The organism is Pseudomonas sp. GW821-FHT10C09, assembly GCF_059415465.1.
The window spans coordinates 1-230,686 of the sequence record NZ_JBWKNG010000003.1 but is presented as its reverse complement, the minus strand read 5'-3'; the positions used below and the strand labels follow the sequence as shown (position 1 = coordinate 230,686).

The following is a 230,686-nucleotide window of genomic DNA, read 5'->3' as shown; positions in this document are numbered from 1 at the left end:
AACGAAAGAAGGCGGCCATGGGCCGCCTTCTTCATTTTATCGGTCGAGATTAAAAATCGTCTTCAACCTTGCCGTCTTTGACTTTGAATTCGCGGTTCTGCAAGTACGCATTGCGGATGAAGGTGTACTTGTCGCCGGTGATCAGCTTCTCGCTCGACAGCAAGCTGGCGCGCGTGTCGACGATGTTCAGGCCGAAGACCGAGTTACGCACCGGTACATCGTTGATGTACGGATACGGGCCGGTATAGCCGTCGACGTACTTGGAAGGCGCATCACGCAAGGTGCTTGGGCCCAACAGCGGCAGCATCACGTAGGGGCCGCTACCGACACCCCAGTAGCCGAGGGTTTGACCGAAGTCTTCGTCGTTACGATTCAGGCCCATCTTGGTGCCCACATCGAAGAAGCCCAGCAGGCCGAACGTGGTGTTGAAGATGATACGTGCAGTGTCGGTGCCCGCCGCGGCCGGTTTGGCCTGCAGAATGTTGTTCACCAGGTTGGTGACGTCACCGACGTTACGGAACATGTTGTGGATGCCGTCTTCCAGAAACTGCGGCGTGATGAACTCATAGCCCTGAGCCACAGGCTTGAGCGCATACGTATCGACCACATCGTTGAACTTGAAGATCGGACGGTTAACGCTTTCCCAAGGATCGTCTTCCGAAGCAGCCTGAGCCACAAACGGAACCAGCAACACGCTGGCACACACAAAAAGCTGAGCGAGATGATTGCTCCAGCGCATAGAAAAACTCCTTGGATTTTTACTGGCGCGGGCACTTGGCCCGGGCGTTAAGCTGGCAAGTATAAGACGGAAAAGCCGGTTTAGGCAGCCTCGCGCGTATTTGCCTGAAGATGAATCATCCTGATTGAGAGCGCTTCACATCAATGTCACTCAACTGTCACTGACGCCGCATAGCCTTGTCACTATTTCAGGGACGCTCCTATGCCGCACGCCGAAACCTTGCCCGTTGCAGCACCCAGCTTGACCGCCGTCCTGTTCGGCCTCAGTGGTTGCCTGGTGGATTTCGGCGCCCGGACGCGGCAACACGGGGCTTATTCTGCCGAGCACGCCGAGGCTACTCCTGGCGCGCTGGACAGCCTGAGCAGTTTGCAGCGCCAGCAAATTCCCTGCGCCTGGCTTGATGAATTACCCCCCGCCCTCAGCCATTCCCTGGCCGTCACCCTGCCCTCCTGGATCACTTCGTCGCAACATCCCGCAACAATCAACCCATGGCCTGCTCCGAATGCTTGCTGGCAAGCCCTGATGACGTTGAATGTCGAACGCCTGGATGGCTGCGTGCTGGTCAGTGGCGAACCACGGTTGCTGCAATCGGGGCTGAACGCCGGATTGTGGACGATTGGCCTGGCGTCCTGCGGATCGCTGTGCGGTCTCGCACCCGGCGAATGGCACGCATTGACCCAAAAGGAACGCGAGCACTTGCGCGGAAAGGCGACGATGCAGCTATTCGGGCTGGGCGTGCATTCGGTGATCGATCATCTCGGCGACCTCGACACCTGCCTGGCCGATATCAGCCTGCGCCGGCTCAAGGGCGAAAAGCCCTGACCGAGATCATGCAGGTTGCGCGCAAGTGGATTAATCTAAAGGTCAGCCATAGACCTTTGGCGCGAGGCTGCGGTCTATGCCAGTGCCTATCGATAAAAGGAAGAACGCCATGCCTGCCCGCGAACTGCAAGACCAGCTCAATACTCTGCGCGAGCAATTGGAACAGAATCCACCGCTGTCCGAAGCCGAGCGCGAAGACCTGCACGCGCTGATGCAACAGATCGAACTGGAACTTGAACTGGAAACCAAAACCAAGGATTCGAGCCTGGCTGACGGCGTCAACCTGGCCGTCGATCGCTTTGAACTCGAACACCCGGTCATTGCCGGCACCTTGCGCAACATCGCGCAAACCCTGGTCAACATCGGGATCTGAACCCGTCGGATACAAAAAAGCCCCGCTAGCGATAGCGGGGCTTTTCATATCCGGGGGGGTTGCAATGCAATCCCCTGTGGGAGCGAGCCTGCTCGCGAAGGCGGAGTATCAGTCACATAAATATTGAATGTGCTGGCGCTTTCGCGAGCAGGCTCGCTCCCACATTAGATCTTCACTGGCGGACCAGGCGGTGGTTCGGCAGTTGAACGGTTTCGGTACTGCGGTACGGGTTGATATCCAATCCACCACGGCGCACATAACGCGCATACACCGTCAACTTCTCCGGCTTCAGCAGGCGCTGCAAGTCGAGGAAAATCCGCTCCACGCACTGCTCATGAAAGTCCGAGTGCTGACGGAAGCTCACGATGTATTCCAGCAAACTCGCGTGATCCAGTGCCGCGCCACGGTATTGCACCGCCACGCTGCCCCAGTCCGGCTGACTGGTGACCGGGCAGTTGGATTTGAGCAAATGGCTGTGCACGCTCTCTTCCACAATGCGCGATTCATCGCAACGCAGCAGTTCCGGACGCGGATGTTCGTAGTTGCTGACGCTGATGTCCAGGTCGTCGATACACACACCCGGCAACGCAACCACGCCTTCGGCTTCAACGTCCTTGAGACTGCGAATGCGCACGCCAACCGGTTTGCCGGCAGCCGCCGACAGGTCTTTCGCCAGCGTCGCTTCGAGGCTCGCCGTATCGGCAAACGGTGTCTGGTTCAGCGAGTTCAGATACAGCTTGAACGACTTCGATTCGATGATGTTCGGCGAATCCGCCGGGATGCTGAACTCGCCAATCGCCACCACTGGCTTGCCGGACGGCAACAGCCACGACAGTTCAAAGCAGTTCCAGAAATCCACGCCTTGATACGGCAGGGTCTCAGCCGTCAGCCCCAGCTCGGCCCATTTCGCGGTACGCGGAATCGGGAACAGCAGGGACGGCGTGTAAGTGGCGATGTATTCGCTGGATTTGCCCAGCGGCGAGTGTTCGGCTGCGGGATGCATGGCGGAAACCTGACTGAAGAATCAGCGGATTCTACCAGCCTTTGCGCCCGCCATTGAGTGCTTACTGACTGACAGTCAACTTGCCGACCATGCCCGCCTGATAATGGCCGGGGATGTTGCAGGCAAATTCCAGGCTGGTGGCCTTGGTGAAGGTCCAGGTCAGCTCGGCGGTTTTACCCGGCTCGACGAGGACGCTGTTCGGGTCGTCGTGTTTCATCATTCCATGATCCATGCCCGCCATCGAACCGTGGTCCATTTCCTTCATGCCTGTAGGCGTCAGCATGCCACTCTGTTGCATCTGCAACATTTCCTGCTGGTGTTTGGCATGCATCGCCGCGTCCCCCAGGTTGAATTCATGCAGCAACTGGCCTTTATTCACCAGCACAAAACGAATGGTCTCACCGGCCTTGATATCGATCGCCTTGGGGGTGAACGACATGTCGCCCATCACCACTTCAATACTGCGAGTCGCCTTGGCCGCCGCAGCGGGCTGGCCGAAGTCATAGGTATGCGCCGGGGCAGCCCATACCGGCGAACTCAACGCCAACAGACACGCCACCCGCAGCAAAGATTTGCGCAAAAACATCGTCGTACTCCAACAAGATAAGGTTCAGCCTGTGGAAAACTCTAAACTGCGGCCACTGCCCGCAACCTGACAGCCAGATTACAACTTTGTCAGGTTGACCTGTCATAACGCTGCCCACGGTATAAAGCGTTCGTTCCATTTGCCCAGAGTCGCCCATGAAATTGCTGATCGTCGAAGACCAACCGAAAACCGGCCACTACCTGCGCCAGGGCCTGACCGAGGCCGGTTTCAACACCGAACTGGTGGCCGACGGCAGCACCGGGCAACAACTGGCGTTGAGCGGCGACTACGCATTGTTGATTCTCGATGTGATGCTGCCCGGTCGCGATGGCTGGCAGATTCTGCAAGCGGTGCGCAGTGCCGGCCTCGATACGCCCGTACTTTTTCTGACGGCGCGTGACGCGGTAGAAGACCGGGTCCATGGCCTCGAACTGGGTGCAGACGATTACCTGGTCAAACCGTTCGCTTTCTCGGAACTGTTGGCCCGGGTCCGCAGCCTGTTGCGTCGCGGCAGCGCCTCGCCACAGGAAACCAGCCTTCAACTGGCCGATTTGCGCCTGGACCTGATCCGACGTCGCGTTGAGCGCAGCGGCCAGCGCATCGACCTCACGGCCAAAGAGTTCGCCTTGCTGGAAATGCTCCTGCGCCGTCAGGGCGAAGTCCTGCCCAAATCGCTGATCGCCTCTCAGGTCTGGGACATGAATTTCGACAGCGACACCAATGTGATCGAAGTCGCGATCCGTCGTTTGCGCCTTAAGATCGACGATGAATTCCCCAACAAGCTGATCCATACCGTGCGCGGCATGGGTTACGTCCTTGAAGAGCGTATCGCCTGATGCGGCGTCTTTCGTTGAGCAGCCGCCTGGCATTGCTGTTTGCGGCCTGCACGGCGGTGGTTTCGCTGTTTGCCGGGGTGTTGTTCAGTCGCGCCAGCGAGGCACACTTCGTCGAGCTTGATCAGCAATTGCTGGACGGCAAGTTGATTGGATTGCGCCGGGCGCTTCACGACATTCAATCCAGCGAGAGCGAAACCAGACTCGCGGATGAATTGAGCCGCCAGGCCGATCTGTCGCTGCGTATTACCGGCAGCGATGGCCAGCGCTGGTATGACAGTTCGACGCAGCTGCCGGACAAGCTGCCGCAAACACCCGGCTTATCGACCCTCAACAACGGCGGCACCGACTACCGCGTGCTGAATGCGCCGTTGTTTGTCGACAAACCTGATTCCCCACAACTGACCTTGTTGCTGGACATCACCCATCACCAGCACTTTCTGCAACGCATGCAGCATCTGATCTGGCTGACCGTGGGGTTGTCAGCCCTGGCCACCGCCCTGCTCGGCGCCTGGGCGGCGCGCAGTGGTTTGCGTCCGTTGCGGCGCATGAGTGCGGTTGCCCGTGGCGTGTCGGCGCAATCACTGAATGCGCGCCTGCCGGAAGAGAACATGCCGCCAGAACTCGCGGAATTGGCCCACAGTTTCAACGCCATGCTCGGACGCCTTGACGACTCTTTTCAACGGCTCTCGGCGTTCTCCGCCGACATTGCCCACGAACTGCGCACGCCACTGTCGAACCTGCTGACCCACACGCAGGTCACCCTCACCCGCCCCCGACCCATCGAGGATTACCGCGAGGCGCTGCACAGCAACCTCGAAGAACTGCAATGGATGGCGCAACTGGTCAACGACATGTTGTACCTGGCAAAAGCGGATCACGGATTACTGACGCCCAAGCGCGAAGCGCTGGAACTGGCGGAGGAAGTGGATCTGTTGCTGGAGTATTTTGCGCTGCTGGCGGAAGACGCTCGGGTGACGCTCACGCGGGAAGGCAGCGCGCGCCTGGAGGGTGACCGCAGCATGTTGCGCCGGGCGCTCTCCAATTTGCTGGACAACGCGTTGCGGTTCACACCGGCCGAGGGTGAGGTTCGGGTGCGGATTGTCGAGCAGGCCAAAGGATTGAACCTGACGGTTGAGAACAGTGGCGACGGGATTGACGGGGCGTTGCTGCCTCGACTGTTTGACCGGTTTTATCGGGCCGATCCGGCGCGCCAGGAAGGTAGCAGCGAACATGCGGGGTTGGGGCTGGCGATTACGCAGTCGATCGTGCGTGCCCATGGCGGGCAGATCCGTTGCGAATCGGGGAATGGGTGGACGCGGTTTGTGATTGAGTTGCCTAAAAAGGATTGAGGACAGCAGGAATGGCCTCTTCGCGAGCAAGCTCGCTCCCACAAGGTTCGGCGTCATTCACAAATGTGTGATCCAAGCCGATCAAGGTGGGAGCGAGCCTGCTCGCGAAAGGATGTTACGGCTTACGAATACCGCAACGCATGAGCCGGCTCAATCTTCGCCGCACGCCAAGCCGGATAGACCGTCGCCAGGAAGCTCAAGATAAACCCCGCCGAGCAAATCAACAGGACATCCCCGCCCTGCAATTCCGAAGGCAGGTTGCTGACGAAATACACATCAGAACTGAAAATGTGCTGACCGCTCACCCGCTCGATCCAGCCCACCAGTTCACTGACGTTCAGCGCCGCAATCACGCCCAACACGCCACCAATCAAGGTCCCGACAATCCCGATCACGGTGCCCTGGACCATGAAGATCGCCATGATCTGCCCCGGCGTGGCGCCGATGGTGCGCAGGATCGCGATGTCCGCGCCCTTGTCGTTCACCACCATGATCAGGGTCGCGATAATGTTGAACGCTGCCACCGCGACGATCATCAGCAACAGCAGGCCGATCATGGTTTTTTCCATTTTCATCGCGCTGAACAGACTGCCCTGGGTGTGGGTCCAGTCGTCAGCCTTGTAGGCAGCCCCCAGACCGCTGGCAATGTCGCTCGACACTTGCGGCGCGGCGTACAGATCCTTCACCGCCAGGCGCACGCTCTGCACCTGATTCGGCTCCCAATGCTGCATCTGCGCGGCATCGGCCATGTGGATCAACGCCATCGAACCGTCCAGCTCAGCCCCGACCTTGAACACGCCAACCACGTTCAGGCGCTGCATGCGCGGAGTAATCCCGCCCGGGGCGGTGCTGACTTCCGGCACGATCAGGGTGATCTTGTCGCCGACGTTCAAACGGAAACGCCGCGCCGTGATCTCGCCAATCACTACGCCGAACTCACCCGGTTTCAAGGCATCCAGACGCCCCTGAACGATGTGCTTGGCAACGATTGACACCTTGCCTTCCAATGCCGGATCGACGCCGCTGACCTGGATCGGCTGCATCGAGCCCTTGTAAGAGAGCATGCCTTCCATCTCGGTGAACGGCACGGCCGCCGTGACTTCCGGATTTTTCATTGCGGCCGCTGCAACCGGCTGCCAATCGTCAATCGGATTCACGCCGACGATGGTCGCGTGCGGCACCATGCCGAGGATCCGCGAGCTCATTTCGCGCTGAAAGCCGTTCATCACCGACAACACCACGATCATCGCCAGCACACCGAGGGCGAGGCCGATCATCGAGGTCATCGATATGAAGGAAACAAAGCGATTGCGGCGCTTGGCGCGGGTATAGCGCGCGCCGATGAAGATCGATAACGGTCTGAACATTCGCTGGGCACCGTATAAAAATAAAAGACCCGACGTCCTTCAAGACGCCGGGTTTCGGTCAATCAGATGGGTGTCAGGCAACCTTCCTGCAAATGCAGGACGCGATCCATCTGGCGAGCCAGGTTCATGTCATGGGTCACCACCAGGAACGCGGTGCGCATCGAGGTGCTGAGTTCCAGCATCAAATCCTGAATACCCTGGGCGGTGTGGGAGTCGAGGTTGCCGGTCGGCTCGTCGAGCATCACCAGGCCTGGCTTGTTCACCAGGGCACGGGCGATGGCAACGCGCTGACGTTCGCCGCCGGACAATTCGGACGGTTTGTGCTCCAGGCGATGGCCCAGACCTACCCGCTCCAGCAATGCCGTGGCGCGCTGACGGGCTTCCGGAATCGCGGTCTTGCCGATCAGCAACGGCATGCAGACGTTTTCCAGCGCGGTGAATTCCGGCAGCAAGTGGTGGAACTGGTACACGAAGCCGAGGGAACGGTTACGCAGCAGGCCGCGGTTCTTCTCGCTCAGTGCCGACAGTTCTTCACCGTCGAGCCAGACGCTGCCCTTGGTCGGCGTATCCAGACCACCCAGCAGGTTGAGCAAGGTACTTTTGCCCGAACCCGAGGTGCCGACAATCGCCACACGCTCGCCCGGGTGCAACTCCAGTTGCAGACCGGCCAGCACTTCCACCGACTCCGGGCCTTCCTCGTAGGATTTGCCCAGGTTGCGGCAGCTCAAGATTGCTTTATCACTCATGCCCGACTCACTCATAACGTAGCGCCTCCGCAGGCTGGGTGCGCGCGGCACGCCAGGCTGGATACAGGGTGGCGAGGAAACTCAGGACCAACGCGGCGCCGCAGACCATCAAGACGTCCTGGCTCTGCACTTGCGACGGCAGGTAATCGATGAAGTACACGTCGGCGTTGAGGAATTTATGGCCGATCACACCTTCGAGGGCCGAGATCGCGGCACTGACGTTCAGCGCGGCGAAGATCCCGACCACGGCGCCGATCAGCGTACCGACCACGCCGATGACGGTGCCCTGCACCATGAAGATCGCCATGATCGTGCGCGGAGTGGCGCCCAGGGTGCGCAGAATCGCAATATCGCCCTTCTTGTCGTTCACCACCATCACCAGCGTGGAAATGATGTTGAACGCGGCAACGGCGACGATCAGCAACAACAGCAGGCCGATCATGGCTTTTTCCATGCGGATCGCCTGGTACAGGTTGCCGTGGGTGCGGGTCCAGTCACGGGCGTAATAACGATCTTCGCCCAGCTGTTGAGCGATGCTCCACGCGGTGCGCGGCGCCTGGAACAGGTCGTCGAACTTCAGGCGGATGCCCTGCACCTGATCCGGCTTCCAGCGGTGCAGCCTGGCCAGGTCCTGCAAGTTGGTGATGCCCAGATAACCGTCCAGCTCACCGGCACCGACATGGAAGATGCCGACCACGGTAAAGCGTTTCATGCGCGGGAACATGCCGGCCGGGGTCACGGTGACTTCCGGCGCGACAAACGTCAGCTTGTCGCCGAGGGCGGCACCGAGCTTGGCCGCGGCCTTGTCACCGATGACGATGCCGAATTCACCCGGCACGAGATCGTCGAGTTTGCCCTGCTGCATGAAGTTATCAATGATCGAGACGTTGCGCTCCAGCGCAGGATCGATGGCATTGAGCAGGACTTTGGAAACTTTGCCGTTGTTGGTCAGCAAACCCTGCATCTGGGTAAACGGCGCCACGGCCGTCACCTGCGGGTTCTGCTTGACCTTGGCGGCCAGGCTTTGCCAGTCGCTGATCGGCTCACCGGACTCGATGGTCGCGTGAGGCACCATGCCCAGCACGCGGGTGCGCATCTCATGATCGAAGCCGTTCATGACCGACAGCACCACAATCATCACCACCACGCCGAGGGCGAGACCGATCATTGAAGTCAGGGAAATGAACGACACAAAATGATTGCGACGCTTTGCACGGGTATAACGCGTGCCAATAAATACGAAGAGAGGTCTGAACATGTCGGGGCTTGTTCGGAGGGAAAAGGAACGTCCTTGTGGCGGGGGTCGAGAACCAGCTTTACACTCAGACCACCGCCGCTACCATGGGTTCGCCATGTCGACATTAGATGAAGAAGATCGCCGCGAATACTACCGTATCGAGGACACGATCGCACTGGAAATTCGGACCCTGTCCGCTCCCGAGGCCGCCGGCCTGGAAGTGTTGCAGGATGCTTCTCCACTGTTCAACTTGCTCAGCGAGCTGCACCTGAGCGAATTCGAGTCGCAACACCTGCTACGCCAGATCAGTGAACGTGACCGCAACCTCGCAGCGTTCCTGAAATCCCAGAACAAACGCATCGATTTACTCAGCCAGGTGATCGCAATCACCGTGCTCGGGCAGATTGGCGAGCCGCAGCCGGTGATCATTTCCGAAGGCGGTATCGACTTTCAGTACCCGACGCCGATCGCCGTGGGCGCGCACCTGTCGGTCAAGCTGGTGTTGATGCCGCAAGCCCTTGGCCTGTTGCTGCGAGCCCGCGTCACCCATTGCGACCGCAAGGCGGGTGCCTTTGACGTCGGCACCGAGTTCGAACGCCCAACCGACGCCCAGCGGCAGTTGCTGGCCCGCTACATTTTGCAGAAGCAGGCCCAGGAACGTCGACTGGCCCGCGAAAACGAATCAGGCATTTAATTTAAGGAAGAACCGTGACCCTCATCTACGGCCATCGCGGCGCCAAGGGCGAAGCACCGGAAAACACCCTGACCAGCTTTCAGGAATGCCTCAAACACGGCGTGCGCCGTTGCGAACTGGACCTGCACCTGTCCATGGACAACGAGTTGATGGTCATCCATGACCCGACACTCAAGCGCACCACTGACCGTCGCGGCAAAGTCGTCGAACATACGGCGGCCGAGCTGGTGACTTACGACGCACGCAAGGGTGGCCCGGGCTGGATCAAACCCTGCCCGATTCCGACGCTGGAAGAATTGTTCGAAAAGTGCGATTTCGATCACTGGCAGCTGGAAGTCAAAAGCGCTTCACGCACCCGCGCCGCGACAACGGTGCTGGCGATTCGTGAAATGGCCCAGCGTTTCGGCCTGCTCGACAAGGTCACGATCACCTCGAGTTCACGCGAAGTGCTCAAGGCTGCGCTGGACCTGGTGCCGGATGTGTCTCGCGGATTAGTCGCCGAATACGCCTGGCTCGACCCGCTGAAGGTCGCGCAAAGCTATGGCTGTGACATTCTGGCGTTGAACTGGACGCTGTGTACGCCGGAACGCCTGCAGAAGGCGCAGCGTCAAGGGCTGCATGTGTCGGTGTGGACAGTCAACGAGCCCGCGCTGATGCGCAGACTCGCCGACTTCGGCGTTGACAGCCTGATTACAGACTTTCCCGGTTTGGCCAGCGCCACGCTCGAGAATTGCTGAAATCGGTCTCCCCGGCCGGCTCAGGCCACCGGCCGGAGCCGCTCAAAAAAGCCGGTTGAGGCCATCGTATGCCGCTACCCGATAGGCTTCAGCCATGGTCGGGTAGTTGAACGTCGTGTTGACGAAATACTTCAGGGTGTTCAGTTCGCCCGGCTGGCTCATGATCGCCTGACCGATGTGCACGATCTCCGACGCCTGATAACCGAAGCAGTGAACGCCCAGCACTTCCAGGGTTTCGCGGTGGAACAGGATCTTCAGCATGCCCTGAGGCTCGCCCGCGATCTGTGCTCGCGCCATGCTCTTGAAGAACGCCTTGCCCACTTCGTAAGGCACCTTGGCCTGGGTCAGCTCCTGCTCGTTCTTGCCGATCGAGCTGATTTCCGGAATGGTGTAGATGCCGGTCGGCACGTCATTCACAAAGCGCCAGCTGTTGTTATCGACGATGCTGCCAGCGGCCGAACGGCCCTGGTCATGCGCGGCACTCGCCAGGCTCGGCCAGCCGATCACGTCACCGGCACCGTAAATGTTCGGTACGCAGGTGCGGTAGGCTTCGTCGACTTCGATCTGGCCACGGCTGTTGACCTTCACGCCGATGTTTTCCAGACCCAACTGGTCGGTGTTACCGGTACGGCCGTTGCACCAGAGCAAGGCATCGGCCTTGATTTTTTTGCCGGACTTGAGGTGCAGGATCACACCGTTGTCCACGCCTTCGACGCGGTCGTAGTCTTCGTTGTGGCGAACCGTGATGTTGTTGTTGCTGAAGTGGTAGCTCAACGCCTGGGAAATTTCCGAGTCGAGGAAGCTCAGCAATTGACCACGGTTGTCCACCAGCTCAACCAGCACACCCAGACCACTGAAGATCGACGCGTATTCGCAACCGATCACGCCAGCGCCGTAGACGATGAGTTTGCGCGGGGTGTGGCCGAGGCTGAGGATGGTGTCGCTATCGTAGATACGCGGGTGGTGGAAATCGATGTCCGCCGGGCGATAAGGACGCGAACCGGTGGCGATGATAATGTGCTTGGCCACCAGCTTCTCGACCACACCGTTGGCGCAGACCACTTCGATGGTTTGCTCGTCGGCGAAGCTGCCGGTGCCGAAGAACACGTCGACGCGGTTACGGGCGTAGTAGCCGGTACGCGAAGCGACTTGTTTGGAAATGACTTTCTCGGCGCTTTTCAGCACGTCCGGAAACGAGAACCAGCGCGGCTCACCAATGGCCCGGAACATCGGGTTGGTGTTGAACTGCATGATCTGCCGGACCGAGTGACGCAGTGCCTTGGACGGGATGGTACCCAGGTGGGTGCAGTTGCCGCCGACCTGGCGACGGCTATCGACCATCGCCACCTTGCGCCCTGCTTTGGCGGCGTTCATTGCCGCGCCTTCTCCCGCCGGGCCGGAACCCAGCACCACCACGTCGTAGTTGTAGACAGCCATGCGTACTCCTCAGAACAGGCCGCGGCGCCATCGGCACCCTGCGGCTAAATCACGCCGATCTGTGGCGTGAAGGAACAATTTGGGGCCAGTGCAGAACCCGGACACAGTCTATAGAAGCGTCAACGCCGCGCACATTAACCCTTGGTCGCGTCGTAGGCTAGTTTTGCCTGCACTACAACGCCAGTCTTCATTGCTTGAATCATTGCCATCACTCAGCTTTGCCGCCACTGAGGCGTTCAAAAGCCTGATTGGTTCGTGTGACGAAACCTGTATCGGCACGAATCACAAAGAATGCACCAATGTCATGTGCCTGGGCATAGTCCCAACCCCGTTCAGGGCCGAGAATCAGCAACAACGTCGATAGTCCATCGGCCATCAACGCTGAAGGATGAATCACCGTGACTGACGCCAGGGTATGTAGGATCGGTGCACCGGTGCGCGCATCGAAGGTGTGGGGATAACGCCTTCCGTCCTGCTGAAAATAGTTGCGGTAATCGCCGGAGGTGGAAACGCCATAGCCGTCCACCGCGATAATTTTTTGCGCCACCTGCTGATCATCCCGGGGTTCTTCGAGGGCAATTCGCCAGGGTAAACCATCGAGTTTCCTGCCGGCAGCCTTGAGCTCGCCCGTGGCTTCGGCGAGGTAATCGTGAATTCCCATGGCTTCGAGCCTGGCGGCAATGGTGTCGACGGCATAACCGGCGGCGATGCTGTTGAAGTCAACTTCGACGGCGGCATCCTTGCACAACTGATCGCGGTCGATGCGCAGGTGTTGGTAACCGACGCGTTGCCGCACTTCGGCCAGTGCCTGAGCGCTCGGGACTTTTTCCTCACGGGCCTGCGGGCCAAATCCCCAGAGATTGAGCAACGGTTCTACTGTCAGGTCGTAGGAACCTTCGCTTTGCTCTGACAGCTGTTCACCGACGCGAATCAATTTGAGGATCGACGCCGGCATTTTCTGACAGCGATTAGTGGGGAGATCGTTGAAGCGTTCGATATCGGAGTCGCTGCGGTAGGTCGACATTTGTTGATCGACGTCAGCGAGGATCTTTTCGACTTCGGCCTGGACGTCTTTTGGGGCAGGAAGACCTTCGCGGCGCACGTATTTGATCGAGTAAGTGCTGCCCATGGTCGGGCCGCCGAAGGTTTCCAGGCTGTCGCCGTTGCCACATCCGCACAAAACGCCGGCCAGAACCACAAGTGCGCCCCATCGTCCAGTTAACAAATCTTCATCTCCCCTCAAAACCGCGCCCGCCATTATGGGCCTCAGAGCGCAGGAGAGCGAGGTCTGCCAGCGCCCGCCAATCAAACGTAAAACCTGTGGGAGCGAGCCTGCACACGATAGCGGTGACAGGACTTACGACCGCCACACACAGGTGCAGCGTTTTCAAACAAGATCCAGCGTGAGTGCCTAGAAATGTCTTCCAATACGAGCAACGGCAAAGCAATTTTTCGCGTCGTCAGCGGAAACTTCCTGGAGATGTTCGATTTTATGGTCTACGGCTTCTACGCCACGGCCATCGCCAAAACCTTCTTCCCTGCCGACAGCGCTTTCGCTTCCCTGATGTTGTCACTGGCCACCTTCGGGGCCGGCTTCCTGATGCGTCCGCTGGGCGCGATTTTCCTCGGCGCCTATATCGACCGTCATGGTCGTCGCAAAGGCTTGATCATCACCCTGGCCATGATGGCCGCCGGCACGGTGCTGATTGCCTGCGTGCCAGGCTACGCCACGCTGGGCGTCGCGGCGCCGCTGATCGTGTTGTTCGGTCGACTGCTGCAAGGCTTCTCGGCCGGCGTGGAATTGGGTGGCGTGTCGGTGTACCTCGCCGAGATTTCGACGCCTGGTCGCAAGGGCTTTTTCGTCAGTTGGCAGTCCGCTAGCCAACAAGCCGCGGTGGTGTTCGCCGGCCTGCTGGGCGTCGGTTTGAACCACTGGCTCAGCCCGGAACAAATGGGTGACTGGGGCTGGCGCGTGCCGTTCCTGATCGGCTGCATGATCGTGCCGGTGATCTTCGTGATTCGACGTTCGCTGGAAGAAACACCGGAGTTCCAGGCGCGTAAACACCGCCCTACCCTGCGGGACATCATCCGTTCGATCAGTCAGAACTTTGGCATTGTTATCGCCGGCATGGCATTGGTGGTGATGACCACCGTGTCGTTCTACCTGATCACCGCTTACACCCCGACTTTCGGCAAAGCCGAACTGCATCTGTCGGACCTGGATGCGCTGCTGGTGACGGTGTGCATCGGCCTGTCGAACTTCTTCTGGCTGCCGGTGATGGGTACCGTGTCTGACAAGATCGGACGTAAACCCCTACTGTTGGCGGCGACGATTCTGGCAATCCTCACCGCTTATCCGGCCCTGTCGTGGCTGGTGGCGAACCCGAGCTTCAGCCATTTGCTGATTGTCGAATTGTGGCTGTCATTCCTGTATGGCTCGTACAACGGCGCCATGGTGGTGGCACTGACCGAGATCATGCCGGTAGAGGTTCGTACGACCGGGTTCTCGTTGGCCTACAGCCTGGCGACGGCGACGTTCGGCGGGTTTACCCCGGCGGCGTGTACGTATCTGATTCATGTGTTGGACAACAAGGCTGCGCCGGGGATCTGGCTCAGTGGTGCGGCGGTGTTGGGGTTGATCGCGACGCTGGTGTTGTTCCGGGGTAATCGTCATGAGTTGCGAACTGCGAAGGCGGCAGTGGCTGGCGGCGCCTGATAGAAAGCCATCGTCGGATCGCCGCCCGGAGCGAGCCTGCTCGCGATGAGGCCGGCACAACACACCAACACCTGACAAAGCGCACAAACAAAAACGCCCCGACCTAGGCCGGGGCGTTTCATGTGTTGCTAACGCTTAGCGCGGGAACGCTGGCGGGTTTACACCGGCCATGTCTTCCATCACGCGTACCACTTGGCAGCTGTAACCGAATTCGTTGTCGTACCAAACGTACAGAACAACGCGGTTGTCTTGGGTGATGGTCGCTTCAGCGTCCACAACGCCTGCGTGGCGCGAGCCAACGAAGTCGGTGGAAACCACTTCCTGCGAGTTGACGTAGTCGATTTGCTTATGCAGATCGGAGTGCAGCGCCATGTAGCGCAGGTACTCGTTCATCTCTTCGCGAGTGGCGGCTTTCTCAAGGTTCAGGTTGAGAATGGCCATCGACACGTTTGGCGTTGGAACGCGGATCGCGTTACCGGTCAGCTTGCCAGCCAGCTCAGGCAGTGCCTTGGCAGCAGCAGTGGCAGCACCGGTCTCGGTGATGACCATGTTCAGCGCGGCGCTACGGCCACGGCGATCGCCCTTGTGGAAGTTGTCGATCAGGTTTTGGTCGTTGGTGTACGAGTGAACCGTTTCAACGTGACCATTGACGATGCCGAACTTGTCGTTCACAGCTTTCAGCACCGGCACGATGGCGTTGGTGGTGCAGGAAGCGGCGGAAACGATCTTGTCGTCAGCGGTGATTTCACCGTGGTTGATGCCGTGAACGATGTTCTTCAGCTTGCCTTTACCCGGCGCGGTCAGAACAACGCGGTCGATACCCGGGCAAGCCAGGTGTTGACCCAGGCCCTCGGCGTCACGCCATACACCGGTGTTGTCCACCAGCAGCGCGTCTTTGATGCCGTACTGGGTGTAATCCACTTCAGTCGGGTTCTTCGCGTAGATAACCTGGATCAGGTTGCCGTTGGCGGTGATGGTGCTGTTGGCTTCATCGATGGTGATGGTGCCGTCGAACGGACCATGAACCGAATCACGGCGCAGCAGGCTTGCACGCTTGACCAGATCGTTCTCGGCGCCCTTGCGGACAACGATGGCGCGCAGACGCAAGCCGTCGCCACCACCGGTTTTCTCGATCAGGATACGCGCCAGCAGGCGACCGATACGACCGAAGCCGTACAGGACAACGTCGGTGCCTTTGCGCGCGGCAACGTTCTGCTGACCAACGACGTCAGCCAGTTCTTCACGGACGAACTGCTCGGCAGTGCGACCTTTGCCTTCGGCCTTGAACTTGACCGCAAGCTTGCCCAAGTCTACCGAAGCGGCGCCGAGCTTGAGCTCGCTCATCGCCTTGAGCAGCGGGAATGTTTCGTGGACGGACAATTCGCTGTCATCGGACTGACGATGACGGGCAAAGCGGTGAGCTTTGAGAATCGCAATGACTGAACGGTTGATCAGGCTGCGGCCATAGATCGAGCTCACCACGTTGTTATTGCGGTAGAGCTGACCGATAAGCGGAATCATCGCTTCTGCGAGTGCTTCACGGTCGATCCATTCACCAAGACACTGGTCGGGCTTCTGAGTCACGGGAACCTTCCACATGTAGGGGCAGAAAAAAGGGGCTACATTATGCCGCCGACTCCCTCCCGTAGCAATGCGCGCTTGTCGTGCGATCCGTAACATTTTCCTGTTCAAAAAAATCACGCTACGCCGAAGCCCAATAAAACCGGGGCTTCCAGCGCAGTCAATTTTTTGGAGACAACGCTACCTTGTCCGTAACCCTCCGTAACACTGGTTGGTTTTGCCACTACATAATCAGCAAATAACAGTAAAAAAGCGGCGAATTTTGTCTTTACCACTACATTTCGCCAAACCTGCGTAATAGACACAGTCTGCAACTGACAGACGGCACCCGGGGCCGCTACAATTACCGACTTTGTCGCAACGCTTGGAGCTCAACCTTCCGTGCCCGTTCTGCGTCTACCGCTTCTCCCTGCCGCGGCAGGTAAACAGCACTGGGGCAACTTGCCCGGTGCCGCCCTCAGCCTGGCCATCGCCGAGGCTGCCAGCGCTGCCAAGCGCTTTACCCTGCTGCTGACCGCCGACAGCCAAAGTGCCGAACGGCTGGAGCAGGAGCTGAGTTTCTTCGCCCCGGATTTGCCCGTGCTGCATTTCCCGGACTGGGAAACCCTGCCCTACGATCTGTTTTCGCCGCACCAGGACATTATTTCCCAGCGCATCTCGGCCCTTTACCGGTTGCCGGAGCTGAGCCATGGCGTGCTGGTGGTGCCGATCACCACGGCCCTGCATCGACTGGCGCCGACCAAATTCCTGCTCGGTAGCAGCCTGGTGCTGGACATTGGCCAGAAGCTCGACGTCGAACAAATGCGCACGCGGCTTGAAGCCAGCGGTTATCGCTATGTCGACACAGTGTACGAGCACGGCGAATTCACGGTGCGCGGCTCGCTGATCGACCTGTTTCCGATGGGCAGCAAACTGCCGTTCCGCATCGACCTGTTCGATGACGAAATCGAAACGCTGCGCACGTTCGATCCGGAAAACCAACGCTCCATCGACAAGGTCGACACCGTCCGCCTGCTGCCTGCGCGTGAATTTCCGCTGCAAAAAGATGCGGTCACGCGCTTCAAGGCACGCTTCCGTGAGCGCTTCGACGTCGACTTCCGCCGCTGCCCGATCTTTCAGGATTTGAGCAGCGGGATTACACCGGCCGGTATCGAGTACTACTTGCCGCTGTTCTTCGACGAAACCTCCACACTGTTCGATTACCTGCCGCAGGACACGCAAGTGTTTTCCCTGCCGGGTATCGAGCAAGCGGCGGAGAATTTCTGGAACGACGTGCGCAATCGTTATGAAGAGCGCCGCGTCGATCCGTCCCGTCCTTTATTACCGCCAGCCGAGCTGTTCTTGCCGGTAGAGGATTGCTTTGCCCGCCTAAAAAACTGGCCCCGCGTGGTGGCCAGTCAACAGGACGTAGAAACCGGTGTCGGCCGCGAGCGCTTCCCCGCGCGGGAACTGCCCAACCTGGCCATCGAAGCCAAGGCCACTCAGCCATTGGCGGCGCTGGCGGGTTTCCTTGATGAATTCCCTGGACGCGTGCTGTTCACCGCCGAGTCGGCGGGCCGTCGCGAAGTGCTGCTGGAATTGCTCGAACGCCTGAAGCTGCGACCGAAAACCGTCGACAGCTGGCCCGACTTCGTCGCGAGCAAAGAACGTTTGGCAATCACCATCGCCCCGCTCGACGAAGGCCTGGTGCTCGACAATCCGGCCCTGGCACTGGTGGCCGAGAGTCCGTTGTTCGGTCAGCGCGTGATGCAGCGCCGTCGCCGCGAAAAACGCGCCGACGCCAACAACGATGCAGTCATCAAGAACCTCACCGAGCTGCGCGAAGGCGCGCCGGTGGTGCACATCGATCACGGCGTCGGTCGCTACCTCGGGCTGGCCACGCTGGAGATCGACGATCAGGCCGCCGAATTCCTCACGTTGCAATATGCCGAAGGCGCCAAGCTGTACGTGCCGGTGGCCAACCTGCATCTGATCGCGCGTTACACCGGCAGCGATGATGCCTTGGCCCCGCTGCACCGTCTCGGCTCCGAAACCTGGCAAAAAGCCAAGCGCAAAGCCGCCGAACAGGTGCGCGACGTGGCCGCCGAATTGCTCGACATCTATGCCCGTCGCGCCGCCCGCGAAGGTTATGCCTTCGAAGATCCGAAAGCCGACTACGCAACCTTCAGCGCTGGTTTCCCGTTCGAAGAAACCCCCGACCAGCAAACCACCATCGAAGCGGTGCGTGCCGACATGCTCGCGCCGAAGCCGATGGATCGCCTGGTCTGCGGCGACGTGGGTTTCGGCAAGACCGAAGTGGCGATGCGCGCCGCCTTCATCGCGGTACACGGCGGTCGTCAGGTGGCGATTCTGGTGCCGACCACCCTGCTCGCCCAGCAACACTACAACAGCTTCCGCGACCGCTTTGCCGATTGGCCGGTGACCGTAGAGGTGATGAGCCGCTTCAAGTCGACCAAGGAAGTGAACGCTGCGGTCGCGGACCTCGCCGAAGGCAAGATCGACATCGTGATCGGCACGCACAAGCTGCTGCAAGATGACGTGAAGATCAAAAACCTCGGGCTGGTCATCATCGACGAAGAACACCGTTTCGGCGTGCGCCAGAAGGAACAGCTCAAGGCCCTGCGCAGTGAAGTCGACATCCTGACCCTGACCGCCACGCCAATTCCGCGAACGCTGAACATGGCCGTGTCGGGCATGCGCGACCTGTCGATCATCGCCACCCCGCCGGCCCGTCGCCTGTCGGTGCGGACCTTCGTCATGGAGCAGAACAAGAGCACGGTCAAAGAGGCCCTGCTCCGTGAACTGCTGCGTGGCGGCCAGGTTTACTACCTGCACAACGACGTGAAGACCATCGAGAAATGCGCCGCCGACCTCGCCGAACTGGTGCCGGAAGCACGGATCGGTATCGGCCACGGACAGATGCGCGAGCGTGAACTCGAACAAGTGATGAGCGACTTCTACCACAAACGCTTCAACGTGCTGATCGCCTCGACCATCATCGAGACCGGCATCGACGTGCCGAGCGCCAACACCATCATCATCGAGCGTTCCGACAAATTTGGCCTGGCACAGCTGCACCAGTTGCGCGGCCGTGTCGGGCGCAGTCACCACCAGGCTTATGCTTACTTGCTGACACCGCCGCGCCAGCAGATCACCCCGGATGCGGAAAAGCGTCTGGAGGCGATCGCCAACACCCAGGACCTTGGCGCAGGCTTCGTGCTGGCCACCAACGACCTGGAAATCCGTGGTGCCGGCGAGCTGTTGGGCGATGGTCAGAGCGGGCAGATCCAGGCGGTTGGTTTTACGCTGTACATGGAAATGCTCGAACGTGCAGTGAAGTCGATCCGCAAGGGCGAGCAACCAAACCTCGATCAGCCGCTGGGCGGTGGCCCGGAAGTCAATCTGCGCGTACCGGCATTGATTCCCGAAGACTATCTGCCGGACGTTCACGCCCGCTTGATTCTCTACAAACGCATCGCTTCGGCCACCGACGAAGAAGGCCTCAAGGACCTGCAAGTCGAGATGATCGATCGATTCGGCCTGTTGCCGGAGCCGACCAAGAACCTGATGCGCATAACGGCGTTGAAGTTGCAGGCCGAATTGCTGGGTATCAAGAAAGTCGACGGCGGCCCGCAAGGTGGCCGAATCGAGTTCGCGGCACAGACACCGGTCGACCCGCTGACGCTGATCAAACTGATTCAGGGCCAGCCCAAACGCTACAAATTCGAAGGGGCCACGATGTTTAAATTCATGGTGCCGATGGAGCGCCCGGAAGAACGCTTTAATACTGTAGAGGCGCTGCTTGAGCTCCTTATCCCGAAAACTGCTTGAAGGACGCCGCATGCGCCTGTTTCGCTCTCTGACCCTGCTGTTAACGCTGGTCGCACCCACGGCGTTTGCCGATGATCTGTATCAGATTGAAATGATTCTGGTCCGGCAAAACGCCGTACCCGCTATCGTCAGCCGCGCCGCGCCGGAAGACTGGGCCGCCGGCGCGCAGCCCATCAGCAAGGACAGCCTGCGTACGCCGAGCCTGAATGGCGAAGTGGAAAAACTCACGGCCAGCGCGGACTACACCGTGTTGCTGCACAAAGCCTGGCAACAAACGCTCGGCGAGCAAGACAGCAAAGTGGCGATCAGCGATGGCAAGGAACAATATGGTCAGTTCCCGATCGAGGGCACGTTAAGCCTGAAACTGGGGCGCTTCACCGACGTCGACGCCGATTTCTGGGTCAACCAGATTGACGGCAATGGCATGGTCACCGCCAGCGAACGCCTCAAGCAAGAAAGCCACACCAAGAACGGCCAGCTGAACTTCCTCGACAACGGCCACCTCGCCCTGTTGATCAAGATCACCTCGCTCACCGCCCCTGCGCCTCGGCCAGTCCCCGATGAAATACCGGACTGATTGAAGTCCCTATGACCTCGACCCTGAGCAAACCCCTGGGACCTTCCTGGGTCAGCCGATTCAAAGAACAGAGCCTGGAGCGTGGCCGCCGCTACGCACTGGAGAATCGTGTCAGGATCGTCGAGGTCGGTGACGCTACGATCACTGCGGCATGCGAAGGCTCTGGCGGCAATGTGTACCGTCAGACTATTCGCCTGCGCGAGTCAGCCAAAGCCACCTTGCTGATGGTCGATGCCACCTGCACTTGCCCGGTCCACAGCAACTGCAAACATTGCGCGGCAGTGTTGCTCAAAGTCCAGGAAACACTGGCCTACCCTGCAGCAGCCCAAGACGCCGAACTGCTGGAAAAACTCCAGGCCGTACTGGAAAACCGCGGGCCGAAAGCGCCTCCGCAAGTGCTTGTGGATAACGTGCAGCCGGTGCCTCGCCTGTGGCTGGCGAGTGTCGAGTTCAGTGCTTTCGAACCACGCAACGGCAAAATGCAGCGCTACATTCAACATCGCGCCGCACTGTCGTTCAGCTATCTGGATGAATACGTTGCCGGGCAGAAGAACACCGACATCCTGATCCGCCAGGAAACCCAGACGCTGCGGATAAAACGTCACCCGGATGTGGAGCAAACCTACAGGGAACAGCTGCGAATCCTCGGCTTCAAGATCGCCACCCGGCAAAGCAAGGCTTTGCCGGAAAGCGCCGGCGAGCTCTACGAGATGGTTAACGACAGCGCCTGGTTGACGTTCACCCTCAACGAATTACCGAAGCTGCGCACTCAGGGTTGGGAGCTGCAGATCGACGAAGATTTCGGTTTCGATTTGACTGCTGTGGACGACTGGTACGCCACCGTCGAGCAAGCGCCGGAACGCGACTGGTTTGATCTGGAGTTGGGGATCATCGTCAACGGCGAGCGGCTGAGTTTGCTGCCGATCCTGTTGAACCTGATGCGCTCGCACACTGAAATCCTCAACCCGGAACGCCTCGCCCGACGTCGCGACGACGAGCTGATTCTGGTGAACATCCCCAATCGGCCGAATTCCGAGTACGGCCCGCTGCAAGTCGCCCTGCCCTTCGGCCGCTTGAAGCCGGTGCTGGCGACGCTCGGCGAGTTCTATCTGCAAGAGCCCGGCGAAACCACCCTGCGTTTGAGCAAAGCGGACGCCACGCGCCTGAATCCGCTGGAAGACTTGCCGCTACTCTGGGAGGGCGGCGAACAAATTCGCACCTTTGCCCAGCGCTTGCGCGACATCAAGGACTACACGGCGACAGCACCTGAAGGTTTGAACGCGACGTTGCGTCCTTATCAGCTGGAAGGCCTGAGCTGGATGCAGTCGCTGCGGCAACTGGAAGTCGGCGGGATTCTTGCGGACGACATGGGCCTGGGCAAAACCCTACAAACCCTGGCGCATGTTCTGACTGAAAAAGCCGCTGGGCGCCTCGATCGGCCGTGCATGGTGGTGATGCCCACCAGCCTGATCCCGAACTGGCTCGATGAAGCAGCGCACTTCACGCCGCAACTCAAAGTGCTGGCGCTGTACGGCGCCAGCCGCAAAAAGCATTTCGAGCAGTTGGCTGACTACGACCTGATCCTGACCACGTATGCGCTGCTGCCCAAGGACGTCGAGCGCCTGGCCGCGCAGCCATTGCACGTGCTGGTACTGGATGAAGCTCAGTACATCAAGAACCCCAACAGCAAGGCGGCCCAGGCGGCCCGCGAACTGAACGCGCGCCAGCGTTTGTGCCTGAGCGGTACACCGCTGGAAAACCACCTCGGTGAGCTGTGGTCACTGTTCCACTTCTTGCTGCCTGGCTGGCTGGGCGACGTGAAAAGCTTCAACCGCGATTACCGGGTGCCGATTGAAAAGCGTGCCAGTGAAGTCAGGCTTCAGCACCTCAATGGCCGGATCAAACCGTTCCTCTTGCGTCGGACCAAGGAACAGGTCGCGACGGAATTGCCGCCGAAGACCGAGATCATTCACTGGGTCGAACTCAACGAAGCCCAGCGCGACGTGTATGAAACCATGCGCCTGGCGATGGACAAGAAAGTCCGCGACGAGATCACCCGCAAAGGCGTGGCGCGCAGCCAGATCATCATTCTTGAGGCGCTGCTGAAGCTGCGTCAGGTGTGCTGTGATTTGCGCCTGGTCAACGATGCCGTCCTGCCGACGCGTGGCAGCACATCGGGCAAGCTCGACAGCCTGATGGAGATGCTTGATGAATTGTTTGAAGAAGGTCGACGGATTCTGTTGTTCTCTCAGTTCACGTCAATGCTGGCGCTGATCGAAGTCGAACTGAAGAAACGTGGCGTCGAGTACGCGCTGCTGACCGGACAAACCCGCGACCGACGCGCGCCGGTGAAGGACTTTCAGAGCGGCAAGCGTCAGATTTTTCTGATCAGCCTGAAGGCCGGCGGTGTTGGCTTGAACTTGACCGAAGCGGATACGGTGATCCACTACGATCCATGGTGGAACCCGGCGACGGAGAATCAGGCGACTGACCGGGCGTATCGTATCGGTCAGGAGAAGCCGGTATTCGTCTACAAGATGATTGCCCGCGGCACGGTGGAAGAGAAAATTCAGCACCTGCAGAAAGAAAAATCCGACTTGGCGGCTGGCGTGCTCGATGGACGCAAGACCGGGGACTGGAAGTTGCAGAGTGATGATATCGAAGCGTTGTTTGCGCCGTTGCCGGATAAGCTCGAAAAGCGCTGAGGTGTGCGTTGCCAGCTACATTGCCTTCGCGAGCAGGCTCCCACATTTGGATCAGTGTTTACCCAACATACTGGGAACACCACAAATCTACTGTGGGAGCGAGCCCGCTCGCGAAAGAGTCAACTCGGTATTACGACTGCTCAGCCTTTCAACACCCGCGCCAACGTCGACTTCACCTTCCCCATCCCGTCATGCAACGCCTGCTCGATCTCGGCCATGGTAATCACCGCCGTCGACTTGCCCGCCGCCGGGTTCACCACCAGCGCCAGGCACGCGTAATCCAGTTCCAGCTCACGCGCCAGTGCCGCTTCCGGCATGCCGGTCATGCCGACAATGTCGCAGCCATCACGCTCAAGTCGCGCGATTTCAGCAACGGTTTCCAGCCGCGGGCCCTGGGTGCAGGCATACACCCCATGACTGCTGTAACCCACGCCTTCAGCCGCCAGCGCCGCGATCAATTGCTGACGCAGCTGCTCGCTGTAGGGATAGCTGAAGTCGATGTGGGTAACGTGCTCCAGGTCATCGGCGAAATAGGTGTGTTCACGGCCACTGGTATAGTCGATCAGTTGATGCGGTACGCAAAAATGCCCGGTACCCATCGCAGCATGAATGCCGCCCACCGCGTTAACCGCGAGGATCGCTTCGGCGCCCGCCTGCTTCAATGCCCAAAGGTTGGCCCGGTAGTTCACCTGATGCGGCGGCAAACGGTGCGGATGACCATGACGCGCGAGGAACAGCACTTCCTTGCCGGCGTATTCACCGATATGAACCTCGGCCGAAGGTGCACCGTAAGGCGTGTCCACTGCCAGTGACTGACGAATGCTCAGACCTTCGAGTTGAGTCAGGCCGGTGCCACCGATAATCGCGTAAACCGTCATAACGTAAAGTCCTTATTCAATCAGTTGAGCGTCTTTGAGCGCACCGACAGCCGCCAGCCAGCGCGGGTTCTGCCGGTATTCGGTATTGGCGTACGACTGGCCGCGCATCCGCGCTATTCGCTCGGACGGCTTGACCTTCAGGCGCTGGGCAGCGCTCAGCGCCAATTCCGCAGCGGCGCGGTCGTTGCACACCAGGCCCATGTCGCAGCCAGCGGTCAACGCAGCTTCGATACGGCTGGCGGCATCGCCCACCACATGTGCGCCGGCCATCGACAGGTCGTCGCTGAAGATCACGCCGTCGAATTGCAGCTCGCCGCGCAAGATGTCCTGCAGCCAACGACGGGAGAAGCCGGCAGGCTGGGAGTCGACTTGTGGGTATATCACATGAGCCGGCATCACAGCGGCCAGCTGCTTGCTCAGTTTGGCGAACGGCACCAGGTCGTTGGCGCGGATCTCGTCGAGGCTGCGCTCGTCATTCGGGATGGCGACGTGGGAATCCGCTTCGGCCCAGCCATGGCCGGGGAAATGCTTGCCGGTGGCGGCCATGCCGGCGCTGTTCATGCCACGGATGAATGCGCCGGCCAGCAGTGCTGCACGCTCCGGATCACCTTCAAATGAACGAGTGCCGACGACGGCGCTGCGCTGGTAATCCAGATCCAGCACCGGGGCAAAGCTCAGGTCGAGACCGACGGCCAGCACTTCGGTGGCCATGATCCAGCCACATTGCTCGGCCAGGTACTCGGCGTTCGGATTGTCGGCGATGGCACGCATGGCCGGCAGGCGCACGAAGCCTTGACGCAAACGCTGAACGCGACCGCCCTCCTGGTCCACCGCCAGCAGCAGATCGGGGCGAATGGCACGAATCGAAGCGCTCAACTCGCGCACCTGGCGCGGGGTTTCGATGTTACGAGCGAAAATGATCAGGCCGCCCACTTCGGGCTGGCGCAACAATTGGCGATCTTCAGCCGTCAGCCAGGTACCGGCGACGTCCACCATCAACGAGCCTTGCAGGCCAGCAGTCATAGAGATTCCTTGATAACGAGAAACCCGGCCCACACGTATTCGCCGCCTTGGGCAATGCCCGGCAGGTCGGCGATACAAATGGGGAGCGGGTTCAGAACGAGAGTCGGCATGGGCGGCTAGCTTAGCGGATGTCAGCTGCCGCGCCCACCCGTGTGCGGTTAAACCTTGGCGCCAGCCGGGGCTGACTTGCTGCGTGGACGCAGCTGCGCGGTGGCCATGGCCGTGTCGGTCACGCCGGTTTCCGCACGCATGCCCGCGGCCAGGAACGGCACCATCAGGCGCATCACTTGTTCAATGGAGGTGTTGACGCCGAAATCGGTCTCGGCAATCGCACGCAAGGCTTTGATCCCCGACATGCTGAACGCCGCAGCGCCGAGCATGAAGTGCACGCGCCAGAACAGTTCGATTGGTGGAATACGCGGCGCGGCTTCGTTGACCAGCATCATGTATCGACGAAACACCTTGCCGTACATGTCTTCCAGGTAACGACGCAAATGGCCTTGGCTCTGACTGAATGCCAGACCCAACAGACGCATAAAGATAGAGAGATCGTTGCCGCTGCGTGGTTGTACTACCAGGGCTTGCTCGACGAGGATTTCCAGCAGTTCTTCGAGCGTCGGCTTGTTTTCAGGCTTGGCCTGGCGCCGCTCGAGCTCTTTATCAAGGCTCAGGCAGAACGGACCTAGGAAGCGCGAGAAGACCGCCTGGATCAGCGCTTTCTTGGAGCCGAAATGATAGTTCACCGCCGCCAGATTGACACCGGCCTTGCTGGTGATCAGACGCAATGAGGTTTCAGCGAAACCTTTTTCCGCGAACAACTGCTCGGCAGCATCAAGAATGCGTTCAACGGTTTCCGACTGGGCCATGGCTACTCCGCCTGACAAACACTTGTTTGAAACATACGTTTCAGCCTGTGTATTGTCAAGCTTGGCCGTTCGTTTTGGGAATGGTCGGTCAGCTATTTAACCATACAACGGCGAAGCTTCAATCAGCGGGTCGATCGACCGTCCGGCGGTCGATAAAAAAAGGGGCATTGCCAAGACGCTTTCACTGTATATAATCCCAGTCACTGTATAAAAAGACAGAGCGACCACAATGCTAAAGCTGACGCCACGCCAAGCAGAGATTCTGGCCTTCATCAAACGCTGCCTCGAAGACAACGGCTACCCGCCGACCCGCGCGGAAATCGCTCAGGAACTGGGTTTCAAGTCACCCAACGCAGCGGAAGAACACCTTAAGGCGCTGGCCCGCAAAGGTGCCATCGAGATGACCCCGGGCGCTTCCCGCGGCATTCGTATTCCAGGCTTCGAAGCCAAGGCTGACGAGTCCACCCTGCCAATTATTGGTCGAGTGGCTGCCGGCGCTCCCATTCTGGCCCAGCAGCACATCGAAGAGTCCTGCAACATCAACCCTGCTTTCTTCCATCCGCGCGCCGACTATTTACTGCGTGTTCACGGCATGAGCATGAAGGACGTCGGTATTTTCGACGGCGACCTGCTGGCCGTACACACCACGCGTGAAGCCCGTAACGGCCAGATCGTGGTCGCGCGTATCGGCGACGAAGTGACGGTCAAGCGCTTCAAGCGTGATGGCAGCAAGGTCTGGTTGATTGCCGAAAACCCTGAATTTGCCCCTATCGAAGTGAACCTGAAAGATCAGGAACTGGTGATTGAAGGCTTGAGTGTCGGCGTGATTCGCCGCTAAAGGAGGCTTTATGCAGTTCCCACACACATCACAGCAAGCCCAACTGCCACTGTTCGAGGCATTCATGGCGCAACCCCTGGCGCCGATCCTGAAAGACGTGGTCGAGTCGCCTTGGAGCGCCGAGCCCGAAGTCTTCAGTGAGCTGTCGCTACGTGGTGCAGCGGGAAACTGCCTGAACCTTCTGGCACCGATTCTCAGGGAACTGAGCCAGGACCAGGACGCACGCTGGCTGACACTGATTGCCCCGCCAGCGAGCCTGACACAGGCTTGGCTGCGGGACGCCGGCCTCAATCGCGAACGTATCCTGCTGCTGCAACCTCGCGGCGCCCAAAGCGCCCAGCAGCTGACCTGCGAAGCCTTGCGTCTGGGCCGCAGCCACACAGTGGTCAGCTGGCTCAACCCATTGAGCACGGCCTCACGGCAACAGTTGATCAGCGCCGCCCGGACCGGGGACGCACAGAGCCTGAATATTCGATTGGGTTAACTGAGAAACTTAACTGACAAACAATGCGCGCCTTGATCTGCGCGAGGCTTCTCCAAGGATAGAGAAGCCGACCTGTAGCGTTGTCCGTAAAAACCGACGGGCGGGATCAATGAAGGACGCGAGTGCCCTGATCCTTTTCAAATTCGCCTTCAACCAGGCGTCCTGCCATCTGAACGCCGACGCTCAACATCGCTTTGGCGACTTCCACGTATTGGCCTTGCAGGAACGCCTTGGCATCCTCGGAGAAATCCAAAGTAACCAGAGAACCCTCGTCCTCGGCCCTGCGCAGCTCGATACGGCCGTCTGGTAACTCGACAATTTCTAGAAAGGACGTTGGCATAAAGGTCTGTTCTCCACGAAAGGCGGGGATTATATAGGCATCGGTCAGGCTTCGCTCAGCAAGTTGACCAGATGTCATGGCAATGAAATATCTTTTTGCACTCATCCCTGAGCGGACACCCTGTCGGAGCATCCGTCTTTGCGCTTAGTCCTTCAGCACTCGTTCAATCCTTCGCGAAACCGGATCGCCAGCCCTTTCAGGTTCTGACGCCAACTCTCCAGTTCTTCTCGGCTCAACTCTTCCGGCGCCTCTTCTGCATCCAGGTTAACGGCCAGGATCAGCGGCTGAGTTACGTCGCCTTTAGGCTTGTGCGGCGCGCGGGGTGGTTGAAACAACGCCGCATGGGCCGCCAGCAACTTGGCCAACCAGGTTTCAGGGTTTTGTGCGAGCTCGACCATCTCCGCCATTTCTGGAATCGCGATGGCTTCGAGGACTTCGCGAGTCAGCAACAGCTCAGCTCGAGGCGCATTGGCCTGCGGCAAGCGATAGAACCCGGCGATCTCATGGCACAGCCCCAGCAGGGCACCGTACAAGTGAAACAACGCCGATTCACGCCCAGCCTGGATCAGCGCCAGCGAGTTCATTGCCCGCCCCTCTTCGGCCTTGGCGAGCGCTTCCAGCGACAGGCCGGCGAAATAAATCTTCTGATTGGTACGGGTATAAAGTTCGTGGGCCATGACGGCAGCCTCCACAACGAAATAATTGCTTCACGCAGGTCAGACAGTGTCGTGGATCACCCGAGGCGACCGCAAGCACAAAACAAAAAGGCCGCATGAAAACCCGAGGGTTGTCATGCGGCCTTTTGTGTACAGCTCTTTTTAAGCCTTGGCTGCCGGACGCTTGTCTTCAACCGTCCACTTGCCGCCGTCGTAGTAAGCCTTCCAGCCAGTCGGCTTACCGTCGACTTCTGTCTGCACATACTGCTCTTTGGTCTTGCGGCTATAACGGATCACGGAAGGGAGACCGTCCGGGTCTTTCTTCGGCGCTTCGCAGAGGAAGTGGTACTTCGGATCGATCTCATCCTTGTGCGGCACAATTTCCATGACCAGCGGAGCACGAGTCTCGCGGTTTTTCGGGAATTGGCTGGCCGCCAGGAACAGGCCGGAAGCACCGTCGCGCAGGATGTAGGTGTCGTTGACCTTTTCGCATTTCAGCTCAGGCATCTTCACCGGGTCCATCTTCGGCGGCGCCGCGTCACCGCTCTTCAGCAGTTTGCGGGTGTTCTTGCAGGTCGCGTTGGTGCAACCAAAGAACTTGCCGAAACGGCCGGTCTTGAGCTGCATCTCGCTGCCGCACTTGTCACATTCCAGGCTCGGACCTTCATAGCCTTTGATGCGATAGGTGCCCTCTTCGATTTCGTAGCCCGAGCAATCCGGGTTGTTACCGCAGATGTGCAGCTTGCGCTTCTCATCGAGCAGGTAAGCGTCCATCGCCGTGCTGCAGATCGGGCAGCGATGCTTGCCACGCAACACCAGGGATTCCGACTCACCTTCGTCGTCCGCGGCGATTTCATCACCCGGCACCAGGTTGACGGTGGCCTTGCAGCGTTCTTTCGGCGGCAGGCTGTAGCCCGAGCAGCCGAGGAACACGCCGGTCGAGGCCGTACGAATCTGCATTGGACGGCCGCAGGTCAGGCACGGAATGTCGGTCATGACCGGCTGGTTGGCGCGCATGCCGTTTTCGGCGCTCTCGGCAACTTCGAGCTTCTTCTTGAAGTCACCGTAGAACTCGTCCAGCACGTTTTTCCAGTCGCGCTCGCCCTGGGCCACGTCATCGAGGTTCTCTTCCATGCCGGCGGTGAAGCCGTAGTCCATGAGGTTGGAGAAGCTCTCGGACAGACGCTCGGTGACGATGTCACCCATCTTTTCCGAATAGAAACGACGGTTGTGCAGCGCGACGTAGCCGCGGTCCTGGATAGTCGAAATGATCGCCGCATAGGTCGAGGGACGACCGATGCCGCGTTTTTCCATTTCTTTAACCAGGCTCGCTTCCGAATAACGCGCAGGCGGCTTGGTGAAGTGCTGGGTCGGATCAAGCTTGATCAGCTTCATCGCGTCGCCCTGAGCCATGTCTGGCAGCACATCGTCGTCGCCCGGCTTGGCGATTTGCGGCATGACACGGGTGTAACCGTCGAACTTCAGGATGCGGCCCTTGGCACGCAGCTCGAAATCGCCAGCACCCACGGTGACAGTGGTCGACAGGTATTGTGCCGGCAGCATCTGGCAAGCGAGGAACTGGCGCCAGATCAGCTCGTAGAGCCGCTCTGCATCACGCTCCATGCCCGACAGCTTGCTTGGCTCGGTATTGGCATCGGAGGGACGAATCGCTTCGTGAGCCTCTTGTGCGCCTTCCTTGCTGCTGTAGACGTTCGGGGTTTCCGGCAGGTACTTCTTGCCGAACTCGCCTTCAATATAAGTGCGCGCCATCGTCACGGCATCGGCCGAGAGGTTGGTGGAGTCGGTACGCATGTAAGTGATGTAGCCGGCTTCGTACAGACGCTGGGCCATCATCATGGTTTTCTTCACGCCGAAGCCCAGGCGGTTGCTCGCAGCCTGTTGCAACGTGGACGTGATGAACGGGGCCGACGGCTTGCTGCTGGTCGGTTTGTCTTCGCGCTTGGCGATGCTGTAGCTGGAAGCCTTGAGCTTTTCCAGCGCGGCCATGGCCTGGGCTTCGTTCAGCGGCTTGAAGGCCTCGCCTTTCTCGCGAGCGACGTCAAAGCGCACAGTCGCGCCCTTGGCGGTGCCGAGGTCAGCGTGGACTTCCCAGTATTCTTCCGGGTTGAACGCACGGATTTCGCGTTCGCGCTCAACCACCAGTTTTACGGCAACCGACTGCACGCGACCGGCGGACAGGCCACGGGCGATCTTGGCCCACAGCAGCGGCGAAACCATGTAACCCACCACGCGGTCGAGGAAACGACGCGCCTGCTGGGCATTTACACGGTCGATGTCCAGCTCGCCCGGCTTGGAGAAGGCTTCCTGAATCGCCTTCTTGGTGATTTCGTTGAACACCACGCGCTTGTAGCGGCTGTCGTCACCACCGATGGCTTCGCGCAGGTGCCAGGCAATGGCTTCCCCCTCGCGGTCCAAGTCGGTTGCGAGATAGATGGTGTCAGCATCTTTGGCGAGCCGGCGCAGCTCTTCGATGACTTTTTCCTTGCCCGGGAGGATCTCGTACTTGGCTTTCCAGCCATGATCGGGATCGACACCCATGCGCGAGACCAGCTGCTTGCGCGCTTTCTCTTTCGGCGTGAGCACCGGACCTTCACCCGCGGCAGCCTTGCCGCGCTTGGCGGCTGGCTCTTTGCTGGCGCTAGCCGAACCGCTGGTGGGCAGGTCTCGGATATGGCCGATACTCGACTTCACCACGTATTGGTTACCCAGATACTTGTTGATGGTCTTGGCCTTAGCCGGGGATTCCACAATGACCAGCGATTTGCCCATGGATCAGAAAATTCCTGAATTCTAGAAGTGAAAGGCGGTTGGCGCCTGACGCGGCACCGCTATATATAGTGGCTACAAGGTGAGGTCAAGCGCAGGGTTTTGCGCGCACTCAGCTTATGGCTTCGAAAAAAGGCTCGGTTCGGCTTGCACCAAAGCAAAGCGTGGCACCTGTTCGCCGTCAACTTCGACCGACTCCAGGAACATGCTCAAGGGACGCACCCAAAAGCCGTAATCGCCATACAGGGCTTGGTAGAAGACTACTTCTTCTTCGGTTTCCGAATGCCGCGCAACACTGAATACGCGGTACTGCGGACCTTTGTAATGTTGGTAGAGCCCAGGTTGTATCGGCATGGTTTGGCCCTCACTCAAATCTTTTCAAAATAAAAACAAAAATAAATTCAGAAAAACAAAAACCGGGGCACTTGGCCCCGGCTTCCGTCAACGGATCGCTTAAACGCGTTCGAAGACGGTGGAGATGCCTTGGCCGAGACCAATGCACATGGTAGCCACCCCGAAGGTGCCGCCATTTTGCTTCATCACGTTCAACAGCGTGCCGGAGATACGTGCACCGGAGCAACCGAACGGGTGACCCAGGGCGATTGCGCCGCCGTGCAGGTTAACCTTCTCGTTCATCTTGTCGAGAACTTTCAAATCTTTCAGCACTGGCAGGGCCTGTGCAGCGAAAGCTTCGTTGAGCTCGAAGAAGTCGATATCGTTAATGCCAAGGCCCGCGCGCTTCAGTGCTTTTTGTGTAGCCGGTACTGGACCATAGCCCATGATTGCCGGGTCCACACCTGCCACTGCCATCGAACGGATCACGGCCATAGGCTGGATGCCCAGGTCCTGAGCACGCTGCGCCGACATCACGATCATGCACGAAGCGCCGTCGGTGATTTGCGACGAAGTACCTGCTGTCACGGTGCCGCCCTTCGGGTTAAACGCTGGCTTCAGAGCCGCCAGGCTTTCCAGAGTGGTTTCCGGACGAATGGTTTCGTCGTAATCGAACAGTTTCAGGAAACCGTTCTCGTCGTAGCCCTGCATCGGGATGATTTCGTCTTTGAACTTGCCTTCCAGCGTCGCCTTGTGGGCGAGCTGGTGGGAGCGCACGCCGAAAGCGTCCTGTTGTTCGCGAGTGATGCCGTGCATCTTGCCCAGCATTTCAGCGGTCAGGCCCATCATGCCCGAGGCTTTCGCCGCGTACAGGGACATGTGCGGGTTCGGATCGACACCGTGCATCATGCTCACGTGACCCATATGCTCGACGCCGCCGACGACGAACACGTCACCGTTGCCGGTCATGATCGCTTGCGCGGCAGTGTGCAGTGCGCTCATCGACGAGCCACACAGACGGCTTACGGTCTGACCGGCAGCAGTGTGCGGGATCTGAGTCATCAGGGACGCCATGCGCGCGATGTTCCAGCCCTGTTCCAGGGTCTGGTTTACGCAGCCCCAGATCACGTCTTCGACTTCGTTCGGGTCAACCTTGACGTTGCGTTCCAGCAATTTGCTGATCAGGTGCGCCGACATGTCTTCGGCGCGGGTGTTGCGGTGCATGCCGCCCTTGGAGCGGCCCATCGGAGTACGACCGAAGTCGACAATCACGACGTCTCTTGGATTCAAGCTCATAAAATTTCACTCTCGCTCAAGTGTTGGGACGCTTAACCGAAGAACCGTTGGCCGGTTTTGGCCATTTCACGCAGTTTTGCGGTCGGGTGGTACAGCGCGCCCAAATCAGCGTACTGGTCAGCCAGGGCAACGAACTCGGCAACACCGATCGAATCGATGTAGCGCAGCGCACCGCCACGGAATGGAGGGAAACCAATACCGTAGACCAGACCCATGTCGGCTTCGGCAGCGGTTTCGACGATGCCGTCTTCCAGGCAACGCACGGTTTCCAGGCACAGCGGGATCATCATCCAGTTGATGATGTCTTCGTCAGTGACTTCGCGCTGCTCGTAAACGATCGGCTTGAGCACTTCCAGTACCGATGGATCGGCAACTTTCTTCTGCTTGCCGCGCTTGTCGGTCTCGTAGGCGTAGAAGCCCTTGCCGTTCTTCTGGCCCAGGCGCTTGGCTTCGTAGAGCACGTCGATCGCGGTACGGCGGTCGTCTTTCATACGGTCCGGAAAGCCTTCAGCCATCACGTCGCGACCGTGGTGACCGGTGTCGATGCCGACCACGTCCATCAGGTACGCCGGGCCCATTGGCCAGCCGAATTTTTCCATGACCTTGTCGATACGGACGAAGTCCACACCGGCGCTGACCAGTTTGGCGAAACCGCCGAAGTACGGGAACAGTACGCGGTTGACCAGGAAGCCCGGGCAGTCGTTGACGACGATCGGGTTCTTGCCCATTTTCTTGGCGTAGGCAACGGTGGTGGCAACAGCCAGCTCGCTGGACTTCTCGCCACGAATCACTTCAACCAGCGGCATCATGTGCACCGGGTTGAAGAAGTGCATGCCGACGAAGTTTTCCGGACGCTTGAGGGCCTTGGCCAGCAAGGTGATGGAAATGGTCGAGGTGTTGGACGCGAGGATGGTGTCCTCTTTGACCTTGTCTTCGACTTCGGCCAGTACGGCTTGCTTGACCTTAGGGTTTTCGACGACTGCTTCAACCACCAGGTCCACGTGACCGAAATCACCGTAGGACAGGGTCGGACGAATGCCGTTGAGCACTTCAGCCATTTTCGCTGCGGTCATGCGACCTTTATCAACGCGACCGACCAGCAGCTTGGCGGCTTCAGCCAGGCCTTGCTCGATGCCGTGCTCGTTGATGTCCTTCATCAGGATCGGCGTACCTTTGGAGGCCGACTGATAAGCGATACCGCCACCCATGATGCCGGCGCCCAGTACGGCAGCCTGCTTCACGTCTTTGGCGATTTCGTCGTAGGCCTTGGCCTTTTTCTTCAGCTCCTGATCATTCAGGAACAGACCGATCAAGCTCTGCGCGGCAGAGGTCTTGGCCAGCTTGACGAAACCGGCGGCTTCGACTTCCAGCGCTTTATCGCGACCGAAGTTCGCGGCTTTCTGGATGGTCTTGATCGCTTCAACCGGCGCCGGGTAGTTCGGGCCAGCCTGACCGGCGACGAAACCTTTGGCGGTTTCGAAAGCCATCATTTGTTCGATTGCGTTCAGCTTCAGCTTTTCCAGCTTCGGTTGACGCTTGGCCTTGTAGTCAAACTCGCCGGAAATGGCGCGTTTGATCAGCTCAAGGGCCGCTTCCTGCAGCTTCTCAGGCGCAACCACTGCGTCCACTGCGCCGACTTTCAGCGCGTCTTCAGGACGGTTTTCCTTACCAGCGGCGATCCACTCGATGGCGTTGTCGGCACCGATCAGGCGCGGCAGACGCACGGTACCGCCGAAGCCTGGGTAGATGCCCAGTTTGACTTCCGGCAGACCGATCTTGGCCTTGGTGGACATGACGCGGTAATCCGCCGCCAGGCACATCTCCAGACCACCACCCAGGGCGATGCCGTTGATCGCGGCGACAGTCGGGACGTTGAGGTCTTCGAAATCGCTGAAAATCTTGTTGGCTTCCAGATTGCCAGCAACGAGCTCGGCATCAGGCAGCTTGAAGTTCTCGACAAATTCGGTGATGTCGGCGCCGACGATGAATACGTCCTTGCCACTGCTGACGATCACGCCCTTGATCGAAGCATCTGCCTTGATGGTGTCCACAGCCTGACGCAGTTCGTTCAGGGTTAGACGGTTGAACTTGTTGACGGACTCACCCTTGAGGTCGAATTTCAATTCGACGATGCCACTTTCAAGAGCCTTAACCGTGATGGCTTTACCTTCGTAAATCATCAACTGATCTCCACGATATGGAAGCTGAACAGTACACGTCGGACGCAGGCGAATGGCTCGGCAGGACGTTAAACGTCAATGCTACGCCAATCCACCCGGCACACCCTCCAACGCGATAGTCGGGATTCTGTAGGAGCGATCTGAAATACAAACGCTCAATTCATACGCCCGTTTGATTTGGGTACGCCACCTTCACGGAATTTCCGACAATTGTCAATCGCCCAAAATACGGGTTGAAACGCGACTTTGCGGTCACTTCCGTACTGCGAAGATCTTCAACACGCAGATGCATGTGAACTCATTCATAGAATCAATAGTTAGAAAAGTCGCCCTAATTCGCTGCAGCCCGCGTTTAACAAGCTACGCTGGCATGGAGTTGAAGAAAAAAGATGAACGCGCGGGGCGAATGCCCGGCGCAAGATCAGCCCTACAGCGAATTACCGGCCTGCCTGGCCAACCCCAGCCCGATGATGATGTCGGGCTTTTTATTGCCTGTCTGTCCGCATTGCGCGCCCTTGCAGAGCGCAACGCTCTCATTTCACGCCAGCGCTTTGAGCACGGCGTCAATGTCCTGCAAAACGGTCGCCTCGCCCTTCTCGCCCCAATACAAGGTGATCATCTGCTTGTCAGCCTCGACCTTGTAGACATTGGCTGGCAATTTTTCGAAATGATTGAGCAAGGCTCGATCCTCACAAATCTCCTGCCACTGATTCACCCACACACCCGGTGATTTTTGCCAGTAGCTCCAGCACGCCGGCTGATTGCCACGGCGCGGCCGATGATACTGCGCACACGGGCTCGGCGGCTCCTGGCTCAGCCAGTGCGGCCACTCCTGAGGCGCCAGCTGCATGGCCAGGCCGATGCGTCGCGCCTCCATTCGCAGGGCCATGCGCCCGCTCTGACCACGCGACGGTCGCAACCACGCCAGTGGACTCAACACCACCAGCAGGATTGACACCACTATCCAGACCGTCATATCTGTACTCCCGATTCTTGATGGGCGCTTTGGGTCACTTTGGAACCATTGCGCTTGAAACCAGCCATACTTACCAATATTGCAATCCTCAGGAGGAGCACCTCATGCCCTACAACCATATTCTGGTCGCTGTAGATCTAACCGAAGAGTGCGACCCTGTCATCCACCGCGCTCGCGAGCTGTCTGTGAGCAACGGGGCGAAGTTGTCCCTGGTGCACATTGTCGAACCAATGGCCATGGCCTTTGGCGGCGACGTCCCGATGGACCTGTCACAACTGCAACAACAGCAGTTCGATCAGGCCAAGGAGCGCCTGGACCGGCTGATTGTGAAGTATCCGGAACTCTCCAAGGAATACAGCCACCTGACTTACGGCCAGCCGCGCCAGGAGATTCACCATCTGGCCAAGGAACAGACTTGCGACCTGATCGTGGTGGGCAGCCATGGTCGACACGGCCTGGCATTGCTGCTGGGCTCAACCGCCAATGACGTGCTGCACGGCGCGCCATGCGATGTGCTCGCGGTGCACCTGGTAAAACGCTAACCCCTTGTGGGAGCGAGCCTGCTCGCGAAGGCGCCCTGCCAGTCAACATTGATATCGACTGATACGACCTCATCGCGAGCAGGCTCACTCCTACAGGAGATCTACAGCGAGCAGTAGATCGCATTCCATACGAAAAGCCCGGCGCTCATCACTGAACGCCGGGCTTTTTTGTTACGGGATCAATCAGGCATCCAGTTCGGCCCAGCGCTCGACCATCACGTCCAGCTCGGCCTGCAACTGTTCCAACTGCGCAATCACCGCAGCCGTTTCGGCAGCAGGACGCTGGTAGAAACCGGCATCGGCCATTTGCGCTTCAACCGCCGCGATCTGCTGTTCCATGGCTTCGATCTGAGCCGGCAGCATTTCCAGCTCACGCTGATGCTTGTAGCTCAACTTCTTCTTCGCCAGCGGCGCTTCAGCAGTAGCAACGACAGGCGCAGCCTCAGCCGTAACCACCGCGGAGGTCAGGTCGGCTTTGCCGGATTTGCTCTCGGTTACGCCCAGCAGGCGCGGCGAGCCGCCCTGACGCAGCCAGTCCTGATAACCACCGACGTATTCGCGAACCTTGCCTTCACCTTCGAAGACCAGGGTGCTGGTGACCACGTTGTCGAGGAATGCCCGGTCGTGACTGACCATCAACACGGTGCCGTTGAAGGTCAGCAAGACCTCTTCCAGCAGTTCGAGGGTTTCAACGTCGAGGTCGTTGGTCGGTTCGTCGAGGACCAGCAGATTCGCCGGCTTGCTGAACAGTTTGGCCAGCAACAGACGGGCACGCTCACCACCGGACAGCGCCTTGACCGGCGTGCGGGCACGCTGCGGGCTGAACAGGAAGTCGCCGAGGTAGCTCAGCACGTGACGGCTCTGACCATCGATATCGATGAAGTCGCGACCTTCGGCCACGTTGTCGATCACGGTCTTTTCCAGGTCCAACTGATGGCGCAACTGGTCGAAGTAGGCCACGTCGATGCGCGTCCCTTCTTCCACTGTGCCGCTGGTTGGCTGCAGACCGCTGAGCATCAGCTTCAACAGCGTGGTCTTGCCGGTACCGTTGGCGCCGAGCAGACCGATACGGTCGCCGCGCGTCAGGACCATCGAGAAGTCCTTGATCAGGAACGGGCCGCCCGGGTGAGCAAAGCTCACGTTCTCGAGGACCATCACCTGCTTGCCGGACTTGTCAGCGGTATCCAGCTGAATGTTGGCCTTGCCAGTGCGCTCACGACGCTCGCTTCGCTCAACGCGCAAGGCTTTCAATGCGCGAACACGGCCTTCGTTACGGGTGCGACGGGCCTTGATGCCCTGGCGGATCCAGACTTCTTCCTGGGCCAGCTTCTTGTCGAACAGCGCGTTGGCGGTTTCTTCAGCGGCCAGGGACGCTTCTTTGTGCACGAGGAAACTGGCGTAGTCGCCGTTCCAGTCGATCAGGCCACCGCGGTCCAGCTCGAGGATGCGGGTCGCGAGGTTTTGCAGGAATGAACGGTCGTGCGTGATAAACAGCACGGCGCCCTGGAAATCCTTCAACGCTTCTTCAAGCCAGGCGATGGCACCGATGTCCAAGTGGTTGGTCGGTTCGTCGAGCAGCAACAGATCCGGTTCGGAAACCAGGGCCTGAGCCAGCAGGACGCGACGACGCCAGCCGCCGGACAATTCGGCGAGGGTCTTGTCGGCTGGCAACTGCAGACGGCTCAATGTGCTGTCGACCAGTTGCTGCAAACGCCAGCCATCGCGGGCTTCGAGGTCGTGCTGGACGTGCATCAGCTTGTCCAGGTCGGCGTCGGTGACGATGTTCTGGCTCAGGTGGTGATACTGCGCGAGCAGCTCGCCCACGCCGTCCAGGCCTTCGGCAACCACGTCGAACACGGTCCGCTCGTCGGCTACCGGCAATTCTTGCGGCAATTCGCCAATCTTGAGGCCAGGTGCACGCCAAACGGAGCCCTCATCGGGCTTCTGGTCGCCCTTGACGAGCTTCATCATGCTGGACTTGCCAGTGCCATTGCGGCCGATGATGCACACCCGCTCACCACGGGCGATCTGCCAGGACACCTTGTCCAACAACGGCATAGCGCCGAAAGCAAGGGACACATCGCTGAATTTGAGCAGGGTCATGAGCTTCTCCAAAAACCGGGCGCGCATTCTACCTGACTTGAGGCTTCAGAAGGCCGGCAATTTCACTCTCGAAGCACTCTGCATAACAAATGTTACGAACTTGGGCTGACAGGCCTGCAAAGCTTTCGCCCGTTGCTGGCAAAAGGCTAAGCTACAGATTATTCAGTGCGGGCAATCCCCGCACTTGTCATGATTTCTCTGCCCGGACGTCTCATGCGCAGTCGCCTTTTCAGTCTTTTATCTTGCCTGCTTCTTTCTGCCACTGCCGTTCAATCAGCCCAGGCGGTGGACCTGTCCACCCAGCGCCAATATTACGATGAAGCCAAGCGCGCCCTGGCCAAAGGCGATACCGGTCCTTACTTTCGCTACAGCCAGGCCCTCAGTGATTACCCGCTGGAGCCGTACCTGGCCTATGACGAGTTGACCGCTCGCCTGAAAACCGCCAGCAATGCCGAAATCGAGAAATTCCTCGCCGACCATGGTGACCTGCCGCAAGCCAACTGGATGAAATTGCGCTGGCTGCGCTGGCTGGCCGACCGCGGCGACTGGGCGACCTTCGTCAAGTATTACGACCCCAAGCTCAACTTCACCGAACTGGACTGCCTGAACGCGCAGTATCAGATTGGCCACAACCAGAAGGCCGAAGGCTATGCCAACGCCAACAAACTGTGGCTGACCGGAAAATCCCAACCGGCTGCCTGCGATGCGCTGTTCGGGCAATGGGCTGCCGAAGGTCAATTGACCGAACAAAAACGCTGGGAGCGCACCAAGCTTGCTGCCCAGGCGCGCAATTATCCGCTGGCCAACAGTCTGGTTAGCGGCCTGACCACCCTCGCTCCGCGCGGTCGGCTGCTGATTGATGTGGCGCAAAAACCCGAGCTGCTCAACCAGCCTTCGCGCTTCACCCCGGCTGACGAACCGATGTCCGACGTGGTCAGCCTCGGCCTGCGCCGCCTGGCCAAGCAGGACCCGGACAAGGCTATGGACCTGCTGGACGGTTATGCCAGCAGCATGCACTTCTCCCGCGATGAAAAAGTGGCAATCGCCCGCGAAATCGGCCTGACGCTGGCGCGACGCTATGATGCTCGCGCGCTCGATGTCATGACCAAGTACGACCCGGAACTGCGCGACAACACCGTGTCCGAATGGCGCCTGCGCCTGCTGCTTCGCCTGGCTCGCTGGGACGATGCCTATCAGTTGTCTCGCCGCTTGCCACAGGACCTGGCGACCACCAACCGCTGGCGCTACTGGCAGGCTCGCACCCTTGAGCTGGCGCAACCACAAAACCCGGAAGCGCAGACGCTGTACAAGAGCCTTGCCCGCGAACGTGATTTCTATGGTTTCCTTGCCGCCGACCGTTCGCAACTACCGTATTCGCTGCTCAACAAACCGCTGGTACTCAGCCAGGCCACCATCAACAAGGTGCGCAACACGCCGGGTATACGTCGAGCCCTGGAGTTCCACGCCCGAGGCCAGGTCGTCGATGGTCGTCGCGAGTGGTATTACGTCAGCCGTCACTTCAACCGTGACGAGATGGTCGCCCAAGCGAAACTGGCCTATGACCTGAAATGGTATTTCCCGGCGATCCGCACCATCAGCCAGGCGCAGTACTGGGACGATCTGGACATCCGCTTCCCGATGGCCCACCGCGAAACCCTGGTCCGTGAAGCCAAGGTCCGCGGCCTGCATCCAAGCTGGGTGTTCGCGATCACGCGCCAGGAAAGCGCCTTCATGGACGACGCCCGCTCCGGCGTCGGTGCCAGCGGCCTGATGCAATTGATGCCCGGCACCGCCAAGGAAACCGCACGCAAGTTCAGCATTCCGCTGGCCTCGCCGCAGCAAGTGCTCGACCCGGACAAAAACATCCAGCTCGGCGCCGCGTACCTGAGCCAGGTCCATTCCCAGTTCAACGGTAACCGCGTCCTCGCCTCCGCCGCCTACAACGCCGGCCCTGGCCGTGTGCGTCAGTGGCTGCGCGGTGCAGACCACCTTAGCTTCGACGTCTGGGTGGAAAGCATCCCGTTCGACGAAACCCGTCAGTATGTGCAGAACGTGCTGTCGTACTCGGTGATCTACGGCCAGAAGCTTAATTCGCCACAGCCGCTGGTGGATTGGCATGAGCGGTATTTTGACGATCAGTGATTCCGTTTTTACCCACTGACAAAAAAAATGCCCGCATCGGTTGATGCGGGCATTTTTTTGGGTGCTCGACTTAGTCGGTAACCGGGTCGATAACCGTGTTGTGCCCATCACTAAACTGCAACGCCGCCAACCGCGCATACAGCGCATTGCTCGCAATCAACGCCTGATGCGTCCCCACAGCCACCAGTTTCCCTTGGTCCATCACCGCGATCCGGTCGGCGTTTTTCACCGTGGCCAAACGGTGGGCGATCACCAGCGTGGTGCGGTTTTTCATCAGGCTGGGCAGGGCTTGCTGGATCAGGTGTTCGCTCTGGGCATCGAGGGCGCTGGTGGCTTCGTCGAGCAGCAGGATCGGCGCGTCCACCAGCAATGCGCGAGCGATGGCCAGGCGTTGGCGTTGGCCACCGGACAAACCGAGGCCGCCGTCGCCCAGATGCGTCTGGTAACCGTGAGGCATTTGCTCGATGAAGTCGTGGGCATAAGCGATCTTTGCCGCTTCCTGAACCTGAGCCAGGGTGGCGCCCGGATTACCGTAGCGTATGTTCTCTTCGATGCTGCCGAAGAACAGCGCAGGATTTTGCGAAACCAGCGCGAAGCAACGGCGCAGGTCGAGTGGATCGAGCTGGGTCAACGGCACGCCATCGAGCAGGATCTGCCCAGCGGCCGGATCGTAAAAGCGCAGCAGCAAGTCATATACCGTGGATTTTCCGGCCCCGGACGGCCCCACCAGAGCGAGGGTTTCGCCCGCGTTAATGGTCAGACTCAAGCCGTCAACGGCGTAACTTTCGGGCCGCGACGGATAGGAAAAACGCACGTCCTGTAGCACCAGATCGCCCTTAACCCGCTTTGGCAAGGTCACCAGGCCGGTGGTCGGCGGCTGGATAATGTTTTCCGAACGCAGCAATTCAGCAATCCGCTCGGCCGCACCCGCCGCGCGCTGCAACTCACCGATGACTTCACTCAAGGTGCCAAAGGCGCTGCCGACGATCAGGCTGTAGAAAACAAACGCCGCCAGTTCACCGGCCGAGATCCGCCCGGCAATCACGTCCATGCCACCGACCCAAAGCATCACGCCGACAGCACCCAGCACCAGCACGATCACCAGCGTGATCAACCAGGCGCGCTGGAAGATGCGCTTACGCGCGGTGTCGAATGCCTGCTCCACGGTCACGGCAAAGCGCTGCTCATCCTGGACTTGATGGTTGTAGGCCTGCACGGTTTTGATCTGGCCGAGGGTTTCGGAGACATAACTGCCGATATCGGCAATCCGGTCCTGGCTCAGGCGCGACAGATTGCGCACCCGCCGGCCGAAAATCAGGATCGGGGCAATCACCAGCGGCAATGCAATCACCACGATGCTGGTGAGTTTGGGGTTGGTGATAAACAGCAACACAATCCCGCCGATGACCATCAGCAGATTGCGCAGAAACAGCGACAACGATGATCCGATCACCGATTGCAGCAACGTGGTATCGGCGGTCAGCCGCGACTGGATTTCGGAACTGCGATTGTTTTCGTAGAACCCCGGATGCAGATAAACCAGGTGATTGAACACCTGCCGGCGGATGTCTGCGACCACACGCTCGCCGATCCACGACACCAGATAAAAACGCGCGAAGGTGCCGATCGCCAATCCCACCACCAACACCATGAACAAGCCGATGGATTGATTCAGCAGGTGCGGTGACTGGGTCATGAACCCCTGATCCACCAGCAGGCGAATGCCCTGCCCCATCGACAAGGTGATGCCGGCGGTGACAATCAACGCGAGCAAGGCGCCAAAGGCTTGCCAGCGATACGGCGCAAGAAAGCGAAGGGTCAGGCGGATCGCGCGGCGGTGACGGGCAGAGAGCATCGGGGTTATCCAGTACGCCATTGATATCGCCAGCCTACACGGCCAGCGGGTGAACTCTGTAAATCATAATGAGTCAGGTTAATTATGACCGGGACGACTAGCTGCTAGACGCTATTGGTCTAAAGTCCGGGTGGCAACGTACTTAAATATCTGGTGGAGTGGCGTTGCCGTTCGGGAAAGATCGCAGGGAGTTGTCATAGCCCGGTCACCTGAAGGTTCTAAAGTAAGCACACACCTGAAGAGGAGACAGGCCATGTCCTTGCAAAACAGCAGCGAAGACAAGATTCAAGTGATCCGCACACAGCCCGACCAGTCTCTGGGTTGCTCGATTATCGATGCCGATGGGCGTGAAGTACCGATCACTGAAGACATGATCCAGAAAGCGTGCAGCGAACTGGAAAAGCGATTGGTCAAGCCTGCCGAACAAGAGTGATATAGCCACCGTCTTCTTGACCCGGCCCTGGTTGGCCGGGTTTTTTATGGGTGCTTATCTGGAAATGGCGGTGCGGCTATCGCGAGCCTGCTCGCGATGGGGCCAACCCGGTGTTCAGATGAGCGAAGCCCCCAACGCCGCGACAATCCTGCGCAACTCAGCCGAATCCCCCTCAATCCGCACTTGCAATCCATCAATCTCCCGACGCGACGGGTAATGCTTGCGCAATGCATCAAACGCCGCACGCTGTTCGTTCACACTACCTACAAGACTGCGGCGAAAATCCGCATCGTCACGGCGCGGGTCGTACACGCCACGGCACAGCATGGCCAGCGCCCACGCCGGATCAGCCTGCGCATGCAGGGTCACTTGCGACAACCACGGCGCCGGCAGCAAATCACTCAGGCTGACCTGAGCCGGCTGTCCGAGAAACTCGCAATAAGCCTGATAGATCTGCGCCGTCCCGCGCTGTTTGCCATCAAGGCTGTAACCGGCAATGTGCGGCGTCGCCAGCACGCACAGTTCAGCCAGCGCCACGTCGACCTCAGGTTCGCCTTCCCAGACGTCGAGCACCGCTTGCAGGTCTTCGCGCTCAAGCAGCACCTGCCGCAGGGCGGCGTTGTCGACCACCGGGCCACGACTGGCGTTGATCAGCCAAGTGCCAGGCTTGAGCTGGCCCAAGCGTTTTTTATCGAACAGATGCCAGGTCGACTGCGCGCCGTGCTTCTTCAAAGGCGTGTGCAGGCTGATGACGTCGCACTGCTCGATGATCTGTTCGAGGCTGACAAAATCACCCCCTTCAGCCGCCTGCCGGGGTGGATCGCACACCAGCACGTTCCAGCCCAGACCTTGCAGGACCTTGACCAGACGACCGCCGACTTCGCCGGCACCGACCACGCCATAGGTGCGCCGAGTCAGGTCAGCGCCTTCGATTTCAGCCAGGGTCAGCAGACTGCCGAGCACGTAGTCGACCACGCCCCGGGCATTGCAGCCGGGTGCGCTGGACCAGGTGATGCCGGCTTGCTGAAAGTAATCCAGGTCCAGGTGATCGGTGCCGATGGTGCACGTGCCGACAAAGCGCACGCTGCTGCCTTCGAGCAAGGCACGATTGACGTTGGTCACCGAGCGGACCAGCAGCACATCGGCGTGTTCGACGGTGGCGCGGTCGATGGAACGTCCCGGCACCCGGCGGATTTCACCGAACCCAGAGAAGAAGGCATCGAGCAGCGGGATATTTTCGTCGGCAACAATCAGCATGGCAGGCTCCTTTGGCGGATCGGCAGTGTAGGCGGAGATGACCTTTGTGGGCCAGCAAGCATTAAAGTCACCACTCCTCCTGTGGCGAGGGAGCTTGCTCCCGCTGGATTGCGCAGCAATCCCAAAACCTTCCAACGCACAACAACCGTTAAAATCATGTCGCTTGGATTAGGACTGCTCCGCAGCCCAGCGGGAGCAAGCTCCCTCGCCACAAATGGGTTCGGTGTGGAACGGGTTTGTTGATTACAAATCCCTAACACAGGACTTTTCCTGACCACTGCGTCAGGGCGTAGAATGCATCGCTTTGCGCATCAACACCTTTGGACGTTTCGCCTTTGAATTCCGTGACCGACAGCCTTGCCGCTACCACCCTCACCCGCCCGGCCCGGGTTCGCCTGGAGCTGAAAAACCTGCTCACCCTGGCGCTGCCGATCATGATCGCGCAGCTGGCGACCACTGCCATGGGGTTCGTCGATGCGGTGATGGCGGGCCGGGTGGGGCCTCGGGACCTGGCGGCGGTCGCACTGGGCAACTCCATCTGGGTCCCGGTGTTCCTGCTGATGACCGGCACCTTGCTGGCCACCACGCCAAAAGTCGCCCAGCGCTTTGGCGCCGGCACCCACAGCGAAATCGGGCCGATTGTGCGTCAGGCACTGTGGCTGGCTCTGGTGGTGGGTTTGATGGCGACCGGCATGCTGTTCAGCGCCGAGCCGATCCTGCACATGATGAAGGTCGATCCCGAATTGATCGGCCCGTGCATGCAATACCTGCATGGCATCGCGAGCGGCTTGCCCGCCGTCGCCTTCTACCATGTGTTGCGCTGCTTCAGTGATGGCCTGGGCCGTACGCGTCCGGCGATGGTACTGGGCCTGTGCGGGCTGGCGTTGAACATTCCACTGAACTACATCTTCATCTATGGCCACTTCGGTGTGCCGGCCATGGGCGGTGTCGGCTGCGGCTGGGCCACGGCGATTGTAATGTGGGTAATGGCGCTGGGCATGGCCGGCTGGGAACGCTGGGCGCCGGCGTATCAGTCGAGCCAGTTGTTCAGCCGTTTCGACTGGCCGCAGTGGTCGGTGATCAAGCGCTTGCTGGGCATTGGCCTGCCGATCGGGATCGCGGTGTTCGCCGAGTCGAGCATCTTTGCCGTCATTGCGCTGCTGATCGGCAGCCTCGGCGCCACCGTGGTGGCCGGGCACCAGATCGCCCTGAACTTCAGCTCGCTGGTGTTCATGATTCCTTACTCCCTCGGCATGGCCGTGACGGTGCGGGTCGGCCAGGCCCTCGGTCGACAGGAACCACGCGAGGCGCGTTTCGCCGCCGGTGTCGGCATGGGCACAGCGCTGGCGTATGCCTGCCTGTCCGCGAGCATGATGCTGTTGCTGCGCGAGCACATTGCAGCGATCTACACCGCTGACCCGACGGTGATTCAAGTGGCCGCGATGTTGATCGTGTACTCGGCGCTGTTCCAGTTTTCCGATGCCATTCAGGTGACGGCAGCCGGCGCATTGCGCGGGTATCAGGACACGCGGGTAACGATGATCCTGACCCTGTTCGCTTACTGGGGGATTGGTTTGCCGGTGGGTTACGCACTGGGCCTGACCAATTGGCTAGGTGCGCCAAGTGGCCCGAGCGGGCTGTGGCAAGGTTTGATCGTGGGCTTGAGCTGCGCGGCGCTGATGCTGTCGATCCGCCTGGCGCGCAGTGCACGCAAGCGGATCCGCATCAGTCATTCGGCGGGTTAAGCGAGTTTCTTGCGGATCCAGTACAGGTAGGTGCCTGCCTCTTCGTGCTGCGCAACCAGTTCATGGTCCAGAAACACGCAGAACTTGGGAATGTCGCGACGGGTCGACGGATCGGTCGCGATCACCTTGAGCAGGCCGCCGGGCACCAGGTCGCGGATGTGCTGGTGCAGCATCATGACCGGTTCCGGGCAGTTGAGGCCGGTGGCGTCGAGGGTGCCGTCTACCGGCGTATCAAGCATTTCACTCATGATTAACTCCTGAAACTGGCCGGCATTGTCGGCTTTTAACATCATCTGTGGTGGACACCGTACCAGTGGGAGCGAGCAGGCTCGCTCCCACATTGACCTGCCTGTTTCAGCGGGACTTGGGTTTCTTCACGTCCAGCCGACGCAGATGGCACGTCACTTCTTCCCGGTCGTGATACAGCTGTTTACAGCCGATCTCAACCCGAATGCCGCGCTCCTTGAAGCCCTCGGCGATGCGTTCCAGCAAGCGTTTCACTTCGGCATAGCGCTGTTTCATCGGCAGTTTGAGGTTGACCACCGCTTCCCGGCAATGCCCCTCGCCAATCCACTCTTCCAGCATCGAGGCGTTGCGCGCCGGTTTCTCGACGATGTCGCACACCATCCAGTCCACCGGCTGCCGGGGCTTGTAGGTAAAACCGTCGGCCATCAAGTGTTGCACCAGACCGGTGTCCATCAGGCTTTCGGCCATCGGACCGTTGTCGATGGCGGTCACCAGCATCCCGCGATTGACCAGTTGCCAGGTCCAGCCGCCGGGGGCAGCGCCCAAATCAACGCCGGTCATGTCGCTGTGCAGACGCTCATCCCACTGGTCACGAGGAATGAAGTGATGCCACGCCTCTTCCAGTTTCAGCGTCGAACGGCTTGGCGCCTCACGCGGGAACTTCAGGCGCGGAATGCCCATCGGCCACATCGCCGAATTATTCGACTCGGCCAGGCCCATGAACACTTCACGGCCACTCTTGAACGTCAGCAGCAGGCGCGGCTTGTGCGCATCTTCCACCAGTTTGCCGGCGGCCATCAGCGCCTTGCGCAGGTGACCTTCAAACTTCTTGCAGAAGTTCGACAGTTCCTTGCCATCGTTGGTGTCGACCATTTCCAGCCACAGGCTGCCGCACAGCGGAAAGTCCGCCATGTGCGCGAGGATCACGCTGATGCGGTCGGTTTCCGGCAGATCAATAAAGATTCCGCGCGCCCATTGGCGCGGGAAGATCAGCTCGGCGAAACGCTGGCCACGCATCAAGCGCTCAGCGCCGTCTTCTTCGGTGCAGATGAACTCGGCGCAGGCGCTGGCGGTCTTGGCCTTGGCATAACCAGCCACGTTCAGGCGGGCGGCGTGCTCGGCAATCTCGGAACAGACTTCGCCTTCGAAGCCCGGCCGGCAATGCATAAAGAGGGTGTTCATTGAATCTCCTGGGCAATCGGCAATGAATCGATGCGCAAACTTGCCCTGTAGCAAAGCCTGTCACGAAAACCGGCGCATGATAGCCGAGTTCGGAACCTCGGACTTCACCATAGAGTCCAGTTATTAGCCTTAACGTCCAAACAGGGCTAGGTTAAGAGCTCTGTCCGTCCCGTCAGCCCGTAGCCGTGCGGGCTCAAAGGAGTCATTTCAATGCCGTCCCTCGATAGCCTGAAAACCCTTAAAACCCTGCAAGTCGACGACAAGACCTACCATTATTTCAGTCTGCCCGATGCTGCCAAGAGCCTCGGTGATCTCGACCAGCTGCCCATGTCGTTGAAAGTGCTGCTGGAAAACCTGCTGCGCTGGGAAGATGAAAAAACCGTCACCGGCGCCGACCTCAAGGCGATTGCCGCGTGGCTCAAGGAGCGTCGCTCCGACCGCGAAATCCAGTACCGCCCCGCCCGCGTGTTAATGCAGGACTTTACCGGCGTTCCCGCCGTGGTCGACCTGGCCGCCATGCGCGCCGCCATGGCCAAGGCCGGTGGTGACCCGCAGCGGATCAACCCGCTGTCGCCGGTGGACCTGGTGATCGACCACTCGGTGATGGTCGACAAGTTTGGCAGCGCCAGCGCTTTCGAGCAGAACGTCGACATCGAGATGCAACGCAATGGTGAGCGATATGCGTTCTTGCGTTGGGGCCAGAGCGCCTTCCACAACTTCAGCGTGGTGCCGCCGGGCACCGGGATCTGCCATCAGGTCAACCTCGAATACCTCGGCCGCACGGTCTGGACCAAGGACGAGGATGGCCGCACCTACGCGTTTCCCGACACGCTGGTCGGCACCGACTCCCACACCACCATGATCAACGGTCTCGGCGTGCTCGGCTGGGGTGTCGGCGGGATCGAAGCGGAAGCGGCGATGCTCGGCCAACCGGTGTCGATGCTGATTCCGGAAGTGATCGGTTTCAAACTCACCGGCAAGCTCAAGGAAGGCATCACTGCCACTGACCTGGTGCTCACCGTCACCCAGATGCTGCGCAAGAAAGGCGTGGTCGGCAAGTTCGTCGAGTTCTACGGCGACGGCCTCGCCGACCTGCCGCTGGCCGATCGCGCGACCATCGCCAACATGGCCCCTGAATACGGAGCTACTTGCGGCTTCTTCCCCGTGGATGACGTGACGCTGGAGTACTTGCGCCTGTCCGGTCGACCACCGGAAACGGTGAAACTGGTCGAGGCCTACTGCAAGGCACAAGGCCTGTGGCGCCTGCCAGGCAAGGAACCGATATTCACCGACAGCCTGGCGCTGGACATGACCAGCGTCGAAGCCAGCCTCGCCGGCCCGAAACGTCCGCAGGACCGTGTTTCCCTGCCCAATGTCGCGCAGGCGTTCACGGACTTCATCGACCTGCAATTCAAACCCACCAGCAAGGAAGTAGGACGCCTGGAAAGCGAGGGCGGCGGCGGTGTCGCGGTGGGCAACGCGGACCTGGCCGGTGAAGCCGATTACGAACACGGCGGTCAGACCTATCGACTGAAAAACGGCGCGGTGGTAATTGCCGCCATCACGTCCTGCACCAACACCTCCAACCCGAGCGTGATGATGGCGGCCGGCCTGGTGGCGAAAAAGGCTGTGGAGAAAGGCCTCAAGCGCAAACCGTGGGTCAAGAGTTCGCTGGCGCCCGGCTCCAAAGTGGTCACCGACTACTACAAGGCGGCGGGCCTGACCCAATATCTCGACGAACTGGGTTTTGCGCTGGTCGGCTACGGTTGCACCACGTGCATCGGCAACTCCGGGCCATTGGCGGAGCCGATTGAAAAAGCCATTCAGGCCGCCGACCTGACCGTTGCGTCGGTGTTGTCGGGCAACCGCAACTTTGAGGGACGCGTGCATCCACTGGTGAAAACCAATTGGCTGGCCTCCCCGCCACTGGTCGTCGCCTATGCGCTGGCCGGCACGGTGCGCATCGACATCAGCAGTGAGCCGTTGGGCGACGACAAGGATGGCAATCCGGTGTATTTGCGCGACATCTGGCCGAGCAGCAAGGAAATTGCCGATTCGGTGAATCAGGTCAACACGTCGATGTTCCACAAGGAATACGCCGAAGTGTTTGCCGGCGACGAGCAATGGCAAGCCATCAAGGTGCCGCAAGCGGCGACCTATGTGTGGCAGGACGATTCGACCTACATCCAGCATCCGCCGTTTTTCGACGACATCGGCGGCCCGCCGCCGGTGGTCAAGGACGTCGCCGGGGCCCGGGTGCTGGCACTGCTGGGCGACTCGGTGACCACCGACCACATCTCCCCCGCCGGCAACATCAAGGCCGACAGCCCGGCCGGTCAGTACTTGCGCGACAAGGGTGTGGAACCGCGGGACTTCAACTCCTACGGCTCGCGTCGCGGCAACCATGAAGTGATGATGCGCGGCACCTTTGCCAACATCCGTATCCGCAACGAAATGCTTGGCGGCGAGGAAGGCGGCAACACCTTCTACATTCCCACCATGGAGAGAATGCCGATCTACGACGCAGCCATGCGTTATCAAACGTCAGGCACGCCGCTGGTGGTCATCGCAGGCCAGGAATACGGCACGGGCTCAAGCCGCGACTGGGCGGCCAAGGGCACTAATCTGCTGGGCGTGAAAGCCGTCATCGCCGAAAGCTTCGAGCGGATTCACCGCTCCAACCTGGTCGGCATGGGCGTGCTGCCGTTGCAGTTCAAACTGGACCAGAACCGCAAGAGTCTGAACCTGACGGGCAGGGAAACCCTGGATATTCTCGGGTTGACCGGCGTGGAGCTGACGCCGCGGATGAACCTGACGCTGGTGATCACCCGTGAAGATGGCAGCAAGGAAAAGATCGACGTGCTGTGCCGGATCGATACGCTCAATGAGGTCGAGTACTTCAAGTCCGGGGGGATTTTGCATTATGTGTTGCGACAATTGATAACAGCGTAACCGCCCGCTGCCACAGACACCGCCTTCGGGCGGTGTTTTTATTTGTACCGCTAGCGTCCCATAATCCGCCGCCGCTTTTGCATGCCCAACACCACCCCCCTGTAGGAGGGCCGGGGTATGCCGCAGAATTTTGCCTAATAAGGATGCTCAATGATCGCCCTGCCATGGACCTACCTGGCCTTACTCTCCCTCGGCTTCGGCCTCGCCTTGACCTACGGCCAACTCAGCTGGATGGCCTTGATCACCATCGCCTTGCTGATCGCGGCCGGTGTTGCCGTTCGCCAACAAAAACTCCCGATTGCCCGCTACCTCGGCCACGGCCTGTTCATCATCCTGACCCTGGCGCTGGCGATGCACTTGCTCCCGGGCTTCTTCAACGGACGCGCGATCGCCCCTCAATACCTCACCGCTGATGCCGTGCCGTTTTCCATGTACCTGAATCAGGACAAACCGCTGATCGGCTTCTGGCTGTTATTGGTTTGCCCATGGATTGTCGGCCGGCGCTCCTGGCGCCTTGGCGTTTACGCCACCGCCCTCGCCCTGACGCTGAGTGCCGTACTGGCCTTGGGTGGCGCGTTGTTGCTGGGCATGATCAGTTGGGCGCCGAAGTGGCCGGATCAAGCCTGGCTGTGGCTGCTGAACAATCTGTTGTTGGTCACGGTGGTCGAGGAAGCACTGTTTCGTGGCTACTTCCAGGGTGGCCTGAGCCGTCGGTTCAAACACCTGCCTTACGGCGAAAACCTCGCGCTGCTGCTCGCGTCGTTGCTGTTCGGTCTGGTGCATGTGGGAGCTGGCTGGCAATGGGTGCTATTGGCGACCCTGGCCGGTGTCGGTTATGGCCTGGCCTATCGTTTTGGCGGTCTGGGTGCCGCCATTGCCACCCATTTCGGTCTGAACCTGCTGCACTTCACGCTGTTCACCTATCCGATGCTCGCGGGTTGAGGCAATGCTCGTTTTGCGACGCACCGCTGATTATTGAAAAATAATTTCAACTAATTCCTGGCACCGCCGACAACCTGTCAAAGCCTTGCGGATTGAAAAAGCCATGCGTAACAACCAGCCCATTACCCAACGCGAACGGACCTTCCCGGCACAGCAACGGTTGATTTCCACCACCGATGCCAAGGGCGTGATCACTTACTGCAACGACGCGTTCGTCGAGATCAGCGGGTACTCGCGTGAGGAGCTGGTCCGCGCACCGCACAATCTGGTCCGTCACCCCGACGTTCCGGCCGCCGTGTTCGCGCACATGTGGGGCACTCTGAAGCAAGGCTTGCCATGGATGGGCATCGTCAAGAATCGCTGCAAGAGCGGTGATCACTATTGGGTCAACGCCTACGTGACGCCGGTATTCGAGGGCAACCAGGTAATCGGTTACGAGTCGGTGCGGATCAAACCCACCACCGAACAGATCCAGCGTGCCGAAGCGCTTTACCAACGCATCAACCAAGGCAAGTCCGCCATTCCATCGACGGATAAATGGCTGCCGGTGCTTCAGGACTGGCTGCCGTTCATTCTGGTCAGCCAATTGAGCTTCATGATCGGTGCCACGCTGACGTCACAGTGGGGCTTTGCCTTGGCGGCCGGCCTGTCGGTGCCGTTGGGCCTGATGGGGTTGAGCTGGCAACAGCGTGGTCTCAAGCGCCTGCTGGTCCTGGCCGGGCAAACCACCTCCGACCCGCTGATCGCGCAGATGTACACCGACAGCCGCGGCGCCCAGGCGCGCCTGGAAATGTCGATCCTCAGTCAGGAAGCCCGCCTGAAAACCTGCCTGACCCGTCTGCAGGACACCGCCGAGCACCTGACCGAACAAGCGAAACAGTCCGATACCCTGGCGCACAACAGCTCCAGCGGCCTGGAACGTCAGCGCGTCGAAACCGAGCAAGTGGCGACCGCCGTCAACCAGATGGCCGCCACCACTCAGGAAGTCGCCAGCCACGTACAGCGCACCGCCGACGCCACCCAGGAGGCCAATCGCCTGACCGGTCGCGGCCGCGACATCGCAGGGGAAACCCGCGAAGCCATCCAGCGCCTGTCGGTGGTAGTGGGTGAAACCGGCCTGACCGTGACTCAACTGGCCAAGGACAGCGACGAAATCGGCGGCGTGGTCGATGTGATCAAAGGTATCGCCGACCAGACCAACCTGCTGGCCTTGAACGCCGCCATCGAAGCGGCCCGCGCCGGTGAAATGGGCCGTGGTTTTGCGGTGGTGGCCGACGAAGTTCGCCAACTGGCGCAACGCACCAGCGAATCCACCGGGCAGATCCACGCCCTGATCGCCAAGCTGCAGCAGACCGCCAGCACCGCCGTGCAAACCATGGAAGCCGGGCATCGTCAGGCCGAAGAAGGTGTGGCACGGGTACTGGAAGCGGATCAGGCGCTGGTGGGCATCAGCGAAGCGGTGGCCAACATCACCGACATGACCACCCAGATTGCGGCCGCGACTGAAGAGCAGAGTGCGGTGGCTGAGGAGATCAGCCGCAACATCAGCAATATCTCGCAACTGGCGGACCAGACCTCGGAACAGGCACAGAACTCGGCGCTGTTGAGTGAAGAGCTGACGAAAACCGCGAATACCCAATATTCGTTGGTGGAGCGGTTTAACCGCTGATTGTTTCTGGAAGACCAGAAAACCCGGACAGTGAAAGCTTCCGGGTTTTTTATTGTCGCTCAAGCGGCGCTGACTCTGCCTACAACTTCGCCAGAATCCACCGACTTGTACGCTTGGGGGGCAGGTTCTATTGTTTGCCGGTCAAAAATTATTCACATAAGCTGGCCGATATGAATACACACCCTTCGGAGGCTCCGATGGCCACCACCAAAAAAATCGACAACCCCAACAAAAAGGCTGTTCGTGATGAACTGACATTCCTGGATGTTCGGCAAGCCGCGCGTGATGGACAGAAAGTGTTCGATAAATTTGTAATCACAGGCAGGCTACCCATTACAAAGTAGGCCTGGATGCCAGCCGTCAAAATCTCTGCGCTTTTCGAACAAATAATCAACTGGCAAAACTTCGCAGCACACTTTTACAACTACAAAGTGTGCGACGAGCTGCCTGCAATTTTCGGACGGGACGAACGGCTCGATCTGAGCGACATGCACCACATCCACCTGGCAAGCACTCATACGACTCAAGCGCGATGGGCGAAAATCGAACGCCAGTATTACCGCACAGCACTGGTCAACGATCCTGACAATGATTTCTGGCTGATCTATGCCTATGACGCCTTTCGGGACGAGTACCTTTTGCTTACCGTCACCGGCCCGGATGCCCATAATCGAATTGAATGGGGTTCATTTCTGCGTACAGTGCATTACGAGATTGTTGAGCCTTGGGTGATGGGGAAAATTGTCTTTCCCGATTTGGACGATCTTTGACCTGTAAAGGCAGTCACTTCCCAAAAAACTCACTCACCTTTCGGGCCGCAGCCGCCAACTGCTGCTCATGGGTAAACCCCGAAGCCTTCAGCGGTTTCAAATCATGATCCCCCGCCACCAGCCACATCATCTCGATGCTCGGCGATAACACATACCGCTCGACAGCCTCGCGATTACCCAGCGCATCGCGCTCGCCCTGCACAATCAACGTCCGCGTCTTCAACCCCGCCAAATGTTCAACCCGAGGTTTTTCCGGTTTACCCACCGCGTAAAACGGATAACCCAGACACACCAACGCATCCGCCCCCAATTCATCCGCCAGCAAACTCGCCATTCTCCCGCCCATGGACTTGCCGCCGATGGCCAGTGGCCCAGTGACATGGCGTCGCACCATGGCATACACCTCACGCCAGCATTCCAGCAGTTTCGGCGCCGGATTCGGTGGTCGTTTACCGCCATCCACACGCCGTTGCGCCATGTACGGAAACTCGAAGCGCACCACGTTGACGCCTTGATAGGCGAGGCGTGCCGCCATGTCGTCCATCCAGCCGCTGTCCATCGGCGCACCGGCGCCATGGGCAAGGATCAGTGTCGGTGAACCCGGTTTCGAAGCAGCGTTCCAGAGCCATCCGTGTTCCCGCACGCACTGCGCCCATTGATCCCCGTCAATACCGGCCTTGTGCTGTTTGTCCATGCTTGCCTCGCTTTTAGTCTGCCTATAACTCCGGCCGAAGGGAGCGTCATTGCCTTGCGCAGACGACTTCACTTCAGCTGAACCGTGGATGGGGAACCATGAACACTTCTATCAGTACCGCCTACAACTACAAGGTGGTCCGCCAATTCGCCATTATGACGGTGGTGTGGGGCATCGTCGGCATGGGGCTCGGGGTTTTTCTCGCGGCCCAGTTGGTCTGGCCCGAACTCAACTTCAATTTGCCGTGGACCAGTTTCGGGCGGTTGCGCCCGCTGCACACCAACGCGGTGATCTTCGCGTTCGGCGGTTGCGCGCTGTTCGCCAGCTCGTTCTATTCGGTGCAACGCACCTGCCAGACGCAGCTGTTCGCGCCGAAAATCGCCGCGTTCTGCTTCTGGGGCTGGCAACTGGTAATCCTGTTGGCGGCGATCAGCCTGCCGCTGGGTTACACCAGTTCCAAGGAATACGCCGAGCTGGAATGGCCGATCGACATTTTGATCACCATCGTCTGGGTCGCCTACGCCATCGTGTTCTTCGGCACGCTGGCCAAGCGCAAGACCAAGCACATCTACGTCGGCAACTGGTTCTTCGGTGCGTTCATCATCACCGTGGCGATTTTGCACATCGTCAACAACCTTGAGTTGCCGGTGAGTTTCACCAAGTCCTACTCGGTGTATTCCGGTGCGACCGACGCCATGGTCCAGTGGTGGTACGGGCACAACGCCGTAGGCTTTTTCCTCACCGCCGGTTTCCTCGGGATGATGTACTACTTCGTGCCGAAACAGGCCGAACGCCCGGTGTATTCCTATCGCCTGTCGATCGTACACTTTTGGGCGCTGATCACCCTGTACATCTGGGCGGGTCCGCACCACTTGCACTACACCGCACTGCCGGACTGGGCACAGTCCCTGGGCATGGTGATGTCATTGATCCTGCTGGCGCCAAGCTGGGGCGGGATGATCAACGGCATGATGACGCTCTCGGGCGCCTGGCATAAGTTGCGCAGCGACCCGATCCTGCGCTTCCTCGTGGTGTCGCTGGCGTTCTACGGCATGTCGACCTTCGAAGGGCCGATGATGGCCATCAAAACGGTCAACGCGCTGTCTCACTACACCGACTGGACCATCGGCCACGTTCACGCCGGGGCACTCGGCTGGGTGGCGATGATTTCCATCGGCGCGCTGTACCACATGATCCCGAAAATCTTCGGCCGTGAGCAGATGCACAGCATCGGCCTGATCAACGCGCACTTCTGGCTCGCCACCATCGGCACCGTGCTGTACATCGCCTCGATGTGGGTCAACGGCATCGCCCAGGGCCTGATGTGGCGCGCAATCAACGAAGACGGCACGCTGACCTACTCCTTCGTCGAAACCCTGGTGGCCAGCCACCCAGGCTTCATCGTGCGACTGGTGGGCGGGGCGATCTTCCTCAGCGGCATGTTCCTGATGGCTTACAACACCTGGCGCACCGTACGGGCCTCGCAGCCTGCCGACGTCGCCGCTGCCGCGCAGATGGCTTGAGGAGTCCGCCATGAAACACGAAACAATCGAGAAAAACGTCGGCCTGTTGCTGTTGTTGATGGTGCTGGCCGTGAGCATCGGCGGCCTGACCCAGATCGTCCCGCTGTTCTTTCAGGACGTGACCAACAAACCGGTGGAAGGCATGAAGCCCTACACCGCCCTGCAACTGGAAGGTCGCGACATTTACATCCGCGAAGGTTGCGTCGGTTGCCACTCGCAGATGATCCGCCCCTTCCGGGCCGAGACCGAACGCTATGGCCACTATTCGGTCGCCGGTGAAAGCGTCTGGGATCACCCGTTCCTGTGGGGCTCTAAACGCACCGGGCCGGACCTGGCGCGGGTTGGCGGTCGCTACTCGGAAGACTGGCACCGCGCGCACTTGTACAACCCGCGCAACGTGGTGCCGGAATCGAAAATGCCGGCCTACCCATGGCTGGTGGCCAATCAGCTCGACAGCAGCCACACCGAAACCAAAATCCGCGCCATGCGCACTTTGGGCGTGCCGTACACCGACGATGACATCGCCGGGGCAACGGCCTCGCTCAAGGGCAAGACCGAAATGGACGCCTTGGTCGCTTACCTGCAAGTGCTCGGCACCGCTATCAAGAGCAAGAGGTGAGCCATGGTCATTGAAATGAGCAGTGGAATGATCCGCGGACTGGGCACGGTCGTGGTGTTTGTGGCCTTCGTCGGCCTGACGCTGTGGGTGTTCAACAGCAAGCGCAACCCGGAGTTCGCCGAAGCGCGCCTGCTGCCGTTCGCCGACGAACCGACACCCGATGACGCCACCCAAGAACCTGAAACAAGGAGTACCCGGCCATGACCACCTTTTGGAGTACGTGGATCTGCGTACTGACTATCGGCAGCCTGATCGGCCTGACCTGGTTGCTGATCGGCACCCGCAAGGGCGAAACCAAGGGCAGCGTCGACCAGACCATGGGCCACAGCTTCGACGGCATCGAGGAGTACGACAACCCGCTGCCGCAGTGGTGGTTCATGCTGTTCGCCGGCACGCTGGTGTTTGCCGTGGGATATCTGGTTCTTTACCCGGGCCTGGGCAATTGGAAAGGCATTCTGCCGGGCTATGAAAACGGCTGGACCGGCGTGCATGAATGGGAAAAGGAGATGGACAAGGCCGACGCGAAGTTCGGGCCGATCTTCGCCAAATTCGCCGCGATGCCGGTGGAAGAAGTGGCCAAGGACCCGCAAGCGCTGAAAATGGGCGGGCGCCTGTTTGCGTCCAACTGTTCGGTGTGCCACGGCTCGGATGCCAAGGGTGCATTTGGCTTCCCGAACCTGGCGGACAGCGATTGGCGCTGGGGCGGTTCGGCCGACACGATCAAAACCACGATCATGGGCGGGCGCATGGCCGCGATGCCGGCCTGGGGTGAAATCCTCGGTGAGTCCGGCGTGAAGAATGTCGCCGCATATGTGCGTCACGACTTGGCCGGTCTGCCGTTGTCTGCCGACAGCGGCGCCGACCTGCAAGCTGGACAGCAACTGTTCAGCACCACCTGCGTAGCCTGTCATGGGGCAAACGGCCAGGGCACTGAAGCCATGGGCGCGCCGAATCTGACGCACCCGGCCGGTTTTATTTACGGTACAAGCCTGGCGCAACTGCAACAGACCATTCGTCATGGCCGCCAGGGCCATATGCCGGCGCAGAACGAATTGCTCGGCAACGATAAGGTGCAATTGCTGGCCGCTTACGTGTACAGCCTGTCTCACGGTGCCGGCACCGAGCGTTTGCAGGCTCAAGGCAAGCAGGAATAATTCTCGACCGCTCTGCTGCCGCATTCTCCCGGATGCGGCAGTTCCCTGCCTCTTTGCGACCCATTGTCGCACCCTCCCCTTGCTCTTTCTTTCGGTTCACCAGATTCGGGTCTAAGCTTGCTCGGTGCGGACTGGCATGAGCCGGTTCCAGGTCGTTTTTAGCCGATGTGTTCGACGATTCTGTTCGATGACAAGCCGCAAAGGCTGGTAGATACCGGCTGTCGCGACAATTGCCGTCGGTCACCCGATCGTTGTGTTTGAACACACCCCGTTACAACTGACCGGACCCCCTCCTCATTTTCGTCCGCCGCGACATTTTGCCCTTGGGTGATTTTGTCCTTACGCGGCGCATGGAAAGGCCGCAGAATCAGCTTTTGAAAGCATTGACCCAGGTCATGGCGCGTTGCAATGACCCCCTGCTTTCTCCATACTTGCGGCCGATTTTTACTCCTAATAAAACACCCAAACCGTGGAACCTTAGAATGAGCACAGCAATCAGTCCGACTGCTTATAACTATAAGGTAGTCCGCCAGTTCGCCATCATGACGGTGGTCTGGGGGATCCTTGGCATGGGGCTCGGTGTCTTCATCGCCTCACAGCTTGTATGGCCGGAATTGAACTTCGGTCTGCCGTGGACGACTTTTGGACGCTTACGCCCGTTGCACACCAACCTGGTGATTTTCGCCTTCGGTGGTTGTGCACTGTTTGCCACTTCTTATTACGTCGTGCAGCGAACCTGCCAAACGCGACTGATTTCCGATAGCCTCGCGGCCTTCCACTTCTGGGGATGGCAAGCGGTGATCATCGGCGCGATCGTTACCTTGCCGCTGGGTTACACCACCACCAAGGAATACGCGGAACTGGAATGGCCCCTGGCTATTCTGCTGGCCATTGTCTGGGTCGTTTACGGTCTGGTGTTCTTCGGCACCATCGTCAAGCGCAAGACCAAGCACATCTATGTCGGTAACTGGTTCTACGGCGCGTTCATCGTCGTGACCGCGATGCTGCACATCGTCAACCACATGTCGCTGCCGGTCAGTCTGTTCAAGTCCTACTCGGCCTACTCGGGTGCGACTGACGCCATGATCCAGTGGTGGTACGGCCACAACGCCGTAGGTTTCTTCCTGACCACCGGCTTCCTGGGGATGATGTACTACTTCGTTCCGAAGCAGGCCGAGCGTCCGATCTACTCCTATCGCCTGTCGATCGTGCACTTCTGGGCGCTGATCACCCTGTACATCTGGGCCGGTCCGCACCACCTGCACTACACCGCACTGCCGGACTGGGCTCAGTCCCTGGGCATGGCGATGTCGATCATTCTGCTGGCTCCGAGCTGGGGCGGCATGATCAACGGCATGATGACCCTGTCGGGCGCCTGGCATAAGCTGCGCACCGACCCGATCCTGCGCTTCCTGGTCGTGTCGCTGGCGTTCTACGGCATGTCGACCTTCGAAGGCCCGATGATGGCCATCAAGACCGTCAACTCGCTGTCTCACTACACCGACTGGACCATCGGCCACGTACACGCCGGCGCCTTGGGCTGGGTAGCGATGATCTCGATCGGCGCGATCTACCACATGATCCCGAAACTGTTCGGTCGCGCCCAGATGCACAGCACGGGCCTGATCAACACGCACTTCTGGCTCGCGACCATCGGTACCGTTCTGTACATCGCTTCGATGTGGGTCAACGGCATCACCCAGGGTCTGATGTGGCGTGCAATCAACGATGACGGCACCCTCACCTACTCGTTCGTCGAAGCGCTGCAAGCCAGCCACCCTGGCTACATCGTTCGCGCCCTGGGCGGTGCGTTCTTTGCCAGCGGCATGCTGTTCATGGCCTACAACGTATGGCGTACCGTACGTGCCTCGAACCCGGCTGAAGCCGAAGCCGCCGCTCAGATTGCTGTAGTTGGAGCTCACTGATGAAGCATGAAGCAGTCGAGAAGAATATTGGCCTGCTGGCCTTCTTCATGGTTATCGCCGTCAGCATCGGCGGCCTGACCCAGATCGTTCCGCTGTTTTTCCAGGACGTCACCAACAAGCCGGTCGAAGGCATGAAGCCTCGTCCTGCGCTTGAAGTCGAAGGACGCGACGTCTTCATCGCCAACGGTTGTGTCGGCTGCCACTCGCAGATGATCCGCCCGTTCCGTGCTGAAACCGAACGCTACGGCCACTACTCCGTTGCCGGTGAAAGCGTTTGGGACCACCCGTTCCTGTGGGGTTCCAAGCGTACCGGTCCGGACCTGGCCCGCGTCGGCGGTCGTTACTCCGATGACTGGCAGCGTGCGCATTTGTACAACCCGCGCAACGTAGTGCCTGAGTCGAAAATGCCGGCCTACCCGTTCCTCGTGGAAAACAAGCTCGACGGCAAAGACACCGCCAAGAAACTGGAAGTCTTGCGCACGCTCGGCGTCCCTTACACCGACGAAGACATCGCCGGCGCCAAGGATGCTGTGAAGGGCAAAACCGAAATGGACGCGCTGGTGGCCTATCTGCAAGGCCTGGGCACCATCATCAAAAGCAAACGGTGATTTAGATGGATATCGGGATGATTCGTGGCCTGGGCACCGTTGTCGTGATGGTGGCCTTCATCGGTCTGGCGTTGTGGGTGTTCAGCCCCAAGCGCAAGTCGGAGTTTGAAGACGCGACCTTGCTGCCTTTCGCGGATGATCCCGAAGCCATCAAGCACGTCGAGCAAGCTTCTAGGAGTAACAAAGAATGACTACGTTCTGGAGTCTGTACGTCACAGTCCTCAGTCTCGGCACCATCTTCGCCTTGACCTGGCTGCTGCTGTCTACCCGCAAGGGTCAGCGCGCCGAGCAGACGGAAGAAACGGTTGGCCACTCCTTCGACGGGATCGAGGAGTACGACAACCCACTGCCAAAATGGTGGTTCATGCTGTTCGTGGGCACCATCATTTTTGCCCTGGGCTACCTGGTGTTGTACCCGGGCCTGGGCAACTGGAAAGGCCTGCTGCCGGGTTACAACTACCTCGATAACGAGAAGCAGACCGCGTTCGCCAACGGCCAGACCGGCTGGACCGGCGTTCACGAGTGGGAAAAGGAAATGGCCAAGTCGGACGCCCGGTTCGGCCCGATCTTCGCCAAGTTCGCGTCCATGCCTATCGAAGAAGTCGCCAAAGACCCGCAAGCCTTGAAGATGGGTGGCCGTCTGTTCGCCTCCAACTGCTCGGTCTGCCACGGTTCCGATGCCAAAGGCGCCTACGGCTTCCCTAACCTGACTGACGCCGACTGGCGCTGGGGCGGCGAGCCGGCCACCATCAAGACCACCATCATGGGCGGCCGTCACGCGGTCATGCCGGCGTGGGCTGACGTGATCGGCGAGCAAGGCGTTTCCGACGTCGCTGCCTTTGTCCTGACGAACCTCGATGGCCGCAAACTGCCGGAAGGCACCAAGGCTGATCCGGTTGCAGGCCAGAAGCTGTTCGCCGCCAACTGCGTGGCTTGCCACGGTCCGGAAGGCAAAGGTACGCCAGCAATGGGCGCGCCTAACCTGACCCATCCGGCCGCGTTCATCTACGGTTCGAGCTTCGCTCAACTGCAGCAGACCATCCGTTACGGTCGTCAGGGCCAGATGCCTGCTCAAGAGCAGTTGCAAGGCAACGACAAGGTTCACCTGCTGGCCGCTTACGTCTACAGCCTGTCTCACGGTGAGAAGGCTCCGGCGGCAGACGCTCAGTAAAGCAAACGCTTGAAGCAACAAAAAACGGCCCCGCCAATGAAGATTGGCGGGGCCGTTTTGTTTAAGCCGTATTAACTACACGACCGGTGGTAGCGCCCCGCTTCGCTACCGCGGTTGCTTGGCAGCCTGGCAAGTAGTAACGTTTCTACAAAGAACTTTCAGGAGGGGCAAATATGATGGCCATCACCACCATTTCCAGCCGCGAATTCAATCAGGACACAAGCAGTGCCAAAAAAGCCACGCGTCAGGGGCCGGTTATCATCACCGACCGTGGCAGACCCGCTCACGTACTGCTAAGCATTGAGGAGTACCAGAAACTGACTGGCCACAACGCAAACATTGTCGACTTGTTGGTGATGCCGGAAGCGGCAGACTTCGAGTTCGAAACCGAGCGTGCCGTCATCACTCATCGACCCGTGGACCTGTCCTGATGTATTTGCTCGACACCAATGTGATATCCGAACTGCGCAAACCCCAGGCTGACGCCAATGTCGTGGCCTGGGCGAAAAGCATCATTACCCCACGCCTGTTTATTTCAGCCATTACGCTGAAGGAACTGGAGACCGGGGTCCTGCGAATGGAGCGACGCGATCCCGTACAAGGGAAAGTATTGCGCACGTGGCTGAAGCGACACGTAATCCCTGCTTTCGATGCCCGAATCCTGCCAGTCGATGCTGCCGTTGCATTACGCTGTGCCAGTCTGCATGTGCCGGACCGCGCCAATGAAAGCGATGCCCTGATCGCTGCGACCGCTCTGGTTCATGGGTTGACGGTGGTCACCCGCAACACTGGCGATTTTCAATCCAGCGGCGTTGCACTGATCAACCCATGGGACGATTGAGTTCGCCCCACCCGCAAAACCGGCCATAATTCACAAGTCAATTGATTCAAGTCATTACACCGTCCGTTGATTTCCACCAACGTGACCAAAGGTCGCACCCTTGCGCTAGAGCTTCAGGCGTATCATTGCGCCACTGCAACAGCCCTTTTTGACCGCGGTCGGCATGTACTGACCGGGGCATTTTTCCACTGCCGTGGGATGCAATGATGAGCAACCAGATTCCGGTACACGACGTCACTCCACCCGACAAGAACGCGAACAACAGCGTCGACCTCTACGCCTCTCGAGAAAAGATCTACACCCGCGCCTTCACTGGCTTGTTCCGCAACCTGCGGATGATGGGCGGTGCCTTTTTGTTTCTGTTGTATTTCGGCACGGTGTGGCTGAACTGGGGCGGCCATCAAGCCGTCTGGTGGAACCTGCCGGAGCGTAAATTCTTTATTTTTGGCGCAACCTTCTGGCCTCAGGACTTCATCCTGCTGTCGGGGATTTTGATCATCAGTGCCTTCGGCCTGTTCTTCATTACGGTCTACGCCGGTCGCGTGTGGTGCGGCTACACCTGCCCGCAGAGCGTCTGGACATGGATTTTCATGTGGTGCGAAAAGGTCACCGAAGGCGACCGCAACCAGCGCATCAAGCTCGACAAGGCGCCGATGAGCGCCAACAAATTCCTGCGCAAGCTCAGCAAGCATTCGATGTGGCTGTTGATCGGTTTTGTCACCGGCCTGACCTTCGTCGGTTACTTCTCGCCGATCCGCGAACTGGTGTTCGACTTCTTCACCGGCGAAGCGGATGGCTGGTCGTATTTCTGGGTCGGTTTCTTCACCCTCGCCACCTACGGCAATGCCGGCTGGTTGCGCGAGCAGGTGTGCATTTACATGTGCCCGTATGCGCGTTTCCAGAGCGTGATGTTCGACAAGGACACGCTGATCGTCTCCTACGATCCACGCCGAGGCGAGTCCCGTGGCCCGCGCAAGAAAGGCATCGATTACAAGGCCCAAGGGCTGGGCGATTGCATTGATTGCACGATGTGCGTCCAGGTTTGCCCGACCGGCATCGACATCCGCGACGGCCTGCAAATCGAGTGCATCGGCTGCGCCGCCTGTATCGACGCCTGCGACGCCATCATGGACAAGATGGAGTACCCGCGCGGCCTGATCAGCTACACCACCGAGCACAACCTGTCCGGGCAAAAAACCCATAAACTGCGCCCGCGCCTGATCGGCTATGCCGTGGTGCTGCTGGCGATGATCTCGTTGTTGATCACCGCGTTCTTCATGCGCTCGCTGGTCGGTTTCGACGTCAGCAAAGACCGCGTGCTGTACCGCGAGAACGCCGAGGGCCGGATCGAAAACGTCTACAGCCTGAAGATCATGAACAAGGATCAGCGCGACCACACCTACGTGCTGGAAGCCACCGGTCTGCCGGACCTCAAGCTGCAAGGCAAGCGCGAAATCAAAGTCGCCGCCGGGGAAATTTTCAGCCAGCCGGTGGAGCTGTCCAGTGCACCGGAACAACTGCCATCGAGCACCAACGAGGTGAAATTCATCCTCAAGGATGCCGATGACGACAGCGTTCATGTTGAAGCCAAGAGCCGATTCATCGGCCCACAAATTCGTTGAGAGAAGTGATCATGCCCGCAGCAACTGCCGCAAGTCCTTGGTACAAGCATCTTTGGCCATGGATCATCATCGGGATTCTGGCCTGCTCGGTGACCCTGACCTTGTCCATGGTGACCATCGCGGTGAATAACCCGGACAACCTGGTGAACGACAACTACTACGAGGCCGGCAAAGGCATCAATCGCTCGCTCGACCGTGAACTGTTGGCCCAGACCCTGCTGTTACGCGCCAGCATGCATCTGGATGGCGTGACCGGCGAAGTCGACCTGCACTTGAGCGGCAACAGCCAACCGAAAACCCTCGAGCTGAACCTGATTTCGCCGACGCAACCGGAGAAGGATCGCAAGATCACCCTCGCCCACAGCGACACGGAACAGGGCCGCTACATCGGTCAACTGAGCGACAAGGTCGAAGGCCGCCGCTTTGTAGAACTGCTGGGCGTCGAGGGCGACAAGACCTGGCGCCTGTTCGAAGAAGAACAGGTCAGCCATGACAAGGACCTGCTGCTGGGCGATGAGCCGCTGCAAGGCGCGGAAGACCTGAAAAAGTAAAAGCCTGCGCTTCGCGCATCGCGATGAGGCCCTCCCGAACGATATAGACTCCACCTCATGACCACGCCAACCCCCTGCTACCACTGCGCCCTGCCCGTCCCGGCCGGCAGCCGCTTCACCGCGGCGGTCCTGGGTGAAACCCGCGAGTTCTGTTGCCCGGGTTGCCAGGCCGTGGCCGAGGCTATCGTGGCGGGTGGATTGGAAAGCTATTACCAGCATCGCAGCGAATCATCGGCCAACCCCGAAGCCTTGCCGGTCCAGTTGGTCGACGAACTGGCGTTGTACGACCGCGCCGACGTGCAAGCGCCGTTCGTGCGCCACGACGGCGACCTCGCCGAAACCACCTTGCTGATGGAAGGCATCAGTTGCGCCGCGTGCGGCTGGTTGATCGAGAAACACCTGCGCGGTTTACCGGCGGTGGCCGAAGCGCGCCTCAATCTGTCCAACCATCGCTTGCACGTACGCTGGGCCGACGCGCAATTGCCGTTGAGCCAGGTGCTCAGTGAGTTGCGCCATATCGGTTACGCCGCCCACCCCTATCAAGCCGACCGCGCCAGCGAACAACTGGCCAGTGAAAACCGTCTGGCCCTGCGCCAACTCGGCGTCGCCGGGCTGCTGTGGTTCCAGGCGATGATGGCGACCATGGCCACCTGGCCGGAATTCAACATCGACCTCAGCCCCGAACTGCACACCATTCTGCGTTGGGTCGCGCTGTTCCTGACCACGCCAATCGTGTTCTACAGCTGTGCGCCGTTCTTCAAAGGCGCCATGCGCGACTTGCGCACCCGCCACCTGACCATGGACGTATCAGTGTCACTGGCGATTGGCAGCGCCTACCTCGCCGGGATCTGGACCTCGATCAGCGGCGTCGGCGAGTTGTATTTCGATGCCGTCGGCATGTTTGCGCTGTTCCTGCTGGCCGGTCGTTATCTGGAACGCCGAGCCCGAGAGCGTACCGCCGCAGCCACCGCACAACTGGTCAACCTGCTGCCCGCTTCATGCCTGCGCCTGAGCGCAGATGGCCAGAGTGAGCGGATCCTGCTCAGCGAATTGCGCGTCGGCGATCAGGTGCTGGTCCACCCTGGCGCGATTCTGCCGGCGGACGGCAAGATCCTCGACGGCCAGTCGAGCATCGATGAGTCGCTGCTGACCGGCGAATACCTGCCGCAACCGCGAACGTCGGGCGATGCAGTCACCGCCGGCACGCTGAACGTTGAAGGCGCGTTGACCGTGCAAGTGTTGGCGCTGGGCCAGGACACGCGACTGTCCGCCATCGTCCGCCTGCTGGATCGCGCGCAAGCCGAAAAGCCGCGCCTGGCGGAAATCGCCGACCGCGCCGCGCAGTGGTTTTTGCTGCTGTCGCTGATTGCCGCCGCCGCCATTGGCCTGTTGTGGTGGGAACTCGATTCATCGCGGGCCTTCTGGATTGTGCTGGCGATGCTCGTCGCCACTTGCCCGTGCGCCTTGTCCCTCGCCACACCAACCGCGCTGACCGCCGCCACCGGCACGCTGCACAAACTCGGCCTGTTGCTGACGCGCGGCCATGTGCTGGAAGGCCTGAACCAGATCGACACGGTGATCTTCGACAAGACCGGGACCCTGACTGAAGGGCGCCTCGCTTTACGTTCAATCCGCCCGCTGGCCGCACTCGACAGTGATCAATGCCTGAGCCTCGCCGCTGCGCTGGAAAACCGCTCCGAACACCCAATCGCCCGCGCCTTTGGCCGCGCACCACTGGCCGCCGAAGAAGTCCACAGCACACCGGGCTTGGGGCTTGAAGGCCTGGTCGGCGGACAACGCTTGCGCATTGGCCAGCCGGGATTTGTCTGCGAACTCAGTGCTGCCGCTGTGCCTTCGATGCCCGATGAAGCGGGCCAGTGGCTGCTGCTCGGCGACAGTCAGGGACCACTGGCGTGGTTTGTTCTCGACGACCGTTTGCGCGCCGATGCCCCGGCGTTACTGAAAGCCTGCAAGGCGCGGGGCTGGCGAACCTTGCTGTTGTCCGGCGACAGCTCGCCGATGGTCGCCAGCGTCGCCGCCGAACTGGGCATCGACGAGGCGCGAGGCGGTTTGCGTCCGGACGACAAACTGCAGGTCCTGCAACAACTGCACAAGGAAGGCCGCAAGGTGTTGATGCTCGGTGACGGGGTCAACGACGTGCCGGTGCTGGCCGCGGCCGACATCAGCGTGGCGATGGGCTCGGCCACCGATCTGGCGAAAACCAGCGCCGATGCCGTGTTACTGTCCAACCGCCTCGACGCGCTGGTGCAAGCCTTCAGCCTGGCGCGGCGCACCCGTCGGGTAATCATCGAGAACCTGTTGTGGGCCGGGTTGTACAATGGCCTCATGCTGCCGTTCGCCGCCCTCGGCTGGATCACTCCGGTGTGGGCCGCCGTCGGCATGTCGATCAGTTCGTTGACCGTGGTGCTCAATGCCCTGCGCCTGACTCGCTTGCCGAGCACGCCGGCCACCCGCGCCACGCCAGAAACCCGCCCGCTGCCGGCCTGAGCCGCGCGGGCATGGAGTCCACCCATGCCAGCTCTTTACGTGATGATCCCGGCCGCGCTGCTGATCGTGGCCATCGCCGTCTACATCTTCTTCTGGGCGGTCGACAGCGGTCAGTACGATGACCTCGACGGCCCGGCCCATAGCATTCTGTTCGACGACCAGGACCCGGCCCACAAGGCTGCGGTCGACGAAGCCAGCGGCCATCCGGCCAAACCCGACGACAAGGCGCCGCCTCATGCTTGAATTGGCGCCACTGCTGGTGTCTGCGGTGATTCTCGGCTTGCTCGGCGGCGGCCATTGCCTGGGTATGTGCGGCGGCTTGATGGGCGCGTTGACCCTGGCAATTCCCAAGGAACAACGCAGCCGACGCTTTCGCTTGCTGCTGGCCTACAACCTGGGACGCATCCTCAGCTATGCCACCGCCGGCCTGCTGATCGGCCTGGCGGGCTGGGCCGTGGCCAACAGCCCGGCGGCGACGTTTATGCGGGTCATCGCCGGCTTGCTGCTGATCGCCATGGGGCTTTACCTCGCCGGTTGGTGGAGCGGGCTGACCCGTATCGAAAGCCTGGGTCGCGGCCTGTGGCGGCATATCCAGCCGATTGCCAACAAACTGCTGCCGGTATCGAGCCTGCCCCGCGCCTTGCTGCTGGGCGCACTCTGGGGCTGGCTGCCGTGCGGATTGGTTTACAGCACATTGCTGTGGTCGGCGAGTCAGGGCAATGCGCTGGACAGTGCATTGTTGATGCTCGCGTTCGGCCTGGGCACCTGGCCGGTGCTGCTCGCCACGGGCCTGGCGGCTGAGCGGGTGACGGCGCTGCTGCGCAAACGCAGCGTGCGCATGACTGGTGGGTTGCTGGTGATCCTGTTTGGCCTCTGGACCTTGCCGGGACCGCATCAGCATTGGCTCATGGGACATTAGATCGGCGGCGCGCCCTTCGCGAGCAGGCTCGCTCCCACAGTTGACCGCGTTCCAATGTGCGAGCCTGCTCGCGAAGAGGCCCTCACCACCGCCACAGATCCCGACCTTGATACAAATCAAGATGCCCCAACGCCTCCCCCCCTAGACTCGCCCACACTGCAAGCCTATCCGGGGGAACGCCCGCATGATGCTCGACGCCATTCGTTGGGACACCGATCTGATCCGCCGTTATGACCTGGCGGGACCGCGCTACACCTCTTACCCGACCGCCGTGCAATTCCACAATCAGGTCGGATCGTTCGACCTGTTCCATGCGTTGCGTGACAGCCGCAAAGCCCTGCGCCCGCTGTCGCTGTACGTGCATGTGCCGTTCTGCGCGAACATTTGCTACTACTGCGCCTGCAACAAAGTCATCACCAAGGATCGTGGTCGCGCCCTGCCCTACTTGCAGCGGCTTGAGCAGGAAATCCAGCTGATCGCCTGTCACCTCGACCCGGCACAGAAGGTCGAACAACTGCACTTCGGCGGCGGCACCCCGACGTTTCTCAGCCACGATGAACTGCGCCAGTTAATGGCGCAACTGCGCAAGAGCTTCAACTTGCTGGACGATGATTCCGGCGACTACGGCATCGAGATCGACCCTCGCGAAGCCGACTGGTCGACCATGGGCCTTTTGCGCGAGCTGGGGTTCAATCGTGTCAGCATTGGGCTGCAAGACCTCGACCCGGCCGTGCAACGGGCGGTCAATCGCCTGCAAAGCCTGGAAGAAACCCGCGCGGTGATCGATGCGGCCCGGACCCTGCAATTTCGCTCGATCAACATCGACCTGATCTACGGTTTGCCCCGGCAGACGCCCGAGAACTTCGCCCGCACGGTGGACGAAGTGATCAACCTGCAACCGGATCGGCTCTCGGTATTCAACTACGCGCACCTGCCCGAACGCTTCATGCCACAACGACGCATCAACAGCGACGAACTGCCAACGCCGGCGCAGAAGCTGGAAATGCTCCAGCGCACCATCGAGCAATTGACCACGGCCGGCTACCGCTACATCGGCATGGACCACTTCGCCCTGCCTGATGACGAACTGGCGATTGCCCAGGAAGAATCGACCCTGCAGCGTAACTTTCAGGGCTACACCACCCACGGCCATTGCGATTTGATCGGTTTGGGGGTGTCCGCCATCAGCCAGATCGGTGATCTGTACTGCCAGAACACCAGCGACCTGGCTCAATACCAGAACACCCTGGCTACCGGTCAACTGGCCACCAGCCGTGGCCTGGTGTGCAACGCCGATGATCGGTTGCGGCGAGCAGTAATCCAGCAGCTGATCTGCACGTTCAGCCTGGAATTCGTCGAGATCGAGCAGGCGTTCAACATCGACTTTCGCGGTTACTTCGGCCAATTGTGGCCGCAGCTACTGACCATGGCCGATGACGGCTTGATCAGCCTCGACAACGAACGAATCACTGTGTTGCCGGCCGGTCGCTTGCTGGTACGTTCGGTGTGCATGGTGTTCGATGCTTATCTACAGCAGCTCAATCACCAACGATTTTCCCGGGTGATCTAATTCGTCATCGCCCAGTTACACAGGACTGCCAAACATCACGCTGCATCGTGGCGTGACAATATCTGCACAAACTGGCCGGAATGCCATCCCGTGGGTTACCCTTACGTCTTATGTGTGATTTCCCACAAGGATTGAAGAAATGTCCGAGCCAGTCAAACTGCGTGCTCATAACCAGGCCCATTGCAAGGATTGCAGCCTCGCCCCCCTGTGTTTACCGCTGTCTCTGAACCTGGAGGACATGGACGCGCTGGACGACATCGTCAAGCGTGGCCGCCCGCTGAAAAAAGGTGAGTTCCTGTTTCGCCAGGGTGACACCTTCGATTGCGTCTACGCGGTGCGTTCCGGCGCTCTCAAGACGTTCAGCCTGAGCGACGGCGGTGAGGAACAACTCACCGGTTTCCACCTGCCAAGTGAACTGGTCGGTCTGTCGGGCATGGACACTGAAAAGCACCCCGTGTCCGCGCAAGCGCTGGAAACCACCTCGGTGTGCGAAATCCCTTTCGATCGCCTCGACGAATTGTCCGTGCAACTGCCGCAACTGCGTCGCCAGTTGATGCGCGTCATGAGTCGCGAGATTCGCGACGATCAACAAATGATGTTGCTGCTGTCGAAAAAAACCGCCGACGAGCGCATCGCCACGTTCCTGGTCAACCTGTCCGCACGTTTCCGCGCCCGCGGCTTCTCGGCCAACCAGTTCCGCCTGAGCATGTCGCGCAACGAAATCGGCAATTACCTGGGGTTGGCGGTAGAAACCGTGTCCCGGGTGTTCACCCGTTTTCAGCAGAGCGAATTGATCGCCGCTGAAGGCAAGGAAATTCATATCCTCGACCCGATCCAGCTCTGCGCGCTGGCCGGCGGCTCTCTCGAAGGCTGATTTGTAACCATTGCGGCTGAGCGAAACGGTTCAGCCGCCGTTATACTGCGACGTTTGCAGCCTGCCAGGACACCTCGACGATGGTCTTCGACTCCTTCGACATCAAATCCCTGATCCGCCCCGTGATCGACTTCCCCAAGCCGGGCGTGATCTTTCGTGACATCACGCCGTTGTTCCAGTCGCCCACGGCTCTACGCCTGGTGATGGACAGCTTTGCCCATCGCTACGTCGAAGCCGATTTCACCCACATCGGGGCGATGGATGCCCGTGGCTTCCTGATCGGTTCGGTGCTGGCGTATCAGTTGAACAAGCCGCTGGTGCTGTTTCGCAAGCAAGGCAAACTGCCGGCCGACGTGTTGGCCGAGGGTTACGCGACCGAGTACGGCGAAGCGTTTCTCGAAGTGCATGCCGACAGCCTGTGCGAGGGCGATTCGGTGGTGATGTTCGATGACCTGATCGCCACGGGCGGCACGCTGATTGCGGCGGCGAACCTGATTCGACGCATGGGCGCGCGGGTTCATGAAGCGGCGGCGATTATTGATCTGCCGGAGCTGGGCGGGTCGCAGCGGTTGGAAGACATGGGGATTCCTACTTTCTGCCTGACGCAGTTTGCGTTGACTGACAAGTAAGCGGTGCCTTCAAAATTCGCGAGCAGGCTCGCTCCCACCAGGGTTTTGTGAACACCACAAATCCAGTGTGGGAGCGAGCCTGCTCGCGAAGGCGTCAGTGGCAACACTTCAGGCATCAAAGCCCCATCTGCTTACTGATAATCTCGTTCATCACTTCCCGCGTCCCGCCCCCAATCGACAGAATCCGGTTATCCCGATACAGCCGCTCCACCAGGCTGTCGCGCATGTAACCCAAGCCCCCGAGAATCTGCACCGCATCATTGACGATCCGGTCCGCGGTGTCGGTGGCAAAGTTCTTGGCCATCGAAATTTCCTTGATCACACTCTGCCCCGCCGCCATCTTCGCCGCCTGGCGATAGGTGAACTCCCGAGACACTTCCAGCGCTGTCGCCATCTCGGCGAGGCGGTGCTTGAGCACCTGGAACTTGCCGATGGGTTTGCCGAAGGCTTCGCGCTGACGCGCCCATTTCAGGCTCTCCTCCAGCGCCAGCTGCGCGGTCATGTTGGCCATCAGTGCCAACGCCAGCCGCTCACTCTGAAAGTTACCCATGATGCAGGCGAAACCCATGTTTTCTGTGCCGATCAGATTGCCCACCGGCACTCGGCAATCGTCGAAGAACAATTCGGCTGTGTCCGACGCCCACCAGCCCATTTTCTTCAACTGACGGCCGACCGTGAAACCGGGCGTGCCCTTCTCAATCAACAACAGGCTGATGCCGCCAAACCCCGGCTCGCCGGTGCGCACCGCGACGGTGTAGAAGTCGGCACGAACGCCGCTGGTGATGAAGGTTTTGCTGCCGCTGACGCGATAGAAGTCGCCGTCACGCACAGCACGGGTTTGCAGGTTGGCGACGTCGGAACCGCCGCTGGGCTCGGTGACCGCCAGGGCGCTGATCTTCTCGCCTGCCAGCACTTGAGGCACCAGGCGATCACGCACTTCGGGCCGGGCCCACTTGAGGATCGGTGGCAAGCCGATGTCCAGCGAACCCAAACCGGCCACCAGACCACCCGATCCACAGCGCATCAGTTCTTCGCTGGCCGCGACCTTGGCGAACAGATCACCTTCATGGCTGCCGCCCAGCGCTTCGGGGTAGCCAATGCCCAGGATCCCGGCAGCACCGGCCTTGAGGTAGAGCTCCCGGGGAAAGCTTTCAGCTTCCTCCCACTGATCAATGTCCGGAAGAATCTCACGCTCGACGAAACGCCTGACGCTGTCACGGACCAATTGGTGGCTGGGATCGAAGTATTCCTGAAAGGCAGGCATCGGCGAACTCCACTGAAGGTTCAGCGACGTTAACCGAGCGCTTGCTTGGTTTTCAACAGGATTGTGTGAATCAGATGGATCGCGTTGCGCCCTTCGCGAGCAGGCTCGCTCCCACAGGGGTTTCGTGAACGCCACAAATCCAGTGTGGGAGCGAGCCTGCTCGCGAAGGCGTCAGTTCAAACACTACAAGGCTATCGGCTTACGCCCGGCAAACGAATGCGCCAACGTCCCGCCATCCACCAGCTCCAGCTCACCACCCAACGGCACACCGTGAGCAATGCGCGAAGCAATCAACCCCTTATTGCTGAGCAACTGCGCAATGTAGTGCGCCGTCGCCTCACCTTCGACCGTAGGGTTGGTCGCGAGGATGACTTCGGTAAAGCTCCCGGCCTCTTCGATACGCGCGATCAGTTGTGGGATACCAATCGCTTCAGGCCCGAGGCCATCAAGTGGCGACAAATGCCCCTTGAGCACGAAGTAGCGACCACGGAAGCCGGTCTGCTCCACCGCATAGACATCCATCGGCCCTTCCACCACGCACAGCAACGTGTCGTCGCGGCGGGTATCTGCGCACTGCGGGCACAGGTCGTCTTCGGTCAGCGTGCGGCACAAACGGCAATGGCCCACCCCTTCCATGGCCTGGCTCAACGCCGATGCCAGTCGCGAACCACCGCTGCGATCACGTTCAAGCAATTGCAGCGCCATGCGCTGGGCGGTTTTCTGACCCACACCCGGCAAAATTCGCAGGGCATCGATCAGTTGGCGAATCAAAGGGCTGAAGCTCATGGGGAAACGTCCGACAAAACAACGAGACGCGGTTTATACCCGCGCCTCTCTTTAGCGTCAAATACTCAGTCTTGCGCGACCCGCACCACCAGTTTGCCGAAGTTGCGCCCTTCCAGCAGACCAATGAACGCTTCGGGCGCCTGCTCGAGGCCATCGACCACGTCTTCGCGGAATTTCACCTTGCCGTCGCGCACCCACGGCGCCATGGCACTGACGAATTCCGGCTGACGATCGCCGTAGTCGTCGAACACGATGAAGCCCTGGATTCGCACACGCTTGGTCAATAGTGTCCGTTGCAATTGCGGCAGGCGATCCGGGCCTTTCGGCGCCTCGGAGGCGTTGTAACCGGCAATCAGGCCGCACAGCGGAATTCGCGCCTTGGGGTTGAGCAGCGGCACTACTGCGTCGAACACCTTGCCACCGACGTTCTCGTAATAAATGTCGATGCCGTTGGGGCACGCCTGTGCCAGTTCCTCGGCGAAGTTCGGGCTTTTGTGGTCAACGCAGGCATCGAAGCCTAATTCGTCGACGACATAACGGCATTTTTCCGCGCCACCGGCCACGCCGACCGCGCGCAAGCCCTTGATCTTCGCCACTTGGCCGACCACCGAACCCACGGCACCGGACGCCGCCGCGACCACCAGGGTTTCGCCGGACTTGGGCTGACCGATGTCCATCAGGCCCATGTAGGCCGTCATGCCCGGCATGCCCAGCACGCCCAAGGCCATCGACGAGCTCGGCAACCCGGATGGCACCGGGATGATGTTGCGACCGTCGCTGATGCTGTGGCTCTGCCAGCCGGTGGACCCGACGACCACATCGCCTTCCTGGAATTTTGGATTCAACGAGTGTTCGACCCGGCTGACAGCGCCGCCGGTCATGACCTCGCCGATTTCTACCGGCGCGGCGTAGGACGGCGCGTCACTCATGCGACCGCGCATGTACGGGTCCAGTGACAGGTATAGGGTCTTGAGCAGGACCTGGCCGTCAGCGAGGTCCGGCAACGCTTCCCTTTCCAGGCGAAAATTCTCCGGCGTCGGCGCGCCAACCGGGCGGGACGCCAGGACGATACGTTGGTTGAGGGTCAATGCTTGTGGCATGTGAGCGTCTCCTTTGATCGATGAATTCGGCGGTATAGGGAGCAGACCTTTATGCGGGTGTCGCGTTCGATGTTTCTGCCTGAGACCGATTCGACCTCTTCGCGAGCAGGCTCGCTCCCACAATGGAATGCGGTCACCTGTGGGAGCGAGCCTGCTCGCGAAGGCGGCCTCACATCCACCACAGACCCCAAAGGCAGAAACAAAAATGCCAGGCGCGATGCCTGGCATTTTTTTGTAGCTCATCCGACACGCTTTAGCGAATCAGAATGGCAGCTTCATGCCCGGCGGCAGTTGCATGCCCGCGGTCATGCCGGACATTTTGTCCTGGCTGTTGGCTTCGATCTTGCGCACGGCATCGTTGACAGCGGCGGCGACGACGGCTTCCAGCATCTCTTTGTCGTCTTCGCTCAGGCCTTCAACCAGGCTTGGGTCGATGGTCACGCTCTTGACGTCGTGACGACCGGTCATCACCACGGTGACCATATCACCGCCCGCTTTACCGATGACTTCGGCGTTGGCCAGCTCTTCCTGCATCTTGGCCATTTTTTCCTGCATCTGCTGTGCCTGCTTCATCAGGCCGGCCATGCCACCTTTCATCATGGGAATCACCTCAAAAGTACTTGGATTAAACAGCGTCCGGCCCGTTTGACCGAACGCCTTCAGTTATTAGCCCTGACTGACCAGAGCGTCGACAGGTTCAATAGTATCGTTACGGATCACCGCACCGAACTGCTGCATCATTTGCTGGATGAACGGATCGCCGTGGATCGACTCCTCGGCCTCGCGCTGACGGTTGGCACGGCGCCGGGACGCGGCCTGGGCCGGGGTTTCCTGCTCAGGCTTGATCAGCTCCATGCTCAGGGTCAGCGTGCGCCCGTGAAACTGGTTCAGCGCATCGTTGAGACGACGTTGCTGGGTCGCGTTGAACAAGGCGCTGTGGGCCGGGTCCAGGTGCATCAGCCAGTGATCGCCCTCGACGGAGATCAGCGTGCAGTTGGCGGCAATACTGCCCGTCATGCCGGAAATCGGCAGCTTCGGGAACATTTCCAGCCATTGCAGCGCCAGACCCGTGGCCGGCATCGCAGCGGGTTCAGGCTCCGGTTCCGGCGCGGGTTCGGCAGTATGTTCGCTGGCCAGTTCATCAAGGTAACTGTAGGCCGAATCCATGTCCGGCTCGATGTAATCCTCGTCCAGCGGCGGTTCGTCATCCTGGTCCACGCCCGGCGTGGCGGCATCGACGTCGGCCACGGATGGTTCCGGGATCGGCGCAGCGGCCCACTCCGGCGCGTCCGGCACCACGCTGTCCGGCGTTGGCAACGGCATTGGCGGCAACTCGGGCTGCTCGCTGGCAGTTTCCAGTACCGGCTCGACGGCAGGTTGCTGCACGACCTCGGGAACGACCGGGTCATTCCACGGCAGGTCGACGACGGCTTCGACCGCGATGGGCTCGACCACCGGTTCCGGCACGACAACCGGCGCAACCGGCTCAGGTTCCGGCGCGGGAACTGGAGCGGCAACAACGGGGACAGGTGCAACTGCCGCAGCGACTACCGGCGCAACAACCGGCGCGGCAGCCACTGAATTTGCGGAATCAACTGTGGCCTGGCTGATCCCCACTGGCTTTAGCGGTTGCCTCGGGGCGTCCGCCGTGTCCGCAGGCCGGAAGGCCAGCATCCGCAGCAGGACCATTTCAAAACCACCACGCGGGTCCGGTGCCAGCGGCAAATCACGCCGGCCGATCAGGCCCATCTGGTAATAAAACTGTACGTCTTCGGCCGGCAAGGCCTGGGCCAGCGCCAATACCCGGTCACGGTCGCCGTGCCCGTTGTCGACGCCTTCAGGCAAGGCCTGGGCGATGGCGACACGGTGCAGCACGTTGAGAATTTCCGAGAGCACGCCGTTCCAGTCCGGGCCTTGTTCGGCCAGATGACGGACGCCTTCGAGCAACGCCTTGGCGTCACCTTCGATCAATGCATGCAAAACGTCGTAGACCTGGCCGTGATCCAGCGTACCGAGCATTGCTCGCACGTCGGCGGCCATGACCTTGCCTTCACCGAAGGCGATGGCCTGGTCGGTGAGGCTCATGGCGTCGCGCATCGAACCATCCGCGGCACGGCCCAGCAGCCACAATGCATCGTCTTCGAACGGCACGTTCTCGACACCCAGCACGTGGGTCAAATGCTCGACCACACGTTCCGGCGTCATGTTCTTCAAGGAGAACTGCAGGCACCGCGACAGAATCGTTGCAGGAAGTTTCTGCGGATCGGTCGTCGCCAGGATGAACTTGACGTAGGGTGGCGGCTCTTCAAGGGTTTTCAGCAGCGCATTGAAGGAATGGCTGGAGAGCATGTGCACTTCGTCGATCAGGTAGACCTTGAAGCGCCCACGGCTCGGGGCGTACTGCACGTTGTCGAGCAGTTCACGGGTGTCTTCGACCTTGGTCCGGCTCGCGGCGTCGATCTCGATCAGGTCGACAAAGCGCCCTTCGTCGATTTCGCGGCACACCGAGCACTCGCCGCACGGCGTCGAAGTGATACCTGTTTCACAGTTCAGGCATTTGGCGATGATCCGCGCAATGGTGGTCTTGCCCACCCCGCGCGTACCAGTAAACAGGTAGGCGTGGTGCAGCCGCTGGCTGTCCAAGGCATTGATCAGAGCCTTGAGCACATGGGTCTGGCCGACCATTTCGCGGAACGAGCGCGGACGCCATTTACGTGCAAGAACCTGATAACTCATCGAAAACCGTCGCAACGAAGGAACAGAAGCGGCTAATGCTAGCGGAGCAAGGCCAAAATTGCATCCGGTGTGCTCGTCTAATCTGGCTAAGCTGCACTTTGGGGGCTTTTATCGGCTCGGGTTTCAGCTGTACCGGAGCGTTTATGCGTTGTGCCTTGGGGGCATTGCTGTGGATAAGTGTGAGCGTCGACGCTGCCGAAGCGCCGTTGCGCTTTGTCGTACCCGACAGCTGGGCGATGCCGATGGTGCAACTGGATCATGGCCGCCTGACCCAAGGCATTCTGTATGACGTGATGCTCAGCCTGGCCACTCAGGTGGGAGTGCCTGCGGAATTTCACGTACTGCCCCGGGCGCGCGTGCAAAACGCCATGGAACACGGCGAGGTCGATGTGCGTTGCTATGCCGCGCAGTCTTGGCTACCCAATCAGTCGGGCGACTACATCTGGAGCATTCCGCTGTGGTTTCAGCGTGACGTGCTGGTCAGTCAGCAAGACCCACCCGCCCAGATGTTACCGGCGAACCTGTCACGCCAACCCATCGGCACGGTGCTCGGCTATTACTACCCAACGCTGCAACCGCTGTTCGATGCCGATCGCCTGCGCCGCGAAGATGCGCGCAATCAGGAACAAGTGCTGGAAAAACTCAATGCCGGGCGCTACCGCTATGCCGTGAGCAATCAATGGACATTGGACTGGTTCAATCAGCGCCTGCTGCCCGACCGGCAGTTGAAAGCGGTAGCGGTGTTGCAGGAACAGCATGTCGGATGTTACGTGCGCAACGACCCCAAGGTGCCGGTGCAGCGCATTCTGCGCACGTTGTTGCGGATGAAAATGTCCGGGGAGATTGATGACATCATCCGGCTTTATATCGGTGCGGAGCCAGGCACCCTCTAAGCAATTCATCTAATCAACACGGAACCCTGTGGGAGCGAGCCTGCTCGCGAATGCGGTAGGTCAGTACCATCAATGTTGAATGTCAGACCGTTTTCGCGAGCAGGCTCGCTCCCACAGGGGATCAGTTGAGCGACAAAACCTCAGCCAACCTGATCCTGCATCTGCCATTGCGGCGGCACCACAAACCCCGCCACCCAGCCGGGCACGTCTTCTGGCGGCATCGGCCGGGCGATGAAGTAACCCTGGGCGACTTCGCAACCCAGTTTCAGCAATAACTCACCGTGCTCGACGCTTTCCAGCCCTTCGGCAATCACCTTCCGGCCAAATGCCCGGGCCAGACCAATAACAGCGGTGGTCAGCGCCAGGTCATCGCGATCCTCCAGCATGTCGCGCACGAACGTCTTATCAATCTTGATGGTTTGCGTGCGCAGGCGCTTGAGGTAGCTCAGTGACGAATAACCGGTGCCAAAGTCGCCCAGCGAAAACTGCACCCCCAGCGCCTGACAGGCCTGTAAACAGGCGCTGACGTGGTGGATATTCTCGATGGCCACCGACTCGATGATTTCCAGGTCAAGCATCTGCGCTGGAACCTCAGTGTGCCGAGCGAGTACCTGCTTGAGCCGGTCAACAAAATCTGCACGCTGAAAATGCCGCGCCGCGATGTTCAGGCTGATCGGCCAGCACTGCCCCGTCTGCTGCCAGCGGTGCAATTGCGCCAGGACCTGATCCATCACCCACTCGCCGATGTCGATGATCAGGTCCGTCTCTTCCACTGCGGGCAAAAAATCCCTGGCCCGGATCATGCCGTTTTGTGGATGCGCCCAGCGCAACAGCGCCTCGAACCCGACGACCTCACCCAGGCGCATGTTGACCTTGGGTTGGAAATGCAGACGCAACTCACCGGCGGCCAGCGCCTGACGCACGCGCTGGACGGTCTGGTGAGTCGCCTTGACCTCTTGATCCCGGGTGACGTCGAACAGGTGAAAACGGTTGCGTCCGCGCTGCTTGGCCACGTACATGGCTTGATCGGCGTGACGCAACAGGGTTTCAGCATCGTGATTGTCGAGGGGAAACAGCGTGACCCCGATGCTGGCGAACACGTGGACGTCCTTGCCATGCAGTACGTACGGCGCCGAAATCGCCCCCAGCGCCCGGTTCAGCGCCGCACGCAATTCCGGCAGATCACGCACGTGACGCAACACCAGCACGAACTCGTCGCCCGCCAGGCGCGCCACCACATCCTCGGCGCGCACAATGCCACGCAAACGCCTGGCCACCTCCACCAGCAACACATCGCCGCTGGCATGGCCGTAGCCGTCGTTGACCGCTTTAAACCCGTCGAGGTCGAGCATGCACACCGCCAGCGGGATGTCTTCCAGCCGGGAGAACTCCAGCGCCTGGTCCAGCAGGTCCGAGAGGTACGCGCGATTGGGCAGCCCGGTCAGCACGTCATGCCCGACCCGCCATTGCAAGGTGTGCAGCAATTCGCGTTTTTCACTGATGTCGAACCGGATCGACAGGTATCGATCAACCCGCCCGGTGTCATCATCGAGCACCGGCACCATGGTGCTGTCGACCCAGTACAGGCTGCCGTCCTTGGCGCGATTGCAGATTTCGCCCTTCCACACGCTGCCCAGCGCAATGGTGCGCCACATCGCAGAAAAGAATTCGGAGGAATGCAGGCCGGAATTGAGCAGACGGTGATTCTGCCCGATCAGCTCTTCACGGCTATAGCCGGACACGGCGCAAAATTGGTCATTGACGTAGGTGATCCGGCCGCTCAGGTCGGTCTCGGAAAAAATCGCGGCGGCATCCACAGCCCTGCGGTACTTCTCATCCATGAATCAGGCTCGCTGTCGCTAGCGGAAGAATGGCGTGTCATCCCGGACGCGCATTTGATGGCCCTGCAAGACTGCAGATCAATCTGACTTGAACACCTCGCGCCAGTCTGACGAGGGTGCGCAATGCTGGCAGCTTGACCAGGCCTTGTCCAAGCCTTCGTGTAGCAGTGAATATCGGTGCATAAGTGAAATGGTCGTTCTGAAAACCGCATACGACGAAAAACCACCCTGGAGATGATCCATGGCAGAGAGACAAAAATATTTTCAGATAGAAAACGCGAAAGAGGATTCGCGGTGCGTTATGGAGGCAACCCCACCAGCCACACCCCGGCACACAATGTTCCCGCTGTGGCTGCTGCCTTCCGGCTCTGACCAGGTTCACGGGTAATCGTTGCGGGGGGACCGATGGGGTCACCATAACGACGCTCACCTGACGGCGAGCCGCGCCATTGTACCTATCTGAGACGAAGTTACAACCGTTGGGGCGGATTAAAAAACATGAACGGCTTCAAGGACATGCAATCCCCTTGAATCCCCGCGCTATTGGCGGACGTCGTTTTGGCGATCATTAGAGATCCTGCAGCACCTCATCCGCCCTGCCGCCCTCTTGCTGGATCACCAAGTGAATGAAGTGCAGCTTGGCGATCACCGCCGGCGGCAGGACGAACGGGTAGAAATCCGGTTGGCCCATGCTGCGCGACAGCTCATTGAGCATGCCCGCCAACTCGATCCACGCATTGACGAACGACAGAAACGCCACACCGCCGGGGTGCTGCGGGTCGTAAAGCGTGCTCGACGGGAATGGCTGGTAATCGAAATCCATTTCCCGCGCGCTCATACCAAAGCCTAGAGCAGTGTCCACCGCGTCCATCATGTGCAGGTAATGCGCCCAGGTTTCCGCCCAGTCTTCCCACGGGTGCATGGTTGCGTAGGCGCTGACGCACTGTTGTTGCCAGTCGCGTGGCGCGCCGTGCTGGTAATGCCGCTCCAGCGCCTCTGCGTAGCTGGCGCGCTCATCACCGAACAATCCGCGAAACGGTTCCAGCCAATGGCTGTTGGCGATCAGCCGGTCCCAGTAATAGTGCCCGACCTCATGCCGAAAATGCCCGAGCAACGTGCGGTAGGGCTCGTGCATTTGCACCCGGACCTGCTCGCGGTGGGCGTCATCGGCTTCCTTGATATCGAGGGTGATCAGGCCGTTGGCGTGACCGGTGGTCGGTGATTTGCCTTCGAGGTCGACACCGATGAAGTCAAACGCCAGGCCGGTTTCTTCATCGACGGTTTTGGGTATCACCTGCAAACCGAGGCTGACCAACTGCGCGACCAGACGCCGCTTGGCCGTTTCGACCTTGCGCCAGCGTTCGTGGTTTTCGGGAATCGACAGGTCAGGGATGGTGTGATTCAGGCTACAGGCGATGCAGAGCGCATCGTGATCATTGGCCGGGAGCAGCCAGTTGCACGCAGCCGGGGAATCGAGATTGGCGCAGCGGCGGAACACACCGGCTTGCGGGTCGGCGTCGAGCCGCCAGGTGTCGATCTGCGCACCCGGTTGCAGCGAAGACAAGCGACTCTGTTCAGGCTGGTAGCCCAGCGCCGCCGAACAGGCCAGGCACTGGCTGTTGCGAAAGAACAGCGATTGCCCGCAGCGACACTGCCAGACCTTGCTGTTGCGCGAGCTGTCGCCCATGAAGGGCGCGGCGATGCGCGAGCTGAGCTGTTCGAAGAAGCGGTACATGGCGATCTCTCCCTGGGGCTTGCCAAGACTAGATCATTGCCACGCACAGATCGTTCCGGGTTTTGAATCACAAGTGTGGCGAGTGAGCTTGTCGGATCACCGCACCGTCCCGCTCGCCTGCGCAGCAGGCGCTAGCATCATGGGGACCGCTTCGTGCTCCAGCGGGACGATGCGGCGATCCGACAAGCTCCCTCGCCACAGGTTTTGTGTCAGATCGGGATGCCGTGCTGTTTCAGGAACTCGACGAACGCTTCTTCATCGAGCACCTTCAATCCCAGCTCGTTGGCCTTGGCCAACTTGGAACCCGCTCCCGGCCCTGCCACCACGCAATGGGTCTTGGCCGACACCGAGCCCGCTACCTTGGCCCCCAGGCTTTCAAGCTTGTCCTTGGCAACATCGCGGCTCATCAACTCCAGCGAACCGGTCAGCACCCAGGTCTGCCCGGCCAGCGGCAGCCCTTCGACGACCTTCTTCTCGCTCTGCCAGTGCATGCCGAAATCACGCAACTGCTGCTCGGCAGTCTCAGCGAGCTGGCGATTGTCCTCGACCGCAAAAAACTCGCGAACCGAATTGGCCTGCTTCTCCGGCAGCGCCTGGCGCATGTCCAGCCAGTCGGCGCTCATCACCCCTTCCAACGAACCAAACCGATCCGCGAGCTTCTGCGCCCCACCCGGTCCGACTGAAGGAATGTGCAGCTTGTCGAGAAATCCACCGAGCGTGGTGCTGGCCGCGAACTCCGCACCCAGCTCGCCCTGATCCTGAATCTGCAGGCCGTGCTTGAGCAGGTCCTGAATCACTTGCTGGTTATGCGCATCTTCAAAGAAGCTGTGGATCTCGTGAGCCACTTCCAGGCCGACGTCCGGCAAGTACGTGAGCACGTGTGGCAATGCCTGCTGAACTCGCTCCAGCGACCCCAGAGAACGCGCCAGCACCTTGGCCGTCTCTTCGCCGACATCAGGAATCCCGAGGGCGTAGATAAACCGTGCCAGGCTTGGCTTTTTGCTGTCCTCGATGGCGCTGAGCAACTTGTTGCTCGATACCTCGGCAAAGCCTTCCAGATCGACAATGTCGTCGAACTTCAGCGCATACAGATCGGCCGGCGAGCTCACCAGGCCTTCGTCGACCAGTTGCTCGACGCTCTTGTCCCCCAGGCCTTCGATGTCCATCGCACGGCGGGAAACGAAGTGAATGATCGCCTGCTTGAGCTGTGCACCGCAGGCCAGACGACCGACGCAGCGGTACACCGCGCCCTCGCTGACGGTCTCGCGGCCCTTGCTGCGCTTGACCAGTTGCGTGCGCTCGACCTGCGAACCGCACACCGGGCACTGCTCGGGAATGTGAACCGGCCGGGCATTGTCCGGACGTCGCTCGAGCACCACTTGCACCACTTGCGGAATCACATCACCCGCGCGGCGGATGATCACCGTGTCGCCAATCATCAGACCCAGACGCGCGACCTCATCCATGTTGTGCAACGTCGCGTTGGCCACGGTGACACCGGCCACCTTGACCGGTTTCAAGCGCGCCACCGGCGTGACGGCGCCGGTGCGACCGACCTGGAACTCGACGTCGAGCAACTCGGTGAGTTCTTCCATGGCCGGGAATTTGTGCGCGATCGCCCAGCGCGGTTCGCGAGCGCGGAAACCCAGCTCACGCTGAGAGGCGATGCTGTTGACCTTGAACACCACGCCGTCGATTTCATACGCCAGCCCGTTACGGCGCTCACCGATGTCGCGGTAGTAATCCAGGCACTCGTCGATACCGTGCGCCAGTTTCAGCTCATGGCTGATCGGCATGCCCCACACCTGGAGCTGCTTGAGATTACCAATGTGCGTGTCGGCAATATCGGCGGAAATCTGGCCGATGCCGTAGCAGCAGAATTCCAGCGGGCGGTTGGCGGTGATTTTCGAATCCAGCTGTCGCAGGCTCCCGGCCGCCGCGTTACGTGGGTTGGCAAAGGTTTTGCCGCCGACTTCCAGCTGGCTGGCGTTGAGCCGCTCGAAACCGGCCTTGGACATGAACACTTCGCCGCGCACTTCCAGGGTCGCCGGCCAGCCCGTGCCGTGCAGTTTGAGCGGGATGTTGCGCACGGTGCGCACGTTGACGCTGATGTCTTCGCCGGTGGTGCCGTCGCCACGCGTCGCGCCGCGTACCAGTACGCCGTCTTGATACAGCAAGCTGACCGCCAGGCCATCGAGTTTGGGTTCGCAGCTGTATTCCACCGCCGCACCGCCACCGAACAGATCACCGACCGGCAAGTCCAGGCCTTCCGTCACCCGGCGATCGAACTCGCGCATGTCGGTTTCTTCGAAGGCGTTGCCGAGGCTGAGCATCGGCACTTCATGACGTACCTGAGTGAACGCCGACAACGCCGCGCTACCGACGCGCTGGGTCGGCGAGTCGCTGGTGATCAGTTCCGGATTAGCCGCTTCAAGGGCCTTGAGCTCGTGGAACAAGCGATCGTATTCGGCATCCGGAATACTCGGCTCGTCCAGCACGTGATAGCGATAGTTGTGCTGATCCAGCTCAGCGCGCAGCTCTAGAATGCGGTTTTTGGCGGCGGTCATGGGTGTTCTCTCATAAAGCAAAAGAGCAGCCGAGGCTGCTCAATTCTTAAATACAGTAGCTTAAAGCTATGGACACTGTGGCGAGGGAGCTTGCTCCCGGTCGGCGGCGAAGCCGTCGTAAAATCAGCGCATGCGGTGTATCGGAATAAGGGCCGCTTCGCAGCCCAGCGGGAGCAAGCTCCCTCGCCACAAGAGCCCGCTTCAACTTTTGAATCAACGCTTCTGGGTCAACGCGCGGCGTTCGAACTCGACGATGCGCTGACGGTAATGCTCAATCGTCTGGGCGGTCAGCACGCTGCGCTGGTCGTCTTTCAGTTCGCCGTTCAGCTCCTGGGACAGTTTGCGCGCCGCAGCCACCATCACGTCGAAGGCTTGCTTGGGATGACGCGGGCCAGGCAGACCGAGGAAGAAGCTCACGGCCGGGGTGCTGAAGTGGTCGATGTCGTCCAGATCAAAAATGCCCGGCTTGACCGCATTGGCCATGGAGAACAGGACTTCGCCATTACCGGCCATGCTTTCGTGACGGTGGAAAATGTCCATCTCGCCGAAACGCAGACCGCTTTCCAGAATGTTCTGCAACAGCGCCGGGCCTTTGAAACCGGCGGCGTCGCGGCAGATCACGCTGATCACCAGCACTTCTTCCGCTTGTGGCTGATCTTTTTCAGTGACCACTGGCGAAGCTTTGGTGTCATCCGGGAAATCGTCGTCACGGCTGCTGAAGCTCGGGCCGCCATCCAGATCGAGGCTGAGGTTCATGTCGCCTTGCGACGGTTCGCCATGGCCACGCTTGCCGCGCTTGGAACCCGATTCACGCGGCTCACGGGCAGGCATGCTCACCGACGGCAGATCGTGCTCGTCCAGTTGCGGTTCTTTATGTGTGTCCAGCACACGGGGCGGGCCCAACAGCTCGGCGCTGGTGTCCTCATCTGGCAGATTGGACAAACTTCGGTCAAGACGGAATTTCAGTTTTCCCTTGCCGCCGCGCATACGGCGCCAGCCATCAAAAAGAATACCGGCAATGACAATAATGCCGATGACGATCAGCCACTCGCGCAGACCGATTTCCATGTAATCCCGTGCCTCTATAAAAAATGCTGAAAAATAAGGGGTTTACAACTCGTAAACCGCTTTAAAACGTGGCGCCAACTCTATGTTCTGACAGGCGTTTTGCCCACGTATACGAAAAATTGACATTAAACTAGCACGACCAAAGGCAACTTTACACCGTCTGTCACCATGGCTTTAGCGAATATGTCGATTGGCCAGCAAGTCAGGCCCGGTAAAAACATCCTACAGCCTCGTAATACCTGCCCTACAGACGCCGACTCAGGCATCCACCATCGCCATCGCCTCTTCGACATCCACCGCTACAAGACGCGAGCAGCCCGGCTCGTGCATCGTCACCCCCATCAGTTGATCGGCCATTTCCATGGCGATCTTGTTGTGGGTGATATAGATGAACTGCACCGTCTGCGACATTTCCTTGACCAGCCGTGCGTAGCGTCCAACGTTAGCGTCATCCAGTGGCGCGTCAACTTCATCGAGCATGCAGAACGGCGCCGGGTTCAACTTGAAGATCGCAAAAACCAGCGCCAATGCAGTCAGGGCTTTTTCGCCACCGGAGAGCAAATGGATGGTGCTGTTCTTCTTCCCTGGCGGCTGCGCCATGATCGTTACCCCTGTATCGAGTAGATCTTCGCCCGTCAGTTCCAAATACGCGCGTCCTCCACCGAAAACTTTTGGGAAAAGCGCCTGTAAACCGCCATTGATCTGATCAAAGGTATCTTTGAAGCGGTTGCGGGTTTCCTTGTCGATCTTGCGAATCACGTTCTCGAGTGTGTCCAGCGCTTCCACCAGATCATCGTTCTGCGCATCCAGATAACGTTTACGCTCGGATTGTTGCTGGTATTCGTCGATGGCCGCGAGGTTGATCGCACCGAGACGCTGGATGCGCGCGGCAATGCGTTCGAGTTCTTCTTCGGCGTCCTTCTCGCTGGCCTCGGCTGTCAGCGTGGCAAGCACGCCGTGCAGGTCGTAGCCGTCTTCCAGCAATTGATCTTCGAGGGTCTTGCGGCGCACGGTCAGGGCTTGCCATTCCATGCGCTGGGTTTCCATCTGGCCGCGAATCAACTGCGACTGCTGCTCGGCCTGGTTACGCCGTTTTTCCGCATCACGCAGTTCACGGTCAGCGTCTTCCAGGGCGATCTGCGCGGTCTTGAGTTCTTCGTCGACGGTCATGCGCTTGTCGAGCAGCTCTTCAAGCTTCAGCCGCAACTCTTCCAGCGGCGCCTCACCCTCCTCCAGATTGAGGCTGAGCTGTTCGCGTTTTTCGGTCAGGCGCTCGGACTGCATTTCCAGCCGTTCCAGCGCCTGACGTGTCGAGTCGTGTTGTGCCTTGAGCGAACCGAGACGCACCGCCAATTGATGCGCGTGATCCTTGTGCTGCCGGGCTTCCTGGCGCACTCGATCGAGGCGCTCGCGCAAGCTGTCGCGCTGGGCCAGCAGCAATTCACGCTGCTCGGTGTCGAGCGCCATGGCGTCGAGGGCTTCCTGCAATTGCAGGCGCGCTTCGCCGATGTTTTCGTGTTCCAGCGCGCGCTGTTCGCTCAGTTCCGTGAGTTCTTCATCGAGGCGCGTACGACGCAGCGTCAGCTGTTCGGCCTTGGCTTTGCCGGCGGACAGTTGAGCTTTCAATTCACCTTGCTGGCGCGCTTCGTCTTGCAGCAGACGGCGCAAATGTTCGCGACCGTTTTCCTGCTGACGCTGCTGCGCCCTGAGATTTTGCAGTTGGGTTTCCAGGGTTTCGACCGTGGCTTCGCGCTCTTCGCGCTCCTCGGTCAACCGCTGGATTTCCTGACCGCGCGCCAGTACACCGCTTTCGGCTTCGCTGGCCCGTCGCACACGTAAAAAGTGCCGACCGACCCAATAACCATCACGGCTGATCAGGCTCTGCCCCGCGGTCAATTGACTGCGCAACGCCAGCGCCTGTTCAAGGCTGTCGACCGGCTTGACCTGCCCCAGCCACGGCGACAGATCGATCTGCGCCTCGACCTTGTCGAGCAAACTACCCGGCACGCGCACGCCATCACTGGCCGGGCTGAGCAAGCGCAGATCACCTTGGGCGAAACCGGCCAGATCGAAGTCGCCGAAGTCGTCCACCAGCACCGCTTGCAGATCGGCGCCGAGCACGGTTTCCACCGCCAGCTCCCAACCTGCTTCCACCTTCAGGCCTTCGGCCAGACGCGGGCGATCCGTCAGATGCTGCTCACGCAACCATTCGGCGGTGCCGGTGCCCGGATCGAGCGCGGCCTGCTGCAAGGCTTCAAGTGAGGCGAGACGACCGTTGAGGCGCTGCAAATCGCCTTGCGCCTGCTGCTGATTGTGCAACGCGAGCTGCAATTCCTGACGCAGTTGCTCAAGGCGCTCGACCTGGGCTTCTTCGCTGGCCTGCAAATCTTCAAGCGTGGCTTCACTGGCGGCCAACTGCTCGCTGAGTTCCATAATCGCCGCGTCTTCCGGGTCCGCCGAGAGCAACGCGCGTTCTTCGCCGAGGCGCTTCTGACGGTCGGCCAGACGCTCCATGCTGGTTTCCAGCTGCTGGATGCGTGACTGCTGCACTTCGGATTGGCGACGCGGCTCGGCGGCGGTCAGGTTGAACGTGTCCCACTGCTCCTGCCAGCCGTGCATGGTGGTTTCGGATTCTTCCAGCGCAGCGGCGGCTTCTTCGGCGGCGGCGCTGGTGACTTCCTGTTCCGGCGTGAGCATGTCGAGCTCTTCGCCGAGGGTCAGCAATAGCGTGCGGTCGTGGCCCAGGTGCGATTCGGTTTCCAGGCGTGCGCGCTCGGCTTCTTTCAGGTCGTCCTGCAACTGACGCAGACGCTGCTGGCCGTGCTGGATGCTCTGCTCGACCCGGGCGATGTCGCCGCCGACCGAATAGAAGCGTCCTTGCACCAGATTGAAGCGCTCCGACAGGTCATGGTGCCCGTCCCGGAAGCGTTCGATGGCGGCGTCGGCGTTGCGTTGCTCGGCGACCAGTGCTTCGAAGGTGACTTCCTGGTTGCCGATCACCGCTTCGCGCTGACCGACCTGTTCGTTCAACGCCTGCCAGCGCAGGGCCGACAATTGAGCCTTGAGCTGGCGCTCTTCGCCTTTGTATTCCTGATACTTCTTCGCGGCTTCAGCCTGACGGTGCAAGCGCTCAAGTTGACGCTCAAGCTCTTCACGCAGGTCGGTCAGGCGCGCGAGGTTTTCGTGGGTGCGGCGGATACGGTTTTCAGTCTCGCGCCGGCGCTCCTTGTACTTGGAGATGCCTGCTGCTTCTTCAATAAAGTTGCGCAGGTCTTCGGGCTTGGATTCGATCAGCTTGGAGATCATCCCCTGCTCGATGATCGAGTAGCTGCGCGGGCCGAGGCCGGTGCCGAGGAAAATATCGGTGATGTCGCGACGCCGGCATTTGGTGCCGTTGAGGTAATAAGTGGTCTGGCTGTCGCGGGTCACTTTGCGGCGAATCGAGATTTCCGCATAGGCTGCGTATTCGCCAAGCAGCGTGCCGTCGGAGTTATCGAACACCAGCTCGATGCTGGCCTGACTCACCGGTTTACGGCTGGTAGAACCGTTGAAGATGACGTCGGTCATCGACTCGCCGCGCAAGTTCTTGGCCGAGCTTTCGCCCATCACCCAACGCACGGCGTCGATGATGTTCGACTTGCCGCAACCATTGGGCCCGACCACTGCCGCCATGTTGCTGGGGAAGTTCACCGTGGTCGGATCGACGAAGGACTTGAACCCCGCCAGCTTGATGCACTTGAGCCGCACGCTTAAGCGTCCGTCAGGGCAGAAACCACCAGATCGGCGCTGCGCTGGGCATACGCCGTCAGCACTTCGCGGATCTGCGGAAAGTCACGGGCCAGCACGGCAGCGAGCAGGCGCTCGAACAGTTCGAGGAATTCGCTCATCGACGCCTTGCGCTGGTCCAGGGCGAGGAAATACGCGCGGCTCATGGCCGGCTGCAGATTCTCGACGGTTTCCTGCAAGTACGGGTTGTTGGCGAACGGGTACGCGGCGCGCATCACATTGAAGCTGTCGTCGACGAAGGTACGAATGTCCTGACGCTCGTAGCTGGCGGCCAGGCGTTGCTGGATCTGCACGAACGGCGCCATGTCGGCCTGGACTTTCCAGCCGTTGGCCACGGCGTTACCGAGCAGGATGTACAGCTCGCTCATCAGCGTGCACAGGCTCTGGACCTTGTGCGCCGTGAGTTCGGTGACATGGGCGCCCCGTCGCGGCAGGATCGCGATCAAGTGGCGACGCTCAAGAATCAGCAAGGCTTCACGGACCGAGCCGCGGCTGACATTGAGTGCCAGCGTGACCTTCTGTTCCTGAATGCGCTCCCCGGGCTTCATTTCGCCGCGAATGATGCGTTCGGCGAGGTGGTGAGCGATTTGCTCGGCGAGGCTGTCCGGCGCCTTGAACGTCATGGTTGTCCTTCAAACTCTTCGATCTGCACAAGCGGCGCAGTGTAACCCACTTGATAGGTCATGGCGCAGGGCCCACTCGGCGGTTTTGGCACGATTCAAGCAAAAAAAGCAGGTGTGTTCGTGAGGGTCAATACTGAAGCAATGAGGTGTTTGCCGACAAAATGCAATTTCCTGACCTTTAAGTCAGAAAATCATTGACCGAAAAGTCAGACCTGCTAAATTCGGTTCAAGTCGGTTAACAACAATAATGAGTCTGCGAGGCCTTCCGTGATCCAGTTTTTACTTAACCAGGAACTCCGTAGCGAGCACGCCCTGGACCCAAACCTGACCGTGCTCAATTATCTGCGCGACCATGTGGGCAAACCCGGCACCAAAGAAGGCTGCGCCAGCGGTGACTGCGGCGCCTGCACCGTGGTGGTCGGCGAGCTGCAAACGGATGACGATGGCCGCGAACACATTCGCTATCGCAGCCTCAACTCGTGCCTGACGTTCGTGTCGTCGTTGCACGGCAAACAACTGATCAGCGTTGAAGACCTCAAGCACCAGGGCGAACTGCACAGCGTGCAGAAAGCCATGGTCGAGTGCCATGGTTCGCAATGCGGCTTCTGCACCCCCGGCTTCGTCATGTCGCTGTTCGCCCTGCAAAAGAACAGCGATGCACCGGATTCTCACAAGGCTCACGAAGCGCTGGCCGGCAATCTGTGCCGTTGCACCGGCTATCGGCCGATCCTGCAAGCCGCCGAACAGTCCTGCTGCGGCAAGCAACCGGACCAGTTCGATGCGCGTGAAGCCGACACTATCGCGCGCCTGAAAGCGATTGCCCCGACGTCCATCGGCGAACTCAACAGTGGCGACAAACGTTGCCTGGTGCCGCTGACCGTCGCCGACCTGGCCGACCTCTACGACGCTTATCCACAGGCGCGCCTGCTGGCCGGCGGTACGGACCTGGCGCTGGAAGTCACGCAATTCCACCGCACCTTGCCGGTGATGATTTACGTCGGCAACGTGGCCGAGATGAAGCGCATCGAGCGTTTCGACGACCGCCTGGAAATCGGCGCCGCCACCGCCCTCTCCGACTGCTACGAAGCGTTGAAAGCCGAGTACCCGGACTTCGGTGAATTGCTGCAACGTTTTGCCTCGCTGCAGATCCGCAACCAAGGCACCCTCGGCGGCAACATCGGCAACGCCTCGCCCATCGGTGACTCGCCGCCCCTGCTGATCGCCCTGGGCGCACAAATCGTCCTGTGCAAAGGCGAAACCCGCCGCACTATGGCCCTGGAAGATTACTTCATCGATTACCGGGTCACCGCGCGTCAGGAAAGTGAGTTCATCGAGAAGATCATCGTGCCGCGTGCCAGCGCCGAACAACTGTTCCGCGCCTACAAGGTGTCCAAACGTCTGGACGATGATATTTCCGCTGTGTGCGCCGCGTTCCAGATCCGTCTGGAAAACGGTGTGATCGCCGATGCCCGTGTCGCCTTTGGCGGTATGGCAGCCATCCCGAAACGTGCCAGCGCCTGCGAAAAAACATTGCTCGGGGCGCCGTTCAACAACGCCACCGTCGAACGCGCCTGCGCCGCACTGGCCGAAGATTTCACCCCGCTGTCGGACTTCCGCGCCAGCAAGGAATACCGCCTGCTCAGCGCGCAAAACCTGCTGCGCAAATACTTCATCGAACTGCAAACACCGCACATCGAGACTCGGGTGACCGCTTATGTCTAATCATCACGCTGTAGAGAAGACCCAAGCCGAACTGGCTGAACTGTTCGCCAAGGACCTGACCACCGGTGTCGGCCGCAGCGTCAAGCACGACAGCGCCGCCAAGCATGTGTCCGGTGAAGCGCAGTACATCGACGACCGCCTGGAATTTCCAAACCAGCTGCACGTTTACGCACGCCTGTCGGACCGCGCCCACGCGAAAATCATCAGCATCGACACCAAGCCCTGCTACGCCTTCGAAGGCGTGCGCATTGCCATCACCCATGAAGATGTGCCGGGCCTGAAAGACATCGGGCCACTGTTGCCGGGCGACCCGTTGCTGGCGATTGATGACGTGCAGTTCGTCGGTCAGCCGGTACTCGCCGTGGCGGCGAAAGACCTCGAAACCGCGCGCAAGGCCGCCATGGCCGCGATCATCGAATACGAAGATCTCGAGCCGGTGCTGGACGTGGTCGAAGCCCTGCGCAAACGCCACTTCGTGCTCGACAGCCACACTCACCAGCGCGGCGATTCGGCCAATGCCTTGGCGACTGCCGAGCATCGCATCCAGGGCACGCTGCACATCGGCGGCCAGGAACACTTCTACCTCGAAACCCAGATCTCTTCGGTGATGCCGACGGAAGACGGCGGCATGATCGTCTACTGCTCGACGCAGAACCCGACCGAAGTGCAGAAGCTTGTCGCCGAAGTGCTTGATGTGTCGATGAACAAAATCGTGGTCGATATGCGCCGCATGGGCGGCGGTTTCGGCGGCAAGGAAACGCAAGCCGCGAGCCCGGCCTGTTTGTGCGCCGTGATCGCGCACCTCACCGGCCAGCCGACCAAGATGCGCCTGCCGCGCGTCGAAGACATGCTGATGACCGGCAAGCGTCACCCGTTCTACGTCGAGTACGACGTCGGCTTCGACAGCACCGGCCGCCTGCACGGCATCGCCCTGGAACTGGCCGGCAACTGCGGTTGCTCGCCGGACCTGTCAGCCTCGATTGTCGACCGTGCGATGTTCCACGCCGACAACTCGTACTACCTGGGCGACGCGACCATCAACGGTCACCGCTGCAAGACCAACACCGCGTCGAACACCGCGTATCGTGGTTTCGGCGGCCCGCAAGGCATGGTCGCCATCGAAGAAGTGATGGACGCGATTGCCCGTCATCTGGCCCTCGATCCATTGGCCGTACGCAAGGCCAACTACTACGGCAAGACCGAGCGCAACGTCACGCATTACTACCAGACCGTCGAGCACAACATGCTCGAAGAAATGACCGCTGAACTGGAAGAAAGCAGCCAGTACGCCGAGCGTCGCGAAGCGATTCGTCGCTACAACGCCAACAGCCCGATCCTGAAAAAAGGCCTGGCGCTGACCCCGGTGAAATTCGGTATTTCCTTCACCGCAAGTTTCCTCAACCAGGCCGGCGCGCTGATCCACGTCTACACCGACGGCAGCATCCACTTGAACCATGGCGGCACCGAAATGGGCCAGGGCTTGAACACCAAAGTCGCGCAGGTCGTGGCCGAAGTGTTCCAGGTGGAAATGGACCGCGTGCAGATCACCGCGACCAACACCGACAAGGTGCCAAACACCTCGCCGACCGCTGCATCCAGCGGTGCTGACCTCAACGGTAAAGCGGCGCAGAACGCAGCGGAAATCATCAAGCAGCGTCTGGTCGAATTCGCCGCGCGGCACTACAAGGTCAGCGAAGAAGACGTCGAATTCCACAACGGTCACGTGCGGGTTCGCGATCACATCCTGACGTTCGAAGCGCTGATCCAGCAGGCGTATTTCGCGCAAGTGTCGCTGTCGAGCACGGGCTTCTACAAGACCCCGAAAATCTTCTACGACCGCAGCCAGGCGCGCGGCCGGCCGTTCTACTATTACGCCTTTGGCGCGGCGTGCTGCGAGGTGATCGTCGACACCCTGACCGGCGAGTACAAAATGCTGCGCACCGACATCCTCCACGACGTTGGCGCCTCGCTGAACCCGGCCATCGACATCGGCCAGGTCGAGGGTGGTTTCATCCAGGGCATGGGGTGGCTGACCATGGAAGAACTGGTGTGGAACAACAAGGGCAAACTGATGACCAACGGCCCGGCCAGCTACAAGATTCCGGCGGTGGCGGACATGCCGCTGGACCTGCGGGTGAAGCTGGTGGAAAACCGCAAGAATCCGGAAGACACGGTGTTCCATTCCAAGGCCGTGGGTGAGCCGCCGTTCATGCTGGGCATTGCGTCGTGGTGTGCGATCAAGGACGCCGTGGCGAGTCTTGGCGACTACAAGCATCAACCGAAAATCGATGCGCCGGCGACCCCGGAGCGGGTGTTGTGGGGGTGTGAGCAGATGCGCCAGTTGAAGGCGGTGAAAGCCGTGGAAGCTGAAACCGAACTGGCTTCGCTCTAGACCGAGGCGCGGCCTTCGCGAGCAGGCTCGCTCCCACAGGGAAATGCATTCCAAATGTGGGAGCGAGCCTGCTCGCGAAGAGGCCCGAACAGACAACAGAGATGTCGAGGTGAAACATGTACAACTGGATCGACGCCCTCGCCGACCTGCAATCCCAGGGTGAACCCTGCGTGTTGGTGACCATCATCGAAGAGCTCGGCTCGACGCCGCGCAATGCCGGCTCGAAGATGGTCATCAGCGCCACCCAGACCTTCGACACCGTCGGTGGCGGGCATCTGGAATACAAGGCCATGCAGATCGCCCGCGACATGCTCGCCAGCGGCAAACAGGACACGCACCTGGAGCGCTTCAGCCTCGGCGCCAGCCTCGGCCAGTGCTGCGGTGGTGCGACGGTGTTGCTGTTCGAACCGATGGGCCAGGTCCAGGCGCAGATAGCCGTGTTCGGCGCCGGTCATGTCGGCCGCGCATTGGTGCCGCTGCTCGCCAGCCTGCCCTGCCGGGTGCGCTGGATCGATTCGCGAGATGACGAATTTCCTGAACAGATCCCTCACGGCGTGCGCAAGATTGTCAGCGAAGAACCGGTGGACGAAATCGACGACCTGCCCGCCGGCAGTTACTGCATCGTCATGACCCACAATCACCAGCTCGACCTCGAACTCACCGCTGCGATCCTCAAGCGCAACGACTTCGCCTACTTCGGCCTGATCGGCTCGAAGACCAAACGGGTGAAGTTCGAACACCGCCTGCGCGACCGCGGATTCGACAACAGCGTCGTGCAACGCATGCGCTGCCCGATGGGCATCGGCGAAGTCAAAGGCAAGTTGCCTGTGGAAATCGCCATCTCCATCGCCGGCGAAATCATCGCCACCTATAACGCGAATTTCGGCCAGCAGACCGCCAGCGCCGGATCATCGATTGCCAAACTGCTGCCTGCTTCACGCCGCAGCCAAGCCTCCCATTGAGAACCCTCATGCCTTTGACTCGCAAAGCTTACCGCGCCGCCATTCTGCACAGCATTGCCGACCCAGCCGAAGTCGGTATTGAAGCCTCGTACGAGTATTTCGAAGACGGCTTGCTGGTGGTCGACAACGGCCAGATCAGCGCGCTCGGTCACGCCAGCGACTTGCTGCCGACCCTCCCGGCCGACATCGAGATCACCCATTATCAGGACGCACTGATTACCCCCGGCTTCATCGACACCCACATTCACTTGCCGCAAACCGGCATGGTCGGCGCCTACGGCGAGCAACTGCTGGATTGGCTCAACACCTACACCTTCCCGTGTGAAAGCCAGTTCGCTGACAAGGGGCACGCCGACGAAGTCGCGGACATTTTCATCAAGGAATTGCTGCGCAACGGCACCACCACTGCGCTGGTGTTCGGCAGCGTGCATCCGCAATCGGTGAACTCGTTCTTCGAGGCCGCCGAACAGCTCGACCTGCGGATGATCGCCGGCAAGGTGATGATGGACCGCAACGCGCCGGACTACCTGACCGACACCGCCGAATCCAGCTACGTCGAAAGCAAGGCGCTGATCGAGCGCTGGCACGGCAAGGGCCGCTTGCACTACGCGGTCACCCCGCGTTTCGCCCCGACCAGCACCCCGGAACAACTGACCCTCGCCGGCCAGTTGCTCAGCGAATTCCCTGATCTGTACATGCAGACGCACATCAGCGAAAACCTGAAGGAAGTCGAATGGGTCAAGGAGCTGTTCCCGGAGCGCAAAGGCTATCTGGACGTCTACGACCACTACCAACTGCTGGGTGAGCGCTCGGTGTTTGCCCACGGCGTGCACCTGTGCGACGACGAGTGCGCGCGGCTGGCGGAAACCGGCTCGGCCATCGCCTTCTGCCCGACGTCGAACTTCTTCCTCGGCAGCGGTTTGTTCAACCTGCCGATGGCCGAGAAGCACAAACTGAATGTCGGCGTGGGCACGGACGTTGGCGGTGGCACCAGTTTCTCGATCCTGCAAACGTTGAACGAAGCGTACAAAGTCATGCAGCTGCAAGGTGCGCGTCTGAGTCCGTTCAAATCGCTGTACCTGGCCACACTCGGCGGTGCTCGCGCGCTGCGTCTTGAGGACAAGATCGGCACGTTGAAACCGGGCACCGATGCCGACTTCCTGGTGCTGGATTACAACGCCACGCCATTGCTGAGCTATCGTTTGAAGCAGGCCAATAACATTGCCGAGACGTTGTTTGTGTTGATGACGCTAGGGGATGACCGGACTGTTCTGCAGACGTATGCGGCGGGGAATCAGGTGCATCAGCGTTAAGATTTTCCGGGCATAAAAAATCCCCCGCACTTTTCAGTCCGGGGGATTTTTATTGCCGTTGAGGCCGCCTTCGCGAGCAAGCCCGCTCCCACATTAGATCTCCAGTGAACACACTATTTGTGTACGACATAGATTCAATGTGGGAGCGGGCTTGCTCGCGAAGGGCGCGCCTCGGTGTTTCAGAGTTTCGCAGCAGAACGCCCAGGCTTCTTGGTCTGCAACAAATGCGAGAACACCGCATGCAAATCATCCGACGCACTTTCTTCGTCGAGGTTGAGTTTGCTGTCGATGTGGTCCATGTGATGCATCATCAAATTCACCGCCAGCTCACCGTTGCGCGCTTCGATGGCGTCGATCAACTGGGTGTGTTCGTCGTAGGAACAGTGCGAACGGTTGCCACTTTCATACTGGGCAATGATCAACGACGTCTGCGACACCAGGCTGCGCTGGAAGCTGATTAACGGCGCGTTCTTCGCCGCCTCTGCCAACTTCAGGTGAAACTCACCGGATAGACGGATGCCGGCACCGCGATCACCGCGCGAGAAGCTGTCACGTTCGTCGTTGACCATTTGTCGTAATTCGGCGAGATCTTCGGCGGTGGCGTGCTGCACGGCCAGTTCAGTGATCGCTCGTTCCACCAGACGGCGCGCGAGGAACACCTGGCGGGCCTCTTCGACGCTCGGGCTGGCGACGACTGCGCCACGGTTCGGACGCAGCAGCACGACGCCTTCATGGGCCAGTCGCGAGAGTGCGCGGCGGATGATGGTGCGGCTGACCCCGAAAATTTCCCCCAGCGCTTCTTCGCTCAACTTGGTGCCAGGCGCCAGGCGCTGTTCGAGGATGGCCTCGAAGATATGCGCGTAGACAATATCGTCCTGGGTGCCGCTGCGGCCGGCTTTGCCTGCTCGCGGTTGTTTTTTTAGGGGCTGCAACTGTTCGTTCATGGGCACTCGAGTCGGGAGAACTGCGGCGAATTGACGGTGACTGTAATACGGCACAGTGGGTCGCTGGCAAGTATCGCGTAAAAAACACCGCGATTGTACACAATGGAGGGTGGCAACACGACTGTACGGCTGTTTGTCGCTTCCGCTGTATCGCAACGATCCCTTACGTTTGAGTTTAGGCTTGAACGCAGAATCTGCCGCTCGAACACAAGCCCGCTCCCACAGGGTTCAGCGGCGCTTCGGACATCTTTATAAAAGGAACACCGCTGTCATGAACGACGCCACGCACACGCAGCTTCGCCCACTGGCTGACACTTCCCCTTCGGCCATCGTCGCCGGTTTCATCGCGATGATGACCGGTTACACCAGCTCCCTAGTCCTGATGTTCCAGGCCGGACAAGCGGCGGGCCTGACCAGTGGGCAGATTTCATCGTGGATCTGGGCGATCTCGATTGGCATGGCGGTGTGTTCGATCGGTCTGTCATTGCGATATCGCACGCCGATCACCATCGCCTGGTCGACCCCCGGCGCGGCGCTGCTGATCACCAGCCTCGGCGGTGTCAGTTATGGCGAAGCCATCGGCGCCTACATCACCTGCGCAGTGCTGGTGACGATTTGCGGGTTGACCGGCAGCTTTGAACGGCTGGTGAAAAAGATTCCAGCCTCCCTGGCCGCCGCGTTGCTGGCAGGGATTCTGTTCAAGATCGGCAGCGAGATTTTCGTCGCCGCGCAGCATCGCACCGGGCTGGTGCTGGGCATGTTCTTCACCTATCTGGTAATCAAGCGCTTGTCACCGCGTTATGCCGTGCTGGCTGCGCTGTTGATCGGCACGGCGCTGTCAGGATTCATGGGGTTGCTGGATTTCAGTGGCTTTCATCTGGAAGTGGCGACGCCGGTCTGGACCACGCCGCACTTCTCGCTGGCCGCGACCATCAGCATCGGCATTCCGCTGTTCGTGGTAGCCATGACCTCGCAGAACATGCCGGGCATCGCCGTGCTGCGCGCCGACGGTTACACCGTGCCGGCCTCACCGTTGATCACCACCACCGGCATCGCCTCGTTGCTGCTGGCCCCTTTCGGCTCCCACGGCATCAACCTGGCGGCCATCAGCGCAGCGATCTGTACCGGGCCGCATGCCCATGAAGATCGCAACAAGCGCTACACGGCAGCGGTCTGGTGCGGGATTTTCTACGGGATTGCCGGGGTGTTCGGCGCGACATTGGCGGCGTTGTTTGCCGCGTTGCCTAAAGAGCTGGTGCTGTCGATTGCGGCGCTGGCGCTGTTTGGCTCGATCATCAATGGCTTGAGCATTGCCATGAACGAGGTGAAGGAACGGGAAGCGGCGCTGATCACCTTTATGGTCACGGCGTCGGGATTGACGTTGCTTTCCATCGGTTCGGCGTTCTGGGGGATTGTCGCGGGGGTGTTGACGCTGGTGATTCTGAATTGGCGTAAAAGCTGAATTCTGCGCATAAAAAAACGGCGACCCTTGGGTCGCCGCTTTTTTCAAGACAAAAAGCTAAGACATCAAGCTACCGGATTGATCGGCTTTTCCGGGTACCAGACGTCGATCAGCGGGCTGACGGTTGCTTCGGTCAGTTCGCTGCGGCCTTTGAGCCAGGCTTCAACAGCAGCGCGCTGCTCTTCGGACACCGAGCCACGCTTCTGCAGGCAAACCAGACCGAAGTCGTCGCCGCCAACATAACCCAGACCGTTGGCTTCCATGGCTTCTTTCAGGAACGCGTCGAGGAAAGCATCAATGGCTTCATCAGCCAAATCTTCTTTGAAATCCAGGTTCAGTTCGAAACCCAGCTCTTGAAATTCATCGACGCACAGTTTTTTGCGCAGACGCTGGGAACGGTTAGTCGCCATTGGAACAATCCTCAAAAGTAATAACGGGCGGCACTTTAGCAGTTTAAGCCGCTAATTGCCCGACTCTCTGGGGCGCATCGCTGACCGTCGGTAAAAAAAATAGCAGATTTGAAGGCCATGGCACGGCACACGCTTTCAAGCCTTGGGGCATAATGCCGACACTTTCATGACCACTGAGGGATTTTATCGCCATGCCCTCGTCTTTTTTTCCCCCTCGGCTGTAGGGTTTTATTACACATGATCAAATCTTTGCGTCCATTGTTGCTGGCCAGTTTCATTCTTCCACTGGCCCTCTCCGTTTCCGCCGCTCCGATCAATACTGCGCTTACACCCAACGTCGAAAAGGCCCTCAAGGCCAGCAAGCTGCAGGACAGCGCCCTGTCGCTGGTGATGATCCCGCTCACCGGCCCGGGCACACCGACCATTTTCAACGCTGACGTTTCGGTCAACCCGGCCTCGACCATGAAGCTGGTCACCACCTATGCCGCGCTGGAAATGCTCGGCCCGAACCACCAATGGAAAACCGAGTTCTACACCGACGGCACCCTCAGCGGCGGCATCCTCAATGGCAACCTCTACCTCAAGGGCGGCGGCGATCCCAAGCTGAACATGGAGAAACTCTGGCTACTGATGCGTGACCTGCGCGCCAACGGCGTGACGCAAATCACCGGCGACCTGGTGCTGGACCGCAGTTTCTTCACGCAGCCGCAGTTGCCCGAGTTCAATGACGATGGCAATGACGAGAACAAGCCGTTCCTGGTCAAGCCCGACTCGCTGATGGTCAACCTCAAGGCCCTGCGCTTTGTGGCGCGCAACGACAATGGCCGGGTGTTGGTGTCGGTGGAACCGCCGATTGCCAGCATCCGCATCGAAAACCAGGTCAAGGCTGTCAACTCCAAGCAATGCACCGGCGGCGTGCGCTACAACCCGGTGACCCAGCCCGATGGCAGCGTGACCGTGACGGTCGGCGGCCAGTTGGGCGATGGCTGCAGCTCGCAGACGTACCTGTCGCTGCTTGACCACGCGACCTACACCGCCGGCGCCGTGCGGGCCATCTGGAAAGAGCTGGGCGGCAGCATCCAGGGCAAGGATGTGCTGGCCCCGACCCCGAGCAGCGCAAAATTGCTGGCCCGGGCCTATTCGCCGGACCTGGCGGAAATTATCCGCGACATCAACAAATACAGTAACAACACCATGGCTCAGCAGCTGTTCCTGAGCCTGGGCCAGAAATTCCGTACCGATGCCGATGGTGATGATGCCAAGGCTGCCCAGCGCGTAGTACGTCAGTGGCTGGCGAAGAAAGGCATTACCGCGCCGCACCTGGTGATGGAGAACGGTTCCGGCCTGTCCCGCGCCGAACGCGTCAGCGCCCGTGAAATGGCGGCGATGCTGCAAGCCGCGTGGCACAGCCCGTATGCCGCCGAGTTCATCAGTTCGATGCCGATTGCCGGCACCGACGGCACCATGCGCAAACGTCTGAAGACCACCGCGATGCGCGGCGAAGCCCACGTCAAGACCGGCACCCTGAACACCGTACGCGCGATCTCCGGCTTCAGCCGCGACGTCAATGGCAACACGTGGGCCGTGGTGGCGATCCTCAACGACAAGGCACCGTTTGGCGCGTCGTCGGTACTCGATCAAGTGCTGCTGGACCTGTATCGCCAACCGAAACTGCCAGATACCGCTTCGGTGCTCTGACCCGGTTTACAGTTCACCGTAGATCAACTGTGGGAGCGAGCCTGCTCGCGAATGCGCTGTATCAGTCAACTAATAAGCTGAATGACACACCGTTTTCGCGAGCAGGCTCGCTCCCACAGGGGGCCGTGTCAGGCCTCAGGCTTTCTGCGCCTCGACCCGATCACGTCCCGCCTGCTTCGCCGCATACACCCCCGAATCCGCCCGCAGCAACAGCGCATCCGCGCCTTCCCCGACGCGCCAACTGGCAATCCCGAAACTCGCGGTAACGAACCCCACGCTGTCGATCGGCGAACTGCGCAGCCCTTGCCACAATTGCATGGCCAGCACGTGCGCCTGCTCGCGGTCAGTGTCCGGGCAGAGCACCATGAATTCTTCACCGCCGAGGCGACAGAACACGTCCGTGCGCCGCAGCCGATGACCGATGCGCTCGCACACCGCCTGCAGCACTCGATCCCCCACGGCGTGGCCATGCTGGTCATTGATGCGTTTGAAGTGGTCGATGTCGAGCATGATCACCGACAACTCGCCCACGCCACGCTGGACCCTCGCCATTTCGGTGGTCAGGCGCTCCTGGAAATAGCGGCGGTTGTGGATCCCGGTCAGCGAGTCGGTGATCGACAGCGCGCGCAGTTCCTCTTCCACTCGTTTCAGGTCAGAGATGTCGGAAATGTAGCCATGCCAGAGCACGCCGCCACCGGGCAGTTCTTCGGGCGTTGCCTCACCGCGAACCCAGCGCAGACCGCGCATGGGCAGCTGCACGCGGTATTCCTCGCGCCACGGGCTGAGGGTGTCCGCCGAGGCGCGGATCGAGGCACGGACCCGGGTCGTGTCCTGTGGATGGATGCGCGTGAAGATCGCTTCGGCGTTGAGCAGCAGCACGTCCGGTTCCAGTTCGTAGATCTCGCGAATACCGTCGCTGGCATAGATCACACTGAAGCGGCCGTCGAATTCCATCTTGAATTGGTAGATGCCACCGGGCACATGGGCGCTGAGTTTCTTCAACAACAGGTCCCGTGCCGCCAGTGCCTCGTGCACGCGCTTGCGTTCGGTAATGTCGATGCAGATCGCCAAGTGACCGACCCACAACCCCTGCTCATCGAGCACCGGGGTGGCGAGCATGTTCACCGCCAAATGGCTGCCATCGCTGCGCACCAGCGTCCACTCCCGCGCCTCGCTACCGCCCTCCTCGCCCCCTTCGACCAGCATCGCCTGACAGGTCGGAATCGGTTTTCCATACCGCGCACTCAACTCCGCGGCCCGTGCCACCAGCTCCCGGGGGAGGTGCAGGTTTTCCAGGGTCATGTGCCCCACGACCTCAACGCTGGCGTAACCCAACATCTGCTCGGCGCCGGCGTTGAACGTGCTGATGACACCGCGCAGGTCGGTGGCGATGATCGCCACCTGAGTCGCCGCATTCAGTACGCCGCGCAACTGGCCGTGGGTGCCGCGCAGCTCTTGCTCACGGGCACGCAGTTCCTCGGTCCGCTGCTCCACCATTTTCAGTGCGCGTTGGCGCTGGCTGACCAGCACATACAGCAACGCGCTGAGCAGCAGACTGAGCAAACCGCCCAGCACCATCAGGGTCGTCACCGAGGAATGGTTGGCTTGTATAAAGGCTTCGCTCGGCGTGATGTCGACCTGGTAATCGTGATCGGCCAATCGCAACAGCCGGCTCGCGGACAAATCACTGGCCGCCGGCGGGTTCAAGGATTCGTAGAGCACTTCGTGCTGATCGTCGATCGACAAGTCGAGAATACGCACCGAAAGATAGTCGTAGTTGGCGTCCGGCAATCCATCGGCCAGTAACTGGCGCATGCTGATCACCGCCATGACATAACCGAAGGGTTTTACCTGCGCAGCGCTGGGTGGGTTACGCGACATCACCGGGGCCACCAACAGTACGCCACGCGCATAGGCCGGTTCGATGCTGACCAGATGCATCGGCTGTGACACCGCCATGGTGCCCAGTTTGTCCGCCCGCGCGAGGGTAGCGCGGCGCATCGGCTGGGCCAGCAAGTCGTAACCCAGCGGCGAGCCCAGTCGACTTTGCGTCTGGCTGTACAGCACCGCCACGTATTCATCACGCTCGGCGGCCAAGTGCAGCTGACCGTTGCCGTCGAGTTCACGAAGGGTGAAATTGCTGAAGCCCTCGTCCCGCACCTTTTGCTCGAATGCCGCACGCTCGGCACGGGTCACTCGGGCCGCGAAGGAATAGGCCTGGGTTCGGTGCAACAGGGGTTTGGTGTAACCGTCGAACTCCTCGCGGGAGACCGAATCGGAATTGGCGAAGAACCGGCGCAGACCGTCGAGGCGCTGCTCCTGGTCCTCGAAACGTTCTTCAATGCGGCTGTAACGCTCACTGGCCAGCAGTTGGAAGCGTTGCTTGAGTTGATGGTGAAACACATTGACGGTCGACCAGGCCAGTAACCCGGTGAGCACGCCGCCCATGAGCAATACCAGCAGCGCGACCAGCCAGGCCGACACATCTTCGCTGATAAAACCCAGGATCTTGGGGCGGACGGCCTGAAACGACATAAAGGCAACTCAAAATGCCAGGTGCCGGAAAAGCCCATTGGCCATGAGTGAGTTATAGCCATTAGCCACTAATTTGGCCAGCACTGAAATGGTCCAAGAGCCTTTAAAAATCAAGGCTCTGTGGATCCAATCAGCTCAAGTGTCAACGCGCAGTGATTTTCCAGGCACGGTGGATCTTGCCATTACGGGCGAAATCCGGATCGATGGTCTGGGCGGTGATTTCTTCAACGGCGTAACGCTCAGTGAGGTTTTCCTCAAGGGTGAACTTGCGGAAGTTGTTGGAGAAGTACAACACGCCACCGGGTGCCAGACGCGCCATGGCCAGGTCGATCAACTGCACCTGGTCGCGCTGGACGTCGAAGATCCCTTCCATGCGCTTGGAGTTGGAGAACGTCGGCGGGTCGATGAAGATCAGGTCGTATTCGTCACGGCTAGCCTCGAGCCAGGCCATCACGTCGCCCTGCTCCAGACGGTTTTTGTCAGAGAAACCGTTCAGCGACAGGTTACGACGCGCCCAGTCGAGGTAGGTTTTCGACAAGTCGACGCTGGTGGTGGTGCGTGCGCCGCCCTTGGCCGCGTGAACACTGGCCGTTGCGGTGTAGCAATACAGGTTGAGGAAGCGCTTGCCGGCCGCCTCTTTCTGAATGCGCATGCGCATCGGGCGGTGGTCGAGGAACAGCCCGGTGTCGAGGTAGTCGGTGAGGTTGACCAGCAACTGCACGCCACCTTCGTTGACCTCGACGAACTTGCCCTGCGCGGCCTGACGCTCGTACTGCTTGGTGCCGCTCTGACGTTCGCGACGCTTGACCACCACGCGGCTCTTGTCGATGTTCAAGGCCTGCGGAATCGCGGCCAGGGCATCGAACATGCGGGCAGAAGCTTTTTCCGGATCGATGGATTTCGGCGCAGCGTATTCCTGGACGTGGACCCAATCCTGATAGAGGTCGATGGCCATGGAATATTCCGGCATGTCGGCGTCATACACGCGATAGCAGTCGATGCCTTCACGCTTGACCCACTTGCCCAGCGCCTTGAGGTTTTTCTGCAGACGGTTGGCAAACATCTGCCCGCCTTCGCTCAAGCGCGGTTGCTCGATCACCGGTGCGGGTGCCGGGGTCGGTTTGATCGGGTTGCCGTTTTTGTTGTACTTGCGTTCTTCCGGCTCGCTCGGCGCCTGATCATAGGCCGCCTGCTCGCGCTCGACCTGACGCTGTTCCGGGGTGCGACGCTCGCCGGTGACGAACTGGTCGGGCGTGACCTTGATCAGCAGCAGCTTGCACGGCAGCGCGCCGTTCCAGAACGAATACTGTTTGTGGCTGCGAATGCCCATGCGCTTGCCGAGGTCCGGGGCGCCGGTGAACACCGCGGCTTCCCAGTTCAAGCAAGCCTGACGCAGGCGCTCGCCGAGGTTCTGATAGAGGTAGAGCAAGCTCGCCTCGTCGCCCAGACGCTCGCCGTACGGCGGGTTGCAGATCACCAGGCCTTTCTGGTTCTGGTCCGGACGCGGCTCGAACGTACCGACTTCGCCTTGGTAGATCTTGATCCACTCGCTCAGGCCGGCACGTTCGACGTTGTTGCGGCCCGGTTGAATCAGGCGCGGGTCGGCTTCGTAACCGCGAATCCACAACGGTGGCTTGGCCAGGCCGGCCGCACAGCGCTCGGTGGCTTCTTCGTGAAGTTTTTTCCACAGCGCCGGGACGTGACCGAGCCAGGCGGTGAAGCCCCACTGCTCGCGACGCAGGTTCGGCGCCATGTCGGCGGCGATCATCGCTGCTTCGACGAGGAACGTACCCACACCGCACATCGGGTCAGCCAGCGCGCCGCCTTCGGCCGCAATGCGAGGCCAGCCGGAACGGATCAGGATCGCGGCCGCGAGGTTTTCCTTCAGCGGCGCCGCGCCTTGCTGCAAGCGATAACCGCGCTGGTGCAGGCTGTGGCCGGACAGGTCGAGGGAAAGAATCGCTTCGCCACGGTCCAGGCGCAGGTGAATGCGCAGGTCCGGGTTGAGCTTGTCGATCGACGGACGGTCGCCTTGCGGGGTGCGCAGTTTGTCGACGATGGCGTCTTTGACTTTCAAGGCGCCAAAGTGGGTGTTATCGATACCCGAGCCATGACCGCTGAACTCCACGGCCAGGGTGCCGTCGTTGAGCATGTGGTCTTGCCACTCGATGTCGAGCACGCCGTGGTACAGGTCTTCGGCGTCCTTCATCGGGAAACGCTTGAGCACCAGCAACACCCGGTTCGCCAGACGCGACCACAGGCACAGGCGATAAGCGGTTTCCATGGTGGCCATGCCGCGCACGGCAGAGGTGTGCTCACGTGCTTCTTCAAGGCCAAGCCCGACGGCTTCCTCGATCAGCAGGCCTTCAAGGCCTTTGGGGCAAGTGAGGAAGATTTCGAATTGATCGGACATTGGAGTTTCAAAGCCTTTAGCTAAGTGAACCGGCAACGCATTGCCGGTCCGGTTTTCAATCAGGCGCTTTTCTAAAAGAGCGCCCGCGTGGCACGAAGGTGTGCCGTCCCACCTGTGCTGCTCAGGTTAGAAGAGCTTAGATGCACAGGCAGATAAAAAAGTTGATGCAACAAAATGTCATAAGTCGACCCTTCGTCGAATAATGCTTCTGCGCAACAGAAGTCATTCTCACTAAAGGATTAACCCCGTCATCCTGCGGGGGGCTGATCATACAGGGCTTTGGCCAATAAACACGGGCAAACATCGTGTTACTTATGGCCATAGCATCTTTATGGTTACGTCCTTATGACAAAACGATCATTCCCTCGATGTGACGCATTGGTTAGAACTCAACACAGGTTGACGCCGCAACGACGTCAACACCTTGGCTCGCGACGCCGGCAGCGGGCCCCAACGGCAGAAGTTTTTTTCTGCCAGACCTCGATTGAGGTCTACGCGATAAATACAGTCAACAAGTGAGGGCAACACCCTATGAGAAGACTTAAGCGTGATCCGTTGGAAAGAGCATTTTTGCGCGGATATCAATATGGCGTTGGTGGCAAATCCCGTGAGCTTTGCCCATTTACTCTACCGTCAGTACGCCAAGCCTGGATTAACGGCTGGCGCGAGGGACGCGGCGACAACTGGGACGGTATGACCGGCACTGCGGGAATCCACAGACTCAACGAACTTCACGCCGTCGGCTAATTTACAGGGCCTAACACTCCGACACGACAATCTGATGACTGAATGAATTAACCACGCACGTCCCATCCGGACGGCGGGCTCCGGCCCAGGGGCTCCTTCGAGGAGCCCTTTTTTATGCCTGCCCTTCGCCGAAACCCAATCCCTTGTAGGAGCCCGGCTTGCCGGCGATAGCGATCTCAAGGACGCCATCGCCGGCAAGCCGGGCTCCTACAGGGGTTTAGCGTAATGCGGCGATGGCGTCGACGGACTCACGAATCAGCGCCGGGCCTTTGTAGATAAAGCCGGAGTAGATCTGCACCAGGCTCGCACCCGCAGCGATTTTCTCCGCGGCGTGTTTGCCTTCGGTGATTCCGCCCACGGCGATGATTGGCAAGCGACCGGCCAACTCCGAGGCCAGCACCTTCACGGTGTTGGTGCTCTTGTCACGAACCGGTGCGCCGGACAGACCGCCCGCCTCGTCACCGTGTTCCATGCCTTCGACGCCGACGCGGCTCAGGGTGGTGTTGGTGGCGATCACCGCGTCCATCCCGGTTTCGATCAGCGCTTGGGCGACCTGCGCGGTTTCTTCGTCGGTCATGTCCGGCGCGATCTTGATCGCCAGCGGGACGTGTTTACCGTGACGCAACGCCAACTCGGCGCGGCGCGTGGCCAGGTCAGCGAGCAACTGCTTGAGCGAATCGCCGAACTGCAGGCTGCGCAGGCCCGGGGTGTTCGGCGAGCTGACGTTGACCGTCACGTAGCTGGCGTGGGCGTAGACCTTGTCCAGGCAGATCAGGTAATCGTCGACCGCACGCTCGACCGGGGTGTCGAAGTTCTTGCCGATGTTGATGCCCAGCACGCCCTTGTACTTGGCGGCGGCTACACGAGCCAGCAGGTGATCGACGCCAAGGTTGTTGAACCCCATGCGGTTGATGATCGCCTCGGCTTCCGGCAGGCGGAAAATCCGTGGTTTCGGGTTACCCGGTTGCGGACGCGGGGTAATGGTGCCGATTTCGACAAAACCAAAACCCAACTGGGCAAAACCGTCGATGGCCGCGCCGTTCTTGTCCAGACCGGCCGCCAGACCCACCGGGTTCGGGAAGTCCAGGCCCATGACCGACACCGGCATTTTCGCCGGGGCCTTGCACAGCAAGCCGTTGAGGCCCAAACGTCCGCCCGCGCCAATCAGGTCCAGGGACAGATCGTGGGAGGTTTCCGGGGAAAGTTTGAACAACAGCTGACGGGCCAGGGTGTACATGGGCGGGTTTGACTCTGGGCTACGAAAAGTGGCGGCAATTATAGCCGCGCATCGGCGCCGCAGGCGAGGCGCGCGACAAAATCAGCGAGCGATGGCATATGCCTTGCACCACCACCGGTATCAGCACTCATGCCAACGGCGGAATGGGTCGAAAGACAACGGCGTCGTCACTGGCCCTTGCCCTGGCAAGGCGCCCGGTACGGCGTTTTTTTATGCAAGGTGCTTAACGATGATTGAAGTTCCAGCGAACCCTCTGGCGTGGATCAATGGCAGCGATGCCCCGGAAAAGACCGACATCAACCTCGGCTTCATGGCCCTGAGCGATTGCGCCTCGGTGGTGGTCGCCGCCACACAGGGGTTCGCCCAGCCCTATGGCTTGACCCTGAACCTCAAGCGCCAGTCGTCCTGGGCCAACCTGCGGGACAAACTGGTCAGCGGCGAACTCGACGCCGCCCACAGCCTGTACGGCCTGATTTATGCCGTCCATCTGGGCATCGGCGGCGTGGCTTCTACCGACATGGCCGTGCTGATGGGCCTGAACCAGAATGGCCAGAGCATCAATCTCTCCCACGGTTTGCAGGCGCTCGGCGTGACCAGTCCTGAAGCACTCGACCGCCACGTGCACCAAACTCGCCCGAAACTCACCTTCGCCCAGACCTTTCCCACCGGCACCCACGCCATGTGGCTGTATTACTGGCTGGCGAGCCAGGGCATTCATCCGTTGCAGGATGTTGACAGCGTCGTGGTACCGCCCCCGCAAATGGTCGCGCACCTGCAAGCCGGGCGTATCGATGGCTTTTGCGTGGGTGAGCCGTGGTCCGCCAGCGCAGTGCAACAGAATCTCGGCTTTACCCTGGCGACGACCCAGACCATCTGGCCCGATCACCCGGAAAAAGTCCTCGGCTGCACCCGTGCGTTTGTCGAGCGGTACCCCAACACCGCGCGGGCCTTGGTAATGGCGATCCTGGAAGCCAGCCGGTTTATCGAGCAAAGCACGGAAAACCGCCGCAGCACCGCACAACTGTTGAGCGCGCCCGACTACCTCGACGCCCCCCTCGACTGCATCGAACCGCGCCTGCTGGGCGATTACGCCGACGGTTTGGGACATCGCTGGCAGGACCCGCATGCGTTGCGTTTCCATGCGGGTGGTGAGGTCAACGTGCCGTACCTGTCCGACGGCATGTGGTTCATGACCCAGTTCCGGCGCTGGGGTTTGTTGCGCGACGATCCGGATTACCTCGGCGTGGCCCGTCAGGTCCAGCAACTGGATCTGTACCGCGAGGCCGCCAGTGTCGTCGGTGTCGATATCCGGGGGCAGGACATGCGTAGCAGCCAGTTGATCGACGGCAAAATCTGGAACGGTTCCGACCCGTCCGGCTATGCCCGCAGCTTCAAGTTGCACGCCCTGAGCGACAGCTCTCACCGATTCGCCCAGCGCTGACAGGAGATTGCGAACATGTTGCGTATCCTGCTGATCAACGACACCGCGAAGAAAGTCGGTCGACTGAAAGCCGCCCTGACCGAAGCCGGGTTCGAGGTGATCGACGAATCGGGCCTGACCATCGACCTGCCCGAACGCGTCGAAACGGTGCGCCCGGACGTGATCCTGATCGATACCGAGTCACCGAGCCGCGATGTGCTGGAGCAAGTGGTGCTGGTGACCCGCGACCAGCCTCGCCCCATCGTGATGTTTACCGATGAACACGACCCCGGCGTGATGCGTCAGGCGATCAAGTCCGGGGTCAGTGCCTATATCGTCGAAGGCATTCACGCACAGCGCCTGCAGCCGATTCTCGACGTGGCCATGGCGCGGTTTGAAAGTGACCAGGCCCTGCGCGCCCAGCTGCATGCCCGCGACCAGCAACTGGCCGAGCGCAAGCGCATCGAGCTGGCCAAGGGGCTGTTGATGAAGATGAAAAGTTGCAACGAGGAAGAGGCCTACACCCTGATGCGCCGGCAGGCCATGAGCCGGCAGCAGAAATTGATCCAGGTGGCCGAGCAGATCATTGCCATGAGTGAGTTGCTTGGCTGAGGTTTTGTGGTGCCTTTGAAGGCTCCTTCGCGAGCAGGCTCGCTCCCACATTAGACCGCGATCCACTGTGGGAGCGAGCCTGCTCGCGAAGGGCCGCGACTCGGTCCCGAACTGTTGGCACAAATCTGGCTAAGTAATCACCACAGGTAACCAACGGCGGTTGCCCCACCTACGACAAAGACGTCGCTCACCTCATTTGCCCTTGGCGAATCCGGTAGCGGCGTTTTTTCGTTTTGGCCCCACAGCCCGGGGCCGGTGGTGCGGCCCACAGGCGCCCCACCTGCTAGCTCATGACTCCTTCTCGAGACTCTTCACAGCTGAGGTGCGCGATGAATTCAAGCTTCTGGAAATCCGGCCATACGCCAACACTGTTTGCGGCCTTCCTCTATTTCGACCTGAGTTTCATGGTCTGGTACCTGCTCGGGCCGTTGGCCGTGCAGATCGCCGCCGACCTGCACCTGACCACCCAACAACGCGGGCTGGTGGTGGCCACGCCGATCCTGGCCGGGGCCGTGCTGCGCTTTATCATGGGCATGCTGGCGGATCGTCTGTCGCCAAAAACCGCCGGGCTGATCGGCCAGGTGATCGTCATCTGCGCGCTGTTCGGCGCCTGGAAACTGGGGATTCACAGCTACGAGCAAGCGCTGGTGCTGGGCCTCTTCCTCGGCATGGCCGGTGCGTCCTTCGCCGTCGCCCTGCCGCTGGCCTCGCAGTGGTATCCGCCACAGCATCAAGGCAAAGCCATGGGCATTGCCGGTGCCGGTAACTCGGGCACCGTGCTTGCCGCACTGATTGCTCCAGTATTGGCCGCCGCGTTCGGCTGGAGCAACGTGTTCGGCTTCGCCCTCATTCCGCTGATCCTGACAATTATCGTTTTCGCCTGGCTGGCGAAAAATGCGCCGGAGCGGCCAAAAGCCAAGTCGATGGCCGACTACTTCAAGGCCCTCGGTGATCGTGACAGCTGGTGGTTCATGTTTTTCTACAGCGTGACCTTCGGCGGTTTCATCGGCCTGGCCAGCGCCCTGCCCGGCTACTTCAACGACCAGTACGGACTGAGTCCGGTGACGGCCGGTTACTACACGGCGGCCTGTGTGTTCGGTGGCAGCCTGATGCGCCCATTGGGCGGTGCGCTGGCAGACCGTTTCGGCGGGATACGCACGTTGCTGGCGATGTACACAGTCGCGGCGATCTGCATTGCGGCGGTGGGTTTCAATCTGCCGAGTTCCTACGCGGCGCTGGCGCTTTTCGTCTGCACCATGCTCGGTTTGGGCGCAGGCAACGGCGCGGTGTTCCAGTTGGTGCCGCAGCGGTTTCGTCGCGAGATCGGCGTGATGACTGGTTTGATCGGCATGGCCGGCGGTATCGGTGGTTTTGCACTGGCGGCCGGCATGGGCGCGATCAAGCAGAGCACCGGCAGCTATCAACTGGCCCTGTGGTTGTTCGCCAGCCTCGGCGTCCTCGCGTGGTTCGGTCTGCACGGGGTCAAACGTCGCTGGAGAACCACCTGGGGTTCGGCCGCTGTGACGGCGGCGCGGGTCTGAGGCCTCAATGAGCCTGCAACTGAGCTTTGCCGAAGCCAGCGCCATTGGCCCGCGGGAGGAAAACCAGGACGCCCTGCGCCTCGTGACGCCCGCCCCGGCGCTGGCGGCCAGCAAAGGCTACTTGTTCGCCATTGCCGACGGCGTCAGCCAATGCGCCGACGGCGGTCTCGCCGCCCGTTCGACCTTGCAGGCGCTGGCGCTGGACTATTACGCCACCCCGGAAACCTGGGGCGTCGCGCAAGCATTGGACCGCCTGCTGCTGGCGCAAAATCGCTGGTTGCAGGCCAATGGTGGCGGGCAACCGCTGCTGACCACGGTCAGTGCATTGGTCATGCGCGGCAGGCGTTTTACCCTGGCCCATGTCGGCGACTGCCGGGTGTATCGCTGGCATGCGGATCAGTTGCAGCGCGTCAGCGAGGATCATGTCTGGGACCAGCCGGGCATGCAGCATGTGCTGAAACGGGCACTGGGACTGGATCAGCATCTGGTGCTGGATTTTCTCGATGGCGAATTGCGCCTGAACGAGAGTTTCGTGCTGCTCAGCGACGGCATCTGGGCCGTGCTCGGTGACACTGCGATTGCCGCGATTCTGCGGGATCAGCCCGATCTGGACAGTGCGGCAAACACTCTGGTGCAGGCCGCCCATCTGGCCGGCAGCCAGGACAATGCCAGCGCCCTGCTGGTGCGGGTCGATGCCTTGGGTGAAACGAGCATCGGCGATGCGCTGATTCATTTACAGCAATGGCCATTGCCACCGGCGTTGAAACCCGGTCAATCCTTCGAAGGCTGGCACGTTGAAGGGATACTCGGCCAGAGCCAGCAATCGCTGCTCTATCGGGTTCGCGACGGGCAACAGCAACCCTGGCTGTTGAAAACCTTGCCCGCTGCGCTGCACGACGATCACTTGGCCGGGCAAGCATTGCTGTCGGAGGAATGGTTTCTCAAGCGCGTGGCCGGACGGCATTTCCCTGAAGTCCATGCCGCCAGTCAGCGTCAGCATTTGTACTACGTGATGCGTGAATATTTCGGAACGACGCTGGCAAACCTGCACGCCAGTGTCGGACCTTTGCCGTTGGCACAATGGCAAGACCTGGCCGAGCGCTTGCTTCGCGCGGTTGGCTTATTACATCGACGGCAGATTCTGCATCGCGACATCAAGCCGGAAAACCTGCTGCTGGGTGACGACGGCGAATTACGCCTGCTGGATTTCGGCCTAGCGTATTGTCCCGGCCTGTCCGAGGATCAAGCCTCCGCCCTGCCTGGAACGCCCAGTTACCTCGCACCGGAAGCCTTTCGCGGGGACATCCCGACGCCGCAACAGGATTTGTATGCGGTGGGCGTGACGTTGTATTTCCTGCTGACCGGGCATTACCCCTACGGAGAAATCGAAGCGTTCCAGCGACCACGGTTTGGTGTACCGGTCAGCGCCAGTCGCTATCGACCGGATTTGCCGGAATGGATAACGCAATGTCTGGAACGTGCCGTTGTGGCGGATCCGGGTCAGCGGTTTGAAACGGCGGAAGAATGGTTGCTGGTGCTGGAACAGGGCGAGCGGCGCAGCTTGAGCGTGCGACCCAGACCGTTGATGGAGCGGGAGCCGTTGAAGGTTTGGCGGACATTGGCAGTGGTGTCGTTGCTGCTGAATCTGGTGATGCTATTTCTGTTGCTCCACTCATCTTGACTCGCCACAGGTTTCATATGCTCCAGGACCGGGCAACCCGCCTCTAATCGGTGCACAAACATTCGCTCCGCTCCTGTCACGCCTGCCTGAAACCCAACAAATCCGCAGTTCTGAATACTTGGCACAACCACTGCATTACCCTTTCCACCACACATAAAGCCCAGCCTTCAACGATGAAGGCTGCGCTTCCCGAGAGAACGGGACCAGGACAAAGGCGTCCTCGCTAGGCAACTAGCGGGACGCCTTTTTTTGTTTGCGCAAAATTTGTCGAGCCAGACCTGAAGCCCTGATGAGGCGGGTCACCGCTCCCCGGAGAACCTGATGAAAAAATTAAAACTGGTGATGATCGGCAACGGCATGGCCGGGGTTCGCACCCTGGAAGAACTGCTCAAGCTGAGCAACGAGCTGTACGACATCACGGTCTTCGGTGCCGAACCCCATACCAACTACAACCGCATCCTGTTGTCGCCCGTTCTGGCCGGTGAGCAAACGTTCGAAGAGATCGTGCTCAACGACCTCGACTGGTACCTGGACAACCACATCAAGCTGCTGCTCAACCGCAAAGTGGTGCAGATCGACCGGGTCAAACGCCGGGTCATTGCCGAAGACGGCACCGAGGCCGAATACGATCGCCTGCTGATCGCCACCGGCTCGACCCCGTTCATTCTGCCGATTCCGGGCAACACCTTGCAGGGCGTGATCGGCTACCGCGACATCGCCGACACCCAGGCCATGATCAACACCGCCAAGACCCATAAGCACGCCGTGGTCATCGGCGGTGGTTTGCTCGGCCTGGAAGCCGCGAACGGCTTGATGCTGCGCGGCATGCACGTGACCGTGGTGCATATCGGCGAATGGCTGCTGGAACGGCAACTCGACAAGACCAGCGGCCAGTTGCTGCAGACCGCCCTTGAAGCGCGCGGCCTGCACTTTCGCCTGTGCGAACAAACCCAGGCCCTGCACGATGCCGGCAATGGTCGCGTCGGCTCGGTGGAATTCAAGAATGGCGACATCATTCCCGCCGACTTGGTGGTGATGGCCGCCGGTATTCGCCCCAACACCGAACTCGCGGAAAAATCCGGTATTCCCTGCAATCGCGGGATTCTGGTCAACGACACGATGCAAACCTACGATCCACGGGTCTACGCCATCGGCGAATGCGCCAGCCATCGCGGCATCGCCTACGGCCTGGTCGCGCCGCTGTTCGAACAAGCCAAGGTCTGCGCCAATCATCTCGCCCAATTGGGCTTCGCCCGTTATCAAGGCTCGGTGACGTCGACCAAACTGAAAGTCACCGGGATTGACCTGTTCTCTGCCGGCGACTTCATGGGCGGCGAAGGCACGGAAACCATCACCCTCTCCGACCCGATCGGCGGGGTCTACAAAAAACTGGTGATCAAGGATGACGTGCTGGTCGGCGCCTGTCTGTACGGCGATACGGCAGATGGCGGTTGGTATTTCCGGCAGATTCGTGAGAATCACGCCATTGGCGAGATCCGCGATCACCTCATGTTTGGTGAAAACGCCTTGGGCGACGTAGGACATCAGGGCCAGGACAAAGCCATGAGCATGGCCGACACCGCTGAAGTCTGCGGCTGCAACGGCGTGTGCAAAGGCACCATCGTCAAGGCGATTCAGGAACACGGGCTGTTCAGTGTCGACGAGGTGAAAAAACACACCAAGGCTGCCAGCTCTTGCGGTTCGTGCGCCGGCCTCGTCGAGCAGATCCTGATCAACACCGTGGGCGGCGCGGCAGACGTGAAGCCCAAAAGCGAAAAAGCCATCTGCGGTTGCAGCGACCTCAACCACGGGCAAATCCGCCAGGCCATTCGCGAACAACACCTGCTCACCATCGCCGGCACCCAGAGCTACCTGAACTGGCGCACCCCGAACGGCTGCGCCACCTGCCGCCCGGCGCTCAACTACTACCTGATTTCCACCTGGCCGGGCGAAGCCAAGGATGACCCGCAATCGCGCCTGATCAACGAACGCGCCCACGCCAACATCCAGAAAGACGGTACCTACTCCGTGGTCCCGCGGATGTGGGGTGGCGTGACCAACCCTTCGGAATTGCGCCGGATTGCCGACGTCGCCGACAAGTACAACGTGCCGATGGTCAAGGTCACCGGCGGTCAGCGCATCGACTTGTTGGGGATCAAGAAGCAGGACCTGCCCGGTGTCTGGAAAGACCTCGACATGCCGTCCGGCCATGCCTACGGCAAATCCATCCGCACCGTGAAGACCTGCGTCGGCAGTGAGTTCTGCCGTTTCGGCACGCAGAACTCCACGCAGTTGGGCATCGAGCTGGAGCATGACCTGTTCAACATGTGGTCGCCGCACAAAGTCAAACTGGCCGTCTCCGGTTGCCCGCGCAACTGTTCGGAAGCAGGCATCAAGGACGTAGGCATTATCGGTGTCGATTCCGGCTGGGAGATGTACATCGGTGGCAACGGCGGGATCAAAACCGAAGTCGCCGAGTTCTTCGTCAAATTGAAAACCGCTGAAGAGGTGCGCGAATACAACGGCGCGTTCTTGCAGCTTTATCGCGAAGAAGCCTTCTACCTCGAACGCACCGTGCATTACCTGCAACGGGTCGGCATGGACCACATCAAGAAAGCCGTGCTGGAAGACCCGGAACGGCGCAAGGCGCTCAACGACCGGCTGCAATTCTCGCTGTCGTTCGAACAGGACCCGTGGAAAGAACGCCTGACCCAGCCATTGCTGAAGAAAGAATTCGACGTCATTCCCGTGAAGAACCTGGAGGTGCTGGCATGAACTGGCTGGATATCTGCGCACTGGAAGAGATCAACGCCCTGGGCTCGCGGATCATTGCCGGCCCCAAAGGTGACATCGCGATTTTTCGTACCAGCGACGATGAAGTGTTCGCCCTCGACGACCGTTGCCCGCACAAGGGCGGGCCGCTGTCTCAAGGCTTGATCTACGGCAAGCGCGTGGCGTGCCCGCTGCACAACTGGCAGATCGACCTGGAAAGCGGCGAAGCCCAAGCCCCGGACATCGGCTGCGCCCATCACCACCCGGCGCGGGTCGAAAATGGCCGAGTGATGCTGGCCCTGCGGGACGCAGGCTGATGGACCGCCAGATCACCGCGTCCACCTGCTGCTATTGCGGGGTCGGCTGCGGCGTGCTGATCGAACACGACGGCGAGCGCATCCTCGGCGTCAGCGGCGATCCGGCGCACCCGGCAAATTTCGGCAAATTGTGCAGCAAGGGATCAACCCTGCATCTGACCGGCGACTTGACGGCACGGGCGCTGTACCCGGAACTGCGCCTGGGCAAAGGCCTGGCGCGCAGCCGCACCGACTGGGACACCGCCCTTGATCACGCCGCCAGCGTCTTCGCCCAAACCATTGCCGACCATGGCCCGGACAGCGTCGCGTTCTACATTTCAGGGCAGTTGCTGACTGAGGACTACTACGCCTTCAACAAACTGGCGCGGGCGCTGGTGGGCACCAATAACATCGACAGTAATTCGCGGCTGTGCATGTCGTCGGCGGTGGTCGGTTACAAGCGCAGCCTGGGCGCCGATGCGCCACCGTGCAGCTATGAAGACCTGGAGTTGAGCGACTGCGTGATGATCGTCGGCAGCAACATGGCCTACGCCCATCCGGTACTGTTTCGCCGCCTCGAAGAGGCCAAATCCCGCCGACCACACATGAAAGTCATCGTCATCGACCCACGTCGTACCGACACCTGCGATTTGGCTGACCTGCACCTGGCGATTCTTCCGGGGACCGATGTCGCCTTGTTCCATGGGATTTTGCACCTGCTGCTGTGGGAAGACTGGATCGATCGCGACTACATCAAGGCCCACACCGAAGGCTTGCCCGAGCTGAAAAACCTGGTGCGCGATTACACCCCGCAGATGGTGTCGCAGCTGTGCGGAATCAGCATTGAGCAATTGCAGCAATGCGCCGAATGGGTCGGGAATTCACCGAGTTTCCTGTCGTTGTGGTGCATGGGGCTGAACCAGTCCACCGCCGGCAGCGCGAAGAACAGCGCACTGATCAATTTACACCTGGCCACCGGGCAAATCGGCCGTCCCGGTGCCGGACCTTTCTCCTTGACCGGTCAGCCGAATGCCATGGGCGGCCGGGAAACCGGCAGTCTGTCGAACCTGTTACCCGGCCATCGCGATGCCGCCAATGCCGAGCACCGCGCTGACGTGGCGGCTTATTGGGGTGTCGATCAACTGCCAGAAAACCCCGGGCTGACCGCCATCGAGTTGTTTGAGCAGGTGGGCAGCGGAAAGATCAAAGCCTTGTGGATCGCGTGCACCAACCCCGCTCAATCGCTTCCCGATCAGACTGCCGTGCGCGCGGCGCTGGAAGCGTGTCCGTTCGTGGTATTGCAGGAGGCCTTTCGCACCACTGAAACCGCGAGGTTTGCCGACCTGTTGTTGCCCGCCGCCAGTTGGGGCGAGAAGGACGGTACGGTCACCAACTCCGAGCGGCGTATTTCCCACGTCCGCCAGGCAATCGTCGCACCGGGTGAAGCGCGTCCAGACTGGGCGATCACCGTGGATTTCGCACAGCGTCTGGAGAAACGTCTGCGCCCCGACGCAACCAGCCTGTTTGCCTTTGAAACCCCGGCGCAGGTGTTCGACGAATACAAACAACTGACCCGTGGTCGGGATCTGGATTTGTCCGGGATCAGCCACGCATTGATCGACCAGATTGGCCCGCAGCAATGGCCCTTTCCTGCGGGCGCCAGCGCAGGCACGGCGCGTCTCTATCTCGACGGTAATTTCCCGACTGTCAGCGGCCGCGCGCAGTTCGTGGCTGATCCGTATCGCGCCGCCAAGGAACAGCGCGATGCACGTTTCCCGCTGACGCTGATCACCGGTCGCCTGCGTGATCAATGGCACGGCATGAGCCGCACTGGCACTGCCGCGCAGCTGTTCGGTCATGTCAGCGAAGCCGTGTTGAGCCTGCACCCGGATGAGCTGCGCCGGCATCGCCTGCAAACGGGCGACCTGATCAGCCTGAAAAGTCGCCGCGGCGCGGTGATCGTGCCGGTCGCCAGTGACGACAGCGTGCGCCCCGGCCAAGCCTTTTTGCCGATGCATTTTGGTGACCGTTTTCTCAAGGGGGGCGTGAACAGCCTCACCCTCCCAGCCTTCGACCCTCTGTCAAAACAACCTGAGCTTAAACACAGCGGCGTGCGCCTCGAACCGGTGCAATTGCCCTGGCACCTTTTCGCGCTGGTAGAGGGTGATGTCCAACAGCATTTTGAGACGCTACGACCCCTTTGCGAGGCGTTTTCCTACGTCAGCCTCAGCCTGACAGGTCGTGAGCGCCCTGCGCTGCTGATACGCGCTGCCAACGCCACAGCACCCGATCCACAACTGCTGCGCGATATCGATCAAGGCCTGGGGCTCAACGACGGCCCGGTGCTGGCCTACGACGATCCACGACGCTCCATCGGCAAACGCGTGCGGATCGAGAACGGCCGGATCACCGCGATCCGCCTGGCGGGTGAAACCCTTGCCCGGCACTGGCTGCAAAACCTCTGGCTCGAAGGGCGCGCCGATGAACAACTGCGGCGCTGGTTGCTCGCGCCACTGAGTGCCCCACCTGGCCAGGTCGACGCCGAAGCTATCGGCAACAAAACCCTGTGCAACTGCAAAAACGTCAGCCAAAACGCGGTCTGTGCCGGCATCCGCCGTGGCCTGGACTTGCAGGGCTTGAAACAGGAATTGGGTTGCGGCACGCAATGCGGCTCCTGCGTCCCGGAAATCAAGCGTTTGCTGGCCGCCACCGCGCAGCCGGTCGCCGTCATCTCGTGAGGAAAACACAATGAGTGCAAAAGTCTGGCTGGTGGGCGCGGGCCCCGGTGACCCTGAATTGCTCACGCTCAAAGCTGTTCGCGCGTTGAGAGAAGCGGATGTGGTGCTGATCGACGATCTGGTCAACGACGCGGTGCTTGAGCACTGCCCCGGAGCACGGATAATTCCGGTGGGTAAACGCGGTGGCTGCCGCTCTACGCCACAGGCGTTCATTCATCGTTTGATGCTGCGTTACGCCCGTCAAGGCAAATGCGTGGTGCGGCTCAAGGGGGGTGACCCGTGCATCTTCGGGCGTGGCGGTGAAGAAGCGCAGTGGTTGCGAGAGCGCGGGGTCGAAGCCGAACTGGTCAATGGCATCACCGCCGGCCTGGCTGGCGCGACTCAATGCGATATTCCGTTAACCCTGCGCGGTGTGGCCCGAGGCGTGACGCTGGTGACCGCCCACACTCAGGATGGCAGCAGCCTGAACTGGCAAGCACTGGCTCAAGGTGGCACGACGCTGGTGATCTACATGGGCGTGGCGAAGCTCAGCGAGATCCGTGAGCAACTGCTGGCGGGCGCAATGGCGGCGGATACGCCGGTGGCGATGATTGAAAACGCATCGTTGCCGCATCAACGGGAATGTCGGAGCAGCCTGATGGCGATGGAAGAAGATGCCTTGGCCTTCGAGTTGAAAAGCCCGGCCATCCTGGTGATTGGTGCAGTCGCTGGCAACTGTGGGAGCGAGCCTGCTCGCGAAGAGGCCCTGATCAACGACATCAACGTCGTCGGATGCCAACGCGCCTGACGCATCCCTGCCTCACCAAATCGCAGACAAAGAAAAGCCCGGCCTAAGCCGGGCTTTTACTTAAAGCGGCGGGTAATTACTTACCTTGAGCTTCAACCTGCGCTTCTACGCGACGGTTTACAGCGCGGCCAGCTTCAGTTTTGTTGTCAGCAACTGGGCGAGTTTCGCCGTAGCCGATCGACTGAACGCGGGACGATTCAACACCGTACTGGTTGGTCAGAACTTGTTTAACGGCGTTTGCACGACGCTCAGACAGTTTCTGGTTGTAAGCGTCAGGACCGACGGAGTCAGTGTGACCTTCAACAGTAGTGGTGGTGGATGGGTACTGCTTCATGAAATCAGCCAGGTTCTTGATGTCGCCGTAGCTGTTTGGCTTGACTACCGACTTATCGAAGTCGAATTTCACGTCCAGCTCAACACGAACAACTTCAGCAACTGCCGGGCAGCCATCAGCGTCAACAGTTACGTTGGCTGGGGTGTCTGGGCACTTGTCAACGTTGTCGCAAACGCCATCGTTGTCGCTGTCGGAGCAGACTTCTGGAGCTGGAGCAGCAGCGACTGGCTTGTTGCCGCCACCGAAGTTCACGCCCAGACCAACGGATGGGATGTAGTCCCAACGGCCGTTGTCCAGTTTGTAGTCAGCTTCTACGCCAGCACGAGCGTAGACGTTTTCCAGGAAGTAGTACTTCAGGCCAGCGCCAGCAGTCAGGAAAGTCGACTGATCACGACCGCTGTGGCCGTCAGCGCGCACGTTGGTCAGGCTGCCGTGCTTAACACCACCTTGAACGTAAGGACGCAGAGCGTCGCCAGCGTTGTTGAAGTGGTACTGAGCGTTCAGACCGAACTGATCGCCTTCGATTTTCTGCTTGCCGGTGTTGTTGTCCGAACGGGTGTAGTCATCGTTGTTGTAGGTGAAGTTCAACGATACGTCGTCGGTCAAGAAGTAACCGATGGAGGCGCCAGGAGTGTAGCCGTCTTCAACGTTGTTAACGCTGTCGTTGTACTTTTTCCCGTAGTTGAGCTCGCCTTCAACTGCGCCTTGGCCTTGTGCCAGAACGCCGAACGAAGTAGCGGCAATAAGAGTACCAATGGCCAAGCCCAAGGTGTTTTTCAGTTTCATCCGTTAAATCCCCATCTGGTGATTGTAAAGCAGTCCCTCAAACCGGGGGACAACTCGGCGGCTAGTCTATCAGAACTAGCCTACACGTAAGAGATATTTGCGCTGAACTAAGTTTCAGCAATGCCTGCAAATTTCTCACGCAATTTATCAAGAGCACGTTTGTACCGCATTTTTGTCGCACTCAAACCCATATGCATGATATCCGCGATCTCTTGAAATTCCAGCTCTGCGACAAATCGTAGCACCAGAATTTCCCGGTCAATCGGGTTTACATACACCAGCCAGCGATCAAGTCCACCCTTATCCTCGGGTTTCGGCGCCTTCTCTTCAGACGCTTCCTCGAGGGGGTCCAGACTCAAAGCGTCCATCAAGCGACGCTTTCGCCGTTCCTTCCGATACTGTGTGATGCATTCGTTGTACGTGATGCTATATAGCCATGTCTTGAACTTCGATTTCCCCTCGAAGTTCTTCAAGCCGTACAGCACCTTCAACATCACTTCCTGACAGACATCGTCTGCGTCGCGATCGTTCCCAAGGTATCGGGCACAGACGTTAAATAATGTTCGCTGGTAACGCCGCATCAGTTCTTCATAGGCGCGCGTTACGTGAAACAGCTCGGTATGCGAGCGCGCGACCAACTCCTCATCAGAGAGCTCGCGGGGGTCGTAGCGCGTGGAGAGCGATTGAGCTTTATTCAAAACAAGTCGGGCCGACAGTCAGGTCAATGTCCGCCGCTGCCCTTTCGGGCAATTTGCGGCGGCATACATTAGCAGGGTTTGCCGGGTTAGCGGCTACTCACATGCTGCTCCAGGAGAATCCGATTGGAGAGAGAGACTAGCTCACCCTCATCGGTCAGCAATGTGGTTTTAACCGTGCCGATCTCTTCGATCTGGCCTTCGACCTCGCCAACACGCACTTGTTGCCCAACCTGATATAGCTCACGCACATAGATTCCCGCAAGAATCTGACCGGCAATTTCCCGGCTTCCCAAACCCATGGCCAACGCTACCGCCAGACCAACGGTGATCAACACAATGACGATCACATGGTTGAGCAGGTCAGTCTTGACCTCCAACTGGCTGATCGCTACCGAGATACTGATGATAATCACCAGACCCTGAGCGATTCGTCCCAACCCCGAAGCATAGTCCAGCCCTACGCCTTCTGCCGCGCCGCGCACCAGCCCATTGGCCAATTGCGCCAGCAAAACACCCACCAGCAACACCAGCGCCGCGCCGAATACCTTGGGCAAATACAGAGCCAGCATATCCAGCGTAGCTGAAACTCGCTCAAGTCCAAGGGATTCTGCTGCAGAAACCAGAAAAATCAGCAGGACGAACCAATAGACAATCTTGCCGATCAAGGTCGAGATCGGTACTTGAAGACCGGCCCGGGACAGTAATTTAGTCAGACCGGTGCCGCCCATCAGGCGATCGAGACCCAGCTTGGCGAGCAGCTTGGACAACAAAGTGTCCAAAAGTTTCGCAACGACGAAACCCAACAGCAGCACGACCAGTGCGCCGAACAGGTTCGGAATGAAGTTCGCAACCTTTGTCCATAACGCAGTCATTGCAGTGACGAGGCTCTGAGTCCAGAGATCAAGTTCCATATTCAATCAGCCTTATCAGCAGTGCGAACGGTAGGTTTACGGTGGCGGGAGACCGGAGCGACGTGGGCCGAGCCGTTGTTGAGGGCAATCATCAGCGCGGGCAACCAGCGGCCCAGCAGGCTGAACAGATCGCCGGCGCCGACCTGGCGGTTGGCGGTTTTCAGTACACGCCCAAGGCACGCATCGTCGTCCCGGGTGGACGGTGATGCATTGAGCATGTCGCGCAAAGACTGTTCAAACGGATCGTGCATACGCACCTCTCGTGATGTCTGTGAAAGACGCGATCAAATTTGCCCGGGTCACATGACGCATGCTCACACCCAACGCAAACGTCGAAATAACCACCACTGCCCGAGCGCCACCGAGACCATCATCAGGCACGCAATCAGGAAGCCATACGGGCTCGCCGAGAATGGAATACCACCGACGTTGATCCCCAAAAGACCGGTCAGGAAACTCATCGGTAAAAAGATCCCGGTGATGATCCCGAAGCGGTACATCGTGCGGTTCATTCGCACGCTCAAACGTCTGTCTTCAGCCTCGAGGACCAGCCCCACCCGCTCCCGGGTCAATTCCAGCTCCTCAAGGTAGCGGGTCAGGCTGTTGTTCAATTCGTTCCAGTAATCGCCATCGTCTTCGACAAACCACGGCAGCTTTATACGCGTCAGTTGCCCGAAAATATCCCGCTGAGGTGCAAGGAAACGTTTCAGAGCTGCCGCCCTGCGACGGATCTGCAATATCGCGCCGTGTTCGGGCGTATACCGTTCGTCGGCATCCAGTTTTTCTTCTTCCTCATCGACCACTTCCGAGAGGCAACTGACCAGGTCCTGCACTTTATTGGTGAGGTACTGCGCCATATACAGGACGAGCTCGGACGCTGTTTTTGGTCCTTTACCTTCGGCGAGTTGCACCAACAATTCATCGGTGGCGCGCAATGGACGCAAACGCAGGGAAATAACACGCTTGGCCGAGGCAAAAATCCGTACCGAGACCATATCTTCCGGCTCTGCGCCGGGATTCAAATTGACCCCACGCAAAAATAGCAGCAGTTCGCTGTCCGAAAGCTGTAGAAGACGCGGTCGGGTATTTTCTTCAAGCAGGAGGTCACAGCTGAATTCACTCAGACCGCTGGTTTTACGCAGCCAGGTCTGGGTTTGCGGATGACTGCGATCCCAATGCAGCCACAGGCTCTCATGAGCCTGAAGCTGCAAGTCATCGAGTTCAGTCCGGGCTATCGAACGCGCACTGCCTTTACCGTCCAGCACCAGGGCATGCACCAGGCCCCACTGCGCGTTTTCTTCCTCGAACATCCGCATCCCTTTGTTGGTTTCTGTTTATTCAGGCATTTTCAGCGGGCTTGGCGAGATGATCACGCCGTTGTTGTCCGCATAAATGTAATGGCCGGGATGGAACGTCACGCCGGCAAAGGTCACCGCTACGTTGAGATCGCCGATGCCGCGCTTGTCGGTTTTCATCGGGTGGCTGGCCAGGGCCTGAACACCCAGGTCGGTTTGTGCAATGACGTCGACGTCACGGATGCAACCGTAGATCACCAGCCCTTCCCAACCGTTCTTCGCGGCTTTCTCGGCGATCATGTCGCCCAGCAGCGCACGACGCAGGGAACCGCCACCGTCGACCACCAACACCTTGCCATTGCCCTTGAGCTCGGCTTGTTCCTTGACCAGCGAGTTGTCTTCGAAGCACTTGATGGTCACGATTTCGCCGCCGAAGGAATCACGGCCACCGAAATTGCTGAACATCGGTTCCAGCACCTGCACCAGCTCCGGATAGGCGTCGCACAGGTCAGGCGTGAGGTAATGATTCATCGAGAAACTCCTGTAAAGAGGAAGACAATCGAGGGTGTCGAAACGTGACCAAAACTGCTCAATGCGTCATATCTTAGCCGCAAGCCGATCAGAGCGAAATGCCCTTGTTAGAGCATCAGGCTCAAACTGCCGTCGCCAGATCCGGCTTGTCGCCCATCAAGGGCGTCTGTTGATCAACCAACCACCGCGCCACCAGCGGCCAGACCTCGGCTTGAGCGGCTTTGCTGACCAGCATTTCAACGTGACCAAAATTATCGCCAAAGCCCTGCTCAGGTCCCAGGTTGATGAATTGCTTGTGCTCGGAACCGATCTGCTCGAACAGTTTGCGACAGGCCCACGCCGGGTCTTGATGATCGCCGACTGCGCTCACGGCCAGCACTGGCATCGCAACGTTGGCCAATCCGGCCCACCAGTCTTTGTCGGCATCGCCAAAACGCCCGAACAGTCCGTACCAGCGCATGCTTTCCAGGGCCAGGCCAATCGGCTCGTCCTCCGGGCCGCGCTTGAGTCGTGATCCCGACAGTTGCGCAAAGCGCTTGAGAATAAAGCGCCCGCTCCACTCCACCGGGGGAATCTTCAACGGCCAATAGGTACGGCTGACTTGCGTGCCAAAAAACGCCGCCGACGCCACCACAGGCTCACCGATGTACTCACCACCCAATGCCGCCGCCAGCGTAATCCCGCCCAGCGAATGACCGATCCAGTGCGGGACCTGGCCACTTTGCTCACGCACGAACGCGCCAATGGCCGGCAGATCGTAACGCGCGTAGTCGGCGACACGGTTCTTGCGGTAGTTCTGGTTACGCTGGGACAGGCCGTGACCGCGCATTTCGGGAATCCATACATCGAATCCCAGACGCGTCAGATAAGCACCCAACCCCAACCCTTTCGGGGAAAACCAGAAGCGCCGATTGGAGAAGCTGCCGTGCAACAGGATCACCGGCACGCCACGTACCGCCGGCTCATCGGCCATGCCCAGCCGGGTAACGGCCAGCTCGACGCTGATGTCGGGACTGTTTGCCGGCTTCAAACGGTAAACATCTTCGCTCAAATCACCACGCCGTTCGGCGCTGATCAGGGCGACAGGAAATAGGTTGCTGCTGCTTTGCATAATGCTCTTGCACAAAAAAGGGCGGCATCCAGAGGAGCCCGCCCTACTCAAATCGTAAAGCCCCGGCCACTTGACCGGGGCTTCATTCACATCACGCCTGCGCCTGACCTTCAGCCAGGAAGAACCAGGTTTCCAGTACGGAGTCCGGGTTCAACGAAACGCTTTCAATGCCCTGCTCCATCAGCCACTTGGCCAGATCAGGGTGGTCCGAAGGACCCTGACCGCAAATGCCGATGTACTTGCCAGCCTTGTTGCACGCGGCAATGGCGTTCGCCAGCAGCTTCTTGACCGCCGGATTACGCTCGTCGAACAGGTGCGCAATGATCCCGGAGTCACGGTCCAGGCCCAGCGTCAGCTGAGTCAGGTCGTTGGAGCCGATCGAGAAGCCGTCGAAGAATTCGAGGAACTCTTCAGCGAGGATCGCGTTGGATGGCAGTTCGCACATCATGATGATGCGCAGACCGTTTTCGCCGCGAGCCAGACCGTTTTCGGCCAGCAGATCGATCACCTGGCTGGCTTCGCCCAAGGTACGGACGAACGGCACCATGATTTCGACGTTGGTCAGGCCCATCTCGTTGCGCACGCGCTTGAGGGCACGGCACTCGAGTTCGAAGCAGTCACGGAACGATTCGCTGATGTAACGCGAGGCGCCACGGAAGCCCAGCATCGGGTTTTCTTCTTCCGGCTCGTAGAGCTTGCCGCCGATCAGGTTCGCGTATTCGTTGGACTTGAAGTCCGACAGACGCACGATGACCTTTTTCGGGGTGAACGCTGCAGCCAGGGTGCTGATGCCTTCGACCAGTTTGTCGACGTAGAAATCGACCGGATCGTTGTAACCGGCGATGCGCTTGTCGACGCTGTCCTTGATGTCCTGCGGCAGACCGTCGTAGTTCAACAGCGCTTTGGGGTGAACCCCGATCATGCGGTTGATGATGAATTCCAGACGGGCCAGACCCACACCAGCGTTCGGCAGTTGCGCGAAGTCGAAGGCGCGGTCCGGGTTGCCAACGTTCATCATGATCTTGAACGGCAGGTCCGGCATGGCGTCGACGGAGTTTTTCTTGATGTCGAAGCCCAGTTCACCTTCAAAGATGTAACCGGTGTCGCCTTCAGCGCAGGAAACGGTCACGCCCTGGCCGTCTTTCAACAGCTGGGTGGCGTTGCCGCAACCGACCACGGCCGGGATGCCCAGCTCGCGAGCGATGATCGCCGCGTGACAGGTACGACCGCCACGGTTGGTGACGATGGCGCTGGCGCGCTTCATGACCGGTTCCCAGTCCGGGTCGGTCATGTCGGAAACCAGCACGTCGCCCGGCTGGACTTTGTCCATCTCGGACACGTCCTTGATGATGCGGACCTTGCCGGCGCCGATGCGCTGGCCGATGGCGCGACCTTCAACCAGCACGGTGCCGGTTTCTTTCAACAGGTAACGTTCCATGACGTTGGCCTGGGTGCGGCTCTTCACGGTTTCAGGACGGGCCTGAACGATGTAGAGCTTGCCGTCGTCACCGTCTTTGGCCCATTCGATGTCCATCGGGCACTGGTAGTGCTTCTCGATGATCATCGCTTGCTTGGCCAGTTCGCTGACTTCGGCATCGCTCAGGCAGAAACGTGCGCGATCAGCCTTGTCAACGTCGATGGTCTTGACCGATTTACCGGCCGTGGCGACTTCGCCGTAGATCATCTTGATGGCTTTGCTGCCCAGGTTGCGACGCAGGATGGCTGGGCGACCGGCGGCCAGCGTGCCTTTGTGGACGTAGAACTCATCCGGGTTCACCGCGCCTTGTACGACGGTTTCACCCAGGCCGTAGGCGCCGGTGATGAACACCACGTCACGGAAACCCGATTCGGTATCAAGGGTGAACATCACGCCGGCGGTGCCGGTTTCGGAGCGGACCATGCGTTGAACGCCAGCCGACAGGGCCACCAGCTTGTGGTCGAAGCCCTGGTGCACGCGGTAGGAAATCGCACGGTCGTTGAACAGCGAAGCGAACACCTCTTTGGCGGCGCGAATGACGTTTTCGACACCACGGATGTTCAGGAAGGTTTCCTGCTGACCGGCGAAGGAAGCGTCCGGCAAGTCTTCGGCGGTAGCGGAAGAACGCACGGCCACGGCCATGTCAGTGTTGCCGGCTGACAGCGTGGCGAACGCGGTGCGGATTTCGGCGTTGAGCTTCTCGGGGAACTCGGCTTCCATGATCCATTGACGGATCTGGGCGCCAGTGCGGGCCAGGGCGTTGACATCGTCGACATCCAGGGCATCGAGGGCGGCGTGGATCTGATCGTTCAAGCCGCTCAGTTCCAGAAAATCACGATAAGCCTGAGCTGTCGTGGCGAATCCACCGGGCACCGAAACACCGGCACCTGCCAGGTTACTGATCATCTCGCCCAGGGATGCGTTCTTGCCCCCCACATGCTCAACATCGTGTTTGCCGAGCTTATCGAGGGAAACTACGTACTCTACCAAGGTGATCTCTCCACTAACTGTGTTGGAAAAGCTCAGGAGCCGGCTGCTCGGGGGAGCGTTTGCCAGCTGTATGGCCTGGACCTGGAAAATAAGTGAGAATGCGGGCCACTGGCGGCCAACAAATCGCGCCTATCATATCCAAGATTCGTCTTTAGCTTAAGGCCCAAGGTGCAAATGAAACGATCTGCTTTCTTTATTTCCGACGGCACGGGCATCACTGCCGAAACTCTGGGTCAAAGCCTCCTGGCGCAGTTCGAAAACATTACCTTCAGCAAATTCACGCGACCGTATATCGACAACGTGGATAAAGCGCGGGCCATGGTACAACAAATCAACAAAGCCGCCGAAAATGACGGCTTCCGGCCGATTATTTTCGACACGATCGTCAATCAGGACATTCGTGAGATCCTCGCTACCTCCAATGGTTTCATGATCGATATTTTCTCGACCTTCCTGGCACCGCTTGAGCAGGAATTGACCGAGCATTCTTCCTACACCGTCGGCAAGTCCCACTCCATTGGCGCCAACACCAATTACATGGAACGCATCGAGGCGGTGAACTTCGCCCTCGACAACGACGACGGGGCCCGCACCCACTACTACGACAAGGCCGATCTGATCCTGGTCGGCGTGTCGCGTTGCGGCAAAACCCCGACCTGCCTGTACATGGCCATGCAATTCGGCATCCGCGCGGCCAACTACCCGCTGACCGAAGACGACATGGAACGCCTGACCCTGCCCAGCGCCCTGCGCGCCCACCAGCACAAGCTGTTTGGCCTGACCATCGACCCGGACCGCCTCACCGCGATCCGCAACGAGCGCAAGCCCAACAGCCGTTATTCGAGCTATGCCCAGTGCGAGTTTGAAGTGCGCGAGGTGGAGAATCTGTTCCGTCGCGAGAACATCCCGCACATCAACTCCACGCATTTCTCGGTGGAAGAGATTTCGGCGAAGATTCTTGTTGAGAAAGGTGTGGAACGGCGGTTCAAGTAATTCTGCGGCGTCTGTCCGGCCGCCTTCGCGAGCAGGCTCGCTCCCACAGTGAATCTTCAGTGAACACAAAGTTTGTGTACGACGAAAATCCCCTGTGGGAGCGAGCCTGCTCGCGAAGAACGATCACACGGTCTCGGCTAGAGCCCCGGCCAGCGCTTCAAACCCGCGCAGCAACAACCGATCATCCCCCGCCGAATTGCACACACTCGCCCGAATGAACTGCGGCACCGCCCCATGCCCCACCGCAAACGCCTCCGCCGTCGCCACCAGGTAATTTTTCTCCTTGAGCTCCGCCGCAATCTGCGACGCCCGCCACGGCTCGGGCACCTCGATCCAGAAGTGCGGGCTGTGGGAATGAGTCTTGTACACCAACCCATCCAGCAACCCCGCGACCAATGATTTACGTCGACTGATCTCGACAATCTGTTGCCCCGACAACTGCTCGGCAACACCGTTTTCGATCCACTGAGTCGCCACTTCCAACGTGAGCGGGCTGGCCATCCAGCATGTCCCCCGCACCGCCGCGCTCAAGCGTCCGATCAACGGTAGCGGCGCGTGCAGATAACCGACGCGCAAACCGGCCGAAACGGCCTTGCTCAAGCTGCCAATCAACACCGAGCGCTCCGGAGCAAAATGGCTCAGGGGCAGCGGTCGCTGCTGTGCCAAAACCGCGTGGGCTTCGTCCTCAAAAATCAGCAGATTGTGCTGTCGACAAACCTCCGCAATCGCTTCGCGCCGTGGGACGGACATCACCGCCGCCGTAGGATTCTGGATCGTCGGCGTGCAATACAACGCCGACACGCGATGGCTGCGGCAAACATCCTCCAGTGCATCCGGCATCAGCCCTTCATCATCCATCGCGACACCGATCAACTTGATGCCGAGCATGCGCGCAACGCTGATCAAACCCGGATAGGTCAGGTGCTCCGTGACCACGGTATCGCCCGCCTTCAGCAACGCCATCAAGGCACACAACAGACCGTGTTGACCGCCGTTGACGCAGACGATCTGCTCGGCATTCGGCTCAAATGCCTGGTGCCGCAACCAGTGCGCGCCGGCTGCTCGATGGCGCGGCAAACCGGCGTCGGCGGTGTAGCCACTGAGGTGCCGCAACGCCTGTGGATCAAGGGCCAGCGTTTGCAGGCTCTTACTCAGAAGCAGCGCCTCCTGCCCTGGAATCGGCTGGTTGCGGCTCATGTCAAAAAACACCTGCGGCGCTTCGCTGACATTGCGAAACCCACCGTCACGCGCACGTTCCATTCCGCGCTGACGCACATAGGTGCCATCTCCTACACGAGCGACGACCAGGCCCACGCGTTCAAGCTCGCCATACGCACGACTGATGGTGCCGATGGTCACGCCCAGGCTGTCCGCCAACAATCGATGAGGCGGCAACTTGCTGCCGGGCTCGATCACCCCTTCGGCGATGGCTTTTTCCACGGCATCCGCCAGGCGCTTGTACTTCACGCCCAGCCCGTTGGCGAGGCCATCGCGCAGGATTGACACCATGGCAATACTTGCTTTGACAGTCATTGCATCCCCGAATAGCGTGCTTGAAACAGGTGCAATCAGGGATAGACCTTTTGCGGTTGCAGGTCAATTCCGACGATAAGGGAGCCGAGTCATGTCCATCGCCATCAGTGCCACTTCAAGCGTTCGAAAACCCTGGCTGACCGCGCTGGTCACCAGCGTACTGTTCCTGATCGTGTGCCTGAGCTGGGGCACGACATGGCTGGGCATCAAGATTGCCATCGAAACCGTGCCGCCGCTGACGGCTGCCGGTTTGCGCTTTCTGATCGCGTTTCCGTTGTTCCTCGGCTTCGCCCTGATCCGGCGTGAACCGCTGTTGTTTCCCAAGGAAAGCCGATGGTTTTTCGTGTTCGTCACGCTGTCGTATTTCAGCCTGCCGTATTACTTGCTCAACTACGGCGAGATGCACGTTTCGTCCGGGCTGACAGCACTGCTGTTCAGCTGTATGCCGGTGTTCATCCTGTTGTTTTCCGCGCTGTTTCTGCGCGAGAAAATCTACCCGTCGCAAGTGCTCGGCATCGCCATCGGCTTTGGCAGTCTGTTCATGATTATCCGCAGCCAAGGCCTGCACCTGGACCATGCGGAATTGTTCGGGGTATTGGCGATTCTCTGCGCGGCGGTGATGCATGCGTTGTGTTACGTGGTGACCAAAAAACACGGCACCGCGATCAGCGTGATTACCTACAACACCCTGCCCATCGGCATCGCCGGGCTGATGTTGTTTCTCGCCGGTTTGCAGATTGAAACGCCCGTGTTCACCGCCATCAGCGCGCGGTCGTGGAGTGCCTTGCTCTATCTGGGACTGGTCGCGTCGGTGGGCGGATTCATCGTTTATTTCCTGTTGCTCAAACGCCTGAGCCCGATCATTTTGTCCTTCGTTTTCATCATCTTTCCGGTGTTCGCCGTGATCATCGGCGCCTGGTACGAGGGGCAACCCTTGTCCCAGGAACTGATGATGTATTCGGCGATTTTGCTGACCGGATTTGCGATCACCAAATTGCCATTGGAAAAGTGGCTCAAAGCACGAACAAATCCACGAAGCGATTGACCGGCGTGGCTTCCAGGGCCGCCTGATCCGTGCACAACGCAACAATCTGCGCACTGCGCTGGGCGGTAAAGCGCGTGGCCAGGTTGGCCTTGAATTTCTCTTCCAGCAGCGGGATACCGTCGGCGCGACGACGGCGATGGCCGATCGGGTATTCGACCACCACGTTCTCGGTGCTGGAGCCGTCCTTGAAGAACACTTGCACCGCATTGGCGATGGAGCGTTTGTCGGCTTCGAGGTATTCGCGAGTGAAGCGCGGGTCTTCGACGATGACCATTTTCTCGCGCAGCACATCGATGATCGGATGTGCTGCGTGGAAGTCGTCTTCGTAGTGCTCGGCTACCAGATTGCCAAATGCCAGCGGCACGCCAGTCATGTACTGGAGGCAGTGATCGCGGTCCGCCGCATTGGCCAGTGGACCGACTTTGGAAATGATGCGGATCGCCGACTCGTGGGTGGTGATAACGATGCGGTCGATTTCATGCAGCCGATTACGAACGTGCGGGTGCAATGTCACGGCTGCTTCGCAGGCGGTTTGCGCATGAAACTCTGCCGGAAAACTGATTTTGAACAGCACGTTTTCCATCACGTAACTGCCGTACGGACGCGAGAAACTGAAGGCCCGTTTGCCTTCGGGCTTGAGCGCCAGATCGTTGTTGGTGTGGCTGAACAACACATCGTAAAAGCCCCACTGTTTGGCCGTCAGCACACCGGGAATGCCCATCTCGCCACGCATGGCGATATCGGCCAATCGCACGCCGCGACTGGTCGCATCGCCGGCCGCCCAGGATTTGCGCGAACCGGCATTTGGCGCATGCCGATACGTGCGCAGCGCCTGGCCGTCGGCGAACGCGTGGGACAACGCCGACAACATTTGTTCGCGGCTGGCGCCCATGAGTTTGGCGGTGACGGCGGTCGAGGCCACTTTCACCAGGATGACGTGATCGAGGCCGACGCGATTGAAGGAATTTTCCAGGGCGATCACGCCTTGAATTTCGTGGGCCATGATCATCGCTTCGAGCACCGCGCGTACGGTCAGCGGTGCCGCGCCATTGGCCAGGTGTTTTTGCGAGAGGTGATCGGCCACCGCGAGAATGGCGCCAAGGTTATCCGACGGATGCCCCCACTCGGCGGCGAGCCAGGTGTCGTTGTAATCGAGCCAGCGCACGATGCAGCCGATGTCCCACGCAGCTTTGACCGGATCGAGGCGATAGCTGGTCCCGGGCACGCGGGCACCGAACGGCACGACGGTGCCTTCGACGATGGGGCCCAGGTGTTTGGTGCATTCGGGAAAGCGCAGCGCCAACAGACCGCAGCCCAACGTGTCGATCAGGCAGTTGCGGGCGGTGTCGAGGGCTTCGGCGGATTGGATTTTGAAGGTGAGGACGTAGTCGGCAATGTCCTGCAGGACACGGTCGTACTCGGGGCGAATGTTCTGGTCGACGTTGGCACTCATGTTCGATTCACTCTTGAAGTGGTTCGTTGATGGGACCTCGGTTCAGGTTTTTATCTCGACGGTTTACTGCTTTCTTATTCTGGAAATGGAGATCAACTGTGGGAGCGAGCCTGCTCGCGAAAGCGGTGGATCAGTCGACATCAATGTTGAATGTCAGTCCGTCTTCGCGAGCACGCTCGCTCCCACAGGGTTTTGCGTGGATCAGTTAGAACGAATCACCCGGCACGCGAACGTAACCTTCCATCAACACCCGCGCACTGCGGCTCATGATGGCTTTGTTCACGGTCCATTCACCGTCGACCAGGCTGGCTTCCGCACCCACGCGCAGCGTGCCGGACGGATGACCGAAACGTACTGCATTGCGTTCGATACCGCCCGCCGCGAGGTTCACCAGCGTACCGGTAATCGCCGCTGCCGTGCCGATAGCCACCGCCGCCGTACCCATCATCGCGTGGTGCAATTTGCCCATCGACAACGCACGCACCAGCAAGTCGACATCGCCCGCCGCAATGGCCTTGCCGCTGGACGACACGTAGTCCGCCGGTTTGGCGACGAAGGCTACCTTTGGGGTGTGTTGACGCTTGGCCGCTTCGTCGATATTCGAAATCAGGCCCATGCGCAATGCGCCGTAAGCACGGATGGTTTCGAACATCAGCAACGCTTTCGGGTCGCTGTTGATCGCGCCCTGCAACTCGGTGCCGGTGTAACCGATGTCTTCGGCATTGACGAAAATCGTCGGGATGCCGGCATTGATCATGGTCGCCTTGAAGGTGCCGACGCCGGGTACTTCGAGGTCATCCACCAGGTTGCCGGTAGGGAACATCGAACCACCGCCGCCCTCCTCTTCCGCCGCCGGGTCCATGAATTCGACCTGCACTTCGGCAGCCGGGAAGGTCACGCCATCGAGTTCGAAATCACCGGTTTCCTGTACTTCACCGTTGGTGATCGGCACATGGGCGATGATGGTCTTGCCGATGTTGGCCTGCCACACACGAACCACCGCCACGCCGTTGTGCGGGATGCGGCTGGCGTCGACCAGACCGTTGCTGATCGCGAAGGAACCGACCGCCGCCGACAGGTTGCCGCAGTTGCCGCTCCAGTCCACGAAAGGCTTGTCGATGGACACCTGACCGAACAGGTAATCGACATCGTGATCGGCCTTGAGGCTTTTCGACAGGATTACGGTTTTGCTGGTGCTGGAGGTTGCACCGCCCATGCCGTCGATTTGCTTGTCGTACGGGTCGGGGCTGCCGATCACGCGCAGCAACAAAGCGTCGCGGGCCGGGCCAGGAATTTGTGCCGTTTCAGGCAAGTCTTTGAGGCTGAAAAACACGCCTTTGCTGGTGCCGCCACGCATGTAGGTGGCAGGGATTTTGATCTGAGCTGCGTGAGCCATGTGCTCGTTACTCCTTACCTTGAAAACAGACACGGGACTTGAAGTCCCGTGTCTGTACAGCGTGTGTTAGACGGCGACTGCCGACTCTTCGAGGAAGTCCTGGGCAAAGCGTTGCAACACGCCGCCGGCTTCGTAGATCGACACTTCTTCGGCGGTGTCGAGGCGGCACATCACCGGCACATCGAGGCGTTCGCCGTTCTTGCGATGGATCACCAGCGTCAGCTCGGCGCGTGGTGTGCGCTCGCCGATCACGTCGTAGGTTTCGCTGCCGTCGATGGCCAGGGTGTGACGGTTGGTGCCGGCCTTGAACTCCAGCGGCAACACGCCCATGCCCACCAGGTTGGTGCGGTGAATGCGCTCGAAACCTTCGGCGGCAATCGCTTCCACACCCGCCAGACGCACGCCCTTCGCGGCCCAGTCGCGGGACGAACCCTGACCGTAGTCGGCGCCGGCAATGATGATCAGCGGCTGTTTGCGTTCCATGTAGGTTTCGATGGCTTCCCACATGCGCATGACCTGGCCTTCCGGCTCGACACGCGCCAGCGAACCCTGCTTGACCTTGCCGTTTTCCAGAACCATTTCGTTGAACAGTTTCGGGTTGGCGAAGGTCGCGCGCTGCGCGGTCAGGTGGTCACCACGGTGAGTCGCGTAAGAGTTGAAGTCCTCTTCCGGCAGGCCCATTTTCGCCAGGTATTCACCGGCGGCGCTGTCGAGCATGATCGCGTTCGATGGCGACAGGTGATCGGTGGTGATGTTGTCCGGCAGCACCGCCAACGGGCGCATGCCCTTGAGCGGACGTGCGCCGGCCAGCGCGCCTTCCCAGTACGGCGGACGGCGGATGTAGGTGCTCATCTCGCGCCAGTCGTACAGCGGCGCCACTTTCGGGCCGGTGTCTTCGTGGATGGCGAACATCGGGATGTAGACCTGGCGGAACTGCTCCGGCTTCACCGAAGCCTTGACCACGGCGTCGATTTCTTCGTCGCTCGGCCAGATGTCCTTCAGGCGGATTTCCTTGCCATCGACCACGGCCAGCACATCCTTTTCGATGTCGAAACGGATGGTCCCGGCGATGGCGTAAGCGACTACCAGTGGCGGCGAAGCGAGGAACGCTTGCTTGGCGTACGGGTGAATCCGGCCGTCGAAGTTGCGGTTACCGGACAGCACGGCAGTGGCGTACAGGTCACGATCGATGATCTCTTGCTGGATCACCGGGTCCAGTGCACCGGACATGCCGTTGCAAGTGGTGCAGGCGAAGGCGACGACGCCGAAACCGAGCTGCTCCAGTTCGTCGGTCAGGCCGGCTTCATCCAGGTACAGCGCGACGGTTTTCGAACCCGGTGCCAGGGACGATTTGACCCATGGCTTGCGGGTCAGGCCGAGCTTGTTGGCGTTGCGCGCCAGCAGGCCGGCAGCGATCACGTTGCGCGGGTTGCTGGTGTTGGTGCAGCTGGTGATGGCGGCGATGATCACGGCGCCGTCCGGCATTTGGCCAGGCACGTCATCCCACTGGCCGGAGATGCCTTTGGCAGCCAGATCGGAAACCGCTACACGGGCGTGCGGGTTGCTCGGGCCAGCCATGTTGCGCACCACAGTGGACAGGTCGAAGGTCAAGCCGCGCTCGTATTGCGCGCCCTTCAGGCTGTCGGCCCACAGGCCGGTGGTCTTGGCGTAGTGCTCGACCAACTGCACCTGATCGTCTTCACGGCCGGTGAGCTTGAGGTAGTCGATGGTCTGCTGGTCGATGTAGAACATCGCGGCAGTAGCGCCGTATTCCGGAGCCATGTTGGAGATGGTTGCGCGGTCGCCGAGGGTCAGCGCGGCGGCGCCTTCACCGAAGAACTCCAGCCATGCGCCCACGACTTTTTGCTTGCGCAGGAATTCGGTCAACGCCAGCACCATGTCGGTGGCGGTGATGCCCGGCTGCAGCTTGCCAGTCAGTTCGACGCCGACGCTTTCTGGCAGGCGCATCCAGGAAGCACGACCGAGCATGACGCTCTCGGCTTCGAGACCACCGACGCCGATGGCGATCACGCCCAGCGCATCAACGTGCGGGGTGTGGCTGTCGGTGCCGACGCAGGTGTCGGGGAACGCCACGCCGTCACGTACCTGGATCACCGGAGACATTTTCTCCAGGTTGATCTGGTGCATGATGCCGTTGCCTGGCGGGATCACGTCGACGTTCTTGAACGCCTTCTTGGTCCAGTTGATGAAGTGGAAACGGTCTTCGTTGCGGCGGTCTTCGATGGCGCGGTTCTTCTCGAACGCCTCCGGATCAAAACCACCGCGCTCGACGGCGAGGGAGTGGTCGACGATCAATTGTGTCGGCACCACCGGGTTCACTTGCGCAGGATCGCCGCCTTGCAGGGCGATGGCGTCACGCAGGCCGGCGAGGTCGACCAGTGCGGTCTGGCCGAGGATGTCGTGGCACACCACGCGGGCCGGGAACCACGGGAAATCGAGGTCGCGCTTGCGTTCGATAAATTGCTTCAGGGATTCGGTGAGCGTGGCCGGGTCGCAGCGACGCACAAGGTTTTCCGCCAGCACGCGGGAGGTGTACGGCAGGGTGTCGTAGGCGCCAGGTTGAATGGCTTCGACAGCCGCACGGACGTCGAAGTAATCCAGATGGCTGCCGGGCAGCTGTTTGCGAAATTCTGTGTTCATCGTCAGGACTCGGGTCACGGTAAATACAAAGGGTGGGGCCTGGCGCCAGGCCTGAAATTCACACGGTCCATTGTGGGAGCGAGCCTGCTCGCGAAAGCGGTGTATCAGTCGACATTTGTTTTGAATGTCAGTCCGTCTTCGCGAGCAGGCTCGCTCCCACAGGGTTCCCGGTTCCTTCAGTTAACGGCCTCAGGCCCCCACCATTCAGCGTTGTTCGATTGGCACGAACTTGCGCTGTTCAACGCCGGTGTACTCGGCGCTCGGGCGGATGATGCGGTTGTTGGCGCGTTGTTCGAACACGTGAGCGGCCCAGCCGGTCAGGCGCGAGCAGACGAAAATCGGTGTGAACAACTTGGTCGGGATGCCCATGAAGTGGTACGCCGAGGCATGGTAGAAGTCGGCGTTCGGGAACAGTTTCTTTTGCTCCCACATGGTCTTGTCGATGGCTTCGGACACCGGGAACAACACCTTGTCGCCCACTTCGTCAGCGAGTTTTTTCGACCAGCCCTTGATCACTTCATTGCGCGGATCGTTGTCTTTGTAGATCGCGTGACCGAAGCCCATGATCTTGTCTTTGCGCTCGAGCATGCCGAGGGTGCCTTCGATCGCCGCTTGCGGCGAGCTGAAGCGCTCGATCATTTCCATTGCCGCTTCGTTGGCGCCGCCGTGCAGTGGACCGCGCAGCGAACCGATGGCAGCGGTGATGCAGGAGAACAGATCCGACAGCGTGGAGGCGCACACACGGGCGGTGAAGGTCGACGCGTTGAACTCGTGTTCTGCGTAGAGGATCAGCGAAACGTTCATCACCTTGACGTGCAACTCGCTCGGCTTCTCGCCGTGCAGCAGGTGCAGGAAATGACCGCCGATGGTCGGCTCGTCAGTCACGCAGTTGATGCGCTTGCCGTCGTGGCTGAAGCGATACCAGTAGGTCATGATCGCCGGGAATGCGGCCAGCAGGCGGTCGGTTTTGTCATGTTGCTCGGAGAAGTTGTTCTCCGGTTCCAGGTTGCCCAGGAACGAGCAGCCGGTACGCATCACGTCCATCGGGTGGGCGTCGGCAGGGATGCGCTCCAGTACTTCTTTCAATGCTTGTGGCAGGTCACGCAGCTTGCTCAGCTTGCTGACGTAGGCGTCCAGTTGCGCTTTGCTCGGCAGTTCGCCGTACAGCAGCAGGTAGGCAACTTCTTCGAACTGCGCGTCAGCCGCCAGTTCGCGAACGTCGTAGCCACGATAGGTCAGGCCAGCGCCCGATTGACCCACGGTTGACAGTGCGGTTTGCCCGGCAACCTGACCACGGAGCCCGGCGCCACTGAGTACTTTTGCTTCGGCCATTGCTGTCTCCAGTTTCTTGAATTTGTTAGGGAGTAAATCGACTTACTTCTTCGCGGCGAACAACGCATCGAGCTTCTGCTCGAAGGTGTGGTAGTCGATGCGATCGTAAAGCTCCATGCGGGTCTGCATGGTGTCGATGACATTCGCCTGCGTGCCGTCGCGGCGGATGGCGGTGTAGACGTTTTCCGCGGCTTTGTTCATCGCGCGGAAAGCCGACAGCGGGTACAGCACCAACGATACATCGGCACCGGCGAGTTGCTCGGTGGTGTACAGCGGCGTTGCGCCGAATTCGGTGATGTTGGCCAGGATCGGCGCTTTCACACGGTTGGCGAACAGCTTGTACATGTCCAGTTCGGTGATGGCTTCCGGGAAGATCATGTCGGCGCCGGCCTCGATGCACGCAGCCGCGCGATCCAGGGCAGATTCCAGACCTTCGACCGCCAGGGCGTCGGTACGCGCCATGATCACGAAGCTGTCATCGGTACGCGCATCCACCGCGGCTTTAATGCGGTCGACCATTTCCTGCAGCGAAACGATTTCTTTGTTCGGACGGTGGCCGCAACGCTTGGCGCCGACCTGGTCTTCGATGTGAACGGCGGCAGCGCCGAACTTGATCATCGATTTCACGGTACGGGCGACGTTGAACGCCGAGGAACCGAAACCGGTGTCCACGTCCACCAGCAGCGGCAGGTCGCAGACGTCGGTGATGCGACGTACGTCGGTCAGCACGTCATCCAGGCCAGTGATGCCCAGATCCGGCACGCCGAGGGAGCCCGCGGCCACACCGCCACCGGACAGGTAAATCGCCTTGAAACCGGCGCGCTTGGCCAACAACGCGTGGTTGGCGTTGATCGCGCCGACCACTTGCAATGGATGCTCGCTGGCGACCGCATCGCGGAAACGCTGGCCTGGAGTGCTCTTGTTCAAACTCATGACTCACCTCGTTTGGCTGTCGGGTTAGCGCCGTCCTGGTAATGACGGGCGATATTGCGTTTGGAGGCGCCGATGTGGCGGCGCATCAACAACTCGGCCAGCTCACCGTCACGGTCGGCGATGGCATCGAGAATTCTGTGGTGCTCGGCAAATGCCTGGTGCGGGCGATTGGGTACGGTGGAAAACTGGATGCGGTACATGCGCACCAGTTGATACAGCTCGCCACAGAGCATTTGAGTCAGCGTGCGGTTGCCGCTGCCCTGGATAATCCGGTAGTGGAAGTCGAAATCGCCTTCCTGCTGGTAGTAGCCTCGCCCGGCCTGAAACGCTTCGTCACGCTCATGGGTTTCGAGGACGCGGCGCAGTTCGTCGATTTCTTCGAGGGTCATGCGCTCGGCGGCCAGGCGGCAAGCCATGCCTTCAAGGGATTCACGGATCTCGTAGAGTTCCAGCAACTCGGCATGATTGAGCGAAACCACCCGTGCCCCGACATGCGGCACACGCACCAGCAGGCGCTGGCCTTCGAGGCGGTGGATCGCCTCGCGCAGCGGCCCGCGGCTGATGCCGTAGGTGCGCGCCAGCTCTGGCTCGGAGATCTTGCTGCCCGGGGCGATCTCGCCCTTGACGATGGCCGCCTGAATACGCCGGAAGACGTTTTCGGAAAGTGTCTCCGAATCGTCTTGGGTAATGAGCGGGGGATCCAGTTGATCCAACATATTGTCGACACCTTGAAAGCTGATGCCGCAAAAACTAGCGAAAACAGGCGGCACAGTCAAAGGATAATTCGATATTGTCGACAATCGTCTAATAACCCGCCGCACCATAACAAAGCAGCACAGTGGTTTATAGCCGCCTGCCAGCGCTGGCGCCAGCAAACCACCGTGCTAGAATGCCGCCCGCATTTGTTTGTGACATCTGCACTGTTTGTCACAAACAGGTGATAGGCATACGAGGGAGCTTGCGCAGCAATGCCAGGGCCTTGAATCGACGTACGGACCGCTGCGCGCCAGGATTTATGAGACTCAAGCCCTTCCCGACATTCCTTTATCTACTGTGTCTGCCCGGTTTTGCCGCGGCGGGGGAAAAGACGGTGTACGGCCTCAACGAGTACGCCTCCCTGGACGGCATCGACCTTGAAGTCGCGGCCAAACTCGACACCGGGGCGAAGACCGCCTCACTGAGTGCCCGCGACATCAAACGCTTCAAACGCAATGGCGAGTCCTGGGTGCGCTTTTACCTGGCTATCGACACCGCCCATTCGCACCCGATCGAACGGCCACTGGCCCGAGTCAGCAAGATCAAGCGCCGGGCCGGTGACTACGATCCGGATGAAGGCAAGAAGTACACGGCCCGTCCGGTGATCGAGCTCGACATCTGCATGGGTTCGGCATTACGCAGCATCGAAGTGAACCTGACCGACCGCAGCGCCTTCCAATACCCGCTGTTGATTGGCTCCGAAGCGCTCAAGCGCTTCGACGCGCTGGTCGACCCCAGTCTTAAATACGCCGCTGGCAAACCCGCCTGCGCCACCGACGTACATACCGCAGAGTAATTCCAATGCGCTCTCTTACCCTCCATCTGAAATTGCTGATCGCCATCCTGGTGGTGCTGGGCATTTCAGTTACGGCCTATCAGATCTTCGTGCTCGGCATTCCCGTGACCGAAGACGCCACCGACGACTTGTGGAACATCGACGCCAAGGTCGAGTTCGTCGCCAGTGCCAAGGACCCGGTCAAGATCCAGATGTTCGTGCCGCCCCTGAGCCGCGACTTCGTCAGCCTCAACGAGAGCTTCATTTCCAATAACTACGGCGTGGCGGTGAACCGGGTCGACGGCAATCGCAAGGTCACCTGGTCGGCGCGTCGGGCCAAGGGCAATCAGACCCTTTATTACCGCCTGGTGCTGACCAAGCGTTACTCCGGCGAAAAATCCAAGGTCAAAGGCCCGACCTTCCGCGACAGCATCGCTGTCGAAGGCGCGGAAAAAGTCGCCGCCGAAGCCCTGCTCGCGCCGATCCGCCAGCACTCGGCCGACGTCGAAACCTTCGTCGGCGAAGCGATCAAGCGAGTCAACAACCTCAGCGACGACAATGTGAAACTGCTGCTGGGCGGCGACCCGTCCACTGCGAACAAAGCCAGGATCGTCGAGCTGGTCTTGTCCATCGCCCACGTCCCGGTGGAAAAGGTCCACACCATTCGTCTGGTGGCCGACCAGCCGCAACTGCCTGAACTGTGGTTGCGCAGCTTCAATGGCACTGACTGGCTGTACTTCAACCCGGAAACCGGTGAGCAAGGCCTGCCGACCGACCGCCTGCTGTGGTGGACCGGCGACGAAAACCTGATCACCGTCGATGGCGGCAAAAAAGCCAACGTGACCTTCAGCCTGAACAACAGCGAAATGAACGCCATTCGCCTGGCCAAGCTGACCGACGAAAACACCGACGCCAACTTCCTCGAATACTCGCTGTACGGCTTGCCGCTGCAAACCCAGCAGACCTTCATGATCATGGTGATGATCCCGATTGGCGTGCTGGTGATCCTGATCCTGCGCAACCTGATCGGCATCCAGACCCTCGGCACCTTTACCCCGGTGCTGATCGCCCTCGCCTTCCGCGAAACCCAGCTCGGCTTCGGCATCGTGCTGTTTACGATCATCACGGCGCTGGGGCTGTCGCTGCGTTCCTACCTTGAACACCTGAAGCTGCAAATGCTGCCGAGGCTGTCGGTGGTGCTGACCTTCGTGGTGGTGCTGATCGCGGCCATCAGCCTGTTCAGCCATAAACTCGGCCTGGAACGCGGGTTGTCGGTGGCGCTGTTCCCGATGGTGATTTTGACCATGACCATCGAACGCCTGTCGATTACCTGGGAAGAACGCGGTTCGGGACATGCCATGAAAGTGGCGATCGGTACCCTGTTCGCGGCGTCCCTGGCGCACTTGATCATGACCGTGCCGGAACTGGTGTACTTCGTGTTCACGTTCCCGGCGATCCTGTTGATCCTGGTGGGCTTCATGCTGGCAATGGGTCGTTATCGCGGCTACCGCCTGACCGAACTGGTGCGATTCAAGGCGTTCCTGAAGAAGGCTGACGCCTGATGTTCGGTTTCTGGAAGACCTGGAAGGCCCTGGAAGCCCGGGGCATCATGGGCATCAACCGGCGTAACGCCGACTACGTGCTCAAGTACAACAAGCGCAGCCTGTACCCGATTGTCGATGACAAGATCATCACCAAGGAGCGCGCCATTGCCGCCGGCATTCACGTGCCGGAACTGTATGGCGTGATTTCCACCGAGAAGGAAATCGACAACCTCGATTCGATCATCGGCGGCCGCACCGATTTCGTGATCAAACCGGCCCAGGGCGCGGGCGGCGACGGCATCATTGTGGTCGCCGACCGTTTCGAGGGCCGCTATCGCACGGTGTCGGGCAAAATCCTCGCCCACGAAGAGCTTGAGCACCACATCTCCAGCATTCTCACCGGCCTGTATTCCCTGGGCGGCCACCGCGACCGCGCGCTGATCGAATACCGGGTGATCCCGGACCAGATCTTCAAGAGCATCAGCTACGAAGGCGTGCCGGACATTCGCATCATCGTGCTGATGGGCTACCCGGTGATGGCCATGCTGCGCCTGCCGACCCGGCAATCCGGCGGCAAGGCCAACCTGCACCAGGGCGCCATCGGCGTCGGTGTCGACCTCGCGACCGGGGAAACATTGCGTGGCACCTGGCTGAACAACATCATCACCAAACACCCGGACACCACCAACGCCGTCGATGGCGTGCAACTGCCCTACTGGGATGGCTTCATGAAACTCGCGGCCGGCTGTTATGAGCTGTGCGGGTTGGGTTACATCGGCGTGGATATGGTGCTGGACCAGGAAAAAGGCCCGTTGATCCTTGAGCTCAATGCCCGGCCGGGGTTGAACATCCAGATTGCCAACGATTGTGGGCTGACGTTGCGTACGCATGCGGTTGAAGCGCGACTGGAAGAATTGAAGGCTCGCGGAGTTACCGAGACGGTGAAAGAGCGAGTGGAGTTTGTTCAGGAGATGTTTGGGCATATTCCGGCGATTGAGGGCTGATCAGAGACCGAGTCGCCCCTTTCGCGAGCAGGCTCGCTCCCACACTGGGTCTATGTCGCACCGAAGATCCCCTGTAGGAGCGAGCCTGCTCGCGAAGACTGACTGCCAGCCACTACAGCCCCCAACCCTGCCTCCAATCTACCCAACACCGACATCCCCTCTAGGAGCAAATCCTGCAGAGGACTACAATCGCCACCCCGCCTCGATGGCTGACCCGCCCCGCCCATGTTGACCTGTTCCGTACACCCGCTTCCTTATCGCGCCAACCCCGCCGACTACTTCGCGGCGATTCGTCATGCCCCCGGCGCCGTGCTGCTGGATAGCGGTCGGCCGACCGCAGAGCGCGGCCGTTTTGATTTGCTTAGCGCCTGGCCGCTGGAGCAATTGGCTGTATTGCCCGACGAAAGCGGCGGCGACTTCCTGCAACGCCTGCGCGAGAATCTGACACGCCTCGGTGAAGCGGCGGTTCCTGATGAACTGCCCTTCGCCGGCGGCCTGATCGGTTACCTGAGCTACGACTTCGGTCGGCGCCTGGAACACCTGCCGAGCCAGGCGCAGGACGACCTGCAACTCCCCGACGCGCGTTTCGGCTTGTACGACTGGGCCCTGATCAGCGATCACCACGTAAAAACCAGTCAACTGGTGTTTCACCCGTCGTTGATCGACAGCGAGCGCCAGCGTCTGATCACACTGTTCAGCCAGCCGACCGCAAACGCCGTTGAACCTTTCACATTGAAAGCGCCGATGCGTGCCGACCTGAGCACCGACCAATATCGCCAGGCGCTGGAACGCATTCAGAACTACATTCAGGCCGGTGACTGCTACCAGGTCAACTTCGCCCAGCGCTTCCGGGCTGAGTGCCAAGGTGATCCATGGGCGGCGTACGTCGCGTTGCGCGCCGCATGCCCGACGCCATTTTCCGGGTTCCAGAGCCTGCCCGAGGGTGGCGCGGTACTGAGCCTGTCGCCGGAGCGCTTCGTCAAAGTCAGCGAACGGCAGGTGGAAACCCGGCCGATCAAAGGCACCCGCCCTCGCGGCCTGACCGCCACCGAAGACGCAGCGAACGCCGCCGAACTACTGGCCAGCCCCAAGGATCGCGCGGAAAACCTGATGATTGTCGACCTGTTGCGCAATGACCTCGGCCGCACCTGCCGCATCGGTTCGGTGCGGGTGCCGGAGTTGTTCAGTCTGGAAAGCTATCCGAATGTGCATCACCTGGTGAGCAGCGTGACCGGTGAACTGGCGGATGACCGCGATGCGCTGGACCTGATCGCCGGCAGCTTCCCCGGAGGCTCGATCACCGGTGCGCCGAAGATTCGGGCGATGCAGATTATTGACGAGCTCGAGCCGACCCGGCGCGGATTGTACTGCGGGTCATTGCTGTATCTGGATGTGCGCGGCGAGATGGACAGCTCCATCGCGATTCGCAGCTTGCTGGTCAAGGATGGGCAGGTGTGTTGCTGGGGCGGCGGCGGGATCGTCGCTGACTCCGAGTGGCAGGCCGAGTATCAGGAATCGATAACCAAGGTCAAAATCCTGCTCGATACCCTGCAAAGCCTCTAAAAGCTTCGTCGTAACGCCGCCCGGAGCCGGCTCGCTCCCACAGTTGAAATGCAATCCAATGTGGGAGCGAGCCTGCTCGCGAAAGCGTCCTGCCGGACGACTACAAACTCAAAGCCCGATTCGAAGCCTTGATGAACTCCTGCTTCAACTCCTCAAACGTATGCACTGCCGGGAACTGCGGAAACTCGCGGATCACGTTGTCTGGCGCATGGAACAGAATCCCCGCATCCGCCTCACCCAGCATTGTCGTGTCGTTGTAGGAATCCCCCGCCGCGATCACCCGGTAGTAAAGGCTCTTGAAGGCCAAAACCGACTGACGCTTGGGATCTTTCTGACGCAACTGATAGCTGGTCACCCGACCGGAATCGTCAGTAATCAAGCGATGGCACAGCAACGTCGGGAAGCCCAGCTGGCGCATCAACGGCTGCGAAAATTCGTAGAACGTGTCCGACAGAATCACCACTTGAAAGCGCTCGCGCAGCCAGTTGACGAACTCGATGGCGCCATCGAGTGGCTTGAGCGTGGCGATCACTTCCTGGATGTCGGCGAGTTTCAAGCCGTGTTCATCGAGGATTCGCAGGCGCTGCTTCATCAGCACGTCGTAATCGGGAATGTCCCGAGTGGTGGCCCGGAGCGATTCGATCCCGGTTTTTTCGGCGAAAGCGATCCAGATTTCCGGGACCAGTACACCTTCAAGATCCAGACAGGCAATTTCCACAAGACACTCCCATTTGTATTGATTATTGAGTCGAGCGAGCAAAAAGACTGCCGAACTCTAGCGATTCGGGCTGACCGGCGCAACGCAGAGGGCGCGCCAGTGGCTGCAGGATTTTGTTACCATCGCAGCCATATAGAGCGCCAAGCGCCACCGACCTGTAGGAAGCCGCCCTGATGAGCCCAACGTTCGACGTCGTGGAACTCGCCACGACCTATGCCAACAAATCCGCCCAGGACATCCTGAAACTCGCGTTCGCCGAGTTTGGCGATGACCTGTGGATATCTTTCAGCGGCGCCGAAGACGTGGTGCTGGTAGACATGGCCTGGAAGCTGAACAAGAACGTCAAAGTGTTCAGCCTCGACACCGGCCGTTTGCACCCGGAAACCTACCGCTTCATCGATCAGGTGCGTGAGCACTACAAGATCGACATCGAACTGGTGTCGCCGGACTACACGAAACTTGAACCCTTCGTGAAGGAAAAAGGCCTGTTCAGCTTCTACAAGGACGGCCATGGCGAATGCTGCGGCATCCGCAAGATCGAGCCGCTGCGCCGCAAGTTGTCCGGCGTCACCGCCTGGGCCACCGGCCAGCGCCGCGACCAGAGCCCCGGCACCCGCAGCGCCGTTGCCGTGCTGGAAATCGACACCGCGTTCTCCACCCCGGAACGCACCCTGTACAAATTCAATCCGCTGGCGCAAATGACCAGCGAAGAGATCTGGGGCTACATCCGCATGCTGGAGCTGCCCTACAACAGCCTGCATGAGCGCGGGTTCATCAGCATTGGCTGCGAACCGTGCACCCGTCCGGTGCTGCCGAACCAGCATGAGCGCGAAGGTCGCTGGTGGTGGGAAGAGGCGACGCAGAAAGAATGCGGGTTGCATGCCGGGAATATCATCAGCAAGTCCAAGGCCTGATCCCGAGCCTTGTAGAGATCCCAATGTGGGAGCGAGCTTGCTCGCGAAGGCGTCGTGTCAGGCGCCATCCATGTTGAACGTGAGTCTATCTTCGCGAGCAGGCTCGCTCCCACAAGTTCTGTGTGGGCCGGGCTTGCCCGCGATGGCAGCACCTCGGTTTCCTGCCAGGCTCAAACCGCACTAAACCTGCGCCCCAATCCCTGCTCCGCAAACTGCTCGATGATGAAATCCACAAACGCCCGGGTCTTGCCCGGCAACAGTTTGTGTTCCGCGTAATAGATCGAAATATTGCCATCGTCGACATACCAGTCTGGCAGCACCCGCTGGAGCTTCCCGTTCTCCAGAAACCCCGAGGCGAACGGCATGCTTACCAGCGCAATCCCCAGTCCCTGGGCCGCCGTCGCGCACGCGGCTTCCGAATCACTCATGGTCATTCGCGCCTTCAGCGTCAGCGGACTGTGTTGCTGCGTGCGACTGGTCAACTGCCAGGAGCGCACTCGACCGGTCTGCGGCGAACGAATCAGGATGCCGTCGTGATACTTGAGGTCATCGGGCTCGGCGATCGCATCATGCGCCTCCAGATAACCGGCTGACGCCACCAACACCCGATGCGCCGGCGTCAGTTTGCGTGCCACCACCCCTTGGGGCAGTTCGAAGCCGCCGCCAATGGCCGCATCGAAGCCCTGCGCAATCAAATCGACCTGACGGTTATCGAAATGCCAGTCCGGATTGATCGCCGGAAAGCGCCGCAAAAACTCTCCCAGCAACGGCACGATATACAAACGCCCGAACACCGTGCCCATGCTGACCTTCAGCGTCCCCGCCGGTCGGCCTTCGGCGCTCGCCAGATTGGCCACGGCATTCTGGATCGTGTGCAGGCTGGAACTGACCTCGCCGAGGAACAGCTGACCGGCCTCCGTCAACGTCAGGCTGCGCGTGCTGCGCTGAAACAGCCGCACACCGAGCCGTGCTTCGAGTTTTGCCACACTCTTGCCCACCGCGGCCGGGGTCAGGCTCAAGCGCCGCGCGGCTTCGGCAAAACTGCCGACCTCGGCGCTGCGAACAAAGCATTCGATACTGCTGAAGGTTTCCATACGCGCCACTATAAACTTTTGGTTTACACAGACTATCGCACTTACCGTCTACACAGCGCCTGATCCTCAATCGATACTAGGCTCCATCAACCGAGGCATCTCGCCTCGGGACTTTGGAGATCGTTATGACTACTCAGAACCTCAGCGGCAAAGTGGCTTTGATTCAAGGCGGTTCCCGCGGTATCGGCGCAGCCATCGTCAAACGCCTGGCCGCTGAAGGCGCAACCGTTGCCTTCACCTACGTCAGCTCCACGGCCAAAGCCGAAGAATTGCAAAACAGCATCACCAGCAGCGGCGGCAAAGCCCTGGCCATCAAGGCGGACAGCGCCGACGCTGAAGCGATCCGAAACGCCGTGAGCGCCACGGTTAAAGCCTTCGGTCGCCTGGACATCCTGGTCAACAACGCCGGCGTGCTGGCCGTTGCGCCACTGGAAGATTTCAAACTCGAAGACTTCGACCAAACCCTCGCCATCAACGTACGCAGCGTGTTCATCGCCACCCAGGCCGCCGCCGCACACATGACCGAGGGCGGTCGCATCATCAACATCGGCAGCACCAACGCCGACCGCATGCCCTTCGCCGGTGGTGGCCCGTACGCCATGAGCAAAGCAGCGCTGGTCGGCCTGACCAAAGGCCTGTCCCGTGACCTCGGCCCACGCGGCATCACCATCAATAATGTGCAGCCCGGCCCGGTCGACACCGACATGAACCCGGCTGACGGTGACTTCGCGGAAAGCCTGATCCCGTTGATGGCAGTGGGTCGCTACGGCAAAGCCGAAGAGATCGCCAGCTTCGTTGCCTACCTCGTCGGACCGGAAGCCGGTTACATCACCGGGGCCAGCCTGACCATCGACGGTGGTTTCGGCGCCTGATCCACGGTTTGATTGAAACAAAAACGCCGGCAACCTTTAACAGGTTGCCGGCGTTTTTGTTTGTTTGTCACTTCAAGCCCATTCGAGGGCCGGTAAACCACACGCACTTGGCATGAACGCCTTCAGCGTACGAAGAATGCCATCGGCATGTGCGTATTTTTCATCAGCCATGGCCGCGTCCGGGATGGCGATCGCGGTCATCCCCGCCGCTTTCGCCGCGGTGACGCCAAACGGCGAATCCTCAAACACCAGGCAGTCCTCAGGCGCAACGCCCAGGCGCCGCGCGGCGGTGAGGAAAATATCCGGCGCCGGCTTGGCTGCGCCGACTTCCGGGTCATCGGCCGTTACGACGAAATCGAACAGCGCAAACCAGTCACGGTGCAACGTGGTTTTCTGACCGAACGACTGCCGCGATGAACTGGTGCCGACTGCAATCGGAATGTTGTTCGCCTTCAAGTGCCGCACCAATTCCTCAGCGCCCGGCATCGCCAGCGCGGCAGGAAAACGCTCGCGCATCAACGGCTCGCGGATCACCAGGAACTCTTCGGCGGTGATCGGCAGATCGAGCGCCTCGACCACATAGCGCGCCAGATCACCGGCCCCACGGCCGATGATGTTTTGCTTGATGCTCCAGTCGAAAACCCGACCGTAACGCGCGGCAATCAGCGACGTGACCTCGGTGTAAATGCCCTCGGTGTCCAGCAACAAGCCGTCCATGTCGAAAATCACAGCCTTGATCGGGCCGAACTGATTGAGCGGTGCATTCATCGCATCGGGTCCGTTTTCTAATGACATCCCAGAGACGGCTCAGGTGTGGCCGGGTCCGTGATCGATTAAAGGATTCAGCAGCATAGCGAGCGCGGCTGACATTGAGCAACGGGCAATGCCCGACCGTTACAAAAAGTGCTGATCGTCATTTAGCGACTTTCCCTACATAAAACGCCTCTTTTCCTGACTTCTTTACCCGCTGATCCCAAGCAAAGTCTCGCGCTCACATTTGATCTGCGCGAGGGACTGCGAATGTTCGTACCTGACGAGGTACTGGCCTTGAATAACGCCATCGGCTTGCTGGTGGTCGCCGCCATGGACCCTGAGCAGCCGAATGTCGAAGGGGTGCTGGCTGACTTTCGACTGTGCCTCAACGACTACGACGCCTGGGCGGAGAGTTTCTGGACCGGCAAGGCGCTGGATATCGAGCAGGTGTTCAAGGTCGGCAATGAAGTCCGGCTGGCCGCGCCAAAGCATTCCACTGCGCCTGTCAGCTCCACCGTCGGGGCATGCCCGGCCAGCGGCCCGTTGACGCTGGTGCACATGTTCGATGCGGCGCGATTCGTGCCGATTGGCAATACGCCGGTGATGCTCGAACCGTTGAACGCTGATGGCACCTATGGCGATCCGGTCAACCATGAGATCGGCCCCAGCGGCATTCTCGAAATCCCCGACTGCGAGCGCGGTCAACGTTACCGCATCACCTTCTTCCCCAATGTTTCCACCGATCATGTCAAAGCGCTGTACGCCTCCTATCAAGGCGTCATCGACGGCCTGGAAGACTGGCTGCGCAACGAGTGGACGACTGAATTCGAGGCTTCATGGGCCGAGTACTCGCAAGCCGGATTCCTCAAGCGCTACGGCCTGTTGCAACAAGCTGACTGGCTCGGTTTCGAAAAGTCGCTGAACGGTTTGTGGGATGACGTGAAGCAGATTTACGAGCTGATCACCGACCTGCAGGCCAACAGCGAAAAACTCCTTGAATACCTGACCGAAGTCGAACTTGAAACGCTGCTGCAGGCCTCGACTGAATCGATAGCCAATCTGTTGCTGGTGTTGAGTGACGAGCCGTTGATGTTCATCCATCTGGCGGCGTTCACCAGTTGGCTGCGGATGATGCCACCGCAGCACATCGCCGAAGTTGTGGCAGAAATTCGTACAGCGATATTGATCGGACTCCTGTTGGCACGCTTCACGGGGTCTGTAGGACTTAGGGTCGGTATCAGTGTCAAAGTGCTGAGCAAAATCAAATCGGAGCGAGCGCGTAAGTGGCTGGCAGCCGCGGGTTTGCGTCTGGCCGTCCTATCCGATCTTACGCCCCATGCGGGTGTACTCAAACCTCTCGCGGTCAACATCCGCACGGCTCCACTGAACCCTGCGCCTGCGGTGCCGTTGCAGATTAGCGCGGGCTCAGCGCCGGTTGTGTTGGTGGACAACCCGGTCGCCATTGCTCGCAACAAATCCGCAGCCAAGACCCGCCTGGGCCGGCACGAACAGCGTGACGACGCCTCAGAGCAGGCGAAAAACCCAAACGGCGACAGTGCCGATTGCGGGCCACTGACCTGCACCAATGGCTGCCCGGTGTCGATGGTCACCGGTGAAGAACTGCTGACCCTGGACGATGGATCGCTCAACGGTTTGCTGCCGTTTGCGTTTACCCGGTTGTACCGAAGCAGCGCTGTAGAAATCGATTGCGGGCTGGGCTGGGGCTGGAGTCATTCGCTGGCGCACCGGTTGGAACTGGACGCAGAGCACGTCGTCTGGATCGACCATGAAAACCGCCGCACGACATTTCCGCTGCCCAGCCAGGAACGCCCGGCCATTCACAACAGCCTGTCGCGGGCGGCGATTTATTTAGGGGATCAACCAGAGGAACTGGTACTCGCCCTCGCTGGCGAGACCGTGCGGTTCTATCACTTTCGCAATGGCCGGCTGACCGCGATCAGCGATGCCTATAACAACCGGCTGCACATCACCCGCGACCGGCAGGATCGCATTCAGCGCCTCGACAACGGCGCCGGTCGTTCACTGCTGTTGCGCTACGAGCGTCGGCACATCGTCGCGGTCGAGTATCAGTCATTTCATCCCGCCGATACGGCGGATGACGCCTGGCGTACCGAGCAAACGCTGATCGCCTACCGCTACGACGCCCGACAGCGGCTGATCGAAGCGACCAATGCCGCCGGGGAAAGCGAACGGTACGACTACGACGACCGACACGTGATTCTCCAGCGGCAACTGGCCGGTGGAGCCAGTTTCTTTTGGGAGTGGGAGCGGTCCGGCAAAGCGGCCCGATGCATAAGGCACTGGGCGACGTTCGCGCAAATGGATACGCGCTATGCCTGGGACGACAACGGCGCAGTGCGGGTTAAAAACGTCGATGGCAGCGAGGAAGTTTACGTCCATGACGATACGGCGCGGTTGGTGCGCCGGGTCGGGGCGGATGGCGCCGAGCACCTCAAGACTTATGACCACAAGGGTCAGCTGATTGCCGAACAGGGGCCACTGGGGGCGATTACTCAATACCGCTACGACGATCTCGGGCGGCTGATTGCGCTGATTCCACCTGAAGATGAGCCAACGTCCTACGAATACCGCAACGGTTTCCTGCATGCACGCTATCGCGGTCAGGCGGTCTGGACATATCAACGCAATGCTCAGGGCGATGTCACTGAATCCATCGACCCCGACGGCCAGATCACTCACTACCACTACGACGCTCAAGGACGACTGGCATCGATCCGTTATCCGGACAGCAGCCGTCATGTGTTCATTCGGGATGCTATCGGGCAACTGATCGAGGAAACCCTGCCGGACGGCGGCCAGCGGCGGTTTTCCTACGACGCTCTCGGACGGCAGATTTCCCGTCAGGATGAACATGGCGCTGTCACTCACTACCAATGGGACGCCGTCGGCCGACTGCTCCAGACGACGCTTCCTACGGGCGCGAGCCGAGCCTTCAGCTACAACGCCTACGGCAAAATCACCGCCGAACGCGATGAACTGGGGCGAATCACGCGCTTTGAGTACGACGATGACCTGCACCTGGTCAGCCGCCGGATCAACCCCGACGGTACGCATCTGCACTATCGCTATGACAACGCACGGCTGCTGCTGACCGAAATCGAGAACGAGTCCGGCGAACACCATCAACTGGACTACACGGTGGGTGGATTGATCCGACAGGAAGTCGGGTTTGACGGTCGACGCACGGCATATGCCTACGACCTCAATGGTCATCTGCTGGAAAAAATCGAGTTCGGCGATGACGGCTCGCAACTGATGACCCGTTACCAACGGGACTCGGCCGGTCGCCTGCTGATCAAAACCCTGCCCGACGGCATCAACGTCGAATACCACTACGACAGCCTGGGCCGCTTGGTCAGCGTCGACGACAACCACGATCACCCGCTGGAATTCGAATACGACACTCAGAACAGGCTGATCACTGAGCACCAGAGCTGGGCCACATTGCGCTATGGCTACGACGCGTGCGGCCGACTCGACCACCTGCGCCTGCCTGACAACAGCAAAATCGATTACCACCGCACCAAGGGTGGTGCACTGACAGCCATCGACCTCAACGGCACCCGTCTCACAAGCCACACCTATCAATTCGGCCGCGAACTACAGCGCCAGCAAGGCTTGTTACACAGCCAATACGACCACGACGAACAAGGTCGACTGAAGGCCCACGCTGTAAGCCAAAACCAGCAATCGCTTTATCGGCGCGACTTTGCCTACAGCGCCAACGGCAACCTCGACACCATCGCGGACACCCGCCACGGCCAACGCAACTACCAATACGATCCGCTCAACCGCCTGATCCGCGTCCGCCACTCCCGCGATCAACAACCCGAAAGCTTCGCCCACGACCCCGCGGGCAACTTGCTGATGCAGGATCGCCCCGGCCCGACCGCCGTCAAAGGCAATCGCCTGTTGATGCAAGGCGACCGCCACTTCGACTACGACACCTTCGGCAACCTGATACGCGAGCGCCGCGGCACCGGGCAAAAACTCGTCACCGAATACCGCTACGACTGCCAGCACCGGCTAATCAGTGCCACGCTGCCCAACGGCACCTGCGCGACCTACCGCTACGACGCCTTCGGCCGCCGCATCGCCAAAACCGTCGACGGCAAAACCACCGAGTTTTTCTGGCAAGGCGACCACCTCATCGCCGAACACAGCCAGGACCACCACCGCAGTTACCTCTACGAACCCGGCACCTTCCGCCCACTCGCGATGCTCGACGGCAAAGGCCCCCGCCAGGCCTGCCCGTTCTACTACCAACTCGACCACCTCGGCACCCCGCAAGAACTCACCGACTACAGCGGCGACATCATCTGGGCCGCGCAATACACCGCCTACGGCCGCCTGACCCGACTGAACCGAGATACCCATCAGGTGTTGGATCAACCATTGAGGTTTCAAGGGCAGTACTTCGATGCGGAGACGGGGCTGCATTACAACCGGCATCGTTACTACAACCCGGATGTGGGGCGGTATTTGACGCCGGATCCGAGTGGGTTAAAGGGTGGGTTGAACGGGTATCAGTACACGCGGAATCCTACGGGGTGGGTTGATCCGTTGGGGTTGAATGAGTGTCCTGGGGCGGATGGGTGTAAACGGCCGGGGTTTGGGGAGGAGGATCCGGCTAGTAAGATAGCGATTGAAAATCGTGAACCCCAACTACCAAAACCCAAAAAAGAGGACGACTACTTATATCGCGGGGACGAAAGAGAACCTCACGATGTATTTGAAAATGGTTTTAAAAGCAAAGGAAAAAGCAACGACCTACTACTACACTCATTAGACAGTCGGGATCCACCGAGCAATTTTATTAGCACATCCACTTCTAGGGAAGCCGGGAAATTTTTCGCCACTGAATACAACACAAAAACGGGCTATCTCTACACACTCAACAAAATCCCCGGACACGATCTAAAGATAGAACTAGGATCTTTGTACGAGTTTGATAGAGAAAAAGAAATTGCCATTCCAAGTCGCATTGAAAAAGAGGATGTACTTGGAGCAACCCTAATTCTTGATAATGGTAAAGAGTTTGGTTACTCCATACTAAACCCTAACAGGATAATTAAAAAATGATATGGACAGTAGACATAACGATTGAAAACAATGAAATTAAAGAAATAGCTCGATTGACATGCGACAACAAAGCTGGAAACGGCGACGTAACCATAATATTCACGATGCAAAACGGGTTATCAAAAACCTATTCGGACTCTGATTTTTATAGATGTTTCGCTCGAACACGAGAAGATAACACTGGAATAAAATTCCTATGCAAAGGATCAAAAGTAAATGTTCATACGTCCAGCATGTCATCACAGATGTCTCTTGGGTTGAAAGCATACGAATTAACTCTGGGTAAAGCTTCATCATTCGATGACGTGATTTACATATTCGATTACGACGAGCAGAACTTAACTAACGACTCAGCTAAACAGCGAGCCTTTTATAAAAAATGGATTGAGACTGAAAAAACCCAGGATGAGGACTAGTCGTAACTAAACACCAAAAGCCCGGCGCATTACCCGGGCTTTATTATTACCGCTTTAACTACCGGTCCCTTTCTTTCTCCCATCAGCCTCTTCTCCAGAGCTGTCCGATCCTCCAGCCCCACTTCCACCACTCACCGCCCCACTCCCCTTCCCCGGACTAGTACTACTCCCATTCGCATCACCCCCATTCCCACCATTAATACTCCCAGGCGGCAACGCATTACCATCCGCAGAGTTGGCATTCATTTCAGTCGACGGAGGCATCCCCCCTTTATCCACAGGCGCATCATTCCCATTGGATTGAGCAAACGCACTCAACGAGCCAACACACAACAGCCCCGCAATAGTCAGGGCTGTGAGTTTTGAACTGACCATGACGCATCTCCTTTAAAAAAGGTGCATACCAGATCTGGCAGCACTCTCTTTTTAAAGGTGCAACACAATCGACGGGCGGCTTTCAGCTCGGCTCACCCGAATAATCCTCACCAGCAATGTCCGGATCTTCAGGATCGGCCTCGACATCACCGCGCCTCACATCATCAGCGGGCACTTGCTCCACCGCCGTATCGTCATCCGGTGGACGTTGGTTGCGACTCAACGAATCGGTCGGTGAAGGAAGCGGGTATTCAGGGGTGTCGTCGGTTTCGGTGTCTTTCGGATCTGCGTTCATAAGCACCTCTCAAAGGGCCTGAAAAGCAGGCCCTGATAGTTCGAGGGGTGATGTGGGGTTGTTTGTTCTATCAGAGAGACGATCGGTCAAACAGAACACATCAATCTACGTCCTCATCCTCTTCTTCGTACTCGAGGTTCCCCACGTCGCCCGCGTCGTCAGAGTCGTTGAGGGGCACCGTGGCGTCGTCCATGAGTGAACCCGGATCTTCGTTGCCTGGGTCGTTGATGAACGGAAGCCCGCTCGGGCCTTTTTGTTCTTTGCCTTCGGTTTCCGGAGTCATGGCATGCCTCGCAATATTGGGGGGTGTATGAAGTTCGAGACTGCCTGTGGCCAATCGTTCCGGTTTGCGAAGCACAGACACAAAAAACCCGGCGCCTGGCCGGGTTTCTATTTGAGAGCGTCTTAGTGATGCTTGTTTTTGTGCTTATGCTTGTGACCGTTTCCGTGGCCGGAATGTGAACTGCCATTATTACCGTCGTCGCCCAGGTTGTTCCCGACTGCACCACCCGCGGCACCACCAAGGCCCGCGCCGATGGTCGACCCGGTCGAGCCGCCGAGGCTGTTACCAACTACCGAGCCGCCTGCCGCACCTAAACCACCGCCAATAGCTGCCTCGTTGCGATTGCCTTTGCTCGCGCCGACTGCGCTACCTGCCGCACCACCAACGCCGGCGCCGATGGCGGCGCCTGTGCTGCCGCCCAACTGTCCGCCGACGACGTTACCCAACGCACCACCCAGACCGCCGCCCACTGCAGCGGTGCCGTCGCCAGCCGCCATCGCACCTTGGGCCGCTAACAGTCCAACCACAAACGCAGACAGCGCCAAACTTCGAACGCTGGTGTTTCTACACTTTTTGCCGTTGTTAACCGGAGTCATGGGACGCCTCTTGTTCTTCGGGGGTATACGACCTTTGAGGCTTGGCTCAAAGAATCGTTCATTAACGAAAAAGCCCGGCGTTTAGCCGGGCTCTTCGATGCGGATCGAACGGGATCAGTGACGCTTGTGACCTTTGGCCAGGTTGCTGCCAACGCCGCCGCCCAAAGCACCACCCAAACCAGCGCCAATGGTGGAACCGCTCTTGCCACCCAAGCTATTGCCGATCACCGAACCACCGGCCGCGCCAACGCCACCACCAATGGCAGCGGAAGTACGGTGGCCTTTTTTTGCTGCAACAGCACTGCCGGCTGCGCCCGCTACGCCCGCACCAATCGCTGCGCCGGTGCTGCCACCCATGCTTTGGCCGACCACATTACCCAGAGCGCCACCCAGACCGCCGCCGATTGCCGCGGTGCCATCACTGGCAGCCATCGCACCTTGAGCAACCAGAAGCCCAAGAACCAGTGCAGGCAGTGTTAAACGCATGACGAAAACCTCAAAAATAGGGGGATAAACGAAAGGCGGGGATTGAATGCTTTAGCGCGCGAAACGTCCACACAAAAACCTCCGCACCTCGCAATTAGCGACGGTTGGACAGCTTCTATGGAAAAGGTTTTATCGCAGGCAAAAAAAAGCCCGCTGGGGAACGGGCCAGGTACTGCTTTCTAACGGATGGTTTGAGCCTACGGACGACGGTGTGAAAAGTTTGTGAAAAATAGCCCGCTACCACCACCGAGCATCTGCAGCCCGGTTTTCAACCGATAATCGGTACTGCAAAAATGAAAAACCCCGCTCAATGGCGGGGCTCGTCCGATTAACGGTTACTTCCTGGAGTGCGCCGCCACTCTCGGCAGAAATTTCGCCTTCGGTCCTCTGGGCACCGTGGATTTCACTTTACTGGTCTGGACCGGGTCTTCCCCGAAGCCCGCCACATACTCTGTCTGGCCGCATTTAACGCAATTGTTGATTGGAAATTCAGCCCCGTCGTCTTCGATATACGGATCAGCCATACCTCTTCCCCTCTCAAAAAGGGTCGACACCGGCAAAGCCCTTTGCCTGAAAAATATCGACCACCAAGGCTTTTGAGACTAGCCGGTCATTACCGGACTTGTAATTCAGATTTTTGCATGCCCGACGAATGGCCCGCATGCCGGCCGATAAAACACCGAGCGATCATGCAGACCGACTCACTTCAATTTGACCGCTGTCCCTGTCACAAACACCACCACCATCCCGCCCTTGCCGGCCGGCATGCTGATTTCGAAATCGAGCCCCACCACCGCGTCCGCCTGAAGCGCTCGTGCCCGCTCCTTGATCTCGTCAGTCGCCTGAATCCGCGCTTCCTTCAACGCCCGCTCCAACGTCTGAGAACGCCCACCGAAAAAATCCCGCATCCCGGCAAACATGTCGCGGATAACGTTAACGCCCTGCACGGACTCGGCACTGACAATGTCCAGGTAGGCAGTGATCTGGCGACCTTCGATGGCGTGGGTTGTGGTGGTGATCATGGATATTCCTTCCTGATAAAGTTTTGCCCCCTTCTCAATCGTCAGGGAGGATGAAAACAAAAAAGCCCAGCATTAGCTGGGCTTCGGCATTCTGTCACCACTAGTCTTCAGGCATTTTTCCAGGACGCTGCATTTGCCTTTTTGATAGCCTCTGCCTTCTCAATGACATCCCTTTGAGAAGCAATAGCCTTGCTAATCACAGCGTTGTAGACATCCCGCTTGGTCTGCGCGGACGCCTTGGTGAAAAAATCAACGAGAGGGCTGGATGCCCCGTTATTAGCTGCACTCATGGATGTCTACTCCGGATCACAGCTCTAGAAGCTCGAACCGATCATAGGTGTCGGGAATGAGAGCGTCAATCTGCTCCGCGGTGACACCGCCTTCAAAACATGTCGCTGTACCGTCTGTATTTTTGATAATCAAATCGACGAAAAATTGCCCACCGTAAAATCTACGAAGCTCAACCACGTTCCTTCTCGCGGCAAGAAACTGTGCCACGAATACATCCATTGGGATATTTCGCCCTTCAGTGATCTCTCTTGCCTGAACAAACTGCTAGGCGAGTTGCGGTTCCTGATAGACAAAAATGACTTGGACGATCCGTTGATTACTCAGCACTCTATCGAAGTTTCTCTTGGCGACCTGAATATTGGCGAGCGTTCCATCGAGCAGGAACGAGATATGTTTTTCAAAAACGCGATCTAAAACTCGCTCCAATATATGGGTCACCGCCCGCTGATAGAGGTATGAGTTTGTACCTGAGTATCCTGGAATCAAACGCCTGAAATCGTCAGGATCAATCCGTAGAATCTTCTTTGCCTCAACGCTATCAGTGCCCTGTTCGAGCACATCAACCAGCGCTTTCGATATTTCGGTTATACCTGCACCAGGTGAACCGGCCATAAATACTGTGAGAGGAGACGTTTCCGAGGGAAACACGTTTGTATCTGCAATGCTTCTGGCCAACCGCGCGCGGTTCTCTTTAGAAAACTTGATTGCTGCGTCTTCGATGGCTTTCTCATAGGGCGTCATGACGATGCTCTGCTCACTTTCACCGTTTCGCCATACCAACGCCAGATACACGTCAGAGGAACGAAACCAGCGTCCCAAAGACAGGACGGACAAGGGCTGCAAGCATGATCACTGAGGACCGCAGGTGTCAGTCAGACGATACCAGTCACTTAACCAGCAAAGGGGACAGCAAAAGCAGGCAAACTCCCTAAGCCAAGTAGGAAGTTTCTGCGCACAGATCACCAACTGAACTTCCAGATTCTTGATTTTGAAAACCTGTATTTCTGACAAGGCTTCACAGGGTGACCGAATTGTCGAACTCGCAGCGGTTCAGTGTCTCTTTGGCAACTTGGACAAATACGCGGCCAACGCATCAAACGTTGCGACCGGTCGCTCGGGCAATGATCCAGCCGAGAACTCAGTGTTGACGGTCTTGTAGCCAAACGCGCTGCCGTGTTCGCCTTGCAGTTGAACGGTCTGCAAAAACGCGTAGTAACTTCGCGGACCGGTATAGTTACCCCTTCCCAAGATCGCTCATGGAGACGCTGAAACCTTATAAACGCCCCAACAGCAAAGCTTTCCAACAAGACTTCCTACAGAGCTTTGACTCGTCCTACATAAACTTCAGAAATGACAGCGCCCCCTTCATGGCTCTAATGCGACGACACATAGAGCGATGGCGTAGACGGCGCAGGCAATGCATAAGTCGCCTTCATCCACTCAATCTCCGCCTGTGGCGTTCGGCCGAAGAAGCGTTTGAACTCGCGACTGAACTGGGAGGCGCTTTCGTAGCCCACATTGAACGCCGCAGCCGAAGCGGTCATCGCGTTGTGCAGCATCAGCAATCGCGCCTGATGCAAGCGCGTCGACTTCAAGTATTGCATCGGGGACGAGTCCGTCACGCTGCGAAAATGCAGGTGAAAGCTGGGCACGCTCATGCTTGCTTCTTGGGCAAGAGACTCCACATCCAGGTGCTCCTGGTAGCAACTGTGGATCTTGCGAATGGCCCGAGTGACCTTGCCAAAGTGCCCCTGGCGATTGAGCGCAGCGCGCATCGAGCCACCCTGCTCGCCCGTCAGGATGCGGTAGTAGATTTCCCGCATCAGCGACGGGCCGAGTATTGGCGCATCGCCTGGCCGACTCATGGCTTCAAGGAAACGCAGCGTCGAGGTGCGTAACAAGTCGTCCATGGGCGAAGCGTACATGCCCTTGGGTTGGGCATCATTGGGTCCTAGCGCTTCATCGACTTGCAGCAGCAACTCGCTGGCCAGCTGGAAGTTCAGGCGCATGTAGACCGCCAGCATCGGCTCCGCTTCGCTGGCGTCGGTCTCCATGGTGAACGGAACGGGGACGGAGACCACAAGATAATGCTGGGCGTCGTAAAGGTAGACATCATCGCCCAGGTAGCCGCGCTTGCGCCCTTGGCACAGGATCACGATGCCGGGGTCGTACAAAACCGGAGTACGGGTCAGCGGGCGGTTGGAACGCAAAAAGCGCACATCCTCCAGCGCGCTCAAGTTGTAGCCCTCAAGCGGAGCGAGCTTTGCCATCAACTGCACCATGCGCGAGGTGCGTGTGTCGACCTGAGTCATTAATGCCCCCTGTGCTTGCCGATCAGCCGTCGGTTGAACGGGTCAACGCTTCCCATTGATCTATTTCACTGGCAGCGCTGGCAAGCTTGTCACGCACCAGGCTCAATGCATCGCTGCCCAACAACAAGTGTGCCGGCGGCGTCGGGCTGGCAATGACCTGCAACATTGCTTGCGCTGCTTTTCGCGGGTCGCCCAGCTGTTTGCCGCTCTTTTCTTCGCGAGCCTTACGTACCGGGTCGAAGCTGGCGTCATAGTCGGCAATGCTTCGCGGCGTGCGTTGCATCGAACGTCCTGCCCAGTCAGTGCGAAACGAACCGGGCGCCACCGCCGTGACGAAGATGTTGAAAGGGCGCAGCTCTTTGCTAAGTGTGTCCGAGATACCTTCGAGAGCAAACTTGCTGGCGCAATAGTAAGCGATACCCGGCATGGTGATGGTGCCGCCCATGGACGTGATGTTGAGGATGTGACCGGCCCGACGTTTGCGAAAATAAGGCAGGAACGCCTTGGTCACTGCTACCGCGCCGAAGACATTGACGTCGAACTGATGACGCATCTCATCCAGGGGCGACTCCTCGAGAATGCCCTCATGTCCGTAACCGGCATTGTTGACCAACACATCGACCGGGCCGTGGGTTGCTTCAACCTCCGCAATGACGCTGTCGATACGGTCAAAGTCCGTTACATCGAGGATGACCCCATGAGCACTGTCCGGCGAGAGAGCCTGAAAGGCTTGCAAGGCGCTTTCGCTGCGAACGGTGCCGATGACGCGATGGCCCGCTGCAAGCGCTTCTTGCGCCAAAGCGCTGCCGAAGCCGCTGCTGACCCCAGTGATGAATAGGGTTTTTCTGCTGATCATGGCGATCTCCGACAAGTAGATGTGGTGCCATGGTAGCTATCGCAAACCAGGCCACCTATGCCGATTTGTCTTCGAGCATTGCCTATTCGTATCAGGGTCAGGAGTCAGGTGGGCGCGGTTAGCCACTCAGAAGTTGTTTGTCGTGCACTTTCGATTGGTCGCCAGGTAGATCGAATTTAACGGTGAAGGAGAGATTCGATCTCTCGATATAACTTAGCCCAAAATAGATCTGTCCGTTTTATGCAAAGGGCACTAATCGTCACAGACATTATTTAACAGGACTCAGCAACGCGCGTTGCTCTTCAGTCAAAGAATCGATACTGATCACCGCAAGAGGTTTGGTGCCCGCCTTGGCGATTGGTTTACCCATATCAGCTGAGATTGACTCTGGAAGTTTGTACATTGCCCCGGTTGCCGGGTCGACGATAAGCATTCCAATCAAGCCCCCGATCAAGATATTTCCCCAATACCAGCCGCTAATATCCGAATCCAAGGTCGCCATCTTGTCGGAATACCCATCCTTCTTGAATAGCAAAGTATAGGTCTGCCCGGAAAAATACCCTTTGCTTGACTTCAGCGTTACTGTGCTGGGCGCGGTCCCCGAATGGACAATCTGGCCAGACTTGTTTTTGATCTCAAAAGAAGCGCCCTCTGGCGCACTTGAGACTGCCACCGGATACTCAGTCTCGCCGACGATGCTAGCGCAGCCCTGCAGACTCAATATCGCTATGTACACAGCCACTATTTTTACAATTCGCGTTTTCATTGTTCGACCTCGTATATTCTAACGTCATTACGGCGGCCTCTATTGGCCTATGCAAACTGTATAGAACGCGTCAAAACTTGTCCGAACCGCCCGGATGTTTTCATGGGTTTTCAGGCGTTTTCAGGGGGGTTCATCTTTTTTCAGGGTTATGTGTTCTGCGCAGACTCAAGAGTCAAAAAAGGCCAAGTCGGATACTGCAATGTCTCCGCTGATAGTTCGCACTACGGGGAATCTTTAAGTACCGAAAATCAATACATCAAACCGAAAAACTCGAACGTCCTGGATTTTTTGTCAGAGCCTCAACAACCTGGATACTGAGTCACGCCTTCCAATAGAAGGAAAGTCTTTTCATTAATTACAATGGAAACAATTACGAATGCGACCCTGCTGAGTCGGTAACGATTCAAAGCTATAACATCTGGTTTAAGAAAGTAGACCAGTTTGTGCGTCGCTTATACCGTCTTTTGAAAAGCACGCCTTGTAATGGTCAGGCAGGCACCGTTCATACACCATCATGCCCCCAACCCCATGGACAATTCCGAAACAGGTCCCGCTGGCCAAAACCAGACCCCAGAAACCACAAAACCCCTGATTTCTCTCGAAATCAGGGGTTCTGGTTACATCGAATTTGGCGGTGAAGGAGAGATTCGAACTCTCGATACAATTTCTTGTATACACACTTTCCAGGCGTGCTCCTTAAGCCACTCGGACACTTCACCGTATCTCGTCAAACAAGTTCTGTCTGTCGAGGCGCGCTAATGTAGTCGAAACCTTTTCCGATGGCAAACTTTTTTTGCAGAATTTTCATGCGCTTAGCGTTTTAGTCGTTCCGCCGGATTTGGGGTCATGGCAAACCTGCCAATCTCCGGCTTCGCGCCTGCTTCTATATAGAAGGGAATGCGCCGCGGATGTGGCGGGCTACGCTTGCCCGGCGGGGAAAGGGTGACTGACGGGTCAGTCACAGCGCTTTACCTGGCCTGCCGCGGTGGGTAACGTCTGCCCCAACTTTCATACAAGGAATAGCGTCATGAGTGAGTTGATTTCCTACCATCTCGAAGACGGTATCGCGACCCTGACCTTGAGCAATGGCAAGGTCAATGCCATCTCGCCCGACGTGATTGCCGCGTTTAACGCTGCGCTGGATCAGGCAGTGACTGATCGTGCGGTGGTGATCATTACCGGCACGCCGGGGATTCTGTCCGGGGGTTATGACTTGAAGGTGATGACGTCCGGGCCGAAAGAAGCCGTGGCGTTGGTCACTGCCGGTTCGACGCTGGCCCGCCGCCTGCTGTCGCACCCGTTCCCGGTGATCGTGGCGTGCCCGGGGCATGCCGTGGCCAAAGGTGCGTTCCTGCTGTTGTCGGCCGATTACCGCATCGGGGTTGATGGCCCGTTCAGCATTGGCTTGAACGAAGTGCAGATCGGTATGACCATGCACCACGCCGGTATCGAGATTGCCCGTGATCGTCTGCGCAAGTCGGCGTTCCATCGTTCCGTGATCAATGGCGAGATGTTTAACCCGCAGAGCGCTGTGGACGCAGGTTTCCTCGACGTGGTGGTCTCGGCCGAAGAGCTGGCAGGTGCCGCGCTGGCAGCAGCTCGTCAGCTAAAGAAGATCAACATGACTGCGCACAAGAACACCAAGTTGAAAGTACGCAAGGCGCTGCTGGAGACGCTGGACAACGCAATCATCCTCGATCAGCAACACTTGGGTTAAGCCCAGACGCGCTGCACCGAAAAGCCCGACCGTCGTGTCGGGCTTTTTCTTACCTGTGATGTTGAAAAGTCTGTAACCGCTCTAGAACGCGTCTGACCCACAAGTCGGAAACATGCGCACAAACATCGCCTATCTCCCTCCTCTATAGCGGCAATTGCCGAAAACAGTGCACATCCGTACACTGCGCCACCTTTTGTCCCGGTGGGGCCTGTAAATGCTGTTTGTGTTTCGTATGTTCTTGATGGGCCTGCACTTTATTCTGGCCGGTGTGCTGGGGGTGATTCTGGGCCTGTGTCGCCCGTTCAACCCGGACAACAGCCGTTTGTGCGCACGTCTGTATGCGTGGCCGGCAATGTGTATTTTGCGTTTACGGGTGAAGGCCGATGTCGGTCCGTTGATGGACAAACCTGACAGCTGCGTGATCATCGCCAATCACCAGTCCAACTACGACCTGTTTGTATTCGGCAACGTGGTGCCCCGCCGTACCGTGTGCATCGGCAAAAAGAGCCTGAAGTGGGTGCCGCTGTTTGGGCAGTTGTTCTGGCTGGCGGGCAACGTCTTGATCGACCGCGGCAATGCGCACAAGGCGCGCCAGTCGATGCTGACCACTACGCACACCTTGCAGCATGAAGACACGTCGATCTGGGTCTTCCCGGAAGGCACGCGCAACCTGGGTGAAGAGTTGCTGCCGTTCAAGAAAGGCGCGTTCCAGATGGCGATCGCTGCCGGCGTGCCGATCGTGCCGGTGTGTGTCAGCAGTTACGTCAAACACATGCGTTTGAACCGCTGGCGCAGTGGGAAAATTCTGATTCGTTCGTTGCCGGCGATTCCTACAGCGGGTTTGAGCCTGGACGACATGCCCCTGCTGATGGCCCAGTGCCGCGAACAGATGCGCGAATGCATCGCTTCGATGGATCGGCAACTGCAAGCCGCGTAAAAAGAAACCCGCCTGGTGCGGGTTTTCTTTTGCCTTCGAACTTTTGCCTTCGAACTCTGCAGAGTTCGCTCACTCTGAAGCATCAGACAAGGCTAAGCTGAAGAATGCCTGCCACTGCCACCTGCTAATAAGAAGTGAACCTGAATCATGGGTAGAGTTGTTGCTGCTGCGGTTTACAGCGCCGGTAAGAAAGTCACCAATATCACCCTCGACGAAGGCGCAGCCTGGGCCGCAAAACCCGACCACTTTGTGTGGATCGGCCTCGAAGAGCCGGACGCCCAAGAACTGGCCAACCTGCAACGCCAGTTCAACCTGCACGAACTGGCCATCGAAGATGCCCTGGAAAAGCACAGCCGGCCGAAGCTCGAAACCTTTGGCGACGCATTGTTTATCGTCACGTACTCACCGATTCGTAACGAGGGCAAACTCGAGTTCATCGAGACACATATCTTTGCCGGCAACGGCTACATCATCACTGCACGCAATGGCCATTCAGCTTCCTACGCCTATGTACGGCAACGCTGTGAGGCACGCCCGTTGTTGCTTGAACACGGAGAGGACTTCGTTCTCTATGCCATCCTCGACTTCGTGATCGAAAACTACCAGCCCGTGGGTGAAGCAATCCACGCCGAAATCGATGAGCTGGAGCGCAACGTGTTGTGCAGTGCGCTGAACGAACATGACATCCAGAAACTGCACGGCCTGCGCCGGGACGTATTGCGCTTGCGTCGTTATGCGGCGCCGATGGTCGAGATCGGTGAGGAACTGCAGAAGCTGAGCTTCCCGTTCATCGACAAGAACATGCGCCCGTACTTCCGGGATGTGCAGATCCACGTGACGCGGCAGATGGAAGACCTGACGACCCTGGCCGACATTGCCAGCCAGACGATTGAGGTGGGGGTGTTGTTGGAGGCTTCACGTCAGAGCGTGGTGCAGCGCAAGTTTGCGGCGTGGGCGGCGATTTTGGCGTTTCCGACGGCGGTGGCCGGGATTTACGGGATGAACTTCCAGAACATGCCGGAGCTGGCGTGGCACTACGGGTACTTCGGGGTGTTGGGGTTTATTGCGCTGGGATGCACGGGGTTGTGGGCGAGTTTCAAGAAATCCGGATGGTTGTAACGGCTTGCTTACCTGTAGCGAGGGAGCTTGTGTGGCGAGGGGGCTTGCCCCCGTTGGGGTGCGAAGCGCCCCCAGCACTTATTCAGACAAACCGCGTTGCCTGAATGGCGACTGCTGCGCAGCCGAGCGGGAGCAAGCTCCCTCGCCACAGAAAGCTCCTCACCGCAGAAATTGTGAACCTCAGACCGTTTCTGGCTTGTGCGCCACAAACCGCATCATCCACTCCGCAACCGTAGCGCCATGATGCTCATGCTCAAGGCTGGCCACGCCTTTCGAGTAGATCTGCTCACCCAGCGCTTCCTGACGAATTTCCAGCAGCGCCCGCGAATAGTCGTGAATGAATTCCGGATGCCCCTGGAAGCACAGCACTTGATCGTTGATGTGGTAAGCGGCGAACGGGCAGAAATCGCTGGAGGCGATGACCGTGGCGTTTTCGGGTAGCGAGGTCACCTGATCCTGGTGGCTGATCAACAACGTCAACTCTTCCCGGACCGGGCTCATCCACGGCGCCTTGGCCGCGAGTTTGTAATTGTGGGTGCCGACGCCCCAGCCTTGGGTGGCGCGTTCGCTTTTGCCGCCCAGCAACAACGCCAGCAACTGATGGCCGAAACACACGCCCAAGAGTTTGTCGCCGCGTTCGTAGCGGGTCAGCAGGTATTTCCTGAGGGTTTCGATCCACGGGTCGGTGCCGAAGGAATCGGCCTTGCTGCCGGTGACCAGATAAGCGTCGAAGGTCAGGTCATCGCTTGGGTATTCGCCCTGCATCACGTTATAGACCGTGAACTCGGCAGCGATGGGTTGCTGCGAAAACAGACGCTGGAACATCTGCCCGTAACCCTGATATTGATCGACCAGTTCCGGACGCAGGATGTCGGTTTCCAGAATGCAGATGCGTAACGACATAAAAAATACCTGACACGTGATGGGAATAATGCACACCCCAGAGCCTGCCTCGAAACACCGTTCCAAGGCAAGCCCTGCGAGGCGTCACCGGTCCCTTAAAACGTCTCCCCTTTGGCGGCTTTTTCCAGCAACAACGCTGGCGGATTGAAGCGTTCGCCATACTGCGCGGCCAGGTATTGGGCGCGGGCAACGAAGTCTTGTACGCCGTACTGATTGATGAATTGCAGCGCACCGCCGGTCCAGGCCGCGAAACCGATGCCGAAGATCGAACCGACGTTGGCGTCCGCCGTCGACATCAGCACGCCCTCCTCCACACAGCGCACGGTTTCGATGGCTTGCACGAACAGCAGGCGATCACGCACATCCTTTGGCGAAATCTGCCCGTCAGGCTTCTCGAAACGGCTTTTCAGCTCCGGCCACAGATATTTCTGGCCTGCGGCCGGGTAGTCGTAGAAACCGCCGCCTGCCGCTTTACCGGGCCGTTTGTATTCGTTGAGCAGCAAGTCGATCACCGCAAATGCCGGATGCTCTGTCAGCGGTTTCCCTTCGGCTTGCAGGTCTTTGGCCGTTTGCTGACGGATATGGCTCATGAGGCTGAGGGAAACTTCGTCAGAAATCGCCAGCGGCCCGATGGGCATGCCAGCCTTGCGCGCTTCGGTTTCGATCATCGGCGCGCTGACGCCTTCGCCGAGCATGGCGATGCCTTCGTTGGTGAAGGTGCCAAACACCCGCGAGGTAAAGAAGCCGCGACTGTCGTTGACCACGATCGGGGTTTTCTTGATTTGCAGGACGAAATCAAAGCCTCGAGCCAGGGTTTCGTCGCTGGTATTGGCGCCTTTGATGATTTCCACCAATGGCATTTTTTCCACGGGACTGAAGAAGTGCAGGCCGATGAATTTGCTCTGATCCGGCACCGCAGTTGCGAGGCCGCTGATCGGCAAAGTCGAGGTGTTGGAAGCGATCACCGCGTCCGGCCCGACGACTGTTTGCGCGGCCGACGAGACCTTGGCTTTGAGCTCGCGATCTTCGAACACCGCTTCGATAATCAGATCGCAACCGGCCAGGTCCGCATCGCTTTCGGTGGTGCGGATCCGCGCCAGAATCGCCTCACGTTGCTGCGCAATCATCTGGCCGCGCGCAACTTTCTTGTCCAGCAACGCTGCCGAATGGGCCTTGCCCTTCTCCGCTGCCGCCAGAGTAATGTCCTTGAGCACCACCTCGATGCCAGCCGATGCGCTGACAAACGCGATGCCCGCGCCCATCATCCCGGCGCCTAGTACCCCGACTTTTTGCGTCACGTAGGGCGCAAAACCTTGCGGCCGCGAGCCGCCGGCATTGATCTCGTTGAGTTGGAACCAGAACGTACCAATCAGGTTTTTCGAGACCTGGCCGGTGGTCAATTCAGTGAAGTAGCGGGTTTCGATCAGGTGCGCAGTGTCGAAATCCACTTGGGCGCCTTCAACCGCCGCGCAGAGGATTTTCTCCGGCGCGGGCATGCAGCCCTGGGTTTTGCTGCGCAGGATCGACGGCGCGATGGCGAGCATCTGCGCGACTTTCGGGCTGGACGGGGTGCCGCCGGGGATCTGATATCCCTTCACGTCCCACCGTTGTACCGCCGTCGGATTGCCCAGAATCCATGTCCGCGCCTTGCTCAGCAGTTCGCCAGAATCCTTCGCCACTTCGTCAATCAACCCGGCCTGCAACGCCTGTTGTGGCCGAACTTTTTTGCCCTCCAGCAGGTAGGGCAAGGCTTTCTCGATGCCCAGCATCCGCACCATGCGCACCACCCCGCCGCCGCCCGGCAGCAAGCCAAGCGTGACTTCCGGCAGGCCGAGTTGCACCGACGGATTGTCCAGCGCCACGCGGTGATGGCACGCCAGGCAGATTTCCCAACCGCCGCCCAATGCGGCGCCGTTGATCGCGGCCACCACCGGTTTGCCAAGGGTTTCCAGGGTGCGTAATTGACCCTTGAGGGTCAGCACCATGTCGTAGAAGGCTTTGGCTTCGGGCTTGCCGACCTTGATCAGTTCATTGAGGTCGCCGCCGGCGAAGAACGTCTTCTTGGCCGAGGTGATGATGACCCCGGCGATGCTGTCTTTTTCAGCGACCAACCGGGCGACGCACGCGGCCATGGCTTCGCGGTAGACCGCGTTCATGGTGTTGGCGCTCTGGCCCGGCATGTCGATGGTCAGGACAACGATCTGGTCCTGACCCTTTTCGTAACGAATGGCTTCAGTCATGAACATGTTTCCTTGGAAGTCGGGGGCTCAGAGGCGTTCGATGATGGTGGCAATGCCCATGCCGCCACCGACACACAATGTCGCGAGGCCATAGCGCAGGCGCCGAGTTTCCAGCTCATCGAGCAGCGTGCCGAGAATCGCGCAGCCCGTGGCGCCCAGCGGATGGCCCATGGCGATGGAGCCGCCGTTGACGTTGACCTTGTCCGGATCGATGGCCATGTCCTTGATGAATTTGAGCACCACCGAGGCGAACGCTTCGTTGACTTCGAACAGGTCGATGTCTTCCACCCGCAGCCCGGCCTTTGCCAGCGCTTTACGGGTGGCCGGCGCCGGACCGGTGAGCATGATGGTCGGATCGGTGCTGGTGACCGCCGTGGCGACGATCCGCGCCCGAGGCTGCAAGCCCAGCGCCCGGCCCTTGGCTTCGGAACCGATCAACATCAGCGCCGCACCATCGACGATCCCGGAGCTGTTGCCCGGCGTGTGCACGTGATTGATCCGCTCGACATGGCTGTAGACACGCAACGCCGTGGCGTCGAAGCCCATTTGCCCCATCATCTCGAAACTCGGCTTGAGCTTGCCCAGGCCTTCCAGGGTGGAGTCGGCGCGAATGAACTCATCATGATCGAGCAGGATGATGCCGTTCTGATCCTGCACCGGCACCAGCGACTTGTTGAACGAACCGTTCGCCCGTGCCCGCGCCGCTTTCTGTTGCGAGTGCAGCGCGTAGGCATCGACGTCCTGGCGACTGAACCCTTCGAGGGTGGCAATCAGGTCGGCGCCCACGCCTTGCGGCGTGAAATGGCTGTGCAGATTGGTTTCCGGGTCCAGCGCCCAAGCCCCGCCGTCGCTGCCCATCGGCACGCGGGACATCGACTCGACCCCGCCGACCACCACCAGGTCTTCGAAACCGGAACGCACCTTCATCGCGCCGAAGTTCACCGCCTCAAGGCCCGACGCGCAGAAGCGGTTGATCTGCACGCCCGAGACGCTGACGTCCCAATCCGCCACCTGAGTTGCGGTTTTGGCGATATCGGAGCCTTGATCACCAATCGGCGTCACGCAGCCGAGTACCACGTCATCGACCTGGCTGGTATCGAGCGACGTGCGCTGTTGCAGCGCCGTGAGCAAGCCGGCCACCAGATTGACCGGTTTGACGCTGTGCAAGGCGCCATCGGCCTTGCCTTTGCCACGGGGCGTGCGTAACGCGTCGAAAATCAAAGCTTGGGTCATGACGTCCTCGAACCTGGGCGGTGAGTAAATACTGAGTGCTCACTCTTATGCCGGGCCGCCGCGGATTCAATGACCGCAGTGCTCACTGACATTGACGGACACGCTCAGACGGACGGTAGTGAGCTACCGGATTAACCGTTTCAGGAGCCGGAAGTGTCTAGCAATAGGGCGCCCAAGAAGCTGGCAATAGGCCTCATGCCGTTTTAATAGTTTTTTTAGGTAGTTCCATACGAAATGGATCTAAACCGGGAGTGACGCGGGCTCTAAGGTGAAGTGTACGAAGTTGTCGTCGGGTTTTGCCGAGGCGCTCGTCCTACAGGAAGTGCAACGCTCTGCCGTCATGGAGATATGCAGGCAGGCATCAGGAAATAACAAAAAAGGCGGTCAAGCCATGTTCAAACATTCGAAAGTACGTCAAGCCGGGCTCATTCTTTTCGCCACCACGCTGTTGTTGATTTTGCCGAATCTGACCAAGGTGATTGGCTAGTCGGCAGAAAATACGGCGTCAGGTATTTATATCGTCATTCCAAAAATGTGACTGGCCCGCTACCCGGGCCAGCGAGGGTGTGCCAACCTTTACGGCACTTCCACGACATGGACGGCGATCTATTGAAAACGCTCATTCTGTTCGGGGCCTTGCTGCTCAGCACGCCTCTGTTTGCCGCACAGCTGAACCTCGAGCTAGGCGCGACCACTCGCACCTGGCAGACCGAAGAACTGCTCAAGCACCCGCAAGTCCAGACCCTTCATGTTGCCGACGACGTTTCCTACAAACAGGACATGAGCTATCAAGCGGTGCCGCTGGCGGCGCTGTTGACCGGTATCAAGCCCGACGACCATTTGCAAGCCGTGGCGCTGGACGGATTTGCCGCCGAGTTGGCCGCGGCTCCGTTGCTCAACACCCAAGGTGCGCGGGCGTGGCTGGCGATTGAGGACCCGGCGAAACCGTGGCCGGCGTTGTCGGAAGGCAAGCCGAGTGCCGGGCCGTTTTATCTGGTCTGGACGGATCCGCAAGCTGGCAATATCAGCCCGGAGCAGTGGCCGTTTCAGGTGTCCAGCATCAAGCGCCTGGCACCGGTGGCAGCGCGCTTCCCTGCCCTGCTGCCTGATCCGGCGTTGAAGGCGAACGATCCGGTGAATCAGGGATTTGCGTTGTTCCAGAAGAACTGCCTGGCGTGCCATCGATTGAATGGTGCCGGGGACGCGCAGTTCGGGCCGGATTTGAATATTCCGTATAGCCCGACCGAGTATTTCGGGGCGGAGTTCTTGAAGCGCTATATCCGTGATCCGCAGAGTTTGAGGCAGTGGCCGCAGGCGAAGATGCCGGGGTTTACGGCGCAGGTGTTGCCGGATGGTGATCTGGAAATGCTGATGGGGTATTTGAAGCACATGGCCGGACGCAAACTGTCTCCAGCCAAGTAAGCGCACACCTGTGGCGAGGGAGCTTGCTCCCGCTGGGCTGCGCAGCAGCCCTAAAACCCGGAAACTCGATCAGATTGGCATACCGCGCTGCCTTGGTTGAGGGCCGCTACGCGCCCCAGCGGGAGCAAGCTCCCTCGCCACAAAAGCGTGCTTCCACAGGGGATTTGTGAAATCCCGGATTACTGTTGTTGAACGGAGATAACCGGCATCGGTGTCGGTGACACAAACACCTTCGCATGCATCTGCTCACACCCGCCGCCCCGGCGCATTCCGCGTACCGGGCAGGCATCCAGGTAATCCAGGCCCACCGCCAGTTTCAAATGCCGTTCCGGTCGGGCCAATTCGTTGGTCACGTCAAAGCTGTACCACGCATCATCCAGCCACGCTTCCGCCCAGGCGTGACTGGCCAGGTGTTCGCTGTTCTCGCTGTACAGATAACCGGACACATACCGCGACGGAATGCCCAGGCTTCGCGCGCAGGCGAGAAACGCATGGGTGTGGTCCTGACAGACGCCGGAACGTCCGGCAAAGGCCTGGGCCGCGCTGGTGTCGACTTCGGTCGAACCCGGCGTGTAGGTCATGTGCTGGTTCAGGCCATGCATCAAGTCGATCAGCGCGGTGCGATCCCGACGGGTCTTGCATTCCTTTTGCGCGAACGCTCGCAAGGCTTCGTCGGCTTCGGTCAGCCGGGTGAAACGCAGGAACGGCAGCGCCGACTGGCTCTCATGCTCGGCTTCGCGCAGTTCATCGATATCCACCTGACCACGGGCGCCGATGATGATCGCCTCGTGCGGCTCGTCCATGGTCAGCACGTGCAGGATGTTGCCGAACGGGTCGAGTTGCGCGCGCACCGGGCGCGGCAGGTCGAGTTGCCAGCTGAGCACGTGCTGACGCTCGCTGTCATGGGGTGTCAGTCGCAGGTACTGGATGCTCGCCCGCACCTGATCTTCATAGTGATAGGTGGTTTCGTGGCTTATGGAAAGTCTCATGCAGCCTCCAGGTATGAACTGTGAATGGCGTTGCCCAACTGGCGCACCAGCGGGATGAATTCGGTCAGCCAGGCGTGCAGGCCTTCGTCGAGAATTTCGTTGATGCCGGTGTAGCGCAGGCGTGCGTCGATCTCGGCGGCCAGGCGTTGCGCGGGACGGCCGTTTGCTCCCGGCAGGCTGGCGAGGATCTGGTCGATTTCTTCGGTGCAGGCACGCAGCGAACGCGGTACATCGGCCCGCAGCAACAGCAACTCCGCCACATGCCGGGCACCGGGTGCGTCGCGATAGATCTCGGTGTACGCCTCGAACGACGACAGCGCTCGCAGCAAGGCGCTCCACTGGTAATAGGCGTGCGCCGTGCCGTCACTGACCGCTTCGGCTTGATCACCGGCCATTTCGTAGCGCGCATCGAGCAGGCGCAGCGTGTTGTCCGCCCTTTCGATAAACGTCCCCAGACGAATGAAGCGGAACGCATCGTTTCGCATGATGGTGCCGTAGGACGCGCCCCGGAACAGGTGGGAACGTTCCTTGATCCACTCACAAAAACGGCTCATGCCGTAGCGACTCAAGCCCTGTTCGGCGATCCCGCGAATTTCCAGCCAGGTGGCGTTGATGTTTTCCCACATGTCGGCGGTGATTCGCCCACGCACCGCATGGGCACTGGCTCGCGCCGAACCGAGGCAGCTGTAGATGCTCGCCGGGTTGGCCGCATCGAGGGCGAAGAAATGCAGCAGCCGTTCGGCATGCAACTCGCCGTGGCGCTCCAGGTAATCGTCCAGGGTGCCGGTGATCAGCAGCGGCATGGCGAGTTCGTGCAGCCCGTCGCCGCGACCATCCTGCGGCATCAGCGACAGCGAATAACTGATGTCGAGCATCCGTGCGAGGTTTTCCGCCCGCTCCAGGTAACGCGACATCCAATACAAATCCGAGGCAGTTCTACTTAACATGGCAGGCTTCCTTCAATCCTCGACCACCCAGGTGTCCTTGGTTCCGCCACCCTGGGAGGAATTCACCACCAGAGAGCCTTCACGCAGGGCGACACGGGTCAAACCGCCGGGCACAACCCGGGTTTCGCGACCAGACAATACAAACGGACGCAGGTCGATGTGGCGTGGCGCAATGCCGTTTTCGACAAAGGTCGGACAGGTCGACAGGGACAACGTCGGTTGCGCGATATACGCGTGCGGCTTGGCTTTGATCCGTGCACGGAACGACTCGATTTCCGCCGCCGTCGCCGCCGGCCCCACCAGCATTCCGTAACCGCCGGAGCCCTGGGTTTCCTTGACCACCAGATCCGGAAGATTGGCCAATACGTGGGACAGTTCGGAGGGATTGCGGCACTGGAACGTCGGCACGTTCTTCAGGATCGGTTCTTCGTCGAGGTAGAAACGGATCATGTCGGTGACAAACGGGTACACCGACTTGTCGTCCGCCACACCGGTGCCGATGGCATTCGCCAACACGACGTTGCCGGAACGGTACGACGACAACAGCCCCGGAACGCCCAGCATCGAGTCCGGATTGAATGCCAGAGGATCGAGGAACGCGTCGTCCAGGCGACGGTAGATCACGTCGACGGCTTTCGGCCCGTCCGTGGTGCGCATGAACACCTTGTCATCGCGCACGAACAGATCCGCCCCCTCCACCAGTTCAACGCCCATCTCCCGAGCCAGAAAGGCATGCTCGAAAAACGCGCTGTTGAAACGACCCGGCGTCAGCACCACCACGCTCGGGTTATCGATCGGGCTGGAGCTTTTCAGGGTATCCAGAAGCAGATTCGGATAGTGATCGATTGGCGCAATGCGTTGCGCCGCGAACAGTTCGGGGAACAGGCGCATCATCATCTTGCGGTCTTCGAGCATGTAGCTCACACCGCTCGGTGTACGCAGGTTGTCTTCGAGCACGTAGTACGTGCCGTCACCGTCGCGCACCAGATCGACGCCAGAGATGTGCGAATAGATGTCCCGGTGCAGATCCAGCCCTTGCATCGCCAACTGGTATTGCTCGTTGGCCAGCACTTGCTCGGCCGGGATGATGCCGGCCTTGATGATGCGCTGCTCGTGATAGAGGTCGGCAAGGAACATGTTCAGTGCCTTGACCCGCTGAATGCAGCCGCGCTCGACGACCCGCCATTCGCTGGCAGGAATACTTCGCGGAATGGTGTCGAAGGGAATCAGGCGCTCTGTCCCCTGCTCGTCCCCGTAGAGCGTGAAGGTTATCCCGGCGCGATGAAATAACAGATCGGCCTCGCGTCGCCGTTGTGCCAAAAGCTCGTCAGGCGTTTCGGCCAGCCAACGGGCAAACTCCCGATAATGCGGACGGACCTGGCCGCCGGCATCGTACATTTCATCAAAATAGGTGCGGATCATGCCGTACTCCTTGTCACCCGGACACCTAGGCTTCGCAAGGCCCGTGCCAGCGGCAGAAACGCTTTGATATCAATCGGTTGGATAATCGCTCCGTTTACATCGCACCATTCCTGTGCAGCAAACGCCCCAACCTGACAGCCCCCGCTTCATTGCAAGGCGACGTTGTCGCCTATCACCAGCATAGTCAGAGTTGATTTCACTGCCCGGCCGCCGGTGCGGATAATCCGCGCATTCGCTGGAAAAACAGCCCGAACTTCCCTTTAGCCGCCTGCTCAGGCGGTTTTTTTTGCCCCGGATTCTTGTTTCAGGGTTTTGCCGGACGTGTTTTACGTCCCCCGCAAACTAAAACGGCCAACCCGAAGGCCAGCCGTTAGTGCGTGTCACTGTTCATAGGATTATGCGAGTAGCCCTCGTACCTCCTGCTTGACGCCCCATCCTTCGATGATGCCGCCCAGAGGCTCGACCACCGCCTCGAAGCCTTGCTCGAAATCGCCGATGTCATCGTAGGTGGCGTACATGACTTTGCTCAGTTCGAGCGCCCATGCACCGTCGTCGCGCACACTGATTTGCGCATTCAGGGATTCACCACGGTAATGACCTGCTGCTCTGCGGGCCCGCTCCTCGTCGGGAAAAATGGCGTAGAACTCGATGGGGTGGAATCTTGAAAAGTCGAAACCGCCTTCTTTCATGCGGCGCAGCACCGAGCTGCTGATGTCTTCTTGATAGGCTGTGCTCATGAAACGTCCCCCTCATAGTGATGGATAGACTTTCCGTATTCCCGGGCACACGCAGCCGAGTGGTGCGCGCGATGCGGCAACCTCGTTGCCGGTGGGAAGCAAGCATGTAGCTGACAAGACCAGACCTTAGCGATCCATTCGCTGATCTCGATTGCAGAGTAGCCTCAAGAGAGAGCCGCTGCCAAGGCCTGGATGAGAATCAGACAGGAGAGGTTCAGATTGGCGTGATGCCGAGGATTTGTATGCTGTTCTGCGTCTTGAGACTTTTGACGCTCGCATCGGGGGTTCGCCCTTCCAGATCGTTCAGATCCAGTTCGGCGGCGACAGGCAGGAGTCGGGCCTTGATGAGTTTGGCGGCGTGCTCGTTGTCCGGGCACTCGTCGCACTCAAAGACTTCATCGATTGTTTCACCGTGATCATCCACGAAAGTGATTTTCCACTTTTGCATCAGTGCCTCCTCGATAAAGCCCATGGATGGGCTTACATGCATCTGGACTTTTGCGCTGACTGATCGTTCAAACGAATAACGCGTACTGACAGGAAAAACATGACCCCATGTGGGAGCGGGCTTGCTCGCTCCCACATGGGGGTATGGGTACATCCTTTAGTCGTTGCTTGGCTTGTTCACCGCTTGCAGCACGTATTGCGGCAAGGCGAAGGCGCCGATGTGAATTTCTGGATTGTAGTAGCGGGTGATGATGCCGCTGCCGGCGAAACGCTGTTGCAGGGTTTCACGGGACAATTTGCGATAAGCGGTATTGGTCGCGCCCCAGGCAAACGTCATCGAGCCGCCGATGTAGGTCGGCACGGCCGCCTGATAGAAGTGCCAGTCCGGGAACAGGCTGCGCAGACGCCCGGCGGTGGTTTTGACTTCTTCGATCTGCATGAACGGGGTGCCGTTCTGCGTTACCAGGATGCCGCCTTCGTTCAGGCAGCGACGGCAGGCCTGGTAGAAGTTTTCCGAGAACAGCACTTCGCCCGGACCGATCGGGTCGGTGGAGTCGGAAATGATCACGTCGAACTTTTCAGTGGTGGTGGCGACGAAACGCATGCCGTCGTCGATCACCAGGTTCAGGCGAGGGTCCTCGAATGCACCTTTGGAGTGGTTCGGCAGGAACTCCTTGCACATGTCGACCACGGTGCCGTCGATCTCGACCATGGTGATGTGTTCGATGCTGCGGTGCTTGGCCACTTCACGCAGCATGCCGCCGTCGCCGCCACCGATGATCAGCACGCGCTTGGCGCTGCCGTGCGCCAGGATCGGCACGTGGGTGAGCATTTCGTGGTAGATGAATTCGTCGGCTTCGGTGGTCTGGATCACGCCGTCCAGCGCCATCACCCGGCCCATGCGCGGGTTTTCGAAAATCACCAGGTGCTGGTGTTCGGTGCGCACTTCGTGCAGCAGTTTTTCCATGCGAAAACGCTGGCCGTAACCTTCGTAGAGGGTTTCCAGGTATTCGCTGGTAGGGGTATTGCTCATGGGAAGTGCTCCGATGAATGCGGGTGGCAACGGACGGTTACCCGCCCATGATGGCCAATCGAGCAGCTCGATTAACCAGGAAAGGCGCGCATTCTACGTCGCGGAAGATGACAGGTCGAACCTCACTTGATGAGTCGACACATTCACCTGTGGGAGCGAGCCTGCTCGCGAAAGCGGAACTACATCCAACATCCATGCGACAGGCAAACCGCTTTCGCGAGCAGGCTCGCTCCCACAGGCGGAAATGGGGTCGGCTTTGAGAGTGTGCTCAGGCCCGGACGTTGCCCCGTGGCCCGGCGATGGCCCAGATGATCAGGCCCAACACCGGCAGGAACGCGATCAACAGCACCCAGAGGATTTTCATCCCGGTGGTGGCGCCACTTTTAAACACGTTGATGATGGCCCAGATATCCAGCACGAAAATGATCAAGGCGACCAGGCTGTTGAACGTAGAACCCATGGTGACGCTCCCTAAGAGTGATATGCACCCTTAGGATAGCCGGGCCTCGCGAGGGTTCCGCTTTTTAAACGTGAATCGCAACCTTCAGCGCTTCCAGCGACGGCGCAGCAGTGATGCCGACTTCGGCGCACAGCTCCAGCACGCGCGGCACATCGTTGCCGTAGACCAGCACCACTTGCAGCTCGTCATCGAGCAACTGGCTGAAGTTCATCAACGTGTAACCACCGTTTTCCTTGTTCATGCTGCCCATTTGCACCTGAATGCGGTTAAGTGCTGTCAGGGCTTCGGTCTTGGCCAGTTGCTTGGGTTTGATGTTGAAATCAACGCCAGGGCCGAACGAGGCGACGATCTGGGCGAACAGGTCCATGTAGGTGTCGGCCTGGAACAGCACCGTCTCCGGCAAACTGCCAACCACCACCCATTCACCCAACGGGATCGGGAACGTGTCGTCGTAGTTGATATCCGGGTTGGCCGCCAGGAAAGCCTGAGGATCGGCGTAAGCCTGAGCTGCTTCGTCAGCAACCTTGAGGATTTCGTCATCGCTCATGCACCCGGAGCTGATTTTGCTGATGAGTTCGACGAGTGCGGCTTTCATGAGGTGGATCCTGTAGCGAATGAATTTTGAGGGCGCGAAGGATAGCGCATTGATTGCGTTTGGCCCATTCGCGAGCAGGCTCGCTCCCACTTTGGGAATGCATCCTCCTGTGGGAGCGAGCCTGCTCGCGAAGACATACTGTCAGCCAATCAGTTTCTCAAGCTGGGCGATGGTGTCGGTGGCGCCGAGGGTTTTCGCGGCATCGAGGGCCGACACGCCGTTGGCGTCCTTGGCTTTCGGATCGGCACCTTTGCTGATCAGGTAGTCGACGATTTCGACGCGGTTGAACATCGCCGCCATCATCAGCGCGGTACGGCCATCAAACGACGAGCCCTCCACTTGCGCCCCGCCCTCGACCAAGGCCTTGACCACCGCCAGGTCGCCCTTGAATGCGGCACCGGCAATCGGGCTTTGGCCGTTGTCGTTGCGGATTTCCGGATCGGCCTTGTGTTCGAGCAGGACTTTCACAGTGTCCACGTGGCCGTGGTAGGCGGCCAGCATCAGCAAGGTGTCGCCCTTGTGGTTACGCAGGTTGGGCGGCAGGCCTTTGGTCAGCAACGCAGCCATCATGGCCGCATCGCCCTCGCGCGCCTTGTTGAATACCTGTTCGGCAAATTCAGCGGCTTCTTCGGGGGTCATCTGGCGGCTTTGGTCTGACATCGGGGGCTCCCTGTTCGGTTATTCGCAAAGCCGACAGTTTCCCGAGCAGCCCCTGCGCTGTCACTTGTTTTTTCTCAAGGGCGGCCATAGGCACATTCAATAGCGGTATTTGCCGCCATGAATATCCGCCAGCACCTGCTCGGTAACCTGCACGTAAGTCTGGGTGCCGGGCAGCCAGGCGTAGATCGGGTCATCGCCGGTTTTGCCGGGGTCGAAGGCTTCGTCCTTGAGCCGGGTCTTCTGGTATTTGAAGGTCCCGGTGGTCTCCATTTTTACTTTCACCCGCAGGAACAGCGGCACCGCATAGGCCGGCATTTGCTGGCGAGCGAAATCCAGCAGTTCGCTGAAGTCCAGGGTGGCCAGGGACTCGGCCGGGGTAATCGCCGCCATGCCGGCACGCCCGTTGGTGTTGTGGACTTCCACGCCATACGCCACGGCTTCCGCGATGTGTGGGTGTTGCAGAAGAATATTTTCGACTTCCGTGGTCGAGACATTCTCGCCCTTCCAGCGGTAGGTGTCGCCCAAACGGTCGACGAATTGCGCATGGCCGAAACCGATGTTGCGCAGCAGGTCGCCGGTATTGAAGTACCGATCGCCCTTCTTGAACACGTCATGCAGCACGACTTTTTCGGTCTTTTGCGGATCGGTGTAGCCGTCCAGCGGCGCCTTGTCGTCGATTCTCGCCAGTAACAAACCCTGTGCGCCCTTGGCCACTTTGTTCATGAAACCCTTGGCGTTGCGAATCGGCTGGCCACTGTCGTGGTCGTAGGCCACCAATTCCCAGGCCATCAGCGAGAACCCGATGGTGTGGTCAAAATTGAGAATGTTGGTGAAGCCGATGTTGCCGTCGCTGGCCGCATACAGTTCACAGATATGCTCGACACCGAAGCGGGACTTGAAGGCGTCCCACGCGCCGGGTCGCAAACCGTTGCCGATCATCTTCGTCACGCCGTGCTGGTTGTCCTCGGCGCTGGTGGGTTGATCCACCAGATAGCGGCACAACTCGCCGACGTAACCGAGGGTGGTCGCGTGGTATTTGCGCACGTCATTCCAGAACTGGCTGGCGCTGAACTTGCGGCGGATGGCAAAGCCCGAAGCACCGTTGATGGCCGAGCCCCAACACACGCAGAGCCCGGTGGCGTGGTACAGCGGCAAGGTGCAATAGACGATGTCGTGCGGCTGCATGTCCAGGGCGATCAGGCCGAAACTGGCGGAGCTGCGCATCCAGCGCCCGTGCTTGAAGACGCCGGCCTTGGGCAATCCGGTGGTGCCCGAGGTGTAGATATAGAAACAAGGATCGTCGAAGAAAACCTGCTGGCTGCTGGCTGGATTGTCGTCGACCGCGTCGACACTGGCCGTCATCAGGTTGACGAAGCCCTCGGGCGCAATACCGGGATGGTTGTAGGTGTCTTGATCGGCGACGAACCAGGTTCGCGCCGGCGCGATCGACACCCGTTCGCGGACCTGGGAAAACGCCGGGACCAACTCACCGCCAACAATGATCGCCACCGGCGCCACCAGGTTCAGGCTGTGCGCGAGGGTATCGCGGGTCTGCGAGGTGTTGAGCAACGCGCTGATGGCGCCGACCTTGGCCACTGCCAGAATCGTCACCAGCAGTTCCGGGCGGTTCTCGATGAAAACCGCGACCACGTCACCTTTGCCGATGCCTTGGCTAATCAGATGATGGGCAATGCGATTCGCCCACTGGTTGACCTGCATGTAGGTCAGCGTCACGTCGCCCTGCAATAACGCGGGGCCATCGGGATTACGCAACGTCGCCTGTTCGAAACACCAGCCCAGGCCACACGGTTGGGTCGGATCCTTGACATTGGCGACTTTCAGGCCCTTCACCACACGGGGAATGGCTCTGGCGATCGTCGGCAGTTTGCGGAGCATCATGCCCCAGGTAATCGTGTCGTTCGGCCTGCGTTTCATCTGTGCTCCCGCTGATTTTTTTATTGTCGGGCGGCGTTCCATGAGCTCGAAAATACGTCAGCGGTTCTTGGGCTGTACACGCGGATTTTGCAATGTTTTGTATCCGCAGCCCCTACAAACGAACGGTGAACCTCGACGTGCGGATTGGTTCCGTCGAGGCAGCAACAATCTTTCAAAATGCAGGATGCACGATGGCCATTCATGCAGAATGCACGAAAGCGAAAACGCCGTAAAAAATTAACTTATTGATTTGTAATGATTTTATTAGTTTCAAATACTGGCACAATCGCTGCAACTACCTCTCCATGCTTGCCAATCACGTGCAAACGGAGCTGATAGACATGAGCCTGATCCAAGAAAAATTTACCTCCCTGTTCTCCAACTTCGAAGTCACCACCCAGGCGCGTCCTGATGGCGGGATTCTGCTGACCCTGCGTAGCACTGAAGGCCGAGTGTTTAAACGTTCGCTCTCCTACCAACAATTGCACGCTGGTGACCAACTGACCTGGGCCATCAGTGCGATTCGCCGTGACCTTGCCGAACAAGCGAGTGAACTGCCGCAGATCTCCATGCTGCAAAGCCAGCAGCGGTTTGCCTTGCCGACTTATCACACCGCGTAAATCAATCTGACGGCAACACAAAACACTGTGGGAGCGAGCCTGCTCGCGAAGAGGGCATATCAGTCGAGATTGATATTGACTGATACGCCGCTTTCGCGAGCAGGTTCGCTCCCACAGGTTATGTGTGTGTTTCTTAAAAGGTGGTGGGGTTGATTCGCGCGAAGCTGTCGACGGTCAGATGGCTTGCCAGCTCCCCGCCCTCTCGCGCCAACCCGCAGGTCGCCATGCCGGCCGTGCGCGCAGCGTCCAGTTCTTCAACGATGTCGGATAGAAACAGAATCTGCGCAGGCTCAAGCCCAATGGCCTGAGTGATGCGTTGGTAAGACTGCGCTTCCCGCTTGGGCCCCGACGTGGTGTCGAAATAGCCGCTGAACAGTGGCGACAAATCCCCCGCATCCGAACAGCCGAAGATCAGTTTTTGCGCCTGGATCGAGCCCGAGGAATACACAAACAGTTGATAGCCTTCCTGATGCCAGCGCTTGAGCGCTTCAACCGCATCCGGGTAAACATGGCCCTTCAACTGCCCCGCCTGATAACCCTGCTCCCAGACCATGCCTTGCAACGCCTTGAGCGGCGTGGCTTTGCGGTCTTCGGCGATCCAGTCCAGGAGAATCGCAATCACCCGCTCAACGTCGGCATCCAGCTCGGCGCTGTCGCGGCGCACGGCGGCCAGTTGCTCCGCCACATCGGCGCGCGCGGCGTGCTGACGGACAAACTCGGGCAGGTGTTTTGCGGCGTAGGGAAACAGCACGTCGAACACAAAACTCACCGCGCTGGTGGTGCCTTCGATGTCGGTGAGAATCGCTTTGATCGGCATCGGTTCAGTCCTCAAGACGCGGGAAGCGGCTGGCGATGTCTTCGCCGGTGAAGTTGGCTACCCAGCCTTCAGGGTTGTTGAACAGGCGGATCGCGACGAAATGCGGATGCTCGCCCATGTCAAACCAGTGCGGCGTGCCGGCCGGCACCGAGATCAGGTCGTTCTTTTCGCACAGCACCGCGTAGACGTAATCGTCGATGTGCAGGGTAAAAAGGCCACGACCCGCCACGAAAAAACGCACTTCGTCTTCGCCATGACGGTGTTCATCGAGGAACTTGGCGCGCAGTTCGGCTTTTTGCGGGTGATCGCTGTTCAGGCTGATGACGTCGACGGTGATGTAACCGCGCTCGGTCATCAGTTTGTCGATCTGCTCCTGATACGCGGCGATCACTTCTTCCTGACTGGCGCCCGGCTGGATCTTCGCGGCCGCTTGCCAGCGGTCGAAACGCACGCCCTGCTCGGCCAGGGTCGAGGCGATGTCTTCGAAATGGGTCAGCACCTTGTTCGGCAGGTCAGGACTTGAGACGTGGTAAACGGACAGGCTGCTCATCAGGGCAACTCCTTAACGGTTCATGCTTTAACGTTCGAGAGCGAGCGCATCTTCAACTCGCACTCGAACAAAAATTCAAAGGCCTCGATCTGCCGCAGCGCATCGCTCATGCGCGCGCCCCAGGTGTAGAGGCCATGGCCGCGAATCAGGTAGCCGACGCAATCGGGATGGGCGTCCAGCCAAGGCTGCACCTTGGCGGCGAGGCGCGCAATATCCTGATCGTTGTCGAAAATCGGCACGCGCACCCGGGACTCGTGGGTCGACACGCCGCTGAAGGCTTTTTGCAGTTCGTAGTCTTCGAACTCGATGAAAGCTTCCGGGGTCAGGCGCGACAGCACCGTGGCGTTCACCGAATGGGTGTGCAGCACCGCGCCGATGTCCGCGCGCCAGCTATAGAGCTGAGTGTGCAGCAGGGTTTCGGCGGACGGCTTTTTGCCCGGTTCCAGGCTGTTGCCCGACAAATCGGTGGCGAGCACATCGTCGAGCCCCAACTGACCTTTGTGCTTGCCGGACACCGTTAGCAGCGCTTCGCTCGGCGACAGGCGCGTCGAATAGTTGCTGCTGGTGGCCGGTGACCAGCCGCGGCCATACAGAAAACGCCCGGCGTCGATGATTTCCTGGGCGAGGTGTTCACGGGTAAGGCTCATGGCCTGTCCTCTTGCAGTCGTGTGGCAATGATAACGGCAGCCGCCAGGGCTGCGAGGCTTGCAATACTAAAGGTCAACGGCGCGCCGAGGGCATTCCAGCTGTAGCCGGAATACAACGCGCCCAATGCGCCGCCGGTGCCGGCCAGCGCGGCATACAGCGCCTGGCCCTGCCCTTGCTGGCGTGCGCCGAAACTACGTTGCACGAACTGGATGGCAGCCGCGTGAAAGCTGCCGAACGTCGCCGCGTGCAGCACCTGGGCGAACAGCAACACCCAGAGAAATTCGGCAAACGAACCGAGCAGCACCCAGCGCAACGCGGCCAGCAGGAAACTGGCCAACAGCACCCGGCGCACCGAGAAGCGCGCGAGGATCTTGCTCATGGCCAAAAACATCAGCACTTCAGCAACCACGCCGACCGCCCAGAGCATACCGATCACGCCACGGCTGTAGCCCAACCGCTCAAGGTGCAAGGTCAAAAACGTGTAATACGGGCCATGGCTCATTTGCATCAGCGCCACACAGCCATAAAACGCCAATACGCCCGGGCTGCGCAATTGCTTGAGAAACCCGTCCGCCGCTTCACGGAGGCCCTGAACCGGTTGCGCGTTTGGTACCCACAGGCTGCTGACGACGATCCCGGCCATGATCAACACCAGCGCCACCGGATAGATGTCGAGGCTGAGCCATTCGAACAATCGGCCCAGCAACACCACGGTGATGATGAAACCGATGGAGCCCCAGAGACGAATCTGGCTGTAGCGCGAGGTCTGGCCTTTCAGGTGCGCCAGGGTAATGACTTCGAACTGCGGCAATACCGCGTGCCAGAAGAACGCATGCAACGCCATGACCATCGCCAGCCAGGCGTAGGTCTTGCTGACGAAAATCAGCGAGAACGTCAGCAGCGTACACACCGCGCCGAAACGCACGATGGCCAGGCGCCGGCCGGTGTAATCACCCAGCCAGCCCCAGATGTTCGGCGCGACGCAGCGCATCAGCATGGGAATTGCCACCAGCTCGCCGATGCGCGCACTGGAAAATCCCAAGTGATCGAAGTACAGCGCCAGAAACGGCGCTGTCGAACCGAGCAAGGCGAAATAGAACAGATAGAAACTGGAGAGCCGCCAGTACGGGAGCGCCGCCACGCTCGTCAGACCGCAGCGGCGTTAAGGTCAGCCATTAAAGCTGACCCAGCACCGGGGTGCTCACGCGCACATCGGCGTTCTGCCCACGGTGACGCAACAGGTGATCCATCAACACGATGGCCATCATCGCTTCAGCGATGGGCGTCGCGCGGATGCCGACGCACGGATCGTGACGGCCCTTGGTGACGACTTCCACCGGGTTGCCATGAATGTCGATGGAACGGCCCGGCGTGGTGATGCTGGACGTTGGCTTCAACGCCAGGTGCGCGACGATTGGCTGACCGGACGAAATGCCGCCGAGAATGCCGCCGGCATTGTTGCTGAGGAAACCTTCCGGGGTCATTTCATCGCGGTGTTCGGTGCCACGCTGGGCAACGCTGGCGAAACCGGCGCCGATTTCCACGCCTTTCACCGCGTTGATGCTCATCAGCGCATGGGCCAGTTCGGCATCGAGGCGGTCAAAAATCGGCTCGCCGAGGCCAGGCATCACGCCTTCAGCCACCACGGTGATTTTCGCGCCAACCGAATCCTGGTCGCGGCGCAACTGGTCCATATAGGCTTCCAGCTCCGGGACTTTGTCCGGGTCAGGGCTGAAGAAGGCGTTCTCTTCCACCGAATCCCAGGTCTTGAACGGGATTTCGATCGGGCCGAGCTGGCTCATGTAGCCGCGAATGACAATGCCCTGGGTTGCCAGGTATTTCTTGGCAATTGCGCCGGCCGCAACGCGCATCGCGGTTTCCCGCGCCGAGCTGCGACCGCCACCACGGTAATCGCGCTCACCGTATTTATGGTGGTAGGTGTAGTCAGCGTGGGCCGGGCGGAACAGATCCTTGATCGCCGAGTAGTCCTTGGACTTCTGGTCGGTGTTGCGGATCAGCAGGCCAATGGAGCAGCCGGTGGTGCGACCTTCGAATACGCCGGAGAGGATTTCGACTTCGTCGGCTTCCTGGCGTTGCGTGGTGTGACGGCTGGTGCCGGGCTTGCGGCGGTCCAGGTCACGCTGCAAATCCTCCAGAGAAATCTCCAGCCCCGGCGGGCAGCCGTCGACAATGGCGACCAACGCCGGACCATGGCTTTCGCCCGCGGTGGTGACAGTGAACAGCTTGCCGTAGGTATTGCCGGACATGCAGGACGCTCCGTGAAATAGAACCTGAATACGTAATGCGCGCCAGTATACGCAGGCTACCCAAGTAGTTCATCCTCGAACCTTATGGGTGCCTGCGAGTCCAACCGGCACCTTTGTGAATGATGGCGTGATGATGCTGCGAGTTTTAGCCTTGAGCCTGACCTTGTTTACCGGCTACGTGCAGGCCACCGTCCTGCAACGACCTATTACGCTGGATACCGGCACCGGGGAGCTTTTCGGCTCGCTGTTGCTGCCCAAATCCGACAATCCTGTACCGGTCGTCCTGATCATTTCCGGCTCCGGTCCTACGGATCGCGACGGCAATAACACCGACGGCGGACGCAACGACAGCCTCAAACGGCTGGCCTGGGTGCTGGCCAAACACAACATCGCCAGTGTGCGTTACGACAAACGCGGTGTGGCCGCGAGCCTTGCCGCCACGCCAGACGAACGCAACCTGTCGGTAGAGGCCTATGTGGCCGATGCCGAAGCCTGGGGCAAAAAGCTGCAAAGTGATCCGCGTTTCGGCCCGCTGATTCTGCTCGGCCACAGCGAAGGCGCCTTGATCGCCACCCTGGCGGCGCCGAGTGTGGACGCCGCAGCGGTCATCTCGCTGTCCGGCAGCGCTCGCCCGGTCGATCAGGTGTTGCGTCAACAATTGAGCAATCAACTGCCACCCGCGCTGATGCTGCGCAGCAATGAGCTGCTCGACAGCCTCAAGGCCGGTCACACCGACGATAACGTACCACCTCAGCTTCAGACGATTTTCCGCCCGAGTGTGCAGCCGTACCTGATTTCCTTGTTCCGTCAGGACCCGGCGGCAGCGTTCGCCAAGTTGAAGATGCCGGCGTTGATCATTCAGGGCAGCAACGACATTCAGGTCGGTGTCGGTGACGCCAGGCTGCTGAAGGCCGCCAAACCGGACGCCGAGCTGGCGCTGATCGAAGGCATGAACCACGTCATGCGCATTGTGCCCAACGACGTCAAACGGCAATTGGCCTCTTATAAAGACCCGCAATTGCCACTGGCGGCCGAGCTTGGCACACGCATCCTCGGGTTTATTGACGGACTTCGCCCCAGTTAAGCGCTGTTGACCCTCCAGTCCTGTCAAAAACGGCCGATAAGCCTTTGTCGCCAGCGCAATGGCTGGCGGCAGGGCTTGGACAGGATCTCGCCGTTATGACTGATACCCAGACTTCACCCGACACCACCGCTGAAAAAGACGCACCGCCAGCGGTTGAGCTGCCGTGGGCGGACGTCCACGTCGAGCACCACAAGATGCTCCGTCTGGCGCCGCTGAAAACCGACCGCAACACCGGCGGGCGCCCGCTGCGTTTTGTCGAATTCGGTTATGCCGAACGCAACAGCAAGGAGCAGAGCCTGATGCGTATGAGCATCACCCTGCCCGGCCAGCGCGTGCGCAAAGAACAGAATCACCTCGACGTGTGGGTCGATCACACCACCAAGCGTGTGCATTTCGGCCCTGACAGCGGCCTGCAGATTGAACCGATGAACCGTGGCATCGGCCGTTTCATGGCTGCTCAAGGGATTACCTGGGCGAAGAAGCGCTGGTCCGGCTACACCGTCGACGGCACGGATCTGAACAATAAAGACGCGCTGAACGAAGACACCCGCCTGCGCCGCGATCACTTCCTCAAGGCCCATGGTTTTGAGGTGGTGTATGCCGATGCCCAGCATTTGAAAGGCAGCGTCAAAGACGTGCAGGTCGGTGACCTGTCGGGCGACTGGAACACTGAAAAGCTGCAACTGGTGGAAATTCTCGAAGCCGCGCAGATGCTTCAGCAAGCCGAACAGAACCTGGCCGAGCAGGAAGTGAAGCTGAAGAAGCACGAGGAAAAAGTCAGCAAGTACAAGCGTGAAGACGCCGGGTTGCGCTTTACGATTACGTGCCTGGTGGCATTTGCGGTGTTTCAGGCGGGGTTGTTGATCTGGATTGCTACGCACCGCTGATGGCTTTTTGTGGCGAGGGGGCAAGCCCCCTCGCCACAAAAGCGGATTCAGTCAGACGCGAGAAGCGAACAGTGCCTGATGATCACGGCACTGCTGCGCCGTCAACATGAACACCCCATGCCCGCCACGCTCGAAATCGAGCCAGGCAAAATCGACTTCCGGGTACAGCGCGTCGACGTGAACCTGGCTGTTGCCCACCTCGACAATCAGCAAGCCCTTCTCGGTCAGATGATCCGCGGCTTCAGCCAGCATGCGGCGCACCAGGTTCAAACCGTCATCGCCACAGGCCAGGCCCAGCTCCGGCTCGTGCTGATACTCGTCCGGCATGTCGGCGAAATCTTCCGCATCGACGTAGGGCGGGTTCGACACGATCAGGTCGAAACGTTGACCCGGCAAACCATCAAAGCCATCGCCCTGAACGGTGTACACGCGCTCATCGACACCGTGACGTTCGATGTTCTGATTGGCCACTTCCAGCGCTTCGAACGACAGATCCGCCAACACCACTTCGGCGTTCTGGAACTCGTAGGCGCAGGCGATACCGATGCAACCGGAACCGGTGCACAGGTCCAGAATGCGCGCCGGCTCGCTACCCAGCCATGGCGTGAAGCGGTTTTCGATCAGCTCGCCAATCGGTGAACGCGGGATCAGCACGCGCTCGTCGACGATGAAGGACATGCCGCAAAACCACGCTTCGCCCAACAGGTAAGCGGTCGGAATGCGTTCTTCGATGCGGCGCTTGAGCAAGCGCTGCAGATTGACCAGCTCATCATCTTCCAGCGCGCAGTCGAGGTAGCTGTCGGCGATTTCCCACGGCAAGTGCAAGGCACCCAACACCAATTGACGGGCTTCGTCCCAGGCGTTGTCGGTTCCATGGCCGAAAAACAGATCCTCCCCATGGAAGCGGCTGACGGCCCAACGGATGTGGTCACGCAGGGTACGAAGGCGGGAAGTGATCACGGCGGCAAACTCCAGAAAAAACGACTGGCGATTCTAACAGCCAAAACGCGCCACGACGACGCAGGAAAAACACCGGACCGAATGTAGGATCGATCCCTTTTTGCCGTTGGCTATTGAACAAAACCCGCAACTTGACAAGGCTGCGAGCCAGTAATGACGGCGCCTACGATAGTAGCGATTCACAGAACCGCTCAGCCAGAGGACAATGTCGCAAAAGCCCCACTCCAAGGAGCCCCAGAATGTCCGTTCCAAAAACGATGTTTCAACTCAGCGGCCGCGGTTACGCAGCAGCCAATCTGAGCCACGCGACCCTTGTCATCATCGATGCCCAGAAGGAATACCTCAGCGGTCCGCTGGCCCTGAGCGGCATGGACGCTGCCGTCGCGAACATCAAGCAATTGCTGGCGGCTGCCCGCGCGGCCGGCCGCCCCATCGTGCATGTACGCCACCTCGGTACGGTCGGCGGGTTGTTCGACCCACAAGGCGAGCGCGGTGAGTTCATCCCCGGCCTTGAGCCGCAGGCCGACGAAACCATCCTCGGCAAGTTGCTGCCGAGCGCGTTCCACGGCACCGAACTGGCAAAACGCCTGGAAGACCTCGGCGCCCTTGACCTGATCGTCTGCGGTTTCATGAGTCACTCCAGCGTCAGCACCACGGTGCGTGCCGCCAAGAACCTGGGTTTCCGTTGCACGCTGGTGGAAGACGCCTGCGCCACGCGCGACTTGCCTTACAAGGGCGGCGTACTGAGTGCCGAGCACGTTCAGCAGACCGAAATGGCGATCATGGCGGACAATTTCGCCACCCTCGCGCTCACTCACGATCTGATTTGATCGGCCCGTGATGAGCGGCCAATAGCGCCGCTCATCTGCAAAAGCCTCTCGTTTGCCGCAATTGTCTTAGCCTCAGGAACATCCCGGTCAACTCCCGGTCGAAGGGCCGATACCCATTGAGGAAGGTCGGAATGAAGTTATCCGATGGTTTTGACGCTCGCCGCTTGCGGCCCAAAGGCCAACGCAACTGGCGTTTTCGTATTGGCGCGGCGTTTGCCGCGTTGCTGGCAACGTGCGGTGTATTGCTCGCCATGGCCGCTGCCGCCAGCCTGCTTGGCCACGCACCCGCGCTGGGCGAACTGAACACCAGCCGTACCGGTGCGGCAGTGGTCCTGGCGGTTGGCCTGTTCGTGCTGTACCTCGGTGTGTGGCTGTGGCGTCGCTGCCGGCGCCGTTCGCGTCAGTCGCGTGAGCTGAACATGTCCCCGCACCTGATGAAAAAACACGATTGACCCGAGGCCTGGCATTTGCCGGGCCTCAATTGTTATGGATAGCGCCTCGACTTGGGTAAACTGGCCGACCTTCGCGGAGGCTGACATGCAAGACGACGATTTTTCCCTGTTCAAAAGTGCGATCCAAGGCGTCAAGCCGATCAAGCACGATCGCGCCGAAACCGGCAAACCCAAGGCCGACCGCGCGCAAATCGCCAAGCTGCGTCAAGCCGCAACCATTCGTACCGATGCCACCACCGTGGATGGGCTGTCCGATCAGTTTGTCATCGACGTCGGCCCGGAAGACGAGTTGATGTGGGCCCGTGACGGTGTCCAGGAAAGCCAGATGCGCAAGCTCAAGATCGGGCAGATTCCGTTCGAGGGCAGCCTCGACCTGCACGGCATGAGCGTGGAAAAGGCCCGGGAAACCCTTTGGGCTTTTCTGGCCGAAGCGACCAAATTCGAAATTCGCTGCGTGCGCGTCACCCACGGTAAAGCCGTGCGTCTGGACGGCAAGCGGCCGATGATCAAGAGTCACGTCAACACGTGGTTGCGCCAGCATTCACAGGTGCTCGGCTTCACCTCGTGCCAGGCCAGACATGGCGGCGCCGGAGCGGTTTATGTGATGCTCAAACGCACCATGATGGAAGGTCGCGACGAGTAAAGCTGTCGCGTCATGCTTGCAGCGCCGTGTTTGCCACCGTACCCTTGCCCTTTGCGAAAATCCCCACAGGTAGTTTCATGTCCCTGGAACAGAATTACACCGCGATTCTCGGCCAACTGGGCGAGGACGTCTCCCGCGAGGGCCTGCTCGACACGCCAAAACGTGCCGCCAAAGCCATGCAGTACCTCTGCCGCGGTTATGAACAGACGCTCGAAGAGGTCACCAACGGTGCCTTGTTCAGCTCCGACAACAGCGAAATGGTGCTGGTCAAGGACATCGAGCTGTACTCGTTGTGCGAACACCACCTGCTGCCGTTCATCGGCAAGGCACACGTCGCTTACATCCCGAGCGGCAAAGTGTTGGGCCTGTCGAAAGTGGCGCGCATCGTCGACATGTACGCTCGCCGCCTGCAGATCCAGGAAAACCTCAGCCGCCAGATCGCCGATGCGGTCCAGCAAGTCACCGGCGCCCTGGGCGTTGCGGTGGTGATCGAGGCCAAGCACATGTGCATGATGATGCGCGGTGTGGAGAAACAGAATTCGTCGATGATCACGTCGGTGATGCTCGGTGAGTTCCGCGAAAACGCGGCCACCCGCAGCGAGTTTCTCAGCTTGATCAAGTAACGTGCGGCACGAAGAAAACCGGCATTCATCGCCGGTTTTTTTTCGTCTGCAAAAAATCAGGTAAGCTGCGCGCCCTTCTTCATTCGCACCGTGAGGCTTTCAACGTGTTCGTAAAAGCGCTTCGTGTCGGCCTTGGCCAACTGATCATCTTCATCGACTTCATCACCCGTCCGGGCAAGAAGCAGCGCCCTGCCGAGGCTCAGGCCAAGGTCAACTGCGCTGCCAAGGACCTGACCCTGTATCAATTCCACGCCTGCCCGTTCTGCGTGAAAACCCGCCGCTCCCTGCGCCGCCTGAACGTGCCAGTGGCCCTGCGCGATGCGAAGAACAACGAACAGGATCGCCAGACCCTGCTGGAGCAAGGCGGCAAGATCAAAGTGCCGTGCCTGCGCATTGAAGAGAACGGTCAGACCACCTGGATGTATGAGTCCAAGGTGATTATTGATTATCTGGATAAGCGGTTTGCTGCTGCTTGATGGTTTTGTAGTGAGCTTGCTCGCGATGAGGCCACCACAAACCCCCAGTCCAAATAAACCGGCCCTTGCGCCGGTTTATTTGTTTCTGCCCTCCCTAAAGGCATCTTCAGCCGCCCACTTTAGTGGCTGGTCTGGCCCCTTCGCGAGCAGGCTCGCTCCCACAGGTGACCGGGTTCTTTCAGGGGAATGCGCTCGAATGTGGGAGCGAGCCTGCTCGCGAAGGCGTCCGGACAGGCGATATACCCCTATCGCCAAACTTTTCGTAAACAAAATCAAAAACATTATTTGCTTTCTTTGTATACAAAAGCATAATCCACTTCGTGCGAGTTCCTGACCAGACGGTCAACAAATTCGCAAGTGCCTCAAAGGATCGCTGCCACCCTCATGGGTCCGGTCCTGGAAATAACAATAAAACTCTTGAGGAGTACTCGCTGTGGAAAGCCGCAAATCCGAAGCATCGACGCTGGAACTCTCGCCGCCGTTACGCAATGGCCTGCTTGAGCGCATCTTTAAACTCACCTTGCATGGCACCACGGTGAAGACCGAGCTGATTGCCGGTCTGACTACCTTCATCACCATGGCTTACATCATCTTCGTCAACCCCAACATCATGGCCGACGCCGGGATCGATCACGGCGCCGCGTTTGTGGCGACCTGCATCGCGGCGGCGCTGGGTTGCCTGTTGATGGGCCTGTACGCCAACTGGCCGGTCGGCCTGGCGCCGGGCATGGGCCTGAACGCTTTCTTCACCTACACCGTGGTCGGCACCATGGGCTACAACTGGGAAACCGCCCTCGGCGCGGTGTTTGTTTCCGGTGTTCTGTTCATGATCCTGACCTTTTCGCGGATTCGCGAATGGCTGCTCAACAGCATTCCAGTCAGCCTGCGCTTCGCCATGGGCGCTGGCGTCGGTTTGTTCCTGGGATTGATCGGTCTGAAAACCGCGGGCATTGTCGTCGATAGCCCGGCGACCCTGATCAAGCTCGGCTCCCTGCGCGAACCCGGCCCGCTGCTCGCCGCCATCTGCTTCCTGATGATCGCCATCCTCAGCTACCACAAAGTGTTCGGCGCGATCCTTATCAGCATCATCACTGTGACTCTGGCCGGTTGGGGCCTGGGCCTGGTGCACTACGAGGGCATCATGTCGGCCCCGCCGAGCCTGGCCCCGACCTGGATGGCGATGAACCTGGCCGGCGTGTTCAACGTCAGCATGATCAGCGTGGTCCTGGCATTCCTCTTCGTGCACATGTTCGATACCGCCGGCACCCTGATGGGCGTGGCCCAGCGCGCCAACCTGGTCGGCGCGGACGGGCGGATCGAAAACCTCTCCCGCGCCATGAAAGCCGACAGTGCTTCCAGCGTTTTTGGTGCGATCGTGGGTGTTCCGCCGGTCACCAGTTACGTTGAAAGTGCTGCGGGTGTTGCCGCGGGTGGTCGGACAGGTCTTACCGCCGTGACCGTCGGTGTGCTATTTATTGCGGCGATGTTCTTCGCACCACTGGCCGGGATGATCCCCGCCTATGCCACCGCCGGCGCGCTGATTTATGTGGCGATGTTGATGATGGGCGGCATGAAGCACATCGAATGGGACGAAGCGACCGACAGCATTCCGGCCATCGTTACCGCGATCATGATGCCGCTGACCTTCTCGGTCGCCGACGGCATTGCGCTGGGCTTCATCACCTACGTGGCGTTGAAGGCCGGTACCGGTAAGTACAAGGAAATCTCCGTCAGCTTGTGGGTGCTCTGCGCGATCTTCATCGCCAAGTTCATTTTCCTGTAAGCCGCCGACGTTTCAAAAACAGTGTTTCAAAACAGCCTCACCCCGCCGGGTGGGGCTTTTGCACAAATGGAGGAAAGTGATGAGTCTGGAAACCTGGCTGCTGTTCAGCGGCGCTGCGCTGGTGGTGATCCTGATCCCGGGGCCCCTGTCATTGCTGATGATCAGCAACAGTCTGAATTACGGTTTGCGCCGTTCTTACCCGGCGTTTCTCGGTGGGGTGATTGCTTCGATCTGCTTGCTCAGCGCTTCCGCACTGGGTCTTGGCGCCTTGCTGCTGGCGTCGGAACAGCTGTTCAGCGCGCTGAAAATCGTCGGCGCGCTGTACCTGTTTTACCTCGCCTGGCAGAGCTGGCAGCAATCGCGCCAGCCATCGGTCGGCGCTGAAGTGCCTCAAGCGGCGCCGGTGCCACGCTTTCGTGCATTGTTCGGCCGCGCGTTCGTGCTGGGTGCGAGCAATCCGAAAGACATTCTGTTTTTCGCCGCTTTCCTGCCGCAGTTTTTGAGCGCGGAACAACCGTTCCTGCCGCAGTTGCTGGTGATGATTGCAACCTGGACCGTGCTCGACCTGCTGTGCAAGTTGGCTTATGGGCTGGGTGCGCATGGTGCGGCGCGGTATCTGCGCAGTGGCAAGGGACAGAGCTGGTTTAACCGGGTCAGTGCGGGGTTGTTTGGGGGTGCAGGCGCTGCATCCCTTCTAAGCCGATAAAAGCAAAAGCTTCGCGAGCAGGCTCGCTCCCACATTAGTTTTGTGTTGATCACACATCCCCTGTGGGAGCGAGCTTGCTCGCGATGGCATCAGCCCAGACAACCCATTTCTCAAGGACGAAAAAAAGCCCGCAGTGTGAGCGGGCGAAAGACCAAAGAAGCTATATGCGCAGTCGCTTCCAGGTTGAGGCAGCTGCTTGGGGGATCAGCTGCCGCGGTACGTGGAATAGCTGTAGGGCGAAATCAGCAGCGGCACATGGTAGTGATCCTGTTCCGCAGAGATGCCGAAACGCAGCACCACTACATCGAGAAACGCCGGCTCCGGCAGCTGAACGCCACGGGCGCGGTAGTAATCGCCCGCATGAAACTGAACCTGATAGACCCCGGTGCGGTAGTCATCGCCTTGCAGCAGCGGAGCATCGACACGGCCATCGCTGTTGGTTGTCGCGCTGGCGACCAATTCCAGCTGAGAACCTTCAACGCGGTACAACTCGACCTTGATCGAGCTGCCCGGGCAACCGTGTGCAGCGTCCAAAACGTGTGTAGTCAAACGTCCCATTGATTCTGCGCGCCTGCCTGCGTAGAGCAGTCAGACCTCGCGCCTCCCGAAGTCAGTTGAAAAGGAGACCGCACCGATTCGGAGCACGAATCACTGCGGCGAGCGATTGATTAAGACACTTTTCAAAAAAATTGTACACAATAAAAACGACATATTTCCCGCCATGCCCGCTAGTCGGGAATTTGCAGCGAATTTATAACCACGCCATACGATCAGCGGACCTTCTATCCTAGAGCTGACCAGTCAGGCAGGTTTCTTGCAATACCAGCTATTCATGACAGTTCGCGAAAAATGCAGAAATTCAGGCTTACAAATTGAATATAAAGTTGTATACAATCAGCCCATCGCTGTGACGCCAGCCTGACTTTCATCGCCAAGGCGCCACACAACCTGTCAACACGAATAAGAAGGAAGACTGCAGTGAGCGCTGACTACCCACGCGACCTGATCGGTTACGGCAGTAACCCTCCTCACCCATACTGGCCGGGCAATGCCCGCATCGCCCTGTCTTTCGTACTCAATTACGAAGAAGGCGGCGAGCGCAACATCCTGCACGGCGATAAAGAATCTGAAGCCTTCCTTTCCGAGATGGTGTCGGCGCAGCCGCTGCAAGGCGCGCGCAACATGAGCATGGAATCCCTTTACGAGTATGGCAGCCGTGCCGGCGTCTGGCGGATTCTGAAACTGTTCAAGGAATTCGACATTCCTCTGACCATCTTCGCCGTTGCCATGGCCGCTCAGCGCCACCCGGACGTGATCCGCGCGATGGTCGATGCCGGCCACGAGATCTGCAGCCACGGTTACCGCTGGATCGACTATCAATACATGGACGAAGCGCAGGAACGCGAGCACATGCTCGAAGCGATCCGCGTCCTGACCGAAATCACCGGCCAACGCCCACTCGGCTGGTACACCGGCCGCACTGGCCCGAACACCCGTCGCCTGGTGATGGAAGAAGGCGGTTTCCTCTACGACTGCGACACCTACGACGACGACCTGCCCTACTGGGAACCGAACAACCCGACTGGCAAGCCGCACTTGGTGATCCCGTACACCCTGGACACCAACGACATGCGCTTCACCCAGGTCCAGGGTTTCAACAAGGGCGACGACTTTTTTGAATACCTCAAGGACGCCTTCGACGTTCTGTACGCGGAAGGCGCCGAAGCACCGAAGATGCTCTCGATCGGCCTGCACTGCCGCCTGATCGGCCGTCCGGCGCGTCTGGCTTCACTCAAGCGCTTTATCGAATACGCTAAAAGTCATGAACAGGTGTGGTTCAGCCGTCGCGTCGACATCGCGCGCCACTGGCACGAAACCCACCCGTACCAAGGGGCTGCCAAATGAGCACCTTTCAAACGCTGAAGCCATCGAGCCTGAGCCGCGACGCATTCGTCGCCGCCTTCGCCGACATCTACGAACATTCGCCATGGGTGGCCGAAAAGGCCTTCGACCTGGGCCAGGACGCTTCGATCGACGAGATCGAAACCCTGCACCAGCGCATGAGCGACATCCTGTTGAGCGCCGATCATCAAAGCCAGCTGGCCCTGATCAACGCTCACCCGGACCTGGCCGGCAAAGCCGCCGTCCAGGGCCAGCTTACCGCAGCCAGCACTGAAGAACAGTCTGGCGCGGGTATTCACCAATGCACGGCCGAAGAGTTCCAGCGCTTCACCGAGCTGAACGACGCCTACAAAGCCAAGTTCAAGTTTCCCTTCATCATGGCGGTAAAAGGCAGCAACCGGCATCAGATCCTCGCGGCGTTCGAAACGCGTATTCACAACTCGGTCGACACCGAATTCAAATGCGCGCTGGCGGAGATCAACAAGATTGCGTTGTTCCGTTTACTGACCCTATAGCGAGCTTTGCCCGAGCGACATTGAACGCATACATACATCGCCCAGGGCACTGCAAGCATCCCAAGCCAACTTATTAAAGGCAGACAAGAAGAATGAAAGCTCACGCCGTACCTTTCGAGAAGTTCGTCAACCTGGCCGATGCCCGCTTGGGCACCAAAATCATCTCGGTCACCGATGACTGGTTCGCTGATGCCAACCGCCTGTTCCAGCCGACTCCGGCTGTGTGGAAAGAAGGCGTGTTCGATGACAACGGCAAGTGGATGGACGGCTGGGAGTCGCGCCGCAAGCGCTTCGAAGGCTACGACAGCGCCGTGATCCGCCTCGGTGTACCGGGCTCGATCAAAGGCGTCGACATCGACACTTCATTCTTCACCGGCAACTTCCCGCCGTCGGCCTCCCTGGAAGCCTGTTTCCTGGCTGAAGGCGAGCCGACTGAAAACACCCAGTGGGTTGAAGTGCTGTCGGCCGTCGAGCTGCAAGGCAACAGCCACCACTTCCACGAAATCAACAACGATCAGGCGTTCAGCCACCTGCGCTTCAACATCTACCCGGATGGCGGCGTGGCCCGTCTGCGTGTGTACGGCGTGCCGCACCGCGACTGGTCCGCTGTGGGCGACAACGAGCAAATCGACCTGGCCGCAGCCCTCAACGGTGGCCGCGCCCTCGCCTGCTCCGACGAACACTTCGGTCGCATGAGCAACATCCTCAACCCGGGCCGTGGCATCAACATGGGCGACGGCTGGGAAACTGCACGTCGTCGTACCCCGGGCAATGACTGGGTGATCGTCGCGTTGGGCCATGCCGGTGAAGTCGAGAAAGTCATCGTCGACACCCTGCACTTCAAGGGCAACTACCCGGACACCTGCTCGATCCAGGGCGCATTCGTGAAAGGCGGCACCGACAGCCAGATCGAAACCCAATCGTTGTTCTGGCGCGAATTGCTGCCGGCGCAGAAACTGGAAATGCACGCCGAACACACCTTCGCCGAGCAGATCAAGGCATTGGGCCCGATCACCCACATCCGCCTGAACGTGTTCCCGGACGGTGGTGTGAGCCGCCTGCGCGTTCTCGGCAAGGTCGCTAAATAAGCGGTGAGGCCATTCGCGAGCAGGCTCGCTCCCACAGGGGACTGCATTCCAAATGTGGGAGCGAGCCTGCTAGCGAAAGCAACAGAACCAACAACACAGAATTCGGATAAGAACAGCATGCGCACACTGACGATTGAACCGCTGACCAAAGAAGCCTTCGCCCCTTTCGGTGACGTGATCGAAACCGACGGCAGCGATCACTTCATGATCAACAACGGTTCGACCATGCGCTTTCATAAACTGGCGACGGTGGAAACCGCCAAGCCAGAAGACAACGCGATCATCAGCATCTTCCGCGCCGACGCGCAGGACATGCCGCTGACCGTCAGCATGCTGGAGCGTCACCCGCTGGGCAGCCAGGCGTTTATTCCGCTGCTCGGCAACCCTTTTCTGATCGTGGTCGCGCCACTTGGCGATGAACCTGTATCAGGCTTGGTCCGCGCCTTCGTCACCAACGGCAGGCAGGGCATTAATTACCATCGCGGCGTTTGGCACCATCCGGTGCTGACGATCGAAAAGCGGGATGACTTCCTGGTGGTTGATCGCAGTGGCACAGGCAATAACTGCGATGAGCATTTTTTCAAAGAGGATGAGCGTTTGATCCTCGCCCCCCACCAATAAGAGAAGGTCTGATCACTCGACAACAGAGTGACAGGCGAGAGGTAAAGACTGTGGAAGCACATCTGTTCGAATGGCTGAACCTGAGCGTACGCTGGGTTCACATGATTACTGGCGTGGCCTGGATCGGTGCGTCGTTCTATTTCGTCTGGCTGGAAAACAACCTCAATCGGGTCAACCCGAAAAGTGGTCTGGCGGGCGATTTGTGGGCGATCCACGGCGGCGGTATCTATCACCTGGAAAAATACAAACTGGCTCCACCGACCATGCCGGACAACCTGCACTGGTTCAAATGGGAAGCCTACTTCACCTGGATGTCGGGGATCGCGCTGCTGTGCGTGGTGTTCTACTCCAACCCGACGCTCTACCTTCTGGCACCGGGCAGCAGCCTGAGCGGCCCTGAAGGTGTCATGTTGGGCATCGGCTCGCTGTTCGTCGGCTGGTTCGTCTACTCCTTCCTCTGCGACTCGGCCTTGGGCAAACGCCCTGCCCTGCTCGGTTTTATCCTGTTCGTTCTTATCATTGGCGCCGCTTACGGCTTCAGCAAAGTGTTCAGCGGTCGTGGTGCGTACCTGCACGTCGGCGCGATCATCGGCACCATCATGGTCGGCAACGTGTTCCGCATCATCATGCCGGCGCAACGCGCACTGGTTGCGGCGATCGCCGAGAACCGCACGCCGGACCCGGCATTGCCAGCCAAAGGCTTGCTGCGTTCGCGTCACAACAACTATTTCACCTTGCCGGTGCTGTTCATCATGATCAGCAACCACTTCCCAAGCACTTACGGCAGCCAATACAACTGGCTGATCCTGGCCGGGATCGCGGTGCTGGCGGTGTTGGTGCGTCATTACTTCAACACCCGTCATGACAGCCACAAGTTCGCCTGGACGCTGCCAGTGGCCGCCGTCGGCATGATCAGCCTGGCTTACGTCACCGGCCCTGCGCCGATGACCAGCCCGGACGTGGCCAAGGCGCCGGCGAAGATCGAATACCAACCGCTGCCGGAAACGGCTGTGGGCGGTGGTTTGAAACCCGCTGAAGCCAAACCCGCTGAAGCACCCGCCGCCGCACCTGCCCAGGCGTCTAACTCCGGCCCAGGTTTCGACAAGGTCCACAGCGTGATTCAGGAGCGTTGTGCGGTTTGCCACTCGGCCAAACCGACCAGCCCGCTGTTCAGTGCTGCGCCTGCCGGAGTGATGTTTGACACCCCCGAGCAGATCCGCCAGAACGCGCCGCGCATCCAGGCTCAGGCCGTCACCAGCCAGATCATGCCACTGGGCAACATCACGCAGATGACCCAGCAGGAACGTGACCTGATCGGTGCCTGGATTGTGCAGGGAGCCCAGACCAATTAATCGTTGAAAAGCTTCGCGAGCAGGCTCGCTCCCACATGGGTGGTGCAATACCTGTGGGAGCGAGCCTGCTCGCGAATAGCCGCAACGCGGTTTCCCTGATGCAAAAAACAGCTGTGAGCAACCCGACAGCTGTTCAATCACAAGAATAAAAAAGATCCGAGGTGTTGCATGTCCGAGCTATCCGAAGCGCGCATCCCCGACGCACCCGCCATTCAGCGTTTGCCCCTTTTGCAACTGATCCTGGTCGGTCTGCAACATGTTTTGCTGATGTACGGCGGCGCCATCGCGGTGCCGCTGATCATCGGACAGGCCGCTGGCCTGAGTCGTGAAGAAATCGCCTTTCTGATTAACGCCGACCTGCTGGTTGCCGGCATCGCCACCATCGTCCAGTCGCTGGGCATCGGCCCCATGGGCATCCGCATGCCCGTGATGATGGGCGCCAGTTTCGCCGCCGTCGGCAGCATGGTTGCCATGGCCGGCATGCCCGGGATCGGTCTGCAAGGGATCTTCGGCGCGACCATCGCCGCCGGGTTCTTCGGCCTGCTCATCGCGCCGTTCATGTCCAAAGTCGTACGCTTCTTCCCGCCTCTGGTGACCGGCACGGTCATCACCTCGATCGGTTTGTCGCTATTCCCCGTGGCCGTGAACTGGGCCGGCGGCGGTGCCAGCGCCACGCAATTCGGTTCGCCTATTTACCTGACCATCGCCGCGCTGGTGCTGGGCACTATTTTGCTGGTGCACCGTTTCATGCGCGGATTCTGGGTCAACATTTCCGTACTGATCGGCATGTGCCTGGGCTACGTGCTCTGCGGCCTGATCGGCATGGTCGACCTCAGCGGCATGGCACAAGCGCCGTGGCTGCAATTCGTCACCCCGCTGCATTTCGGCATGCCCAAGTTTGAACTCGCACCGATTCTGTCGATGTGCCTGGTGGTGGTGATTATCTTCGTCGAGTCCACCGGGATGTTCCTCGCCCTGGGCAAGATCACCGGCCAGGAGGTCTGCCCACGGATGCTGCGTCGCGGCTTGCTGTGTGACGCCGGCGCCTCGTTCTTCGCCGGGTTCTTCAACACCTTCACCCACTCCTCTTTCGCGCAGAACATCGGCCTGGTGCAGATGACCGGCGTGCGCTGCCGTTCGGTGACCATCGTCGCTGGCGGTTTGTTGATCGTCTTGAGCCTGCTGCCCAAAGCCGCCTTCCTGGTGGCGTCGATTCCGCCAGCGGTCCTCGGCGGTGCAGCGATTGCGATGTTCGGCATGGTTGCCGCGACCGGGATCAAGATTCTTCAGGAAGCCGACATCGGTGACCGCCGGAATCAATTGTTGGTGGCCGTCAGCATCGGCATGGGCTTGATCCCGGTGGTGCGTCCCGAGTTCTTTGCCCACCTGCCGGTCTGGATGAGCCCGATTACCCACAGCGGTATCGCCATGGCCACGCTCAGCGCCCTGACGCTGAACCTGCTGTTCAACATTCTTGGCGGCGCCGAACGCGCGGCCATTAACGACTGCACCGCACACACACACTGATCAAAACCCATGAACAGGGCTGCCTTCCGGCAGCCCATGGCTGCCTGCGCCTCAACAATAAAAACAAGAGGAAGCAACAGATGGTTTTTACCGACTCAAGCCGCTCGTTTTGCAACGAGCGACCAACCTCTCCCAACTGTGCCCCACACCTGTCGTCGGTGCGCTGTTGCGGGGCACTTGAGACCTGGCCGAGTAGTCAGTATTCTCCGCGGCCGCCTGAATCCGCTTTAAAAAAAAGCCCGGATTTAATTCCTGACCAGAAAGCCAGCTTATCCCGGCTCTGGACGGTACCAAGGCACTCCATACCCCCTCTCAATCGACTGTTTTCAAGCAGCCGAGCGGGAGTTTTTTTGCTTTTTGAAAGCCTTGGCGCAGCTCTTGCTAACAGCATTAAAGCTGACCGATTGGATGAGTTTTTACCGCTACAGAAACAGGCGCCACACCAGAGCGCCGAGCTTAAAAAAATAACGTGGAACCACCTACTTTTTGGGAGCAACCGAATGAAACGTACGTGCACCAGCCTGATGCTCGCGGGATCTTTACTGGCCGGCGGCCAGGCCATGGCCGGCGACCTGCTGCAATGGCAGACCAACAGCCTGACTTACCTGTACGGTAAGGATTTCCAGGTCAACCCGCGCATCCAGCAGACGGTGACCTTCGAACACGCCGATGGCTGGAAATACGGCGACAACTTCTTCTTCATCGACAAGATCTTCTACAACGGCAAGGAAGACGCTTTCGCGGGCAAGAACACTCACTACGGCGAGTTCAGCCCGCGCTTGTCGTTCAACAAGATCTTCGACCAGAAATTCGAATTCGGCCCGATCAAAGATGTACTGCTGGCCATGACTTACGAGTTTGGCGAGGACGATACCGAGTCCTACCTGATCGGCCCTGGTTTCGACCTGGCGATTCCGGGTTTCGACTACTTCCAGCTGAACTTCTACAACCGTCACACCGAAGGCGACCGTCCGGGCGACAACATCTGGCAGGTCACACCGGTCTGGTCCTACACCATCCCGGTGGGCGAATCGGACGTGGTGATCGACGGCTTCATGGACTGGGTCGTCGACAACGACGTCAACGGCAGAGGCGAATACCACGCCAACCTGCACTTCAATCCGCAGGTCAAATATGACTTGGGCAAGGCGCTGAATCTCGGCGCGAAACAGTTGTACGTCGGTGTTGAATACGACTACTGGAAAAACAAGTACGGCATCGAAGACAGCCAGGGCTTCAAGACTGACCAGAGCGTGACCAGCTTCCTGGTCAAGGTTCACTTCTGATCTGGCAGCACCTGTAAGGAAGTCTTCGCGAGCAGGCTCGCTCCCACATTGGAATGCATTTCAACTGTGGGAGCGAGCCTGCTCGCGAATGGCCGCAACACAAAAAATCTCAAGCCGTAGCCACAGACTCCGCCAACCCAAGAAACCGGCAAAGCTCCTCACGCTTGGCCAGCGCATCCCGCCGCCCCAGCTCAATCAATTCGCTGCAATACCCCGCCTCGAACAGCAGATAACTCAACACCCCCGCCCCGCTCGTCTTCGTGGCCCCCGGCCCACGCAGAAACAGGCGCAACGCTGCCGGTAATTCTTGCCGATGCCGCGCCGCAATTTCATCGATCGGCTGACTCGGCGAAATCACCAACACCTCCACCGGTGCCACGCCCAGCGCACGGGTTGGCGTACCCGCGGGCATCAAGTGACTGAACTGGTTCAGACGCTGCAACAACTCGATGTCGCTTTCCAGGCTGTCAATGAACGTACTGTTGAGCATGTGCCCGCCGATCTGCGCCAGCGTTGGCTGTTGTCCGGTGTAGGCGCGTTGCAGCGGCTGCTGCGGGTCGACACCACGCGGGTTGCCGCTAACCCCCACCACCAGCACGCGACTGGCGCCCAGGTGCAAGGCCGGGCTGATCGGCGCGGATTGGCGCACCGCACCGTCGCCAAAGTATTCCTCGCCGATTTTCACCGGCGCGAACAGCAATGGAATGGCCGAACTGGCCAGCAAATGCTCGACACTCAATTGAGTCGGAATGCCAATGCGCCGATGGCGCAGCCACGAATCGATGGTGCCACCGCCCTGATAGAAGGTGACCGCCTGACCGGACTCGTAGCCAAACGCCGTCACCGCGACTGCCTGCAACTGCTTCTGGGCAATCGATTCGGCGATGCCGGCCATGTTCAGTTTGTCGTTGAGCAAGCCACGCAGCGGCGAACTGTTGAGCAACGCCACCGGTACATGCGCGCCCAACCCCAGCAAACTGTGACTGACAAAGCGGCTGGCCTGATGGATGACGCCCGGCCAGTCGCTGCGCAGCACCAGATGGCTGCGAAAGCCCTGCCAGAACGCGGTCAAACGCTCGATGGCGCCGCGAAAATCCATCGCGCCACTGGCGAGACTGACCGCGTTGATCGCCCCGGCCGAGGTGCCGACGATCACCGGAAACGGATTCGCCGCGCCCAGCGGCAGCAACTCGGCAATCGCCGCCAGCACGCCAACCTGATACGCCGCCCGAGCCCCGCCGCCGGAAAGAATCAACCCTGTAACCGGTTCAGCAGGACTCATCGCAACACTCCATGGCGCTTAAAGGGGTCAACCGCGTTTTTTGTACAGCTTGGGTTCGCCGGGTGGGCGGCTCTTGAAACGACGATGGGCCCAGAGGTATTGCTCCGGGCATTCACGCAAGGCGCCTTCGACCCACTGATTGATGCGCAGGCAATCGGCTTCTTCGGTTTCGCCGGGGAAACCTTCGAGCGGCGCATGGATCACCAGACGATAGCCGCTGCCGTCCGCCAGACGCTCCTGAGTGAACGGCACCACCAACGCCTTGCCCAGCCGCGCAAACTTGCTGGTGGCGGTCACGGTGGCTGCCTGAATGCCGAACAGCGGCACGAAAATACTTTGCTTGGCGCCGTAGTCCTGATCCGGTGCGTACCAGATCGCGCGGCCAGCGCGCAGCAGCTTGAGCATGCCGCGCACATCGTCGCGCTCGACCGCCAGCGAATCGAGGTTGTGCCGTTCACGGCCCCGGCGCTGGACGTAGTCGAACAGCGCGTTCTTGTGCTCGCGGTACATGCCGTCGATGGTGTGCTGCTGTCCCAACAGCGCCGCGCCGATTTCCAGCGTGGTGAAATGCAATGCCATCAGGATCACGCCCTTGCCGTCGCGCTGGGCCTTTTTCAGGTGCTCCAGGCCTTCGACATGGGCCAGTTTGGCCAAGCGCTGACGCGACCACCACCAACTCATGGCCATTTCGAAGAAGGCGATGCCGGTGGAGGCAAAGTTTTCCTTGAGCAGGCGCTTGCGCTCAGCCGCCGACTTTTCAGGGAAACACAGCTCAAGGTTGCGTTTGGCGATGCGCCGTCGGTCGCCGGCCACCCGATACATCAAGGCACCGAGCAGGCGACCGACAAACAGCAACGCCGGATACGGCAACTGAACAATCAGCCACAACAGCCCCAAGCCACACCACAGCGGCCAGAAACGCGGCATAAGAAATGTTTTTCGAAAACGCGGGCGATCCATTAAAGGTTCCGGAAAGACAATGGCCGCGCATTCTACATCGTTCGACCCGGCTTGCGGCTTGCGGGCGTTCTCGTTATAAGTCTCGGCACTTTTAGTGACAAGCCGTTGTATGCCGACCATGAGCCAAACCGAACCGCAAGACCAGGATCCCGTGTTCCAGTTGAAGGGCAGCATGCTCGCCATTACCGTGCTGGAACTGGCCCGCAACGACCTCGAGAGCCTTGATCGGCAATTGGCCGCCAAGGTCGCTCAGGCGCCTAATTTTTTCAGCAATGCCCCGCTGGTGCTGGCCCTGGACAAGCTCCCGGCCAGCGAAGGCGCAGTGGATTTGCCGGGCCTGATGCGCGTCTGTCGCCAGCATGGCTTGCGCACCCTGGCCATCCGCGCCAGCCGCATCGAAGACATTGCGGCCGCCATTGCGGTCGATCTGCCGGTGCTGCCGCCGTCCGGCGCCCGTGAGCGGGCGCTGGATCCTCTCGAAGGTCAGGTAAAGAAAAAACCGGAAAAACCGCCGGAACCGACCATCAAGCCGACGAAAATCATTACGTCGCCAGTACGTGGTGGCCAGCAGATTTATGCCCAGGGTTGCGATTTGGTGGTGATCTCCTCGGTCAGCCCAGGCGCGGAACTTCTCGCCGATGGGAACATCCATGTATACGGCCCGATGCGCGGTCGAGTGTTGGCCGGCGTCAAGGGCGACACGAAAGCCAGGATTTTCTGTCAGCAAATGAGCGCTGAACTGGTGTCCATCGCAGGCCACTACAAGGTCTCCGAGGATCTGCGTCGCGACCCTTTGTGGGGCGCGGGTGTACAAGTCAGCCTGTCCGGCGACGTGTTGAACATCATTCGGCTTTAACGGATACTGCCGCATTTTCCAAGCATCTCTAAAACGTAGCGAAAACGGCTCAAACGAAGTAGGAAAACGGCCAAAAGCAGTGTTTACCGGAGGTAAACCCCGCTCAGGACCGGATTCCAGCCAAGGCTGTCCGACTGCAGTAGTTTTTCAAGAGATGTTTTTCAGGGGCTAAAAGTCCTTTTTCCTTAGGGGTGAAACACCTTGGCCAAGATTCTCGTGGTTACATCCGGCAAGGGTGGTGTGGGTAAGACCACCACCAGCGCCGCTATCGGTACCGGCCTCGCTCTGCGTGGTCACAAAACAGTCATCGTCGACTTCGACGTCGGCCTGCGTAACCTCGACCTGATCATGGGTTGCGAGCGCCGCGTGGTGTATGACTTCGTCAACGTGGTCAACGGCGAAGCCAACCTGCAACAAGCCTTGATCAAAGACAAGCGTCTGGAAAACCTCTACGTCCTGGCCGCCAGTCAGACCCGCGACAAAGACGCGCTGACGGTGGAAGGCGTGGAAAAAGTCCTGATGGCGTTGAAAGAAGACTTCGAATTCGTGGTCTGCGACTCTCCGGCCGGCATCGAGAAAGGCGCCCACCTGGCCATGTACTTCGCTGATGAAGCGATTGTCGTGACCAACCCGGAAGTGTCCTCGGTACGTGACTCGGACCGCATGCTGGGCCTGTTGGCCAGCAAATCCCGTCGCGCCGAACGTGGCGAAGAGCAGATCAAGGAACACCTGCTGATTACCCGTTACCACCCGGAGCGTGTCGAGAAAGGCGAGATGCTCAGCGTCGAAGACGTCAAGGAAATCCTCTCGATCAAATTGCTCGGCGTGATCCCGGAATCCCAGGCGGTCCTCAAGGCCTCCAACCAGGGTGTGCCAGTGATTCTCGACGACCAGAGCGACGCGGGCCAGGCTTATAGCGATACGGTTGATCGCCTCCTGGGCAAAGAAAAGGAACATCGTTTTCTCGATGTCACGAAGAAGGGATTCTTCGAGCGCCTGTTTGGAGGTAGGTAATGAACATTTTTGACTTCTTTCGTGCCAACAAGAAGCCAAGTACCGCATCGGTAGCGAAAGAGCGTCTACAGATCATCGTGGCGCATGAACGCGGCCAACGCAGTACCCCGGACTACTTGCCAGCCTTGCAGAAGGAACTGGTGGAAGTGATCCGCAAGTACGTCAATATCGGGTCCGATGACGTGCACGTCGCTCTGGAAAACCAGGGCAGCTGCTCGATTCTGGAACTCAATATCACCCTGCCGGATCGTTAATCGATCCAGCGGTAGCCACGGCGGCTCAGGACCCTTCTATCACTGGACGGGACTTGAGCCGCCGTTGGCGTTTGTTACGAGGCTGTTTTAATGCCGTTGTCCAATGTCCACATTCTTCATCAGGACGCCGCCGTACTGGTGGTGAACAAACCGACCCTGTTGCTCTCCGTCCCTGGCCGGGCCGATGACAACAAGGACTGCCTGATTACCCGCCTGCAAGAAAACGGCTACCCGGAAGCGCGAATCGTCCATCGCCTGGACTGGGAAACCTCCGGCATCATCCTGCTGGCCCGAGACCCTGACACTCATCGCGAGTTGTCCCGGCAATTTCACGACCGCGAAACCGAAAAGGCCTACACAGCGCTGTGCTGGGGTCAGCCGGAACTGGACAGCGGCAGCATCGACCTGCCCTTGCGCTATGACCCGCCGACCAAGCCACGCCATGTGGTCGACCACGAATTCGGCAAGCACGCCCTGACGTTCTGGCGGGTGCTGGAACGCTGTGGCGACTGGTGCCGCGTCGAACTGACGCCGATCACCGGCCGCTCGCATCAACTGCGCGTGCACATGCTTTCCATCGGTCACCCGCTGTTGGGTGACGGGCTCTACGCCCACGAGCAAGCCCTGGCCGCCTGGCCGCGCCTGTGCCTGCACGCCAGCATGCTCAGCTTCACTCACCCGCAAACCGGTGAGCGCCTGCGTTTCGAGTGCCCTGCACCGTTCTGACAGTCAATGTTTAACCTGTTGGAGTGAGCCTGCTCACTCCAACAAGTGATTTTCCACACCCGCAGCCCACCGCCAATTCTCTGACCAATACGTTAAACTGGCGCCACTGCTGTCTGGAGCTTCTTATGCGCGAAGAGTTGAACCAAGGCCTGATCGACTTCCTCAAGGCCTCCCCTACCCCGTTCCATGCCACTGCCAGCCTCGTCCAGCGTCTGGAAGCGGCCGGTTTCGTGCGACTCGATGAGCGCGAGCCCTGGACCACCGAAGCCAATGGCCGTTACTACGTCACCCGTAACGACTCCTCTATCGTCGCGATCAAGATGGGCCGTCATTCGCCGCTGCATGGTGGTATTCGCCTGGTAGGCGCGCACACCGACAGCCCGTGCCTGCGGGTCAAGCCCCAGCCGGAACTGCAGCGTCAGGGTTTCTGGCAACTGGGCGTCGAAGTCTACGGCGGTGCGTTGCTCGCGCCGTGGTTCGACCGCGACCTGTCCCTCGCCGGCCGCGTGACCTTCCGCCGTGATGGCAAGGTCGAGAGCCAGCTGATCGACTTCAAGGCGCCCATCGCGACCATTCCGAACCTGGCGATTCACCTCAACCGTGAAGCCAACATGGGTTGGGCGATCAACGCACAGACCGAACTGCCGCCGATCCTCGCGCAATTCGCCGGTGACGAGCGAGTGGATTTCCGCGCCGTGCTCACCAACCAGTTGGCGCTGGAACATGGTTTGAACGCCGACGTCGTGCTGGATTACGAGCTTAGTTTCTATGACACCCAAAGCGCTGCGATCATCGGCCTGCACGGTGACTTCATCGCCGGCGCGCGCCTGGATAACCTGCTGTCGTGCTACGCCGGCCTGCAAGCGTTGCTGACCGCCGAAACCGACGAAACCTGCGTGCTGGTCTGCAACGACCATGAAGAAGTCGGTTCCTGTTCAGCCTGCGGCGCTGATGGCCCGATGCTCGAGCAGACGCTGCGGCGCCTGCTGCCTGAAGGTGACGAGTTCGTGCGCACCATCCAGAAATCCCTGTTGGTGTCAGCCGACAACGCCCACGGCGTGCACCCCAACTACGCGGAAAAGCATGACGCCAACCACGGCCCGAAACTCAACGCCGGCCCGGTGATCAAGGTCAACAGCAACCAGCGCTACGCCACCAACAGCGAAACCGCCGGTTTCTTCCGCCATCTGTGCATGGCCGAAGAAGTGCCGGTGCAGAGCTTTGTGGTACGCAGCGACATGGGTTGTGGCTCGACCATTGGCCCGATCACCGCCAGCCACCTGGGCGTGCGCACCGTGGACATCGGCCTGCCGACGTTTGCCATGCACTCGATCCGCGAACTGTGCGGCAGCCACGACCTGGCGCATCTGGTCAAAGTGCTGAGCGCGTTTTACGCCTGCCAGGAATTGCCGTAGCTCCTGAAAAGCTTCGCGAGCAGGCTCGCTCCCACAGGTGAAATGCATTCCAATGTGGGAGCGAGCCTGCTCGCGAAGACGGCAGCACGGCCACTGCAGCACTTTGCTTGATGCACATCACTCTCGCTCACCCAAAGCCACCTAAACTTTAATTATTCCTTTAGACAAGGCAGTCTCCATGATCTCGATGTCTTCGTTTCACGCCATGCTGGTCCCGATTCTCGTCGGGATGATCATGCTGGCCATCGGCTTCAACTTTCGCGACAAAAACGCCGGCGTACTCGCCATGTGGATCGGCATGCTGATCATTTTCGGCACCGTGATTTTCAAGATCCTCGCCAAACTCAACGAATAAATCCGCCCCCCGACTCGCATTGATTTAGACGGGCTCGTACACTCGGTCGATCCGTTCATCCCGAGGTTGACTGCCTAGTGCTTGCCCGTCTATTCGCCCTGCCGTGTTTCTTTCTTGTCTGCCTCATGACGCTGCTGCCGATGGCGCCTGCCCAGGCGGCTGGTTTGCCGAGCCTGCTCAGTGGCTCGACGAAAGCCCAGCCAGAGGCGCAAGAACCGCTGGGGCAATCGCTGGACGAAGTCATCAAGTCGCTGGAAAACGACCAGCAACGCAGCAAACTACTGGCCGACCTGAAGAAACTGCGCGACGCCACCAAAAAGGCTCAACCCGCCGCCGAAGAAGGCGTGCTGGGTTTGATCGGCGGCACGCTCGCCACGTTCGAAAAACAATTCTCAGGGGCCGACAGCCCGCTCAATCGCTGGTCTGAAGAGTTTGGGCTGGCGAGAGACGAACTGTCAGCCTTGATGATGCCGGCCAGTGAATGGCTGCCGATCATCTTCGCGTTCGCCATGATCCTGATGGTCTGGAGCCTGCTGGCGGCGGCGCTGATCTGGGTCAGTCATCGGGTGCGCATGCGCTTCGGCCTGACCGAAGAACTGCCGCAACATCCCAAGGCTGTGGACATGTTGCGCTTCGCCTTGCGCAAGCTCGGGCCGTGGCTGATCGCCCTGGTGATCACCGTCTACATGAGCTACGCCCTGCCCTCATCGCTGGGTAAAAGCCTGGCCATGGTGCTGGCCTACGCGCTGGTGGTCGGCACCTGTTTCTCGGCGATCTGCGTGATCGCGTTCTCCCTGCTCGATGGCCCGCATCGCCATCGCGCCCTGTATATCCTGCGACACCAGGCGTTTCGGCCGTTGTGGCTGATCGGCAGTTTCGCCGCGTTTGGTGAAGCGCTGAGCGATCCGCGACTGGTCGCCGGGCTTGGCAGTCACCTGGCGCATACGGCGGCAACGGCAGCCAATGTGCTGGCGGCGATTTCTACCGGGTTATTCATCCTGCGGTTCCGCCGGCCGATCGCGCACTTGATCCGCAATCAGCCGCTGTCCCGGCGCCTGACCCGTCGCGCCCTCAGCGACACCATCGAAATTCTCGGCACTTACTGGTACGTCCCGGCGCTGGTGCTGGTGGGCGTCTCGCTGTTCGCCACGTTCGTTTCGGCCGGCGACACCAGCACCGCCTTGCGGCAGTCGCTGATCTGCACCGTGTTGCTGGTGCTGTGCATGGTCATCAACGGACTGGTCCGCCGTCATGCGCTTAAACCGCAACGCGGCGTGAAGCGCCATGCGCTGTATTCCGAGCGTCTGAAAAATTTCTTCTACACCCTCGCTCACCTGCTGGTGTGGCTGGCATTCATCGAGCTCGGCCTGCGGGTCTGGGGCATGTCGCTGATCACCTTCACCGAAGGTGAAGGCCATGAGGTCAGCGTCAAACTGTTCAGCCTCGCCGGCACACTGATTTTCGCCTGGCTGATCTGGATCCTCAGCGATACCGCCGTGCACCACGCGCTCACCCGCTCGCGCAAAGGCCTGGCCAATGCGCGTGCGCAGACGATGATGCCGTTGATCCGCAACGTGTTGTTCGTGGCGATTTTCATTGTTGCGCTGATCGTCGCGCTGGCGAACATGGGCATGAACGTCACGCCACTGCTCGCCGGTGCCGGTGTGATCGGTCTGGCCATCGGTTTCGGTGCACAGTCACTGGTCGCGGATTTGATCACTGGATTGTTCATCATCATCGAAGACTCCCTGGCCATCGACGACTACGTGGACGTCGGCGGCCACCTGGGCACCGTCGAAGGGTTGACCATCCGCACCGTGCGCCTGCGGGACATCGACGGCATCGTCCACACCATTCCGTTCAGCGAAATCAAAAGCATCAAGAACTACTCCCGGGAATTCGGGTACGCGATCTTCCGTGTGGCGGTGCCGTCCGACATGGACATTGATAGCGCAATCAAACTGATGCGCGAAGTCGGTCAGAAAATGCGCACCGACCCGCTGCAACGGCGCAACATCTGGTCGCCGCTGGAGATCCAGGGGGTCGAGAGTTTCGAGTCCGGAAACGCGATCCTGCGCGCGCGGTTCAAGACGGCGCCGATCAAACAGTGGGAAGTTTCGCGGGCGTTCAACTTGTCGCTGAAACGACATCTGGATGAGGCGGGGCTGGATCTGGCAATGCCGCGAATGAGTGTTCAGGTGGCTACAGCTACCGGTGGGCAGCAGACGGAATAGCATCGGCTGTCAGTCCGCCTTCGCGAGCAGGCTCGCTCCCACAGGGTTTATGTGAACGACACAGATCCAGTGTGGGAGCGAGCCTGCTCGCGAAGGGCTCGCCGCGGATTCAGCAGGCTAAACCACATCCACCCCGACATGAATCGCATCGTGCCGCCAAAACTCCAGGTCACAATCGATCAGCCGTTCATGCTGATCATAATTGACCCGGGCAATGCGTAACCCCGGGCTACCCACCGACACCCGCAGCGCCGCTGCCGCATCCACCGACAACGACGTCGGCACAATTTCGAACCGCACCCGCCCGTAGTGCAAATCGTAATGCCGTGCGTACAACTCGGTAATCGACTGATTCAAATCAAACTCGAGAATCCCCGGAAAATACTGCGGATTCAAATAGTGCTCCACGTACAACACCAGCCGCTCATCAATGCGCCGCGCACGGCAGATCTGGATCACGCTCGACAGCGCCGGCAACTGCAACCACGCACACACCGCCGCCGAGGCAGGTTGCAACCGTGCTGAAATCACCTCGGTGGACGGCACTCGCCCCTGCGCACTGACCATCGCGTGAAAGTGACTGCGCTGCATCAGGTTGTAGGCCAGGCGCGGTGGCGAAACGAACCATCCACGGCGCTCTTCGCGATAAATCTGGCCCTGCGCTTCCAACTGCAACAACGCCTCGCGCACGGTAATTCGCGTGGTCCCGAACAACTCACTGAGCTTGCGCTCGGCCGGTAGCTTGCTGCCGGGCGCCAACAGACCGTGGTCGAGCTGTTCCTGCAGGACCTGACCGATAGCTGTCACCGCTTTCGTTGCCTCATCACGCATCAACGTTACCTATCTGGACTAGACCAGCACTGTTTCGGGGCAGAACCGTGCTGAAAACCGGCTCATTTTTCATCCTGCAAGCGTAGGCAGTGCAGATGACTGATAGATGACAAAGCTACCCAACGGTCATCCGATCGCTCACCTCCAACCCTGCAATACATCGGCCAAGTCCCTTGCGTGCCGGGCCTTTGCCCATGGTCTACGCTTACCGGGCACCTGCCAATACCGGGCAAATAATTGTGCTGCCGGGCGACGACCGACATGAAAGTGTCATCGAGCCCGCCTAAATTGGCTCAGGTATTGCTGACCTAGACCAACACAACCGCAATCGCAGCGTTGAAAACGCCCAAAGGAGCTTCGGATGAAAAAGCTTTTCCTGGCATCACTGTTAGGCTCGACCATTGCCATGTGCACCGCCGCCATGGCGGCTGATGATTTGAAAACCCTCGAAGCCGCTGCGAAAGCGGAAGGCGCAGTCAACAGCGTCGGCATGCCCGATGACTGGGCCAACTGGAAAGGCACCTGGGAAGACCTGGCCAAGACCTACGGCCTCAAGCACATCGACACCGACATGAGTTCGGCACAGGAAATCGCCAAGTTCGCCGCTGAAAAAGACAACGCCAGCGCTGACATCGGCGACGTGGGCGCAGCCTTCGGCCCGATCGCGGTCAAGCAAGGCGTGGTGCAACCGTACAAACCGACGACCTGGGCGCAGGTGCCAGACTGGGCAAAAGACAAGGACGGCAACTGGGCACTGGCCTACACCGGCACCATCGCGTTTATCGTCAACAAGAAGCTGCTGCACGGTTCGGAAGCACCGACCAAGTGGGCTGACCTCAAGACCGGTAAATACAAGGTGTCCATCGGCGACGTGAGCACCGCGGCCCAGGCGGCCAACGGCGTTCTGGCAGCAGCCCTGGCCAACGGCGGCGACGAGAAAAACCTGCAACCGGCCCTGCTGCTGTTCGCAGACATTGCCAAACAGGGTCGCCTGTCCATGGCCAACCCGACGATTGCCACCATGGAAAAGGGTGAAATCGAAGTCGGCGTGGTCTGGGACTTCAACGGTCTGAGCTACAAGGCCAAGATGGCCAATCCGGATGACTACGTCGTGCTGATTCCATCCGATGGTTCGGTGATCTCCGGCTACACCACCATCATCAACAAGTACGCGAAAAACCCGAACGCCGCCAAGCTGACCCGCGAATACATCTTCAGCGACGCCGGCCAGATCAACCTGGCAAAAGGCAACGCGCGTCCGATCCGTGCCGAACACTTGACCCTGCCAGCCGACATCCAGGCCAAGCTGCTGCCTAACGAGCAGTATAAAAAGGTCACGCCGATCAAAGATGCCGACGCATGGGAAAAGACCTCCAAGGCCCTTCCTCAGAAGTGGAACGAAGAAGTCATCGTCAATATGCAGTGATGGCGTAACCCCCTGTGGGAGCGAGCCTGCTCGCGAAGGCGGAGTATCAGTCAACCTGAGTGTTGAATGTGAGACCGCTTTCGCGAGCAGGCTCGCTCCCACAGTGGATCGTGGTGAATTCGAGTTTTTGAATTTCTGTTTCGCGGAGTTTTTGCCCCTATGAAGCACAACGTCATCCTTGTCGTGCTCGACGGCCTCAATTACGAGGTCGCGCGCCATACCATGGGGCACCTGCAGGCCTACGTCGGCGCAGGACGCGCGGCACTCTACAAACTGGAGTGCGAACTGCCGTCCCTGTCCCGTCCGCTGTACGAGTGCATTCTCACCGGCGTCCCGCCCATCGAGAGCGGCATCGTCCACAACAACGTCTCGCGCCTGTCCAACCAGCGCAGCATTTATCACTACGCCACGGACGCCGGCCTGAAAACCGCCGCGGCGGCGTATCACTGGGTCAGCGAGCTGTACAACCGTTCACCATTCGTGGCCGCCCGGGATCGTCACACCGACGATGAAGCCCTGCCGATCCAGCACGGTCACTTCTACTGGAACGACCACTACCCGGATTCACACCTGTTCGCCGACGCCGAAAGCCTGCGCCTGCGGCATGCGCCGAATTTTCTGTTGATCCACCCGATGAACATCGACGACGCCGGGCACAAGCACGGCCTCGATACCCCGCAATACCGCAACAGTGCGCGCTCGGCCGACATCATCCTCGCCGATTACTTGCGCACCTGGCTCGACGCCGGTTATCAGGTACTGGTAACTGCCGACCACGGCATGAACAACGACCGCTCCCACAATGGCCTGTTGCCGGAAGAACGCGAAGTGCCGTTGTTTGTCCTCGGTGACGCGTTCAGTCTCAACGCCAGCGCCGCGCCCAAACAGACTGAAATCTGCGGCACGGTCTGCGAATTGCTGGGCGTGGCCCACGACAAACCTGTGTGCCGGGAGCTGCTCAAGTGAATGCCAATACCCGTGGCAAGTGGCTGGCAGCCTTGTGCCTGGTGCCCTTCGCCCTGTTCTTTATCGTGTTCGAAATCGCCCCACTGGTCTGGGTGATGATCAACAGCCTGGAATCAGAAGAGTTCGGCTGGGGCATTTCCAACTTCACCAAGATTTTCAATTCGAAGTTCTACTTGCAGGCGATCCAGTACAGCCTCGAGATCAGTTTCTGGTCCAGCGTGTTCGGGATCATTATCGCGGTGCTCGGCGCTTACTCCTTGCGCAGGGTCGACTCGAAACTGCGCAACTTCGTCAACGCCTTCGCCAACATGACCAGCAACTTCGCCGGCGTGCCCCTGGCCTTCGCCTTCATCATCCTGCTGGGCTTCAACGGCAGCTTCACCATCATGCTCAAGCAGGCCGGGATCATTCAGGATTTCAACCTGTACTCGAAGACCGGGCTGATCATTCTCTATACGTACTTCCAGATTCCGCTTGGCGTGTTGCTGCTCTACCCCGCCTTCGACGCCCTGCGCGAAGACTGGCGCGAGTCCGCCGAACTGCTCGGCGCCAACGGCTGGCAGTTCTGGCGGCACATCGGTTTGCCGGTACTGACACCGGCACTGCTCGGTACGTTCGTGATCCTGCTGGCCAACGCCCTCGGCGCCTACGCGACGGTGTATGCGTTGACCACCGGCAACTTCAACGTGCTGCCGATCCGCATCGCGGCGATGGTGTCCGGTGATATTTCCCTCGACCCGAACCTCGCCAGTGCCCTGGCCGTGGTGCTGGTGGCGTTGATGACCCTGGTGACCATCGTGCATCAGCTGCTGTTGAAGAGGAGCTACCATGTCTCGCGCTGAACTGGGCCCCGTCGGTGTCTACCACCGCGTCGTGGTGTACCTGCTGTTTGCCATTCTGTTGTTGCCGCTGCTCGGGACGCTGATCTACTCGATCTCCAGCAGTTGGTCGGCGACCATCCTGCCCAGCGGTTTTACCTTCAAGTGGTACCTCCAGCTGTGGAGCGATCCGCGTTTTCTCAATGCGTTTGGCCAGTCGCTGCTGGTCTGCGTCGGCGCATTGATTTTGTCGGTGGTGTTGATTCTGCCGCTGCTGTTCGTGGTGCATTACCACTTCCCGAAACTCGACGCGCTGATGAACATCCTGATCCTGCTGCCCTTCGCGGTGCCGCCGGTAGTGTCATCGGTGGGGCTGTTGCAGCTCTACGGTTCGGGGCCGTTCGCGATGGTCGGCACGCCGTGGATTCTGATTGGTTGCTACTTCACCATTGCGCTGCCGTTCATGTACCGGGCAATCACCAACAACCTGCAAGCGATCAACCTGCGCGACCTGATGGACGCCGCCCAACTGCTCGGCGCCAGCACCTTTCAAGCGGCATTCCTGGTAGTGCTGCCGAACCTGCGCAAGGGCTTGATGGTGGCGTTGCTGCTGTCGTTCTCGTTCCTGTTCGGGGAGTTCGTATTCGCCAACATCCTCGTCGGCACCCGCTACGAAACCCTGCAGGTCTACCTCAACAACATGCGTAACAGCAGCGGCCACTTCACCAGTGCGCTGGTGATTTCCTATTTCTTCTTTGTGCTGGTTCTGACCTGGGCGGCCAATATCTTGAACAAGGACAAAAGCGAATGAGCTATGTCAGCGTCCAACATCTGCAAAAGAATTACGCGGGTACGACAGTATTCAGCGACATCAACTGCGAGATCCAGAAAGGCGAATTCGTCACCCTGCTCGGCCCGTCCGGTTGCGGTAAATCCACGCTGCTGCGCTGCATCGCCGGCCTGACCTCGGTCGATGGCGGCAAGATCCTGCTGGAGGGTGTCGACCTGGTGCCAATGAGCCCGCAAAAGCGCGGCATCGGCATGGTGTTCCAGAGCTATGCTCTGTTCCCCAACATGACCGTAGAGCAGAACATCGCCTTCGGTTTGCGCATGCAAAAGGTCAACGCCGACGACAGTCACAAACGTGTCGCCGAAGTACTGAAACTGGTGGAGCTGAACGACTTCGCCTCGCGTTATCCGCATCAACTGTCGGGCGGTCAGTGCCAACGTGTCGCCCTCGCCCGCTCCCTGGTCACCCGGCCACGCCTGTTGTTGCTGGATGAACCGTTGTCGGCCCTGGATGCGCGGATTCGCAAGCACCTGCGCGAACAGATCCGACAGATCCAGCGTGAACTGGGCCTGACCACGATCTTCGTCACACACGATCAGGAAGAAGCGCTGACCATGTCTGACCGGATTTTCCTGATGAATCAGGGAAAAATCGTACAAAGTGGCGACGCCGAAACCCTGTACACCGCGCCAGTCGATGTGTTTGCCGCAGGCTTCATCGGCAACTACAACCTGCTGGACGCCGACAGCGCTTCGAAGCTGCTGCAACGGCCGATCAGCCACCGCATCGCGATTCGCCCGGAAGCCATCGAGCTGAGTCTCAACGGCCAACTCGACGCGCAAATCCGCAGCCATAGCCTGCTGGGCAACGTGATTCGCTACCGGGTCGAAGCCCGCGGCGTGGAATTGGTGGTGGATGTGCTCAACCGCTCGGCGGCCGACCTGCATCCCGATGGTCAGCGCCTGGCGCTTTCCATCGATCCGACGGCCCTCTGTGAGGTAGCCTGATGCCTTTGCTGATGTTGAAGAGAGAACTGCACTGATGGCCCTGGCAATTTTTGATCTGGATGAAACCCTGATCCACGGCGACTGCGCCACCCTCTGGAGCGAGCAAATGGGCCGCCTGGGCTGGGTCGACCCTGAGTCGTTCATGCGTCAGAACAACGAACTGATGGACGCCTACAGTCACGGCAAGCTGCGGATGGAGGACTACATGACCTTCAGCCTGGAGCCGATGATCGGCAGGACACCTGAAGAGGTCGACCATCTGGTCGGCCCGTGGGTTGAAGACTTCATCGAGCCGATCATTTTCAGCGACGCCACCAAAGCCATCGCCGCCCACCGCAAGGCCGGTGACCGGATCCTGGTGATCTCGGCGTCCGGCACGCACCTGGTGCGACCGATTGCCGAACGACTGGGTATCGACGAGATTCTCGGCATCGAACTGGAAGTGGCGCACGGGGTGTACAGCGGCCACACCGTCGGCACCCTGACCTACCGCGAAGGCAAGATCACCCGTTTGCTGGAATGGCTGGATGCGGAAGAGGAAAACCTCGAAGGAGCGAGTTTTTATTCTGACTCACGCAACGATTTGCCGTTGTTGCTGAAGGTGGATTTCCCACACGTGGTGAACCCGGATCCGGTGCTGCTTGAGCACGCCGAAAAAGCCGGCTGGCCGATCCATCTCTGGAAGTAACAGATAGCCCCTGTAGGAGCGAGCCTGCTCGCGAAGGCAATGTGTCATTCAACATTTGCGTTGAATGTAAGTCCGCTTTCGCGAGCAGGCTCGCTCCCACAGTTGGTTTGGCGTTGTCAGGTCAGAGTTTCGTCGATCACCAACACCAGTTTCCCCGCCACGGTATTGCTCGCCAACTCGGCAAACGCCGCTTCGGCATCCTTGATCGGGAAGGTTTTGGCCAGTTGCGGGCTCAAACGTCCCTCAGCGAACAGCGGCCAGACGTGCTGGCTCAAGTCACTGAACAAATCCGCCTTGAACTGATCGTCGCGACTGCGCAAGGTCGAACCCAGCAGTTGCACGCGCTTGGCCAGCACCTGCGCCAGGTCCAGCTGCGCCTCACGGCCGCCCATCAAGCCGATCAGCACCCAACGACCATCAGGGGCCAGCAGCTTCAGATTCAACGCGGCGTACTTGCCACCCACCGGGTCGAGGATCACATCGAACGGCCCAAGGTCATTCAAACTGTCCAGGCCGCCCTTGCGCACCACCCCGCCCTGCGCGCCCAGTGCTTCACAGTAAGCCAATCGCTCGGCGGAACCGACGCTGACCCAGCACGGGTTGCCAAACGCCTTGCACAGCTGAATGGCAGCTGAACCAATTCCACTTGCTCCGGCGTGCAGAAGAACTTTCTCACCCGGTTTGAGCGCAGCGAGTTGAAACACATTCAGCCAGACGGTCGCATACACTTCCGGCAACGCTGCCGCCTCGACCAGCGACAAACCTTCGGGAACCGGCAACACGTGCCGTCCGTCGACAACTACCTCTTCGGCCATCCCGCCCCCGGCCAGCAAGGCGAAAACCCGATCGCCGACCTGCCAGGAAGACCCAGCCCCCACCTCGCTGATCACCCCTGAACACTCAAGACCCAGTACGTGACTGGCTCCCGGCGGTGGCGGATAGAGGCCTGCTTTCTGTAATAAATCGGCGCGATTGAGCCCCGCTGCCGCCACTCGGATACGAACTTGTCCTACATCACACGTAGGACTGGGCTCTTCAAGCCACTCCACTTGACCTTCAACGCCTTGCAATGCTTTCACAGTGCCTCCATAGTGAGTCTGGACTGAGCCCGTAGCTGTAGCGCCGGGCTTTCTTGCATTATGCGACCGGCCCTCGTGGATCCGGCGACTTCAAAGACGGCCTAATATGCGTGATCAATTGTCCCCGCGTCGAATCAGCATGAAGCATTTTTTCCCTGGCACCGCCCTAGCCCTTTTCATCGGTATCGGCCTTTTACCGATATCGACCAATACGTTTGCAGCCAATAGCTGGGACAAGCTTCAGCCTGATCGTGACGAAGTAATCGCCAGTCTGAACGTCGTCGAATTGCTCAAGCGTCATCACTACAGCAAGCCGCCGCTCGATGACGCGCGCTCCGTGATCATCTACGACAGCTACCTCAAGCTGCTGGACCCGTCGCGCAGCTATTTCATGGCCAGCGACATTGCGGAATTCGACAAGTGGAAAACCCAGTTTGACGACTTCCTCAAAAGCGGCGACCTGAACGCCGGGTTCACCATCTACAAGCGCTACCTGGACCGCGTCAAGGCGCGTCTGGACTTCGCCCTTGCCGAGTTGAACAAAGGCGTCGACAAGATCGACTTCACCACCAAGGAAACCTTGCTGATCGATCGCAAGGACGCCCCTTGGCTCAAATCCACCGCGGAACTCGACGACCTGTGGCGCAAACGCGTCAAGGACGAAGTGCTGCGGCAGAAGATTGCGGGCAAGGATTCCAAGCAGATTCAGGAAACCCTGACCAAGCGCTACAAGAACCAGTTGGCGCGCCTGGACCAGACCCGTGCGGAAGATATCTTCCAGGCGTACATCAACACCTTCGCCATGTCCTACGACCCGCACACCAACTATCTGTCGCCAGATAACGCGGAGAACTTCGACATCAACATGAGCCTGTCCCTGGAGGGCATCGGCGCCGTGTTGCAGAGCGATAACGACCAAGTGAAAGTCGTACGTCTGGTGCCGGCAGGCCCGGCTGACAAGACCAAGCAGGTTGCCCCGGCCGACAAGATCATCGGCGTTGCCCAAGGCAACAAAGAGATGGTCGACGTGGTCGGCTGGCGCCTGGACGAAGTGGTCAAGCTGATCCGCGGTCCGAAAGGCACCGTGGTGCGCCTGGAAGTGATTCCGGCCAGCAATGCGCCGAACGACCAGACCACCAAGATCGTGCCGATTACCCGCGAAGCGGTGAAGCTTGAAGATCAGGCCGTGAAGAAGTCGGTCCTCAACCTGAAACAGGATGGCAAGGACTACAAGCTCGGCGTCATCGAGATCCCGGCCTTCTACCTCGACTTCAAGGCGTTCCGTGCCGGTGATCCGGACTACAAGAGCACCACGCGTGACGTCAAGAAACTGCTGACCGAGTTGCAGAAAGACAAGGTCGACGGCGTGGTCATCGACTTGCGCAACAACGGCGGCGGCTCCTTGCAGGAGGCCACCGAGCTGACCAGCCTGTTCATCGACAAGGGCCCTACCGTTCTCGTGCGTAACGCCGATGGCCGGGTTGATGTGCTGGAAGATGAAAACCCGGGCGCGTTCTACAAAGGCCCGATGGCGTTGCTGGTCAACCGCCTGTCCGCCTCGGCTTCGGAAATTTTTGCCGGCGCCATGCAGGACTACCACCGTGCGTTGATCATCGGCGGCCAGACCTTCGGCAAAGGCACCGTGCAGACCATTCAGCCGCTGAACCATGGCGAACTGAAACTGACCCTGGCCAAGTTCTACCGGGTTTCCGGCCAGAGCACCCAGCATCAGGGCGTACTGCCGGACATCGATTACCCGTCGATCATCGACACCAAGGAAATCGGCGAGAGCGCCCTGCCTGAAGCCATGCCATGGGACACCATCCATGCGGCGATCAAGCCGGCGGTAGATCCGTTCAAGCCTTACCTGACGCAGCTCAAGTCCGAGCACGATGCGCGCTCGGCCAAGGATGCGGAGTTCGTGTTCATCCGCGACAAACTGGCCCTGGCGCAAAAACTGATGGAAGAAAAAACCGTCAGCCTCAACGAAGCCGACCGTCGGGCGCAGCACACCGACATCGAGGCCAAACAGCTGGTGATGGAAAACATCCGTCGCAAAGCCAAAGGCGAAGAGCCGCTCAAAGAGCTGAAGAAAGAAGACGAAGACGCCATCGCGGCCGAACCGGACAAGACCAAGCCAGAAGACGACGCTTATCTGAGCGAGACTGGTCGGATCCTGCTGGACTACCTCAAACTCAACACCGCGGTTGCCAAGCACTAAGCGGTTACACGCAACATGATGGCAATTTAATGCTGACGCTCCCCGGAGCGTCATCAAACAGTCATCATTCTGTCGTGAAATAAGGGACTGGGAGCACCTCTGACAAGAGGCTGCTCCCAGTCCTTTTTTATCGCCCCGAGATTGCCATGACCACGACAGAACAGCTGAGTGCCTTGAGTTCCATATTGGCTCAAAGCGGCTTGCACAGCCTGTTCCAGCCGATCATTTCCCTCTCCGAGCGACGCATTGTCGGCTATGAAGCCCTCACCCGCGGCCCGTCAAACAGCCCGTTGCACTCCCCCGTCGCATTGTTCTCCGTGGCCAGACAGGCCGGTCGCTTGAACGAGCTGGAAATTGCTTGCCGCGAAAGCGCTTGCCGACGTTTCAACGAACAGCAACTGCCGGGCAAACTGTTCCTCAACGTCTCCCCGGAATCCCTGCTCGAAGCGGCCCACCAACCCGGTCGCACCCTGCAACTGCTGCAGGATTTCGGCATTCCGCCGAGCCAGGTGGTGATCGAACTCACCGAACAAACCCCGACCGACGACTTCCAGTTGCTGCAAAACGCGCTGCATCATTATCGGGCGATGGGATTTTCCATTGCGCTGGATGATCTGGGCGCAGGGTATTCCAGCTTGCGATTGTGGTCGGAGTTGCGCCCGGACTACGTGAAGATCGATCGCCACTTCATCGACGGCATTCACCAGGACGCACTCAAGCGCGAATTTGTTGGTTCGATCCTGCAGATTGCCAAAGCCTCACGAGCGCAGGTGATTGCCGAAGGCATTGAATTGCAGGAAGAGCTCGCGGTACTGACCGAGATGGGCGTTGATCTGGTCCAGGGTTATCTGCTGTGCCGTCCTCAGGAGCATCCGCCCCGGGATGCTCGCACCCTGATGCCCAAACACGACAGCACCGCCGTTGCACTGAATGACGAAGGCAGCGACCTCAGCCCCCTGCTCAACGACCAACCGGCCGTTGCACACGACACACCGACCGCCACCGTGCTCGAAGCGTTCCGTCGCCAGGCCAATCTGAACTCCCTGGCGGTGCTCGACAATCAAGGCCATCCCTGTGGCATTGTTCACCGGCATTCGCTGTCGGACGCGCTGCTGAAGCCGTTTGCTACCGACCTGTTCGCCCGCAAACCGATCAGCCGCTTGATGAACGACGACTTTCTTGCCGTGGAAATGAGCCAGTCGCTGCAACAGGTCAGCCGCCTGATCACCAGCCGCGCGCGCCAACGCATTGAAGAAGACTTCATCATCACCCTCAATGGCAGCTACTTGGGACTGGGTCGGGTCATCGATGTGCTCAAGCTGATTACCGAACTGAAAATCCAGCAGGCCCGCTACGCCAACCCATTGACCCTGCTACCCGGCAACGTGCCGATCCAGCAATGCCTGACACGCTTGCTGCAACAGGAGCGCGAGTCGATCATCTGCTACGTCGACATCGACAGCTTCAAACCCTTCAACGACATCTACGGCTACGGCCGTGGGGATGAAGTCCTGCTCTGTCTGGCGCAATGCCTGAATGACCGTGTCGACCCTTCCCGCGACTTCGTCGGCCATATCGGCGGCGATGATTTCCTGCTGGTGCTCGGCCCGGAAGACTGGCGCAAACGTTTGAACCAGTTGCTGGACGATTTCCATAGCCAATGCCGACGGTTCTACCGCAGCGAACACCTGGAAGCCGGCTGCTTTATCGCGCCGAACCGTCAAGGTGTGCGTCAGGAGTTTCCGTTGTTGTCATTGTCGATCGGCGTGGTGCACTTGCATCCACAGGCCTGTGGACAACTCGATGCGAGCCAGTTGGCGGAGATGGCATCGCAGGCCAAGCACCATGCGAAGAATGTGCAGGGGTATAGCGTGCATGTGATTGATAGTCTGGCGGTGTCTGGGAAAGAGGATGCATTGCTGGAGGGGCAGCGCTGAATTGTCGGACGCCTTCGCGAGCAGGCTCGCTCCCACATTGGATCTGTGTCGTTCACAAATCCCCTGTGGGTTACTGCCCATCACCCCGAGCCGCCAACTCTTTCAGCTTGAGCTCAGCCAACGGATGCCCGGCCTTCGCGGCCATGCCCCACCAGCGCGCTGCTTCAGCCGGATCCGGCGCCTTGCTCGGTGTTCCTGCCAGACTGATCACCCCAACTTGATACGCCGCCTTGCCATCCCCCGCCAACGCCGCCAGGCGCAGCAATCGCACGCCCTCCTCGCGAGCCCCAAGGCCGACGCCGCGAAAGGTCAGAATGTGGCCATAGAAGCTTTGAGCGCCGACATCACCCAGGTTTGCCATGCGGGCGAACTGGCCTTCGAGCCAGCTCCAGCCTCGTGGTTGGCGCACGAACCAGGGCCAGTGAAACAACCGGCGTGCCAGCCAGTAACCGGCCCGGGCCTTGAGTTTTAAAAACACTCAGGCCTCGGCCGATTCGGGGTATTCGTATTCGAAAACGCGCACCACTTCCGAAGCATGCCAGGACGCGGCGGCGACACCGTCGGATGGCCCGGAGAAACGCCCCAGTCGCTCGACACATTCGAAGAAGCCGGTGCGCGGCAGACGGCTGGCGCCCTGGCTGATCACCAGCGAGCTGCGCAGCGGTTGCTCGGCCCTGGCATCCAGCGCGGCCAGATGTTCGAGCGCAGCGGTGAGGGTTTGCATGGCCGGCGTGGGCAATTGCAAACGCTCCAGCAACGCTCGATAGGTCAGCAGATGGCGCTGACGACGTGCCTGATCCAGTTCACCCAGCAACCCGTCCCAATGTTGTCGACTGATGCGTACGCTCACGATTCATCCCTCCACCCTGGCACCGTCAATTCCCAGGCCAGGCTGCGGCGAATCGCAGCGTCGGGTAGACGCTCGCCACTTTCGATCAAGGCCAGATAAGACGGGCTGATGCCTACCGTGCGGGCGAGCGCCTCGATGGCGATGCCCTTCCCTTCGCGCAAACTGCGTAGTTGATCCAGACCTGGAAGAATCTGGTCTGGTGTTGCCGTGCGATGCACTGGCGCGTCTGGCGCCGGTTGCTCGTTGATGCCTGCTGCTTTCAGTAGAGCCTGGTACTGAGCCCACGGTAAAACTGCATACTCGGGCTCGCCTTCGCGTGTGATTATCTGAATATCCATGACTTCCCCGTAGGACAACGACACTTTGCGAGTCGGCGCTTTTCCCTAGAAGTGTAATCCTAACAGCGGCCAAGGTCGCGCGGGGGTATCAATAAATTGGATCCTCAGTCGCCGCGTTTTTTTGAGGGCCCTTGAAGCTGAAGTTTTTCCGGGGTATCGGGCAGGCGCTCAACCACTGCCAACTTCTCCGGCACCTGACGTTTGCGCCAGGCGCGAAAGGCATTGAGTTCGTCGTCGAGGACTTTCATCAGCCAGGCCAGTACGGCGATGTCATCGAGCATGCCGATCACCGGAATGAAATCCGGGATGGCATCCACCGGGCTGAGGAAATACATCAGGCCGGCGACCACCGAGACCAGCGCCTTCGGGCTGACGGCACGGTACTCCCCACGCCAGTAGGCCAGGCACAGCGCCTGCAACAGGCGCAGATCGTCTTTGACCTTGCCCAGGCGATTGCCTTGGCTGGCACCTTTGCTGGCAACGGCGAACAGCAACGTCGGCAAGCGCCCACGCGCGAGCAGGCGCCCGGCGAGGGGCAAGAATCGAGCGAAATTCCAGGGTGCTTTCATCATTCCTCCCACTGAAATGTTATCCACACAAATTGTGGATAACCTTGTGAACAGAGCTGCTTTTCACCGCTGAAAGCCCCGTTTCATAAGGGTCCGGCTCAGATCGGGCGTTTTTTACTCACATAAAAAAACCCAAGATTTCATTGACTTGGCGCGCCGGCGCGGCTAGCACGGGCGTCTTCAATGGCTATGACTCCAGCGTACAGCAACCGTTCGCTTTGTTTACCTGCACCGAACCCCGGATGCAACAACGCCCCGCATAAGCGAGGCGTTGTTGTCAAAGCAGACGTTGATTACTTGGCGGCGTCTTCTTTGGCTGGATCTTTGATCGCCAGCAGTTCCAGGTCGAATACCAGCACCGAGTTGGCTGGAATCGCCGGGCTTGGGCTTTGGGCGCCGTAAGCCAGTTCGCTAGGGATGTACAGCTTGTACTTCTCACCCACGTGCATCAGTTGCAGGCCTTCGACCCAACCCGGAATCACACCGCTGACCGGCAGATCGATCGGGCTGCCGCGCTCGACGGAGCTGTCGAAGACGGTGCCGTTGGTCAGCTTGCCGGTGTAGTGAACAGTCACTACGTCGGTCGGCTTAGGCTGTGGGCCATCGGCTTTCTTTTCCACTTCGTATTGCAAGCCCGAAGCGGTGGTCACTACGCCAGCTTTCTTGGCGTTTTCTTCGAGGAACTTCTTGCCGGCAGCAGCCGACTCTTCGCTCATCTTGGCCATACGCTCTTCCGCACGCTTCTGCAGTGCGGCGAAGGCTTCGACCAGATCCTCGTCTTTGAGCTTCTGCTCTTTCTTGCCGACGGCATCTTCGATGCCCTGGGCTACGGCTTTGGAATCCAGGTCATCCATGCCTTCCTGAGCCAGGCTTTTGCCCATGTTCAGGCCAATGCCGTAGGAAGCTTTTTGCGCCGGAGTTTTCAGCTCTACACTGGTCTGCGAATCACAACCCGCAAGTACCAGGCTAACCAGGGCTACCGCCGCCGCCAACCGATGCTGTTTCATGCTATTTCCTTGTTCATGCGCCTAAAGGGCAATCGAGTAAAGCCGCGAGCTTATCAGGCGGCCACGACCAATGGCTACCGGCATGAGAGCTGGAAACTTCTGATAAGTTCAGGTGTTTTAACGCATTTCAGGATTGGCATCATGAAGCTTCTGTCATCTGGCACCTACAGCAGCTGATCGCGTATCCCCCAGCATCTGGCGTAATGGCCACTTGCCGCACCCCGCCCCCTGAGGCATAAGAGCGCTACAACTCGACAAGGATGTTTATCTTGCGCCTCTTATCTCGCCTGCTGATGCTGGTGGCTGTGCTGTCGGGACTCGGCCTGGCCGTGGTTCTGTATTACGTCGCCAACCCGAAACTGCCCACCTGGTCGCCCGCGCAACAGGTGCATTACCTGGAACAATGGAGCGCCGAAGACCGGCAGGCCTATTACTTCACGCCTCAGGGAACCCAGGTCAAAGGCTTGCGCTATGACTGGTTCAACGCCCTCGAACTGCCCTTCTCGCAGCAACGATTCGCTTCGCCCGAGTATCTCGCCCGCTTTGGTTTCCTGATCGATCCCGGGCAGAAAGCCACGCCAGACAACCCGGGGAATTTACCGGTAGGTTTTGCCCGACACCAAAACCCCGGCAGTCAGGACGAATTTCTCGACATCACCTGCGCCGCTTGCCACACCGGTGAGTTGCGCTTCAACGGTCAGGCGATCCGCATTGACGGCGGCTCGGCGCAGCATGTCCTGCCCTCCAGTGTGCCTACGTTGAAAGGTGGCAGTTTCGGACAAGCGATGGTCGCCAGTCTGACCTCGACTTACCTCAACCCGTGGAAATTCGAACGCTTCGCCCGCAACGTGCTGGGCGAGGACTACGACGCCCGGCACCAACAATTGCGCGAAGACTTCAAAGCGTCCCTCGTTACCTTCGTCAAAGTTGCCTGGAACGATACCCATCGCGGACTCTACCCTACCGAGGAAGGACCGGGCCGGACCGACGCCTTCGGGCGCATTGCCAACGCCACGTTCGGCGATGCGATTTCAGCCGACAACTACCGCGTGGCCAACGCCCCGGTGGATTACCCGCAGTTGTGGGACATGTGGACGTTCGACTGGGTGCAGTGGAACGGTTCGGCGCAACAGCCCATGGCTCGCAACATTGGCGAATCCCTGGGTGTGGGCGCCACACTGAGTTTCTTCGACGCCAACGGCCAACCACTCAAAGGCGACGGACGCTATCCGTCGAGTGTGCGGTTACGCGACTTGCACCAGATCGAAGAAACCCTGCAACGGCTCAAACCACCCGCCTGGCCTGAAGCGTTACTTGGCGCTGTCGACAAGCCGTTGGCAGCCAAAGGTCGCGAGTTGTTCGGCGAAAACTGCGCCGGTTGCCATTTGCCACGCACTGTCGAAAGTGACGGACGCTGGGTGCAACACCTGAAAATGCTGCCGGTGGATTTCATTGGCACCGACCCGGGCGCCGCCAACAACATTGCCGACCATCGCTTCGACCTCTCCGCCTTGCAATGGGACCTGGCGGAACTCAAGCAGCTGGACGTGCACTTGCAGCCAACACCCACTGAACCGTTGGACTTGAGCCGCCTATCATCGGCCAAGGGTCTGGCCTACATCACTGCTTTCGTCGGAAACCGCGCCTACGTTGACGCGAACATTCCTGCCGCTGAACAACCCGCCATGAACGGCTTCGGCCTGCCGATTGGCGTACGCGAGTTGCGCGCCTATAAGGCACGGCCACTGGCAGGCATCTGGGCCACGGCGCCGTTTCTGCACAACGGTTCGGTACCGAGCATTTACCAACTGCTCTCGCCCCAAGATGAACGCGCAACGACCTTTTATAAAGGTACGTTCGAGTACGACCCACAACATCTTGGTTATCGTACCGAGGCCTTCACCAATGGCTTCGTATTCGACACGCGCATCACCGGCAATCACAACAGCGGCCACGAGTTCCGTGCCGGCCAGCGCGGCAACGGCGTGATTGGCCGCTTGCTGCAACCGCAGGAGCGCTGGGCGCTGCTGGAATACCTGAAGGTGTTGGGCGGCCCGTTGGAGGCGCAATTGCCATGAGCAGACTCTGGATGCGCTTTGGCGCTTTTCTCGGCAAGACCCTTCTGTGGTTGCTCGGCCTTGGTGTGCTCGGTTATGCGCTGGCCATGGCGTGGTTCGCCTGGCAGCACAGCGGACCCGTTTCAGCGCAAGAAGTGATACCGGATGGCGAAGCCGCCATGGCTCAGGACATCATTCAAACCGCGGTGCGTATCGTCGATCAACACCGTGAAAGCACCCGCTACCTGCGCGATGCGCATGCCAAGGCCCACGGCTGCGTGAAAGCCGAGGTTCAAGTGCTGCCGGATCTGACCACGGAACTGCGCCAAGGCGTATTCAGCGAACCTGGCAAAACCTGGCAAGCGACGATGCGCCTGTCCAATGGCAACGCGTATCCACAGTTCGACAGCATTCGAGATGCCCGAGGCATGGCGATCAAACTGCAGGATGTGCCCGGCAAACAATTGCTCGCCGATCAACAGCCTCGTGGCGAACAGGACTTTGTGATGTTCAGCCACCCGAACTTCTTCGTCAGCGATGTCGCTGAGTACCGTCAGAATGTGGCGGCCCAAGCTGACGGCAAAAAGCTGATGGCGTTTTTTCCTGGCTGGGACCCGCGGACCTGGCAGGTTCGGCACCTGTTTATCGCCTTGGCAACCTTGTCGCCCGCCCCGGAAAGTCCGACGCAGACGACTTACTTTTCGGTTTCGCCCTACAAGTTTGGTGAAGCCAATGCCAAATTCCGTGTGATGCCGGACCCGGATAGCTGCCCGGCCTACACCCTGCCCGCGCAGAACAAGAAGTTGCCAAACTTCCTGCGCAATGCGCTGAACCAGCAATTGTCGACGGACCGAGTGCCGGCCTGCTTCGTCCTGCAGATTCAGCGTCAGGACCCAAGCCACTACATGCCCATTGAAGACACCAGTATCGAATGGAGTGAAAACGCGGCGCCGTTCGAGACCGTGGCGCGCATCAAAGTACCCGCGCAAGATTTCGACACGCCGGCATTGAATATCCAATGCGACAACCTGTCGTTCAATCCATGGTTTGGTCTGGAGGCTCATCGGCCGATTGGCGGCATCAATCGACTTCGCAAAGCGGTGTATGAAGCCGTAAGCGACTACCGACACAGTCGGAACGATGAGACATCACTGCACTAACCCGAAATTGACGATGACACCCGCCCCTTCGGCCAGACACTGCTGGGGTAAAGAACACTCAAGTTCCCGGCTGCCGCTACTAGATCGATGAACACCTGCGGAGGCATTTTATTGCTCAGTATTTTTTGCTCAATGTCTTGATAATCATTACTTTGGGGATCCAGCTGCGCCATCAGCTGCACCACCTTTTCCGAATCCGGCCTGGCAAAACGCAAGACTGCCCCATCCGGTGCACAAAAAAACAAGCGATGATGAGGCGCAACGTTTACCCGCCCCAGGCCGACTCGCAGGTCTTCGATAGAAAAGAAATTTTTATATTTCTCGACTTGCGTAGAGGGTAATCGGTGATTGGAGATCGGGCTCATCGAATGGTAGAAACCATGAACACGAAATTCTGCCGGGAGTCGAAAATTTCCATGGAGGTCCTTGGGAAAGAGTACCTGCCTGTCGAATGTGGCGTAATCGCTTCGCACCGAAGCGGTAACGACAAAGATGTTCTGTGTTTTATGCTTGAGAACGATGCCGACATGCTGCTGCGCGGGCGATAGTGCCAGCATTTGCATATGAAGATAGCCCGCCACTTCGCCAGCATTCCCGAGAGCCGGACCGCAGACTGGCATCAGCTCTATCGGTGGGGTCTGCTGTAGGATGTCCTTGCGCCAGCTCGCTCTTAGGTGCCCTCTTTGCCTCCAAAGACTCCCGGGGACCACGGTGGTCACTACACCTGCTGCCACCGCCAACAAAATCAGAATGCTGCTGGGCATTGCACCTGATTCATAAAGGCTCTCGAACGTTTGAACGTCGCCATTGGGCTTTCGTCCAAACCGCGGTGACAACTCCTGCTCGAACTCTGAATCCATTGAGGAGTAAGAGATGAGTGCGCCATCACTGACCGACAGATAACCCCTGGAAAATTGTCGGCGCCAGGTCATCACTTCAAACAGGTCGGCAACCGAAAAGAACAGCTGTCGCTGGCCCCACTCTACGGGGCTTTCTTCGATGCCTTTGATTTTTCCAACATGGGAAAACACGCGGGCCTCGAGCGTATACCCGCTTGGAACGCCCCATTCACCCTCTAAACTCTTCGTTACGACTAACGGGAAATTTGGGGATTTCTGCACATCCGCACTTTCATCGGCAGACGTCGCCGCTATGGCACAAAAAAACCACCCCTCCTGGTTTTTGAGGATAAACCCGGTGAATTCAGTACCACGGTAGCTTTTGAATGACTTATGCAAAAAGACTGCGGCGTCATCACAGGTCATAAAACCCGGATTCAGCGCAAGGGGCGGACGGGGATCCGCATCGGTAAAGGGCGATGAAACAACAACTTCGGAAGGAATGGAACTCATGCTTGCTTTCTCGGTAGGCACTCCATGACGGTCATGGAAACGATTGCCTATTGTCCGAAAGCAGCGTGCCCGCCAGGCACTACATAGATATATACAGCGCCAGCCGCGCGGAATTACCAAATCCCAGACAGCAAAAAGCCCGCGTTAAGCGGGCTTTCTGTGTGGTACCTGGCGTTCAGCGTTCCAGGTTACCGAATATGGCGCAGCGGACGGGACTCGAACCCGCGACCCCCGGCGTGACAGGCCGGTATTCTAACCGACTGAACTACCGCTGCGCGTAGCGTTGAAAGTGGTGGGTGATGACGGGATCGAACCGCCGACATTCTGCTTGTAAGGCAGACGCTCTCCCAGCTGAGCTAATCACCCTTTACCTTCGTTGCGGGGCACATTATGCCACAGGTTTTTATAAAGTGTTGATTTAATTGAATATTTTTTCAAATAAATCTAAAAACCGGTGAAACGATGCAACCTGCAGGAACAACGGACAATCTACAGACAGAAAAAAACCCGCGTTAGCGGGCTTTTCCGTGGTGACCTGGCGTTCAGCGTTCCAGGTTACCGAATATGGCGCAGCGGACGGGACTCGAACCCGCGACCCCCGGCGTGACAGGCCGGTATTCTAACCGACTGAACTACCGCTGCGCGTA

At 59.5% G+C, this 230,686-nt stretch carries 203 protein-coding genes, 4 tRNA genes, 1 other RNA gene and 1 pseudogene; 102 read left to right on the top strand and 107 right to left on the bottom strand.

Annotated features, from left to right (window positions below; genetic code table 11):
* Window positions 1–49: 49 nt before the first annotated feature.
* The gene (locus AC07N8_RS04025) at window positions 50–739 is read right to left on the bottom strand and encodes an MlaA family lipoprotein (RefSeq protein WP_483840213.1); all 690 of its coding nucleotides are present in this window, start codon (window positions 737–739) and stop codon (window positions 50–52) included.
* A gap of 201 nt (window positions 740–940) precedes the next feature.
* Between AC07N8_RS04025 and pcrP the strand changes: the two genes are divergently transcribed.
* Window positions 941–1,561, top strand: coding sequence for an HAD superfamily inactivated hydrolase PcrP (gene pcrP, locus AC07N8_RS04020; protein WP_493142098.1), 621 nt, complete (start codon window positions 941–943; stop codon window positions 1,559–1,561).
* Window positions 1,562–1,670: 109 nt separating this feature from the next.
* Entirely contained in the window at window positions 1,671–1,934 is a 264-nt protein-coding gene (locus AC07N8_RS04015; RefSeq protein ID WP_483840215.1) for a DUF4404 family protein, read from the top strand.
* A gap of 172 nt (window positions 1,935–2,106) precedes the next feature.
* Here the strand turns inward: AC07N8_RS04015 and queF are convergent, their stop codons facing one another.
* On the bottom strand, window positions 2,107–2,937 hold the full coding sequence (gene queF, locus AC07N8_RS04010) for an NADPH-dependent 7-cyano-7-deazaguanine reductase QueF (RefSeq protein ID WP_483840216.1): 831 nt from the start codon (window positions 2,935–2,937) through the stop codon (window positions 2,107–2,109).
* Between the two features lie 61 nt (window positions 2,938–2,998).
* The gene (gene copI, locus AC07N8_RS04005) at window positions 2,999–3,523 is read right to left on the bottom strand and encodes a copper-resistant cuproprotein CopI (RefSeq protein ID WP_493142100.1); all 525 of its coding nucleotides are present in this window, start codon (window positions 3,521–3,523) and stop codon (window positions 2,999–3,001) included.
* A 155-nt stretch (window positions 3,524–3,678) separates the two neighbouring features.
* Between copI and AC07N8_RS04000 the strand changes: the two genes are divergently transcribed.
* Together AC07N8_RS04000 and AC07N8_RS03995 are read left to right on the top strand one after the other, a co-directional pair.
* Window positions 3,679–4,359, top strand: a complete 681-nt coding sequence (locus tag AC07N8_RS04000; protein ID WP_483840218.1) for a heavy metal response regulator transcription factor — start codon at window positions 3,679–3,681, stop codon at window positions 4,357–4,359.
* A complete protein-coding gene (locus tag AC07N8_RS03995; protein ID WP_493142102.1) occupies window positions 4,359–5,708 on the top strand; it encodes a heavy metal sensor histidine kinase in 1,350 nt (449 codons plus the stop codon). Before AC07N8_RS04000 ends, AC07N8_RS03995 begins: the two co-directional genes overlap by 1 nt.
* A 122-nt stretch (window positions 5,709–5,830) precedes the next feature.
* Here the strand turns inward: AC07N8_RS03995 and AC07N8_RS03990 are convergent, their stop codons facing one another.
* The 3 genes from AC07N8_RS03990 to AC07N8_RS03980 form a co-directional block, all read right to left on the bottom strand.
* Entirely contained in the window at window positions 5,831–7,075 is a 1,245-nt protein-coding gene (locus tag AC07N8_RS03990) for a lipoprotein-releasing ABC transporter permease subunit (RefSeq protein ID WP_493142104.1), read from the bottom strand.
* 62 nt (window positions 7,076–7,137) lie between these two features.
* A complete protein-coding gene (gene lolD / locus AC07N8_RS03985) occupies window positions 7,138–7,821 on the bottom strand; it encodes a lipoprotein-releasing ABC transporter ATP-binding protein LolD (protein ID WP_167360488.1) in 684 nt (227 codons plus the stop codon).
* Between the two features lie 7 nt (window positions 7,822–7,828).
* A complete protein-coding gene (locus AC07N8_RS03980) occupies window positions 7,829–9,079 on the bottom strand; it encodes a lipoprotein-releasing ABC transporter permease subunit (RefSeq protein WP_123434322.1) in 1,251 nt (416 codons plus the stop codon).
* A gap of 94 nt (window positions 9,080–9,173) precedes the next feature.
* On the opposite strand from AC07N8_RS03980, the gene AC07N8_RS03975 reads away from it, so the two are divergent.
* Window positions 9,174–9,752: a PilZ domain-containing protein gene (locus tag AC07N8_RS03975; protein WP_027921674.1), complete on the top strand. Its 579-nt coding sequence runs from the start codon at window positions 9,174–9,176 to the stop codon at window positions 9,750–9,752.
* 14 nt (window positions 9,753–9,766) lie between these two features.
* Window positions 9,767–10,489: a glycerophosphodiester phosphodiesterase gene (locus AC07N8_RS03970; RefSeq protein ID WP_027921675.1), complete on the top strand. Its 723-nt coding sequence runs from the start codon at window positions 9,767–9,769 to the stop codon at window positions 10,487–10,489.
* A gap of 42 nt (window positions 10,490–10,531) precedes the next feature.
* Here AC07N8_RS03970 and sthA read toward each other — a convergent pair whose 3' ends face one another.
* Both sthA and AC07N8_RS03960 read right to left on the bottom strand, forming a co-directional pair.
* On the bottom strand, window positions 10,532–11,926 hold the full coding sequence (gene sthA / locus AC07N8_RS03965) for a Si-specific NAD(P)(+) transhydrogenase (protein WP_007907752.1): 1,395 nt from the start codon (window positions 11,924–11,926) through the stop codon (window positions 10,532–10,534).
* A gap of 208 nt (window positions 11,927–12,134) precedes the next feature.
* Window positions 12,135–13,184 carry an FAD:protein FMN transferase gene (locus AC07N8_RS03960; RefSeq protein WP_493142107.1) on the bottom strand — a complete coding sequence of 350 codons (1,050 nt, stop codon included), beginning with the start codon at window positions 13,182–13,184 and terminating at the stop codon, window positions 12,135–12,137.
* Window positions 13,185–13,343: 159 nt separating this feature from the next.
* Between AC07N8_RS03960 and AC07N8_RS03955 the strand changes: the two genes are divergently transcribed.
* The gene (locus tag AC07N8_RS03955) at window positions 13,344–14,642 is read left to right on the top strand and encodes an MFS transporter (RefSeq protein WP_483840223.1); all 1,299 of its coding nucleotides are present in this window, start codon (window positions 13,344–13,346) and stop codon (window positions 14,640–14,642) included.
* 135 nt (window positions 14,643–14,777) lie between these two features.
* Here the strand turns inward: AC07N8_RS03955 and AC07N8_RS03950 are convergent, their stop codons facing one another.
* Window positions 14,778–16,241, bottom strand: coding sequence for a glyceraldehyde-3-phosphate dehydrogenase (locus AC07N8_RS03950; protein WP_140667082.1), 1,464 nt, complete (start codon window positions 16,239–16,241; stop codon window positions 14,778–14,780).
* 363 nt (window positions 16,242–16,604) lie between these two features.
* Between AC07N8_RS03950 and mfd the strand changes: the two genes are divergently transcribed.
* The 3 genes from mfd to AC07N8_RS03935 are packed head-to-tail and all read left to right on the top strand — an operon-like array spanning window position 16,605 to window position 23,336.
* Entirely contained in the window at window positions 16,605–20,054 is a 3,450-nt protein-coding gene (mfd, locus tag AC07N8_RS03945) for a transcription-repair coupling factor (RefSeq protein WP_493142109.1), read from the top strand.
* Between the two features lie 10 nt (window positions 20,055–20,064).
* Window positions 20,065–20,631 (top strand): CsiV family protein, encoded by a 567-nt coding sequence (locus tag AC07N8_RS03940; RefSeq protein ID WP_483840225.1) that lies wholly within the window; start codon window positions 20,065–20,067, stop codon window positions 20,629–20,631.
* A gap of 11 nt (window positions 20,632–20,642) precedes the next feature.
* Window positions 20,643–23,336, top strand: coding sequence for an SNF2-related protein (locus tag AC07N8_RS03935; RefSeq protein WP_483840226.1), 2,694 nt, complete (start codon window positions 20,643–20,645; stop codon window positions 23,334–23,336).
* 140 nt (window positions 23,337–23,476) lie between these two features.
* On the opposite strand, the gene AC07N8_RS03930 is transcribed toward AC07N8_RS03935, so the two are convergent.
* The 3 genes from AC07N8_RS03930 to AC07N8_RS03920 form a co-directional block, all read right to left on the bottom strand.
* A complete protein-coding gene (locus AC07N8_RS03930; RefSeq protein ID WP_493142112.1) occupies window positions 23,477–24,214 on the bottom strand; it encodes an S-methyl-5'-thioinosine phosphorylase in 738 nt (245 codons plus the stop codon).
* Window positions 24,215–24,226: 12 nt separating this feature from the next.
* Window positions 24,227–25,237, bottom strand: a complete 1,011-nt coding sequence (nagZ, locus tag AC07N8_RS03925; RefSeq protein WP_310260441.1) for a beta-N-acetylhexosaminidase — start codon at window positions 25,235–25,237, stop codon at window positions 24,227–24,229.
* A gap of 158 nt (window positions 25,238–25,395) precedes the next feature.
* On the bottom strand, window positions 25,396–26,103 hold the full coding sequence (locus AC07N8_RS03920; RefSeq protein WP_483840228.1) for a TetR/AcrR family transcriptional regulator: 708 nt from the start codon (window positions 26,101–26,103) through the stop codon (window positions 25,396–25,398).
* Window positions 26,104–26,332: 229 nt separating this feature from the next.
* Here AC07N8_RS03920 and lexA point away from each other — a divergent pair, with 229 nt between their 5' ends.
* Both lexA and sulA read left to right on the top strand, forming a co-directional pair.
* On the top strand, window positions 26,333–26,941 hold the full coding sequence (lexA, locus tag AC07N8_RS03915) for a transcriptional repressor LexA (RefSeq protein WP_007944149.1): 609 nt from the start codon (window positions 26,333–26,335) through the stop codon (window positions 26,939–26,941).
* Window positions 26,942–26,951: 10 nt separating this feature from the next.
* A complete protein-coding gene (sulA, locus tag AC07N8_RS03910; protein ID WP_483840229.1) occupies window positions 26,952–27,425 on the top strand; it encodes an SOS-induced cell division inhibitor SulA in 474 nt (157 codons plus the stop codon).
* Between the two features lie 106 nt (window positions 27,426–27,531).
* Here sulA and AC07N8_RS03905 read toward each other — a convergent pair whose 3' ends face one another.
* The 7 genes from AC07N8_RS03905 to AC07N8_RS03875 form a co-directional block, all read right to left on the bottom strand.
* A complete protein-coding gene (locus AC07N8_RS03905) occupies window positions 27,532–27,765 on the bottom strand; it encodes a hypothetical protein (RefSeq protein WP_027921686.1) in 234 nt (77 codons plus the stop codon).
* Window positions 27,766–27,917: 152 nt separating this feature from the next.
* A complete protein-coding gene (locus tag AC07N8_RS03900; protein ID WP_027921687.1) occupies window positions 27,918–28,442 on the bottom strand; it encodes a DUF6586 family protein in 525 nt (174 codons plus the stop codon).
* A 141-nt stretch (window positions 28,443–28,583) separates the two neighbouring features.
* Window positions 28,584–31,211, bottom strand: a complete 2,628-nt coding sequence (gene topA / locus AC07N8_RS03895) for a type I DNA topoisomerase (RefSeq protein ID WP_483840231.1) — start codon at window positions 31,209–31,211, stop codon at window positions 28,584–28,586.
* Window positions 31,212–31,325: 114 nt separating this feature from the next.
* Window positions 31,326–31,562, bottom strand: coding sequence for a DUF1653 domain-containing protein (locus AC07N8_RS03890; protein WP_007953059.1), 237 nt, complete (start codon window positions 31,560–31,562; stop codon window positions 31,326–31,328).
* Between the two features lie 99 nt (window positions 31,563–31,661).
* Window positions 31,662–32,837 carry an acetyl-CoA C-acyltransferase FadA gene (gene fadA, locus AC07N8_RS03885; protein ID WP_007944141.1) on the bottom strand — a complete coding sequence of 392 codons (1,176 nt, stop codon included), beginning with the start codon at window positions 32,835–32,837 and terminating at the stop codon, window positions 31,662–31,664.
* Between the two features lie 32 nt (window positions 32,838–32,869).
* Complete coding sequence (gene fadB / locus AC07N8_RS03880) at window positions 32,870–35,017, bottom strand: fatty acid oxidation complex subunit alpha FadB (RefSeq protein WP_027921690.1); 2,148 nt, start codon at window positions 35,015–35,017, stop codon at window positions 32,870–32,872.
* A gap of 538 nt (window positions 35,018–35,555) precedes the next feature.
* A complete protein-coding gene (locus AC07N8_RS03875; RefSeq protein WP_010456364.1) occupies window positions 35,556–35,993 on the bottom strand; it encodes a hypothetical protein in 438 nt (145 codons plus the stop codon).
* A gap of 104 nt (window positions 35,994–36,097) precedes the next feature.
* Between AC07N8_RS03875 and AC07N8_RS03870 the strand changes: the two genes are divergently transcribed.
* Window positions 36,098–36,535, top strand: coding sequence for a universal stress protein (locus AC07N8_RS03870; protein ID WP_483840232.1), 438 nt, complete (start codon window positions 36,098–36,100; stop codon window positions 36,533–36,535).
* 183 nt (window positions 36,536–36,718) lie between these two features.
* On the opposite strand, the gene AC07N8_RS03865 is transcribed toward AC07N8_RS03870, so the two are convergent.
* Complete coding sequence (locus AC07N8_RS03865) at window positions 36,719–38,638, bottom strand: ATP-binding cassette domain-containing protein (protein ID WP_493142117.1); 1,920 nt, start codon at window positions 38,636–38,638, stop codon at window positions 36,719–36,721.
* A gap of 213 nt (window positions 38,639–38,851) precedes the next feature.
* On the opposite strand from AC07N8_RS03865, the gene AC07N8_RS03860 reads away from it, so the two are divergent.
* Window positions 38,852–40,780 (top strand): transglycosylase SLT domain-containing protein, encoded by a 1,929-nt coding sequence (locus tag AC07N8_RS03860; RefSeq protein ID WP_483840234.1) that lies wholly within the window; start codon window positions 38,852–38,854, stop codon window positions 40,778–40,780.
* 70 nt (window positions 40,781–40,850) lie between these two features.
* Here the strand turns inward: AC07N8_RS03860 and AC07N8_RS03855 are convergent, their stop codons facing one another.
* Window positions 40,851–42,644 (bottom strand): ABC transporter transmembrane domain-containing protein, encoded by a 1,794-nt coding sequence (locus AC07N8_RS03855; RefSeq protein WP_493142266.1) that lies wholly within the window; start codon window positions 42,642–42,644, stop codon window positions 40,851–40,853.
* Between the two features lie 244 nt (window positions 42,645–42,888).
* Here AC07N8_RS03855 and AC07N8_RS03850 point away from each other — a divergent pair, with 244 nt between their 5' ends.
* Entirely contained in the window at window positions 42,889–43,068 is a 180-nt protein-coding gene (locus tag AC07N8_RS03850) for a PA1571 family protein (RefSeq protein WP_027921696.1), read from the top strand.
* A 114-nt stretch (window positions 43,069–43,182) separates the two neighbouring features.
* Here the strand turns inward: AC07N8_RS03850 and pdxB are convergent, their stop codons facing one another.
* On the bottom strand, window positions 43,183–44,325 hold the full coding sequence (gene pdxB, locus AC07N8_RS03845) for a 4-phosphoerythronate dehydrogenase PdxB (RefSeq protein WP_493142119.1): 1,143 nt from the start codon (window positions 44,323–44,325) through the stop codon (window positions 43,183–43,185).
* Between the two features lie 335 nt (window positions 44,326–44,660).
* Here pdxB and AC07N8_RS03840 point away from each other — a divergent pair, with 335 nt between their 5' ends.
* Complete coding sequence (locus AC07N8_RS03840) at window positions 44,661–46,070, top strand: MATE family efflux transporter (RefSeq protein ID WP_493142121.1); 1,410 nt, start codon at window positions 44,661–44,663, stop codon at window positions 46,068–46,070.
* On the opposite strand, the gene tusA is transcribed toward AC07N8_RS03840, so the two are convergent.
* Window positions 46,067–46,318, bottom strand: a complete 252-nt coding sequence (gene tusA / locus AC07N8_RS03835; RefSeq protein WP_007945068.1) for a sulfurtransferase TusA — start codon at window positions 46,316–46,318, stop codon at window positions 46,067–46,069. The genes AC07N8_RS03840 and tusA overlap by 4 nt on opposite strands.
* Window positions 46,319–46,424: 106 nt before the next feature.
* Window positions 46,425–47,498: a 23S rRNA (cytidine(2498)-2'-O)-methyltransferase RlmM gene (gene rlmM, locus AC07N8_RS03830; protein ID WP_493142123.1), complete on the bottom strand. Its 1,074-nt coding sequence runs from the start codon at window positions 47,496–47,498 to the stop codon at window positions 46,425–46,427.
* 210 nt (window positions 47,499–47,708) lie between these two features.
* Between rlmM and acnA the strand changes: the two genes are divergently transcribed.
* The 5 genes from acnA (at window position 47,709) to AC07N8_RS03805 (ending at window position 53,831) form a co-directional block, all read left to right on the top strand.
* Window positions 47,709–50,450, top strand: a complete 2,742-nt coding sequence (gene acnA / locus AC07N8_RS03825; protein WP_483840238.1) for an aconitate hydratase AcnA — start codon at window positions 47,709–47,711, stop codon at window positions 50,448–50,450.
* Window positions 50,451–50,600: 150 nt separating this feature from the next.
* Window positions 50,601–51,392: a CPBP family intramembrane glutamic endopeptidase gene (locus AC07N8_RS03820; protein WP_493142125.1), complete on the top strand. Its 792-nt coding sequence runs from the start codon at window positions 50,601–50,603 to the stop codon at window positions 51,390–51,392.
* Between the two features lie 103 nt (window positions 51,393–51,495).
* Window positions 51,496–53,061: a methyl-accepting chemotaxis protein gene (locus tag AC07N8_RS03815; protein ID WP_483840240.1), complete on the top strand. Its 1,566-nt coding sequence runs from the start codon at window positions 51,496–51,498 to the stop codon at window positions 53,059–53,061.
* 197 nt (window positions 53,062–53,258) lie between these two features.
* Window positions 53,259–53,405 (top strand): hypothetical protein, encoded by a 147-nt coding sequence (locus tag AC07N8_RS03810; RefSeq protein ID WP_493142127.1) that lies wholly within the window; start codon window positions 53,259–53,261, stop codon window positions 53,403–53,405.
* 6 nt (window positions 53,406–53,411) lie between these two features.
* A complete protein-coding gene (locus AC07N8_RS03805) occupies window positions 53,412–53,831 on the top strand; it encodes a type II toxin-antitoxin system YafO family toxin (RefSeq protein ID WP_493142129.1) in 420 nt (139 codons plus the stop codon).
* Between the two features lie 13 nt (window positions 53,832–53,844).
* Here AC07N8_RS03805 and AC07N8_RS03800 read toward each other — a convergent pair whose 3' ends face one another.
* Window positions 53,845–54,525 (bottom strand): alpha/beta family hydrolase, encoded by a 681-nt coding sequence (locus tag AC07N8_RS03800; protein WP_493142131.1) that lies wholly within the window; start codon window positions 54,523–54,525, stop codon window positions 53,845–53,847.
* A 98-nt stretch (window positions 54,526–54,623) separates the two neighbouring features.
* Here AC07N8_RS03800 and ccoN (AC07N8_RS03795) point away from each other — a divergent pair, with 98 nt between their 5' ends.
* From ccoN (AC07N8_RS03795) to AC07N8_RS03710, 18 genes are all read left to right on the top strand, one after another.
* Window positions 54,624–56,048: a cytochrome-c oxidase, cbb3-type subunit I gene (gene ccoN, locus AC07N8_RS03795; RefSeq protein ID WP_140667107.1), complete on the top strand. Its 1,425-nt coding sequence runs from the start codon at window positions 54,624–54,626 to the stop codon at window positions 56,046–56,048.
* A gap of 10 nt (window positions 56,049–56,058) precedes the next feature.
* Entirely contained in the window at window positions 56,059–56,667 is a 609-nt protein-coding gene (ccoO, locus tag AC07N8_RS03790; RefSeq protein WP_027921705.1) for a cytochrome-c oxidase, cbb3-type subunit II, read from the top strand.
* Between the two features lie 3 nt (window positions 56,668–56,670).
* Window positions 56,671–56,871 (top strand): cbb3-type cytochrome oxidase subunit 3, encoded by a 201-nt coding sequence (locus tag AC07N8_RS03785; protein WP_483840243.1) that lies wholly within the window; start codon window positions 56,671–56,673, stop codon window positions 56,869–56,871.
* Complete coding sequence (gene ccoP, locus AC07N8_RS03780) at window positions 56,868–57,821, top strand: cytochrome-c oxidase, cbb3-type subunit III (RefSeq protein ID WP_493142134.1); 954 nt, start codon at window positions 56,868–56,870, stop codon at window positions 57,819–57,821. The genes AC07N8_RS03785 and ccoP (AC07N8_RS03780) overlap by 4 nt, the downstream gene beginning before the upstream one ends.
* A 482-nt stretch (window positions 57,822–58,303) precedes the next feature.
* Entirely contained in the window at window positions 58,304–59,746 is a 1,443-nt protein-coding gene (gene ccoN / locus AC07N8_RS03775; protein ID WP_483840245.1) for a cytochrome-c oxidase, cbb3-type subunit I, read from the top strand.
* Window positions 59,746–60,354, top strand: a complete 609-nt coding sequence (gene ccoO / locus AC07N8_RS03770; RefSeq protein WP_054054085.1) for a cytochrome-c oxidase, cbb3-type subunit II — start codon at window positions 59,746–59,748, stop codon at window positions 60,352–60,354. Before ccoN (AC07N8_RS03775) ends, ccoO (AC07N8_RS03770) begins: the two co-directional genes overlap by 1 nt.
* A 5-nt stretch (window positions 60,355–60,359) precedes the next feature.
* Complete coding sequence (locus AC07N8_RS03765; protein ID WP_003175465.1) at window positions 60,360–60,545, top strand: CcoQ/FixQ family Cbb3-type cytochrome c oxidase assembly chaperone; 186 nt, start codon at window positions 60,360–60,362, stop codon at window positions 60,543–60,545.
* Window positions 60,542–61,525 (top strand): cytochrome-c oxidase, cbb3-type subunit III, encoded by a 984-nt coding sequence (gene ccoP / locus AC07N8_RS03760; RefSeq protein ID WP_483840246.1) that lies wholly within the window; start codon window positions 60,542–60,544, stop codon window positions 61,523–61,525. The genes AC07N8_RS03765 and ccoP (AC07N8_RS03760) overlap by 4 nt, the downstream gene beginning before the upstream one ends.
* 176 nt (window positions 61,526–61,701) lie before the next feature.
* Complete coding sequence (locus AC07N8_RS03755) at window positions 61,702–61,956, top strand: type II toxin-antitoxin system Phd/YefM family antitoxin (protein WP_493142267.1); 255 nt, start codon at window positions 61,702–61,704, stop codon at window positions 61,954–61,956.
* Window positions 61,956–62,366 (top strand): type II toxin-antitoxin system VapC family toxin, encoded by a 411-nt coding sequence (locus AC07N8_RS03750; protein WP_493142138.1) that lies wholly within the window; start codon window positions 61,956–61,958, stop codon window positions 62,364–62,366. The genes AC07N8_RS03755 and AC07N8_RS03750 overlap by 1 nt, the downstream gene beginning before the upstream one ends.
* Before the next feature lie 206 nt (window positions 62,367–62,572).
* The gene (gene ccoG / locus AC07N8_RS03745) at window positions 62,573–63,988 is read left to right on the top strand and encodes a cytochrome c oxidase accessory protein CcoG (RefSeq protein WP_483840248.1); all 1,416 of its coding nucleotides are present in this window, start codon (window positions 62,573–62,575) and stop codon (window positions 63,986–63,988) included.
* Window positions 63,989–63,999: 11 nt separating this feature from the next.
* Window positions 64,000–64,539, top strand: a complete 540-nt coding sequence (locus tag AC07N8_RS03740) for a FixH family protein (RefSeq protein ID WP_123434286.1) — start codon at window positions 64,000–64,002, stop codon at window positions 64,537–64,539.
* 57 nt (window positions 64,540–64,596) lie between these two features.
* Window positions 64,597–67,047 (top strand): heavy metal translocating P-type ATPase, encoded by a 2,451-nt coding sequence (locus AC07N8_RS03735; RefSeq protein ID WP_493142141.1) that lies wholly within the window; start codon window positions 64,597–64,599, stop codon window positions 67,045–67,047.
* A gap of 24 nt (window positions 67,048–67,071) precedes the next feature.
* Window positions 67,072–67,290 carry a cbb3-type cytochrome oxidase assembly protein CcoS gene (gene ccoS, locus AC07N8_RS03730; protein ID WP_027921715.1) on the top strand — a complete coding sequence of 73 codons (219 nt, stop codon included), beginning with the start codon at window positions 67,072–67,074 and terminating at the stop codon, window positions 67,288–67,290.
* A complete protein-coding gene (locus AC07N8_RS03725) occupies window positions 67,283–67,966 on the top strand; it encodes a sulfite exporter TauE/SafE family protein (RefSeq protein ID WP_493142143.1) in 684 nt (227 codons plus the stop codon). The genes ccoS and AC07N8_RS03725 overlap by 8 nt, the downstream gene beginning before the upstream one ends.
* 187 nt (window positions 67,967–68,153) lie before the next feature.
* Complete coding sequence (gene hemN / locus AC07N8_RS03720; RefSeq protein ID WP_493142269.1) at window positions 68,154–69,536, top strand: oxygen-independent coproporphyrinogen III oxidase; 1,383 nt, start codon at window positions 68,154–68,156, stop codon at window positions 69,534–69,536.
* Between the two features lie 139 nt (window positions 69,537–69,675).
* Window positions 69,676–70,410 (top strand): fumarate/nitrate reduction transcriptional regulator Fnr, encoded by a 735-nt coding sequence (gene fnr / locus AC07N8_RS03715; protein ID WP_123434283.1) that lies wholly within the window; start codon window positions 69,676–69,678, stop codon window positions 70,408–70,410.
* Between the two features lie 80 nt (window positions 70,411–70,490).
* Window positions 70,491–71,039, top strand: coding sequence for an adenine phosphoribosyltransferase (locus AC07N8_RS03710; protein ID WP_027921719.1), 549 nt, complete (start codon window positions 70,491–70,493; stop codon window positions 71,037–71,039).
* Window positions 71,040–71,154: 115 nt separating this feature from the next.
* Here AC07N8_RS03710 and AC07N8_RS03705 read toward each other — a convergent pair whose 3' ends face one another.
* The 5 genes from AC07N8_RS03705 to dnaX form a co-directional block, all read right to left on the bottom strand.
* Window positions 71,155–72,303 (bottom strand): acyl-CoA dehydrogenase family protein, encoded by a 1,149-nt coding sequence (locus AC07N8_RS03705; protein ID WP_493142146.1) that lies wholly within the window; start codon window positions 72,301–72,303, stop codon window positions 71,155–71,157.
* Window positions 72,304–72,486: 183 nt separating this feature from the next.
* Window positions 72,487–73,089, bottom strand: a complete 603-nt coding sequence (gene recR / locus AC07N8_RS03700) for a recombination mediator RecR (RefSeq protein ID WP_483840253.1) — start codon at window positions 73,087–73,089, stop codon at window positions 72,487–72,489.
* A 65-nt stretch (window positions 73,090–73,154) separates the two neighbouring features.
* On the bottom strand, window positions 73,155–74,189 hold the full coding sequence (gene curA / locus AC07N8_RS03695) for an NADPH-dependent curcumin/dihydrocurcumin reductase (protein ID WP_483840254.1): 1,035 nt from the start codon (window positions 74,187–74,189) through the stop codon (window positions 73,155–73,157).
* 261 nt (window positions 74,190–74,450) lie between these two features.
* On the bottom strand, window positions 74,451–74,789 hold the full coding sequence (locus AC07N8_RS03690) for a YbaB/EbfC family nucleoid-associated protein (protein ID WP_027921723.1): 339 nt from the start codon (window positions 74,787–74,789) through the stop codon (window positions 74,451–74,453).
* A gap of 66 nt (window positions 74,790–74,855) precedes the next feature.
* A complete protein-coding gene (gene dnaX / locus AC07N8_RS03685; protein WP_483840255.1) occupies window positions 74,856–76,925 on the bottom strand; it encodes a DNA polymerase III subunit gamma/tau in 2,070 nt (689 codons plus the stop codon).
* Between the two features lie 143 nt (window positions 76,926–77,068).
* Between dnaX and AC07N8_RS03680 the strand changes: the two genes are divergently transcribed.
* On the top strand, window positions 77,069–77,818 hold the full coding sequence (locus AC07N8_RS03680; protein WP_483840256.1) for a substrate-binding periplasmic protein: 750 nt from the start codon (window positions 77,069–77,071) through the stop codon (window positions 77,816–77,818).
* Between the two features lie 140 nt (window positions 77,819–77,958).
* On the opposite strand, the gene AC07N8_RS03675 is transcribed toward AC07N8_RS03680, so the two are convergent.
* The 7 genes from AC07N8_RS03675 to AC07N8_RS03645 all read right to left on the bottom strand — a co-directional run bounded on the left by AC07N8_RS03675 (window position 77,959) and on the right by AC07N8_RS03645 (window position 89,438).
* Window positions 77,959–79,659 carry a putative bifunctional diguanylate cyclase/phosphodiesterase gene (locus AC07N8_RS03675; protein ID WP_483840257.1) on the bottom strand — a complete coding sequence of 567 codons (1,701 nt, stop codon included), beginning with the start codon at window positions 79,657–79,659 and terminating at the stop codon, window positions 77,959–77,961.
* A 311-nt stretch (window positions 79,660–79,970) separates the two neighbouring features.
* An RNA gene (gene ffs / locus AC07N8_RS03670) (signal recognition particle sRNA small type) lies at window positions 79,971–80,067 on the bottom strand.
* Between the two features lie 160 nt (window positions 80,068–80,227).
* A complete protein-coding gene (locus AC07N8_RS03665; protein ID WP_493142151.1) occupies window positions 80,228–81,394 on the bottom strand; it encodes a zinc-binding metallopeptidase family protein in 1,167 nt (388 codons plus the stop codon).
* A gap of 209 nt (window positions 81,395–81,603) precedes the next feature.
* Window positions 81,604–83,961, bottom strand: a complete 2,358-nt coding sequence (gene ligA, locus AC07N8_RS03660) for an NAD-dependent DNA ligase LigA (RefSeq protein WP_483840259.1) — start codon at window positions 83,959–83,961, stop codon at window positions 81,604–81,606.
* 213 nt (window positions 83,962–84,174) lie between these two features.
* Window positions 84,175–85,029 (bottom strand): cell division protein ZipA, encoded by an 855-nt coding sequence (gene zipA, locus AC07N8_RS03655; RefSeq protein WP_493142153.1) that lies wholly within the window; start codon window positions 85,027–85,029, stop codon window positions 84,175–84,177.
* Between the two features lie 258 nt (window positions 85,030–85,287).
* Window positions 85,288–88,776: a chromosome segregation protein SMC gene (gene smc, locus AC07N8_RS03650; protein ID WP_493142155.1), complete on the bottom strand. Its 3,489-nt coding sequence runs from the start codon at window positions 88,774–88,776 to the stop codon at window positions 85,288–85,290.
* A 2-nt stretch (window positions 88,777–88,778) separates the two neighbouring features.
* A complete protein-coding gene (locus AC07N8_RS03645) occupies window positions 88,779–89,438 on the bottom strand; it encodes a GntR family transcriptional regulator (protein ID WP_483840261.1) in 660 nt (219 codons plus the stop codon).
* A gap of 267 nt (window positions 89,439–89,705) precedes the next feature.
* Between AC07N8_RS03645 and xdhA the strand changes: the two genes are divergently transcribed.
* From xdhA to guaD, 4 genes are all read left to right on the top strand, one after another.
* The gene (gene xdhA, locus AC07N8_RS03640; protein ID WP_483840262.1) at window positions 89,706–91,160 is read left to right on the top strand and encodes a xanthine dehydrogenase small subunit; all 1,455 of its coding nucleotides are present in this window, start codon (window positions 89,706–89,708) and stop codon (window positions 91,158–91,160) included.
* On the top strand, window positions 91,153–93,552 hold the full coding sequence (gene xdhB / locus AC07N8_RS03635; RefSeq protein ID WP_483840263.1) for a xanthine dehydrogenase molybdopterin binding subunit: 2,400 nt from the start codon (window positions 91,153–91,155) through the stop codon (window positions 93,550–93,552). Before xdhA ends, xdhB begins: the two co-directional genes overlap by 8 nt.
* A gap of 116 nt (window positions 93,553–93,668) precedes the next feature.
* Complete coding sequence (gene xdhC / locus AC07N8_RS03630) at window positions 93,669–94,514, top strand: xanthine dehydrogenase accessory protein XdhC (RefSeq protein WP_483840264.1); 846 nt, start codon at window positions 93,669–93,671, stop codon at window positions 94,512–94,514.
* An 8-nt stretch (window positions 94,515–94,522) separates the two neighbouring features.
* The gene (gene guaD, locus AC07N8_RS03625) at window positions 94,523–95,827 is read left to right on the top strand and encodes a guanine deaminase (protein ID WP_483840265.1); all 1,305 of its coding nucleotides are present in this window, start codon (window positions 94,523–94,525) and stop codon (window positions 95,825–95,827) included.
* A gap of 179 nt (window positions 95,828–96,006) precedes the next feature.
* Here the strand turns inward: guaD and AC07N8_RS03620 are convergent, their stop codons facing one another.
* A complete protein-coding gene (locus tag AC07N8_RS03620; RefSeq protein ID WP_123434268.1) occupies window positions 96,007–96,771 on the bottom strand; it encodes a GntR family transcriptional regulator in 765 nt (254 codons plus the stop codon).
* 271 nt (window positions 96,772–97,042) lie between these two features.
* Here AC07N8_RS03620 and AC07N8_RS03615 point away from each other — a divergent pair, with 271 nt between their 5' ends.
* Window positions 97,043–98,233, top strand: coding sequence for a benzoate/H(+) symporter BenE family transporter (locus AC07N8_RS03615; RefSeq protein WP_493142158.1), 1,191 nt, complete (start codon window positions 97,043–97,045; stop codon window positions 98,231–98,233).
* A gap of 65 nt (window positions 98,234–98,298) precedes the next feature.
* Here AC07N8_RS03615 and AC07N8_RS03610 read toward each other — a convergent pair whose 3' ends face one another.
* A complete protein-coding gene (locus AC07N8_RS03610) occupies window positions 98,299–98,643 on the bottom strand; it encodes a YggL family protein (protein WP_007896965.1) in 345 nt (114 codons plus the stop codon).
* Between the two features lie 237 nt (window positions 98,644–98,880).
* Between AC07N8_RS03610 and dacB the strand changes: the two genes are divergently transcribed.
* Window positions 98,881–100,341 carry a D-alanyl-D-alanine carboxypeptidase/D-alanyl-D-alanine endopeptidase gene (dacB, locus tag AC07N8_RS03605; protein WP_483840267.1) on the top strand — a complete coding sequence of 487 codons (1,461 nt, stop codon included), beginning with the start codon at window positions 98,881–98,883 and terminating at the stop codon, window positions 100,339–100,341.
* A gap of 135 nt (window positions 100,342–100,476) precedes the next feature.
* On the opposite strand, the gene AC07N8_RS03600 is transcribed toward dacB, so the two are convergent.
* Both AC07N8_RS03600 and rlmKL read right to left on the bottom strand, forming a co-directional pair.
* On the bottom strand, window positions 100,477–102,876 hold the full coding sequence (locus AC07N8_RS03600; protein ID WP_493142160.1) for a sensor domain-containing diguanylate cyclase: 2,400 nt from the start codon (window positions 102,874–102,876) through the stop codon (window positions 100,477–100,479).
* 142 nt (window positions 102,877–103,018) lie between these two features.
* Window positions 103,019–105,289, bottom strand: a complete 2,271-nt coding sequence (rlmKL, locus tag AC07N8_RS03595) for a bifunctional 23S rRNA (guanine(2069)-N(7))-methyltransferase RlmK/23S rRNA (guanine(2445)-N(2))-methyltransferase RlmL (RefSeq protein WP_483840269.1) — start codon at window positions 105,287–105,289, stop codon at window positions 103,019–103,021.
* Window positions 105,290–105,820: 531 nt separating this feature from the next.
* On the opposite strand from rlmKL, the gene rmf reads away from it, so the two are divergent.
* The gene (gene rmf, locus AC07N8_RS03590; protein ID WP_003223300.1) at window positions 105,821–106,036 is read left to right on the top strand and encodes a ribosome modulation factor; all 216 of its coding nucleotides are present in this window, start codon (window positions 105,821–105,823) and stop codon (window positions 106,034–106,036) included.
* A gap of 217 nt (window positions 106,037–106,253) precedes the next feature.
* Here rmf and AC07N8_RS03585 read toward each other — a convergent pair whose 3' ends face one another.
* Window positions 106,254–107,273 carry a quinone-dependent dihydroorotate dehydrogenase gene (locus tag AC07N8_RS03585; RefSeq protein ID WP_493142162.1) on the bottom strand — a complete coding sequence of 340 codons (1,020 nt, stop codon included), beginning with the start codon at window positions 107,271–107,273 and terminating at the stop codon, window positions 106,254–106,256.
* Between the two features lie 229 nt (window positions 107,274–107,502).
* Between AC07N8_RS03585 and AC07N8_RS03580 the strand changes: the two genes are divergently transcribed.
* The 8 genes from AC07N8_RS03580 (at window position 107,503) to cobA (ending at window position 119,120) form a co-directional block, all read left to right on the top strand.
* Entirely contained in the window at window positions 107,503–108,714 is a 1,212-nt protein-coding gene (locus tag AC07N8_RS03580) for a CmpA/NrtA family ABC transporter substrate-binding protein (RefSeq protein ID WP_493142164.1), read from the top strand.
* 15 nt (window positions 108,715–108,729) lie between these two features.
* Window positions 108,730–109,305 (top strand): ANTAR domain-containing response regulator, encoded by a 576-nt coding sequence (locus AC07N8_RS03575; protein ID WP_310260607.1) that lies wholly within the window; start codon window positions 108,730–108,732, stop codon window positions 109,303–109,305.
* A 329-nt stretch (window positions 109,306–109,634) separates the two neighbouring features.
* A complete protein-coding gene (locus AC07N8_RS03570) occupies window positions 109,635–110,846 on the top strand; it encodes a nitrate/nitrite transporter (protein ID WP_483840272.1) in 1,212 nt (403 codons plus the stop codon).
* A gap of 7 nt (window positions 110,847–110,853) precedes the next feature.
* Complete coding sequence (locus AC07N8_RS03565) at window positions 110,854–112,527, top strand: bifunctional protein-serine/threonine kinase/phosphatase (protein WP_493142167.1); 1,674 nt, start codon at window positions 110,854–110,856, stop codon at window positions 112,525–112,527.
* A 321-nt stretch (window positions 112,528–112,848) separates the two neighbouring features.
* Window positions 112,849–115,302, top strand: coding sequence for a nitrite reductase large subunit NirB (gene nirB, locus AC07N8_RS03560; RefSeq protein WP_493142169.1), 2,454 nt, complete (start codon window positions 112,849–112,851; stop codon window positions 115,300–115,302).
* A complete protein-coding gene (gene nirD, locus AC07N8_RS03555; RefSeq protein ID WP_027922561.1) occupies window positions 115,299–115,616 on the top strand; it encodes a nitrite reductase small subunit NirD in 318 nt (105 codons plus the stop codon). Before nirB ends, nirD begins: the two co-directional genes overlap by 4 nt.
* The gene (locus AC07N8_RS03550; RefSeq protein WP_493142171.1) at window positions 115,616–118,333 is read left to right on the top strand and encodes a nitrate reductase; all 2,718 of its coding nucleotides are present in this window, start codon (window positions 115,616–115,618) and stop codon (window positions 118,331–118,333) included. Before nirD ends, AC07N8_RS03550 begins: the two co-directional genes overlap by 1 nt.
* Before the next feature lie 10 nt (window positions 118,334–118,343).
* Complete coding sequence (gene cobA / locus AC07N8_RS03545) at window positions 118,344–119,120, top strand: uroporphyrinogen-III C-methyltransferase (RefSeq protein WP_493142173.1); 777 nt, start codon at window positions 118,344–118,346, stop codon at window positions 119,118–119,120.
* A gap of 76 nt (window positions 119,121–119,196) precedes the next feature.
* Here cobA and AC07N8_RS03540 read toward each other — a convergent pair whose 3' ends face one another.
* The 8 genes from AC07N8_RS03540 to ppsA form a co-directional block, all read right to left on the bottom strand.
* A complete protein-coding gene (locus AC07N8_RS03540; protein WP_483840278.1) occupies window positions 119,197–120,240 on the bottom strand; it encodes an OmpA family protein in 1,044 nt (347 codons plus the stop codon).
* Window positions 120,241–120,347: 107 nt separating this feature from the next.
* On the bottom strand, window positions 120,348–120,938 hold the full coding sequence (gene sigX, locus AC07N8_RS03535; protein ID WP_008146300.1) for an RNA polymerase sigma factor SigX: 591 nt from the start codon (window positions 120,936–120,938) through the stop codon (window positions 120,348–120,350).
* 86 nt (window positions 120,939–121,024) lie between these two features.
* A complete protein-coding gene (locus AC07N8_RS03530; RefSeq protein WP_008048604.1) occupies window positions 121,025–121,849 on the bottom strand; it encodes a mechanosensitive ion channel family protein in 825 nt (274 codons plus the stop codon).
* Window positions 121,850–121,851: 2 nt separating this feature from the next.
* On the bottom strand, window positions 121,852–122,100 hold the full coding sequence (locus tag AC07N8_RS03525; protein WP_027922557.1) for a hypothetical protein: 249 nt from the start codon (window positions 122,098–122,100) through the stop codon (window positions 121,852–121,854).
* A gap of 63 nt (window positions 122,101–122,163) precedes the next feature.
* Window positions 122,164–123,159, bottom strand: a complete 996-nt coding sequence (locus AC07N8_RS03520) for a zinc transporter ZntB (RefSeq protein WP_493142176.1) — start codon at window positions 123,157–123,159, stop codon at window positions 122,164–122,166.
* Between the two features lie 24 nt (window positions 123,160–123,183).
* Complete coding sequence (gene rraA, locus AC07N8_RS03515; RefSeq protein WP_027922555.1) at window positions 123,184–123,675, bottom strand: ribonuclease E activity regulator RraA; 492 nt, start codon at window positions 123,673–123,675, stop codon at window positions 123,184–123,186.
* A 121-nt stretch (window positions 123,676–123,796) separates the two neighbouring features.
* Window positions 123,797–124,786: an alpha/beta fold hydrolase gene (locus tag AC07N8_RS03510; protein WP_483840280.1), complete on the bottom strand. Its 990-nt coding sequence runs from the start codon at window positions 124,784–124,786 to the stop codon at window positions 123,797–123,799.
* 91 nt (window positions 124,787–124,877) lie between these two features.
* Window positions 124,878–127,253 carry a phosphoenolpyruvate synthase gene (gene ppsA, locus AC07N8_RS03505; protein WP_493142179.1) on the bottom strand — a complete coding sequence of 792 codons (2,376 nt, stop codon included), beginning with the start codon at window positions 127,251–127,253 and terminating at the stop codon, window positions 124,878–124,880.
* A gap of 174 nt (window positions 127,254–127,427) precedes the next feature.
* Here ppsA and ppsR point away from each other — a divergent pair, with 174 nt between their 5' ends.
* A complete protein-coding gene (gene ppsR, locus AC07N8_RS03500; RefSeq protein WP_483840281.1) occupies window positions 127,428–128,246 on the top strand; it encodes a posphoenolpyruvate synthetase regulatory kinase/phosphorylase PpsR in 819 nt (272 codons plus the stop codon).
* Between the two features lie 123 nt (window positions 128,247–128,369).
* On the opposite strand, the gene AC07N8_RS03495 is transcribed toward ppsR, so the two are convergent.
* Window positions 128,370–129,779, bottom strand: coding sequence for an aminotransferase-like domain-containing protein (locus AC07N8_RS03495; protein ID WP_493142181.1), 1,410 nt, complete (start codon window positions 129,777–129,779; stop codon window positions 128,370–128,372).
* A gap of 136 nt (window positions 129,780–129,915) precedes the next feature.
* Here AC07N8_RS03495 and AC07N8_RS03490 point away from each other — a divergent pair, with 136 nt between their 5' ends.
* Window positions 129,916–130,824: a DMT family transporter gene (locus tag AC07N8_RS03490; protein ID WP_493142271.1), complete on the top strand. Its 909-nt coding sequence runs from the start codon at window positions 129,916–129,918 to the stop codon at window positions 130,822–130,824.
* Here the strand turns inward: AC07N8_RS03490 and prpD are convergent.
* From prpD to AC07N8_RS03460, 6 genes are all read right to left on the bottom strand, one after another.
* The gene (gene prpD / locus AC07N8_RS03485; RefSeq protein ID WP_493142182.1) at window positions 130,793–132,277 is read right to left on the bottom strand and encodes a 2-methylcitrate dehydratase; all 1,485 of its coding nucleotides are present in this window, start codon (window positions 132,275–132,277) and stop codon (window positions 130,793–130,795) included. The two genes, AC07N8_RS03490 and prpD, sit on opposite strands and share 32 nt — an antisense overlap.
* A gap of 205 nt (window positions 132,278–132,482) precedes the next feature.
* Window positions 132,483–133,673 carry a 2-methylaconitate cis-trans isomerase PrpF gene (gene prpF / locus AC07N8_RS03480; RefSeq protein WP_493142184.1) on the bottom strand — a complete coding sequence of 397 codons (1,191 nt, stop codon included), beginning with the start codon at window positions 133,671–133,673 and terminating at the stop codon, window positions 132,483–132,485.
* A 66-nt stretch (window positions 133,674–133,739) separates the two neighbouring features.
* Entirely contained in the window at window positions 133,740–136,334 is a 2,595-nt protein-coding gene (gene acnD / locus AC07N8_RS03475; protein ID WP_493142186.1) for a Fe/S-dependent 2-methylisocitrate dehydratase AcnD, read from the bottom strand.
* Window positions 136,335–136,538: 204 nt separating this feature from the next.
* Entirely contained in the window at window positions 136,539–137,666 is a 1,128-nt protein-coding gene (prpC, locus tag AC07N8_RS03470; protein WP_493142188.1) for a bifunctional 2-methylcitrate synthase/citrate synthase, read from the bottom strand.
* 42 nt (window positions 137,667–137,708) lie between these two features.
* The gene (gene prpB, locus AC07N8_RS03465; RefSeq protein WP_483840287.1) at window positions 137,709–138,599 is read right to left on the bottom strand and encodes a methylisocitrate lyase; all 891 of its coding nucleotides are present in this window, start codon (window positions 138,597–138,599) and stop codon (window positions 137,709–137,711) included.
* Complete coding sequence (locus AC07N8_RS03460; protein ID WP_483840327.1) at window positions 138,596–139,312, bottom strand: GntR family transcriptional regulator; 717 nt, start codon at window positions 139,310–139,312, stop codon at window positions 138,596–138,598. Before AC07N8_RS03460 ends, prpB begins: the two co-directional genes overlap by 4 nt.
* A 302-nt stretch (window positions 139,313–139,614) precedes the next feature.
* Here AC07N8_RS03460 and rloA point away from each other — a divergent pair, with 302 nt between their 5' ends.
* From rloA to pabB, 4 genes are all read left to right on the top strand, one after another.
* Window positions 139,615–140,151, top strand: a complete 537-nt coding sequence (gene rloA, locus AC07N8_RS03455) for a retropepsin-like aspartic peptidase RloA (protein WP_483840288.1) — start codon at window positions 139,615–139,617, stop codon at window positions 140,149–140,151.
* A 5-nt stretch (window positions 140,152–140,156) separates the two neighbouring features.
* The gene (rloB, locus tag AC07N8_RS03450; protein WP_483840289.1) at window positions 140,157–141,692 is read left to right on the top strand and encodes an osmotic stress tolerance membrane protein RloB; all 1,536 of its coding nucleotides are present in this window, start codon (window positions 140,157–140,159) and stop codon (window positions 141,690–141,692) included.
* Window positions 141,692–142,678: an alpha-L-glutamate ligase-like protein gene (locus tag AC07N8_RS03445; RefSeq protein ID WP_483840290.1), complete on the top strand. Its 987-nt coding sequence runs from the start codon at window positions 141,692–141,694 to the stop codon at window positions 142,676–142,678. The genes rloB and AC07N8_RS03445 overlap by 1 nt, the downstream gene beginning before the upstream one ends.
* A gap of 225 nt (window positions 142,679–142,903) precedes the next feature.
* A complete protein-coding gene (gene pabB / locus AC07N8_RS03440; protein ID WP_493142191.1) occupies window positions 142,904–144,241 on the top strand; it encodes an aminodeoxychorismate synthase component I in 1,338 nt (445 codons plus the stop codon).
* A gap of 100 nt (window positions 144,242–144,341) precedes the next feature.
* Here pabB and thrH read toward each other — a convergent pair whose 3' ends face one another.
* A complete protein-coding gene (thrH, locus tag AC07N8_RS03435; RefSeq protein ID WP_483840292.1) occupies window positions 144,342–144,959 on the bottom strand; it encodes a bifunctional phosphoserine phosphatase/homoserine phosphotransferase ThrH in 618 nt (205 codons plus the stop codon).
* 173 nt (window positions 144,960–145,132) lie between these two features.
* On the opposite strand from thrH, the gene AC07N8_RS03430 reads away from it, so the two are divergent.
* Window positions 145,133–145,873, top strand: coding sequence for a phosphoadenylyl-sulfate reductase (locus AC07N8_RS03430; protein WP_008027340.1), 741 nt, complete (start codon window positions 145,133–145,135; stop codon window positions 145,871–145,873).
* Between the two features lie 170 nt (window positions 145,874–146,043).
* Here AC07N8_RS03430 and AC07N8_RS03425 read toward each other — a convergent pair whose 3' ends face one another.
* Window positions 146,044–146,967: a LysR family transcriptional regulator gene (locus tag AC07N8_RS03425; RefSeq protein WP_493142194.1), complete on the bottom strand. Its 924-nt coding sequence runs from the start codon at window positions 146,965–146,967 to the stop codon at window positions 146,044–146,046.
* A gap of 125 nt (window positions 146,968–147,092) precedes the next feature.
* Between AC07N8_RS03425 and AC07N8_RS03420 the strand changes: the two genes are divergently transcribed.
* Window positions 147,093–147,839, top strand: coding sequence for a 3-oxoacyl-ACP reductase family protein (locus tag AC07N8_RS03420; protein ID WP_140667164.1), 747 nt, complete (start codon window positions 147,093–147,095; stop codon window positions 147,837–147,839).
* 72 nt (window positions 147,840–147,911) lie between these two features.
* On the opposite strand, the gene AC07N8_RS03415 is transcribed toward AC07N8_RS03420, so the two are convergent.
* Window positions 147,912–148,607, bottom strand: coding sequence for an HAD-IA family hydrolase (locus AC07N8_RS03415; RefSeq protein ID WP_483840294.1), 696 nt, complete (start codon window positions 148,605–148,607; stop codon window positions 147,912–147,914).
* A gap of 252 nt (window positions 148,608–148,859) precedes the next feature.
* Here AC07N8_RS03415 and AC07N8_RS03410 point away from each other — a divergent pair, with 252 nt between their 5' ends.
* Complete coding sequence (locus AC07N8_RS03410) at window positions 148,860–153,716, top strand: RHS repeat-associated core domain-containing protein (RefSeq protein WP_493142197.1); 4,857 nt, start codon at window positions 148,860–148,862, stop codon at window positions 153,714–153,716.
* A gap of 873 nt (window positions 153,717–154,589) precedes the next feature.
* On the opposite strand, the gene AC07N8_RS03405 is transcribed toward AC07N8_RS03410, so the two are convergent.
* From AC07N8_RS03405 to AC07N8_RS03340, 14 genes and pseudogenes are all read right to left on the bottom strand, one after another.
* Window positions 154,590–154,802 carry a hypothetical protein gene (locus tag AC07N8_RS03405; protein WP_493142198.1) on the bottom strand — a complete coding sequence of 71 codons (213 nt, stop codon included), beginning with the start codon at window positions 154,800–154,802 and terminating at the stop codon, window positions 154,590–154,592.
* Between the two features lie 100 nt (window positions 154,803–154,902).
* Entirely contained in the window at window positions 154,903–155,085 is a 183-nt protein-coding gene (locus AC07N8_RS03400; protein ID WP_027922531.1) for a hypothetical protein, read from the bottom strand.
* Between the two features lie 122 nt (window positions 155,086–155,207).
* Window positions 155,208–155,681, bottom strand: a complete 474-nt coding sequence (locus AC07N8_RS03395) for a glycine zipper domain-containing protein (RefSeq protein ID WP_483840298.1) — start codon at window positions 155,679–155,681, stop codon at window positions 155,208–155,210.
* A 114-nt stretch (window positions 155,682–155,795) separates the two neighbouring features.
* Complete coding sequence (locus AC07N8_RS03390; RefSeq protein ID WP_483840299.1) at window positions 155,796–156,167, bottom strand: bacteriocin; 372 nt, start codon at window positions 156,165–156,167, stop codon at window positions 155,796–155,798.
* 335 nt (window positions 156,168–156,502) lie between these two features.
* A complete protein-coding gene (locus tag AC07N8_RS03385; protein WP_483843806.1) occupies window positions 156,503–156,691 on the bottom strand; it encodes a hypothetical protein in 189 nt (62 codons plus the stop codon).
* 177 nt (window positions 156,692–156,868) lie between these two features.
* Window positions 156,869–157,189, bottom strand: coding sequence for a YbjQ family protein (locus AC07N8_RS03380; RefSeq protein ID WP_123434228.1), 321 nt, complete (start codon window positions 157,187–157,189; stop codon window positions 156,869–156,871).
* 107 nt (window positions 157,190–157,296) lie between these two features.
* Complete coding sequence (locus AC07N8_RS03375) at window positions 157,297–157,479, bottom strand: hypothetical protein (RefSeq protein ID WP_493142202.1); 183 nt, start codon at window positions 157,477–157,479, stop codon at window positions 157,297–157,299.
* Between the two features lie 16 nt (window positions 157,480–157,495).
* Window positions 157,496–157,687, bottom strand: coding sequence for a hypothetical protein (locus AC07N8_RS03370; protein ID WP_493142205.1), 192 nt, complete (start codon window positions 157,685–157,687; stop codon window positions 157,496–157,498).
* A gap of 57 nt (window positions 157,688–157,744) precedes the next feature.
* A complete protein-coding gene (locus tag AC07N8_RS03365; protein WP_493142207.1) occupies window positions 157,745–158,314 on the bottom strand; it encodes a zeta toxin family protein in 570 nt (189 codons plus the stop codon).
* A 262-nt stretch (window positions 158,315–158,576) separates the two neighbouring features.
* Window positions 158,577–158,716, bottom strand: a pseudogene (locus tag AC07N8_RS03360) (6-aminohexanoate hydrolase); the annotation flags it as partial.
* A gap of 137 nt (window positions 158,717–158,853) precedes the next feature.
* Window positions 158,854–159,792 (bottom strand): AraC family transcriptional regulator, encoded by a 939-nt coding sequence (locus AC07N8_RS03355; protein WP_493142208.1) that lies wholly within the window; start codon window positions 159,790–159,792, stop codon window positions 158,854–158,856.
* A 22-nt stretch (window positions 159,793–159,814) separates the two neighbouring features.
* The gene (locus AC07N8_RS03350; RefSeq protein WP_493142210.1) at window positions 159,815–160,648 is read right to left on the bottom strand and encodes an oxidoreductase; all 834 of its coding nucleotides are present in this window, start codon (window positions 160,646–160,648) and stop codon (window positions 159,815–159,817) included.
* A 268-nt stretch (window positions 160,649–160,916) separates the two neighbouring features.
* Window positions 160,917–161,414: a hypothetical protein gene (locus tag AC07N8_RS03345; protein ID WP_483843812.1), complete on the bottom strand. Its 498-nt coding sequence runs from the start codon at window positions 161,412–161,414 to the stop codon at window positions 160,917–160,919.
* A gap of 629 nt (window positions 161,415–162,043) precedes the next feature.
* Window positions 162,044–162,133, bottom strand: a tRNA-Ser gene (locus AC07N8_RS03340).
* A 308-nt stretch (window positions 162,134–162,441) separates the two neighbouring features.
* On the opposite strand from AC07N8_RS03340, the gene AC07N8_RS03335 reads away from it, so the two are divergent.
* From AC07N8_RS03335 to AC07N8_RS03325, 3 genes are all read left to right on the top strand, one after another.
* Entirely contained in the window at window positions 162,442–163,131 is a 690-nt protein-coding gene (locus AC07N8_RS03335; RefSeq protein ID WP_493142212.1) for a crotonase/enoyl-CoA hydratase family protein, read from the top strand.
* Window positions 163,132–163,345: 214 nt separating this feature from the next.
* Window positions 163,346–164,068 carry a 1-acylglycerol-3-phosphate O-acyltransferase gene (locus tag AC07N8_RS03330; protein WP_123434181.1) on the top strand — a complete coding sequence of 241 codons (723 nt, stop codon included), beginning with the start codon at window positions 163,346–163,348 and terminating at the stop codon, window positions 164,066–164,068.
* Window positions 164,069–164,215: 147 nt separating this feature from the next.
* Window positions 164,216–165,187, top strand: a complete 972-nt coding sequence (locus AC07N8_RS03325; protein WP_483843814.1) for a magnesium and cobalt transport protein CorA — start codon at window positions 164,216–164,218, stop codon at window positions 165,185–165,187.
* A 180-nt stretch (window positions 165,188–165,367) separates the two neighbouring features.
* Here the strand turns inward: AC07N8_RS03325 and AC07N8_RS03320 are convergent, their stop codons facing one another.
* From AC07N8_RS03320 to AC07N8_RS03310, 3 genes are all read right to left on the bottom strand, one after another.
* Entirely contained in the window at window positions 165,368–166,090 is a 723-nt protein-coding gene (locus AC07N8_RS03320; protein ID WP_493142215.1) for an amidotransferase, read from the bottom strand.
* A 95-nt stretch (window positions 166,091–166,185) separates the two neighbouring features.
* Window positions 166,186–168,330 carry a 3-hydroxyacyl-CoA dehydrogenase NAD-binding domain-containing protein gene (locus AC07N8_RS03315; RefSeq protein WP_493142217.1) on the bottom strand — a complete coding sequence of 715 codons (2,145 nt, stop codon included), beginning with the start codon at window positions 168,328–168,330 and terminating at the stop codon, window positions 166,186–166,188.
* Between the two features lie 27 nt (window positions 168,331–168,357).
* Window positions 168,358–169,563, bottom strand: a complete 1,206-nt coding sequence (locus AC07N8_RS03310) for an acetyl-CoA C-acetyltransferase (protein WP_493142219.1) — start codon at window positions 169,561–169,563, stop codon at window positions 168,358–168,360.
* A 594-nt stretch (window positions 169,564–170,157) separates the two neighbouring features.
* On the opposite strand from AC07N8_RS03310, the gene AC07N8_RS03305 reads away from it, so the two are divergent.
* The gene (locus tag AC07N8_RS03305; RefSeq protein WP_493142221.1) at window positions 170,158–170,985 is read left to right on the top strand and encodes a c-type cytochrome; all 828 of its coding nucleotides are present in this window, start codon (window positions 170,158–170,160) and stop codon (window positions 170,983–170,985) included.
* 179 nt (window positions 170,986–171,164) lie between these two features.
* On the opposite strand, the gene AC07N8_RS03300 is transcribed toward AC07N8_RS03305, so the two are convergent.
* The 10 genes from AC07N8_RS03300 to AC07N8_RS03255 form a co-directional block, all read right to left on the bottom strand.
* Window positions 171,165–171,974, bottom strand: a complete 810-nt coding sequence (locus tag AC07N8_RS03300; protein WP_027922516.1) for a transglutaminase family protein — start codon at window positions 171,972–171,974, stop codon at window positions 171,165–171,167.
* A complete protein-coding gene (locus AC07N8_RS03295; RefSeq protein ID WP_483843818.1) occupies window positions 171,971–172,921 on the bottom strand; it encodes an alpha-E domain-containing protein in 951 nt (316 codons plus the stop codon). Before AC07N8_RS03295 ends, AC07N8_RS03300 begins: the two co-directional genes overlap by 4 nt.
* 12 nt (window positions 172,922–172,933) lie before the next feature.
* Entirely contained in the window at window positions 172,934–174,343 is a 1,410-nt protein-coding gene (locus AC07N8_RS03290) for a circularly permuted type 2 ATP-grasp protein (protein ID WP_027922514.1), read from the bottom strand.
* A 395-nt stretch (window positions 174,344–174,738) separates the two neighbouring features.
* Window positions 174,739–175,080 carry a ribonuclease E inhibitor RraB gene (locus tag AC07N8_RS03285; protein ID WP_027922513.1) on the bottom strand — a complete coding sequence of 114 codons (342 nt, stop codon included), beginning with the start codon at window positions 175,078–175,080 and terminating at the stop codon, window positions 174,739–174,741.
* A 214-nt stretch (window positions 175,081–175,294) separates the two neighbouring features.
* Complete coding sequence (locus AC07N8_RS03280) at window positions 175,295–175,528, bottom strand: hypothetical protein (RefSeq protein WP_483843819.1); 234 nt, start codon at window positions 175,526–175,528, stop codon at window positions 175,295–175,297.
* 156 nt (window positions 175,529–175,684) lie between these two features.
* A complete protein-coding gene (speE, locus tag AC07N8_RS03275) occupies window positions 175,685–176,560 on the bottom strand; it encodes a polyamine aminopropyltransferase (protein WP_123434171.1) in 876 nt (291 codons plus the stop codon).
* 268 nt (window positions 176,561–176,828) lie between these two features.
* Window positions 176,829–177,020, bottom strand: coding sequence for a PLDc N-terminal domain-containing protein (locus tag AC07N8_RS03270; RefSeq protein WP_483843821.1), 192 nt, complete (start codon window positions 177,018–177,020; stop codon window positions 176,829–176,831).
* A 64-nt stretch (window positions 177,021–177,084) separates the two neighbouring features.
* Window positions 177,085–177,615 (bottom strand): hypothetical protein, encoded by a 531-nt coding sequence (locus AC07N8_RS03265; protein ID WP_483843822.1) that lies wholly within the window; start codon window positions 177,613–177,615, stop codon window positions 177,085–177,087.
* Between the two features lie 141 nt (window positions 177,616–177,756).
* The gene (locus tag AC07N8_RS03260; RefSeq protein ID WP_493142225.1) at window positions 177,757–178,275 is read right to left on the bottom strand and encodes an ankyrin repeat domain-containing protein; all 519 of its coding nucleotides are present in this window, start codon (window positions 178,273–178,275) and stop codon (window positions 177,757–177,759) included.
* Between the two features lie 96 nt (window positions 178,276–178,371).
* Window positions 178,372–180,210 carry a long-chain-acyl-CoA synthetase gene (locus AC07N8_RS03255; protein ID WP_483843824.1) on the bottom strand — a complete coding sequence of 613 codons (1,839 nt, stop codon included), beginning with the start codon at window positions 180,208–180,210 and terminating at the stop codon, window positions 178,372–178,374.
* 341 nt (window positions 180,211–180,551) lie between these two features.
* Between AC07N8_RS03255 and AC07N8_RS03250 the strand changes: the two genes are divergently transcribed.
* Entirely contained in the window at window positions 180,552–180,830 is a 279-nt protein-coding gene (locus AC07N8_RS03250) for a DUF3509 domain-containing protein (protein ID WP_483843854.1), read from the top strand.
* 133 nt (window positions 180,831–180,963) lie between these two features.
* On the opposite strand, the gene mtnC is transcribed toward AC07N8_RS03250, so the two are convergent.
* The 5 genes from mtnC to aroC are packed head-to-tail and all read right to left on the bottom strand — an operon-like array spanning window position 180,964 to window position 185,112.
* Complete coding sequence (mtnC, locus tag AC07N8_RS03245; RefSeq protein WP_493142227.1) at window positions 180,964–181,647, bottom strand: acireductone synthase; 684 nt, start codon at window positions 181,645–181,647, stop codon at window positions 180,964–180,966.
* Window positions 181,648–181,651: 4 nt separating this feature from the next.
* Window positions 181,652–182,197: a 1,2-dihydroxy-3-keto-5-methylthiopentene dioxygenase gene (locus tag AC07N8_RS03240; protein WP_123434165.1), complete on the bottom strand. Its 546-nt coding sequence runs from the start codon at window positions 182,195–182,197 to the stop codon at window positions 181,652–181,654.
* Window positions 182,198–182,217: 20 nt separating this feature from the next.
* Window positions 182,218–182,844 carry a methylthioribulose 1-phosphate dehydratase gene (locus AC07N8_RS03235; protein ID WP_483843826.1) on the bottom strand — a complete coding sequence of 209 codons (627 nt, stop codon included), beginning with the start codon at window positions 182,842–182,844 and terminating at the stop codon, window positions 182,218–182,220.
* Entirely contained in the window at window positions 182,841–183,986 is a 1,146-nt protein-coding gene (locus tag AC07N8_RS03230) for an MFS transporter (protein WP_483843827.1), read from the bottom strand. Before AC07N8_RS03230 ends, AC07N8_RS03235 begins: the two co-directional genes overlap by 4 nt.
* A gap of 34 nt (window positions 183,987–184,020) precedes the next feature.
* A complete protein-coding gene (aroC, locus tag AC07N8_RS03225) occupies window positions 184,021–185,112 on the bottom strand; it encodes a chorismate synthase (protein WP_131062445.1) in 1,092 nt (363 codons plus the stop codon).
* Between the two features lie 130 nt (window positions 185,113–185,242).
* On the opposite strand from aroC, the gene AC07N8_RS03220 reads away from it, so the two are divergent.
* Both AC07N8_RS03220 and AC07N8_RS03215 read left to right on the top strand, forming a co-directional pair.
* Window positions 185,243–186,196: an alpha/beta hydrolase gene (locus AC07N8_RS03220; RefSeq protein WP_493142230.1), complete on the top strand. Its 954-nt coding sequence runs from the start codon at window positions 185,243–185,245 to the stop codon at window positions 186,194–186,196.
* Window positions 186,197–186,291: 95 nt separating this feature from the next.
* Window positions 186,292–187,083, top strand: coding sequence for a hypothetical protein (locus AC07N8_RS03215; RefSeq protein ID WP_493142231.1), 792 nt, complete (start codon window positions 186,292–186,294; stop codon window positions 187,081–187,083).
* Between the two features lie 51 nt (window positions 187,084–187,134).
* Here AC07N8_RS03215 and prmB read toward each other — a convergent pair whose 3' ends face one another.
* Window positions 187,135–188,043: a 50S ribosomal protein L3 N(5)-glutamine methyltransferase gene (gene prmB, locus AC07N8_RS03210; protein WP_483843830.1), complete on the bottom strand. Its 909-nt coding sequence runs from the start codon at window positions 188,041–188,043 to the stop codon at window positions 187,135–187,137.
* A 239-nt stretch (window positions 188,044–188,282) separates the two neighbouring features.
* Here prmB and AC07N8_RS03205 point away from each other — a divergent pair, with 239 nt between their 5' ends.
* The 7 genes from AC07N8_RS03205 to AC07N8_RS03175 all read left to right on the top strand — a co-directional run bounded on the left by AC07N8_RS03205 (window position 188,283) and on the right by AC07N8_RS03175 (window position 193,556).
* On the top strand, window positions 188,283–188,873 hold the full coding sequence (locus AC07N8_RS03205) for a cysteine hydrolase family protein (RefSeq protein WP_027922498.1): 591 nt from the start codon (window positions 188,283–188,285) through the stop codon (window positions 188,871–188,873).
* A gap of 131 nt (window positions 188,874–189,004) precedes the next feature.
* Window positions 189,005–189,325: a hypothetical protein gene (locus AC07N8_RS03200; RefSeq protein WP_027922497.1), complete on the top strand. Its 321-nt coding sequence runs from the start codon at window positions 189,005–189,007 to the stop codon at window positions 189,323–189,325.
* An 85-nt stretch (window positions 189,326–189,410) separates the two neighbouring features.
* Window positions 189,411–189,968, top strand: coding sequence for a Smr/MutS family protein (locus AC07N8_RS03195; RefSeq protein WP_140667195.1), 558 nt, complete (start codon window positions 189,411–189,413; stop codon window positions 189,966–189,968).
* Window positions 189,969–190,045: 77 nt separating this feature from the next.
* Window positions 190,046–190,591, top strand: coding sequence for a GTP cyclohydrolase I FolE (folE, locus tag AC07N8_RS03190; protein ID WP_003204506.1), 546 nt, complete (start codon window positions 190,046–190,048; stop codon window positions 190,589–190,591).
* A 104-nt stretch (window positions 190,592–190,695) separates the two neighbouring features.
* Complete coding sequence (locus tag AC07N8_RS03185) at window positions 190,696–191,067, top strand: glutathione S-transferase N-terminal domain-containing protein (RefSeq protein WP_493142233.1); 372 nt, start codon at window positions 190,696–190,698, stop codon at window positions 191,065–191,067.
* Window positions 191,068–191,500: 433 nt separating this feature from the next.
* On the top strand, window positions 191,501–192,850 hold the full coding sequence (locus AC07N8_RS03180; RefSeq protein ID WP_027922494.1) for an NCS2 family permease: 1,350 nt from the start codon (window positions 191,501–191,503) through the stop codon (window positions 192,848–192,850).
* Window positions 192,851–192,929: 79 nt separating this feature from the next.
* Entirely contained in the window at window positions 192,930–193,556 is a 627-nt protein-coding gene (locus AC07N8_RS03175; protein WP_077430609.1) for a LysE family translocator, read from the top strand.
* Window positions 193,557–193,760: 204 nt separating this feature from the next.
* Here AC07N8_RS03175 and uraH read toward each other — a convergent pair whose 3' ends face one another.
* Window positions 193,761–194,114, bottom strand: a complete 354-nt coding sequence (uraH, locus tag AC07N8_RS03170) for a hydroxyisourate hydrolase (protein ID WP_042558430.1) — start codon at window positions 194,112–194,114, stop codon at window positions 193,761–193,763.
* A gap of 420 nt (window positions 194,115–194,534) precedes the next feature.
* Between uraH and puuE the strand changes: the two genes are divergently transcribed.
* The 7 genes from puuE to AC07N8_RS03135 all read left to right on the top strand — a co-directional run bounded on the left by puuE (window position 194,535) and on the right by AC07N8_RS03135 (window position 201,847).
* Window positions 194,535–195,461 (top strand): allantoinase PuuE, encoded by a 927-nt coding sequence (gene puuE, locus AC07N8_RS03165; protein WP_493142235.1) that lies wholly within the window; start codon window positions 194,535–194,537, stop codon window positions 195,459–195,461.
* Window positions 195,458–195,973 carry a 2-oxo-4-hydroxy-4-carboxy-5-ureidoimidazoline decarboxylase gene (uraD, locus tag AC07N8_RS03160; protein ID WP_223513942.1) on the top strand — a complete coding sequence of 172 codons (516 nt, stop codon included), beginning with the start codon at window positions 195,458–195,460 and terminating at the stop codon, window positions 195,971–195,973. Before puuE ends, uraD begins: the two co-directional genes overlap by 4 nt.
* Before the next feature lie 92 nt (window positions 195,974–196,065).
* Complete coding sequence (gene alc, locus AC07N8_RS03155) at window positions 196,066–197,061, top strand: allantoicase (protein ID WP_223513943.1); 996 nt, start codon at window positions 196,066–196,068, stop codon at window positions 197,059–197,061.
* A 117-nt stretch (window positions 197,062–197,178) separates the two neighbouring features.
* On the top strand, window positions 197,179–197,682 hold the full coding sequence (locus AC07N8_RS03150) for an ureidoglycolate lyase (protein ID WP_008146154.1): 504 nt from the start codon (window positions 197,179–197,181) through the stop codon (window positions 197,680–197,682).
* Window positions 197,683–197,732: 50 nt separating this feature from the next.
* Window positions 197,733–199,034: a urate hydroxylase PuuD gene (locus tag AC07N8_RS03145; protein WP_493142238.1), complete on the top strand. Its 1,302-nt coding sequence runs from the start codon at window positions 197,733–197,735 to the stop codon at window positions 199,032–199,034.
* A gap of 168 nt (window positions 199,035–199,202) precedes the next feature.
* A complete protein-coding gene (locus AC07N8_RS03140; RefSeq protein WP_483843833.1) occupies window positions 199,203–200,561 on the top strand; it encodes a nucleobase:cation symporter-2 family protein in 1,359 nt (452 codons plus the stop codon).
* 500 nt (window positions 200,562–201,061) lie between these two features.
* Complete coding sequence (locus AC07N8_RS03135; RefSeq protein WP_493142240.1) at window positions 201,062–201,847, top strand: outer membrane protein OmpK; 786 nt, start codon at window positions 201,062–201,064, stop codon at window positions 201,845–201,847.
* 109 nt (window positions 201,848–201,956) lie between these two features.
* On the opposite strand, the gene AC07N8_RS03130 is transcribed toward AC07N8_RS03135, so the two are convergent.
* Both AC07N8_RS03130 and AC07N8_RS03125 read right to left on the bottom strand, forming a co-directional pair.
* Window positions 201,957–203,129 carry a patatin-like phospholipase family protein gene (locus AC07N8_RS03130; protein ID WP_483843835.1) on the bottom strand — a complete coding sequence of 391 codons (1,173 nt, stop codon included), beginning with the start codon at window positions 203,127–203,129 and terminating at the stop codon, window positions 201,957–201,959.
* A gap of 27 nt (window positions 203,130–203,156) precedes the next feature.
* Complete coding sequence (locus AC07N8_RS03125; protein WP_493142242.1) at window positions 203,157–204,089, bottom strand: lipid A biosynthesis lauroyl acyltransferase; 933 nt, start codon at window positions 204,087–204,089, stop codon at window positions 203,157–203,159.
* 118 nt (window positions 204,090–204,207) lie between these two features.
* Between AC07N8_RS03125 and minC the strand changes: the two genes are divergently transcribed.
* From minC to AC07N8_RS03090, 7 genes are all read left to right on the top strand, one after another.
* A complete protein-coding gene (gene minC, locus AC07N8_RS03120) occupies window positions 204,208–204,945 on the top strand; it encodes a septum site-determining protein MinC (RefSeq protein WP_483843837.1) in 738 nt (245 codons plus the stop codon).
* A gap of 201 nt (window positions 204,946–205,146) precedes the next feature.
* On the top strand, window positions 205,147–205,959 hold the full coding sequence (minD, locus tag AC07N8_RS03115; protein ID WP_414876892.1) for a septum site-determining protein MinD: 813 nt from the start codon (window positions 205,147–205,149) through the stop codon (window positions 205,957–205,959).
* On the top strand, window positions 205,959–206,213 hold the full coding sequence (minE, locus tag AC07N8_RS03110) for a cell division topological specificity factor MinE (protein WP_007944431.1): 255 nt from the start codon (window positions 205,959–205,961) through the stop codon (window positions 206,211–206,213). Before minD ends, minE begins: the two co-directional genes overlap by 1 nt.
* Before the next feature lie 90 nt (window positions 206,214–206,303).
* Window positions 206,304–206,939 (top strand): RluA family pseudouridine synthase, encoded by a 636-nt coding sequence (locus AC07N8_RS03105; protein WP_027922481.1) that lies wholly within the window; start codon window positions 206,304–206,306, stop codon window positions 206,937–206,939.
* Between the two features lie 125 nt (window positions 206,940–207,064).
* Window positions 207,065–208,354: a M18 family aminopeptidase gene (locus tag AC07N8_RS03100; RefSeq protein ID WP_027922480.1), complete on the top strand. Its 1,290-nt coding sequence runs from the start codon at window positions 207,065–207,067 to the stop codon at window positions 208,352–208,354.
* A 178-nt stretch (window positions 208,355–208,532) separates the two neighbouring features.
* Window positions 208,533–208,709 (top strand): hypothetical protein, encoded by a 177-nt coding sequence (locus AC07N8_RS03095; RefSeq protein ID WP_483843838.1) that lies wholly within the window; start codon window positions 208,533–208,535, stop codon window positions 208,707–208,709.
* A 77-nt stretch (window positions 208,710–208,786) separates the two neighbouring features.
* On the top strand, window positions 208,787–210,943 hold the full coding sequence (locus AC07N8_RS03090; RefSeq protein ID WP_483843839.1) for a mechanosensitive ion channel family protein: 2,157 nt from the start codon (window positions 208,787–208,789) through the stop codon (window positions 210,941–210,943).
* 117 nt (window positions 210,944–211,060) lie between these two features.
* Here the strand turns inward: AC07N8_RS03090 and AC07N8_RS03085 are convergent, their stop codons facing one another.
* Window positions 211,061–211,774 (bottom strand): UTRA domain-containing protein, encoded by a 714-nt coding sequence (locus tag AC07N8_RS03085; protein WP_027922478.1) that lies wholly within the window; start codon window positions 211,772–211,774, stop codon window positions 211,061–211,063.
* A 361-nt stretch (window positions 211,775–212,135) separates the two neighbouring features.
* Here AC07N8_RS03085 and AC07N8_RS03080 point away from each other — a divergent pair, with 361 nt between their 5' ends.
* The 6 genes from AC07N8_RS03080 (at window position 212,136) to AC07N8_RS03055 (ending at window position 217,469) form a co-directional block, all read left to right on the top strand.
* Window positions 212,136–213,200 (top strand): ABC transporter substrate-binding protein, encoded by a 1,065-nt coding sequence (locus tag AC07N8_RS03080; RefSeq protein WP_483843840.1) that lies wholly within the window; start codon window positions 212,136–212,138, stop codon window positions 213,198–213,200.
* A 159-nt stretch (window positions 213,201–213,359) separates the two neighbouring features.
* Entirely contained in the window at window positions 213,360–214,166 is an 807-nt protein-coding gene (locus AC07N8_RS03075; protein ID WP_483843841.1) for an alkaline phosphatase family protein, read from the top strand.
* Window positions 214,163–215,008 carry an ABC transporter permease gene (locus tag AC07N8_RS03070; RefSeq protein WP_483843842.1) on the top strand — a complete coding sequence of 282 codons (846 nt, stop codon included), beginning with the start codon at window positions 214,163–214,165 and terminating at the stop codon, window positions 215,006–215,008. Before AC07N8_RS03075 ends, AC07N8_RS03070 begins: the two co-directional genes overlap by 4 nt.
* Entirely contained in the window at window positions 214,995–215,795 is an 801-nt protein-coding gene (locus AC07N8_RS03065; protein WP_483843843.1) for an ABC transporter permease, read from the top strand. Before AC07N8_RS03070 ends, AC07N8_RS03065 begins: the two co-directional genes overlap by 14 nt.
* On the top strand, window positions 215,792–216,781 hold the full coding sequence (locus tag AC07N8_RS03060) for an ABC transporter ATP-binding protein (protein ID WP_483843844.1): 990 nt from the start codon (window positions 215,792–215,794) through the stop codon (window positions 216,779–216,781). Before AC07N8_RS03065 ends, AC07N8_RS03060 begins: the two co-directional genes overlap by 4 nt.
* A gap of 34 nt (window positions 216,782–216,815) precedes the next feature.
* Window positions 216,816–217,469, top strand: coding sequence for an HAD family hydrolase (locus AC07N8_RS03055; protein ID WP_483843845.1), 654 nt, complete (start codon window positions 216,816–216,818; stop codon window positions 217,467–217,469).
* Window positions 217,470–217,585: 116 nt separating this feature from the next.
* On the opposite strand, the gene AC07N8_RS03050 is transcribed toward AC07N8_RS03055, so the two are convergent.
* Complete coding sequence (locus tag AC07N8_RS03050; protein ID WP_493142248.1) at window positions 217,586–218,548, bottom strand: zinc-binding dehydrogenase; 963 nt, start codon at window positions 218,546–218,548, stop codon at window positions 217,586–217,588.
* Between the two features lie 139 nt (window positions 218,549–218,687).
* On the opposite strand from AC07N8_RS03050, the gene AC07N8_RS03045 reads away from it, so the two are divergent.
* Together AC07N8_RS03045 and AC07N8_RS03040 are read left to right on the top strand one after the other, a co-directional pair.
* Entirely contained in the window at window positions 218,688–220,769 is a 2,082-nt protein-coding gene (locus tag AC07N8_RS03045) for a carboxy terminal-processing peptidase (protein WP_483843855.1), read from the top strand.
* 146 nt (window positions 220,770–220,915) lie between these two features.
* Window positions 220,916–222,706 (top strand): bifunctional diguanylate cyclase/phosphodiesterase, encoded by a 1,791-nt coding sequence (locus AC07N8_RS03040; RefSeq protein ID WP_493142250.1) that lies wholly within the window; start codon window positions 220,916–220,918, stop codon window positions 222,704–222,706.
* A 70-nt stretch (window positions 222,707–222,776) separates the two neighbouring features.
* On the opposite strand, the gene AC07N8_RS03035 is transcribed toward AC07N8_RS03040, so the two are convergent.
* The 5 genes from AC07N8_RS03035 to bamJ all read right to left on the bottom strand — a co-directional run bounded on the left by AC07N8_RS03035 (window position 222,777) and on the right by bamJ (window position 225,470).
* Window positions 222,777–223,184 carry an SEL1-like repeat protein gene (locus tag AC07N8_RS03035; RefSeq protein WP_483843848.1) on the bottom strand — a complete coding sequence of 136 codons (408 nt, stop codon included), beginning with the start codon at window positions 223,182–223,184 and terminating at the stop codon, window positions 222,777–222,779.
* Window positions 223,185–223,556 carry a hypothetical protein gene (locus tag AC07N8_RS03030; protein ID WP_007898892.1) on the bottom strand — a complete coding sequence of 124 codons (372 nt, stop codon included), beginning with the start codon at window positions 223,554–223,556 and terminating at the stop codon, window positions 223,185–223,187.
* The gene (locus AC07N8_RS03025; protein WP_140667220.1) at window positions 223,553–223,894 is read right to left on the bottom strand and encodes a helix-turn-helix domain-containing protein; all 342 of its coding nucleotides are present in this window, start codon (window positions 223,892–223,894) and stop codon (window positions 223,553–223,555) included. The genes AC07N8_RS03030 and AC07N8_RS03025 overlap by 4 nt, the downstream gene beginning before the upstream one ends.
* A 104-nt stretch (window positions 223,895–223,998) precedes the next feature.
* Window positions 223,999–224,463, bottom strand: a complete 465-nt coding sequence (locus tag AC07N8_RS03020) for a YkvA family protein (protein WP_493142252.1) — start codon at window positions 224,461–224,463, stop codon at window positions 223,999–224,001.
* 293 nt (window positions 224,464–224,756) lie between these two features.
* Window positions 224,757–225,470 carry a BamJ family beta-barrel-assembly machinery protein gene (bamJ, locus tag AC07N8_RS03015; RefSeq protein WP_483843850.1) on the bottom strand — a complete coding sequence of 238 codons (714 nt, stop codon included), beginning with the start codon at window positions 225,468–225,470 and terminating at the stop codon, window positions 224,757–224,759.
* A gap of 269 nt (window positions 225,471–225,739) precedes the next feature.
* Here bamJ and AC07N8_RS03010 point away from each other — a divergent pair, with 269 nt between their 5' ends.
* On the top strand, window positions 225,740–227,548 hold the full coding sequence (locus AC07N8_RS03010) for a di-heme-cytochrome C peroxidase (RefSeq protein WP_493142254.1): 1,809 nt from the start codon (window positions 225,740–225,742) through the stop codon (window positions 227,546–227,548).
* Complete coding sequence (locus AC07N8_RS03005) at window positions 227,545–228,687, top strand: catalase family protein (protein ID WP_493142256.1); 1,143 nt, start codon at window positions 227,545–227,547, stop codon at window positions 228,685–228,687. Before AC07N8_RS03010 ends, AC07N8_RS03005 begins: the two co-directional genes overlap by 4 nt.
* Here AC07N8_RS03005 and AC07N8_RS03000 read toward each other — a convergent pair.
* The 4 genes from AC07N8_RS03000 to AC07N8_RS02985 all read right to left on the bottom strand — a co-directional run bounded on the left by AC07N8_RS03000 (window position 228,684) and on the right by AC07N8_RS02985 (window position 230,681).
* Window positions 228,684–230,039, bottom strand: coding sequence for a hypothetical protein (locus tag AC07N8_RS03000; protein ID WP_493142257.1), 1,356 nt, complete (start codon window positions 230,037–230,039; stop codon window positions 228,684–228,686). The genes AC07N8_RS03005 and AC07N8_RS03000 overlap by 4 nt on opposite strands.
* A gap of 198 nt (window positions 230,040–230,237) precedes the next feature.
* A tRNA-Asp gene (locus AC07N8_RS02995) sits at window positions 230,238–230,314 on the bottom strand.
* 15 nt (window positions 230,315–230,329) lie between these two features.
* Window positions 230,330–230,405: transfer RNA gene (locus AC07N8_RS02990), tRNA-Val, on the bottom strand.
* A 199-nt stretch (window positions 230,406–230,604) separates the two neighbouring features.
* Window positions 230,605–230,681, bottom strand: a tRNA-Asp gene (locus AC07N8_RS02985).
* Window positions 230,682–230,686 lie beyond the last annotated feature (5 nt).

What these genes read in the sequence shown, in the direction of transcription:
- AC07N8_RS03005 (WP_493142256.1), top strand. Translation starts at nt 227,545, where the DNA reads ATGAGCAGACTCTGGATGCGCTTTGGCGCTTTTCTCGGCAAGACCCTT.
- AC07N8_RS03250 (WP_483843854.1), top strand. Translation starts at nt 180,552, where the DNA reads ATGAGCCTGATCCAAGAAAAATTTACCTCCCTGTTCTCCAACTTCGAA.
- AC07N8_RS03395 (WP_483840298.1), bottom strand. Translation starts at nt 155,681, where the DNA reads ATGACTCCGGTTAACAACGGCAAAAAGTGTAGAAACACCAGCGTTCGA.
- AC07N8_RS03540 (WP_483840278.1), bottom strand. Translation starts at nt 120,240, where the DNA reads ATGAAACTGAAAAACACCTTGGGCTTGGCCATTGGTACTCTTATTGCC.
- prpD (WP_493142182.1), bottom strand. Translation starts at nt 132,277, where the DNA reads ATGAGTGCCAACGTCGACCAGAACATTCGCCCCGAGTACGACCGTGTC.
- alc (WP_223513943.1), top strand. Translation starts at nt 196,066, where the DNA reads ATGAAAGCTCACGCCGTACCTTTCGAGAAGTTCGTCAACCTGGCCGAT.
- AC07N8_RS03095 (WP_483843838.1), top strand. Translation starts at nt 208,533, where the DNA reads ATGATCTCGATGTCTTCGTTTCACGCCATGCTGGTCCCGATTCTCGTC.
- AC07N8_RS03285 (WP_027922513.1), bottom strand. Translation starts at nt 175,080, where the DNA reads ATGAGCACAGCCTATCAAGAAGACATCAGCAGCTCGGTGCTGCGCCGC.
- AC07N8_RS03680 (WP_483840256.1), top strand. Translation starts at nt 77,069, where the DNA reads ATGCGTTGTGCCTTGGGGGCATTGCTGTGGATAAGTGTGAGCGTCGAC.
- AC07N8_RS03930 (WP_493142112.1), bottom strand. Translation starts at nt 24,214, where the DNA reads ATGACGGTTTACGCGATTATCGGTGGCACCGGCCTGACTCAACTCGAA.
- aroC (WP_131062445.1), bottom strand. Translation starts at nt 185,112, where the DNA reads ATGTCCGGCAATACCTACGGCAAGCTGTTCACTGTCACCACCGCGGGC.
- AC07N8_RS03380 (WP_123434228.1), bottom strand. Translation starts at nt 157,189, where the DNA reads ATGATCACCACCACAACCCACGCCATCGAAGGTCGCCAGATCACTGCC.
- ccoO (WP_054054085.1), top strand. Translation starts at nt 59,746, where the DNA reads ATGAAGCATGAAGCAGTCGAGAAGAATATTGGCCTGCTGGCCTTCTTC.
- AC07N8_RS03075 (WP_483843841.1), top strand. Translation starts at nt 213,360, where the DNA reads ATGAAGCACAACGTCATCCTTGTCGTGCTCGACGGCCTCAATTACGAG.
- AC07N8_RS03800 (WP_493142131.1), bottom strand. Translation starts at nt 54,525, where the DNA reads ATGGACAAACAGCACAAGGCCGGTATTGACGGGGATCAATGGGCGCAG.
- AC07N8_RS03665 (WP_493142151.1), bottom strand. Translation starts at nt 81,394, where the DNA reads ATGTACCGCTTCTTCGAACAGCTCAGCTCGCGCATCGCCGCGCCCTTC.
- bamJ (WP_483843850.1), bottom strand. Translation starts at nt 225,470, where the DNA reads ATGAAACAGCATCGGTTGGCGGCGGCGGTAGCCCTGGTTAGCCTGGTA.
- AC07N8_RS03290 (WP_027922514.1), bottom strand. Translation starts at nt 174,343, where the DNA reads ATGATCCGCACCTATTTTGATGAAATGTACGATGCCGGCGGCCAGGTC.
- zipA (WP_493142153.1), bottom strand. Translation starts at nt 85,029, where the DNA reads ATGGAAATCGGTCTGCGCGAGTGGCTGATCGTCATCGGCATTATTGTC.
- topA (WP_483840231.1), bottom strand. Translation starts at nt 31,211, where the DNA reads ATGGGCAAATCGCTGGTCATTGTGGAATCCCCGGCTAAGGCCAAGACC.
- rlmKL (WP_483840269.1), bottom strand. Translation starts at nt 105,289, where the DNA reads ATGTCCGATCAATTCGAAATCTTCCTCACTTGCCCCAAAGGCCTTGAA.
- AC07N8_RS03530 (WP_008048604.1), bottom strand. Translation starts at nt 121,849, where the DNA reads ATGGAACTTGATCTCTGGACTCAGAGCCTCGTCACTGCAATGACTGCG.
- AC07N8_RS03585 (WP_493142162.1), bottom strand. Translation starts at nt 107,273, where the DNA reads ATGTACACCCTGGCCCGTCAGCTGTTGTTCAAACTTTCCCCGGAAACC.
- AC07N8_RS03690 (WP_027921723.1), bottom strand. Translation starts at nt 74,789, where the DNA reads ATGATGAAAGGTGGCATGGCCGGCCTGATGAAGCAGGCACAGCAGATG.
- AC07N8_RS03270 (WP_483843821.1), bottom strand. Translation starts at nt 177,020, where the DNA reads ATGGGTTCTACGTTCAACAGCCTGGTCGCCTTGATCATTTTCGTGCTG.
- rraA (WP_027922555.1), bottom strand. Translation starts at nt 123,675, where the DNA reads ATGAATCATTACCTCACGCCTGACCTGTGCGACGCCTATCCGGAGCTG.
- pabB (WP_493142191.1), top strand. Translation starts at nt 142,904, where the DNA reads ATGTTGACCTGTTCCGTACACCCGCTTCCTTATCGCGCCAACCCCGCC.
- speE (WP_123434171.1), bottom strand. Translation starts at nt 176,560, where the DNA reads ATGAGCAATACCCCTACCAGCGAATACCTGGAAACCCTCTACGAAGGT.
- hemN (WP_493142269.1), top strand. Translation starts at nt 68,154, where the DNA reads ATGCTCGACGCCATTCGTTGGGACACCGATCTGATCCGCCGTTATGAC.
- AC07N8_RS03575 (WP_310260607.1), top strand. Translation starts at nt 108,730, where the DNA reads ATGTTGCGTATCCTGCTGATCAACGACACCGCGAAGAAAGTCGGTCGA.
- AC07N8_RS03025 (WP_140667220.1), bottom strand. Translation starts at nt 223,894, where the DNA reads ATGGATATTCAGATAATCACACGCGAAGGCGAGCCCGAGTATGCAGTT.
- pcrP (WP_493142098.1), top strand. Translation starts at nt 941, where the DNA reads ATGCCGCACGCCGAAACCTTGCCCGTTGCAGCACCCAGCTTGACCGCC.
- AC07N8_RS03950 (WP_140667082.1), bottom strand. Translation starts at nt 16,241, where the DNA reads ATGTGGAAGGTTCCCGTGACTCAGAAGCCCGACCAGTGTCTTGGTGAA.
- nirB (WP_493142169.1), top strand. Translation starts at nt 112,849, where the DNA reads ATGAAAAAATTAAAACTGGTGATGATCGGCAACGGCATGGCCGGGGTT.
- AC07N8_RS03525 (WP_027922557.1), bottom strand. Translation starts at nt 122,100, where the DNA reads ATGCACGATCCGTTTGAACAGTCTTTGCGCGACATGCTCAATGCATCA.
- AC07N8_RS03425 (WP_493142194.1), bottom strand. Translation starts at nt 146,967, where the DNA reads ATGGAAACCTTCAGCAGTATCGAATGCTTTGTTCGCAGCGCCGAGGTC.
- acnD (WP_493142186.1), bottom strand. Translation starts at nt 136,334, where the DNA reads ATGAACACAGAATTTCGCAAACAGCTGCCCGGCAGCCATCTGGATTAC.
- AC07N8_RS03815 (WP_483840240.1), top strand. Translation starts at nt 51,496, where the DNA reads ATGCGTAACAACCAGCCCATTACCCAACGCGAACGGACCTTCCCGGCA.
- AC07N8_RS03175 (WP_077430609.1), top strand. Translation starts at nt 192,930, where the DNA reads ATGAGTCTGGAAACCTGGCTGCTGTTCAGCGGCGCTGCGCTGGTGGTG.
- AC07N8_RS03850 (WP_027921696.1), top strand. Translation starts at nt 42,889, where the DNA reads ATGTCCTTGCAAAACAGCAGCGAAGACAAGATTCAAGTGATCCGCACA.
- AC07N8_RS03195 (WP_140667195.1), top strand. Translation starts at nt 189,411, where the DNA reads ATGCAAGACGACGATTTTTCCCTGTTCAAAAGTGCGATCCAAGGCGTC.
- prpF (WP_493142184.1), bottom strand. Translation starts at nt 133,673, where the DNA reads ATGGCTCACGCAGCTCAGATCAAAATCCCTGCCACCTACATGCGTGGC.
- AC07N8_RS03215 (WP_493142231.1), top strand. Translation starts at nt 186,292, where the DNA reads ATGACTGATACCCAGACTTCACCCGACACCACCGCTGAAAAAGACGCA.
- AC07N8_RS03710 (WP_027921719.1), top strand. Translation starts at nt 70,491, where the DNA reads ATGGTCTTCGACTCCTTCGACATCAAATCCCTGATCCGCCCCGTGATC.
- AC07N8_RS03315 (WP_493142217.1), bottom strand. Translation starts at nt 168,330, where the DNA reads ATGACTGAAGCCATTCGTTACGAAAAGGGTCAGGACCAGATCGTTGTC.
- AC07N8_RS03325 (WP_483843814.1), top strand. Translation starts at nt 164,216, where the DNA reads ATGGGTAGAGTTGTTGCTGCTGCGGTTTACAGCGCCGGTAAGAAAGTC.
- AC07N8_RS03905 (WP_027921686.1), bottom strand. Translation starts at nt 27,765, where the DNA reads ATGCCAACGTCCTTTCTAGAAATTGTCGAGTTACCAGACGGCCGTATC.
- AC07N8_RS03345 (WP_483843812.1), bottom strand. Translation starts at nt 161,414, where the DNA reads ATGAAAACGCGAATTGTAAAAATAGTGGCTGTGTACATAGCGATATTG.
- ccoP (WP_493142134.1), top strand. Translation starts at nt 56,868, where the DNA reads ATGACCACCTTTTGGAGTACGTGGATCTGCGTACTGACTATCGGCAGC.
- AC07N8_RS03065 (WP_483843843.1), top strand. Translation starts at nt 214,995, where the DNA reads ATGTCTCGCGCTGAACTGGGCCCCGTCGGTGTCTACCACCGCGTCGTG.
- fnr (WP_123434283.1), top strand. Translation starts at nt 69,676, where the DNA reads ATGTCCGAGCCAGTCAAACTGCGTGCTCATAACCAGGCCCATTGCAAG.
- guaD (WP_483840265.1), top strand. Translation starts at nt 94,523, where the DNA reads ATGCCTTTGACTCGCAAAGCTTACCGCGCCGCCATTCTGCACAGCATT.
- AC07N8_RS03740 (WP_123434286.1), top strand. Translation starts at nt 64,000, where the DNA reads ATGCCCGCAGCAACTGCCGCAAGTCCTTGGTACAAGCATCTTTGGCCA.
- recR (WP_483840253.1), bottom strand. Translation starts at nt 73,089, where the DNA reads ATGAGCTTCAGCCCTTTGATTCGCCAACTGATCGATGCCCTGCGAATT.
- AC07N8_RS03995 (WP_493142102.1), top strand. Translation starts at nt 4,359, where the DNA reads ATGCGGCGTCTTTCGTTGAGCAGCCGCCTGGCATTGCTGTTTGCGGCC.
- AC07N8_RS03805 (WP_493142129.1), top strand. Translation starts at nt 53,412, where the DNA reads ATGCCAGCCGTCAAAATCTCTGCGCTTTTCGAACAAATAATCAACTGG.
- AC07N8_RS03100 (WP_027922480.1), top strand. Translation starts at nt 207,065, where the DNA reads ATGCGCGAAGAGTTGAACCAAGGCCTGATCGACTTCCTCAAGGCCTCC.
- AC07N8_RS03865 (WP_493142117.1), bottom strand. Translation starts at nt 38,638, where the DNA reads ATGACCCTGCTCAAATTCAGCGATGTGTCCCTTGCTTTCGGCGCTATG.
- AC07N8_RS03260 (WP_493142225.1), bottom strand. Translation starts at nt 178,275, where the DNA reads ATGTCAGACCAAAGCCGCCAGATGACCCCCGAAGAAGCCGCTGAATTT.
- AC07N8_RS03890 (WP_007953059.1), bottom strand. Translation starts at nt 31,562, where the DNA reads ATGCCGATACAACCTGGGCTCTACCAACATTACAAAGGTCCGCAGTAC.
- AC07N8_RS03400 (WP_027922531.1), bottom strand. Translation starts at nt 155,085, where the DNA reads ATGACTCCGGAAACCGAAGGCAAAGAACAAAAAGGCCCGAGCGGGCTT.
- ccoO (WP_027921705.1), top strand. Translation starts at nt 56,059, where the DNA reads ATGAAACACGAAACAATCGAGAAAAACGTCGGCCTGTTGCTGTTGTTG.
- AC07N8_RS03820 (WP_493142125.1), top strand. Translation starts at nt 50,601, where the DNA reads ATGATCGCCCTGCCATGGACCTACCTGGCCTTACTCTCCCTCGGCTTC.
- fadA (WP_007944141.1), bottom strand. Translation starts at nt 32,837, where the DNA reads ATGAGCTTGAATCCAAGAGACGTCGTGATTGTCGACTTCGGTCGTACT.
- AC07N8_RS03920 (WP_483840228.1), bottom strand. Translation starts at nt 26,103, where the DNA reads ATGGCCCAGTCGGAAACCGTTGAACGCATTCTTGATGCTGCCGAGCAG.
- AC07N8_RS03675 (WP_483840257.1), bottom strand. Translation starts at nt 79,659, where the DNA reads ATGGATGAGAAGTACCGCAGGGCTGTGGATGCCGCCGCGATTTTTTCC.
- AC07N8_RS03580 (WP_493142164.1), top strand. Translation starts at nt 107,503, where the DNA reads ATGATTGAAGTTCCAGCGAACCCTCTGGCGTGGATCAATGGCAGCGAT.
- AC07N8_RS03510 (WP_483840280.1), bottom strand. Translation starts at nt 124,786, where the DNA reads ATGCAAAGCAGCAGCAACCTATTTCCTGTCGCCCTGATCAGCGCCGAA.
- AC07N8_RS03205 (WP_027922498.1), top strand. Translation starts at nt 188,283, where the DNA reads ATGTCCGTTCCAAAAACGATGTTTCAACTCAGCGGCCGCGGTTACGCA.
- ccoG (WP_483840248.1), top strand. Translation starts at nt 62,573, where the DNA reads ATGAGCAACCAGATTCCGGTACACGACGTCACTCCACCCGACAAGAAC.
- lolD (WP_167360488.1), bottom strand. Translation starts at nt 7,821, where the DNA reads ATGAGTGATAAAGCAATCTTGAGCTGCCGCAACCTGGGCAAATCCTAC.
- rloA (WP_483840288.1), top strand. Translation starts at nt 139,615, where the DNA reads ATGAGACTCAAGCCCTTCCCGACATTCCTTTATCTACTGTGTCTGCCC.
- ligA (WP_483840259.1), bottom strand. Translation starts at nt 83,961, where the DNA reads ATGACCGCCGCCAAAAACCGCATTCTAGAGCTGCGCGCTGAGCTGGAT.
- AC07N8_RS03620 (WP_123434268.1), bottom strand. Translation starts at nt 96,771, where the DNA reads ATGAACGAACAGTTGCAGCCCCTAAAAAAACAACCGCGAGCAGGCAAA.
- AC07N8_RS03335 (WP_493142212.1), top strand. Translation starts at nt 162,442, where the DNA reads ATGAGTGAGTTGATTTCCTACCATCTCGAAGACGGTATCGCGACCCTG.
- AC07N8_RS03000 (WP_493142257.1), bottom strand. Translation starts at nt 230,039, where the DNA reads ATGAGTTCCATTCCTTCCGAAGTTGTTGTTTCATCGCCCTTTACCGAT.
- AC07N8_RS03265 (WP_483843822.1), bottom strand. Translation starts at nt 177,615, where the DNA reads ATGAAAGCCGCACTCGTCGAACTCATCAGCAAAATCAGCTCCGGGTGC.
- AC07N8_RS03600 (WP_493142160.1), bottom strand. Translation starts at nt 102,876, where the DNA reads ATGTCGTTTCAGGCCGTCCGCCCCAAGATCCTGGGTTTTATCAGCGAA.
- AC07N8_RS03645 (WP_483840261.1), bottom strand. Translation starts at nt 89,438, where the DNA reads ATGACGTTCAAGGCGCCGGACAGCCTCGCCGAGCAAATCGCTCACCAC.
- rloB (WP_483840289.1), top strand. Translation starts at nt 140,157, where the DNA reads ATGCGCTCTCTTACCCTCCATCTGAAATTGCTGATCGCCATCCTGGTG.
- nirD (WP_027922561.1), top strand. Translation starts at nt 115,299, where the DNA reads ATGAACTGGCTGGATATCTGCGCACTGGAAGAGATCAACGCCCTGGGC.
- AC07N8_RS03980 (WP_123434322.1), bottom strand. Translation starts at nt 9,079, where the DNA reads ATGTTCAGACCTCTCTTCGTATTTATTGGCACGCGTTATACCCGTGCA.
- prpC (WP_493142188.1), bottom strand. Translation starts at nt 137,666, where the DNA reads ATGGCCGAAGCAAAAGTACTCAGTGGCGCCGGGCTCCGTGGTCAGGTT.
- AC07N8_RS03390 (WP_483840299.1), bottom strand. Translation starts at nt 156,167, where the DNA reads ATGCGTTTAACACTGCCTGCACTGGTTCTTGGGCTTCTGGTTGCTCAA.
- AC07N8_RS03255 (WP_483843824.1), bottom strand. Translation starts at nt 180,210, where the DNA reads ATGAAACGCAGGCCGAACGACACGATTACCTGGGGCATGATGCTCCGC.
- sulA (WP_483840229.1), top strand. Translation starts at nt 26,952, where the DNA reads ATGCAGTTCCCACACACATCACAGCAAGCCCAACTGCCACTGTTCGAG.
- AC07N8_RS03875 (WP_010456364.1), bottom strand. Translation starts at nt 35,993, where the DNA reads ATGACGGTCTGGATAGTGGTGTCAATCCTGCTGGTGGTGTTGAGTCCA.
- folE (WP_003204506.1), top strand. Translation starts at nt 190,046, where the DNA reads ATGTCCCTGGAACAGAATTACACCGCGATTCTCGGCCAACTGGGCGAG.
- AC07N8_RS03220 (WP_493142230.1), top strand. Translation starts at nt 185,243, where the DNA reads ATGATGCTGCGAGTTTTAGCCTTGAGCCTGACCTTGTTTACCGGCTAC.
- AC07N8_RS03520 (WP_493142176.1), bottom strand. Translation starts at nt 123,159, where the DNA reads ATGTTCGAGGAAGAAAACGCGCAGTGGGGCCTGGTGCATGCCCTGGTG.
- AC07N8_RS03615 (WP_493142158.1), top strand. Translation starts at nt 97,043, where the DNA reads ATGAACGACGCCACGCACACGCAGCTTCGCCCACTGGCTGACACTTCC.
- AC07N8_RS03735 (WP_493142141.1), top strand. Translation starts at nt 64,597, where the DNA reads ATGACCACGCCAACCCCCTGCTACCACTGCGCCCTGCCCGTCCCGGCC.
- AC07N8_RS03870 (WP_483840232.1), top strand. Translation starts at nt 36,098, where the DNA reads ATGCCCTACAACCATATTCTGGTCGCTGTAGATCTAACCGAAGAGTGC.
- AC07N8_RS03055 (WP_483843845.1), top strand. Translation starts at nt 216,816, where the DNA reads ATGGCCCTGGCAATTTTTGATCTGGATGAAACCCTGATCCACGGCGAC.
- AC07N8_RS03495 (WP_493142181.1), bottom strand. Translation starts at nt 129,779, where the DNA reads ATGACTGTCAAAGCAAGTATTGCCATGGTGTCAATCCTGCGCGATGGC.
- uraD (WP_223513942.1), top strand. Translation starts at nt 195,458, where the DNA reads ATGAGCACCTTTCAAACGCTGAAGCCATCGAGCCTGAGCCGCGACGCA.
- ccoP (WP_483840246.1), top strand. Translation starts at nt 60,542, where the DNA reads ATGACTACGTTCTGGAGTCTGTACGTCACAGTCCTCAGTCTCGGCACC.
- AC07N8_RS03705 (WP_493142146.1), bottom strand. Translation starts at nt 72,303, where the DNA reads ATGCCTGCCTTTCAGGAATACTTCGATCCCAGCCACCAATTGGTCCGT.
- AC07N8_RS03430 (WP_008027340.1), top strand. Translation starts at nt 145,133, where the DNA reads ATGAGCCCAACGTTCGACGTCGTGGAACTCGCCACGACCTATGCCAAC.
- AC07N8_RS03355 (WP_493142208.1), bottom strand. Translation starts at nt 159,792, where the DNA reads ATGACTCAGGTCGACACACGCACCTCGCGCATGGTGCAGTTGATGGCA.
- AC07N8_RS03375 (WP_493142202.1), bottom strand. Translation starts at nt 157,479, where the DNA reads ATGAGTGCAGCTAATAACGGGGCATCCAGCCCTCTCGTTGATTTTTTC.
- AC07N8_RS03785 (WP_483840243.1), top strand. Translation starts at nt 56,671, where the DNA reads ATGGTCATTGAAATGAGCAGTGGAATGATCCGCGGACTGGGCACGGTC.
- AC07N8_RS03550 (WP_493142171.1), top strand. Translation starts at nt 115,616, where the DNA reads ATGGACCGCCAGATCACCGCGTCCACCTGCTGCTATTGCGGGGTCGGC.
- AC07N8_RS03975 (WP_027921674.1), top strand. Translation starts at nt 9,174, where the DNA reads ATGTCGACATTAGATGAAGAAGATCGCCGCGAATACTACCGTATCGAG.
- AC07N8_RS03385 (WP_483843806.1), bottom strand. Translation starts at nt 156,691, where the DNA reads ATGGCTGATCCGTATATCGAAGACGACGGGGCTGAATTTCCAATCAAC.
- AC07N8_RS03080 (WP_483843840.1), top strand. Translation starts at nt 212,136, where the DNA reads ATGAAAAAGCTTTTCCTGGCATCACTGTTAGGCTCGACCATTGCCATG.
- AC07N8_RS03235 (WP_483843826.1), bottom strand. Translation starts at nt 182,844, where the DNA reads ATGAGCCTTACCCGTGAACACCTCGCCCAGGAAATCATCGACGCCGGG.
- AC07N8_RS03200 (WP_027922497.1), top strand. Translation starts at nt 189,005, where the DNA reads ATGAAGTTATCCGATGGTTTTGACGCTCGCCGCTTGCGGCCCAAAGGC.
- rlmM (WP_493142123.1), bottom strand. Translation starts at nt 47,498, where the DNA reads ATGAACACCCTCTTTATGCATTGCCGGCCGGGCTTCGAAGGCGAAGTC.
- xdhB (WP_483840263.1), top strand. Translation starts at nt 91,153, where the DNA reads ATGTCTAATCATCACGCTGTAGAGAAGACCCAAGCCGAACTGGCTGAA.
- dacB (WP_483840267.1), top strand. Translation starts at nt 98,881, where the DNA reads ATGATCAAATCTTTGCGTCCATTGTTGCTGGCCAGTTTCATTCTTCCA.
- minE (WP_007944431.1), top strand. Translation starts at nt 205,959, where the DNA reads ATGAACATTTTTGACTTCTTTCGTGCCAACAAGAAGCCAAGTACCGCA.
- prpB (WP_483840287.1), bottom strand. Translation starts at nt 138,599, where the DNA reads ATGAGTTTGAACAAGAGCACTCCAGGCCAGCGTTTCCGCGATGCGGTC.
- ccoS (WP_027921715.1), top strand. Translation starts at nt 67,072, where the DNA reads ATGCCAGCTCTTTACGTGATGATCCCGGCCGCGCTGCTGATCGTGGCC.
- AC07N8_RS04015 (WP_483840215.1), top strand. Translation starts at nt 1,671, where the DNA reads ATGCCTGCCCGCGAACTGCAAGACCAGCTCAATACTCTGCGCGAGCAA.
- tusA (WP_007945068.1), bottom strand. Translation starts at nt 46,318, where the DNA reads ATGAGTGAAATGCTTGATACGCCGGTAGACGGCACCCTCGACGCCACC.
- AC07N8_RS03150 (WP_008146154.1), top strand. Translation starts at nt 197,179, where the DNA reads ATGCGCACACTGACGATTGAACCGCTGACCAAAGAAGCCTTCGCCCCT.
- AC07N8_RS03755 (WP_493142267.1), top strand. Translation starts at nt 61,702, where the DNA reads ATGGCCATCACCACCATTTCCAGCCGCGAATTCAATCAGGACACAAGC.
- AC07N8_RS03900 (WP_027921687.1), bottom strand. Translation starts at nt 28,442, where the DNA reads ATGGCCCACGAACTTTATACCCGTACCAATCAGAAGATTTATTTCGCC.
- lexA (WP_007944149.1), top strand. Translation starts at nt 26,333, where the DNA reads ATGCTAAAGCTGACGCCACGCCAAGCAGAGATTCTGGCCTTCATCAAA.
- AC07N8_RS03125 (WP_493142242.1), bottom strand. Translation starts at nt 204,089, where the DNA reads ATGGATCGCCCGCGTTTTCGAAAAACATTTCTTATGCCGCGTTTCTGG.
- AC07N8_RS03990 (WP_493142104.1), bottom strand. Translation starts at nt 7,075, where the DNA reads ATGTTCAGACCGTTATCGATCTTCATCGGCGCGCGCTATACCCGCGCC.
- AC07N8_RS03445 (WP_483840290.1), top strand. Translation starts at nt 141,692, where the DNA reads ATGTTCGGTTTCTGGAAGACCTGGAAGGCCCTGGAAGCCCGGGGCATC.
- AC07N8_RS04000 (WP_483840218.1), top strand. Translation starts at nt 3,679, where the DNA reads ATGAAATTGCTGATCGTCGAAGACCAACCGAAAACCGGCCACTACCTG.
- AC07N8_RS03725 (WP_493142143.1), top strand. Translation starts at nt 67,283, where the DNA reads ATGCTTGAATTGGCGCCACTGCTGGTGTCTGCGGTGATTCTCGGCTTG.
- ccoN (WP_140667107.1), top strand. Translation starts at nt 54,624, where the DNA reads ATGAACACTTCTATCAGTACCGCCTACAACTACAAGGTGGTCCGCCAA.
- AC07N8_RS03750 (WP_493142138.1), top strand. Translation starts at nt 61,956, where the DNA reads ATGTATTTGCTCGACACCAATGTGATATCCGAACTGCGCAAACCCCAG.
- AC07N8_RS03960 (WP_493142107.1), bottom strand. Translation starts at nt 13,184, where the DNA reads ATGGCGGGCGCGGTTTTGAGGGGAGATGAAGATTTGTTAACTGGACGA.
- ppsR (WP_483840281.1), top strand. Translation starts at nt 127,428, where the DNA reads ATGAAACGATCTGCTTTCTTTATTTCCGACGGCACGGGCATCACTGCC.
- cobA (WP_493142173.1), top strand. Translation starts at nt 118,344, where the DNA reads ATGAGTGCAAAAGTCTGGCTGGTGGGCGCGGGCCCCGGTGACCCTGAA.
- minC (WP_483843837.1), top strand. Translation starts at nt 204,208, where the DNA reads ATGAGCCAAACCGAACCGCAAGACCAGGATCCCGTGTTCCAGTTGAAG.
- rmf (WP_003223300.1), top strand. Translation starts at nt 105,821, where the DNA reads ATGAGAAGACTTAAGCGTGATCCGTTGGAAAGAGCATTTTTGCGCGGA.
- AC07N8_RS03405 (WP_493142198.1), bottom strand. Translation starts at nt 154,802, where the DNA reads ATGAACGCAGATCCGAAAGACACCGAAACCGACGACACCCCTGAATAC.
- pdxB (WP_493142119.1), bottom strand. Translation starts at nt 44,325, where the DNA reads ATGCTGATTGTTGCCGACGAAAATATCCCGCTGCTCGATGCCTTCTTC.
- AC07N8_RS03765 (WP_003175465.1), top strand. Translation starts at nt 60,360, where the DNA reads ATGGATATCGGGATGATTCGTGGCCTGGGCACCGTTGTCGTGATGGTG.
- AC07N8_RS03060 (WP_483843844.1), top strand. Translation starts at nt 215,792, where the DNA reads ATGAGCTATGTCAGCGTCCAACATCTGCAAAAGAATTACGCGGGTACG.
- AC07N8_RS03410 (WP_493142197.1), top strand. Translation starts at nt 148,860, where the DNA reads ATGTTCGTACCTGACGAGGTACTGGCCTTGAATAACGCCATCGGCTTG.
- AC07N8_RS03240 (WP_123434165.1), bottom strand. Translation starts at nt 182,197, where the DNA reads ATGAGCAGCCTGTCCGTTTACCACGTCTCAAGTCCTGACCTGCCGAAC.
- AC07N8_RS03935 (WP_483840226.1), top strand. Translation starts at nt 20,643, where the DNA reads ATGACCTCGACCCTGAGCAAACCCCTGGGACCTTCCTGGGTCAGCCGA.
- uraH (WP_042558430.1), bottom strand. Translation starts at nt 194,114, where the DNA reads ATGGGACGTTTGACTACACACGTTTTGGACGCTGCACACGGTTGCCCG.
- AC07N8_RS03085 (WP_027922478.1), bottom strand. Translation starts at nt 211,774, where the DNA reads ATGCGTGATGAGGCAACGAAAGCGGTGACAGCTATCGGTCAGGTCCTG.
- AC07N8_RS03330 (WP_123434181.1), top strand. Translation starts at nt 163,346, where the DNA reads ATGCTGTTTGTGTTTCGTATGTTCTTGATGGGCCTGCACTTTATTCTG.
- acnA (WP_483840238.1), top strand. Translation starts at nt 47,709, where the DNA reads ATGCCGTCCCTCGATAGCCTGAAAACCCTTAAAACCCTGCAAGTCGAC.
- sthA (WP_007907752.1), bottom strand. Translation starts at nt 11,926, where the DNA reads ATGGCTGTCTACAACTACGACGTGGTGGTGCTGGGTTCCGGCCCGGCG.
- AC07N8_RS03420 (WP_140667164.1), top strand. Translation starts at nt 147,093, where the DNA reads ATGACTACTCAGAACCTCAGCGGCAAAGTGGCTTTGATTCAAGGCGGT.
- ccoN (WP_483840245.1), top strand. Translation starts at nt 58,304, where the DNA reads ATGAGCACAGCAATCAGTCCGACTGCTTATAACTATAAGGTAGTCCGC.
- AC07N8_RS04025 (WP_483840213.1), bottom strand. Translation starts at nt 739, where the DNA reads ATGCGCTGGAGCAATCATCTCGCTCAGCTTTTTGTGTGTGCCAGCGTG.
- AC07N8_RS03135 (WP_493142240.1), top strand. Translation starts at nt 201,062, where the DNA reads ATGAAACGTACGTGCACCAGCCTGATGCTCGCGGGATCTTTACTGGCC.
- AC07N8_RS03140 (WP_483843833.1), top strand. Translation starts at nt 199,203, where the DNA reads ATGTCCGAGCTATCCGAAGCGCGCATCCCCGACGCACCCGCCATTCAG.
- AC07N8_RS03280 (WP_483843819.1), bottom strand. Translation starts at nt 175,528, where the DNA reads ATGCAAAAGTGGAAAATCACTTTCGTGGATGATCACGGTGAAACAATC.
- AC07N8_RS03105 (WP_027922481.1), top strand. Translation starts at nt 206,304, where the DNA reads ATGCCGTTGTCCAATGTCCACATTCTTCATCAGGACGCCGCCGTACTG.
- AC07N8_RS03955 (WP_483840223.1), top strand. Translation starts at nt 13,344, where the DNA reads ATGTCTTCCAATACGAGCAACGGCAAAGCAATTTTTCGCGTCGTCAGC.
- queF (WP_483840216.1), bottom strand. Translation starts at nt 2,937, where the DNA reads ATGCATCCCGCAGCCGAACACTCGCCGCTGGGCAAATCCAGCGAATAC.
- AC07N8_RS03310 (WP_493142219.1), bottom strand. Translation starts at nt 169,563, where the DNA reads ATGACCCAAGCTTTGATTTTCGACGCGTTACGCACGCCCCGTGGCAAA.
- AC07N8_RS03130 (WP_483843835.1), bottom strand. Translation starts at nt 203,129, where the DNA reads ATGAGTCCTGCTGAACCGGTTACAGGGTTGATTCTTTCCGGCGGCGGG.
- AC07N8_RS03040 (WP_493142250.1), top strand. Translation starts at nt 220,916, where the DNA reads ATGACCACGACAGAACAGCTGAGTGCCTTGAGTTCCATATTGGCTCAA.
- AC07N8_RS03305 (WP_493142221.1), top strand. Translation starts at nt 170,158, where the DNA reads ATGGACGGCGATCTATTGAAAACGCTCATTCTGTTCGGGGCCTTGCTG.
- AC07N8_RS03610 (WP_007896965.1), bottom strand. Translation starts at nt 98,643, where the DNA reads ATGGCGACTAACCGTTCCCAGCGTCTGCGCAAAAAACTGTGCGTCGAT.
- fadB (WP_027921690.1), bottom strand. Translation starts at nt 35,017, where the DNA reads ATGATTTACGAAGGTAAAGCCATCACGGTTAAGGCTCTTGAAAGTGGC.
- curA (WP_483840254.1), bottom strand. Translation starts at nt 74,189, where the DNA reads ATGCCACAAGCATTGACCCTCAACCAACGTATCGTCCTGGCGTCCCGC.
- AC07N8_RS03300 (WP_027922516.1), bottom strand. Translation starts at nt 171,974, where the DNA reads ATGAGACTTTCCATAAGCCACGAAACCACCTATCACTATGAAGATCAG.
- AC07N8_RS03295 (WP_483843818.1), bottom strand. Translation starts at nt 172,921, where the DNA reads ATGTTAAGTAGAACTGCCTCGGATTTGTATTGGATGTCGCGTTACCTG.
- AC07N8_RS03045 (WP_483843855.1), top strand. Translation starts at nt 218,688, where the DNA reads ATGAAGCATTTTTTCCCTGGCACCGCCCTAGCCCTTTTCATCGGTATC.
- nagZ (WP_310260441.1), bottom strand. Translation starts at nt 25,237, where the DNA reads ATGACTGCTGGCCTGCAAGGCTCGTTGATGGTGGACGTCGCCGGTACC.
- AC07N8_RS03810 (WP_493142127.1), top strand. Translation starts at nt 53,259, where the DNA reads ATGGCCACCACCAAAAAAATCGACAACCCCAACAAAAAGGCTGTTCGT.
- AC07N8_RS03570 (WP_483840272.1), top strand. Translation starts at nt 109,635, where the DNA reads ATGAATTCAAGCTTCTGGAAATCCGGCCATACGCCAACACTGTTTGCG.
- AC07N8_RS03320 (WP_493142215.1), bottom strand. Translation starts at nt 166,090, where the DNA reads ATGTCGTTACGCATCTGCATTCTGGAAACCGACATCCTGCGTCCGGAA.
- AC07N8_RS03350 (WP_493142210.1), bottom strand. Translation starts at nt 160,648, where the DNA reads ATGATCAGCAGAAAAACCCTATTCATCACTGGGGTCAGCAGCGGCTTC.
- AC07N8_RS03565 (WP_493142167.1), top strand. Translation starts at nt 110,854, where the DNA reads ATGAGCCTGCAACTGAGCTTTGCCGAAGCCAGCGCCATTGGCCCGCGG.
- dnaX (WP_483840255.1), bottom strand. Translation starts at nt 76,925, where the DNA reads ATGAGTTATCAGGTTCTTGCACGTAAATGGCGTCCGCGCTCGTTCCGC.
- xdhC (WP_483840264.1), top strand. Translation starts at nt 93,669, where the DNA reads ATGTACAACTGGATCGACGCCCTCGCCGACCTGCAATCCCAGGGTGAA.
- mtnC (WP_493142227.1), bottom strand. Translation starts at nt 181,647, where the DNA reads ATGCCGATCAAAGCGATTCTCACCGACATCGAAGGCACCACCAGCGCG.
- AC07N8_RS03020 (WP_493142252.1), bottom strand. Translation starts at nt 224,463, where the DNA reads ATGAAAGCACCCTGGAATTTCGCTCGATTCTTGCCCCTCGCCGGGCGC.
- AC07N8_RS03415 (WP_483840294.1), bottom strand. Translation starts at nt 148,607, where the DNA reads ATGAATGCACCGCTCAATCAGTTCGGCCCGATCAAGGCTGTGATTTTC.
- AC07N8_RS03940 (WP_483840225.1), top strand. Translation starts at nt 20,065, where the DNA reads ATGCGCCTGTTTCGCTCTCTGACCCTGCTGTTAACGCTGGTCGCACCC.
- copI (WP_493142100.1), bottom strand. Translation starts at nt 3,523, where the DNA reads ATGTTTTTGCGCAAATCTTTGCTGCGGGTGGCGTGTCTGTTGGCGTTG.
- AC07N8_RS03860 (WP_483840234.1), top strand. Translation starts at nt 38,852, where the DNA reads ATGCGCAGTCGCCTTTTCAGTCTTTTATCTTGCCTGCTTCTTTCTGCC.